This window comes from Sphingobacterium prati (assembly GCF_013167215.1).
GTDB classification, from domain to species: domain Bacteria; phylum Bacteroidota; class Bacteroidia; order Sphingobacteriales; family Sphingobacteriaceae; genus Sphingobacterium; species Sphingobacterium prati.
In genome coordinates, this window is sequence record NZ_JABJWY010000037.1 from 185,064 (window position 1) to 353,129 (window position 168,066).

General features: G+C 39.9%; 135 protein-coding genes and 1 tRNA gene (1 of these 136 cut by a window edge). 81 read left to right on the top strand and 55 right to left on the bottom strand.

The features are described from left to right. Both HPC41_RS18745 and HPC41_RS18750 read left to right on the top strand, forming a co-directional pair. On the top strand, nucleotides 1-1,049 hold the 3' portion of the coding sequence (locus tag HPC41_RS18745) for a family 65 glycosyl hydrolase domain-containing protein (RefSeq protein WP_172395548.1). The gene continues 1,261 nt to the left of window position 1, outside the view; the window shows 1,049 of its 2,310 coding nt (coding positions 1,262-2,310); the start codon falls outside the window, past its left edge; its stop codon occupies nucleotides 1,047-1,049. A gap of 100 nt (nucleotides 1,050-1,149) precedes the next feature. After that, nucleotides 1,150-2,475, top strand: a complete 1,326-nt coding sequence (locus tag HPC41_RS18750; protein ID WP_172395549.1) for an MFS transporter — start codon at nucleotides 1,150-1,152, stop codon at nucleotides 2,473-2,475. Between the two features lie 191 nt (nucleotides 2,476-2,666). On the opposite strand, the gene HPC41_RS18755 is transcribed toward HPC41_RS18750, so the two are convergent. Continuing rightward, nucleotides 2,667-6,620, bottom strand: a complete 3,954-nt coding sequence (locus HPC41_RS18755; protein ID WP_246250867.1) for a hybrid sensor histidine kinase/response regulator transcription factor — start codon at nucleotides 6,618-6,620, stop codon at nucleotides 2,667-2,669. A gap of 373 nt (nucleotides 6,621-6,993) precedes the next feature. Between HPC41_RS18755 and HPC41_RS18760 the strand changes: the two genes are divergently transcribed. Next, nucleotides 6,994-9,978 carry a SusC/RagA family TonB-linked outer membrane protein gene (locus HPC41_RS18760; protein ID WP_172395550.1) on the top strand — a complete coding sequence of 995 codons (2,985 nt, stop codon included), beginning with the start codon at nucleotides 6,994-6,996 and terminating at the stop codon, nucleotides 9,976-9,978. A gap of 40 nt (nucleotides 9,979-10,018) precedes the next feature. After that, complete coding sequence (locus HPC41_RS18765; RefSeq protein ID WP_172395551.1) at nucleotides 10,019-11,590, top strand: RagB/SusD family nutrient uptake outer membrane protein; 1,572 nt, start codon at nucleotides 10,019-10,021, stop codon at nucleotides 11,588-11,590. Nucleotides 11,591-12,136: 546 nt separating this feature from the next. Here the strand turns inward: HPC41_RS18765 and HPC41_RS18770 are convergent. Both HPC41_RS18770 and HPC41_RS18775 read right to left on the bottom strand, forming a co-directional pair. Further along, nucleotides 12,137-12,210: transfer RNA gene (locus tag HPC41_RS18770), tRNA-Pro, on the bottom strand. A gap of 164 nt (nucleotides 12,211-12,374) precedes the next feature. After that, nucleotides 12,375-12,938 carry a porin family protein gene (locus tag HPC41_RS18775; protein WP_216660828.1) on the bottom strand — a complete coding sequence of 188 codons (564 nt, stop codon included), beginning with the start codon at nucleotides 12,936-12,938 and terminating at the stop codon, nucleotides 12,375-12,377. A 259-nt stretch (nucleotides 12,939-13,197) separates the two neighbouring features. On the opposite strand from HPC41_RS18775, the gene HPC41_RS18780 reads away from it, so the two are divergent. The 3 genes from HPC41_RS18780 to HPC41_RS18790 are packed head-to-tail and all read left to right on the top strand — an operon-like array spanning nucleotide 13,198 to nucleotide 16,584. After that, the gene (locus HPC41_RS18780) at nucleotides 13,198-13,731 is read left to right on the top strand and encodes an RNA polymerase sigma-70 factor (RefSeq protein ID WP_172395552.1); all 534 of its coding nucleotides are present in this window, start codon (nucleotides 13,198-13,200) and stop codon (nucleotides 13,729-13,731) included. After that, a complete protein-coding gene (locus HPC41_RS18785; RefSeq protein ID WP_172395553.1) occupies nucleotides 13,728-14,855 on the top strand; it encodes a FecR family protein in 1,128 nt (375 codons plus the stop codon). Before HPC41_RS18780 ends, HPC41_RS18785 begins: the two co-directional genes overlap by 4 nt. A 34-nt stretch (nucleotides 14,856-14,889) precedes the next feature. Next, nucleotides 14,890-16,584: a peptidase associated/transthyretin-like domain-containing protein gene (locus tag HPC41_RS18790; protein WP_172395554.1), complete on the top strand. Its 1,695-nt coding sequence runs from the start codon at nucleotides 14,890-14,892 to the stop codon at nucleotides 16,582-16,584. 165 nt (nucleotides 16,585-16,749) lie between these two features. Here HPC41_RS18790 and HPC41_RS18795 read toward each other — a convergent pair whose 3' ends face one another. The 3 genes from HPC41_RS18795 to HPC41_RS18805 form a co-directional block, all read right to left on the bottom strand. Then, a complete protein-coding gene (locus tag HPC41_RS18795; RefSeq protein ID WP_172395555.1) occupies nucleotides 16,750-17,202 on the bottom strand; it encodes a KTSC domain-containing protein in 453 nt (150 codons plus the stop codon). A gap of 54 nt (nucleotides 17,203-17,256) precedes the next feature. Further along, nucleotides 17,257-17,478 carry a VF530 family protein gene (locus HPC41_RS18800; protein ID WP_172395556.1) on the bottom strand — a complete coding sequence of 74 codons (222 nt, stop codon included), beginning with the start codon at nucleotides 17,476-17,478 and terminating at the stop codon, nucleotides 17,257-17,259. 84 nt (nucleotides 17,479-17,562) lie between these two features. Then, nucleotides 17,563-18,081 (bottom strand): NADPH-dependent FMN reductase, encoded by a 519-nt coding sequence (locus HPC41_RS18805; protein ID WP_172395557.1) that lies wholly within the window; start codon nucleotides 18,079-18,081, stop codon nucleotides 17,563-17,565. Between the two features lie 264 nt (nucleotides 18,082-18,345). On the opposite strand from HPC41_RS18805, the gene HPC41_RS18810 reads away from it, so the two are divergent. The 8 genes from HPC41_RS18810 to HPC41_RS18845 all read left to right on the top strand — a co-directional run bounded on the left by HPC41_RS18810 (nucleotide 18,346) and on the right by HPC41_RS18845 (nucleotide 28,400). After that, nucleotides 18,346-18,903 carry an RNA polymerase sigma factor gene (locus tag HPC41_RS18810; protein WP_172395558.1) on the top strand — a complete coding sequence of 186 codons (558 nt, stop codon included), beginning with the start codon at nucleotides 18,346-18,348 and terminating at the stop codon, nucleotides 18,901-18,903. 183 nt (nucleotides 18,904-19,086) lie between these two features. Then, nucleotides 19,087-20,190 (top strand): FecR family protein, encoded by a 1,104-nt coding sequence (locus HPC41_RS18815; RefSeq protein WP_172395559.1) that lies wholly within the window; start codon nucleotides 19,087-19,089, stop codon nucleotides 20,188-20,190. Between the two features lie 186 nt (nucleotides 20,191-20,376). Further along, nucleotides 20,377-23,634 carry a SusC/RagA family TonB-linked outer membrane protein gene (locus HPC41_RS18820; RefSeq protein WP_246250870.1) on the top strand — a complete coding sequence of 1,086 codons (3,258 nt, stop codon included), beginning with the start codon at nucleotides 20,377-20,379 and terminating at the stop codon, nucleotides 23,632-23,634. Nucleotides 23,635-23,647: 13 nt separating this feature from the next. Further along, on the top strand, nucleotides 23,648-25,243 hold the full coding sequence (locus HPC41_RS18825) for a SusD/RagB family nutrient-binding outer membrane lipoprotein (protein WP_172395560.1): 1,596 nt from the start codon (nucleotides 23,648-23,650) through the stop codon (nucleotides 25,241-25,243). A gap of 64 nt (nucleotides 25,244-25,307) precedes the next feature. Continuing rightward, nucleotides 25,308-25,793, top strand: a complete 486-nt coding sequence (locus tag HPC41_RS18830) for a hypothetical protein (protein ID WP_216660829.1) — start codon at nucleotides 25,308-25,310, stop codon at nucleotides 25,791-25,793. Nucleotides 25,794-26,027: 234 nt separating this feature from the next. Next, nucleotides 26,028-26,585, top strand: a complete 558-nt coding sequence (locus tag HPC41_RS18835; protein WP_172395561.1) for an RNA polymerase sigma factor — start codon at nucleotides 26,028-26,030, stop codon at nucleotides 26,583-26,585. Next, nucleotides 26,575-27,399 (top strand): YidC/Oxa1 family membrane protein insertase, encoded by an 825-nt coding sequence (locus HPC41_RS18840; protein WP_172395562.1) that lies wholly within the window; start codon nucleotides 26,575-26,577, stop codon nucleotides 27,397-27,399. The genes HPC41_RS18835 and HPC41_RS18840 overlap by 11 nt, the downstream gene beginning before the upstream one ends. 119 nt (nucleotides 27,400-27,518) lie before the next feature. After that, nucleotides 27,519-28,400, top strand: coding sequence for a DUF4097 family beta strand repeat-containing protein (locus HPC41_RS18845; RefSeq protein ID WP_172395563.1), 882 nt, complete (start codon nucleotides 27,519-27,521; stop codon nucleotides 28,398-28,400). Nucleotides 28,401-28,525: 125 nt separating this feature from the next. Here the strand turns inward: HPC41_RS18845 and HPC41_RS18850 are convergent, their stop codons facing one another. From HPC41_RS18850 to HPC41_RS18860, 3 genes are all read right to left on the bottom strand, one after another. Then, entirely contained in the window at nucleotides 28,526-29,227 is a 702-nt protein-coding gene (locus tag HPC41_RS18850; RefSeq protein ID WP_172395564.1) for a class I SAM-dependent methyltransferase, read from the bottom strand. Beyond that, nucleotides 29,220-30,401 (bottom strand): nicotinate phosphoribosyltransferase, encoded by a 1,182-nt coding sequence (gene pncB / locus HPC41_RS18855; protein WP_172395565.1) that lies wholly within the window; start codon nucleotides 30,399-30,401, stop codon nucleotides 29,220-29,222. Before pncB ends, HPC41_RS18850 begins: the two co-directional genes overlap by 8 nt. Before the next feature lie 257 nt (nucleotides 30,402-30,658). Beyond that, nucleotides 30,659-32,167 (bottom strand): DUF6600 domain-containing protein, encoded by a 1,509-nt coding sequence (locus tag HPC41_RS18860; RefSeq protein ID WP_172395566.1) that lies wholly within the window; start codon nucleotides 32,165-32,167, stop codon nucleotides 30,659-30,661. Nucleotides 32,168-32,423: 256 nt separating this feature from the next. On the opposite strand from HPC41_RS18860, the gene HPC41_RS18865 reads away from it, so the two are divergent. From HPC41_RS18865 to HPC41_RS18890, 6 genes are all read left to right on the top strand, one after another. Beyond that, on the top strand, nucleotides 32,424-33,182 hold the full coding sequence (locus tag HPC41_RS18865) for an MlaE family ABC transporter permease (RefSeq protein WP_172395567.1): 759 nt from the start codon (nucleotides 32,424-32,426) through the stop codon (nucleotides 33,180-33,182). Nucleotides 33,183-33,188: 6 nt separating this feature from the next. Continuing rightward, on the top strand, nucleotides 33,189-33,962 hold the full coding sequence (locus HPC41_RS18870; protein WP_172395568.1) for an ABC transporter ATP-binding protein: 774 nt from the start codon (nucleotides 33,189-33,191) through the stop codon (nucleotides 33,960-33,962). Between the two features lie 5 nt (nucleotides 33,963-33,967). Further along, complete coding sequence (locus tag HPC41_RS18875; protein WP_172395569.1) at nucleotides 33,968-34,972, top strand: MlaD family protein; 1,005 nt, start codon at nucleotides 33,968-33,970, stop codon at nucleotides 34,970-34,972. A gap of 204 nt (nucleotides 34,973-35,176) precedes the next feature. Next, nucleotides 35,177-35,878, top strand: coding sequence for an RluA family pseudouridine synthase (locus tag HPC41_RS18880; RefSeq protein ID WP_172395570.1), 702 nt, complete (start codon nucleotides 35,177-35,179; stop codon nucleotides 35,876-35,878). Between the two features lie 27 nt (nucleotides 35,879-35,905). Continuing rightward, nucleotides 35,906-36,169 (top strand): hypothetical protein, encoded by a 264-nt coding sequence (locus tag HPC41_RS18885; RefSeq protein WP_172395571.1) that lies wholly within the window; start codon nucleotides 35,906-35,908, stop codon nucleotides 36,167-36,169. Nucleotides 36,170-36,175: 6 nt separating this feature from the next. Continuing rightward, entirely contained in the window at nucleotides 36,176-36,616 is a 441-nt protein-coding gene (locus tag HPC41_RS18890; RefSeq protein WP_172395572.1) for a DUF983 domain-containing protein, read from the top strand. 35 nt (nucleotides 36,617-36,651) lie between these two features. On the opposite strand, the gene HPC41_RS18895 is transcribed toward HPC41_RS18890, so the two are convergent. Beyond that, nucleotides 36,652-36,942, bottom strand: a complete 291-nt coding sequence (locus HPC41_RS18895; protein WP_172395573.1) for a DUF4286 family protein — start codon at nucleotides 36,940-36,942, stop codon at nucleotides 36,652-36,654. 138 nt (nucleotides 36,943-37,080) lie between these two features. Between HPC41_RS18895 and HPC41_RS18900 the strand changes: the two genes are divergently transcribed. The 9 genes from HPC41_RS18900 to HPC41_RS18940 all read left to right on the top strand — a co-directional run bounded on the left by HPC41_RS18900 (nucleotide 37,081) and on the right by HPC41_RS18940 (nucleotide 46,074). Continuing rightward, nucleotides 37,081-38,967, top strand: a complete 1,887-nt coding sequence (locus HPC41_RS18900) for an alpha/beta hydrolase family protein (protein ID WP_172395574.1) — start codon at nucleotides 37,081-37,083, stop codon at nucleotides 38,965-38,967. Between the two features lie 9 nt (nucleotides 38,968-38,976). After that, entirely contained in the window at nucleotides 38,977-40,635 is a 1,659-nt protein-coding gene (locus tag HPC41_RS18905) for a sensor histidine kinase (protein WP_172395575.1), read from the top strand. An 87-nt stretch (nucleotides 40,636-40,722) separates the two neighbouring features. After that, nucleotides 40,723-41,421 carry a response regulator transcription factor gene (locus tag HPC41_RS18910; protein WP_077438378.1) on the top strand — a complete coding sequence of 233 codons (699 nt, stop codon included), beginning with the start codon at nucleotides 40,723-40,725 and terminating at the stop codon, nucleotides 41,419-41,421. Between the two features lie 143 nt (nucleotides 41,422-41,564). Beyond that, entirely contained in the window at nucleotides 41,565-42,038 is a 474-nt protein-coding gene (gene greA / locus HPC41_RS18915; RefSeq protein WP_077438377.1) for a transcription elongation factor GreA, read from the top strand. A gap of 222 nt (nucleotides 42,039-42,260) precedes the next feature. Further along, complete coding sequence (locus HPC41_RS18920) at nucleotides 42,261-42,677, top strand: HIT family protein (RefSeq protein WP_172395576.1); 417 nt, start codon at nucleotides 42,261-42,263, stop codon at nucleotides 42,675-42,677. A gap of 140 nt (nucleotides 42,678-42,817) precedes the next feature. Next, nucleotides 42,818-43,468, top strand: coding sequence for a DedA family protein (locus tag HPC41_RS18925; RefSeq protein ID WP_172395577.1), 651 nt, complete (start codon nucleotides 42,818-42,820; stop codon nucleotides 43,466-43,468). An 8-nt stretch (nucleotides 43,469-43,476) separates the two neighbouring features. After that, nucleotides 43,477-44,019, top strand: a complete 543-nt coding sequence (locus HPC41_RS18930; RefSeq protein ID WP_172395578.1) for an inorganic diphosphatase — start codon at nucleotides 43,477-43,479, stop codon at nucleotides 44,017-44,019. A gap of 8 nt (nucleotides 44,020-44,027) precedes the next feature. Next, on the top strand, nucleotides 44,028-45,341 hold the full coding sequence (locus HPC41_RS18935) for a hemolysin family protein (RefSeq protein WP_172395579.1): 1,314 nt from the start codon (nucleotides 44,028-44,030) through the stop codon (nucleotides 45,339-45,341). A gap of 19 nt (nucleotides 45,342-45,360) precedes the next feature. Further along, nucleotides 45,361-46,074, top strand: a complete 714-nt coding sequence (locus HPC41_RS18940) for a 16S rRNA (uracil(1498)-N(3))-methyltransferase (protein WP_172395580.1) — start codon at nucleotides 45,361-45,363, stop codon at nucleotides 46,072-46,074. 94 nt (nucleotides 46,075-46,168) lie between these two features. Here the strand turns inward: HPC41_RS18940 and HPC41_RS18945 are convergent, their stop codons facing one another. The 3 genes from HPC41_RS18945 to HPC41_RS18955 form a co-directional block, all read right to left on the bottom strand. Further along, complete coding sequence (locus tag HPC41_RS18945) at nucleotides 46,169-46,645, bottom strand: hypothetical protein (protein WP_172395581.1); 477 nt, start codon at nucleotides 46,643-46,645, stop codon at nucleotides 46,169-46,171. A 93-nt stretch (nucleotides 46,646-46,738) separates the two neighbouring features. Continuing rightward, on the bottom strand, nucleotides 46,739-48,130 hold the full coding sequence (locus HPC41_RS18950) for an ABC transporter permease (RefSeq protein ID WP_172395582.1): 1,392 nt from the start codon (nucleotides 48,128-48,130) through the stop codon (nucleotides 46,739-46,741). Nucleotides 48,131-48,173: 43 nt separating this feature from the next. Continuing rightward, on the bottom strand, nucleotides 48,174-48,815 hold the full coding sequence (locus tag HPC41_RS18955) for an ABC transporter ATP-binding protein (RefSeq protein WP_172395583.1): 642 nt from the start codon (nucleotides 48,813-48,815) through the stop codon (nucleotides 48,174-48,176). Nucleotides 48,816-49,222: 407 nt separating this feature from the next. On the opposite strand from HPC41_RS18955, the gene HPC41_RS18960 reads away from it, so the two are divergent. The 3 genes from HPC41_RS18960 to HPC41_RS18970 all read left to right on the top strand — a co-directional run bounded on the left by HPC41_RS18960 (nucleotide 49,223) and on the right by HPC41_RS18970 (nucleotide 54,340). Beyond that, a complete protein-coding gene (locus HPC41_RS18960; protein WP_172395584.1) occupies nucleotides 49,223-51,955 on the top strand; it encodes a TonB-dependent receptor in 2,733 nt (910 codons plus the stop codon). A gap of 72 nt (nucleotides 51,956-52,027) precedes the next feature. Then, complete coding sequence (locus HPC41_RS18965; RefSeq protein WP_216660830.1) at nucleotides 52,028-53,188, top strand: hypothetical protein; 1,161 nt, start codon at nucleotides 52,028-52,030, stop codon at nucleotides 53,186-53,188. A 465-nt stretch (nucleotides 53,189-53,653) separates the two neighbouring features. Next, entirely contained in the window at nucleotides 53,654-54,340 is a 687-nt protein-coding gene (locus tag HPC41_RS18970) for a hypothetical protein (protein ID WP_216660831.1), read from the top strand. On the opposite strand, the gene HPC41_RS25420 is transcribed toward HPC41_RS18970, so the two are convergent. The 6 genes from HPC41_RS25420 to HPC41_RS18985 all read right to left on the bottom strand — a co-directional run bounded on the left by HPC41_RS25420 (nucleotide 54,329) and on the right by HPC41_RS18985 (nucleotide 58,362). Then, nucleotides 54,329-54,547 (bottom strand): hypothetical protein, encoded by a 219-nt coding sequence (locus HPC41_RS25420; RefSeq protein ID WP_246250872.1) that lies wholly within the window; start codon nucleotides 54,545-54,547, stop codon nucleotides 54,329-54,331. The genes HPC41_RS18970 and HPC41_RS25420 overlap by 12 nt on opposite strands. Beyond that, on the bottom strand, nucleotides 54,544-54,825 hold the full coding sequence (locus tag HPC41_RS25425) for a hypothetical protein (RefSeq protein WP_246250875.1): 282 nt from the start codon (nucleotides 54,823-54,825) through the stop codon (nucleotides 54,544-54,546). The genes HPC41_RS25420 and HPC41_RS25425 overlap by 4 nt, the downstream gene beginning before the upstream one ends. Beyond that, the gene (locus tag HPC41_RS25430) at nucleotides 54,792-55,184 is read right to left on the bottom strand and encodes a hypothetical protein (RefSeq protein WP_246250877.1); all 393 of its coding nucleotides are present in this window, start codon (nucleotides 55,182-55,184) and stop codon (nucleotides 54,792-54,794) included. Before HPC41_RS25430 ends, HPC41_RS25425 begins: the two co-directional genes overlap by 34 nt. 50 nt (nucleotides 55,185-55,234) lie before the next feature. After that, complete coding sequence (locus HPC41_RS25435) at nucleotides 55,235-55,543, bottom strand: hypothetical protein (RefSeq protein ID WP_246250879.1); 309 nt, start codon at nucleotides 55,541-55,543, stop codon at nucleotides 55,235-55,237. A 259-nt stretch (nucleotides 55,544-55,802) separates the two neighbouring features. After that, entirely contained in the window at nucleotides 55,803-57,617 is a 1,815-nt protein-coding gene (locus HPC41_RS18980) for a hypothetical protein (RefSeq protein WP_172395586.1), read from the bottom strand. Nucleotides 57,618-58,116: 499 nt separating this feature from the next. Beyond that, the gene (locus HPC41_RS18985) at nucleotides 58,117-58,362 is read right to left on the bottom strand and encodes a helix-turn-helix domain-containing protein (protein WP_172395587.1); all 246 of its coding nucleotides are present in this window, start codon (nucleotides 58,360-58,362) and stop codon (nucleotides 58,117-58,119) included. Nucleotides 58,363-59,170: 808 nt separating this feature from the next. Here HPC41_RS18985 and HPC41_RS18990 point away from each other — a divergent pair. The 4 genes from HPC41_RS18990 (at nucleotide 59,171) to HPC41_RS19005 (ending at nucleotide 66,411) form a co-directional block, all read left to right on the top strand. Further along, entirely contained in the window at nucleotides 59,171-59,533 is a 363-nt protein-coding gene (locus HPC41_RS18990; RefSeq protein ID WP_172395588.1) for a hypothetical protein, read from the top strand. A gap of 694 nt (nucleotides 59,534-60,227) precedes the next feature. After that, on the top strand, nucleotides 60,228-61,778 hold the full coding sequence (locus HPC41_RS18995) for a TlpA family protein disulfide reductase (RefSeq protein WP_172395589.1): 1,551 nt from the start codon (nucleotides 60,228-60,230) through the stop codon (nucleotides 61,776-61,778). A 1-nt stretch (nucleotide 61,779) separates the two neighbouring features. Beyond that, nucleotides 61,780-64,965 carry a SusC/RagA family TonB-linked outer membrane protein gene (locus HPC41_RS19000; RefSeq protein ID WP_172395590.1) on the top strand — a complete coding sequence of 1,062 codons (3,186 nt, stop codon included), beginning with the start codon at nucleotides 61,780-61,782 and terminating at the stop codon, nucleotides 64,963-64,965. Nucleotides 64,966-65,076: 111 nt separating this feature from the next. Then, a complete protein-coding gene (locus HPC41_RS19005) occupies nucleotides 65,077-66,411 on the top strand; it encodes a RagB/SusD family nutrient uptake outer membrane protein (RefSeq protein ID WP_172395591.1) in 1,335 nt (444 codons plus the stop codon). Between the two features lie 113 nt (nucleotides 66,412-66,524). On the opposite strand, the gene HPC41_RS19010 is transcribed toward HPC41_RS19005, so the two are convergent. The 3 genes from HPC41_RS19010 to HPC41_RS19020 form a co-directional block, all read right to left on the bottom strand. Next, on the bottom strand, nucleotides 66,525-66,884 hold the full coding sequence (locus tag HPC41_RS19010) for a hypothetical protein (protein WP_172395592.1): 360 nt from the start codon (nucleotides 66,882-66,884) through the stop codon (nucleotides 66,525-66,527). Between the two features lie 81 nt (nucleotides 66,885-66,965). Continuing rightward, complete coding sequence (locus HPC41_RS19015) at nucleotides 66,966-67,241, bottom strand: hypothetical protein (protein ID WP_172395593.1); 276 nt, start codon at nucleotides 67,239-67,241, stop codon at nucleotides 66,966-66,968. 294 nt (nucleotides 67,242-67,535) lie between these two features. Further along, nucleotides 67,536-68,543 carry an AraC family transcriptional regulator gene (locus tag HPC41_RS19020; RefSeq protein WP_172395594.1) on the bottom strand — a complete coding sequence of 336 codons (1,008 nt, stop codon included), beginning with the start codon at nucleotides 68,541-68,543 and terminating at the stop codon, nucleotides 67,536-67,538. 1,410 nt (nucleotides 68,544-69,953) lie between these two features. On the opposite strand from HPC41_RS19020, the gene HPC41_RS19025 reads away from it, so the two are divergent. The 5 genes from HPC41_RS19025 to HPC41_RS19045 all read left to right on the top strand — a co-directional run bounded on the left by HPC41_RS19025 (nucleotide 69,954) and on the right by HPC41_RS19045 (nucleotide 78,771). Then, a complete protein-coding gene (locus HPC41_RS19025; RefSeq protein WP_172395595.1) occupies nucleotides 69,954-71,276 on the top strand; it encodes an IPT/TIG domain-containing protein in 1,323 nt (440 codons plus the stop codon). 17 nt (nucleotides 71,277-71,293) lie between these two features. After that, nucleotides 71,294-74,428 carry a SusC/RagA family TonB-linked outer membrane protein gene (locus HPC41_RS19030; RefSeq protein WP_246250885.1) on the top strand — a complete coding sequence of 1,045 codons (3,135 nt, stop codon included), beginning with the start codon at nucleotides 71,294-71,296 and terminating at the stop codon, nucleotides 74,426-74,428. Nucleotides 74,429-74,451: 23 nt separating this feature from the next. After that, a complete protein-coding gene (locus HPC41_RS19035) occupies nucleotides 74,452-76,512 on the top strand; it encodes a RagB/SusD family nutrient uptake outer membrane protein (RefSeq protein ID WP_172395596.1) in 2,061 nt (686 codons plus the stop codon). 77 nt (nucleotides 76,513-76,589) lie between these two features. After that, on the top strand, nucleotides 76,590-77,483 hold the full coding sequence (locus HPC41_RS19040) for a BT_3044 domain-containing protein (protein ID WP_172395597.1): 894 nt from the start codon (nucleotides 76,590-76,592) through the stop codon (nucleotides 77,481-77,483). A 13-nt stretch (nucleotides 77,484-77,496) separates the two neighbouring features. Next, nucleotides 77,497-78,771, top strand: a complete 1,275-nt coding sequence (locus tag HPC41_RS19045; protein WP_246250887.1) for a BACON domain-containing protein — start codon at nucleotides 77,497-77,499, stop codon at nucleotides 78,769-78,771. Between the two features lie 350 nt (nucleotides 78,772-79,121). Here the strand turns inward: HPC41_RS19045 and HPC41_RS19050 are convergent, their stop codons facing one another. Continuing rightward, a complete protein-coding gene (locus tag HPC41_RS19050) occupies nucleotides 79,122-79,817 on the bottom strand; it encodes a hypothetical protein (RefSeq protein ID WP_172395599.1) in 696 nt (231 codons plus the stop codon). Nucleotides 79,818-80,128: 311 nt separating this feature from the next. Between HPC41_RS19050 and HPC41_RS19055 the strand changes: the two genes are divergently transcribed. Further along, complete coding sequence (locus HPC41_RS19055) at nucleotides 80,129-81,985, top strand: DNA polymerase III subunit gamma/tau (protein ID WP_172395600.1); 1,857 nt, start codon at nucleotides 80,129-80,131, stop codon at nucleotides 81,983-81,985. A 73-nt stretch (nucleotides 81,986-82,058) separates the two neighbouring features. After that, complete coding sequence (gene rlmB, locus HPC41_RS19060) at nucleotides 82,059-82,853, top strand: 23S rRNA (guanosine(2251)-2'-O)-methyltransferase RlmB (RefSeq protein ID WP_376786623.1); 795 nt, start codon at nucleotides 82,059-82,061, stop codon at nucleotides 82,851-82,853. A 171-nt stretch (nucleotides 82,854-83,024) separates the two neighbouring features. Here rlmB and HPC41_RS19065 read toward each other — a convergent pair whose 3' ends face one another. Together HPC41_RS19065 and HPC41_RS19070 are read right to left on the bottom strand one after the other, a co-directional pair. Then, nucleotides 83,025-84,788, bottom strand: a complete 1,764-nt coding sequence (locus HPC41_RS19065; RefSeq protein ID WP_172395601.1) for an AMP-dependent synthetase/ligase — start codon at nucleotides 84,786-84,788, stop codon at nucleotides 83,025-83,027. 214 nt (nucleotides 84,789-85,002) lie between these two features. After that, complete coding sequence (locus HPC41_RS19070; protein ID WP_172395602.1) at nucleotides 85,003-86,871, bottom strand: DEAD/DEAH box helicase; 1,869 nt, start codon at nucleotides 86,869-86,871, stop codon at nucleotides 85,003-85,005. A gap of 262 nt (nucleotides 86,872-87,133) precedes the next feature. Here HPC41_RS19070 and HPC41_RS19075 point away from each other — a divergent pair, with 262 nt between their 5' ends. The 6 genes from HPC41_RS19075 (at nucleotide 87,134) to HPC41_RS19100 (ending at nucleotide 95,158) form a co-directional block, all read left to right on the top strand. After that, the gene (locus HPC41_RS19075) at nucleotides 87,134-87,748 is read left to right on the top strand and encodes an RNA polymerase sigma factor (RefSeq protein WP_172395603.1); all 615 of its coding nucleotides are present in this window, start codon (nucleotides 87,134-87,136) and stop codon (nucleotides 87,746-87,748) included. A 129-nt stretch (nucleotides 87,749-87,877) separates the two neighbouring features. Next, nucleotides 87,878-88,840: a FecR family protein gene (locus HPC41_RS25440; protein ID WP_172395604.1), complete on the top strand. Its 963-nt coding sequence runs from the start codon at nucleotides 87,878-87,880 to the stop codon at nucleotides 88,838-88,840. Nucleotides 88,841-89,000: 160 nt separating this feature from the next. Further along, the gene (locus HPC41_RS19085) at nucleotides 89,001-92,339 is read left to right on the top strand and encodes a TonB-dependent receptor (protein ID WP_246250888.1); all 3,339 of its coding nucleotides are present in this window, start codon (nucleotides 89,001-89,003) and stop codon (nucleotides 92,337-92,339) included. A 210-nt stretch (nucleotides 92,340-92,549) separates the two neighbouring features. Further along, the gene (locus HPC41_RS19090; protein WP_172395606.1) at nucleotides 92,550-93,905 is read left to right on the top strand and encodes a hypothetical protein; all 1,356 of its coding nucleotides are present in this window, start codon (nucleotides 92,550-92,552) and stop codon (nucleotides 93,903-93,905) included. A 56-nt stretch (nucleotides 93,906-93,961) separates the two neighbouring features. Further along, complete coding sequence (locus tag HPC41_RS19095; protein ID WP_172395607.1) at nucleotides 93,962-94,765, top strand: hypothetical protein; 804 nt, start codon at nucleotides 93,962-93,964, stop codon at nucleotides 94,763-94,765. 78 nt (nucleotides 94,766-94,843) lie between these two features. Then, a complete protein-coding gene (locus tag HPC41_RS19100) occupies nucleotides 94,844-95,158 on the top strand; it encodes a hypothetical protein (protein ID WP_172395608.1) in 315 nt (104 codons plus the stop codon). Between the two features lie 5 nt (nucleotides 95,159-95,163). Here the strand turns inward: HPC41_RS19100 and HPC41_RS19105 are convergent, their stop codons facing one another. The 4 genes from HPC41_RS19105 to HPC41_RS19120 all read right to left on the bottom strand — a co-directional run bounded on the left by HPC41_RS19105 (nucleotide 95,164) and on the right by HPC41_RS19120 (nucleotide 99,841). Beyond that, the gene (locus tag HPC41_RS19105; protein ID WP_172395609.1) at nucleotides 95,164-96,522 is read right to left on the bottom strand and encodes a S41 family peptidase; all 1,359 of its coding nucleotides are present in this window, start codon (nucleotides 96,520-96,522) and stop codon (nucleotides 95,164-95,166) included. Between the two features lie 185 nt (nucleotides 96,523-96,707). Continuing rightward, the gene (locus HPC41_RS19110; RefSeq protein WP_172395610.1) at nucleotides 96,708-98,045 is read right to left on the bottom strand and encodes an OmpA family protein; all 1,338 of its coding nucleotides are present in this window, start codon (nucleotides 98,043-98,045) and stop codon (nucleotides 96,708-96,710) included. A gap of 90 nt (nucleotides 98,046-98,135) precedes the next feature. Then, complete coding sequence (locus HPC41_RS19115) at nucleotides 98,136-98,978, bottom strand: universal stress protein (protein WP_172395611.1); 843 nt, start codon at nucleotides 98,976-98,978, stop codon at nucleotides 98,136-98,138. Between the two features lie 14 nt (nucleotides 98,979-98,992). After that, on the bottom strand, nucleotides 98,993-99,841 hold the full coding sequence (locus HPC41_RS19120; protein WP_172395612.1) for a universal stress protein: 849 nt from the start codon (nucleotides 99,839-99,841) through the stop codon (nucleotides 98,993-98,995). 426 nt (nucleotides 99,842-100,267) lie between these two features. Between HPC41_RS19120 and alaS the strand changes: the two genes are divergently transcribed. The 6 genes from alaS to HPC41_RS19150 all read left to right on the top strand — a co-directional run bounded on the left by alaS (nucleotide 100,268) and on the right by HPC41_RS19150 (nucleotide 109,018). Continuing rightward, on the top strand, nucleotides 100,268-102,883 hold the full coding sequence (alaS, locus tag HPC41_RS19125) for an alanine--tRNA ligase (RefSeq protein ID WP_172395613.1): 2,616 nt from the start codon (nucleotides 100,268-100,270) through the stop codon (nucleotides 102,881-102,883). 212 nt (nucleotides 102,884-103,095) lie between these two features. Continuing rightward, the gene (locus HPC41_RS19130) at nucleotides 103,096-104,193 is read left to right on the top strand and encodes a TlpA disulfide reductase family protein (protein ID WP_172395614.1); all 1,098 of its coding nucleotides are present in this window, start codon (nucleotides 103,096-103,098) and stop codon (nucleotides 104,191-104,193) included. A gap of 102 nt (nucleotides 104,194-104,295) precedes the next feature. Beyond that, nucleotides 104,296-104,991 carry a response regulator transcription factor gene (locus HPC41_RS19135; RefSeq protein WP_172395615.1) on the top strand — a complete coding sequence of 232 codons (696 nt, stop codon included), beginning with the start codon at nucleotides 104,296-104,298 and terminating at the stop codon, nucleotides 104,989-104,991. A 205-nt stretch (nucleotides 104,992-105,196) separates the two neighbouring features. Continuing rightward, a complete protein-coding gene (locus tag HPC41_RS19140; RefSeq protein WP_172395616.1) occupies nucleotides 105,197-106,534 on the top strand; it encodes a dihydroorotase in 1,338 nt (445 codons plus the stop codon). A gap of 11 nt (nucleotides 106,535-106,545) precedes the next feature. Then, complete coding sequence (locus HPC41_RS19145; RefSeq protein ID WP_172395617.1) at nucleotides 106,546-107,601, top strand: S66 peptidase family protein; 1,056 nt, start codon at nucleotides 106,546-106,548, stop codon at nucleotides 107,599-107,601. A gap of 1 nt (nucleotide 107,602) precedes the next feature. After that, nucleotides 107,603-109,018: a M14 family zinc carboxypeptidase gene (locus tag HPC41_RS19150; RefSeq protein WP_172395618.1), complete on the top strand. Its 1,416-nt coding sequence runs from the start codon at nucleotides 107,603-107,605 to the stop codon at nucleotides 109,016-109,018. Nucleotides 109,019-109,062: 44 nt separating this feature from the next. Here the strand turns inward: HPC41_RS19150 and HPC41_RS19155 are convergent, their stop codons facing one another. The 4 genes from HPC41_RS19155 to HPC41_RS19170 form a co-directional block, all read right to left on the bottom strand. Beyond that, nucleotides 109,063-110,550 carry a RagB/SusD family nutrient uptake outer membrane protein gene (locus HPC41_RS19155; protein ID WP_172395619.1) on the bottom strand — a complete coding sequence of 496 codons (1,488 nt, stop codon included), beginning with the start codon at nucleotides 110,548-110,550 and terminating at the stop codon, nucleotides 109,063-109,065. An 18-nt stretch (nucleotides 110,551-110,568) separates the two neighbouring features. Then, nucleotides 110,569-113,781 carry a SusC/RagA family TonB-linked outer membrane protein gene (locus tag HPC41_RS19160; RefSeq protein ID WP_172395620.1) on the bottom strand — a complete coding sequence of 1,071 codons (3,213 nt, stop codon included), beginning with the start codon at nucleotides 113,779-113,781 and terminating at the stop codon, nucleotides 110,569-110,571. A 127-nt stretch (nucleotides 113,782-113,908) separates the two neighbouring features. Further along, the gene (locus HPC41_RS19165; RefSeq protein WP_172395621.1) at nucleotides 113,909-114,967 is read right to left on the bottom strand and encodes a dipeptide epimerase; all 1,059 of its coding nucleotides are present in this window, start codon (nucleotides 114,965-114,967) and stop codon (nucleotides 113,909-113,911) included. Nucleotides 114,968-114,970: 3 nt separating this feature from the next. Beyond that, nucleotides 114,971-116,197: a C40 family peptidase gene (locus tag HPC41_RS19170; protein WP_172395622.1), complete on the bottom strand. Its 1,227-nt coding sequence runs from the start codon at nucleotides 116,195-116,197 to the stop codon at nucleotides 114,971-114,973. A 322-nt stretch (nucleotides 116,198-116,519) separates the two neighbouring features. Here HPC41_RS19170 and HPC41_RS19175 point away from each other — a divergent pair, with 322 nt between their 5' ends. Both HPC41_RS19175 and msrA read left to right on the top strand, forming a co-directional pair. Then, entirely contained in the window at nucleotides 116,520-117,548 is a 1,029-nt protein-coding gene (locus HPC41_RS19175) for a glycosylasparaginase (protein WP_172395623.1), read from the top strand. Nucleotides 117,549-117,826: 278 nt separating this feature from the next. Continuing rightward, nucleotides 117,827-118,342 carry a peptide-methionine (S)-S-oxide reductase MsrA gene (msrA, locus tag HPC41_RS19180; protein ID WP_172395624.1) on the top strand — a complete coding sequence of 172 codons (516 nt, stop codon included), beginning with the start codon at nucleotides 117,827-117,829 and terminating at the stop codon, nucleotides 118,340-118,342. A 154-nt stretch (nucleotides 118,343-118,496) separates the two neighbouring features. Here msrA and HPC41_RS19185 read toward each other — a convergent pair whose 3' ends face one another. The 6 genes from HPC41_RS19185 to HPC41_RS19210 all read right to left on the bottom strand — a co-directional run bounded on the left by HPC41_RS19185 (nucleotide 118,497) and on the right by HPC41_RS19210 (nucleotide 125,746). Beyond that, nucleotides 118,497-121,229: a DNA gyrase/topoisomerase IV subunit A gene (locus HPC41_RS19185; RefSeq protein WP_172395625.1), complete on the bottom strand. Its 2,733-nt coding sequence runs from the start codon at nucleotides 121,227-121,229 to the stop codon at nucleotides 118,497-118,499. A 143-nt stretch (nucleotides 121,230-121,372) separates the two neighbouring features. Further along, entirely contained in the window at nucleotides 121,373-121,921 is a 549-nt protein-coding gene (locus HPC41_RS19190) for a GNAT family N-acetyltransferase (RefSeq protein WP_172395626.1), read from the bottom strand. 27 nt (nucleotides 121,922-121,948) lie between these two features. After that, nucleotides 121,949-122,626 (bottom strand): ABC transporter ATP-binding protein, encoded by a 678-nt coding sequence (locus tag HPC41_RS19195; RefSeq protein WP_172395627.1) that lies wholly within the window; start codon nucleotides 122,624-122,626, stop codon nucleotides 121,949-121,951. Beyond that, on the bottom strand, nucleotides 122,623-123,537 hold the full coding sequence (locus HPC41_RS19200; protein ID WP_172395628.1) for a hypothetical protein: 915 nt from the start codon (nucleotides 123,535-123,537) through the stop codon (nucleotides 122,623-122,625). Before HPC41_RS19200 ends, HPC41_RS19195 begins: the two co-directional genes overlap by 4 nt. 165 nt (nucleotides 123,538-123,702) lie before the next feature. Next, entirely contained in the window at nucleotides 123,703-124,884 is a 1,182-nt protein-coding gene (locus HPC41_RS19205) for an MFS transporter (protein ID WP_172395629.1), read from the bottom strand. 112 nt (nucleotides 124,885-124,996) lie between these two features. Then, nucleotides 124,997-125,746: a TrmH family RNA methyltransferase gene (locus tag HPC41_RS19210; RefSeq protein ID WP_172395630.1), complete on the bottom strand. Its 750-nt coding sequence runs from the start codon at nucleotides 125,744-125,746 to the stop codon at nucleotides 124,997-124,999. 8 nt (nucleotides 125,747-125,754) lie between these two features. On the opposite strand from HPC41_RS19210, the gene tamL reads away from it, so the two are divergent. Next, complete coding sequence (gene tamL, locus HPC41_RS19215; RefSeq protein ID WP_172395631.1) at nucleotides 125,755-128,106, top strand: translocation and assembly module lipoprotein TamL; 2,352 nt, start codon at nucleotides 125,755-125,757, stop codon at nucleotides 128,104-128,106. Nucleotides 128,107-128,165: 59 nt separating this feature from the next. Here the strand turns inward: tamL and HPC41_RS19220 are convergent, their stop codons facing one another. The 3 genes from HPC41_RS19220 to HPC41_RS19230 form a co-directional block, all read right to left on the bottom strand. Continuing rightward, nucleotides 128,166-128,693: a hypothetical protein gene (locus HPC41_RS19220; RefSeq protein ID WP_172395632.1), complete on the bottom strand. Its 528-nt coding sequence runs from the start codon at nucleotides 128,691-128,693 to the stop codon at nucleotides 128,166-128,168. Nucleotides 128,694-128,899: 206 nt separating this feature from the next. Continuing rightward, nucleotides 128,900-130,168, bottom strand: a complete 1,269-nt coding sequence (locus HPC41_RS19225; protein ID WP_172395633.1) for a MutS-related protein — start codon at nucleotides 130,166-130,168, stop codon at nucleotides 128,900-128,902. Between the two features lie 38 nt (nucleotides 130,169-130,206). Further along, nucleotides 130,207-131,088, bottom strand: a complete 882-nt coding sequence (locus HPC41_RS19230) for a hypothetical protein (RefSeq protein WP_172395634.1) — start codon at nucleotides 131,086-131,088, stop codon at nucleotides 130,207-130,209. A 459-nt stretch (nucleotides 131,089-131,547) separates the two neighbouring features. On the opposite strand from HPC41_RS19230, the gene HPC41_RS19235 reads away from it, so the two are divergent. The 4 genes from HPC41_RS19235 to HPC41_RS19250 all read left to right on the top strand — a co-directional run bounded on the left by HPC41_RS19235 (nucleotide 131,548) and on the right by HPC41_RS19250 (nucleotide 134,083). Continuing rightward, a complete protein-coding gene (locus tag HPC41_RS19235; RefSeq protein ID WP_172395635.1) occupies nucleotides 131,548-132,561 on the top strand; it encodes a PDDEXK nuclease domain-containing protein in 1,014 nt (337 codons plus the stop codon). A gap of 134 nt (nucleotides 132,562-132,695) precedes the next feature. Next, complete coding sequence (locus HPC41_RS19240) at nucleotides 132,696-132,872, top strand: type II toxin-antitoxin system HicA family toxin (RefSeq protein WP_172395636.1); 177 nt, start codon at nucleotides 132,696-132,698, stop codon at nucleotides 132,870-132,872. A gap of 40 nt (nucleotides 132,873-132,912) precedes the next feature. Then, nucleotides 132,913-133,314: a type II toxin-antitoxin system HicB family antitoxin gene (locus tag HPC41_RS19245; RefSeq protein WP_172395637.1), complete on the top strand. Its 402-nt coding sequence runs from the start codon at nucleotides 132,913-132,915 to the stop codon at nucleotides 133,312-133,314. A 457-nt stretch (nucleotides 133,315-133,771) separates the two neighbouring features. Beyond that, complete coding sequence (locus HPC41_RS19250; RefSeq protein ID WP_172395638.1) at nucleotides 133,772-134,083, top strand: hypothetical protein; 312 nt, start codon at nucleotides 133,772-133,774, stop codon at nucleotides 134,081-134,083. Nucleotides 134,084-134,291: 208 nt separating this feature from the next. Here the strand turns inward: HPC41_RS19250 and HPC41_RS19255 are convergent, their stop codons facing one another. The 5 genes from HPC41_RS19255 to HPC41_RS19275 form a co-directional block, all read right to left on the bottom strand. After that, complete coding sequence (locus HPC41_RS19255; protein WP_172395639.1) at nucleotides 134,292-135,248, bottom strand: IS481 family transposase; 957 nt, start codon at nucleotides 135,246-135,248, stop codon at nucleotides 134,292-134,294. Nucleotides 135,249-135,351: 103 nt separating this feature from the next. Continuing rightward, nucleotides 135,352-136,005, bottom strand: coding sequence for a hypothetical protein (locus HPC41_RS19260; RefSeq protein WP_172395640.1), 654 nt, complete (start codon nucleotides 136,003-136,005; stop codon nucleotides 135,352-135,354). A 20-nt stretch (nucleotides 136,006-136,025) separates the two neighbouring features. Further along, complete coding sequence (locus tag HPC41_RS19265) at nucleotides 136,026-136,316, bottom strand: helix-turn-helix domain-containing protein (RefSeq protein ID WP_172395641.1); 291 nt, start codon at nucleotides 136,314-136,316, stop codon at nucleotides 136,026-136,028. Next, complete coding sequence (locus HPC41_RS19270; RefSeq protein ID WP_172395642.1) at nucleotides 136,306-136,659, bottom strand: type II toxin-antitoxin system RelE/ParE family toxin; 354 nt, start codon at nucleotides 136,657-136,659, stop codon at nucleotides 136,306-136,308. Before HPC41_RS19270 ends, HPC41_RS19265 begins: the two co-directional genes overlap by 11 nt. A 40-nt stretch (nucleotides 136,660-136,699) precedes the next feature. Further along, nucleotides 136,700-137,146 (bottom strand): hypothetical protein, encoded by a 447-nt coding sequence (locus tag HPC41_RS19275; protein WP_172395644.1) that lies wholly within the window; start codon nucleotides 137,144-137,146, stop codon nucleotides 136,700-136,702. Nucleotides 137,147-137,763: 617 nt separating this feature from the next. On the opposite strand from HPC41_RS19275, the gene HPC41_RS19280 reads away from it, so the two are divergent. From HPC41_RS19280 to HPC41_RS19295, 4 genes are read left to right on the top strand one after another with little or no spacing between them, the layout of a single operon-like run. Next, on the top strand, nucleotides 137,764-138,117 hold the full coding sequence (locus HPC41_RS19280; RefSeq protein ID WP_172395646.1) for a hypothetical protein: 354 nt from the start codon (nucleotides 137,764-137,766) through the stop codon (nucleotides 138,115-138,117). Between the two features lies 1 nt (nucleotide 138,118). After that, the gene (locus HPC41_RS19285) at nucleotides 138,119-139,435 is read left to right on the top strand and encodes a TlpA family protein disulfide reductase (protein WP_172395648.1); all 1,317 of its coding nucleotides are present in this window, start codon (nucleotides 138,119-138,121) and stop codon (nucleotides 139,433-139,435) included. A gap of 6 nt (nucleotides 139,436-139,441) precedes the next feature. Then, nucleotides 139,442-142,648 carry a SusC/RagA family TonB-linked outer membrane protein gene (locus HPC41_RS19290; protein WP_172395649.1) on the top strand — a complete coding sequence of 1,069 codons (3,207 nt, stop codon included), beginning with the start codon at nucleotides 139,442-139,444 and terminating at the stop codon, nucleotides 142,646-142,648. A gap of 6 nt (nucleotides 142,649-142,654) precedes the next feature. After that, entirely contained in the window at nucleotides 142,655-144,013 is a 1,359-nt protein-coding gene (locus tag HPC41_RS19295) for a RagB/SusD family nutrient uptake outer membrane protein (protein WP_172395651.1), read from the top strand. 63 nt (nucleotides 144,014-144,076) lie between these two features. Here HPC41_RS19295 and HPC41_RS19300 read toward each other — a convergent pair whose 3' ends face one another. Continuing rightward, complete coding sequence (locus HPC41_RS19300) at nucleotides 144,077-144,406, bottom strand: hypothetical protein (RefSeq protein WP_172395653.1); 330 nt, start codon at nucleotides 144,404-144,406, stop codon at nucleotides 144,077-144,079. A gap of 140 nt (nucleotides 144,407-144,546) precedes the next feature. Next, nucleotides 144,547-145,155 carry a MauE/DoxX family redox-associated membrane protein gene (locus HPC41_RS19305; RefSeq protein WP_172395655.1) on the bottom strand — a complete coding sequence of 203 codons (609 nt, stop codon included), beginning with the start codon at nucleotides 145,153-145,155 and terminating at the stop codon, nucleotides 144,547-144,549. Nucleotides 145,156-145,413: 258 nt separating this feature from the next. Here HPC41_RS19305 and HPC41_RS19310 point away from each other — a divergent pair, with 258 nt between their 5' ends. The 4 genes from HPC41_RS19310 to HPC41_RS19325 all read left to right on the top strand — a co-directional run bounded on the left by HPC41_RS19310 (nucleotide 145,414) and on the right by HPC41_RS19325 (nucleotide 148,033). Continuing rightward, on the top strand, nucleotides 145,414-145,944 hold the full coding sequence (locus HPC41_RS19310) for an RNA polymerase sigma factor (protein WP_172395657.1): 531 nt from the start codon (nucleotides 145,414-145,416) through the stop codon (nucleotides 145,942-145,944). 104 nt (nucleotides 145,945-146,048) lie between these two features. Then, nucleotides 146,049-147,344: a FecR domain-containing protein gene (locus HPC41_RS19315; RefSeq protein WP_172395658.1), complete on the top strand. Its 1,296-nt coding sequence runs from the start codon at nucleotides 146,049-146,051 to the stop codon at nucleotides 147,342-147,344. A 16-nt stretch (nucleotides 147,345-147,360) separates the two neighbouring features. Continuing rightward, nucleotides 147,361-147,690: a hypothetical protein gene (locus HPC41_RS19320; RefSeq protein WP_172395660.1), complete on the top strand. Its 330-nt coding sequence runs from the start codon at nucleotides 147,361-147,363 to the stop codon at nucleotides 147,688-147,690. 82 nt (nucleotides 147,691-147,772) lie between these two features. Beyond that, on the top strand, nucleotides 147,773-148,033 hold the full coding sequence (locus HPC41_RS19325; protein ID WP_172395662.1) for a hypothetical protein: 261 nt from the start codon (nucleotides 147,773-147,775) through the stop codon (nucleotides 148,031-148,033). 127 nt (nucleotides 148,034-148,160) lie between these two features. On the opposite strand, the gene HPC41_RS19330 is transcribed toward HPC41_RS19325, so the two are convergent. Both HPC41_RS19330 and HPC41_RS19335 read right to left on the bottom strand, forming a co-directional pair. Continuing rightward, the gene (locus tag HPC41_RS19330; protein ID WP_104385601.1) at nucleotides 148,161-148,574 is read right to left on the bottom strand and encodes a hypothetical protein; all 414 of its coding nucleotides are present in this window, start codon (nucleotides 148,572-148,574) and stop codon (nucleotides 148,161-148,163) included. 67 nt (nucleotides 148,575-148,641) lie between these two features. Continuing rightward, a complete protein-coding gene (locus HPC41_RS19335; RefSeq protein ID WP_172395664.1) occupies nucleotides 148,642-149,256 on the bottom strand; it encodes a SprT family zinc-dependent metalloprotease in 615 nt (204 codons plus the stop codon). Nucleotides 149,257-149,717: 461 nt separating this feature from the next. Between HPC41_RS19335 and recN the strand changes: the two genes are divergently transcribed. After that, entirely contained in the window at nucleotides 149,718-151,379 is a 1,662-nt protein-coding gene (recN, locus tag HPC41_RS19340; protein WP_172395666.1) for a DNA repair protein RecN, read from the top strand. 107 nt (nucleotides 151,380-151,486) lie between these two features. Here the strand turns inward: recN and HPC41_RS19345 are convergent, their stop codons facing one another. Both HPC41_RS19345 and HPC41_RS19350 read right to left on the bottom strand, forming a co-directional pair. Beyond that, nucleotides 151,487-151,906, bottom strand: coding sequence for a hypothetical protein (locus tag HPC41_RS19345; RefSeq protein WP_172395667.1), 420 nt, complete (start codon nucleotides 151,904-151,906; stop codon nucleotides 151,487-151,489). 137 nt (nucleotides 151,907-152,043) lie between these two features. Then, the gene (locus HPC41_RS19350) at nucleotides 152,044-154,569 is read right to left on the bottom strand and encodes an ATP-dependent Clp protease ATP-binding subunit (protein WP_172395668.1); all 2,526 of its coding nucleotides are present in this window, start codon (nucleotides 154,567-154,569) and stop codon (nucleotides 152,044-152,046) included. A gap of 185 nt (nucleotides 154,570-154,754) precedes the next feature. Between HPC41_RS19350 and ettA the strand changes: the two genes are divergently transcribed. The 9 genes from ettA to uxuA all read left to right on the top strand — a co-directional run bounded on the left by ettA (nucleotide 154,755) and on the right by uxuA (nucleotide 165,537). Beyond that, complete coding sequence (gene ettA / locus HPC41_RS19355) at nucleotides 154,755-156,437, top strand: energy-dependent translational throttle protein EttA (protein ID WP_172395670.1); 1,683 nt, start codon at nucleotides 154,755-154,757, stop codon at nucleotides 156,435-156,437. Nucleotides 156,438-156,445: 8 nt separating this feature from the next. Further along, nucleotides 156,446-157,636 carry a PAS domain-containing sensor histidine kinase gene (locus HPC41_RS19360; RefSeq protein ID WP_172395672.1) on the top strand — a complete coding sequence of 397 codons (1,191 nt, stop codon included), beginning with the start codon at nucleotides 156,446-156,448 and terminating at the stop codon, nucleotides 157,634-157,636. 152 nt (nucleotides 157,637-157,788) lie between these two features. Continuing rightward, on the top strand, nucleotides 157,789-158,856 hold the full coding sequence (locus HPC41_RS19365; protein ID WP_172395674.1) for a response regulator: 1,068 nt from the start codon (nucleotides 157,789-157,791) through the stop codon (nucleotides 158,854-158,856). Nucleotides 158,857-159,082: 226 nt separating this feature from the next. Next, on the top strand, nucleotides 159,083-159,502 hold the full coding sequence (locus HPC41_RS19370) for a Rossmann-fold NAD(P)-binding domain-containing protein (protein ID WP_172395676.1): 420 nt from the start codon (nucleotides 159,083-159,085) through the stop codon (nucleotides 159,500-159,502). Continuing rightward, complete coding sequence (hemN, locus tag HPC41_RS19375) at nucleotides 159,499-160,869, top strand: oxygen-independent coproporphyrinogen III oxidase (protein WP_246250893.1); 1,371 nt, start codon at nucleotides 159,499-159,501, stop codon at nucleotides 160,867-160,869. The genes HPC41_RS19370 and hemN overlap by 4 nt, the downstream gene beginning before the upstream one ends. 8 nt (nucleotides 160,870-160,877) lie before the next feature. Beyond that, on the top strand, nucleotides 160,878-163,271 hold the full coding sequence (locus tag HPC41_RS19380; RefSeq protein WP_172395678.1) for a heavy metal translocating P-type ATPase: 2,394 nt from the start codon (nucleotides 160,878-160,880) through the stop codon (nucleotides 163,269-163,271). 5 nt (nucleotides 163,272-163,276) lie between these two features. Further along, nucleotides 163,277-163,438: a cbb3-type cytochrome oxidase assembly protein CcoS gene (gene ccoS / locus HPC41_RS19385; RefSeq protein WP_172395680.1), complete on the top strand. Its 162-nt coding sequence runs from the start codon at nucleotides 163,277-163,279 to the stop codon at nucleotides 163,436-163,438. 107 nt (nucleotides 163,439-163,545) lie between these two features. Then, on the top strand, nucleotides 163,546-164,364 hold the full coding sequence (locus tag HPC41_RS19390) for an SDR family oxidoreductase (protein WP_172395682.1): 819 nt from the start codon (nucleotides 163,546-163,548) through the stop codon (nucleotides 164,362-164,364). A 12-nt stretch (nucleotides 164,365-164,376) separates the two neighbouring features. Continuing rightward, nucleotides 164,377-165,537, top strand: coding sequence for a mannonate dehydratase (gene uxuA / locus HPC41_RS19395; RefSeq protein WP_172395684.1), 1,161 nt, complete (start codon nucleotides 164,377-164,379; stop codon nucleotides 165,535-165,537). A gap of 139 nt (nucleotides 165,538-165,676) precedes the next feature. Here uxuA and HPC41_RS19400 read toward each other — a convergent pair whose 3' ends face one another. Both HPC41_RS19400 and HPC41_RS19405 read right to left on the bottom strand, forming a co-directional pair. Continuing rightward, complete coding sequence (locus tag HPC41_RS19400) at nucleotides 165,677-166,699, bottom strand: LacI family DNA-binding transcriptional regulator (protein ID WP_172395686.1); 1,023 nt, start codon at nucleotides 166,697-166,699, stop codon at nucleotides 165,677-165,679. An 825-nt stretch (nucleotides 166,700-167,524) separates the two neighbouring features. Next, nucleotides 167,525-167,686: a hypothetical protein gene (locus HPC41_RS19405; RefSeq protein ID WP_172395688.1), complete on the bottom strand. Its 162-nt coding sequence runs from the start codon at nucleotides 167,684-167,686 to the stop codon at nucleotides 167,525-167,527. Between the last annotated feature and the right edge of the window lie 380 nt (nucleotides 167,687-168,066).

Here is a 168,066-nt window from a genome sequence, read left to right on the forward strand (position 1 = left end):
TTACTTTTGAAGAAATACATCGCAACGGCGCAATTGCCTTTGCCATCTACAATTATGTGCGTTATACAGGGGATAACGATTATATCTGGTCACACGGATTGGATGTATTGATCGCAATCAGTAGATTTTGGGCTCAACGTGTCAATTGGAGTACTGACAAGGAACAATATGTGATGTTGGGCGTAACAGGGCCTAATGAATACGAGAATAATGTCAACAACAATTGGTATACCAACCGGATTGCCTCCTGGTGCCTGGACTATACCCTGACCTGCCTCCGGAACTGCGAAAAATCCCGAGCCGAAATTTTTACAGCATTGTTAGCGAGACTGAAATTAACTGCTGATGAACAAAACCATTGGCAGCATATCATCGACAAGCTCTATTTTCCTTACGATGAAAAGAGAAAAATCTTTTTACAGCAGGATGGTTTTCTGGATAAAGAATTGATCCCTGTGCAGGAGCTCGATCCATCGCAAAGGCCAATCAATCAAAAATGGAGCTGGGACCGTATTTTGCGCTCCTGCTATATCAAGCAGGCAGACGTACTGCAGGGCTTTTACTTTCTGGAGGAGCATTTTGATGAAGAGACATTGGACCGACATTTTGAATTCTACGAACCCCTAACTGTACATGAAAGTTCGCTTTCGCCTTGTGTTCACGCTATTCTGGCGGCCAAACTGGGTAAGACTGCCAAAGCATATGAATTTTATCTACGTACATCACGTCTAGATTTGGATGATTACAATAACGATACTGAAGATGGTCTGCATATCACATCGATGGCAGGCACATGGATGACTATTGTTGAAGGTTTTGCAGGAATGCGTGTTAAAGATGGACGGCTCTATTTAAACCCAATGTTGCCACCGGAGTGGAAGGGCTATAAGTTCCGTATCTTGTTTCGTGGGGCGACACTGCTGATTGCAGTATATGCCGATTTTTATACCATCGAAAACGTCAGTGATACACCAGCCCATATCCAGACAGCTGCAGAAGTGTTCGTGTTGGCTGGACATGGAACAAAGCAGATTTCGCAGGTTAGATAAACCTAAGTTTTCAGCGGTGAAAGACAAGCGCTTTCGCTGCTGAAAATCGAAGTTAAATGGTAATTAAATTGTATTTTGTCTTAAATTTTGATAGCCTATTATGGGAAATAAACCTGAATTAAGTATAAGCCAGGTCGTTAACATGAGTTTTGGGTTTTTAGGAATACAAATGGGCTTTGCTTTACAGAACGGCAATGCTTCGCGTATCCTACAGACTTTTGGTGCCGATGTGGAGCATCTCTCATTATTTTGGTTGGCAGCACCGATAACTGGTATGATCGTTCAGCCTATTATTGGCCATTATAGTGACCGGACATGGGTTCGTCTTGGGCGTCGCCGTCCTTATATATTGGTGGGTGCCTTACTGACAACATTGACGTTGTTACTCATGCCAAATGCAGCTTTATTTACAGCCTTGCTTCCTCCACTTTGGATCGGAGCAGGTCTACTGATGTTTATGGATGCATCGATCAATGTAACCATGGAGCCGTTTAGGGCGCTGATAGGAGATAACCTGCCGAGCAGTCAGCGTAGTCTTGGATTTTCGGTGCAGACCTTCCTCATCGGTATCGGAGCGGTCGTAGGATCACTATTGCCCTATATCTTAACAAACTACTTGGGCTTTTCCGGTACTGCGGCACCGGGGCATGTCCCCGCAAATGTAATTTACTCGTTTTATGCTGGTGGATTGGTACTACTATTGTCCGTATTATGGTCGGTGCTCAAAACGAAAGAATATAGTCCGTCGGAACTGAAATCATTTGCTGAAAATAAAACTGAAACAGCTGAAAGTACTGCTGCTTTTGGATTAAGTACCATCGTTCGTGATATCAAGGAGATGCCGGCAGTTATGAAGAAATTGGGCTGGGTACAGTTTTTTTCCTGGTTTGCATTATTCATGATGTGGGTGTATACAACACCGGCTATTGCTGAATCTGTCTTTTATCTAAAAGCTGGAAGTCGCCAGGATCTTTATATGGAAGCCGCCAACTGGGTAGGTGTGCTGTTTGGGATTTACAACGGAGTTTCGGCGATCTATGCCCTGTTTATCCCTAAAATTGCAAAACGCTATGGACGCAGTAAAACCCATGCTTTTGGACTGATTGTGGGCGGTCTTTCGCTGATCTCATTGTTTTTGATCAAAGATGCTACGTTGCTTGTCATACCGATGCTTGGTATTGGCATCGCCTGGGGGAGCATACTGGCCATGCCCTATGCCATCTTGAGCGATCATTTGCCGCCAACGAAAATGGGGGTATACATGGGCCTTTTTAATTTTTTTATTACACTGCCGCAGATTGTATGTGGGTTCTTCGGAGGGATGATTATTAAATTCCTCTTCCAGAGCCAATCCATCTATGGCTTGTTGCTGGCAGGGGTATTTATGTTTTTGGCAGCCTTTTTTGTTCCCAAAAGTAAGCAATAATTTAAAGGACTGCGTTTGACATCATGATGTCAAACGCAGTCCTATTTAGCTATTCCCAATAGCTATCGTTACTCAGCTCACAGCATAATCGCAACTACAAATCCTTAGGATTTACCGTACTTATTCTCTTCTGCTGCCATTCCGATGGCTCCGGGCCCCGCCTTATCCTTGTATACTGTTTGTTCGAATGATCAGCTGTTTTCAGTCATGTAAACACTGGGAGGCATTCCATAATGTTTATGGAAATCCCTTGAAAAATTGGATTGTACCGTATAACCGACCATGGTAGAAATTTGGGTAATGTTATATTCCCTTTGAACAAGCAACTCAGCTGCTTTCTTTAAACGCGATATATTGATCAATTCGTTGGGCGTGAGGTCAGATAAGCCTTTAATTTTACGGTATAGGGTTGGCCGGCTCATATTCATTAACCGTGCCAACTCGTCGACATTGAGATCTATGTCTGAAATATTGGCGTAGATCACGGTGTTGAGCTGGCTTATAAAATCCTTGTCTGGGGCCGAGACATTGATATCCTTCAGATTGGAAACGGAAGAATTGGTGAAATAGTTTTTGATGATCTTACGGTTGTTAAGGATGTTTCGTATCTGTACGGTCAGGAATTCTAGGGAAAAAGGCTTTTCAATATAGGCATCAGCACCAATTTTCAAACCTTTAATCTTGGAATCGAGTGCATTCTTAGCTGTCAGGAAGATGACCGGAATATGGCTGTATAGGATGTCGCTTTTGATACGTTTACATAAGGCAAGGCCATCCATAATGGGCATCATGATATCTGTCAAGACGAGCTGTACATTGTCCTGGTCTAATATTTCAAGCGCTTCGGCTCCGTTGCCCGCACGCAGAATGGTGTAATCTGTTTTTAGCTCTTTATTGAGGTAAGCCAGTATTTCTTTGTTGTCTTCGACGATGAGGACCACGGGTTTTTCGGTACTTTCATCCTCTTTCGGATACAGTTTGTCCTCATGATCTGTTTCTTCGAGGAAGGGAATGTCAAGCGACTGTTCCTGAAGGATTGGCAGTGAGAGTAAAAAAATATTGCGGTTTTGTTCGGTATATGCTAAGGATAAAGTTCCTTGATGCAGTTCGACAAGCGAGCGGGAGAGTGGTAGACCAATGCCTGTACCAGTATCCTTGTTTGATTCATTCAGCCGATAAAAAGGTTCAAAGATCTTTTCTCTCTTCTCGAATGGAATAATATCGCCGTCGTTTCGAAACTCTATATTAAACATAATGTCGTCACTGTTGAATGGAAGCAATTTGATATGCACCTGCTGGGTGGCATATTTTATGGCATTATGGATCAAGTTGGTGAATACCTTGCGCAAGGCTTCTTCGTCGACTTGGGCAGTGAGTGTAATCCGCGGCAAGGAAAGATCATATTGCAACATCTTTTCTTTCGCTAGAACGTTTAGGTCATTGAAAACGTCAAGTAGCAAGCTGTTAATGTCCGTTTTTGTAAAGATAAGGCTCATATTATTTGTTTCTGCTTTTCTAAAGTCCAAAAGCTGATTTGTAAGCCTAATCAGCCTCGTTGTGTTTTTTTCGATCAAGGCAAGGTCGTTTACCGTATCTTTATCCTCCTTAAATTGATGTGTACGGATGAGTTTCTCCAATGGCATCTTAATTAAGGTCAGTGGTGTGCGGATCTCGTGAGCGAGATTGGTAAAAAACTCCAATTTGAGATTATAAACTTCCTGTTCTTTTTTACGTTCGTAGCTATCCATTTTTTGCGTGTTATTCGCTTTGATGAGCAAAAAATAATAGCGCAAAATCAATAACACAATCGTGCTAATGACTAAAAAGTAAAGGATGTATGCCGAGAGAGATGACCACCAGGGCGGCGAAACGACAATACGTAATTCTTTTTCCATCGGATTCCAGATACCATTGTTGTTAGCGCCCTTAAATTTAAACGTATAGTTTCCAGGGGGAAGTTTATTGTAATAGATTTTTTGACTGCCGGTAATATCCGTCCAACCTTTGTCATAACCTTCCATAATATAGCGATAGACATTACTCTTTGGGGAAACAAAGCTCAGGGCCGCGATATTGAAGCTGATATTGGAACTGTCGTACGGCAAGTGGATCTCTTTTGATAGCGAAATGGACTGTTTTACGATGCCATTTTCACGGACAGGTATACTTACATTGTTGATCTGAATGCCGCTAATGAATATAGGTGGAATAAAGCTGTTCTTAATGGATTTTGTCGGGTTGAAGCTGACCATTCCTTTGATCGTGCCAAAATATAATGTTCCGTCGTTATCTTTGAAAGCTGAATTATAATTAAACTGATCTGCGGGAAGTCCGTCTCTCGATGTATAAATGACCCTACGGGGGACATCTTCATCCAGTCTGACTAATCCACCACCTGTTGAGATCCATATGCTGTTATTGTCATCTTCCAAGACTTTAAATACTTGATTGGAAGGTAAACCGGATTCGGTCAGATAATTGGTGAAGCGTCCATTACGACGGTATTTCGAAAGGCCGCTTTCGGTGCAAAACCAGAGGTTTTTTTTACTGTCTTCAAATAAGCCATTGACGTAATTATTGACGAGCGTATTTTGTTTACCCTGCTCGGAAAGCAAATGCTGTATCTTTCCCGAACGGCGGTTATACTGATAAACACCGCTGCCATAGGTATTGACCCAGAGTATACCATATTCATCTTCATACATGCCTTGGATCCATGCTGTAATGGGGAGGAGGTCAAAACTGTCGTTATTTTTGTTGTAAACGTATAATGCGCGGTCTGTCCCAACAAGCATGCTGTTGTCCCTGGATTTATAGATGCAAACGGCAAAGCGGCTTTGTAAAGTACCTTTGCCGATACGGTCATAGTGCTTTTTTAATTTTCCGGTCTTTACGTCGAGTATATCCAGACCATGTGTTGTGGAGCCTACCCAAAGATCATCGCCGATCGTTGCCAAACCATGAACATTGTTATGCGCAATACTTCCCTTTTTGCCATTGGCGACAAAATGCTGAATCTGTTGTGTTTGAGCATCTATTTTGTTTAGACCACCATCCTCTGTACCTATCCATAAATTTCCATAATTATCTTTTTTTATATCATGTACGATATTTCCTGATAGAGCCGATTTTCCAAATCCGGATAAGTACTTTTTGAAATTGTCGAATTGGTTGCTGTATTGGTTAACACCGCCGAAAAACGTTCCAAACCAGATGTTATTTTCACGGTCCCGATAGAAATTCAAAACAGCATTGTCAGAGATGGCAAATGGATTGAGCAGGTCTTTTTTGATGTGCTGGCTCTGACCTGAGCGAATGTCATAGGTGTATATTCCAGTCTCTGTTCCGATCCAGTATACCGATTCTGTCTGTTGAATAATGCAATTTGCCTGGATGACTTTGTCCGGGTAATGGTTTGCAAATAGATTTTTTAACGTGCCATTTTTAAAATCAAACAGGTAGGCTGAATTGATCGTCCCCACCATGAGGAGGGAGTCGTTGATGGCGTAAACGGTCTTGGTGTTGGCCAGTGCTTTCCGGTCTGTTTTTTTAAGCGCAATCTGAATAAATTTGCCAGTTTTGACTTGATACCGTTCGATTGTACTGTTATTGTCTGTAGTCCATAGACCACCTTTTTGGCTACTGGTAATGGCCACTAGGCTGTTTCTGTTTTGATCGAATGCAACGACATCTGTCGTGTAAGGATTATAACGATACAATTTCCCATTGGAAAGCAACCAGATAAAACCGGCGTATTCATGGATGGCATTGACCTCACCAATCGGTATTCGATTGAATGGTTTGAAGTTTTCTTTAACCGGGTCGTAACAATAGGTGCCCCGAGTCGTTCCCACCCATAGCAGCCCTTTACTATCAGTAAGGATACTTAAGATGGATGAACTTCCGATGCTGGAGGGATCCGAAGCATTGTGCCTAAATATCTTAAATTGATTCCCATCAAAACGATTGAGACCATTCCTTGTTCCTAACCATAGGAATCCCTGTGTATCTTGTGTAATACACTTAACAGAACTGTTGGAGAGACCATCGTGGGGTTGATAATTTTTAAAATAGAGCGATTGTGCCCGCAGGTTGCCCCATGCGAGCAATAGGGATAGGATAAGTATATAGGTTATTCTTCTCAAAATTTATAAACTCACTCTAAAAGTAATCAATAAAAAAGGAAAAAAAGAGTTTTGTTGATACGTTATGATATAAAAATGAGACGCTGTGATTGGAGGTAAAACAATGATTTGCTGTATTTTTATCATACGATAATAACCAAAAAGTAAACTTATGCCTTGCCCTAAAATTATGACAGCAAATTGTTGTACCCTTATTTTTCAGCGCGCTACCTATTTCTATTTGACCTGGATGCAAAAGTTATTCAGGGGATTAACTTTCTGTGGGGATTGATCAAGAGGCTCTTCGTTTACGCAATATTTTTAAATCACTTAACGAAAGTTGAGCATTGTTGCTCAGGATAATAAATCAATTAAACCATCAATTTAAAAGCGTATGAAAAACAGACTACTTGCGCAATGTGTAATGATGCCGACATTACTGCTTGTAACCTTTATTGCGGCCGCCCAAACGCGGGTGTTAAAGGGAAAGGTTGTGGATGAGACCCAAAGTCCATTGACAGGCGCTACGATTAAGGTAAAAGGGAGCACCACGGCGACGACTTCGGATGCTGAGGGAGCTTTCTCCTTGAATATTTCAAATGATGCCAAATCATTGGAAGTGACTTACATCGGTTATGCTTTGAAGGAAGTTCCAATTGTAGGTAACGACATGACCATCGCCCTTGAGCCTAGTTCAGACCAAGGACTGGAAGAAGTGGTTGTCATCGGTTATGGTACCGCCCGAAAAAAAGATTTGACCGGCTCTATGGTGACCATCGGAGCAAAGAATTTCAATAAGGGCATTATGACCAGTCCCGATCAATTGATCCAGGGAAAGACACCCGGCGTAATGGTTATTAACAACACTGGGCAACCCGGCGGATCGACAACCGTACGGATCCGGGGTAATTCATCCATTCGGGCAAGTAACAACCCCTTATTTGTTTTGGATGGTGTTCCTATGTCGGGCAATTCGCCATTACCCGAAGGTCGTGGAGGATTTTCATCTGACAGAGGTAATCCATTGACGTATCTGAATCCTGGTGATATCGCGAGTATGGATATCCTGAAAGATGCTTCTGCGACCGCAATTTATGGGTCTCGTGGCGCAAATGGTGTCGTTATTATCACGACCAAAAAAGGAAAGGTCGGCTCGCCCGAAGTTTCCGTAGGTGCATCAGCGGGGGTATCGACGATGCGTGAATATCCAGATGTCTTGAATGCAGCACGATTTAGAGAGGCGTTAAAGTATTACACACCATCGGAAGCTGCCGATTCTGATTTTGGGGACAATGAGGATGCTTTTAAAGCCATTACAAGGAAAGCGATTACCCAAAATTATTACGCAGACGTGGCTGGAGGTACAGAACATGGAAAATATCGTTTATCTGGTGGTTATTTGAACCAAAACGGTATTATCCGGGGTTCACAATTGAAAAAATATACAGCTAATTTTACAGGCAACTTCCGCTTTTTGGAGAACAAGAGACTGGGACTTGATTTCGCTGTATTCCTGACGCAAATGGATAACAAATATGCGCCTATCAATGCAACAGTAGGCTCTGAAGGAAATGTGATCTCTCAGGCTTTACAATGGAATCCGACTCGTCCTTTACGTGATGCCCAAGGTAATTTGACATTCGTCAGTTCGACAACCCGAAATCCGTTAACCAGCATTGAAGCATTTCGGGATTTGGCAACAACCAATACAATGGTCGTCAACGTAGCTCCATATTATAAAATTACAGATGACCTAGAATATCGCTTTATCTACAGCGCAATGCGGCAAACAGGAAATCGTGAAGGTATGTATCGGGCCGGACTTATCGATCCATCGGCAGTGAATAACGAACAAGCATTTATTTCGAATAATGGGGAGACTAATCTACAGATGACCCACATGCTTTCCTACAACAAGCAAATTAATGAGGATTGGAGTGTAAATGCTGTAGCAGGATACGAATACTTGGATTACAATTTTAATAATAATATCGCTTTTGGAGGTGGATTTCGTTATATGGGATTGGATTATTTTGATTATCTCCAATATTCATCGGTGTCAACCCGGGAAGTCTCATCGTATAGAAGTCCTACAAATCAACTACAATCGCTTTTCTTACGGGGTGGATTTAATTATTTGGATCGTTATCTCCTTACAGCGACTGTAAGAAGGGATGGTTCCACTAAATTTGGATCGAACAACAAATATGCGATGTTTCCATCCTTAGCCGTAGCTTGGAATGTTGCTCAAGAAGACTTCTTAAAATCAAGTGGAACTTTTGATCAGTTAAAAGTAAGATTGGGCTGGGGAAAAACAGGTAACCAAGAGTTTCCATCAGGTGCATCTTTGAACAGATTAGTCTTTGGGAACCAAAGTGTAAGTCAGGCTAACTACGGTAATCCAGATCTCAAGTGGGAAACCTCAACCACCATAAATGCTGGTATTGATTTTGGAATACTTGGCAACCGTCTGTATGGTTCAATTGATTATTTTAATAAAAAGACGACGGACGCACTATTTGAACAGACACTCGCTCAGCCAGCACCTGCAGGACGTATCTGGGTGAATTTGGATGGTGAAATCGTTAATAAAGGGGTGGAAATTGCCCTGACAGGAACGATTATCAAAAATGACAATTGGACTTGGGACTTAACCGGTAATGCCACCTTCCTTAAAAACAGTGTCAGTGGTCTAGTCGGTTATTATGAAACGGGCGCATTAAGAGGACAAGGATTTTCGGGCGTATTGGGACAACGTATGGTGAATGGACAGCCGCTGAATGTTTGGTACCTGGCCGATTACCAAGGAATCGATCCGCAAACTGGTATGAGCATGTACCGTGGGCAAGACGGAAGCATTAGCACAACAAATGATCCGGCGATTAATAAATTCTACATGAATAGCCCAAATCCAACCACTTTATTGGGTATCTCGACTAACGTAAATTATAAACAATTTTCGCTAGCAGCCAATATGAACGGCGCATTGGGGCACTACTTATTTAACAATACAGCGGCTACAACCTTAGGTTTAAGTAACTTGTCCTCCAGAAATATTGGATCGGCCTTTTTTGATACAGCTGTGAAAGAATCTACGTCCAATTCAGCTGCACCATCAACTCGTTTTCTGGAGAAAGGTGATTATTTAAAGATGGCTAACCTGACATTAAGCTATAAAGTAGGGGATGTTGGAAAGACACTCAAAAATCTTAATGTATCATTGACTGGTCAAAACCTTTTTATTATAACTAAATATACAGGTTTTGATCCTGAAGTGAATACAGATGGAGCTACAAATGGCATTCCTTCCCTGGGCATTGAATACTTGCCTTATCCTCCAGCGAGAAATATACTATTGGGTGTTAATTTCTCACTATAGACCGTTAGCAGATATCATTGGATAATAAAATATGAGACAGATGAAATTAAGAACATTATTATATATCGGAATCATTGGTTCGGTTGTATCAAGCACCTATTCTTGTACTAAACTGAAAGAAGAGTTTAAGGGAGAATTGGAAGAAGGAACATCTAATGTTGATCCTGGAAGCCTTTTAATTACCGCTTATAACTCATTGAATACGCCTTATCAACAGGAACAACGCTGGGTGATGCAGGAAGTATCTACAGATGCAGCCATGGCCCCCACAAGGGGCGGTGACTGGGACGATAATGGGATGCACCGCGCGATCCACCTTCACACCTGGAATGCAGACAACGGTTACATGAATAATACCTTTGTAAGCTTGGGAACGGCAATTTATAATGCCTCTAATGTCTTACGCTATAAGCCTAATGCGCAGCAAGCTGCAGAAGCCCGATTTATTCGTGCGCTAACCATGTTTGATATGTTGGATCTGTATGGGGTAGTGCCCATGCGTGAAGGAGAATCTTTTGATGATTTTAGGATAGCGCCGGAGGTACTGCAACCGCAGGCGGCCATAGATTACATGGTGAAAGAACTCAATGAAATTTTAAGTAGTTTGCCAGCAAATGGTCCAAAGGCGGCTTATGTGGCTAATCGGAATGCCGCTAAAACCTTGCTGATGAAAATCTACTTGAATAAAGGCGCATTTTTGAATAGGCAAGCACCTGCTTTCGCAGCAGATGACATGAATAAAGTAATTGCACTAGCTAAGGAAATTATTACGAGCGGGGCCTATACAGTTTCTGCAAAAGGAAAATATTTTGATAATTTTGCTCCTGATAACGATGAAAAGTCTACGGAGAATATCTATACCTTGTTCAACAAAAATGGAGAACGAGGTGGAAATGTGGATCGTACTTGGAATACAATAGCCCATTATAATATGAATCCTGGCGGGTGGAACGGCTGGTGTACGCTCTCAGATTATTACGATAAATTCGCTGCCGCGGACGAACGTAGGGGTATTTACTACGAGTACGCTGCAGATACAACGTCGAATCGAAAAAAAGAATTCGGACGCCAAAATGTGGGCTTTTTTGCAGGTCAGCAATATAATTGGAGTACAAATAAGCCATTAATGGCACGTAATCCGTCCAGCGCACCATTATCCTTTACGCGAGAAGTGACAATCCGTACATCTGGTGCTACGCTGGAAACGGCAGGTATCCGTCCAATGAAATATGCATTTGATTATGGCGTTACGGGACAACGAAATAACGACTGGGTAGTCTTTCGTTACTCGGATGTGCTGTTAATGCAAGCGGAAGCGATTTTGAGAGGGGGTACTGGTGCGGCTGGTGAGGCCCTGGCTTTGGTCAATAGTATTCGTACCAATCGTGGTGTGACTAATTTAACAGCCTTGACATTGGACAATTTATTGGATGAACGTGCCCGTGAACTGTATTGGGAAGGCTGGAGAAGACAAGATCTAATCCGATTTGGCAAGTTTTTACTGGCTTGGCAGGAAAAGGCTGCGGATCCGGATCCGAAAACATTGTTATATCCTATTCCGAGCCAACAGATAGCGGTTAACCCGAATCTGAAACAAAATCCAGGTTATTAGTAATAGCAAAAAACTGTTTGCTAATTTTTAAGTTGTAAAGGTATCTGGATTACTGGTGTGTCTCAGTAATCCAGATACCTTTTTCATTGGACAATCTTACTGCCGTCAGAGCTATATTGTTCGGCTATCATTCTGTGGTGAAACGAGTCTCCTTCGAGATATCGCCGTATCTGCTTCTCCATGTGAGCGAGGTGAGTCCGTACTGAGTCCGTGTTGAGTCCGTGTTTAACTCGGACTCATTGCTTGATCAACCCGGTTTTATTCCGCTCTTACCTACTCTATGTGTCGAAGAAGGGGTATAGTGGTTGCGAAGGAAACTCGAATCAGCATCAACAAACGTCAAAACACGGACTGTGCTGATAAAGACTACTTGTTGGGAACCTTTAACGTTAGCAGGAAATGGTTTATGGCTTATACAGGAAGGTCTGATTGTATCAAAGAATTTAATTTATCAAAAGGTTTCCCGTTACATTCGACAGGTGCAATCATGCTCTATAATCTAAAGACCACTTAATTACGTTAATTAAGTGGTCTTTTATTTTTATGTCGGGATGGCCGGATTTGAACCGACGACCTCCAGCACCCCATGCTGGCGCGATACCGGGCTACGCTACATCCCGAGTTATTCCAACAGTAGTGGATAGGATAATCCTATACTAAGTCTTTCAGGAATATTTTTTTGTAGCGCTAAAATAATAATTATTGACAAAAAATAAAATCTAAATAAAAAAAACACCATTTTTTTTGAAATGGTGTTTTAAAGTTGTTTTTAAATGAATCACGATTAGAATTTATAGCCAACCATAATGCCAATCGTTTTGTTCTTGGCGTCCAACGTTTTGTCCACGCTTGTGAATCCATGACTGTAGTAAGCGTCTACGGTAAAGCGGCTGACGTCTATCCCAATTCCTGCCCTTCCGTCAAGAGAGAATTTCTTATAGTCGGTCGTCGCGCTGGATTTGACAGTTTTTAAATCATAGTTTAATTGCGGTCCTAATAAGCCACGAAGGTTGAAATCGCCATTTTCTAAAAATTTATAACCAACTTGTAATGGAAGATTAACCTGGTAAAATTTAGGTGTCTTCTGTATGTTTTCAAACGTATATTCCTTCCGCAATAAACTGGCACCGATACCAGGCTGAAAGAAGAGACGATCCCCGACACGGGCAAATGCAGCGACAGAAACGCCTACTTTACCATTATTATCCTTAACGGATTTGTTCCCAAATGATGTCATGTGATAGTTGCTCCCTATTTGTATACCATAGGTCACTTCCTGTGCTCGCGCTGTACCTGCTATTCCTAATACTGTCATTGCCAATAAGGCCGCTTTGAATGTTGTTTTCATCTTTAATACTATTTTTGTTTTCTATATTCTAATGCACTTTTATGTTATGACAACGGAAAGCCGTTATACCCTTAGAAAAAAACAATTTTCTGTTTTCAGATAATTAACTTTAGTTTCTATTTGTATAAGGGAGATGGGATGCTACAATAGGCCGTTATTCTAACCAAGAAAAAAAAGTAAAAAAATAATAAGGGTAATAGCTACTTGGGATGTCTTAGTAATAAAGTAGATTGTTTAATCAATAGGATAGAGTTAACCGATGTCGGAAAATAAAGAAAAGAATTTCGAGCAGCTTTTTCGGGCGCATTACAAGGAATTGCATCGTTATGCTTTTAGGTACCTAGGGGATAGTGATGGGGCCGAGGAGGTCATACAGCAAGTATTTCTGCGATTATGGGAGAAAGATTGGGAAGAGCTGATTCATACTTCACTGAAGGCCTATCTATACCGTGCCATTTATAATGAAAGCATGAATGCCCTTAAGAAGGAGCAACGTAAGCTTAAATATCAGTCTTATGAACAGCATAGGCAGGGGTGGGAACCAGCTGTAGATGAAAGCAGCAAGGACCTCGATAAAAAGTTAAGGGTGGCACTTTCTGGTTTGCCTGAAAAGAGTAGGACTGTATTTGAATTGAGCCGTTTTCAGGAGATGAAATATAAGGATATCGCAGCAACATTAGACCTGTCGATAAAAACAGTGGAAGGACATATGAGCAAGGCTTTGCGTCACTTACGTATTGAGCTTATGGACTATTTGACGTTGATTATTTTCTATATCATCTATATACTATGAATAAGGAATTACTGGAAAGATATATCGTTGGGAATACCAATGAAGCAGAGAATAATAGGGTACAAGGTTGGTTGGATGAACATCCTGAGAACCGGGCCGAATACCAAAAAATGAAAAATGTATTTCTATCTTATCTATATGCGATGAATAAGGAATTGTTAGAAAGATATATGGTTGGGGAAACGAATGAAGCCGAGCGTATGATCGTAGAGGAATGGTTGGAAAATGATGCTAATAATAGGGAGGCATATTTGCAAATGAAAAAGTTATGGGATAGCTTACCCAAACCCCTGGAGGTGCCAGAAGTGGATGTGGATAAGGCTTGGACTGAATTTAAGATCGCTAGGGACCGGAGAGCTTCGGAACTTACCGGAATCTCCAAAAAGAAGACAAGAATCATTCATTGGAATTGGTGGGCTGCAGCAGGTATTTTGCTTATCTGCATGTTCGGATTCTACGTGTTTGACCGTTCACAACGGGAGGAAATACATTTTATAACCCAAGACGGTGTACGTCAGGATTCACTACCTGATGGGTCGATGGTAACACTCAACAGAAATAGTGAATTAGCCTATTCAAGGACATGGAGCAATAAAAATAGGAATGTTGAATTAGCGAGAGGAGAAGTGTTCTTTCAGGTGCATAAAGATAAAAAGCATCCTTTTGTGATAGCAACAGGCAATACGAAGATTACCGTACTGGGAACGAGCTTTAATGTGCGTCGCATTCCGGATGCAACAGAGATTATTGTCGCTACAGGTTTGGTTAAGATAGCTTATGCAGATAAAGAGATCTTGCTGCGACCTGAACAGATGGTAACGATTAGGGATACAGACACCATGAGGGTTGAGAAGAAGCCTGTTCAGGATAAATATTATAAATACTATGTAGACAGTAAGTTTAATTTCGTGAATACACCATTAAAGGATGTCGTTCAGCTGCTTAACCGTGCCTATGACTATAGGGTTATTATAGATGATCCTGCTCTTGAAAAAATACCATATACAGCCGAATTTGAAAAGAATAGTTTGGCAGAAATACTCAAGGTGATGGCAAAGAGCTTGGATTTAAAGGTCGAGGTCGAAGGCAGGGAAATTCACTTGATAAATATTCAAAAGCGCTAATATGTCTCCGAAACAACATCGTATAAAAAACGTCATGATATTATTTTTTAGCAATCGAATCAGATTATATATCCTATTTACACTGCTATGCTCCTTTCAATGGGGGCTAGCGCAGCATAAGCTCGCCGACGAGGTGCAGATGCCTGCTTTTTCAAAAACTACGGTCGGCGAAGTCTTTCAGCTATTAAAGGAACGGCAAGACGTCTTGTTTTCTTTTAATGGAAACATTTTACAGATGGATAGTATCATTTCTCCGAAGGCATTTAAGGGAAACTTGTATGACTATCTCGATGGGATTTTGGGCAAAGAATATAGCTTTAAAGAACTTGGAAAACATATCATCGTCCAGTATACGCCACAGCGTATGTCTGTAGATTTTGAAGTGCAGACCCCGGGAAAAAATAAAGTCGTTATCACCGGTTATATCAAAAATATCCGGACCAACAACCCGATTTCCAATGCAAGCATTTTTGACCGAAGTGCTTTGCTCTCTACTTTGACGGACAAGAACGGTTATTTTGAATTGGATGTCAAGAAAAAGAATAGTCTGATCGCTGTTAATGTGAGCAAGGAAATGTTTCGTGATACTAGTGTGATGGTTATCTTTCCTATTGAAGCGCAGGTTGGAGGTAAAAAGAAACGCGAATATGGTTATTTTGAGGGTTATGAGGAAGATCATGGTCTTTATAAGTCATTTTTCGGAAGGGTCTTTTTGTCTCCTGCACAACGGATTCAGAGTATGAACCTTGGCGGTATGTTTTTATATAGCCCTTATCAAATATCCATGACACCGGGATTAAGTTCGCATGGCTTTATACGGTCCCAGATAGTCAATAAATTTTCATTAAATATTATCGGCGGAGCGACAGCCGGTGTGAAAGGTGTGGAACTGGGTGGGGTATTCAATATCAACCAATATAATATGCAGGGCTTTCAAGTGGCTGGGGTATTCAATACGGTTGGTGGAAATGTAAGCGGAGTACAATTAGCGGGGGTAGGGAATCGGGTTTTTGGGATTTCAAAGGGAGTTCAGATAGCGGGTGTATTGAACAAGGTCGATACCGTTCGAGGTGTCCAAATAGCCGGAATTGCAAATACAGCACGACAGGCAGCGGGGACGACGCAATTAGCAGGGGTATTGAATAATAGTAGCGACGATGCGGGTATTCAAATTGCGGGAATTGCGAATAGGGCCAAAAAGGTTAAAGGGTTTCAGCTCGCGGGAATTGTTAATATCGCTGACAGCAGCGATTATCCAGTTGGCTTATTGAATTTTATCAAAAATGGAGAAAAAAATCTATCGTTGTTAATAGATGATGAAAATTATCTCGGGCTACAGTTTCGTTCAGGAGGACGGGTACTCTACAGTATATTGGGAGCTGGGGTAGCTCTTGTTGATGATGGTCCCTCTAAATATGCTTTTGAAGCAGGGTTGGGGGCGTTGTTACTGAATAGATCTAAGTTTGCGCTTCGCGCAGAAATTACGACACGCAATCATCTAACAGATAAATTTAAACTGTTGGATAATCATCAATCTTCTTTGCGTATTATCCCAGCCTATAAACTGACCGATGCCTTGTCCATATTTGTAGCACCAAGTTTCAATTATGCTGAACGGGATGAGAATACTGTACCTATTGGTGGTACTCGTTGGAAAGCTTGGGGAAGAGACCATACAAGAAATACATTTTACGGTGGTGGAATAGCTGGCCTAATGCTAAAATTATAAAATTAAAACTATTTGAGCTAGTCAGCTGTTATATAGATAGCTTTTAAACATTTAACATTTTACATAAGCGCCCTTGGTTATTACAACAAAGGGCGCTTATGCTTTTAGCCAGTATGCGGTCAATAGACCCGTCTATATAGTGTACGTATGAAATTTACGTTTTTATTATGCGACAACCGTGGATGTTTTCAGCACATTCCGATAAGGATAGGAATGAAAAACATGTCTACGCGCAAATCGTCCTAAAGAATCTGCATTGACAAATTTTACATAATCATTTCGTTGGACACCAAAGTATTCGTATTGACTGCCATCGTGAAAGGTGATCGTCAATATTTGGGCTTTCCAATCAATATCCTGAATACCCGAATTCGTAATTGTTTCTGTATAAATGGGCAATTGTTGTTCAATAGTTTCTGGGCAGATGCTTACCAAAAAATGATAAGCTTCGATCATTTCTACACTCTTTTGTTCAGCAGCCAAACGACCTTCTTCGTCATTGACAAATTTATCCGGATGACATTCTTTCATTATCGTCCGATAGGTGGATTTTAGGGTCTTAAGATCCGCTGATTTATCCACATTTAACAACTTTCGGTAGTCGGCAATTTTTTTCATGGCTGCAAAGATATGCTTAATAATCAGATTATTTGCATTAACATGGAAATAAGGTTATTTTTTGCCCAAGGTTTTGACATAGAGCTGTTCAACCTTCTCACGCGCCCAAGGCGTTTTCCGTAGAAAAGTTAAAGAGGATTTTATACTCGGGTTTTCATTGAAACATCGGATGGCTATCCTTTGTCCAAGTTCTTCCCACCCATAATAGTCTACGAGATACGTGATGATAGTATCTAATCGTTTCCCGTGTAATGGATTATTGACTTGTTCTTGCATGTTGTAAAGTTAGTAATCTTTGCACATTTAATATGATTTTTATTCCATTGCTATAGCCCTATAGATGGATTCAATAGCGTTTAATTAGGATTTCTTGAGCTGTTCTGCAAGGGCATCAAGTTCTTGATCGAGCTTCTCGTCCCAGATATTTCCCACTGCGTCTAATTTTCCTTTTACCCCCTGGATAAGCAAGTTTTTTCTAGGATCAAGCGGTGCTCCAAGTCCCTGCATGATCCGCTGTAATTCGGCATGCCCCGTTTCGCCTTGTGCAGACGCGGTAATAATGGAGACGGGTTTGTCTGTAAAAATAGTAGTCGCAGCGCACCATTCAAACAAATTTTTCAATCCACTGGGTACACTGAAAATATACTCTGGGCTGCTGATCAATACGAGATCCGCATCCTGGATGACCTGACGTAGCGCAATGATTTCTATTGGTGGCTGGGAGGTGCTTTCCTCTGGGTCAAAATGCGGCAGTTCTTTTAAGCGGTCAAAGAGCACAAGATTAATCTCTGGATTTAACTTGTGTTGAAGATGACGTACAATCTGATGATTGGATGAATGTTCGCTTGCGCTGCCTATTATCGCAAATATGGTTTTCATTGAATATATTTACTTGAAGGCCCAAAGGCCCAACATTGTTTAATCAATTTATTTACACGCTATGCGAGTTGCGTCGTGTAAGATTTGAAGCGGCTAATTTACGATAATGGATCTAAAACAATACAGAAAAATACGGTAATTATAATTTTAGACGATATACAAACACTATACTTAAAGATAAAAACTTTTTCCTTTTACCGATTAAGTTTATACTTTTGGAAATAAGGACTTGTATTAGCTTAAATACGGATTATATGCTTTGTTATGAGAAATAAAATGGGGTACCGTTTGTTGTGGGAGCGTATTCGTACGGGTGATGAGGCCGCGTTTTTTGATCTTTATGCGGCACTTTACCAAGAGCTTGTTAATTTTGGAATCCGGACCTGTGGTGACAGTGACCTAGCAAGTGAGGCTACCGACCAGGTTTTTGTCAAGATTTGGGAGAAAAGAACACAGCTCGAACGCGTCGAAAATGTACAGTCCTATCTCATTACCTTTCTAAAAAGACGTATTCTGCGTCTGATCGAAAAGCAGCATAAAATTAATACGGCACTTCAGAACGTCAAAGCAGAAGATGAATGGATCGAGATGCCATACGACGAGTTTGTGATCAAAGTACAGACCAATGAGATTATTCAGATCCGTTTAAAAGAAGCGTTGGAAAAGTTGTCTTTTCGCCAGAAGCAATTGGTCAATCTAAAGTTTTTTGAAGGCTATTCTTACGAAAAGATTTCGGAAACTACGCAGATGTCTGTCAAGACGGCTTACAATACGCTTTATGACGCATTGAAAATCTTGCGGCAAGAGCTAAAGGATATTTAATACTATTGACTACAAGAGCTGGTGCATGTAAGGCATTTGTCAGTTACTGAATAGCATATCTCTGATTTTAATATCGCTTTAGAATAAAATAAAGTACTGGTAATTAATGTTTTGTGAAATATATTGTTTTTTTCTTAGGAAAAAGGTCTCATCATGGGCACTATAAGATAAATACCCATTAGAATGAGCCAAAAAGATTATAAGCAGTTAGAAGATTTTTTGATTGACGATACTTTTCAAAAGTATTGTTCCGGAGAAGATAAAAACTGCATTCTTTACTGGCAACAATACAGCTTAAATCATCCAGACCAGGCTGAAATGATCTTAAAAGCTAAACGTCTTTACCAAATATTGGTTGGAAATCGAAAATCTGTCCATGAGCAAATGGAAAGATTGAAGACTGATCTTCAAAAAGTTCCCGTTGAATCCTTACCTATCCGTCGAATAACCTGGCAAAAATGGGTTGCTATTGCTGCGGTATTGGTTGCTTTAGTGGCTGGCGGCGTATGGTATTATACGCTTCCAACAAATGATAGCATTCCTCAAGCAATGGTTAATATTGGCCAGGTTTATCAGACAGGAAAGGGCGAGAAGAAGACCTTTGAGTTGATTGATGGTAGTACTGTTACCTTAAACTCTGCAAGCAAATTGGACGTATCTTCGGATTTTAACAGCGAGTTGCGCTTAGTGAGGTTGGTTGGTGAAGGGTATTTTCAGGTAGCAAAAAATACGGAAAAGCCATTTATGGTGCAGGCTGCTGATTTTGATATCAAAGTTTTGGGCACTACTTTCAATGTGAAAAGTTATCCCGAAGAACCCACGGCAGAAGCGGTATTGGTGGAAGGATCGATTGAGATGAAAAGCAAAGGGCTTCGGGAGAACTCCATTGTTATTAAGCCAAATCAGAAAATTACCATATTTAAAAACCAAGATGAGGTTCTAGTCAATACAAATAAAGGAAATAAACCAACCCTCAGTAAATTACCTATTAAAGAAATCGCCATTGAAAATATTGCGGCGACGGAGTCCAATACTGCCGAAATACCCGATATCGCCTGGAAGGAAAATAGATTGGAAATTATGGACCAAGATTTCGAATCTTTACGCCGGACGCTGGAACGTTGGTATGATGTGGATATTGAGCTCCAAGGCGAACAATTAAAAAGATATCGCTTTACTGCAACCTTTAGTAAAGAAAATATTGAGCAGGTACTGAGTGCTTTACAAAAAGTTGAACCTTTTAAATTTGAATTATATGAGAAAAAAATAACGATCTCTGAAAAATAAAAGGATGGTGGACCAACACCATCCTTCATTGAAAAAATGATTAACCAAAAGCAGCAACATTGGGGCGTGCTGCTTAACATTAATTTTAACCAACACTAAAATATGATTAAAAATTGCTTATTGCAAATGCGCAATGGATATATTGTGCATTTTAGATTCATTATCCGGATGAAACTAGCCTTAATTATGACTACGTGTGCTGTAATCAATGTCTCAGCATCTGTATTTTCCCAACAAAAAGTTTCCCTGGATGTTCAAAAAACAAAGCTGAGCAGGGTACTTAAACTGATCGAAGAGCAAAGTGATTATTATTTTGTTTACAATTCGACCAACGAGAATTTAAATAAAGAAGTGTCAGTCAATGTTAATAATACAAAAGTATTGGACGTTCTGGCGAAGCTTTTCAATAAAAGTGGACTGGTTTATTCGGTATCCAAAGAAGGCCTTGTGGTGGTTAGCCAACAGCAACAGGTTACCATTTCGGGTATAGTAACAGATAATAAAGGGAATCCATTAGCAGGAGCCAGTGTACGTGTTAAAGGTACCGCCGTAGGACGGGCGACCGATATCAGCGGAAGGTTTTCAATTGAAGCTTCAACCGGTAATACATTGATTGTTTCTTTTGCAGGTTATACCTCACAGGAAGTAGCTGTAACGAAGGATGGCGATATGAAAATCATTTTAGTGGAAGATAACCGAATGTTAAATGAGGTGGTGGTCACCGCATTGGGCATGAAAAAGGAAAAACGTTCCCTTGGTTATTCCGTCACACAAATTGCTGGTGAGTCTTTGACGACGGCACGGGAAAATAATGTGATGAACTCACTTGTCGGAAAAGTCGCAGGTTTGGATATTAGTTCGACTTCAGGTGGTGCAGGGGCAGCTTCGAATGTAACCATACGTGGGATTTCTAGTTTAAATCAAACCAATCAACCTTTGTATGTAATCAACGGCATACCTATGGAAAGCAAGCCCGTGGGTATTGGCAATACGAACACCAAGGGAAACGCAGGTAGTCAGTGGGACAATGCGCCAGATTTAGGTGATGCGATCAGTAATATCAATCCGGACGATATTGAGAGTATTTCTGTCTTGAAGGGCGCAGCAGCATCAGCTTTATATGGGTCACGCGCAAAAGCAGGGGTGATTTTAATTACAACAAAATCTGGCAAGGGAAATTCAATCGATTTTAACAGCAATTTTGTCGGCGAGCAAATTATAGATAATACGAACTGGCAAACGGTGTACGGTCAAGGTTCCAATGGTGAAAAGCCAACTAATAAGGCCGGTGCCGCGCAGGTAGGTGGTTCTAGCTGGGGAGCAAGGTTGGATGGCTCACCTGTGGTACAATTTGATGGAGTAGAAAGACCGTATTCATTACAAGATGGAAATCTTAAAAGGTTTTATAGAACGGGTTCGACATGGACAAATACGCTAGCATTAAATAAATCATTTGATGGTGGATCAATTCGTCTGTCAGGAACAGATGTAAATAATAGATCTGTTGTCCCCAATTCAGGTCTAAAGAGACAGTCATTTAATTTGGTCGGATTGTTTGAGCCACTTAGAGGCTTAACAGTTGATGCACGTTATAATATGATTTTAGAGCAGGTCAAGAATCGTCCAATGGTATCTGATGGCGCTGGAAATGCCAATTATAATGCTATGTTTTTACCAACAAGTATTAATATAAATGATTTAAAACCATGGAAGGATGATCTTGGGAATGAGATACTCTATAATTCAGGAAATGTTTATGCAACTAACCCTTGGTTTGCAGCAAACGAATTTATCAATAACACCAATCGCGATCGCTCTATTGCCTCTGTAACGGCAAAATATACCATGGACAATGGGGTGTTTTTTCAGGGACGTGCGGGACGCGATGGATATTCCGATCATTATAAGAATGTCGTTCCCTCAGGTACGGGATATTATCCAAGCGGGAAGATTGCGGAGCAAGAAACAAAATTTGCTGATGTCAATGCAGACATATTAGTTGGTAAGTCTTTTGTATTGGGAGATTATACATTGACCCCTAATCTTGGAGCAAGTTATAGAAATACGAAAATCAAGCAGACGACCAATTTAGGTACTGACTTCGCCATATTTGGTGTTTATAACATATTAAATGCAAAGAATAAGTCTGTTAATTACCTCGAAAGTGAATCGGAAACACAATCAACTTATGGAACATTGGAATTTGCCTATAAGGATGTCGCTTATTTAACGGGAAGTTTACGGTCGGATTGGTTTTCTACTTTAGCGACGCCAGGGTTTGACAATAAATTAAATTCTGTTTATCCCGCTGTTTCGGGATCATTTATCTTTTCAGAGTATTTTAAGCCCACTTGGCTGAGCTATGGAAAGTTAAGGGCTGGTTTTGCACAAGTTGGACAGGCAACGGATCCATATCAAACCTTATTAACCTATAATTTTAGAAGCGAAACATTAAATGGGCAACCACTGGGAACTATTTCAAATGACAATATTCCCAATTCTTCCCTAAAAGCTTCTACAGCTACAGAGTTAGAGATCGGAACAGAGTTGCGCCTCTTCAATGACCGGGTGAATCTAGATCTTACTTGGTATAATAAAAAGTCGAAAAACGAAATTTCCTTTATCACGACTCCTTCTTCAAGTGGCTATAACGGTGCTGTGCTAAATGCTGGTGAAATGCAAAACAAAGGTTTTGAAGCACTGATTTCAGCAACAATCTTTAAATCGGAAAACTTTAAGTGGATTTCTTCACTCAATGGCTCTTATAATGATAATAAAGTGCTCTCGTTGGCAGAGGGAATGGATGAACAGTCTGTTGCAATTTCACGCTCAGGAGTAGGTTATTTAATGAATAGGGTCGGGATGCCTGCTTTTCAAATTATGGCATTCGATTATAGATACGACGAGAATAATAATATCGTTAAGGCAGCGGATGGTTCTCCACTGCGCGGTGATTTAAAGCCCTATGGTTCGGCTATGAACAAGTGGTTTGCAGGCTGGAACAATGAATTCAATTACAAAAGATTCAATTTTTCATTTTTGATTGATGGAAAATGGGGCGGAAAGCTGTTTTCTGGTACAGATTATTATGGATATATCAATGGATTACATCAGGAAACAGTGGCTGACCGTGAAAGTTTAGGTCGAACGGCAGCAACCTATTATACCAACACTGCAAATAATGTATCGAAGATATTTGTCAACAACGCTGATTTTGTTAAACTACGTCAAATTGTTGCGGGGTATACTTTTCCTTCCAATCTATTCCATAATAAGATTAAGGCGATAACAGTCAGTGCTGTAGCACGAAATCTTTGGATAATCATGAAGAAGACAAATAATATTGATCCTGAATCGAGCTACAACGCTACATTTCCGGGTCTTGAACTTGGAGGTGTACCCGCTGTACGTACCTATGGTGTTAATTTAAGTGTTAAATTCTAATCGCAAACCCCTCATGAAAAGATATATAAAACCAACACTCGCTAGCTTAGTTACAGCAACAGCACTTATCGTAAGCAGCTGTACAAAAGATTTTGAAAAAATAAATACAAATCCAATTGCTTATAGTAAAGACAATTGGGATCCTAATTATACATTTAGTTCTGCTCAGTTATTTTACACAGGAAGTTTTGATTTCGCGTACGATACCTGGCGTGGAAATTTGATCTATTCAGCTACAATGATGCAGGGTTTGTCTACCGTTGTGAGTTATTGGGCGGGAGATAAATATATGCTAAACGAAAGTTATACGGCAGCTTATTGGGGTAATGGAGTAGTGGGTGCCTATATCGAGCAGGTTCGGAATATTGTCGATGTTGTCGAGTTCACAAAAGACAAACCGAAATACACAAACCTTCATCATGTTGCAAGGATCTGGAAGGCATTGATATTTGCTCGTCTGACGGATCTGTATGGTGATGTTCCCTACTCGGAAGCAGGTGTAGGTTTTTATAATAAAATCTATAAGCCAAAGTATGACAAGCAACAAGATATCTACAACGATTTATTGAAGGAAATTGAAACCGCTACGGCAGCCCTGAAAGATGATGGTGATAAAGTGACCGGAGATATTATCTATAAAGGTGATATTGCTAAATGGCGGAAATTTGGGAATTCACTATTGCTCCGTACGGCCATGCGTTTGGTGAAAGTGGATGAACCCAAGGCTAAGGAATACGTACAAAAAGTGCTCGGGAAAACGATGTCCAGCAATACGGACAATGCCTTTATCTTGCATGATGTGTCTGGTTCCCGGGTTACCCAGAATCGGAATAGTCAAGTATTATTGGGCGATGGCGGACAGGAAAACTATTATGTTAAATGGTCCAAAACATTTATTGATTATCTGAAATCCAATAATGACCCCAGATTGAGAAAAGTTGCTGTGACTCAGCTTTACCTGTCTGAACAAAGTAAAGACCAAAATGCCGGATTTATAACGGATCCAGCAAAACAAAAAGGTATGCCCAATGGGAAGGACTTAGGGGCTAATCCACTCTATAATATTGGTGGAGATCCGAGTTACACGACCTTTCCAGATTATTCATCTCCTAATCCAAACATGGTTAAGCGAACGGGTGCTACTTTTATATTAACCTTTGGTGAGTCAGAGCTTCTGTTAGCGGAAGCTGCGCAAAGGTGGGGAATTGGAGGTAGTGCAACTGATCATTATAACAGAGGGGTCAAAGCAAGTATAACTTTCCTTGATCAATATGATGGCTCCTTGGCTATCAGCGAGGCCGAAGCGAACGCGTACTTAACTGCACATCCATTTAATACGACAGATGGATTGAAACAAATAAACATGCAGTATTGGGTCCATACCATTACTATGCTAGATTTTTATGAGACTTGGAGTAATTGGCGGAGAACTGGTATCCCTGCACTGATTCCTGTAAACTATCCCGGAAATGCAACATCAGGCACTATCCCACGTCGCTTCCCATATCCTGCAAATGAAGCGGCCATCAATGGAGAAAATTATAAGGTCGCTTCTTCAGCCGTACCTGGCGGCGATAACCTCGCTGGCAGGGTCTGGTGGGACAAATAATCACAATAGTTTTTTTTGAGGCTGAACTTTCGTAGTTTGGCCTCTTTAAACCTCTTATCAAAATATGATGAACCTAAAAAATCAAATTTTACTAATTGCGGCCTTGCCGTGGATTGTCTTTTCCTGTAATAGCGTTGACGAAAAGCAAAAGGAAAATGAGGCTACAAAAGTCAATAAATTGACCGGAACATATAGACTTTTGGAAAGTAAGACGATCAAAGGAAAAGATACGGTGACCGCATTCACGGATACCAGTAAAACCGAAATGTTTAAGATGTTTAATGAAGATCATTTCTCGTTTTTCAATCATGATAAGGAGAAGGGGAAAGGAAAAGAACCTCATTTTCTCGCTGGCGGAGGAACTTATTCATTTGACGGCAAAAATTATCAGGAACGGTTACAATATTGTAGCCTGCGTGACTGGGAAAGTAACAAGTTTGATTTTGAGTTAGAATTTAAAGGGGACACACTTATTCAACGGGGGGAAGAAAACCTGCCTGAACTTGGGGTAAAGCATACGATCATTGAAACCTATCTAAAAATAAAATAACATTATCCAATGAAGCTTTTATAAAACTTCATGAAGTATATTTTGTTAATGCAAGCACTCAGGGATTCCCTTGGGTGTTTTTTTTAGCCTATAGAGCTCAAAAAACGTATTTATTGACGCCTGTAAATGGCTCTTTATTTATCTTAGAAAAAAATAAAATTAAATTGCAACATTTTCTGGTGCTGTCCGACTATAGAATAGAAACATAGAAATTAACGGTATTAAATAGTAAACGTGCAAAATCAACTTAGCGATAAAGATTTATTAGCAATGTGCCAATCCGGTAATGAATCGGGATTTGCACAGCTCTACCATCGCTATGCGAAGAAGATTTTTAATTCAATCTATCGGATTTTGTCCAATCAGGAAGAGAGCGAGGATATTTTACAAGAGACTTTTGTGGAGTTTTTCTCAAAATCGGATAAATGGCAGGCGGTACTTAGTGTGGAGGCTTGGTTGCGACGGATGGGGGTGAATAAGGCGATATCTCTTTTGCGGAAGAATAAGCAGTATTATACACCAATTGATGATTTGGAAATCCAAGATGAGGGCGAAGACGAACTACTGGAAAAGGAATGGCGCGAATGCCAGCTGACTGATTTGGAATCTGTAATTGATCAGTTGACTGGGATCCCTAAGATGGTCATCAATCTTTATCTTTTTGAAGATATGAGCCATGATGAAGTGGCTGAATCTTTGGGAATGACAGCAGTGGCGGTACGGAGTCAATACCACCGTGCCAAAAAGAAAATTTACGAACAATTGAAGGAGAGGTATAATTATGCGGGATAATTTGAAGGATTTTGTTAATGCGAACCGGGATGCATTTGACCAAAAAGAGCCATCCGCGGATTTATGGAATAAAATCAAACCACAGGTGGTTCCTCAGGTACAGGAAAAGAAAATCATACCCTTATGGCGGTGGGCGAGCATTGCGGCAGCGATATTATTGATGGGTACTGCTACATTGTTAGTTTTTAATCAGAACGGTGGATCTGACCATACTGCTAAAGTAGCGAATATCAAACCAGTTACTGTTCAAAAAGAAACGGAAGTAATGGAAAAATCTACTCAGCGGGAAGCTTCTGTAAAAGTTGAAAAGGAGAAACCTATTCGAACAATACAGACAATGATAGCTAATCAAGAAATAAATCGTGTAGCGAAGACGGAGGTACCAAAAGCAGTTAAGGACAAGAATCTGAAAGAGAAAAAACAGGATTATATTGAAATGCTTCAGGACTCCATCAGGGCTAGTACACGCCTAGCGGCTGTACTTGGTCTTCAAAAACAGGGTAGTCTGAACGAAGATGCAACACTGGCGTTGGAGAAAACAGCAGTTTCAGATGAAAGTAGCAATGTGCGCATGGCAGCGATTGAAACCTTATTGGATGGTATGACGCCGGAAGCTAGACAACAAAAAGTTCAGGACTTTTTTGTCGCACAAAATGATCCGACATTGCAGGTTGAACTGATGCAAATGATTGAGCAGAGAGATGAATTGGAAATGAAAAATAGCACAAAGGATAAGCTGAATGCTATTGTAGAGGATCCCTTTACCATGAAGTTTGTTAAGGAGCAAGCTTATGCGGTACTGTTGCACCAATAGAACTAATATAATTGTGAGCAGACTATAGCGATCTTTGCGGTAAATTGGAAAAAATGGCGCTTAAGCGCCCAGGAATAGTTAGAAAAAAACAATAGATAAAGGATTAAATAATTAGAGCGATGAAAAGGATAAGAATAATGATTATGGGAATGGTCTTGCTTTTTGCAAATGCGTTGCAAGCCCAAATAAGGGAGAATGCTGAAGGTGCTATTCCACCAAAAGCACCCAAACCTCCTAGGGTAGTGCGAGGATCAGTTGGAGATAGTGGAAAGAAAGTTTGGAAAGAATTTAAAGTACCTGCTTTAGGAGAGAAGCTGTTGTTAAAATTTGATAATGTGTCTATCGAAGGCTATAATGGCAAAGAAGTTTTAATTACAGCGAATGTAGAAGAACAGGAAGAAAACGATCGTGCTAAAGGTTTACGCGTAGTCAACGGTTCGGGTTTGTCCGATAATTCGGGAATGGGGATGAATATCCAGAATAATGCCGGCGTGACCGAAATTAGTTTGGTGGGCATGCCAATGGAGGATTCGGTACATGTGCGGGTTCCTTTTAATCTTCCTATTAGCGTAAAAGGTCGCGGCGGTTTTTTTAATGGCGGTGGTATCGAGATAAAGGATGTTAAAGCTGAGGTGGAGATTTCCAGCACGATGAGCGATGTCAAAGTGATCAATGTAACAGGGCCGATTAATGTAAAGGTCGCTCAAGGAGATGTGGTCGCAAAATTTGTACAACCGGTTAAAGGACCGATCTCCCTTATCGCCGCAATGGGGGCTGTGGATGTCGCTTTTCCAGCAAAATTTGGCGCCAACGTAGATATGAAGACCTCAATGGGCAATATCTATGCCGCGGATGAATTTCAGTTTGAAAAACCTGTGGAGGAACCTAAAAGTAATCCTTACAACATGTCAAATACTGTTAAAGGGAAAATGAATGGTGGCGGACAGGATGTGATCCTGAAGACTTCGATGGGTGATATCTATATTAGATCCCAAAAGTAGTAGTTGAAACCCTGAAACAGGCTGACCATGTTTAGCATACGAAAGCAAAAAACCTTAACTACCGAACAGGTATTTAAGGTTTTTGATGCTTTTGCAGTTGTGCCTAAAGTTCTGAAATAGGTCTGTTATTTTTTTGGTTCCATACGAACCAAATACTGATCATTTTCATCTTCATATAGAATCTGGACTACCCAGCCCAGTTCGTGGGATATTTTGATGAGTTTGTCCTGATCTAGATACAGCCATTTGAAGGGAGTGCCCCTTTGTCCTTTGTATTCGTATTGATATTGAATCTCTCCAAAATAGTAGGTAGGCTTTTTGATATTATAATCTTTATAGAGATAAGTGATATCTGAGGAATCAAAAATAAGCTGTCCTTTTTCAGTTAGGAGCTCTTTACTATGCTGCAATAGCTTTTTAAAACCAGCAATGTCACCAGCAATGCCTATACCATTCATAAGAAACAGAAGAGTATCATACTTTTGTCCGTTAAATTGATAAAAATTTTGACAGATGATATTTTGCACGCCGCGTTGTTGCATAATATGGCAGGCCGTTTGTGATATTTCCAATGCATTGACCTCAAATCCCTTATCCTGTAAATATAAGCTATGACTGCCTACTCCTGCACCTACATCCAATACCCGTCCGTCACAGAGAGATAATCCGATAAACTCCAGTTCTGGAAAATCATCTGCATCCCTAAAAAAAACTTCTACGGGCATTTCGTCTTGGTCCCCATAACTCGTATGGAGCATTAATGGGAATTTTTCTTCCTGATGGATAAAGTAATCATCCAATGCTTCACCATATACGTCTCTATACATTGTCATTATCGATCATTAATACTTTTTTAGCGATATAGATGGAATCTTCATCACCAGTGTGTTTCATTGGTTCGTCCGAAAGTTTGATGACAGGTGTCCATTGGTCGTCCTCTGGGAGAGCATCGGTCATTTTGATGACAATATTCATGGGTTTAAGTCCTACATCGTTGGTAAAGTTGGTACCGACACCAAAGGAGTGTAATATCTTGCCTTCGCAATAATTCGCTATCCGCTCAACCTTATCGTAATCGAGCCCATCGGAAAATATGATTGTCTTTGACAGTGGATCTATCCCATTTTTCTTGTAATGCGCAACTACTTTGTCTGTAAATTCCAAAGGGTCGCCGCTATCGTGCCGTACACCATCAAATAATTTGGTAAGTTTTTTGTCGAATTGCTGAAAGAAAACTTCGGTTGTATACGTATCAGATAGCGCAATCCCAAGATCACCCCGATAAACATCGGACCATTGTTCCAAGCCCAGCAAGTTGGCCATCTTATAGCCATATTTAGCTGCATGAAACATAAACCATTCGTGTGCATGTGTGCCAATAGGTTTGGTCTCATATTTCATGGCCAGATGAACATTACTAGTTCCGATAAAGGTTTTTTCTCCGTATTGTTTTAAAGTACGGACAACCAGATCGTGGACTTCGTAGGAATGCCGTCTTCGGGTGCCGAAATCGGCAATGGTAATATGAAGTTTTTTATATTTTTCAATTTTATCTTTGGCTGTCGCGATCACTTCTTCATCTGACGCACGAATTAAACCTTGTGACTCATAGAAAAGTTCACAAATGAGCGACATTAGCGGTACTTCCCAAAGAATGGTCCGGTACCAATACCCCTCAATAACAACCTCGAGATCAGGTCCATCTTGGGTGATTTTGATTTCATCTGGATCATAACGATATCCCTGTAGAAAATCAAAATAGGTGGGATCAATATAAGGGCAAGTCCGCGCAAAGAAGGCCTTCTCAGCTTTGGTAAGGCGTAGATCTGCCATTTTGTTTACAGCCTCTTTTAGAAGGATGTCAAACCCTTCCGGAAACTTATGGTGGCCTCTATTGATAAAGTGGTAGCGTGCTTTTGCCTTGGGAAATAATTTGACTACCGCATTCTGCATGGTGAATTTATAGAAGTCGTTATCTAATATAGAGGTGAATGAAGCCATCTTTATTAATCTGATTTTTGTTTAAAGCTGTAAATTTACTAATTAACATGAAATTGTTCGGATTGTTCGTCATAAATATAACATTCGTGATACTAGGTATCCGTTATATATCGAAATTATATAAGTCGATAACCGCCCAAAACGAAGTCTTTGATGCTTTCAGAAAATACGCTAGCACCTCGAATAGTTCAACGTTCAAAAAAAAGCGGGTCAGTACATTACTGACCCGCTTTTTTAAGGCTTAAATTTTTGATCTCTTAGCGTGATCTTGTTCTTTCTGAACCACCTCCTGAACGACTAGAGCTTTCAGATGATCTCGACCTTGGCGCTGAAGAGTTTCCGCTATTTGCTGAACCTGACCTGTTTACCGTAGGAGCCGATGACCTTGTTCGGGAACCTTCAGAGCTTCTGTTTTGCACCGGTTGGGCAGGTTGGCTTGAACGAGTTCTACTGTTACCCGAGTCATAGTTTCCATTTCTTTGCGGCGTTGTTGCTGGTTGCGAACCACGTGAAGAATTTGCTCCACCTGTGTTGCTTGTACCCGTTCTTACGCGTGCATTGTAGTCCGTACTTCGGCTGTTGACAACGCTACCGTTGTCAACAGCGTTTCCTTGTCTGGTTCTACCGGTAGAAGTAGGGGTGTTATTATTTGTTGGATTCGACTGCCTGTCGGATCGTGTTCTGAAATCGTAATTGTTTGAATTTGGTGTTGTGCCCACATTATTTCTGTTGGTCGAACCATTATCTCTCGTTCTGCTGTTATTGTCTCCCGAACTACGTGTAGATCCGGTGGTACTGTTATTATTACGTGATCTTACCGATGCATTACCACTATTGTCTATGTATAATTCACGGTTTCCGGATCTTGTATTGATGTTATCCCGATTGGAGATGACACGGTTGGTACGGTCCGATATTGCACTATTATTGCTGCGTGTGCGAGTCGAAGCGTCAACGACATTGGTCGGACGTGCAGAAGAACGTGTGTTGCGGTCTACATTCGGACGGTACATACTGATTTCGTTTGCGCGTGAACGATTGCTGCTACTACGCGCAGATCCTGGACGATCGGCATTGGTAATGCGATTGACTGTAACACTTCTGCCGGTATAGCGTTCGATATCAGATCGACGTGGACCACCTACGTAATAGTTGTTATTAATAATCGTCGTGTTATTGATAACAGTTGTTCTATTATAGATGTTGTTATAATTGCGGCGATTTACATAATATCTGTCCATGTTTCGGTTCATAAAATGATTGACCGAAACAAAAGTCCAAAAGTTCATAGGGATATTGACCGAAACATTAATGTTCATACCGGGACCCAATGGAGCCCATCCATAATAGTCATTGCTTTGACGCCAGTTGACCCATGCTGGTCCCCATTCGTAATCGGGAACCCAACCCCAGCCATAACGGTCATTATAATTCCATCGTCCATAGTGGAAAGGAGCCCAACCCCAATCGTAGTTGGAAACCCAGGTGTTACCATAATCTGTCATTGACCAGTAACCATTGGTTGCATAAGGTTGGAAGTCCGGGCCAGCATCAGGGATCCATACATATCCATAGTTTGGATCATTGACCCATTGTCCGTATGGTGAAAGTTCATCATAGAACATCTGAAATGAAACCCCAGTGTTATTATAGTTATTATAACCTGCGTACCCCCCTCTTTGGGCCATTGATGTTGTGCAACTTGTAAAAGAAGCAACTCCGATTAGACCCAATACCCAATATTTTATATTTCCCAAATTTTTCATCTTCGTAATATTTTAAGTACGACAAAACTCTATGCTATTGTCTTTGTTATTATGACAGCATAACGTATTAAATGGTTTAATCAGTACAACATAAATCTGATTTTATAGATATAAAAGTCAAATTGATGATCTTTTTACATAAACGACAATTTTAGATACATATTTTTTATTTACCTTTACCGCTCGAATTGTTACGTGTTTGTTGAGCATATGAGGTGTTTTATGACACATTAATTTGACATAGACATAATTTTAAATGGCTAAAAAACTTCAGACTTTTTTCCTAGAATTCGCAAACATTCACCGTTTTTTATTGCGGTTTTGGCGCGAATTAGTAACACCACCATATGAATTCAAAGAAATTATTCGCCAATGCTATGAGATAGGCTATAAATCTTTGCCTTTGATCAGTTTAACAGGATTTATCGTTGGTTTTGTCTTTACCAAACAATCTCGCCCTTCCTTGGAAGAATTTGGTGCAACTTCGATGTTGCCATCCTTAATTTCCATTGCTATTGTCCGTGCACTGGCTCCTCTGGTAACGGCTTTGATTGCTTCGGGTAAAGTGGGGTCGCAAATTGGTGCCGAATTAAGTTCGATGAATGTAACCGAACAGATTGATGCAATGGAGGTATCAGGTACGAATCCTTATAAATATTTGATTGTAAGTAGAATTATCGCTACAACTATTGGTATTCCTGTGCTCTGTTTCTATGTAGCAGGTATTGGTCTTTTAGGTGGCTACTTAAGTATGATGAGTAAAGATGATTTGAGCTTTTTGAGCTTTTTTACACAGGTATTTGAAACGATTGCCTTCAAGGATTTGGGCGCTATGGTATTACGCGCTGTTATATTTGGCTTTACCATTGGAGCTGTTAGTTGCTATTGTGGATATTTTTCTTCTAAAGGTACAGAAGGAGTCGGTAAGGCCGCCAATGCGGCCGTGGTTGCTTCGATGTTTCTTGTATTTATTGAGGAAATAATTATAGTTCAGGTTTTATCGTTCTTTGGATAGTGGTATATGGAAAAAGCTACATTAAATATTGATCATTCTCAATCCGTTATTGAAATCAGAAATGTCAGTAAATCGTTTGGGGATAACCATGTGTTAAAGAACGTTAACCTGGAATTATATAAGGAAGAAAACCTTGTTGTATTAGGACGTTCGGGTACAGGTAAATCGGTACTGATCAAGTTGATTTCGGGATTATTAAAACCGGATGAAGGGACAATTGATGTATTAGGTGAATCTGTAACGGAATTAAACGATCGTCAATTGCGTGAATTACGATTAAAAATAGGTTTTTCTTTCCAAAATAGTGCGCTTTATGACAGTATGACGGTTCGTGAGAATTTGGAATTTCCTTTGGTGAGAAATAAACGGAAGCTCACACGATCTGAGATTAATTATGCAGTGGAAGAGGTGTTGGACGGCGTAGGCTTATCCCAAGCAATCAACCAGATGCCATCTGAACTATCAGGAGGCCAACGTAAGCGGATTGGTATAGCTCGTACGTTGATCCTAAGGCCAGAGATTATGATGTATGACGAGCCAACGGCGGGTCTTGATCCGATTACTTGCTTGGACATCAATGGATTGATTAATGAAGTTCAAGAGCGGTATAAAACATCGTCAATTATTATTACGCATGATTTGGCCTGTGCGAAGGAAGTAGGAGATCGTATTGTGATGTTATTGGACGGTAAGTTTGAAAGACAGGGGTCTTTTGAGGAAATTTTTGATACAGATGACGCACGTGTAAAAGCGTTTTATAATTATAATTTTATTCTATAATATACATGAGTAAGGCAGAAAATAAAAGAGCAATCATTGTTGGTATTTTTGTTTTTTTAGGCGTATTGATTCTTTTGGCCGGGATTTTTATTTTGGGCAGTCAACAGAAGAAATTTACAAGAAACATCGAAATCACAACTTCATTTCCTGATGTTGCAGGATTGAAAGTAGGAAGTAATGTCTGGTTTTCTGGAGTTAAGGTGGGGATTATTAAAAATATCCATTTTAAAAGTGTACAGGATGTCGAAGTTGTTTTAACTATTGAAGAGAAATCTGCGGAATATATTCGTAAAGATGCAGTCACAAAATTAGGTTCTGATGGACTGATTGGTAATAAGATTGTCGTTATTTCAGGCGGATCGCAGAATGCGCCTACCGTAGAAACCGGTGATTTTTTGCGTTCGGCCAAAACCGCTGATATGGAGGCGATGATGGAAACATTGCAGGTAAATAATGAAAATTTGGCTAAGATTACAACAGACTTTGTCGAGATATCACGTGGCTTAGCAGATGGGAAAGGAATGGTTGGTGCGATGTTGACCGATACGGCTATGGTGAATACGCTCCGTGCTAGTTTATTGTCCATCAGTGCAGCAATGAACAATGCGAACAAGGCATCCGCAAACTTGGTAACATTGACAAATTCGTTGAACAGCAATAGAGGTTTGATTCATGATCTGACGACTGATACCGCTATCTTCTCCAATTTACGTCAATCAGCAGCTCAATTGCAGGGCGTATCCCAAACGGCGAATGCGTTGATCAATAACTTGAATAATGCCTCGAGCCGATTGAATGATAAGGATAATGCAGTCGGTGTCTTATTGAACGACCCTGCTTCAGCAAACCAAATTAAGTCAGCGATCAACAACTTGAATTCAAGTACGGAGAAATTAGACGAGAATATGGAAGCTTTGCAGCATAACTTCTTATTACGTGGCTTCTTCAAGAAGAAGATGAAAGAAGATGCAAAGAAAGCAGAATTACTAAAGGCGGATAGTGCACAGTAGTTTTGATTAACAAAATATGGAAAGGCTTTACGCTTGCGTAGGGCCTTTTTTTCTGAGTGCATGTGGTACAAAATTCGTCGAAAATTTTTACAGTTGTTTGGAAAACGATGGAGGACCTAGCATTTTCTAAACGATAAGTCGTGCGTTTTTTTATTGAATTATTTTAAATAATTGCACGTTTGGATGATCTTTAGTTTAAAAGAAATGAATAAATCTGATATTACGGATAAAGAGGTGATCTACGAAGACAATCATCTCATAGCAATCAATAAACGAGCAGGAGATATCGTGCAGGTTGACGAAACAGGCGATCTTTCATTGGAAGATATGGTGAAGATCTACCTGAAAAAGAAATATGATAAACCCAATGATGCTTATGTGGGGGTGATCCATCGGTTGGATCGGCCTGTAAGTGGTATGATTCTTTTTGCGAAGACAAGTAAGGCGCTGGAGCGTATGAATAAGTTTTTTCAAGATCGTACGGTGAAAAAAACTTATTTTGCCATTGTGCGTCAACGTCCGCGAAATGCTGAAGGTAAATTGATTAACTGGTTAATTCGAAATAGGCAGACGAGAGTGACCAAAGCATTTCCGCGTGAAGTGAAGGGCGGTACCTATGCCGAACTGGATTATGCGGTAATAGGTGAGTTGAATGGCTTTTATCTGTTACGTGTTGAACCTCTTACAGGTCGTACGCATCAGATTCGTGCGCAGCTGGCGGCTATGGGTTGTCCTATTGTTGGCGATAACAAATATGGATATCCAAGAGGGAGTTCATTGGGAAGCATCTGTTTGCACTCGCGATCGCTAGCGTTTACACATCCCATAAAAAAAGAACAGATGAAGCTGGTAGCTTCATTGCCACAAGATGGCTTTTGGGACAAATTTGAAGCATTAGTACGCTAATCGTTAAATTTTCAGTAACTTTGGCCTATGAAATGGTTTAAATATCTACTCGTAATATTTACCTTAAGCTGCTCGGTGGTTTCTATTTCCCGAGCACAGTGTGCGATGTGTACATTGAATGCCGAGAATTCCACGAAAGAGGGGAATATGCAGGGAAGGGGGCTGAATGATGGCATCTTATTTCTATTGGTGATCCCTTATCTGGCTGCGGCTGGATTGGGCTATCTCTGGTATAAAAAATACCGTAAAAAGAATCCACCTGCCAAAAAATTTATTAACGAGATAAAATAGAAAGTAATGCCGACATCTAGATTTCATGCAATGATCCATTCCAAATGCCCCAAATGTCATGTTGGAAATGTATTTGAAGGAAAGGTTTATAGCTTACGAAAGCAGCAGATGAATGAAGTCTGTCCGCATTGTGGTGTTAAATATGAGGTCGAACCGGGTTATTTTTATGCAGCCATGTATGTGAGCTATGCATTATCTGTTGCGCAAACTGTAGCTGTATCGGTGATCATCGCAATTTTGACCAGGAGCGAGTCCCCCTGGATTTATATAAGTGGGCTGGCGGCTACTATTTTGGTTTTCGCCCCTTTTAATTTTAGGTATGCCCGTTTAATCCTATTACATTTCCTAACGCCCAAAATAAGTTATGATCCACGGTACGAACTGGCGATGGAAATTACTGAGAAAGATGAGGAACTGGAGCGTAATAAGAAGAATAAAGAATTCTAGTTTATATTTAAAAAAATAAGGTGCTTTAAAGCACCTTATTTTTTTAAATATTTCATTGTGCTGTCAAAAAGGAAAACCTTGTCCTTGTACGATTCCGAAACAAGTTGTTGTAAAGGTATCAAATGTACCTGTTGGAAGTCGGCAATATGTTCTTCTGAAGGTAAAACCACTTGGATACAATAAGTTATTCCTTCGTGGGGCGACTGGAGCATCTCCAGAAAATGAACTTGGAATTTTTGGGATTGCACGATATTATCCTCAATCCAAGAAACGATCTCATGGTGGATTGTTTCTTCTGCAATAATAGACACATTATATAAAAACATAAACAAAAATACGGTTTTATACGCTATTTTTGAATATTACGTTTAATTACTATATCTTGTAAAAATAAGGTTGCATTGGCTGCAATTTGGTTTTTAATTACAATATTTGAGTTAATTGATAAGGACGCATTTGGGATTATGAGGTTGCAATTTTGGACTATTTTGTTTTTCTGTATATTGACTATGTTGGGATGCCAACAACATAAAGTTGACCCTATACCCATCAATCAATTCTTTTCCACACCTGAAAAATCAAATTTTAAGATTTCTCCCAATGGGCGGTTCATTGCTTATATTGGCATGGACAATCATTGCAAAAATATCTATTTAATAGATTTAATGCATCAGGACAGCTCCAAACAGCTTACTTATCAGAATGATATCAATGTAAAATCATTTGTTTGGAACAATGATTCCAAAATTTCTTTTTTGACCGAACAATCTTCCCAGGATAGTTTACGTTTATATGCCGTGGATATTAACACAGAAAAGATTTGGCCACTCATTAAACCTGTTCGTGCACGGTTCAGGTGGGTTCATTCGATGGTTTCCGGTAAAGAGGCTTTTGTGGCGGGGATCAACGATCGAGACTCTTCATTTTTCGATCTTTATCGCATTTACTTGGACGGTAGACCACGGGAATTGATTTTGCAAAACCCGGGTAATATGAGCTCCTGGATTGCATCCAAAGACGGGCAGGTCCGCTTGGCGATTGCCAACGATTCGGTACAGCAATCTGTTCTTTTCAGGGCTTCACAGGAACAACCTTTTAAGGAGATTATACGCTGTGATGTTGAAAGTAGCTTTACCCCTTTAGGGTATAAAGATAGTTCAAACAGTATTATCTATGCCCTGTCAAATATAAATCGCGATAAGCTAGCCCTTGTTAGCTATGATCTGGTCAATGAAAGGGAATTGGGGGAGCTGTATAGTCATAAAGAGGTCGATGTGAGCCCTGGAGGATACTTTCCGGAGCAGAATCGTTTATTGTTTGTGAATTACACAACTTCAAGACAAAACCGGCATTTTTTTGATGAGGAGACAAAAAAGAAATATGATGAACTTTCGAAGCAAATTGATGGCTTTGAATTCCAGGTTCTCAGTACCGACGTTTCGGGTGAAAAAGTGATTATTAAGACCTATACTGATGTCAATCCCGGTGGAATTTATTTTTATGATTTTACCACAAAAAAATTGACCAAATTAGCAGATAATAATTCTGACCTTAAAGATAAAGAATTGTCCCCAAATGAGTTTATTACTTACAAAGCGAGAGACGGTATAACAATATCTGGATATTTGACCTATCCTGTACATTCCAATCGAAAAGATCTTCCTATGGTAGTATTACCACATGACGGTCCCAATGGAAGAGAAGTTTGGGGTTTTGATAATGAGGCACAGTTTTTAGCGAACAGGGGATATTTAGTTTTTCAAATGAATTATAGAGGGTCAACGGGTTTTGGAAAGAAATTTTGGACGGCGGGTTTTAAGGAGTGGGGTGGTAAAATTCAAGATGATATTACGGATGGCGTGAAATGGTTGATTAAAGAGGGAATCGCCGATAAGGATCGTGTAGCAATTGTTGGTAAAGGCTTTGGAGGATATTCTGCCCTGCATGCGGCTTGTTTCAATTCAGACCTGTATAAATGTGCAGTTTCTTATTCTGGATACACCAACCTATTTACCTATTTTAGGGATATTCCGCCTTATTTTAAATCCTATGTACAAAAAATGTATCAGATCGTAGGGAACCCTATTCGGGAAGCAGAGCTATTTAAAAATATATCTCCGGTTTTCCATTCTGACAAAGTACGGATACCTGTATTACTAGTCCAAGGAGGTAAAGACCGATTTAGCTCGGTAACGGATGCAAATCAATTTGTTCAAAAGCTAAAAAACAACAATGTTCCTGTACAATATTTTCTTAAGGAAGATGAAGATAGAACCTTTAAAAAGGATGAGAATGTATTTGGCTACTACAATGAGCTGGAACGATTTTTGGCAAAATATCTAGTAGACTAGGGGCATTATATGAAAGCAGAAAAATATAGTTATCGAAAAAATTATGGACTATTGCTGATGTTTTTCATTGTCATCAGTGGTTTGTATATTTTTGCACTTTTTCTGTCCAGAAATTATACCGAATCTCACATAAAGAACGAATTTACGAATAGGAAATCAGAGATTTTTGATCAAACCTTAATTCCTTTTAATGACTTTTTCCAAAATCGAATTCCTGAAGTTTCCTTTTATCAAGGCTTTTTAGATTCTGTGCAAGCCGGTAAATATGCTTATAGCATCTTAAGTTCTTACCCTTTTGTGCGGGAAATTGGTTTTTTTGATCTACAATTTAATAATGACCATAATTTAAATTACGGCTTTATCGTCAATAATTTAAGAATTCAACCCAAAACCATTACTTTTTTTACAGTATCCCGTTCGGGGCTCAATAAAAACACAATTCGTGACCGCGGTCAGATGGGGCTACATTCTGAAGAAATTAATAATATAGGTGTTAAGCTCGCTACCTATATCGATAAATTGCAACCGAATGCAAAGCTTTCTGATAAAGATATTTTGAAAGTATTTTATACGATCAGGCCGGGGCAGATTACCTATTTAAATATACCACGGGTTAACGATTTGATTGTTTATAAATCCATTATGGAAGGAAATTTGGACCATACTGTTGGTTATGAGCAAGACATGTTCAATTTTCAGATTGACCCAATGTATTTGGAGGTTAAAAATAGTTATACGAATCTCTATGAAAAAGTAGAGATTGTGCCATTAGTGGGGGCTCCGATCACGCCGGAAAATGATGAGATTTCGACAGAAATGCCGTTGCCAGGTGCTTTGGCTGATTATAAATTGCTTTTCAGATCAAGTAAAAGTTTTCTTTCGAAAGAGATAAATCGAAGTTTTTGGCCAGTATTGGGTGGTATATCCTTGATTTATATTATTTTGATTGCAATTTTATATTTAATTTATAGAAATTTAGAAATTAACGGGAGACTTTTTAAATTGCAATATGATTTTATCAACAATCTGACCCACGAGTTTAAGACACCTGTAAGTGTGATAAAAATTGCGGGAAATAATATCAAGAGTGCGCAAGTTCTTTCCGATGAGGAGCGAAAGATGTATGGTAATATATTGGATCAGGAAGCTGACCGGCTCAATAATCTAATGAATAAATTATTGTCCTTTAGTCAGATTGAAAATAAAACCATCAAATTAAATAAGGAAGAGGTGGATTTAGAGGAATTTACTGAAAATCTGGTTGCTTCCTCGAGAATAAAATACGCGGACTTCAAGATTAGCACAAAAATTGATGTAAGAACGTCAATGCTAGCAGATCCGGTATTATTGAGTAGTGTGTTTCAAAATATGATAGACAATGCCTACAAATATTCAAAAACAGGGCATAAAATCTTGGATATTGCGATACAACAAAATAAGAAGAATTTTGTTATCACTTTTAAGGATGAAGGAATTGGTATCGAGAAGGCGGAGTTTAACAATATCTTCAAAAAGTTTTATAGAATAAAAAGTCAATATAATCAGCAAGGAAGTATTGGTTTAGGTTTGGCTTTCTGTAAGGAAATCACTGAGTTCATCGGTGGGGACATTACAGTAAAAAGTCAACTGGGGCAGGGCACTACCTTCACGTTGGTATTTCCGGTTTAAAAATAAATTTAAATATGAAATATCCATGTTTAGAAAGCATGAAAACTTGTAGAATAAACTGGATATTAAAAGACAAATTGTTTACTTATGAATAAAGACATCACTGTTGCTGTTATTGAAGATGATGAGAACCTACGTTTCTTGGTAAAACATCGATTAGAATCTGAAGGCTATCAAGTCATCCAAAGCGGAAATGGGAATGAAGCAGAAAGTTTAATCTTGGAGAAAAGACCAGATGTGGTCCTTTTAGATTGGATGCTCCCAGGAAAAGAAGGTAACGAGATCTGCGAGGATGTCCGTAAGGCAGGATTTGAGAATATCATTATCATGATGACGGCCAAATCCCAAGATGTGGACAAGATTGAAGCTTATAGCTTTGGTGTGACGGACTATATTAGTAAGCCATTCAATATGGATGTGTTAATTGCTATGATAGATAATAAGGTGAAGTTTTTCCTACCTAAGAATAGCCCCGAGATCTATAAGTTTGGACAGACAGAACACCACCCAAATATTCATTCCTTAATACGTGATGGTAAAAAGGTGGAATTGACGATTTTGGAAAATAGAATCTTATTACATTTTCTTCAAAATTTGGGACGAGAGATCACCCGAGAGGAACTAATGGAAGTGGTATGGGGATATAGTTCGAACGTAAATACGCGGACGCTGGATATGCACGTAGTGCGTTTGCGGAAGAAGATTGAAACAAATCCGGATAAACCACATTATCTGCAAACAGTGCGTGGTCTGGGCTATAAATTTGTTGACGAAGAAGAGATTTGATTAGATTTGATGGATAAGAATTTGTTTTGTTGAAAACAATTATTATCTTCGTATAGATTGAAAGCAAGACCATGTTACCCGACGAGGGTAATATGGTCTTGTTTCTTTTTTAAAATGTAGAAAATAAGAAAAAAGATAAAATTATGGCAGAAGTAACTTATTTTACGGAAGAAGGATTGCGTAAGCTTAAAGAGGAATTAGCTTATCTGAAAACGGAAGGAAGATCTAAAATTGCCAATGCTATTGCAGAGGCAAGGGACAAAGGTGATTTGTCCGAAAATGCGGAGTATGATGCTGCTAAAGAAGCTCAAGGGCTTCATGAGGCTAAAATAGCCAATTTGGAAAACACCTTGGCTACAGCTCGATTGATTGACGAGTCCAAATTGGATACGTCGAAAGTCCTCGCTTTGTCTATAGTGAAGATCAAGAATAAAAAGAATGGAGCTGTGATGACTTATCAATTGGTTGCCGAATCAGAGGCGGATCTTAAGTCAGGTAAAATTTCTGTTAAATCTCCGATTGCTCAGGGATTGTTAGGTAAATCGAAAGGAGACACGGCGGAGATCGAGGTGCCTGCAGGTAAGATTGAATTTGAAATCGTAGAGATTTCGAGATAATATATGTCGGTTATGTGCGGTACGCCATAACCGCACATCCACAAATTAACTTTATATTAAGAAGGTCGGGTTCTAGCAATCGCGACCTTTTTTGTTTATATTTGTTCAGAACATTGACGGCTGAAAATTTAACGGCTGAAAAATTTTGTGAAGTAAACAATATTTATGCTGCTTATGGTCGTTTCATTATTATATAAAAGAGTTTATTCCAAATAGGATAATATGTCAACAATTTTTTCAAAGATCGTTGCTGGAGAGATTCCAGCTTACAAAGTTGCGGAGAGTAATGATTTTCTGGCTTTCTTAGATATCAGCCCTTTAGCGAAAGGACATGTTTTGGTGATCCCTAAGAAAGAAACAGATTACATTTTCGATATAGAGGATGATGAGTACATGGCGCTTTGGGTATTTGCAAAAATTGTTGCACAGGGGATAAAAAAGGTAATTCCATGTGTTAAAGTTGGCGTGGCTGTTGTGGGATTGGAAGTCGCACATGCGCACATCCATCTTGTTCCGATCAATAAAATAAGTGACCTAAATTTTGCGGGGCCTAAGTTGAGCTTAGGCGAAGATGAACTTTATCAGATCGCCGAGACAATCCGAGAGTCTATTATTAGCATAACTACACAAAATCAATAACAAGATTATATTACACTTGATTTACTTTCGTTTTTTAGGAGAATACTATATTTGTACTTTGTTGTTTTAAAATTATACAGGGATAGAAGTAGAATTTGATTCTAAAATGGAGAAAACAACATTGATTTTTACTGAAAGTTATGCATGAACTTTTGTTGTCATTTCAACAGCTAATGAATCCCGAAGAACTTTTGAGTTCTGGCGGGTTTTATTTAGTTATATTAATCGTATTTGCCGAAACAGGTCTGTTTTTTGGTTTTTTTCTACCCGGCGATTACTTATTATTTTTAGCAGGATTGTTTTGTGCACTCAACAAAATCGACGTGAATATCTATACGCTTTGTTTTGGCTTATTGGGTGCAGGAATACTGGGTAATTTTACGGGGTATTGGTTTGGTTATCGGGCCGGTCCCATGTTATTCAAGCGAAAAGATAGTTTTATCTTTAAGCGGAAATATGTGGTTATGGCGGAAGAATTTTACCATAAATATGGCGGAACGGCATTAATTATAGGTAGATTTGTCCCAATAGTTCGTACTTTTGCTCCTATCTTTGCCGGAGTCGTAAAATTAGATTTCAAAAAATTCGTTTTATATAACATCGGTGGAGCCTTGATATGGGTCTCGGTATTGACCCTTTCTGGATATTTCTTGGGGATTGAGTTCCCATGGATTATCCATTACGTTGAATATGTTGTGGTCGGAATGATCGTGATCGCATTTTTACCTATTGCAATCACTTTGCTGAAAAAGCGAATGAGAGACAAAAGAAACAAACAAAATATACAGTAAAATAAAAAATGAGTAAACAAAACCCTTGGCACATGGTTTCTCCAGGTGAGAATGTGCCAAATGCCGTAAATGCTATCATTGAGATTACGAACGGATCCAAAGGAAAGTATGAATTAGACAAAGAAACAGGTTTGTTGCTTTTGGACAGAGTAATGAGTTCATCTGTCGTCTATCCAGCCAATTATGGTTTCATTCCACAGACTTATTGCGACGATAAAGATCCTTTGGATATTTTAGTGATTTGTTCGGTTGATATTTTACCTTTAACATTGGTAGAAGCACAAGTTATTGGTGTAATGAATATGGTTGATGGTGGAGAGCAAGATGATAAAATCATTGCTGTTGCCAAAAATGATCCGGTATTCAACTACATTAAAGACATCGATCAATTGCCGCCGCATACGATGAAAGAAATTGTACAATTCTTTGAAAGTTACAAAGCATTAGAAAAGAAACACGTTGTTGTTGAAGGGGTGAAAGGACGTGAGGAAGCGCAACGAATCTTGATTGAGGCTATTGAATTGTACAACCAAGAATTTGCTAACAAATAACCCCCAGCATGGCGCTCGATATTTTTTGGACATTGTTTTTAGTATTGGCCAACGGTTTTTTCGTTGCGGCTGAATTTGCTATTGTCAAAGTCCGAGTCTCCCAAATTGAAGTTCAGGCGAAAACAGGTAGCAAAGTTGCTACAATAGCCAAAAGTATAACAGAGCATTTGGATGGTTATTTGGCCGCTACGCAATTGGGTATTACACTTTCTTCACTGGCCTTAGGTTGGGTAGGAGAGGCTGTAATGACCCAGATTGTGCAGGGGGCATTAGGTTTCTTTGGTGTTGAATTGACTGGTACAATAGCGACCAACGCAGGACATGTGTTGGCATTTACGATTATTACCGTATTGCATATTGTCTTTGGTGAGCTGGCTCCCAAGTCAATCGCCATTCAGAAACCCGTTGCAACGACGATGAAGATTGCGGTTCCGCTGCAATTTTTCTACTTTATCTTTAGACCTTTTATCTGGGTCCTAAACGGTTTTGCTAATTTCTTACTTAAAATTTTAGGATTTGAAGTGACGAAGGGTGAATCTGCCCACTCTTCCGAAGAGCTGCAATATCTCTTGGATAAGGGCAAAGAGTCTGGAGCGTTGGATATTTCTGAACATGAGCTGATCAAAAACGTCTTCGATTTTAACGAACGTATCGTAAAGAATATAATGGTACCTCGGACGAAAATTGTCGCTGTTGAAGTTACAGCGGATGCTTCTGAATTGATTGAAACCATGACCGAGGAGGGGTATTCGCGTATTCCGATTTACGAAGACAACATCGACCAGATTGTTGGTATTGTACACACCAAGGATATTCTTCCGCTTTTAGCGAAAGGTAAGGAAGTGGTGATGAAAAATATCATGCGTAAACCTTACTTTATTCCTGAAACAAAGAAAATCAATGATTTGATGGCCGAGTTTCAACAACGGAGACTTCAATTGGCCATCGTACTTGATGAATTTGGCGGCACAGCAGGGATGGCCACCTTGGAAGACATTGTGGAAGAATTAGTGGGTGAGATCCAAGATGAGTATGATGAAGAAACACCAGTTGTAGAACGCATATCTGAAACAGAGTATATGGTGGATGCAGGGGCTAGTATTCATGATGTGAATGAGTTTTTGCCAATAGAATTACCAGAAAGTCAGGATTACGATACCATGGCGGGGTTGGTCAGTGAAATCTTTGATAAAATTCCTGAAGTAGGCGAGCGGAAAGAAGAATATGGATACGTATTTACAATTATCCGCAAAGCACAGCAGAATATAGAGTTTGTCAAGTTAGAACTGGTTGAGTCGGCTGACGATGATCTAGAAGAATAGGATTATAAGGAAGCAGTACATGCAGTTATTTTTTACACCGGATTTAAATCCTTCTTTAGAAAATTTTATCCTTAGTGAGGAGGAGAGCAAGCATGCTGTTCGTGTGCTTCGCATGGACAGCGGAGATCGGCTATATTTAATAGATGGTCGCGGTGGCTTGTACGAAGCTGAAATTATAGATCCACATCCAAAACGTACGGTACTGAAAATCCTGGATATTAAGGCGGACTATCAAAAGCCTAATTATCATTTGCACATCGCTGTTGGACCTACCAAGAATATTGACCGTATCGAATGGTTTTTAGAGAAAGCTACTGAGGTAGGGATCCAGGAGGTTACGCCTATTATATGTGAACACTCGGAACGGAAGGATGTGAAGTTAGACCGCCTGAATAAAGTCATTGTTTCAGCCATGAAGCAGTCTTTGAAAGCGTATTTGCCAAAGCTGAATCCTGCTGTATCGTTTAAACAGTTTTTAAAAGACCTTCCGGAAGAGGGCTTGCAAAAAGCCATTGCCCATTGTGTTGATTCCGATAAAAAATATTTGAACCAAGTATTTGAAGCAGGGCAGCATTATATCATTATGATAGGCCCGGAGGGCGATTTTTCAGCGGAGGAAATTGATTTGGCTTTAGCTGCAGGATTTCAGCCAATATCGCTTGGAGAAGCACGGTTACGTACTGAAACGGCGGCATTAGCGGCTTGCCTTGAGACTTCGCTGATCAATAGATAATTTACTATTCAAGATGCCACAATAAAGATGCTGCCTGAATCTAATTTATTTCTTATTAGACCAGATTCAGCAGGAGTTGCCAGCCCAGTTGCACTTATTTTATCAGTTCAGCATCAACGATCTGTATTTCCGAATTGCCTTTAAGTGGATCCTTTGTGAAAATCATCTTTCCTTTGAGTTTGATAGGATCTTCAGAAAATTTAATTGCTCCACCCTTTAAGGTCACTTCTACCATAGGTGGGATTCCGTTTGAACCACAAAATTGACATTGCATAACAGGTAAGACAGACATCATAAAATTCTTATGATTGCGTCCACTGTGCAGCGGAACCATATAACCTGGTAGTTCGACCACTTTGTTTTCCAGTGCTTTGAGCTCTTTGGGATAAAATGGGGTGTATACCTTTTTTGCGCCATTATAGGTCACTTTATAAGCCATCTTATCAATGGCGTCCCATGTTTTGTTCATCATGGGGGTATGATCAGGCACATCGGAATTGCTACCGATCTGAGCATGTGCATGTATAATGCTGAAGAATATGAAGGCAAATGCCGTGATAATTTTTTTCATCTATTATTTTAGTATTGAGTTTGAGATTTTGCTGATGCAAATCCAGGATTTACCCAGTATATGCCATAATTGCATTTTTTTAGCTCAATTGCTCTATTTGTTTGATAAAGTACCAGCGATACTTGTCCTGTACGCTTTTACAGCCGGAATCAGCGCTGCAAGCACCCCGATGAGACAAGCGACAAGCAAAAATACCAATTCTTTTGGATGTAACCTAAAAGCTTCGATAAAGTCTGCGCTCTGGCTCGTCTGATTACTGATATAGTATAACGCTAGATGTGCGAACAACAGCCCCACCAGTCCACCCACGATCGTTATGGTAAGACCTTCCAATAGGACAATGTTGAATAATTTTCCTTTAGAAGCACCCAGTGTACGCATGATGGCAAGATCATATTTGCGTTGCTTCAATGCATTATAGAGGTTAATAAATACACTCAGGCCGGCAATTAGCATAATGATATAGGCAAGGATAGCTAAAGAATCTATTCCTACACCTAAGAGTGAAAACAGTCGTGTACTTTCCATTGCCGGAGAAGCAGCTTGCATATCAGTTTGTTGGTCGATCATTTTCGGCAATATACCGATAGCGGCAGGTGACTGGTATTTTATGAGAATGGCCGTTATTTCGAGTCCATTTTGTTTCACCATATCGGCGCCAATGGATTTGACAAAGACCTCTTCCTCTTCGTGTTCGTGATCTGCGTGATCCTGATGTTCTTTTTCTTCATTTGCCGCCTGAGCCGTAGAATTTTCCGGCAAGTCCTCCCCATGGTGGTGCAGATGTGCTTTGACCGTTTCTTGGCGATCTTCTTCGCGCTCACGTTGTTCTTTTTGTGCTGCTGTTTTGTGATCGGCATGATCATGTGCAATTCCATGCACATCCCATACGCTTTCGAGGTTGGTCAATATGAGGTTGTCAGTTACGTTGTTGTTTTGCTTTAGAATACCTACGATAGTAAAAGGATGTTCGTCATGACTATGGCCATCTTTGCTTAAGCCATGTGAACTGTTGATCTTATCACCGATTTTGAGCTGATGTTTTTGAGCTACCTGCGTACCGATCACCACCTCAAAATCTTTTTGCCAAATACGGCCTTCATTTATTTTCGTATTGTAGATTGTCAGAAAAGACGAATCGGTGCCTACGATACGATGCCCCTTAAAGTTATCCCCCAGGGATAATGGTACCGCTAGCTGAACAAGCGGATTCTGGCGTAGGGGATCCAATTCATCCAGGGGAATATTTCCAGTTGGATTGTCGATATGATATACGCTGGATAAGATCAATTGGAGCGGGCTCCCTTTGGCTCCGACAACCAAGTCAATATTCTTGCTATTATTGTCAAGTTGCTTTTCGAATGTATCACCTGTGATAGAGAGCACAGCTAAGATGGAAACTCCAAAAGCCGTCAGTAAGATACTTAGAAAGACAGAACCAACCTGTCTACTTAAATTTTTCCAAACCAACTGTATCGTATTCATAACTATTTATTAATCTAAAATGATGAATTAAAGGCGTATGACGTTATTTTAGGATATACATTTTTGAGAACTGATCCTTGATCCGCTTGTCATGCGTGGTGATCAACAAGGTCGAGCCGGCAGTGTCTGCGATATCCATAAGAAGCTCCAACACGCGATTTGTATTGGTGTCATCTAAGGCTGCTGTCGGTTCATCCGCAATGAGTAGAGCAGGCTTGTTGATTACACTCCTTGCAATTGCAGCGCGTTGTAGTTGGCCACGACTTAATTCGTTGGGGTAGGCAGCAGTTTTGTGATCCAGCTGTAGCAGTTTCAACACCTGATGAATCTGATTGACATCCACCTTTTTTCCTGCAAGAGACTGTGCTAATTTGATGTTTTCCAACAAAGTTAAGTTTTTGAGAAGGTGTGCCTCCTGGAAGATAAAACCGATATATTGTGATCTGAATTTGTCTAGTTTACTGGTAGATAATAGGGAAAGATCTTGATCATTAATTTTAACATGACCAGTTTTCGGTCTGGATAACCCCCCCAACATATTCAGCAAGGTTGTCTTTCCTGTACCTGAATCGCCCAATAATAGCGTGTGTTGCCCTTTCTCAATATGGATATCAGGAAATGCGATGCTATTTGCATCCGGATATTCGAATGATAGCTGCTCAGTAGATACGATCGGATTGCTCATACGCTCAAAAATTGAAAATATATTCAAACTTAGAGAAATTGCTTTGTATATGCAATTATATTGCAATAATAAGATGATTCTTGCTTCTGAACAATAGTATGAACGAATATCAGACCTTATCGAATTACAATGATATGCATAAGTAAATGTACTAAAACCTAAAACTAACCTTTATATGTTAATAACTTTTCGGCTTAATAATTTTATTACACTGCTTTAATATAATCCCTAAACAATTACAAAATATTCGCTCCAATAGCGTTTTAAAAGGGTTTTTATCCAAAATATGAATCCAATATTTTAGTAAGTAACATTAAATTAACAAGTGGTTTACGTAATGGTAATTGGTTGTTAATGTTAATATAATATTGCGCCAATAGCTTTGCAGAAACAAAAAACAAAATAAATTGGAACCACAATTACAGCTTAAAAGAATCGCTGCTGCCATTACTCTAGCAGTAGCTGCATCAACAACAGTTTATGCACAAGAGAGTGGGAAAATAGCGGGTAAAATTGTAGATATTGAAACTTTACAACCTATTTCGGGTGTAAGTGTTTCTTTATCAGGTACAAATAAAGGAACATCTACGAACGACAAAGGTGAATTTATATTAGACGTAAGTACTAGGGGGACAATCAAAATTGTAAGTAGTTATGTAGGATATAACAGAGATACCACATCAGTAATATTAAACTCGGACATTTCTAATGTAAGTATTGCATTAGTTAGTGAGAATTCTGCTTTGGATGAGGTTGTTATTACAAGGCGTCGTAGTCAGGTGAGCGAATTAGCGATTTTAGATGAACGTAAAAAATCTAATTTGATGATTGAAAAAATCGGAGCTCAAGAATTATCTAGAAAAGGGGTGAGCGATGCGGAAGGAGCTTTGACTAAAATGAGCGGCGTAACGAAATCATCGAGTGGCTCAAATGTCTTTGTTAGAGGGCTAGGAGATCGCTATAATAGTACGACATTGAATGGATTGGCTTTGCCATCTGAAGATCCTATAACAAAGAATATTTCTTTGGACTTTTTTAATACATCAGTTATACAGAGTATTGGCGTCAACAAAACATTTAATCCGCTGATTAATGCCGATGTTGCTGGAGCAAATATTGATATTTTATCTAAAAATCTTACAGAAGATAGTTTTTTAGAAATCGGAGCTTCTTCAGGTATTAATACTCAAGCGATAAACGCTAAAGATTTTCAGCGTATTGATGGTACTTCTTGGTTTGGTAATTTGAGCGAACGTAACATTCCAATTACGGATCTTACGAAATTTGATTTTCATAATAAATTGAATACATCTACAGTCAAGAATCCTATTAATTCAAGTTATTCGATTGCAGGGGGGAAAAGGTTTCAAATCGGAGAGGGTAATCTAAATGTATTTTTGACAGGTAACATGAATTCGGAATATAAATATTCTAAAGGAGTTCTTCGTCAGACAACAACGACAGGTACAATTTTTCGGGATCAAGAATCGGTTAGATCTGATTACAACGTATCGAAAACGGGTATGGCAAATTTGAGGTATACGTTTGGTAGAAATTATGTCGCTTTCAATTCTTTGTTCATCAATGATCAAACCCAGAACTATACTCGGAATTATGGGTTAGATGCATCAGTAGATCCAAATGATAAAAGGTTGTTTAGGAGGCAACAAGTTCTTGATAATAAAATATTTGTCAATCAATTACTGTCTAATATCGAGTTAACAGAGATATGGAAAGTTGATTTAGGTGTAGGCTACAATGTAGTTAAAGGTTTAGAACCTGATCGAAGAACTATAGTTTTAAGAGAACCCAATGGAGGTGGAACCTATCAGTTGCTTGCTGAGGAAAATTCAAATCAGCGACAATATTCAGACATTGATGAAAAAGGTTGGAGTACAAAAGCCTTGGCTACCTATAAAATCTTGAATGAAGAAGGATTGGATCGTAAAATTGAGTTTGGTTATAATGGAGAATTTGTAGATAGAAAATTTAATGCGACGATTTTTAATCAAGCTCCAATTGGCGATCGTACAATAAATAGTGATTACGTAAATGACTTAGATCAAGTATTCAACAGTGCTAATTTAGCTTCAAAGCTTTTTGAGATAAGAACAGGTCGTGGTCAAAGCTTGGATCCTTATTGGTATACAGCAAGTAAAAAAGTTCATTCTGGCGTTGCTATGGCTACTTACCAATTTGATGAAAAACTAACAGCTGTTTTAGGACTGCGTTTTGACAATGTATTCCAAGATGTCATATATAATACCAATATAGGAAATACTGATTTGGATGGTTACAAGCCATTTAAAAAGAACTATGTTCTTCCTAGTTTAAACCTGAAATATGCATTAACAGAGAAGAGCAACCTAAGGGCTTCGGGAAGCATGAGTTACACATTACCACAATTTGCCGAGTTGGCTTATTTTAACAACGCTGGAGCGAATGGCAGCACTCAGGGAAATAAAAATCTTGTTCCAGTAGAAAATACCAATATAGATTTAAAATGGGAGTTATTTCCTAATCAAGGAGAGTTGATTTCGGTTGGAGTTTTCTATAAAAACTTGAAAAATCCAATCGCACAAACCGAGCGGGGTAGTAATGTAATCACTTTTTATAATGTTGGTGGAAAAGCTACGGTTGCTGGAGCGGAGATCGAAGTAAAGAAAAACCTTTTAAAAACTGAAACTGATAATGGAAGTAATATATTGTCAGCAGGTGCCAATGTTTCTTACTTGTATTCCTCGCAAAGATTAGAAAATATAGAAACACTGTTTACAAAAACGGGAGGTACAAGCAAATTACAAGGAGCTTCCCCGTTATTGTTAAATGCTGATGTTAGTTACCTGTTAAATGGGAAAGGTTGGAACTTAACTTCCACTGCTGTATTAAACTATTTTAGCGATCGTATCTATGCTATAGGGGCACAAGGATTTAATGATATTGTAGAGAAAGGAGTGCCAACTTTAGACTTTGTTTCAAGTGCCAATATCCATAAAAAATGGGGGGTCAGCCTAAAGGCTCGTAATCTACTAAATCCGAACGTGCGTTTAGAAAGAAAGGCTGATAACATGGGGAATATAGTATTGGAATCTTATAAAAGAGGTGTTGATCTAAGTTTAGGTGTATCATACAAGTTTTAATATTTAAATAATATTGAGGTAATAATTAGTTGTTTTTAAAAAATTAGTTTTATACAAATAAATTAAATGATAATGAAAAGGAAATTATTCGCTGTTCTGGCAGTTTCAACAGTAGTATTTGCATCTTGTAGTAGTGACAAAGATCCAATTGTAACTCCTCCGGTTGATGGTAATGAGTTGACGGAGTTAAACGGAAGTATCTCTGGTAATGCGGTTGTGAAAGGTAATACGATTAATCTTAAAGGAGCGACTATCGTTCGTGCTGGATCTACGCTGACCATTCCTGCAGGTACCACTATTACTGCTACAGATAAGAATGCCTATTTGTTAATAGAGAAAGATGCTAAAATAATTGCTAAAGGCACATCGTCTTCTCCTATTACTTTTACTTCCACTACTAAAAATTCAGGTGGTTGGGGTGGTTTGATCATTAATGGTAATGCACCTCTTTCACGTGCAAAAGAAAGTGATGCAAGCACATTCCCTACTGAGATCAATGATCAAATTCAATATGGAGGTAACAAGGCAGATGATAATTCTGGAGAATTGGACTATATTGTTATTGAGTATTCAGGATCAAATATAACACAGGATAAAGAACACAACGGTTTAACATTAAACGGTGTTGGAAACGGAACAAAAATTAGTAATATTTTTATTAAAGCTGGTGCTGATGACGGAATTGAATTCTTTGGAGGTACTGTTAACGTTACTAATTTATTAGTTGTGAATTCTGAGGATGATATGTTTGATTTTACTCAAGGATATACAGGTACAATTTCCAATGCATACGGTATTTGGGAAAGTAGCTTCACAACAAATGAGGAAGACCCTCGTGGAATAGAAGCGGATGGTAATCACGATGGTAGTACTCCAACTGCTTTTGGTCAATCGAATTTTAAAATTAATGATATGACTATTGTCCATAAAGCAACAGCAGCAGGTACCGCTGGTACAATGAAAGAAATCGTTAAAATCAGAAGAGGAGCTAAAGCAACTATTAACAACTTATTGATTCAAATGAACGAAACTGCTAAGTTCGGAAGTATTTTTGATTTTACAGATAGCAAAGGTAATGGTGATAAAACTTCAACTGTTGTTTATTCCTTTAACCCGGCATCTTTATTTGATATTGCAAAAATCAAAAATCCTGAAGGCGTAACCTTGACTAAAAATGAGACTCAAACAGGTGCCAACACGACGGCATTTGCTTGGACAAAATATTCGTTCTAAGTAGAACCTTTATCAATAATTAAAGAGACTGCCTTTTTGAGACAGTCTCTTTTTTGTTTTATTTTTTCAAATTGATGGTCAGGTATTTATGTAGGTTCGAAGATTGGTGTTTAATTTCCGTTGTAAAGATCAATATCTGAGTAGTTAATCGTTAATAGTTATCCTACACCTGTTGTCAATGGTGTAGCCATGATTGATCTTCAAGCGTAGTGGGATATTTACCATTAAAGGAGATGATTTACGACCCTTTTATGTTTTTGGAAATGAGTATTTTATCTTTTTCAAAGGGGGGTAAAGGAAAATGTGAAACGGGAATTTTTTTAGTTATTTTTAATCAAATTTAAATACGTTGATTTTGAAATAAGATGGATAATATGTTTGGAAAAAGCACATATTACTCATAAATATTAAACTCATGAAATTCTTGTATATCCTTTTAGTTCTATATTGTTATTTTTTTCAACAGTGTCAGCAAAAGCTGAACCTTCACTCAGAGATACTGAAAAATTGAATGATACTATTTCAGATGTAATCAGAGAATTTATTATAATATTTGCCATTTCCAAAAACTTAGACCTCGACACCATAAAAAATGATTTGGAAATTGCTGATAATGAAGGAAACCATACCAAGGCATCAAAAGATATCTTTGGTGGCGTGGAAATACGAGACAATAATGGGAGCCTTACCAAGGTGTCGAAAGATATCTTTGGTGGTCTGGAAATACGAGATGATAAGGGAAACCGTACCAAAGTGTCGAAAGATATCTTTGGTGGCGTGGAAATACGAGATGATAAGGGAAACCGTACCAAAGTGTCGAAAGATATCTTTGGTGGCCTAGAAATACGAGATGATAAGGGGAACTGTACCAAATTGTCGAAAGATATCTTTGGGAACTTCGAAATACGAGATAGTGGGGGAAACCATACCAAAGTGTCAAAAGATATCTTTGGGAAGTTCGAAATACGTGATAATAATGGAGGCAATATTTCCGTCAAAAAAAATATCTTTGGAAATTATGAAGGTTATGATAATAGTGGTAACAGCGCCGTTATTAAAAAAGATATTTTTGGTAAAATAATTATTGATGATCCGAAAGGGATATTTGAGCATATAAAGATTCTGTTGATTGTAGAATTGTTAAAGAGATAGACGTTTGATTTTAAGTTTTAAATGGTAAACAATCTGATAAGATTGCTTTTTCAGTTCATCGGACAATTGACCGATAGCCAAGCTTTGTGATTGCGGTGTAGGTTCACATACCGAATAGTATTTACCATTATACAAGATAGCATCACCGAGCGGTTGTTCAAATTGAACGGCCATCGTAATATGCGTAGGATAGGGGAGTGCGATCATTGGCAGATTGTAATTTCCTTAACCAAATAAAAGAATAGTGCAGCCCGATCATCGCAGTCACTATATTTATTTAATAATGTCTGTTCGGGGGAGAGCCGTTTTTCTGTTCCAAAATTCTCTTCATCATTTTTATATAAAAATGCGTAGCGGGTAAACCACATTAAATAATCCACACCTTCTTTTTGTTTCTTACCCTTTAAATTTTCTTTCAGTGCTAGAATAATTGATTGGTAGGTCTCTTTGCTTAATGGAATATTAAAATAGATTTCGAAATCCACTCCCGGATAGTTTTAAAAAGGTCACTGATATTATTGTTCAGCTTGACATTAAAATGATATGCCTTATGACCATCATCGAATGCAATCTGTTTTTCGATATAGTTTGCAGGCATAAAATCTGGAAGCTTTGTGATTTTATAGCTGAAATCGTTGGTCGCTTCAGGTACTTTGATCTTTACAGGTATATTGGCATCTGCTCTTTGACACAGCTTTCCATAGTGATGGAAATTTAAACAGGTAAATTTTTTACCATCAATTTCAAAAAAAGAAATGTCTGAAATGTCTTCATTATTCTGAATGAAAAATATAATCTGATTGTTTCCTACCGCCAGACGTGCGTCATATCCGGATTTACACATTAGAAACCATTTGTATAATGTGTAACGTGCGTAATTTTCCGCTTTTGGCGCTATCTGTTGGGCTGTTCGACGTACGAGCTGATAATATACCCAGTCGTTGAGATGCTGTTATCTTTGTATTCTAGCAAACTATTGATCAGATCACGATAGCCTGTCTGATCAGCTGTTTGGTAAAACTCATGTAGTCGGGCTCCGGTTAAACTGTCATTGAATGGAATATTGAACGATGGTGATACGTTAACTGAAACTTTCCCATCATAAAAATCGAACACATGTTTTTGCGCCCTAACAAGTTGTGTACTGTAGGTTAACCAGAATGAAATGGTCAAAAACGCAATATAGAATCCTTTGATGTTCAATTATTAACAATTTAATAACGTTAATGCAATATAAATTTAACAAAATTATAATTGTTATTTTTGTAAGATTTGAGAAAAATGTTTTTGACATTAGATATTTATTCACTAACAATTTTTCGACAAAGATATGATAGAATATGAGTATCTGTGGAGACGTTTAGGAGGGGGCTATAATTGAAAAAGATGAAGACAATTGGCAAATTGTCTTCATCTTCTTAATACCAAATAACCGGAAGGTAACGTCTTTACTTTGAAATGATTAAAGACTCCATCTACAGCCTTGATTGGAATTTCTTATCACATTTATATTAGGTTGGAAGACTTTATATATAATGCGTTCTCTGGATTCAGATTTAGGGTAGTTTGGATCCGTTACTCTATAATGTATTTCCACCCCGACTAGAGGCAATTCGTTTTTTGAATATGTTGGAGAGTGATTGTCTATGTGGACATAATGTAAATCTATTAATGTTAAATTTGCATCATGATATGGAGCTTTGAATGAAACCCACTTAGAGTGTGTATAGGCGCCAGTAAGGGCGCTATCAGCCGAATAGCCTCGTTCAAGGTTGTAGTTGCGTATTTTATTATGATACACATTGGTCATATTGTTTAAAATGTTATTTGTCAAGCCTGTAAAAATACTGAAATAATTCTTTTCTACGAAGTGATTGTCAATTAGTACAACATTGATGGAATCCATTTTCAATCCTTGGACTCGATCAATCGATGAAAAATAATCATTGATCCAATGTGTCGTCATTCTATGTACTGCATTGATTTCTTTTCGACCTTGCACATACAGGTGACTACATGGGCTGTATTCATTTAATGTTATTCTGAGATTTATATCGTTGTTATTAGGAACTGCCAGCAGACCGACCGATCCATTATATACGGGTTTATATCTTGATGCGGAAAGTTGAGCTTGAGGGAGCGGGGTGAATTGGATACCATATAGATAATTGGTCAAATTGGCTGTCCCAGTTGTTGATACAATCCCAGAATACTGTATCGTAGTTTGAGTATTTGTTGCCGAGTTTTTTTTGCCACCTGAAAATGACTTAACAATGCCTATTATTCCTTTTAATGCCGTAGCTCCAAGTGTAATAGCGCCTATAAACGAAGCCTTCGGTTTTGAGTTTACGACTGCTTGGTTAGGCGTATTAGCTTTTAATGGAGAGCTATGATTATTGAGGGAGTTTATAGATTGAGCGCTTTTTGAGGGGAATGCTTTAAGTATTGTTTCCAGATGACCTGCCACTTCATAACCAGTGTTTAGATATTGACTAAATTTTGAAGGGTCACTTCCAGATGCGCCAGCTGAACTTCTAGAAATTAATGTGCTAAAATCCGTACCGAGGGCTATATCTGTAGAATTTACACCATAAACATTAAAGGAGATATCTAGTTCGTTCCCGGGGGAAGTTATACTATTGGGATCAAAAGCAGTAAGAGTGTAGTCAAAATTTAACCAAGTATCGTCTTTATTTTTTTGAGTAGCAACAATTTGTTTAACGCTTGCATCAATGGAGTCAACAACAGAATTTCGAGGGTTTGCGTAAAAAGATAACAAACCATTTTTATGACTATTTGGATTAAGAAAGCCAAGTATACCAACATAATGAGTCTTTGAGCCTTCCGATAGATGTTTAACTCGATAATTGTACACAAAGAATCGGAGAACACCAGAATATTTATTATATAAAGCAAAGAAAGGAGTCTGTGCCGGACGCTCTGGTGTACCGAAATCTTTTAAATATAATACCCAACCGAATTCTGGCTTATAATCTTGTTCAAAATTATTATTTACAGGGTTATTTTGGATTGTCCAAGGAAGACTCACTTCGTATGAAGGCGAGGGAGCTCCATTAATTTTTGGTAGAAAGTAAATTAAAGCAGTGCTTTGATTTGCCCAATTCCAGCTGTTCAAATTTTGATCGTTCGGATCACTTATAGCAGAGGCTTTGGTACTGATTTTTCCATTTTGAATTTCATTTTCAAAAGTAGTGTTTTTCTTACAAGAAACTATTGTAAGAAAAAACAATAAATAAATGGTTAGATAATTTTTCATTTTTTTAATAACAAAGAAAATACAAGGAGGTTATTTTTCTGTATGTTTTATATTATTCTTTTGTTAATTTCTTAATGACAGGAAAATACACATTGGTGGAAAAAATATAGGAATATCGTTTTGTACTACATAAAAAAATAGAATTTCAAGAATAGCCTCAATGTAGAGGAGGGGCTATATCTTCAACAAGAGTATCATTGAGTATACGGCTGTCGATAAAAAAGAATCTGTTCAGCCGGCCCATGTAGACATATAGCTATATTGCCTTTTCTGAATAGTAAAAAGGCCGCATTGGTAAGACGATTTTCCTTATCGATCAGTTTGAGCTTCTTTAAATTTTCCAAGTGTCGCCATTCAGCTGAAACCGTCCTGCTGCATTTAACTTATCCATATCCTTATCAAGATTGATGTCCTGTAGATCATGGCCGTGTGCTGGATAAGAATCCCGCAATACTTATACAATTTAGGATTCATGATTTTGTAAATTTTCACTTTGCTTTTAAGAATCTAGTTCTATTGAGTCATAATCTTCGTTAAAAAACTCAGATAAGGTCATTTCTAGTGCATTTAAGATTCTAACTATTAACTTCATCGTGAGGTTAAAAACACCGGCTTCAATCTTCCCATATTGAGATCGGTCTAAATCTCTATCATATGCAAATGTCTCATGACTGGTATAACCTAGCTGTTTTCTAATTTGCCTACAGCGTATTCCAAATCTCTTCTTCTCTTTTTCAAAATCCATTTCTATTATTGTTATGTAGGTAAAAAAAGAGAAAAGTTTATGGAGATTCCACTCAATATATTTCATCGAAATATATTTCGTTTTATTAATATTTTCTTTATATTTGTGTGATTAAAAATGTATTTATGATTTTATGTAAATAACAAGATTTGGAAAAAATTTAATAGTTGAAACTTTAACGAACTCTCTAAGCAGGATTTGGCAATTTAAGCGAGCGAGTGTTAGTTGAGTAATGCGTCAACTTTTCCTATCTTTGGGAAATATGTTTCCCAGGGTAGGGTTGGCGCTTGCTTCATCCATGCATTCTCGCGAATGGTCTTAGGACCATTTTACTGAAAATTACGCCCTGGGGTAATGAGTAAAGGCCCGCCAAAGCCTCTGATGCAAGATAAGCCGGCAGTCACCCATTTTTGATTTTGGCTTTTCTGGGAGTTCTTAATTAATTTAAGAGCTTATGGAAAAACAAGTCGTAAAGAAAAAGCATCATGGATTAGTATTGAAAAATATTGACCTTGATGCTTTTATTTTTTTACAAATTCTTCGAAACATCATTTCGGCCCCCGAATAGCTCGGCTGGCTGTGCCAAATACTATTTGGTCTCTTTTAGTCATTGATCGCGTAACGCCAATATATTTACCTGTGTGACCCCTCATTCAAGCGCGATCTGGCTCCCCGAATTAAATAAATTATTGTCAAACTGATCTGAGCACGATCCGGCCTAAAAAAAGCTGATTTCGATCGGCAAGGGGATCCTATGTGCTTTGGATTTCAGTTTTAAAAACTGAAAATGGAAAAATTCTTTTCAAAAATGACTGATCTTGATAAAATTCTCCTAGATGTTCATGAGGAGATGTACGACCCTATAAAACACATTGTTGACTTTTGGAACAAATATGATATCCGTACTTGTCATGAATATTTCGTAGCGCTGTGTGCTGCATGCATGGGTAATCCTTTGAACAAAGAGCCGCGATTTGATGCCGATCAGATGCTCGACTTTGTGGTAAAATTGATGCGTATGCACATCGGATACCATATGGCCCACTACAAGAACTTAGAGTTCGGAAACGAGACAATCTTAACTATCGAAACCTCAATAATTACTGCGGAAGAGCTGAGAGTCGGCGAAAAGATCTATCAATTTTTTAATCGGCAGTCAGAAAACCACTAATAGACAAATTATGAATATCCTAAAATTAATAGCCTTATTAAGGTGTTATATAAACTATATATTTCAAGTGCTCTCTAAGTACTGCTTAACCACAGATATAATACAAGTTAGACAATCGTTGCATAAGCAAATCAGCAAAGGAAAAACGCACGATAAGAGTATTTGTTTGGTACAAAGAAATTACTGGCTTAGAAGTTGTGCTTTACCAGCTTCTAAGCAGAGACAAAGTGACGTAAAAAGACAGTCTTTTTCGGACTGTCTTATGACCAACTTCGCCCCAACTCCTGCCTTTCTCCGGGCTGGCCTTTGCTCTTGCATTGGTCGTCCTTCGGCTTTTCCCGAAGCCAGTCGGAAGCCGGCCGAAGGCACACCCGAACAGCGCTCAAACAAAGGTAGGTATTGGTCAGGTATTGGTAAGTACCTGTGTTTGCCTAAAATTTATCGCCTGGGACAACATCCGCACAAGAACCTTACTAGTTTGATACAACAAAACTGCAAGGATGGGACTAGCCTGATACTAGCACAAGACTGTCTAAGCACAGCCTCTCGACAAGGATCGTACAGGAATAACAAGCTTAAAAGCATAACAAATAGCCGGTCCCTTACATCAGAAGATACTATTGATTCACCGTTAAGCCACTGGGAGTGTACTGAAAAGGTACCGAAAAGGTACTGGAGATATACTAAAGAGGTAATGAAGATCTACCAGATAGCTATCAGCTTGTTACAAGCTTTCAGTAACTACCTGGTGCATCTAGTGTATAATGTTAGTGGTTCAAGAAAAACTCCTGCAAAAGTGGATAAAAGCAAGTTGACAGTTGGAGCGAATGAACACTCTTCGAAATTAAGAGATTTTAAAGCTGCCGGTGCGCTTTGGCGATGTAAAGCCGGGTATTCTGTCATCGAAAGGAAGGCAGGTGCTCAGAAGGTTTTAAAAGGCTTTATTTCTCTATGCTGTTATAAAAATAGTTATCGTGTGTTTTTGACATACCTGTTTTTAGTTCTAGTTTCTATGTTTAGTTTATCGGCTCAGACGCCCCGCAAGGATAGCGGGGCCGACGGGTCTAAGAGAGTTGGGGCATTGCAGATCGGCGATACCATTCCGCAGCTATTGTGGGAAATGCCGCTATCCGTAATCAACCGTCCCAAGGGAAAACAAACAATCTCATTGTCCGATTACAAGAGCAAAAAGCTCATTGTACTCGATTTTTGGAACACATGGTGCGGCAGCTGTATCACAGGTATCAAACATGGTGAGCAGCTCCAGGGTGCCACCAATGCTGACATTGAAATCTTTCCGGTGACCGAGCAGAGGTCCGATGAAATTAAAAACTTCATGAGTAGAAACGAGATACTAAAAAATAGTAAGCTCAATATCGTGACCGATGCCAGTACAATCGCCCAATACTTTCCGCATACGCTCGTCCCCCATATCGTATTTATAAAGAATAATAAGGTAGTACATATAGGAGGATTTGAGTCGATGACAGCTAATAACGTTAGGCATATTTTGAAGGGGCAAGTGGGCGAACTGTTGTACGTAAAAAATGACAGTGCAGTTCAGAAGCCGTTACTGACATCTATGGACACCCTTCCCAAAACCATGTACAGTATGCTGAGCGGCTATCGAAAAGATGTACCACCATCAAGGTATAATGAGGTCGATACGCTAAATAGTACAAATCGTATAGCATTCTTTAACTATTCGGTCAAAGAACTGCTGGAATATGCGTTCTCGATCCAGTCGTTACCACTGAACACAATCGATCTGACAGGCAGTGGCCTTTCGCTAAAAGATATTGCCTATCACAATTCAATGGGTGATAAAATTGAATGGCTCTCCAAAAATGCCATTTGCTATGAACAAAAAGTATTGCTTAGGGCACCTGATAAGGAAAAAAAAGACAATGTATTGCATGATATCAGTAAATACCTTCGGATAGACATTTCTTTCGCCCCCGCCAAAATGGAAATATACGAGATCATCTTGAAGAAGAAACCTAATCCAGGTAATGGGAAAAACAGCCGATATATAAGCTTACACTATCTGCTGGATGCCTATAACAGGCTCCCGAACAGCATGCCCATAGTTGATAAAGATGGGATATCTGGAGACATCTATGTGCCAAAGCAAAATCTTTCCAGGCTGAATTCCGGGCAGCTGATCGCGCTCATCAAGGAAGCCGGCTGCCAGCTGGTACCATCTACAATGACAATAAATACCATTCAGATAAAGGACAGATAATATGGAAAGTATAGTAAAATATGTATTGTGCCTATGTTTTTGTGGCGCATTATTTACCGTATATGGGCAGCAGCGGGTTTCCCTGACGGTAAAGGATTCCCTGACCGGTAGATTGCTCGAAGGTTATAATATTTCCATAAACGGAAAAACCATAAAAGTAAATAAGGGTAATATCGAACTCCATAGCCCGGATAAGCCTGTCGAACTTATATGTACACATGTTGGGTATGGACGTAAAAAACTTTTTTACCACTCATCAATGCGGCACCTGGTATTTGACATGTTGCCTGCTGAAAATCAGCTTGAAGAGGTGCAGATCAATACAGGATATCAGAAGCTTTCAAAAGAAAGGCAGACCGGCTCATTTGAGGTATTATCGAAAGGGGAGATACAGCGGTCTGTTTCGTCCAATATCCTCACCAGGCTCGAAGATATGACCACTGCAATTTCTTTTGACCGCCGGAACTATGATATAAATAATCCCAACAGCTCGGACGGAAACCTGGACATCCGGGGGATCAGCAGTATCAGCGGATCAAACAGCCCCCTGATCATCGTGGACAACTTTCCTTACGAAGCAGGTATAGAGAATATCAACCCCAATGATATCGAAAATATAACGATCCTCAAAGATGCCGCGGCATCTTCGATATGGGGAGCCAAGGCAGGGAATGGCGTGATCGTGATCACCACAAAGAAGGGAAAAAAAGGAAGCCGTGAATCCCTTAATTTTTCGTCGAATCTTTCTATAGGCGCCAAACCGGATCTATTCAAACTGAAGCAGATCAGCAGTTCTGAGTTTATTGATATGGAGATACTGCTTTTTGACAAGGGGTACTACAATAACCAGATCAGCAATAAAAAACGGCCGGCACTTTCGCCGGTCATAGAGCTGCTGCAGCTGCGAAAGGAAGGAAAGTTGAATGAAGCGGAACTTGGGGAGAGGATCAATACATACAGGGATATTGATTCAAGAAGGGACTATATGGATTATTTCTACAGAAACTCCTTTGACCAGCGATACGCTATCGACCTGAGCGGCGGATCTGACGTGGCGAGCCATTATGTTTCATTGGGTGTGGACAGGCAAAATCCTGCTCTGAGGGGCAACGTAACAACACGGTATACCTTTAACTTTTCCAATGAACTTTATCTCGGTAAAAAGGCCACGGTCCAGTCTCGGATCAGTTATACTTATCATCAGGGTACGGATTTCAACGATGGCTATGGTGCGGGCCTGCCGCTATATCCGTATGCAAAGTTAGTGGGCGAAAATGGAGCGCCTCTGGCTGTAAACTATGGTTATAGCAGGCGATTCCTTGACGGGATCACAGATTCCGGGCTACTGGACTGGAAATATAGACCATATGGGGAATTGCAGATCAATGATCAATATCAGAAATCCCGACAGCTGCTCTTCGATCTGGGAATGACCTACAAGATTACCCGCTGGCTTGGTCTGGAAGCGAGAGGGCAATATGGTACATCTGCCGGAAAGCAGGAAAAACTGAACGGTACGGAAAGTTATTTCACCAGGAATCTCATCAATCTCTATACCACGGTCAAAGATGGGCTGTATACCTATGGCGTACCAAAAGGCGGGATATTGAACCGGTCGGAGTCGGAGGGACAGACAAAATCTTTCCGGATCCAGCTGAACCAGGATAAAAACTTTGCTGAAAAGCACAGGCTGACTTCCCTGATGGGATTTGAAGTGCGCTCATTGACAAACAGTGAAGATGGCACCCGTCTGTATTGTTATGAGCCCGAAAAGATGCTGTTCGCGTCGGTGGACCAGATTGCGTTGCTGCCAACGTACAACAATATCGGTGGTACGGCATCGCTGGGGACTGACGGTTTCTTTAGGGACCGGACAGTAGACCGGTATGTGTCCATATACGGTAATGTTTCCTATAGTTACCGTACTAAGATTGATATCTATTTCAGCAGCAGAAAGGATGCTTCAAACCTGTTCGGAGCCACGACCAATGGGAGGTGGAGCCCGCTCTGGTCCACAGGTATGGCCTGGAATATCCATCGTGAGAATTTTTTTAAAGCGGACTGGATAAAACTGCTGAAGGTAAGGGGATCTTTTGGATATAGCGGAAATGTAAACAGGAATACATCAGCCTACAGTACGATCGAATATGCCTCTTATCTGACACCATATACATCACTGCCCTTTGCAATGATCGTCAATCCGCCCAATCCATCTTTACGATGGGAGAGGGTAAAAACTACGAATATCGGGCTGGATTTCGCTACCAAAGATAACCGGATATCGGGTTCCCTCGATTATTACCTGAAAAATGCCTACGACCTTTTGGGCTCATCTCCGCTCGATCCGACAACGGGAATATCCGAAATGACGATAAACAGTGCCAATACCAAAGGAAAGGGGCTTGATCTCAATTTGCGCAGCCGTAACCTGATAGGTGATTTCTCCTGGAACACAGCGCTGCTGCTGAGCTTCAACAAAGTAGTGGTCAGCAAATATATGCAGGCTGTGAAACCTGCCATGAGCTATATCCAGCAGATCAAACCGATCGAAGGACAGCTGGCCTATGCAGTATTCAGCTATAAATGGGCCGGGCTAAACCCTGAGAATGGAAACCCAATGGGCTATGTTGGTCATGAAAAAAGTGAAGACTGGAAAAACATCATACAGAAAACAGAACTGAACGAACTGGTACTGCATGGATCAGCGCGGCCATTATGGTTTGGGTCAGTCCGCAATGACTGGAGCTATAAAAACATACAGGTATCTGCAAATATCGGGTTTAGGTTCCGGTACTATTTTCGTAAACCGACGGTCAACTACGCGCAGATTGGCACATGGAACCCGGTCCATGCTGATTTTTCGACACGCTGGCAGCATCCGGGGGATGAAATCCTGACCGATATACCCTCATTCACCTACCCGAACAACAGCTATAGAAATAACTTTTTCAATGGTGCCGCGGTCAATGTCATGAGAGGAGATCATATCAGGCTGGCAGATCTGAGACTGGCCTATGAACTAAAAGGAATTAAATCAAAGCGCATTCAATCCCTCAGCGTCTTCCTATATATGACCAATCTTGGTTTTATATGGCGCGCCAATAATGCCGGTATAGACCCTATGACGCCACAAAACGAGATCGGTCTGCCAAAGACAGTGTCGATGGGTGTCAATGTAAAACTATGATCAGTTTCCGATGGACAGACATTTTTGAAATGGATTTTTCATCGCACAGATAACAATAATTTTAAATAGGATAAATTCCATCCGGTCGATGGAAGATAAAAATATTTACAAATGAAAACATATTTGATATTCTTAGTGGCATTAATGACTTTTTCGGGATGTGGTAAATTTCTCGAAGAAAAACCACGTCAGAAACTGGCCACAATTTCGACCAAAGAGGATCTTTGGGCGCTCCTTAACAATGAAAATATTTTTAATGCCATGTCGTTGGTAGGGGAGGATCTCAGTGATAACTATTACCTCACGGACAATACATGGAATTCGATCGCTAATATCTCTTTTAGGAATAAATACACCTGGGATGTTACTGCGAATGACGATGTTGCCTGGTCTATGCTGTACCACCGGGTGTATTATGCCAATGTGGTACTCGAAAGCGCAGGTGCTCTCAGGGATAAATTGAGCGACAGCGATTATAAGGAAATCGTAGCGACTGCCAAGTTCTACCGGAGCCTGTCTTTTTTTGAGTTGATGACCCTGTTCTCATTGCCCTACGACGGAAAATCTAATGCAGACAGGTTGGGGATTCCGCTCAGAACATCATCGGATATCAATGTAAAATTTAAAAGATCGGACATATCGGCCAGTTATAAACAGATCATAGGAGATCTTGAAGAATGTGTAGAAGATTTACCATTGTTGTCACAGATAAAGACTAGACCTGGCAAGCTTGCTGTATGGGCACTCCTGGCGAGGGTTTATCTTTCTATAGGTCAATATACACAGGCATTTGAGTATAGTAGACTGGTTATTGAACAAAAGCCTGAGCTTCTGGACTACTCCACCGTTGATGAAAAAAAAGATAATCCATTTGGCCGATATAATGTAGAAGTTATCCATGCTACCTCAAACTATAGCCAGCTGCTGACCCGGCAGAACTGTTATGTGGACACATTACTTTATGCAGGATATGGTGACGACGATTGTAGGAAGAAATTGTATTTTGTGAAAGAAGGCGATAACAAAGTGAGGTTTAGGGGCAGTTATGCACAGGATAATGATATACAGTTTACCGGCAGTACCATCGGTGAAATGTATCTGATCCTTGTGGAGTCTTCATTGAAAATTTCGGGTAAGAAAGATGATGGGATCAAAAGATTGAATTATTTTCTAAAATCGAGATATGAAACAGGCAAAAGTCCCGATATCCCGTATGGGGAGGAAGAGTTGAGAGATCTTATCCTAAGTGAAAGAAGAAAGGAACTTGTCTTTCGCAATAGGCGGTACGAAGATGTAAAACGATTGAACCTAGAAGGGTATAATATTACTTTTACACGTAAACTGGCCGATAGAGAATACCTACTGAAACCTAACGCATTAGCATATGCACTTTTGATCCCGTTGGAAGCTATCAATTACTCAGGTATTATTCAAAATTCAAGATAGCAATATTGTTGCCCTGATAATGGTCATGTAAAATAGCCGAGTTGATTCTTTATTGCTAAATGCCTGAAAATGTTGAAAGCAGGGATGAAAAATACCCCTGCTTTCATATTTAATTAATTCTGCAACTTAATGTTTGTATTCGACGGTGTTCCTCCTGTTGCTATAGCGGACATCACCTGATTGACAAAACTATTGCTCAATACTGGTTGATCACTTCCGTCATTTGGAGCTTTCAATGAACAGAGCTCAGATCCGGCGTTACAGCCCGGGGTACCCGAATGGCGCGTGTAATTCGCTGGATTTTCAATGTCTTCCCTATCTTGGGATGGTCCATTGTAATCAAACCATTCCTCAACAAATACCTTTTCTCCTAAGGTATTGTTAGTTTCCATTGCTTCTACAATATAGAAAGCTCCGAATAATAGTATTAATGCTGTAAACCCAGCTATGATTTTTGATTTTAACGTTCTCATGACGTAATGTTTTAATTTAAAGTTCTGTTGGTAATCATTTTGCACATCGGTTTTGCCTCACAGCCATGCGATCGAGGGATCCTATGTTACGGTCAGCCAACTTCCTTGAAGTCGTGAAGCCAGCATACTCGGGAACAGGGCAAACTTACGCGGGTACCACATCTTGCTGACAACTCTCTTTAGGGCTAAGGATAGACAGATAGGGGAATAGTCAAGCTCTCTGAACCAAAGAACGGGACTGTACCTGTACCAAAGGACAAACCGCCCAGACAGCCTGATCCATAGGGACAGTAACACTGACCATAGCCATTGGTCAAGTAGTTTAATTGTTTTTTTCGCTGTTTGTAGACTTTTCATCCTGGTTCATTTTACCTATCCATAACCTATTGCGCAGCGGCACATCCTCGGTGCGGCCTGCCCTCTGTTTTGCTTTGCACTTTATCGCTGTACCCGCGTCCCTATTTATTTTGTTCCAGCTCTCCCTTCCAACCCTTCGCAGACGTACCGAAGATCGCTGGAAACCTCGTCGGGAAAGACGGGGATCGCATGGCACTGGTACGCCCGCCATCTCTTTTGCTTTTAGTTCTTTAAGCGTATTTCAAAGGTAAGCTCGTCTCAGCACATTCATTTACGCATTTTTGATCTTGTGATTTACTGATTTTTGTCATTGTCCGGATTCTGGTGGAATTTTATATATTCGGAAGGATACAGGCCAACCCGTTTCTCAAAGTAGTCGGAGAAACCACTTGGGTATTTAAATCCGCAAAAATTGGCTACTTCCCCAATGGTATAAGCTGAAAGCAGCCTGTCTTTTGCTAGCGGAAGGAGTATTTCATCCCGATATTTTAAAAGGGGCTGTTTGTAATAGCGTTTATGACAGCGTGCAAGATAAGCGTCAGAAACGCCTAACGAAAAGGCAATTTGGCTAATATTCACCTCCTGAAATCCTTGATTTACGATATCATATATTATTTTTCTTGCTTTTTTAGCAAGGACTTCACCTTCGCTCAGTTTCTCATAAAGCCCAAACTGTTTTGTTTCTGCGATATCGAATAATAGGTAAATCTGCTCGATTACCCTTGCCTCATTTTGTTTGCTGTAATTAAAGAAGATCGTTTCAATACGGTTCAGCTGATAATTCGTAAGCTCTTTGATCGGCCATAAGGCTGTCTGGTAGAGACTGGTTTTATCCTTTTTCTTTGCATTTTTTAATTCGGATAGAAAATGCCCATGATGATAAATGATATCCCGCACCAGACCTATATCAATCAATAGCCCGTAGACCAGATAATTTCCGGGTTTTAAATGTATGTCAAATTTACTGCGCGGGATGTAGGTAAATGTGCTGTGTGCATGGGGAAATATGATTTTGTTTTCAGTGTCCTTTTTTTGAATAATAATATCGTCTGTCGCTTTTTTGGTGTAAATGAGATGAAAGTCCGGCTTGTTTGTTTTCAATTGAACAATACAATCAATGGTCACATGCGCCTGTAACCGATATAATATCACTTGGCGGTAATCTATAAATTCCTCTACAAGCTGTATCGAAGTATCCTCATATAGATTACGTTTTGCATCGGGCAATGGGGGAAGAAATGGGTGCTTTTCATCCTCGAAATACGCTACTTTTGGTAATATAAATTTGAAGGTCTTCTTCATACTTATGTTGCTTTGTTGTGCAGATTTTACGGTATGGAAAAGTATTTATAATCTATTTTCTAGATATGACCTTATGGTACATGTTTGGAAAATATTTTTTTCTTATTTTATATGCTCAATTTTGACTATTATTCATTGACTATACCTAAATCCCAGAGACTTTGTAAGTGAATTCAAGCATAAAATTTGTGATTGTTTTATATTGTAGAATTAATTCCTAAATCCACAGCATTGCTTCTCAATTGATCGACATTGCTTCCTGTTACTGTTAAATTATTCCCAAATATATCGTGTATATAAGATCAGAGATTGTCCAAATCTGGATAACGAGTTGTTCATCCTTTCATAATATCCCATTAACATTCAAAATACATAATACTGGATTTTAAGGAAAATGCATGTGTCGTGTGAGAAATTCGGACACTTTTGGAGAAATAAGGACAAAAATCGAGCATGCTCGAACTGGACAATGGCTGTATGACTCTATATGCTTTTTCATTTTCCTGATTTTTGGAATGTTATCAAACCAAAGTTAGGGAAGGGCGATACCAATAAATTGGGCTTTTAAGTACTATTTTTTGGTGTTTGCTTCGCTATTTGTACAGTATTTCTTCGCCTCTTGTCCGTACCATCTTCGGAATGCCCATATAGATTCTCTACTCATTCTCCACTTTTACCTACATAATCAGTAGGGAAGGAGTAGGGGGTGAGTGGAGAAAAGTAAGGTGATCGCCGAATAAGGGGCGAGGCAGTTCCGAATGAGTTCCGAAAATAGGATGAACAATTTTAGATAATGCTAATCGCACTAACTTCCTGCTTTCTTTGCTATTTTACCTGACTTTATTCGCTCTCTGACCTACTGTTGGCCTACTATTCTCCTATCCCAGTAAACCAAATGTAGGTCAACAGTAGGAAAATAGTAGGTGAAATACAGTATTAAGGCAGGTAATTACTAAAGGAAAATAACTGGTTGCTTGTATCCCAAATACAGCACAATTTTCTTTGTTTGTTTTAAAATCTGTTTTCCTGTGCAAAATTGTTGCTAACAAGATGTTACAATACAAAGGTTTCATTTTATTCTTTTTTGTAACATTTTTGTTTTATTTCGTTCATTAATTTTCTTTCTGTCCAGAATACACTCTTAGTATTAAATTAAAACAATGTTAATAATTTAATAACTAGCTGAATGATGGTTTGCGCGGGCATGTTGTTAGTTTTGCATCGTTCTAATCGAAGGTCTTATTGCCTATGATAGCTTATGTTGTGTATTTCTAATGCTTTCATATTTTAGTTAAATAGCTTTATTATATTTCAATTTTGGTTTTGTAAATATTTGTTTTGTTTGTTTTTCTAAATTATATTCGATCTAACTTTTAGAACCAGTTGTAGATTTACTTAACCGAAGTTATTATGAAATGTAGTCAATTAACATTTTCTTTGTTAATGTTGCTGTTTTCTTCTTCCTGTAAGGAAGATGTTGCGACAAAACAGAGTGAGCATGATCCCAATACCCCGATTGTGCTTTCCTCTTTCTACCCCGCAGAAGGCGGGGCAAAAGATAAAATCTTATTAGATGGCAAAAATTTTGGGTCCGATCCAAATAAGATTAAAGTGTATTTTAACAATGCACAGGCTGCTGTAGTCTCCTCCAGCGGCGAACGTATTTATGCCATTGTACCACGCCTTCCTGGTGATGATCCCAAAATTTCAGTTGTAATCGGTAAAGATTCGGTGGTTTATGATAAATCATTTACCTATCATATCCAAGCACAGGTCAGTACTGTTACGGGTACGGGGGATAAGAATTTTTTAGCAGGTACACTTGATCAGGCACATGTCTATGGGAAATATCTGGATATGGATGCACAAGGCAATCTATTTATGACCTGGCGTGATGGCGGCTCATTTGGTATTGCACGTATCAATGAAAAGGAAAATATTGTAACGCCATTGTATTCAGTGGCTTCTTCACCTAATCCATATGCCAATGGTGTAACCGTAGATCGGGAGACTGGTATAATGACGGTTTCACATGAGTCGGTTGCTGAGGTATTTTTTTCTTTCGATCCAAGGGAAGCATGGACACTTCGCCAGCGGAATGCACAGTTTTCAGCAGCGGATTATGCGAAAATTGTGCAAGCAGACCGCTATGCCAACTTCGTGACCTTCTGCCCGTATGATGGGTATCTATACACTCGTTTCCGTGATGGCAATATCGCCAAGATAGATCCGGTTACTTATGCTGCGACTATTGTGCATAAAGGACCTTATGGATCACAATATGGACAGGCTATTAATCCCGCAAAACCTTGGGAACTTTATATTACGTTGCACTCCAACGCAAGCCCGAATACCTTCGCCCAAGGCATATCTGTTTTAGATCTGCGTGATCCAGATGGAACAGGTGGTTTTAAACGGGTCAATGCCCCGGGTGGTTCGGGATTTCGTGATGGACCTGTTAAAGATGCTGTTTTCAATTACCCAAAGGATATCAAATTTGATAAGACCGGAAATATGTTTATTGCTGATTATGGCAATCACTGCATACGCATGCTATCAGCTGACGGTATTGTATCGACAGTTGCGGGACAACCTACCAAGGCGGGGTATAAGGATGGAGGACCTGTTGAATCCCAATTCAACCAGCCTTGGGGAGTTGCGGTAAATGATCAGGGAGATATCTATATCGCTGATTGGAATAACGCACGTATCCGTAAACTAGTTATTGAATAATTTAACCTACTTATGATATGATGAAGATTATTTATTTTTTGTGCATACTGCCCCTGTGTTTTTGGCTGCCGCCTACATTTGCACAACAAACAGAAGAACAGTTAACAATTGCCGGAACCGTCGTTGACAGCAAGGGACAACCTATATCTAAAGTGTCAATCTACATCAAGGACAAGCCGACAGGAGCAACTTCTACAGATGAAAAGGGAGCGTTTACTATTAAAGCTGTGTATGGAGACTGGTTGGTATTTACCAGTGTGGGCTATGATCTCGTTGAGCATTTGATAGTAGAGTCGACCGCTAATCTCGAAATAAAGATGCTGGACAAGAGTACCAATATCGATGAGGTCGTAGTCGTTGGATTGGGCGCCAAGCAGCGAAAAATTAGTTCTGTTGGTGCTATCACGACTGTGGATGTGAAACAGCTACAGAGTCCGGCACCTTCCATTGCGAATATGTTAGGCGGACGTGCCGCCGGTATAATATCCATGCAGACCTCGGGAGAGCCAGGTGCGAATATCGCGGATTTTTGGGTGCGTGGTATTGGTACGTTCGGTGCCAATGCGAAAGCCTTAGTGCTTATTGATGGGCTTGAAGGTGATTTGAATACAATCGATCCTGCTGATGTGGAGAGCTTCTCTATTTTAAAAGATGCTTCAGCAACAGCAGTATATGGTGTGCGGGGCGCTAATGGCGTCGTATTGGTAACCACCAAACGGGGTACCGTAGACCGTATCCAAATTACAGGGCGTGCAAATTCTACCTTATCAAGGCTTAACCGGTTACCAAAATATTTACGTGCTTATGATTATGCCTTACTGGCTAATGAAGCATCCGCTGTGCGTGGGAGCGAACCGCTGTTTAATGATACCGAATTGGGTATTATACAACAGGGCTTAGATCCGGACATGTATCCCGATGTCAGCTGGCAAGATGAAATTTTAAACCGAAATTTCTGGCGTCAGAGCTACTATGCTTCGGGACGCGGTGGTTCTGAAGTAGCGCGATACTTCCTGAGCTTGGGCGGTAACAGTGAAACAGCGGCCTACAAGGTTGATAAAAATAGTATTTACAGTTCTAATGTTGGTTATAATACATACAATTACCGTATCAACCTCGATATTAACCTGACAAAAACGACTAAAGTATTTTTGGGTTCTGATGGCTTTCTATCTGTTAAAAAAGAGCCTGGTTATGGTAATACGGATGATATCTGGAAAACACAATCGACACTTACGCCGATTTCTATTCCGCTCCAATATTCCAATGGTTTATTGCCCGGGGTGGGGGCTGGTGATCGTTCATCACCTTATGTCATGATCAACCGTACGGGTAACTACAATAATCAAAACTATAAAGGGAAGGTAACACTGGCATTGGAACAGGACTTGAGCAGTGTGCTTGAAGGATTGAAAATCCGTGGTCAAGGGGCTTATGATATCCATAGTTATTTTTCTGAACGCAGATGGATGCAGCCTGCATTGTACGAGGCCACAGGCCGCGATTTGGACGGCTCGCTGATCATGGTGCAAAAGGTTCAGGAGAAGCCGGCTTCCTACTCGAAGTTTGTAAGCCAATACCGAAAATATCATTTTGAGTCTACACTAAATTATGATAGAAAATTTGGGGAGGACCATCGTACCTCTGCTTTGGTCTATTATTATATAAGTGATGCCAAAGATACCGATGATGCAACGAATAATTTGACGGCGATACCCGTTCGTTATCAAGGGGTTTCCAGTCGGTTTACTTATGGCTATAAGGATACTTACCTATTGGATGCCAATTTTGGTTATACTGGTTCGGAAAACTTTCAGCCTGGTCGCCAATACGGCTTTTTCCCATCAGTGGCAGTGGGATGGGTGCCTACAAGTTACAAATTTATGAAAGAGGCTGCCCCTTGGCTAAATTATTTTAAAATTAGAGCGTCCTACGGTACTGTAGGTAACGATCGAATTGTGAATGATATCCGTTTTCCCTATCTGACCAAAGCAGATATCTACAATGGTAATGTTTGGGGAGTTGGTGGGATTGAAACAATTTCGGAAACCCGTATCGGTGCGGATAATTTGGAATGGGAACGTTCGATCAAGTCTAATCTGGGGATAGAGGGGAAACTTTTTAACAACAAAATTGATTTTGTTATTGACTTTTTCCAGGATCAACGTAATGGAATTTTTCAACCACGTGTTCAGGTGCCGGATTATGTGGGGGTAATCTCCAATCCGTATGCCAACGTGGGACGTATGAAGAGCTCTGGTGCTGATGGTAACATTAGCTATACAACCCAGCTCAATAATGATATGACGCTTACTTTGCGGGGTAATTTTACCTACTCCAAGAATGTGGTACAAAACTGGGAACAGGCTTACTTAGAATATGCTTATTTGGAGTATAATGGGTATCCATACAATTCCATTCGTGGTTATCAATCGTTAGGCTTATTTAAAGATGAGGACGATATCAAATACAGCCCAACACAGAGCTTTGGAACGGTGTTGCCCGGTGATATTAAATATAAAGATGTCAATGGTGACGGTATCATTAATACCCTCGATAAGGTTCCATTGACCCATAGCAACTATCCGTTGACTATGTATGGATTCGGCGGAGAGTTTCGTTACAAAAACCTTTCGCTTGGGGTGCTATTCAAAGGTACAGGTAAGACTTCTTTCTTTTACGTAGGCCAGCCAATGAAATATAAAGATGTTACCGAGGATACAGGTATGGGGTATATGCCATTTTTTGGTGGTACCAATGGAAACGTGATCAGTATGGCTAATGACCCTGCCAATCGTTGGATTCCGCGGGAGTATGCCCTAGAGCATGGGATTGACCTCTCGTTGGCTGAAAATCCCAATGCTAAATTCCCTCGTTTGCAATATGGTAACAATAGTAACAACAGCCAGTTGTCCTCGTTTTGGATGGATGATGCCCGTTATTTGCGTTTACAGGAAGTTACCTTGAATTATAATTTGAGCCTGAATTTTTTAAAGCGACTTGGGGTGAAATCCATGGATCTCCAGTTTGTTGGCAATAACCTATATATCTGGGATAATGTTAAGATTTTTGATCCGGAACAAGCGGCTTGGGGTGGACGTAAATACCCTATTCCTACGACTTATTCGTTACAGGCTTATATTAATTTTTAATAGCACAGAAATAACTTAAAGATATGAAAACGTCAGTAATTATAAAAAGGATAGCCAAATCCATCTTAGCAATACAGCTGTTGTTTATGGTAGTATCCTGTAAAGATTATCTCAATATTGATAACTACTTTGACGATGAGTTTAATATAGATTCGGCTTACACCAATACGCGGTATATAGAAGCTTATATGTGGGGAGCAGCAGCGTTGTTTCCTGACGAATCCAGTACGGTCAGATCAAATTATACACCTGGACCAATGGCAACGGACGAAGCTATAAATGGTCTTACGGGGACAGGGACTACGAATGTTTACTATGGAATGGATTTTGTCACCGGAAATATTACACCTGATTTTTACGGTGGCGGTAGCGTTACGCTTAACCAATGGGGGAAATACTATAAAATCATTCGTAAGGCTAATAATGTGCTGAAAAATATCGACGTTCCTAGGGATATGAGCTATGCAGATCGCAACCGTATTGAAGGATATACGCGTTTTATCCGGGCTTATGCTTACTATAACCTTATTATAGATTTTGGCCCTCCAATTTTGTTGGGGGATGAAGTTGTGAATACCAATGAGGATATTGCATATTATGACCGTCCTCGGGCAACCTATGATGAAGCCATGGAATATATCTGTGGTGAATTTGAAAAGGCTGCTGTACAACTTCCTGCTGATGTTGGTCTATTGGATTTTGGTAAACCGACAAAAGGTGCTGCATTTGCACTGATTGCCCGTTTGCGCCTGATTCACGCCAGTCCATTATTCAATGGCGGTGCTGTTGCTAATTCCTATTTTGGGAGTTGGACCCGCAAAACCGATGGGGTACATTATGTATCACAGCAATACGATGAAAAACGGTGGGCGGTAGCTGCTGCCGCCGCTAAACGTGTTATGGATATGGGACGGTATAAATTATATACAGTTCCTGCAGACGAACGAACGCCTACACTTCCAGCCGGGGTAACTTCTGATCCAAATTTCTACGGAAGCTATCCAAATGGAGCGGGTGGTATTGATGCATTTAGATCATACTCTGATGTCTTTACCGGTGAAGCTGTGGCTTCCATTAATCCCGAATACATCTGGGGACGGAATACAGAATATTTTAGAACGGATTTGAATCAGGGGGCATTTCCGCCAACTTTGGGGGGATGGGGGCGTTTTTCGGTCACTCAAAAAGTTGTAGATGCCTATTTGATGGATGACGGACGTACCAAAGAAGAGGCGCGTGGCGATACGTATTTTGAAGCGGTGGCTGACCTTCCCACCGGTGGTACCTTTGGCGATTTGTTTACGGCCCAATCACGTAATTTTTCAGGTTATCCCCTTAATGCTGGAATCTTCAAGATGTACGCCAATCGTGAAATGCGTTTTTATGCATCTGTAGGCTTTAATGGTGCTGTATGGCAGGCCTTGTCCAGTACAAGCTTGAATAATCATACCGCTCAATATTTTTACCAGGATCCTGATGGCCGTGGGGGTGTTTCGGCTTCATCACCCAACTATCCACTTACTGGGTATGTTATTAAGAAATGGATCCATCCATTTGATGCAATAACTGGTACGGGAGCTCGAATGATGCCTAAAGCATATCCTATCATCCGTTATGCAGAAATATTGCTTTCTTATGCCGAGGCTTTAAACAATCTGACTGGTAGCCATACGGTACAGGTCGGTGATAAGAGCTATACCGTGAGCCGCGATGAAAATGAGATAAAAAGTTCTTTTAATGCTGTTCGGTACCGTGCAGGTTTACCGGGATTGTCATCTGCGCAGATGACCAATAAGGCGGAGGTTCAAAAACAAGTTGAGCGTGAGCGCATGGTGGAGTTCCTATGGGAAAACAGACGTTTTTACGATGTACGTCGTTGGGGCAAGTACGAAGAGACTGAACGTGAACCTATTCGTGGTATGAACCCCGATGGTGCGGATCGGGAATCCTTCTACAAGCGAGTTTCACCAGGTACATCGTCATTCTTGACACGTCAGGTAGATAAAAAATTGATTTGGGTGCCTATACCACGTGCTGAGATGCGCAGATTGCCATCATTGGATCAGAATCCTGGGTATAATTAGGATTAAGCAATAGAAAAAGAAAATATACAGGTCTTCCATAACCCAAACGTGTATGGAAGACGTTAAAATATTAAATTATGAAACGAAGTTTTATCGCAATACTAACAACGTCGATCGCTTTAGTTGCCTGTAAGGACAATGAAGTTTTCGAAAAAGAGATGTATAAAAATGAAGTGGCATTAATAAGTTCTGATTATCATAATACATTTAAAGAAGTGGTTCGCTTGACCGGAGAAGAGGTGATTGGCTATGTAGCGGCATCTTCAGGAGGTACACATGCGCCTGATAAAGATCTTGTTATTGAACTGGAAGAGGATCCAGAGACGTTGGTGAAATATAATTTTGCCGTGTATGATAATTCTGAAGATCTATATGCCAAATTACTTCCCAAAGAGAAGTATGAAATCATGGATAAAAAGATTGTGATCAAAGCAGGCGAACTTACAGGCCGTACCATGGTCAAATTGCGACCGGACGGTTTATCTCCGGATTCTACCTATTTTATTGGGCTGAAAGCAACAAGTTCATCCGGTGTTGAAATCAATCCTAAGAAAAGCACCATGTTGTATCAGGTCATCATAGAGAATGAGTATGCATCACAGGCCAAAAATACCATGTATTCAATGGTGGGGTTTGCCAATAGTTTGTCTACAGCGGCGAATAAACAGCTATTTCCATTAACCAGCAATAGCGTGCGGATGGTCGCCGGAAATGAAACCTTTGTATCCAAAGTACCCAATATTGCAAAAAATTGTCTTACACTGGAGATGGATGATTTTAATAATGTAACAATAAAACCGTACAAAGATATTCAGGTCGTACAGTTGGATAATGATCCAATGTATCCGAATAAATTTAAGGTGGAAGAAGCTTTCGGTATGCGTACGAACGTATTTCTATTGTCCTATCAGTATACGATCGACAATGTGACGACGATTATGAAGGAACGTGTTGAAATGCAGGTTAAATAAAATTATGGAATCCATGAATATAATTAATTATTACAAATTGGATGCACTTCCAAAATCAATAACTGTCTTTTGTCTTAGTTTAATAATGATACTGACATCCTGCAAAGACGATCTTGCGGTAGACGGTGCTTTTGCATTAAAAGATAACCCATCAAAATTGGAGGCTGCAGCTAATGGCACAGCCGAAACTTACACTGTTCAGGCGAGCGGTAAATGGAAAGTAGAACCCCTTCGAAAGGAGAACTGGATCAAGATCGATCCGATGGAGGGAAACGGAAATGGAACATTTACGGTTACCGTCAACAAAAATACCGATCCGGATGCGCGTGAACTGACACTGTTTTTCACTTTAAATGGAAAGTTGCAAAATAGTGTGCTGAAGGTAGATCAGGCAGGATCTACAGATCAAGGACAGATGAAAGATCCTTATCTAAAAATAGATGGATTATCCAGTCGTCTTGAAGTTTTTGAAGAGGGGATTAATGGACAATATATTCTTCGGTCTACGGGGAAGTGGAAAGTTGCGGTGGAGGACGAGTCTGACTGGGTTAAGTTTTCCCCTATGGAAGGTGAGGGAGATACCCCGATAACAATTACGGTAGATAAAAATACCGACATTGAGCGTACCGCAAATCTTTTGTTATTTTTAAATGATGTGCAACAGGCATCTCCACTTACAGTATATCAGAAAGGTGTGAAATTGCAGGTGGAAGGGGACGTCGTTCTCAGGGAAGACTTTAACTGGCTAACCTATGGAAGCGAGGTTTTTAATACCACTTCAGGTGAAACAAGGATTGCCTCGTGGAGCACCGAAGAGTTGGCCAAAGGCTGGACCAGTACGATCAATACCACGGAAGGCGGGGGTAATTACGCTTCGATCTATGCGCGGCCAGGTTTTATTAAACTAGGGCGTACAAATTATGGGGGCGATCTAATTTCACCGAAACTGGTCAATGTACAGCGTACGAAAAATTTACTGGTTACCTTCAAAGCTGTGCGATATGCCACGAGCGATCATTATTTGCTCAATGTTGGTGTCAAAGGGCCGGGGGCGGTTAGTGTAAGTCAATTTAATGTGATGAACGTGGCTACTCCTAACTCGAATATAGAATCGTGCAGAGCAGCGTGGCAAGCTCCAGAAGCGACCTATTCTTTTGTTGTTACGGGAGCTACTGCGGAGACTCAAATTTGGTTATTTGGCGGTGCTTTTGATCAGCGTGCTGGTAATTGGCCGGCTACTGTTAACCGCATTTTTGTCGACGATATTATTGTTACAATAACTAAATAATAGAACTAGCCCATGTATACCTTTTTGTGAAAAGTTACATGGGCTAGTTTGTGCCCGCCTCCAAATAGTGTTTAGCCGCTATCATAAATTTAAACGGCTTTTGCATGCTGTTATTTGATCAGATCCCGCATGCCTTGCATTTTCTTGTCACGATTGGCCTTTTGTTTTTGCTATTGCAAGCTAAATACCAAAAAACGAGCAATCAATAGACACTTAACTTGTCGCAAGAGTTATTAGCAGCGAGCGTTGATACCAAAAAATTGCCAATACATCCTTGAACAAAAATTCCGTATAAAAAATACTCAGAAGGCCAATTCCAAGAACTGGCCCTTATAATCTGTTAGGATAAGCTAATACGTTACTTTAGGCTTGCCATTTTCGCAAACCACACCTTTAGCTGGTTTTTCATTTGTCTCGCTACAATTTAAGCTTTTGTCCAGTATTCTTTTAGCATTGTCCAAATGATTATATTGTTCTGCCATATTTCCAAACTCAGCAAAGTTATCTTTGTCCGTATACAGTATGGAGATAAATTCGCAGTCTTTACGGAAGGTAGCAATGTGCCATTTACTTGGGTCGTTGCAGGGAATGTCATCAAAAAATGTCTGCAATTTGGGGAGCAAATCCGCCAATCGTTGATTGATTTCAGATAATTCCAGATCCCTTGCGCTGGCAACTTTCAGTTTGCCAGCAATGCAACGTATCCCAAAATGGGGTGGAAGATAATTGGGGGCTACACTCGTGTTGTACACAATCGGTCCTGTATAGACTTTCTGTGCTCTTTCTTTAAGATCTGCGGCCTCGGCAATTAATTTATTATAGGTTTGCTCGAAGCTCGGATGTACGGGTACGTAGGTATAATAAAGTGTGTCAATACGGCATTCCTTCAGATCATTACAAGAAAGATTTTCAGTTAGTTTAACGGCTTGCTGAATTTTATCATCTGCTAGACGAGTGAGCTCTTCATAGTTGTCTTCTTTCTTACATCCTGAAAATAAAAAAATACTAAATAGACTGAGGTAAAATAAGGTTGTTTTTTGCTTCATAATTTTGGCTTTTAACCCTATAACGTCTGTTACGAAATTTTTGCTACAGTAAAAGGCGTAATGGATAGAGTTATTCTCTTTTTGTATATTTTCCTATTAAATTTTATGTCGATGAAAAGATGATGAGCCAGTTCACTTTAAAGGGCAATATGCATTTGTGAGCTTTTAAGAAAGAGGCATTTTTATAATGAGGTTCTGCTTCAATGAGATAATAATCCTTCAATTCGTATGGCTGGATTAATAATTGCTGACTTTTAATTTTTAGGTTTTAGAATCTCCATTTTCTTTTTTAAAATCCGTATCTTCGTGCAATGGATAATTTTATTGTTTCTGCACGTAAATACCGCCCGATTACCTTTGATTCGGTTGTAGGTCAGCAACACATTACGGGTACCCTAAAAAATGCAATTCACAACAATCAGTTGGCGCAGGCATTTTTATTTTGTGGGCCACGGGGTGTTGGTAAAACTACTTGTGCACGTATTTTGGCCAAAACAATAAATTGTGAACAGATCTTAACCGGAACGGAGCCTTGTGGTCAATGCGATAGCTGCAAATCCTTTCAAAACGGTAATTCTTTCAGTATACACGAACTTGACGCTGCATCCAACAACTCTGTAGACGATATCCGCAATCTGATCGATCAGGTCCGTATTCCACCGCAGGCCGGAAAGTATAAGATCTATATCATTGATGAGGTGCATATGCTCTCGCAGGCTGCTTTTAATGCCTTTTTGAAAACATTGGAAGAGCCGCCTTCTTATGCGATTTTTATCCTGGCTACAACGGAAAAACATAAGATTTTACCCACGATTCTTTCACGCTGTCAGATTTTTGACTTCAACCGGATTAAAGTCGAGGACATGGCAGGTCACCTCGGAAAGATAGCCGATCGCGAGGCGATAGCTTATGACCAAGATGGTTTGCATATCATTGCCCAAAAGGCAGACGGTGGTCTTCGTGATGCCTTGTCCATGTTTGATCAGATCGTCAGCTTCTCGAATAAAAACGTCACCTACCAGGCTGTAATCGATAACCTGAATATTCTGGATTACGATTATTATTTTAAGCTAACAGACGCGATCTTGGCTGAAGATGCTGCGCAAACGCTTTTGACATTTAATGAGATTTTGAACCACGGTTTTGACGGAAGTCATTTTATTGCCGGTTTGTCAGCTCATTTTCGCAATCTACTTGTAGCCAGGGAACCTGCTACGTTAAAATTACTGGAAGTTAGCGATAGCATACGTCAAAAATATTTACAGCAAGCCCAGAAAGCTTCTTCGGGATTCCTTCTTTCGGCTTTGAATATTTCAAACCAGTGTGAAATAAATTACAAAACAAGTAAGAACCAGCGTTTGCAGGTGGAGCTTGCCTTGTTGAAAATGTGCCACATTGCAAATGCCATTAAATTAAGTCAGCTTGGTTCTGTACAGATTCCTTCAGCTGCTGAAGGAGTAAAAAAAAAACTTCCTGAGCCAGTAGCTTCGCAACCTAAGGAAACTCCTTCTGCGGCAGTGCCTTCTGGAAATACTCCACAAAATATAGCGTCCGCATCAACTGTATCGGCCTCAGTTCCGGTATCCACAACACAGCCAGTAACGTCCAAGCCTCCGGCAGCAGCCGTTAATCCCGAAGTAAAAATTGAGGTGGTTTCGAATGTGCCTCCAAAAGTTAAAAAAGGTGGATGGGGATCCTCGGCCTCAGCGATTATTCCATCGTTGCCCGATCTGAATACTATTTATGACAATAATTCTGTTGCCAAAGAGGGGGATGAACCTGAATTAATAAGAGGTACCGAACAGCGTGAGGTAAGCTTTAATCAGTTTATAGCGATCTGGAATGCCTATGCCGAACAGCTAAAGGCAGAAAATAAGATCAACCTGTATACCATGATGACCACGACCCAACCTCGGCTAAAAGGTACATTAATAGAGATTGATGTCGAGAATGGTGTACAGATGGATGTGCTGCAAAGTGCGAAAGTGGATGTGCTGAACTATCTTCGCGTCAAGCTGCAAAATTTTGCACTCGATCTCCAAGGGGTCATGATGGAATTTACAGTTTCCCGTAAACCGTATACTTCGCAAGAGAAATACCAAGCTATGGTGACCAAAAATCCACTTTTGGATACTTTGCGTAAGGAGTTTAACTTGGGCTTAAGCTAATCAATCGTTCCAATTCCTGTTAATTTTTGTACCTTTGCAATCTCTTCTATTTGGAAGGTAATATTTAGTATTTATGATGCAAGGAAATTTTCAGAGACGTGATCGTGATCACGGCGAAAGACGTGAAGTAAATCAGATGGTATTCGGTATCCGTGCCGTCATCGAAGCAATCGATAGTGGTAAAGAGATTGAATCGCTATTTGTACAACGTGGATTAAGCGGTAGCTTGATTCTGGAACTGAAATCCTTACTGAAAGAACATGATATTGCTTTTCAGCAAGTGCCTATTGAGAAACTGAACCGTATCACCCGGAAAAATCACCAAGGTGTCATTGCTGTTATATCGCCAATTACCTATCAAAATATTGAAGATCTCCTGCCTCAGATCTATGAGAAGGGGGAGACCCCTTTACTTCTGATGCTAGACGGTGTTACTGATGTCCGCAATATGGGAGCGATTGCACGTACCGCAGAATGTTCTGGTGTGCATGCGATCATTGTGCCGAAAAAAGGATCCGCAGAGATAAATCCAGATGCAATTAAGACTTCCGCGGGTGCATTGTATAAAATTCCGGTCTGCCGTCATGATAGCCTTTCAAAAGTGGGCAAATTTTTAATAGATTCAGGCGTACAGTTGGTTGTTAGTACGGAAAAAACAACTTCGAGTATCTATGACGTGGATTATACTGCACCTACTTGTGTCATCATGGGCGCAGAAGACGTTGGTGTATCAAATGATTTAATTCGTATTGCGGATAATCTTGCCAAGATACCAATGTATGGCGAAATAGGCTCTCTTAACGTGTCTGTATCGGCTGCGGTTGTTATTTATGAAGCAATTCGTCAACGTCTGCCTAAGAAGTCGTAAGTACAAAAAAATGTTATATAGTGTAGCCTTTGTCTCTGACAAAGGCTATTTTATTTAAAGGTCTATCTTTTTGATTCTTAATTTAATGTGCCGACAAATACCTAGGTGCAGTTGCTGATATCCTGCATACCTTATCACTTGAACCCAAGAAATAGATTTGTCTTTGATGTATTAATTGTTGTAAATCTCTTCAACCTCTTTTGTATACTTTTGCAGGATGATTTTCCGCTTCATCTTTAAGGTTGGGGTTAGCTCTCCCGTCTCTATTGTCATTTCATTTGGAATAATCGCGAATTTTTTGATCTGCTCCCAGCTCCCAAAATTTCGATTGATACGATCAAGCTCAGATTCAATCTGCTGTTTAACTTCAGTACTGTTCAGAAATTCTATTTTCGGAAGATCTGCCAACAAAGGGAAGGAGCTCTTGCTCCATTCCAAAAGATTGGTATAGTTTGGCACAATCAGAGCCGCAGGGAATTTTCGCGACTCGCCTATCACCATCACCTGCTCAATAAGAGAAGATTCTGCGATCTTGGACTCTAGCTGTTGCGGAACAATGTATTTTCCGCCGGAAGTCTTAAACATTTCTTTTTTACGGTCGATGATTTTGAGAAATTTACCGTCCACCCATTGACCGATATCTCCTGTATACAACCAACCGTCTTTCAGGACCTCAGCAGTTGCTTCTTCATTTTTATAATAGCCAATCATATTGTTTTCACCTTTAGTGAGGATCTCTCCATCATCGGCAAGTTTGATTTCGATATTGATCAGTGGCAGACCGACAGTCCCGATTTTCATTCCTCTTTTAAAACAGTTTACAGCAATACAGGGCCCTGCTTCAGTTAAACCATAGCCTTCATATATCGGTATTCGGGCAGCCATGTATAGTCGAATTAATCTTTCCTGTAAGGCAGCACTGCCCGATGCGATACCCTTGATATCTCCGCCTAATGCCTCGCGCCATTTCGAAAAGACTAATTTTCGTGCAATACTTAATTTAATGTCATACCACCAGGAACGGTTCTCTAATGTATATTGTTCGCCGATACGAAGGGACCAAAAGAAGATGTTACGTTTTAATCCGGTCAGTTGATCACCCTTGGCCTTAATTTTTTCATACACTTTTTCAAGCACACGCGGTACAGCAGAGAAAATATGGGGCCGGACTGATTTGAAATCTTCTCCAATGGAATCCATTGACTGAGCGAAAAAGATTGTCAATCCCTTATACATATAGACGTATTGGAATACACGTTCATAGGCGTGGCAAACCGGGAGAAAGGAAAGTGCCCGGTCGCCACGTTCAACAGGGAAGGAATACGCACTGCTCATGGTATCGGCCAATAGATTCCGGTGGGCCAGCATTACTCCTTTTGGATTTCCGGTTGTACCCGATGTATAAATGATTGAAGCCAGGCTATCGGTATTGACGGCATTTCGAAGTACCTGAACCTGCTCATCAGTGATGGAAGCACCAGCGGCTACAAAACGCTGCCAATCTGGTAAATCCGCTTCTTTATCTAAGGTGAAAATATGCTCCAGAAGCGGGCATGAGTCTTTGATCGAAGTGATTTTAGAGTATAATTTTCTGGAGCTTACGATACAATTTTTGATCTCAGCATGGTTGAATATATACCTGTAATCCGATTCAGAAATATTGGGGTAAATTGCTACGACGACCGCGCCGATTTGCTGGATAGCAAAATCAAGAATATTCCATTCGATACGGTTTTCACTGATTAAAGCAACTTTTTCTCCTGCTTGAACACCGAATGCAATCAGACCTTTGGATACCTGATTGACTTGTTCGATAAAGTCTGTATTACTTACCGCTACCCAATTTGTTCCGTTTTTGTAGGAAAACATAGGAAAGCCGGGCGCAGTTTCTTGTTGCAAATAGGCTAAATCAAATAATCGTGTTGCTGTTAGCATGATGGAAATCCCCTTCGTATAATTGAGCTAATTTACGGATTTTTGAGGAGATTAAGCAGGTGGGAAATGGAATATCGCGCATTAAGCTGGCGAGAAGGGGAGGAGTATAACTGGTTGTGGATCCGTCGGGGAATTATAAACGAAAAAGACTCTGATCTGCAAAGCCGGGGCTTTCCAAATCAGAGTCCTTATGGGTTTTATCTAAATACTAAATCTAGTATTTGCTTTTAGATTCTTTACGTTTACCTGAGAAATCACGGAAACCTCCGCCATTGCTGCCACGGTCGCGTTTCTCGCTGCTGAATCCGCCTTCACGTCTTCCGCCACGGTCACCACCACCATATCCGCCTTCACGTCTTCCGCCGCGATCACCACCACGGTATCCGCCTTCGCGTCTTCCGCCACGGTCACCACCACGACTTCTTCCCCGGTCACCACCACGGCCTTCGCTTTTTGCATCTCCAGATACTTCGATACGTACTTGACGACCGTTATAATCTACACCTTGGAATCCTTGGAATACTTTCTCTACTTCAGCATCTTGAACTTCAAAGAATGTAAACACACCTTTTAAGTCAATTTTACCGATAGATTTTCCAGAGATATTCGCATTGTTACAGATAAAGCCTAACATGTCTCCACGAGAGAATTCATCTACTGAACCTAGGTTCATAAACAAACGCGTATAACCTTTCGAACCTTCGCGAGAACGACCATCACGTCTGTCACCACGATCTTCACGAGAACCTTCGCGGGCTTCGATATTTAAATCAGGTGCATTTTTGTAATAATCCAAGAAACGGTTAAATTCAAGAGAAGCAAATCTTTTGATAATATCTTCTTTTGAAAGAGATTCCAAGTTTTCCATAATTGCAGGCAAGAATGGACTGATTTGTTCATCATTTACTTCTACGTTTTCAATCTTCTTAACGATAGAGAACAATTGTTTTTCGCAAACTTCAGCACCTTGAGGAACTTGTTTTTTCTCAAAAGCTTTACCGATGATCTTTTCAAGATGACGGATTTTGCTGAGCTCTTTTACGTTTACCAATGAAAGAGAGATACCAGTTTTACCTGCACGGGCAGTACGACCAGAACGGTGCGTATAGTTTTCTGTTTCATCAGGTAAAGAGAAGTTGATTACGTGCGTTACATCACTTACATCAATACCACGAGCTGCTACGTCTGTTGCGATCAATAATTGTAAACTACGGTCACGGTAACGTTTCATTACTTTATCACGTTGTTGTTGGGACAAGTCACCGTGCAGCGAGTCTGCATTGTAACCATCTTTGATCAACGCTTCAGCGATATCCTGTGTTTCAATTTTTGTACGACAAAATACGATACCAAAGATATCAGGGTTTGAATCCACAATACGTTTGAACGCCGCATATTTATCTTTTGCTTTGATCAAATAATAATGGTGTTCAATGTTGGCGTTACCTGTGTTTTTTGTACCTACAGTAAGCTCAACGGGATCGGTCATATAATTCTTCGCAATACGACGTACCTCGGAAGGCATTGTCGCCGAAAATAACCAAGTTTTTTTCTCGTCAGGAGTTTCTGACAAAATGTTGTTGATGTCTTCTTTGAAGCCCATATTGAGCATCTCATCCGCTTCATCTAATACAACATACTTAACATTTGAAAAATCAATTGCATTTCTGCCAATGATATCCAACATACGACCTGGGGTCGCTACTACAATTTGCACTCCACGTCTAATTTGACGTAGCTGGTCTGAGATATTTGCACCTCCATATACAGCAACAACATGTACGTTGTCAACGTATTTAGCAAATTTTTCTAAATCTTTTGAGATTTGTAAACATAATTCCCGGGTAGGGCAAAGGATTAATGCCTGTGGGTGTTTTTGAGAAAAGTCTAATTGCTCTAATAATGGAAGACCAAATGCCGCGGTCTTTCCTGTGCCAGTTTGGGCTAATCCGACAAAATCGTCGTTACCAGTCAATAAAACAGGAATGGCTTTTTCCTGAATTTCAGAAGGTTTTTCGAAACCTAATTCTGAGATGGCATTAACAACTTCCTCACGGATTCCCAGTTCTAAAAATGGGTTCATGAAATATTATATACAATAGGCACTATTGCCTAAGGCGTTGCAAAGGTAAGAATAATATTTGAATAATCAAAGAATTTAAATGATTGATTTTTAATGAGATTGAAGAACTTCAAATTAAGGGGATAAAAACTTTAGTTGCGCTGCATAGTTAATGGTAAGCTGAAAAGTATTATTTTGATTGTAAACTATTTTTCTTCTTTGTGCTTTCTTTATTCATTTATTAATAGAAACTTAATATCCCAACCTTATTTTTGATATTAGTATGGATCAGACACCAATTATATATGAACAGTGGTTACGGGCTATTAAAGAGCGTAATGATACAACTGCTTACGCTGCATTATATCAGCATTGTTGGAAAGATCTTTACCAACATGCTGCCCGGCGTATTCTTGATGTGCAGGATGTAGAAGATATGCTCCAGGAACTGTTTGTTCAGTTTTGGGAAAAACGTCATACGATCGATATTCAGATGAATCTTCCTGCCTATCTCAAAGGAATGCTCAAATATAAAATTATAGATTTTTTCAATTCCAATAAGGCAAAGGATAAACTCTTGGATCATTGGAGCAAACATATTTTTGATTATGTTCAGTATCATCCGGAAGAACTTGAAACTTACCTCATGCTTGAAAAGATGTTGGAAGATGAATTGAAAATTATGCCGCATAATATGCGGCAGGTACTCTTGTTGAAGTGGGAGCATCTATCAATTCGTGAGATAGCACTGCGGATGGGACTCTCCGAACAGACTGTAAAAAATAACCTTACCGAAGCATCCAAAAGACTGAAAAAAGCGATTATCGGCTATCAAAATGTTCAAAATGGCAGTTTTACCCTCCTGCTTATTTTTGTTCTGGAAGAACTCTCCAAGTAAGGATTGCGCGTTTAAAGGCGATCGCAGGAATAAAAAATCAACTTAACAATTCTTTTATAAAACATTAACCATTTCTTGAAGTACTTTCTGACTTTTTTGAAGACTTGTATATAAACAGCAGGCAAAAAAGTGAAAAGAAGAATTTTTGAATCCTTAATCTATAGATATCAGCAGAACAAAGCCAACAAGGCTGAGCAGTCCCTGATTGATCGCTGGTACGATACGCTCGATCAGGAAAAACTTCCTGTAGAGGAGATTAATGAGGTTCGGTTGTGGAATAGGATACAAGGACGTATTGGAAGTACAGCTCCTAAAAAAACAGCAGTTCAGAAATTAAGCTACTGGGCCGGAGCAGTCGCCGCAGGTCTGATATTCTGTCTCGGGATTTTATTTTGGAATCAACAGCACGAGCTTAATTTAATCACAAAAGAAACGCATTTAAAACCGGGTTACCGGATTTTTGAAACCGGAGCCTCACAGCGTAAACGGGTACTTTTGGCCGACGGATCAATCATTGTAATGAATGCCTATTCCAAAATTAAATTGGATACGGTTTCTTATGACAGAAGGGACCGCGTTGTAGAGCTTCTTGCTGGAGAGGCGTTTTTTGAGGTTAAGAAAGATTCTGCAAAGGCTTTCATTGTGCATGCCCAACAAGTACAGACAAAGGTCTTGGGAACCTCGTTTACTGTGAAAAACTATGCGGAATTGGATGATATATCGGTATCAGTATTTACAGGTAAAGTGCAGGTCACTGCCAATAATGATCCGCTGGGTGTGCTGACCCGCGGTGAACAGATCCGTTATACAAAAAATAATCACCATAGTAATCAGGAGACTTTTGATCTGACGACACGTAATAGCTGGATTGAAGGAAGAGTTTACCTTAAGCAAAGCAGTTTTGCAGAATTGGCGCTGGCGGTCAAAAATATTTATGATGTGGATCTTAAAACGGACGACCAACGGATTGCCCAACAACGTTATAGCATGCCCATATCAAAGCAGCTGTCCTGGACGGCAACCTTGGAAAGTATCAAAGCGATTCATCACAACAAATCCAGAAAGGAGGGCGGGATAGTGCATATTTACTAATGCGGGATAAAAAAGAGCTGACGACGGCCATCGTCAACTCTGAATCATACACCATTTGGAGATGGTATAAATAACATATACAACAACTTATAGAGATATTATATACGCATACAAATTTATGAATTTTAAGCAATACGTTACGCAAAACGATATTAAGTTTATGATAAGGACATCGTTGGTAGGTTTACTTCTTTCGATCGTGTCGGCCGAAATGCTTTTTGCTTCGGGCGCATACGGCCAGTTACTCAATAAAAAGATTACAGTTTCTTTTAATGAATCCAATATTCCGGCTGCTTTCGAGCATTTGGAAACCCAAAATATACATATCGCTTTCGATGCAACGAAATATAATCTGGCAAAGAAAAAGGTCAATGCCAAAATTTTCAAAAGCAACAGTGTCAGGGATATCATGTATTATCTGCTCAAGGAAACGAACTTGATGGCGCATGACAACGGGGTCTATATTACATTGGTCGAAAAGCCGGTACAGCAGGATGGGCGTATCTCAGGTAAAGTGATTGATGATCGCGGTCAGCCGTTGGCTAATGCCAGCATCAAACTGATCGGTGCCAATAAATCAACCCAGAGCGGTATCGATGGTAGCTATCTTTTGAATGCTGAGCCGGGAACCTACATACTGGAAATCAGCTATCTCTCTTATCAGACTCAACGTATCGAGGGGGTCAAAATACAGGCTGGACAACGGACAGGCTTAAATATTGCCATGAAGGCGCAGGTAAATGCGTTGGAGACGGCTGTTGTCAGTGTATCGTTTAAAAAGGCTTCTGTAGCGGGATTGTATGCGGCACAAAAGAATGCAGCGTCGGTGACAGACGGAATATCCGCCGAACAGATTGCTCGCACACCGGACAATGATATGGGGCAGGTTTTGAAACGAGTGACGGGAGTGACGACGGTCAATAATAGAAACGTCATCGTACGGGGTATGTCAGATCGCTACAATCAGGCCATGTTGGATGGGGTCGTGATTCCAAGTACTTCGCAGAATAGACGGGATTTTTCTTTTGATATTATTCCGACAGAGATGGTGAGCTCGGTGGTGGTCAATAAAACGGCAACACCAGATGTATCCGCTGAATTCTCGGGGGGACAGGTTTCGGTGAATACATTGGATATTCCGGAGAAGGATTTTACGACAATACAATACGGAATAGGAGGAAATTCCCGTACAACAGGCAAAGACTTTTATCGTCTTGGGGAGCGGCATACGAGTGAATATTTCGGTTTTTTTGACAAATCGTCAAAAATGCCCGATGGAATAAAGACTTGGCAGTGGAACAATCGGGCAATGCAATTAGATGCGCCTCCCGGTTATATTTTGACAGATCCAGAGTTAAATAATACACCTCTAAATCCTACAGAATACGGAGAGGGCGTGAAGTACAATGATTTGGATGCTATCGCACAATCCAAGCGTTTTAATAACGATGCATTGCGGCAATATAAGTATAAAGCATACCCTAATCAGAATATGCGCTTTTCGCTAGGACGGGTTTATGAATTAAATAATGGACAGCGATTGGGGTTTGTGGCATCCGCAAATTTTAGAAACGAGCAAAACATCATTGCATTTAATAATGTGCGTAATTCCGTAAGTATTAATAATTATATTGATAGTGTAGGTCTCGGTGACAATGGAGCGGGGACATCCTATCGCTTCAATAGCAGTGGAGGATTAATGGCCAATATGGGCTGGCAAGGACAAGCTTTTAAAGTTTCCTTAAAGAATATGTATGCGCGTACATACAGTGATATTTATAATGAGTCTATTCAAAAACCCTATAATGATTCTAATCCGGAAGTAAGCAAATTGATTTATCAATTGCCTGAAGCAATGTCTTTGCAGCAACACCAGTTGGTTGGAGAGTATCAATTGCCGTGGGAAATAAAAGCTGAAGGAATGTTCACTATTAACAAAATCAAACAACAAATTTTAGATGAACGAAAACTTTCCTATAGGGTAACTACGACGATAGATAATATTCCTTATTTTCAAACCCCTGGCCTAATGACCCACAGAAGCTCATCTGTGGCTGGGGTTTTCAAAGACTCGCGGAGATGGACAAATATAGATGAGACGGATTATAATTGGAGTACGGCATTTTCGCGAAAATTCGGAATGAATACCGCCATGCCAACCTTGGTGAAATTAGGTTATCAGGCTTGGTCGAAAAAGAGAGCGCTGGATTTATTCAATTTTGTTCCTTGGACAAGATCTTGGGCGGAGGGTACCACGAATCAATTACCTCCCCAAATCGAAATCCCTTACGATGAATTATTCGATACTAATAATATAGGCAATGGAAACGGCCAGGCTTATTATTATGCAGATGCCATAGGCGGAGGACGATTTTATGATGGTAAAATGGCGTCACAAGCGGTGTATTTGATGGCAGACCAAAAGTTATGGCATAAATTGCGGTTGGTATATGGTGTCCGTGCGGAGCATTTTAATTTAAACTCCCGACAAGAGGAATTATATAAAAGAACTTATCAGGATGAGCCGGATCCCAATGACGTGCAACGGCACCGTTTTGGCGTAAAAGAAAATAATTGGCGTTTCTTACCTTCGATTAATGCTACCTACAACGTAACACCTGATTTCAATATTCGGAGTAGTTACGCGAGGACTGTAATTAGACCGGATTTTAGAGAAGTTGGCATGTTTGCCATGTATGATTATGAGTTAGACGGTTACGTTTATGGAGAGCAAGTTAAGTCCACGTTAATAGATAATGTAGATCTTCGATTTGAATGGTACCCCTCATCAGGTGAAATCATTTCTATAACAGGATACTATAAATACTTGGATAAACCCATAGAACTTGTTCATAGTGGGGGGAACAGTTATACTTTCGCCAATATGGAAAATGCGAAAAATCTTGGACTCGAAATGGAAGTCAGGAAAAATTTAACATTTCTGTCGGAAAAGGAGTGGTTTAAAAACTTATTTGTCTACGCTAATGGAACACTGCTCAAATCGAAAGTCAACGTATTAAGTCCTTGGGAATGGATCAATAATCCTGAAACTCAAGTTGCTGAGCGCGTCCAACAGCGCTATCCCAATCAAGATAGACCACTGATGGGCCAGTCACCCTGGTTATTGAATCTTGGTGTAGGATATTGGGGTGAATTTTTTGGGGTAACAGCAAGTTATAATCATCGCGGGTACCGCACAAATTTAGCTAATGTTAATATGAATAATGTCGAATATGAGTTGGCTCCAAAACAATTGGACGCACAGCTTTATACACGTTTTCTAAAGGGTAAGATGGAAGTAAAATTAAATATGGCCAACCTATTGGATGAATGGACGCGGTATTATATGAATATTCAAGATTATGATCAAGATGATACAAAATTTTATGTGTTGAAAAAAGGCAAATCTATAAAATATAATAAAGAAGAGGGAGATATTATCACCTATCGCAGAAGAGATGGTCGAAGGTTTAATCTTTCAGTTAGCTATAATTTTTAAATAAAAAATACCTGCGCGAGGCAGTTTCATATCACTCCTTAATAATGTCAATGAGTTCCGGGTTTGTCCAATAGCACAACAGGAAGATAAAATAGAAACAAAAAACGGGTGATTGAAAACAACTATGCAACCTTATGAAATGCTATCCCATAGGGTGCATAGTCTAAAAATGATCTTGTGATGGCAAAACTAGTAATTATTTAACACAAAATGAAAAAAATCTTAACAGTAGCAAGCGTGTGCGCAATCGCACTGGCTTCTTGTAACAAAGACAACGTAGGACCTAATTCAGATTTGAATGCTGGTTTGCCAAACAAACCTCAGGCAACGATTCCAACAGACGCTGCAGGTATCATTACTAAAACAACACTTTCTGCGGACACCGTATGGAAAATTGATGGTGTTGCTTTCGTAAGACCGGGTGCGACATTAACTATTGCAGCAGGTACTTACATTACTTCTGGTGTGACTAAAGCATATGTTGATGAAATCACAGGATTCACACACAATATCAAAGGTGTTTTAGTTGTGCCTAAAACAGCGAAATTAATTGCTAACGGTACTGCCGCTGCGCCGATCGTATTTACTTCTCCAAATGCTGCTAACTCTCGTAATCCTGGTGATTTCGGAGGTGTTGTATTATTGGGCAGCGCAACAACAAACCAGGCTGCAACAAAAAGAATAGAAGGAATTCCTCAACCTGTGGGTGTAGATGTTACTTATGGAGGGACAAATGCTGCAGATAATTCAGGGTCTTTAAAATACGTACGTATTGAGTTTGCCGGTTACAACTTAACTGCTGATAATGAGATTAACGGATTAACTTTAGGTGGTGTTGGTACTGGTACTACGCTAGAAAATATCCAGGTATCTTGGGGTAAAGACGATGGATTTGAGTTCTTTGGTGGTACTGTAAATGCAAAATACTTAGTAGCATTATCGAATGACGATGATGACTTTGATTTCGATCATGGATACACCGGAACAATTCAATATGCCTTATCATTAAAGGATCCTAATTCAACAAATAGCACATCAAGCGGTAGCTCGGATTCAAACGGTTTGGAGTCGGATAACGAAGGTACAGCACCATATGCAGCAACACCTAAGACTCGTCCCGTATTGAAAAATTTCACATTCTTGGGTATTAAAGATGCTAGTGTAGCTACGACTAAGCTGAAATTTGGTAACCGTTGGAGAAGAGCTTCACAGTATGATATTCAAAATTCGATTATCGCAGGTTATGCGACAGGTGCTGCATTCCAAGATGGCGCAACAGGTACATTTACGGGTAATGTTATACATGCGTATACAGCAGCTTTCAGTGGTGCAACACCAGCTGGAAATCAAACAAATGTTTCAACAGATGCTGCTGCTTATTTGAAACTAGCAGGCGGTGTTAATATTTTTTATCCGACAGCGACTTTGTTTAATCCTGCATTTCTAAGACCACTTTCTACATCACCAGCCTATGGCAATGGAACGACAACGTATAGTGGTGCATTTCATCCAACAACTGCTCCTTGGACTGCAAACTGGACTCAATTTGCTCCAAAAACTTATTAATATTGATTATTTAATTGAGTGAGCCATACAATGGCTCACTTCTTTATCCTTTATAGATGATTAAAAATTTATTTCTCTGTTTTATAGTCCTTTGGGTTGGGGCGCTATTGTCTTCCTGTCAAAAAGGTGAACCTATTGTAGAAACTGAAGAACTAGCCCGGATTGCTTTTAGATCCTATAGCACTGCGTCGGTGGATGTAAAAAGAGTAACGATAGATGGAAAAGTTGCTAATCCAAGCGATGCTAATTTTATTTTTATACGAAATAAAGATGCCGATTCTTCATTGGTCGTTGCGTATGATAGCAAGGATCAGGTTGTCCTAGAACAACGTCTCGCCCTCAAGTCAGGGTTAAATACTTTTGGTGTGCATAGCAAAAGTCCCATTGATCCTTCACTCGTTGTCGGGCCAAACCCCTTAGGAGATGATGTCGAATCGATTCCGGGTGTGAGGCAGGTAAAGATATTAAATTATAACCAGACGATTTCACCAAATGGCGAGCCGATTCGATTGGCGATTTATCAAGGTAAGCCTGTCTATGATGAAAGTTGGGGAATGGATATGGTCAAGTATGACGAAAATCCAATCCTGATTACCGACTTGATATCAGATAAAATTCCCGAAGAATTTATCAAAATACCGATTGACGCTACTTTTGTGCCAAAGGCGCAAGTATTAGATAAGGATTTAAAACCGATCCTTATAGATGGACAAAAAGTCTTTTTGTTTTTTAATTTTTCGGTAGATATCGGTATTGTATATCTCCCTCAAAAAGAATCCGATGCATATTTTGATGTTGATGCATTCTCAGAAATTGGAGGGATAGGCTATGGTTTGGATAATATCTGGCTACAGAAATAAAACTCATTACAAAACAAACACAGATACCCGTCAACACTTACATCAATGGTAAACCATTAATTCAAAAAAATAGTCATTATGAAAGGTATCAGTGATTTAAAACATCGTAAACTATTAGCGATTGCCCTGGAAATTCAGGGGGATGTAGAGCATGTTATTGATTCGGAAGTGCTTCGCAAATTGCGTGGAGAATTTACAAATCTGAATGAGCTATATATTCAATATAGGGAACTATTACAACAATTGGAAGGACTGGTGCGGGACTATGAATCTAAGGAACGGACCATTCGCGCTAAAATCTTGTCCCGCTCGCTTCGCAAATTAGCCAAAAACGGGCAAACTGGGGCTGATCTCCGTATGGTCATTACTTCATTAAATTCCTGCGCACACTGACGAAGCTATTTTTCGGACTTGTCCTGTGCGTTAACTTCAATGGGTATTGTCTGATAACTGCTGCCTATATATTTTGGCCTTAAAGTGCCCGTTTTTCCTGTTGTATTGACCGCACTTCTTGTCTTGAGATTTTCATTGCTAATTGTTTGTAATACTTGCTGTATTAAAACATCTCTAGTATCACCTATTGGAACCAAGGGCAAGAAAGCAAATTCATCCGTTATTTGCTGCGGAGTAATTCCATTGTTGTAATCTCCTTGGTCCGCTTTATTGTAGATTTTATAGATCATAGGGATCAAATGCCAGGCTCGTTCTGTACCATGAATTTCTTCGGGGGTGGATATGGTGGTCGAAGCCATATCCTTTCCGTACGTTTTGTCTCCAATTTGAATCACCTGTATATAGGGGCGCAATCCATTGATTAACATTTCGGATGCAGATGCCGTATTTGGTCCCGTGAGCATATAGATCCTTTTTAAATGTAAACCTTGTTTTAGAACATCTTTTGCTGAAAATGAATAGCCATCGGGCTGTCCTTGCAACGCAGCTGCAAAGCTGTCTGCTCTATTTTTGAGGTTTTTGTTGCCTTGGTATTTGGCAAAAATGTCGTTTTCCTTGATGTCTGCCAATAAGAGTGCGCAAAACGCGGCAAAAGCGACTTGGCCACCTGGATTGTAACGTAAATCGACAACAAGTTCCTGTACCTGTTGGGACTTGAAATTTTGAACTGCTTCTAATAAGGGATAAGCGCCGCTAAAATCAAATTGACTTAAGAACATATAGCCTACTGCCGGTGAGGAGGAGATGAGTCTTGCCGTATAGAGGACGGGCTGCGAAATATAGGAAGAGGGGAGGTTAAATATTTTGCCATCGTTTCGCGTTAATTGCATTGCCGGTAAAAGCAAGGATTTGCTTAGTAGGGATTTCAAGTTGCTGTGATCAATGGGCTCGTTGTTGATGTGGGTGATGTTGTCTCCTCGTTTGAGTCCCATTAAATCCCCTTCGCTGAAGGGAACAACTTGGGTGACTAACTGAATGGTCCGGCTTGTGCCCTGTAGTTGTACCAAATCAAATCCAAACGTGTTCGTCAATGTATTGCCGTAGGTGTCACTGTTAAGTGTCTGCAATATGCTCGAGTAATGGTCGCTTTGAAATAGAATGCTTTTGAAAAATAGAGCTGGTGCTTGTTGATAATCGTTTGGTTGTTTGAGTTTATCACTCCAATAATAATACTGTTGCATCTGCTTCAATGTCCATTGATTGATCGCCTCATTCGACCCTGGTTCATTCAGTGCAGGATCCTTTTCACAGGCGGAAAAAATCAATGAAACAAGGGTCAAAACGAGAGCTTGTGGTTTACGCATTTTTTTAGATCTTAGCTTAATAAAAATACGGATAATGTAAGTTATATCGGTGTTATCTTTTTGTTGATCAAATGTTTATTTATTTTAAACACAAAGATTACTGCACAAATTAGTCTGCTATATTTATAAAAAAAGGCATCACTATCAGGTGATGCCTTTCGACTGTATAAATCGGAAAAAATCGATTAATAAAGCGTAAACTCTACGCGACGGTTTTGTTGACGACCATCAGCATTCTTATTGGATGCAATGGGTTGGTCAGGACCGTAACCTGTTGCTTCAATACGTGAAGCGTTTGCGCCCTGAGATACCAAGTAAGCTTTCACTGATTCAGCACGCTCTTTGGATAAACGCATATTCAATTCGCGTGAACCTGTATTGTCCGTATGACCAGCCAACTTCAAACTAAAGTTTTTCTCGATCAACAATACAGCAACTTTGTTCAATGTTGCGTAAGACGTAGAGCGGATCGTAGATTTGCTTAAATCGAACTCTAAGTTTTTGATCGCGTCAGCAACAACTTTTCGGTCTGCTTCCGTAACAACAACTTTCTCAACAACTTTAGTTTCGTTTTTCACTACAATCGGACAACCCGCACCATCTACCTGTACACCAGAAGGTGTACCTGGACATTTGTCATATTTATTTGCTACACCATCACCATCATCATCTTTCAGATCACTGTTCAAACCATCCAATTGACTTTGTAAGGCTTGATTTTTTGCGTTTAATGCATCATTTTGAGCTTTTAAGTCATCGTATTTTACAGTATAATCATTCACTAAGGTCGCCACCGGGTTTGAGTTGCTCAATGCTGGTTTGCTACCGTTACCCAAAGCAAACTCTAGACCTGCGTGGGCATAGGTGAACAAATCATTTTTATATTGCTCATTTGGACCAACTTTATTGTCAAAACGTTGGTTCGCCCAATTCAATTGGTAACCTAATTCGAAGTTGATGCCTTTGGCAACGGCAAATTTGAAACCGAAGTCTGCCGGTACGAAGATCTTAGAATAGGAATCACCATATTCACCTCTATTTCCGCCAGCGATTGCAGCTGTCTCCGCATTCATTACCCCAACACCAATGGATGCGTAAGGTTTAATGAAACTGTTGAAAAACCGCCAATTTGTGTTGGCTGCAATAAACTCACCAGATAAGGCAACTGACCAAGGTGTCTTTGTTTCAAACCCTGCCTGTTTGTCACTGTTCTCATAGCCTGAGGTCTTTCCGCCGAAGTAAGTTGCCTTGATTCCGAATGAAGGTGAAATTTGTTTTTTGATATAGGCACTATAACCCAGGTTCCAGTCCAATTTGTCATAGCCGCCATTATTAAACTTAGCAATGTTCTGCAAGCTGGTAACACCGGCGCCTACACCGACGGACCAAGTCCTGTATTGTGTTGCCGGACCAAATGGAGTAGTGCCTTCAATTGATGATTGGTTTGTGCTTTGCGCAAAGGATGCGGTCGAGATGATTCCTGCCGCCATTAGTAACCCTGATTTTTTAAGGCTAATTTTCATAATGTGTTCTTGTAAAATTTTCTACTATAAAATTGTTGTTAAATTAACTCATTGACTACTCTTGCAATAAATTTGCCAAAAATTATTTGGTCAATCCACTCGACCGAAAAAGTTTGGCACCTCAATTTCGAAAGCCATGTGCTTAACAATGTTCTCCGTAAAAATGTTTTGGAAAAAAGTTTTCCTACTTTTTGTAATCAAAATCACATCAATATCTTCATCCCTGATAATCGTATGTATTCCATTGGCGATGTTCTCTCTTGAACCTGCAAAATAGCTTGGTGCTTTGACAATATAAGATATATCCTCTATGCCTGTTTCGGAAATAATTTGCGCAATCCATTTTTCGAGTTTTGGTCCTAATACGTTGATTTCTAGTTCGCTTTTGTTTATATGGATAAGTTGTAAATGGAAGTTTTTCCCAAACAAAGGAATCGCTTGTTTGAGAACTTCAAGTTCACCCGGTTTAAAATTTGTCAGCAAGCCAATGTTATCTTTTTTTAATTTTACGGCATTTTTTGGGATGGCCAGCACCGGAATTTTAGACTCTTTTATGACGTCGTAAGTATTGCTTCCGATCAGTACGGATTCAAGTCCGGTGACCCCCTTTGTTCCCATAATCACAGTTCGGTAACTCTCTTTTATCTCTTGTTTTTCCAAAGATTCTGCCAAAATTCCGTTCGTAAACAAGGTAGAAATTTTTATCGAAGGATATTTTTGTAGCAGTTCGGCGACAAGTTCCTCCATCTTACGACGAGCCTCCTCTTCGGTAGGGTCTACTAAATGCTTCGCATTTGCAAACTTATTGATATGTGAAGTGAAGGAGTGAAAAAGAGTAATTTCTTCATTAGTTTCCTGAGCGATCTGGGCTGCATAGGCCGCTGCGATTTGTGCATTTTCAGAAAAATCTACTGGTATTAACAATTTAGACATAGTGATATACTTAATTATGCTTTGGTAAAAAATATTGGAACTAAAGGATGGCTAAATAATGCTTTCGCCACTGATCTGGTAAAAACACGTTCAAAAAAGGATTTTCGCGAACGTGTTACCAATAATATCTTGATTTTTTCCGAATGGATCATCTCGTTGATGACTTCGGGCACAGTATCCAAATCTTCAATATCGCCCTGTATAGAGTCGATTTCGATGGCGATATTGGTGACACCGATGTGTTTTTTGATTTTATATTTCCACACCTCCAATTTATCTTCTATACGGTTTTCTGAGGAATGGTCATAATGGACATGCATCAGCTTCAACTCAAAATCCTTACCCATGATATTGACAAAGTCTTGGACTGTCTGCACTTCTTCTTCCTTAAAATTGGATAGCAAACCCACTTTATCAATTGATTCAAATGAAGCCTCTGTTGGAATTGCCAAAACTGGGATTTTTGCTTTTTTGCTAATGACGTAGGTAGTACTACCAATAAGCTGGCTATCATCATTTGTAATACCTTTTGTTCCCATGATCACAAAATCAAAGCGGTCAGGTAGTGCAATCTCAGGCAATGTTTCAGTGATCATGCCACGCTCGCATTGGGTGGTTACTTCGAGAGTAGCATTACTCAATTTTATTTGCTCAGCAAGATCCTTTATTAGTAGATCAGCTTTAAATATAGGACTTCGTTTGCCAATGGGACCTGTTTCCTCCTCAAATACTGCAGAAGCTGAAGTGTAGTTGTGGTAAAGGTGGATGCTGTAGCCTTTTTTTGTGGCGAGATCCACAGCGTATTTTACCGCATTGTTTGAATGAGCCGAAAAATCTACCGGTAGTAGAATGCTTTTTTTCATTGGAAGGAATTTTATCTAACTATCTTGTCTTAATTTCTTTTCAATACGGAGAGCTATTTCAAAAAGTATCCTTGTTGAGATTCTCCATCCCTATCAAATGTAATAAAACAAATGCAATTGTGAATGACTATAGTCAAAATGTTTTTATTGTTTAACGTATTAGTTTTAATCCTAATGGCACAAAATTGAATAATATTTAATGCTTTTAAAATGTTGCATTTAATGCATGTTTGTGATTACTGTCATCTTTAAAATAAGATTATTCTGTATCTCTGAATTTTAAGTGTTGATTTTTTTGTTTGAAAAGTCAGCGCAATAAGGGCTGAAGCTCAATTAACATCGCTGACTCTAGGATATTTATCTCACATTGCACATTGCAGAACAGGCCAAATTTGAGTAAGTTTGCACATATTTTTAGATAATTAAATGACAAGTAGAGAAATTCGTCAGGCCTTTTTAGACTTTTTTAAAAGCAAAGGGCATCAGATAGTACCTTCAGCACCAGTAGTTGTAAAAAATGATCCGACATTGATGTTTACCAATGCAGGGATGAATCAGTTTAAGGATTTATTCTTGGGCGAAGCACCAATCAAATTTCCGCGTGTAGCCGATACGCAGCGTTGCTTGCGTGTTTCAGGTAAGCATAACGATCTAGAGGAAGTTGGTATTGATACTTACCACCACACTTTATTTGAAATGCTGGGAAACTGGAGCTTTGGAGATTACTTCAAGAAGGACGCTATTGCCTGGGCCTGGGAGCTATTGACCGAAGTCTATAAACTCGATAAAGACCGTTTATATGTAACCATTTTTGAAGGCGACGCAAGTGAAGGTCTGGAAAGAGATATGGAGGCATTTGATTTCTGGAAACAGTGGATTGCCGAAGACTGTATTTTACTAGGTAACAAAAAGGATAATTTCTGGGAAATGGGAGAGACTGGGCCTTGCGGGCCTTGTTCTGAAATCCATTTTGATATGCGTAGTCCGGAGGAGCGTACTCAAGTTGCGGGACAAAGTTTGGTCAATGCAGATCACCCACAAGTGATTGAAATCTGGAATCTGGTCTTTATGCAATTCAATCGCCTGAAAGATGGATCACTTCAAGCTTTACCGGCAAAACATGTGGATACAGGGATGGGCTTTGAGCGTTTGGTCAGATGTATCCAAGGTAAAACGTCAAACTATGATACGGATGTCTTTACACCAACTATTGATTTTATTGCAGATAAATCAGGGATAAAATATGGCGTGGACGAAAAGAGTGATATTGCAATGCGCGTGGTCTCTGATCATATTCGTGCAGTTAGTTTTGCGATAGCCGATGGACAATTGCCATCCAACAATAAAGCTGGTTATGTCATTCGTCGTATTTTACGCCGCGCTGTACGTTATGCTTATACGTTTTTAGGATTTAAAACGCCATTTATTAATGAGCTTGTTCCGGTACTAGCAGTACAATTCAGTGGTGTATTTGACGAATTGATCCAACAGCAGGATTTTGTACAGAAAGTAATTTTGGAAGAAGAAGTTTCTTTTTTAAGAACCTTGTCCACAGGTGTACAGCGATTTGAAAATTATGTGGAAGATCATGAAGTTATCAATGGTGATTTTGCATTTGAATTATACGATACGTATGGCTTTCCAATTGATTTAACTGAATTACTAGCGCGTGAGAAAGGCATGTCCGTCGATATGGACGGTTTTAAGCAGGCGCTTCAAATTCAAAAGGACCGTTCCCGGGCGGCGACAGCAATCGATACCGGTGACTGGGTTGTTGTTAATGATGATGACGGCTTCGAATTTGTCGGTTACGATACATTGACAGCAAAAACAGAAGTCGTGAAATACCGTAAAGTTGTCGCAAAAAATAAGGAGCAATACCAATTGGTACTTTCTGTGAGTCCATTTTATGCTGAAGGAGGGGGACAGGTCGGTGACTCCGGTGAATTGATTTCGGAGGAAACAGGCGAAAAGATCTATATTACGGATACAAAAAAGGAAAATGGAATTTTCGTCCATTTTACCAATAAATTGCCATTGGACCTGAATGGAACTTTTATTGCAGAGGTTGACAAGGCCAAACGATTGGATACGGAGAATAATCACTCTGCAACCCACTTGTTGCATGCGGCACTAAAACAGGTATTGGGTACACACGTCAATCAAAAAGGTTCATTGGTGAATGCTGATATTTTACGTTTCGATATTTCTCATTTCGCAAAGATGAGTGAAGATGAGATCAAACAGGTCGAAGATATCGTGAATGCTAAAATCCGTGAAAATATCCCATTAAAAGAAGAACGGAATATACCTTATCAGCAGGCTTTGGATTCAGGTGTCACGGCTTTGTTTGGCGAAAAATACGGTGATTTTGTTCGTGTGATTACTTTTGAAGACCAATTCTCCAAAGAATTATGTGGGGGTACGCATGTGAAAGCAACAGGTCAGATTGGATTCTTTAAGATTGTTTCGGAGTCTGCTGTGGCTGCTGGAGTACGTCGTATTGAAGCGATTACAGGTTCGCGTTCTGCAGCGGTAATCCGTGAGCATTTTGAATTGGTGCAGCATTTGAAAGAACTCATGAATAATCCAAAGGACTTTGTATCAGCTTTGGGTAAAATCATCGATGAAAATGGAGCCTTGAAAAAAGAAATAGAGAAAAGCATTACCGAAAAATCTTTGGCGTTGAAATCAGATCTGGAGGCGAAAATCGAACAGGTTGGTGATATCAACTTTTTATCGACGCTGGTTGATCTGCCCAATGCAGAAGCGGTTAAGACCTTAGCCTACGCGGTAAAGGGAGCTGTCAATAATTTGTTCTTGGTTATTGGAGCAGAATTCGATGGGAAGCCAAGTTTAACTGTCGTTATTTCAGATGATTTAGCAAGGGAAAAAGGTTTAAATGCAAGCAATATCGTTCGTGATCTTGCAAAAGATATCCAAGGTGGCGGCGGTGGGCAACCTTTCTTTGCGACTGCAGGCGGTAAGAATTCTGCGGGACTAAAGACAGCCATTGAACGTGCAAGGGAATTTTTAAGTTAAATTTACGGTGAGGATCGGACAATTAGGATACTTGAGGAATATCGTTCAGGCGCAATGAATGTTTCGTCTTTAGTTGTCCGATTAAATTATCCTGGCTATTCAAATCATAAATAGGTTTAATAACTGGGATAATTTCATCCATTTACAATGAAATCGGGGGCACTATCAACCATTAATTGTTGAATATTTAGTGTTCATAAAAATTAGATACAATGAAGAAGGTGATTTTTTTAGCAATGGGCGTGGTTGGATTGATGTTTAGTTGCCAGAATAAAGAGCAATTTACTATTGAAGGTAATGTAGAAAACCCGGGGAACATAAAAGTTGTCTCTTTATACGAAGGTGATACTAAGCTGGATTCAATGTATTTTGGTGATAATAATAAATTTCAGTTTGTGCGCCAGGCGAGCCAATCGAGGCTGTTGTCCTTACGTGTTGGTAAAAACCGTTATGACCTGATTGCTTCCCCTGGTGAAACAATTTCTTTTAAAGCGGATTTGCATAAAGATGTCAACGACTATCTGGTCGAAGGATCTGAACTTTCAAAAACTATACAACCTTTCGCTAAAGAAAGAAATCACCGCGATTATATACAGGATTCCCTACAGGGTGTTTTCTCTAAATTAACGGCGAATTCTACTGCAGATGAAATAGAAAAACTTCGCGCTGAATATAAGGGCAAATTCGCAAGTGAACTTCGCGCTTATACCAGCAAAGCAGTCGATTTTTCCAATAAGCACAATGATTTGGCTGGCTTTTATGCGATCTCAACATTAGATCCAGAAGTAGCTGAAGCTGAAATTATTGCTTATGCAGACAAAATCAAAGACGAATTTAACGAAAACAGATATGTAACTCAGTTTAAAGAAGAAACTCAGAAGCTGAAGAAAATGGCTATTGGTCAGCCGGCGCCGGAACTCACATCTTTTACACCTTCGAATAAGGAAGTAAAGCTGTCCAGTTTCAAAGGGAAATATACTCTAGTGGACTTTTGGGCTTCTTGGTGTATGCCCTGCCGTCAGGAAAACCCGAACCTCGTCAAGTTGTATAATGCTTATCATTCCAAAGGTTTCGATATTCTGTCTGTTTCATTTGACGATAACCCTGGTTCGTGGATGCGGGCTATTGCAGACGATAAACTTACGTGGACTCATGTGTCTGATTTGAAAGCCTGGACTTCACCGGTTGTAATTGATTATCGGGTGAAGGCATTACCTACATCTTATATCCTCGATCCAAACGGTATTATCGTTGCGAAGAACCTCCGTGGCGGGGAGCTAGCGGATTTTTTGAGGAAAACAATTAAGTAATCAATGTGTTATTGTTAATTGAAATATTACTTAATAATTTGGTAACATTAGATTAACCACTTGTTATCATTTTGTTCATATTTTAGCAAAAAAATAAGACAAATGAGTTCTTCGAAACAAAAGATTTTAATTGTTGATGACGAAAAGGATATCTTGGATTTAATTGCATTCAACTTAAATCGTGAAGGTTATCAGGTCTCTACAGCGCAAAATGGGGAAGAGGCAATACAAGTTGCCAAACAAGTAAACCCTGACCTGATCATCTTGGATGTGATGATGCCTAAGATGGACGGTATTGAAGCTTGTCGCATCATGCGCGCGATGCCTGAATTCAAAAGTACCTTTATGGTGTTTTTGACAGCCAGAAGTGAAGAATATTCGGAAATTGCCGGATTTCATGTTGGAGCAGATGATTATATCGCCAAGCCAATCAAGCCACGTGCTTTGATGAGCCGGATTAATGCAATATTGAGAAGAAACGTGTCGGATGAGTCTGATTCTTCAGCACAGGATAAAATCGAGATAGCTGATCTGGTTATCGATAGAGATTCTTTCTTAGTCTACAGGGACGAGAAAAAAATTGTCCTTGCCAAAAAAGAGTTTGAATTATTATATTTACTGGCCTCCAAACCAAATAAAGTTTTCACGAGAGAACAAATCCTAAAAAGTATTTGGGAAGATTCAGTCGTTGTAACCAACCGTACGATCGATGTGCATATTCGTAAGCTCCGCGAAAAAATAGGCGACGATTATGTGACCACTGTAAAAGGAGTAGGGTACAAATTTGATAAAGAATAAAACAAGAGGCTTAGGCCTCTTGTTTGTTTCCAGCGAAGATTTTCGCGCTTCTTTTCGTAAAAGCAGATGTACCTACGATCCAATAGGCATAAGGATGGGTATTCTCTGCTTTTTGTCGCTTATTTGAACAACTCTTTGAACTGATAGCTTGATATCACGGCAACAAATCTTTACTTTTGACAGATACCAAAGTAAAGAGATCAACATGTCATCTATTCTTATAAAATCTGCGCAACTTGTTAACGAAGGTAAAGTTGAGGCCGCTGATGTATATATCAGCAATGGCCGAATCGAAATGATCGCACAGGAGATTAATCATCCTGCGGATCAGGAAATCAATGCTGAGGGGCTACATCTGTTTCCGGGATTAATTGACGATCAGGTTCACTTTAGAGAGCCCGGGTTAACTTATAAAGCCGATATATGGCATGAAAGTCGCGCTGCGGTAGCAGGGGGGACAACCTCGTTCATGGAGATGCCTAATACCGTTCCCAATACCTTAACACAGCAACTGCTTCAGGATAAATATGATATTGCTGGAAGGAATGCATTAGCCAATTACTCTTTCTTTATGGGGGCAGCTAACGATAACTTGGAAGAGGTGTTGAAAACCAATCCGCGTGATGTTTGCGGTATAAAGGTGTTTATGGGATCGTCCACCGGAAATATGCTGGTGGATAATGAAAAAGCATTGGAGGGTATTTTTGCAAACTCGCCCACGTTGATTGCCACACACTGTGAGGACGAAGCAACGATCAAGGCCAATCTGGCAGCATTCAAGGAAAAATATGGTGAAGATGGATTGAAGATTGAGATGCATCCGTTGATCCGTTCTGCGGAAGCTTGTTATTTGTCTTCATCCAAGGCTGTGGAGCTGGCTAAAAAGCACCATACCAGATTGCATATTTTACACATATCAACAGCAAAAGAAATCGATTTATTTCGGAATGATATTCCATTAAAAGACAAGAAAATCACAGCCGAAGCTTGTATCCATCACCTTTGGTTTTCTGATCGGGATTACGCAACAAAAGGGAATTTTATTAAATGGAATCCTGCTGTTAAGACTGCCAATGATCGTGATCATATTCTTAAAGCGGTATTGGATGGGCATATTGATGTGATTGCAACAGATCACGCGCCCCATACAATCGAAGAAAAAACGCAGCCTTACGCGTCAGCGCCTAGTGGAGGTCCTTTGGTTCAGCATGCTTTACAAGCGTTATTGGATATGGTCAAAGCGGGTAAAATGACGCTGGAACAATTGGTTCAGAAGTCAGCACACAATACGGCGACATTGTTTCAGGTCGAAGATCGCGGCTATATCCGTGAAGGCTATTGGGCGGATCTTGTCCTCGTGGATCTAAATAAACCATACACCGTTTCAAAAGAGAATATCCTTTCTAAATGCGGATGGTCTCCATTCGAAGGGCATACGTTTAGTTCAACGATCGAACATACAATCGTATCCGGTAAAGTAGCATTTTCTAAGGGAGAAATTATTGAGAAAGGAGCTGGCGAGCGTTTATTGTTCAATAGATAATTTATCGGAATATGCAGAAAAGGGCATTTATAAAATCAATTGCTTTGGGCGCAATGGGCATTCCGGTATTGGGGGCAGAACGATCCGTACAAATTGTGGAAGGGTTAACCGGGGCAGCTACTTTGCTTGCCAAGAGGTTACATCCTGGGGACACCATTGGTTTGATAACACCAGCGGGCGTATTGGATGATGAAGAATCGATCATTATCGCTCGCGAGATCTTTGAAACATTGGGTTTTAAAGTGAAAGAGGGACAGCATATCCGTAGCCGTTATGGCAACTTAGCCGGTACAGATCAGGAGCGTATTGCCGATATACATGATATGTTTGCTGATAAGGCTGTCAAAGCAATAGTCTGTATAAGAGGGGGCTCGGGAACTTCCCGTCTTCTGGACAGACTTGATTATAAGATGATTGCCCAAAATCCTAAAATTTTGCTGGGCTATTCAGATATTACAGCATTAATTCTGGCTTTGTACGCTAAAACCGGACTTGTTGCTTTCCATGGTGCGGTTGGTATAAGTACATGGACAAAGAAGCTCGCCGATGCGTTTAATGCACAATTTGTAGCGAATAAACCTGCGGTATTTGAAAACCCTAAATCAAAGGGGGATAATATTGTACAGACTAAAGACCGCATTGCCACAATTTCTCCCGGTACTGTTAATGGTGTACTGCTCGGTGGGAATATGACCGTATTGACCGGATTGTGTGGTTCGCCTTATCTACCCGACTTTAGAGACAAAATACTTTTTATTGAAGAGGTGGATGAAGATATGGAACGCGTTGACCGCATGTTTTGCCAGTTAAAAAATGCGGGAATATTGGCTGTGATCAAAGGTTTTATCTTCGGAAAGTGTACGAATTGCAAACCGTCAGAGGGCTATGGCTCTGTGACATTGGACCAGCTGTTCAATGATTATATCAAGCCCTTAAAGGTGCCTGCTTATAGCGGTGCTGTCATTGGACATATTGCCGAACAATTTATCCTTCCGGTAGGGGCAAAGGTGAGAATGGATGCATCGCATGGAACGATTACCTTACTTGAGGCGGCCTTAAAAGATTAAGATGAATTTAATAAAAGAAGATTTTATCAAAGCCTTTTCTTTATATGAAGAAAAGGCTTTGCAATATAGACGATTTAAACATGCGGCTATTTTGCAGCTTTTGGAACGAAAAGAGATCCGTAAACAGCTTGCGATAGAGGAGATCGGAAAGTCAGTAGAAGATCGTTCGATTTTTAGACTGAAATACGGACAGGGGTCAGTAAAGGTACTGTTATGGTCGCAGATGCATGGCGACGAACCTACAGCAACGATGGCATTATTCGATCTGTTTAATTTCTTAAATGGGGAGGAGGATGGCTTTGATACCTTGCGAAAGGAGATAGCGGAGAAACTGACTTTATACTTTATTCCGATGTTGAACCCTGACGGTGCTGAGCGTTATCAGCGGCGGACTGCCATGGATGTGGATATGAACCGGGATGCGCGTGCGCTTGCAACTGTGGAAGGGGCCCTGCTGAAAGCGCAGGCGATGTTACTGAAACCAGACTTTGCTTTTAATCTCCATAATCAGAATAATTACTACAATATTCCAGGCAGCGCTACTCCTGTAACAATTTCTTTGCTGGTACCAGCCTACGATTATGCGAGAAGTGTCAATAGGGTTAGGGCGGATGCCATGCGGCTAATCGTTGGGATAAACAAGATATTACAGGAGTTTATACCGGATGCTGTAGCGAAGTATGATGATGAGCATACACCGCGTGGTTTTGGAGATAATTTCCAAAAATGGGGTGCGCGTACCATTCTGATTGAATCAGGAGCCTACGCTGGTGATCCTGAGAAACTGGAAGTTCGAAAACATAATTTCATTGCCCTATTACACGCCTTTCAGGAAATCGCTTCAGGATCCTATCTAGTACATGATATTGCAGATTACAACGCAATTCCTTTTAATGACGAAAAGCTTCATGATGTTTTGATTCGAAACTTATCCATCGAAAAAAATGGTAAAAGGATGCTGGTGGATGTGGCTATTCGACAAAATGAAAAAACTGTAGCGAGTGACTATTACGTAGAAGGAGTGATTGAGGATATTGGTGATTTGCAAGATTTCTATGGATATACCGATATTGATGTCGAAGGACTCCAATTTATTCCCGCAAAACTGTATACTGACCAGGTATTTTCACTGGCGGAGTTAACCTTACCTATTGTGATTGAGTTGTTGAAACAGGGCTATGGGGCGTTACAGATTTCTGATAGGCCCGAAGGTACGCAGCTGCATGATTTTCCGATTCAGATCTTAACAGATGCCAGTTTTCACTATGCAGGTAGCCTCTTTTTTGAAGGGCAAGCTGACTTTTTTATCGGCTCCGAAGATGGAATTCGATTTGCATTGATCAATGGCTACCTATTGGATCTGACGATTAATCTAACTGAGCAAAATTTTAAAAACAAACTTTATCAACCTAATTAAATTCAAAAAGGCCACTAATACTGGCCTTTTTGAATTTAATTAATCTAGTATCCGGGGTTCTGCTGTTCCTTCAATGTCGGATTGGCATTGATTTCGGATTGAGGGATTGGCAGGATATATTTTTCAAAAGTTCGGTCAATTTCCTTCGGACGGGTTTTGATCGTTAACCCTTGAAAGTCATCATTGAATATGATTTTCTTATTGAGCCGGATCATATCCCAGTATCGATGCCCTTCACCGAACAGCTCTTTGCTTTTTTCATTGAGTATGGCATCTTCGTTGACCGTGGCCGAAGAGAACGCAGGACGGTTCGGAGAGCGTTTACTGATAGCATTTAATAATTCTGCCGATTTTGCGGGATCTGCGCTTGGCTTTTTTAATGCCGCCTCTGCAGCAATGAGGTAAATTTCAGAAAGCCTGATTACTTTGATATTCACGGCCGTATTATTTGTGTTTCCTTTGTCCCCAAGTGAATTTAGTGGTAAGGAGGTATTGGTATTTACACTACCTAGATTTTTATAAACGGCTCCCATACGTGTTGCCGAACTTTCGTCTCTTCCCAAAATTGCCCAGCGCACATCATTGTTATCTTCTTTCATGCGATTGAGGTAATAATCACTTGCGTAGAACATTCCACCCTGTCCACCCGTTCTTCTCATCAGGTAATAACCCAAGCTTGCTGTGCCTAAGTCAGCTTCGCCTTCGTTAATGCCAAGTTCATAGATAGACTCTGTGCCATACATGCTCGCCCAGGAAGACGCCCATTTCTCATTCTCATACAATTTATAGGTACCGCTTGTGATCACCTCATTTGCTTTTGAATAAGCATTTTCATAATCTGCCATTGTCAAATAAACCCTGCTTTGTATCGCTAAGTTCGCATAATAATTGATATAGCCGTTGTCAATAGCTTTATTTGCTCCAAGCAGCTCTTGGCCAGTTTTGAGATCTTTTAGAATCTGGGTGTAGACTTCCGCTACAGTTGCTCTGGCTGGTTTATTGTTATAGGATGCTGGACTGATAACGATGGGAACCCCCAGAGAAGCTTTATCCTGTGTATATGATTTTCCGTATAAACGTACGAGGTCAAAATAGAATAGAGCCCGTAAAGTAAGTAACTGCCCCTGTGCATTTGTATATTGCGCTTTGGAATCTGTAGCTACTTGGTCAATTTTTTCTAATACGTCATTTGTCTGGGCGATACAATAATAAATCTGTGACCAGAAGCCCGAAAAGTTGTTTGTTTCCGCATCTTGATTAAATGAATACAGTTGGTCAAGTCCTCTTCCTTGGGAATAAACCGTTAGATCGCCACCCTTGACCTCGCCATACAGTTCAAAATTTCGACCGTAATAACTTGATGAAGCGATCAGTCTGCTTAGCCCATTGATTCTATTGCGGGCATCACTGGCCCCATTAAGTGCTGTCCCTGCATCGATGGAATTGCCCGGCTCAACGTCTAGAAAATCCTTGCAGCTGCTGAAGGATGTTAATAAGGCCGCGGCTATAATAGATATTTTAAATATTTTCATTGTTTAAAAGATTATGGATTAAAAACCCAGTTCTATACCAAATGTGTAGGTTTTGCCGAGAGGAGTTTCCCAACCACGTGTTGCATATTGTCCAACTTCAGGATCGGCGATTTTATACTTGGATGCAGTCAATAAATTAGTTCCATTGAAATATACACGCGCATTGCTAAATCCTATTTTGTTCAAAACAGTTTTAGGCAACCTGTAACCAAAATTGATGTTTTTTAATCGGAGGAATGAAGCATCGTGTAATTGTCTGGAGCTATATTTTTGAGGGTCAGTCAAGTCGTTTCCGTCTAATTTCGGTAAGGTTCCGGATGTATTGTTTTCGGTCCACATATGTTCAAAAGCATATTCCGAGCGAATTCTTTCCCAGTAATAACCATCATCAGCTACATCTTTAAACGCTCCATCATATAATTTACCGCCAAGTTTGTATATAAAATTGAACCCAAGATTGAAGTTTTTGTACTCAAAATCAGTATTTATACCGCCGCTAACATTCGGAATACCATTTCCGATGATTGTATAATCGGCTTGATTAAAGTCATAAGTTGCTTTTCGACCATTATAATCAAATATACCGGAACCCGTGTTGCTGTTATTGGTATAATAGACGTTTTTGCCATTGGTCGCGTCAACGCCTGCCCATTCGTAACCATAAAACGCGAGTGTCGACTGCCCTTCTCTATAAATAAATTGCGCACGGGCATCACCGCTCCCTTTCGTATCATTTCCCACTGAGCCAGTAGGATCATACCAGATAATATCCTGGTTGTCATTTAGCTTTTGGACTTTTGAATTTATGAAAGCTGCATTTACATTGGCACTCCATCTAAAATCATCTTTTTTGATAATGTCACCTGCTAATTCAATTTCGATTCCTTTGTTATTGATCTGTCCTACGTTTCTCAATACCGTGCTGAATCCAGTTGTTTGTGACGTTGGGACGTCCTGTAATAGGTTTTTGGAGGTACGATTGAAATATTCTACTGACCCCGTGATTCTGTTGTTTAAGAATCCAAATTCCAGTCCGGCATTGGTGGTATAAGAGGTTTCCCAGGTAATATCCGGGTCTGGGTTAGAGACAAGGTTACCTCCCGGTTGTCCTTTATAATTGAAGTTGTTAAAGGATACAAGCCTTCTCCATCCAAAATTGTCCGTTGGTAAGGTTCCGTTGACACCGTAGGAGGCCTTCAGACGCAATGTACTGATTGCATCGTTTTCACGCAAGGAAGGAAGGCTTTTCAGGCTATAAGCACCCGATATCGACCAAAAATCTCCCCATCGGTTTTTCGGACCTAGTTTTGAAGAACCATCACGACGATAGGAAGCCGCTAAAAAATAAGTGTTGTCATAATTGTATTCCGCCCTTCCGAGGAATGACATCAGGTTATAACCCCAGCTATACGCATTGGCTTCAAACTTACCCGCCGAAGAAATGTAAGGAAGCTCGGCAGAACCCAAACCACGACCAGTTGTACGCATAAAATCTGTCTTATTTTTTTCAGCCTCAAATCCGGCAAGTAAGTTTAGATTGTGCTTATCAAAAGATTTATTATAATTTACAGTACTTGAACTCACCAATTTCAGCATATTGGTGTTAAATTGGTGCACTACACCACCATCGCTGATACCATTGAAATGTTTAGCGCTATAATATAGATAGTCCTTCATGTCCGTATAATCATACGAGAATACAGTTTTTGCGGTCAATTCAGGAAGAATCATCCAGGTTAGGTTGCTGATAACACCCAGCTTATTTGTTTTTGAGTTGTTATCCCATTGCTGATCATAATAATCTGCATTGTAGGCATAGCTACCATAGCGGTCTGTCCAGGCTTCACCCGTTTTATAGTTTGTAGGCCAGTATAATGGCCAAAGGAGATTTCTGGATTGTAGAAAATAGTTCGATCCTGTATTGCGGGTGTCGTTAAAACCTTTTTTCTTGTTGTGACCGATATTGATATTCGTTCCAAATTCAAGGTTATCAACGATTTTTTGCGTTAGATTGAGACGACCTGAAATACGTTCGAACTCATTAACCTTAATTCTACTTTTATCTGTGGTGTAACCTAAAGAGGAAAAGTATTTCGTTGACTCAGTTCCCCCTGAAAGTGAAAGATTGTTGTCCTGATAGATCCCCGTGCGAAACAGCGCTTTATCCCAATCGTAATATTTTCCTTCACGGTTTTCAATTCCATCAGTCATTCCCAAAATGCTAACATTGCTCATTCTTAGGGGATCATTGACTTCAAATCGATAACCATGTCTGTTAAATTTGTTATTTAGCTGTCCAAGGGCGTAAATACTGGCATCCCCATCGGTATAATTTACACCAGTTTTTGGATTGACGTTTGACGTGCGGTAATCATGAAATATCTGATACAGCATATTAACTTGATCCTGAGGCGAAGCTGTTTCGTAATTGTCTGTTGCCCAGGTTGGCGTAAAGCCGATGGAACTTTTAAAATTGACCGCAGGTTTTCCCGTTTTGCCCTTTTTTGTCGTTATTAAGATGACACCATTTGCTGCTCTGGAACCGTATAGGGAGGAGGCCGCCGCATCTTTTAGTACAGTAATCGTTTCAATGTCATCAGGATTGAGATTTCCCATAACATTGTTTGATGTGTAGATGTAGTCCCCCATTTGGCCTCCCGAGCCGGAATTGGCAGGAACACCATCTATGACATAGAGCGGTTCGTTCGAAGCATTCATAGAGCCTACGCCCCGGATACGAATGCTAGGTGTTGAGCCTGCCTGTCCAGAGGGAGTAGAAACTGTCAGACCTGCAACGCGCCCACTTAGGGCACTTTCAAATGAGGTTGTAGGAACGTTATCTATGTCTTTGGCTTTTACTGTTGCCGCAGATCCAGTATATGTACTTTTTTTTGCCGTACCATAAGCGACAACCATGACCTCATCTAAAGCCTGTTCGCCACTTGTAAGAGTAATACTAATCGTTTTTCGTCCATTGATCTGAATCTCCTGTGCTTTATAGCCGACAGCAGATAGCATTAGTGTAGCATTTGAATTTGCATTAAGGGTGAATAAGCCTTGTTCATTGGTCGATGTCCCTTGGCTGGATCCTTTGACATTTATGGTAACTCCACTGACGGGATTACCATTGCTGTCTGTGATTTTCCCAGCAATCTGAATCTGTTGTGCATATAAAGACTGCATCGAACTACAGGCTATGAGACACAACGTTGTGAGCACATGTTGTTTCATAAGAGTTTGAATTGATTAATTTAGTTTGTTAATATGTTGGTTTTATCAGTTGTTGATCTCAACACCGACAAAGGTTCAATGCAATGTTCTTCTTATAAGACAAAAAAACATTGCATTGAATATAATCTTATTTTCTTAAAATTCCAATTCCCGGACGGTTCGGTAAGATGCAGTTGCCATCGATTACCGTCATGCCATCAAAGATATCGTTATCGATCAGGAGTGCCCCATCTAAATCTGCCCAATCGGTTAGTGGTGCCAATTGTGCCGCTGCACTGATGGCACATGAAGTTTCGGTCATACAGCCGATCATTACTTTCATTTCAAGGGAACGCGCAAGTTCGGCCATCCGCTTGGCTTCACGCATACCGGTACATTTCATCAGCTTGATATTGATGCCGCTGTAGACACCTTTTAAGCCAGGTACATCAGCCAATCGTTGACATCCTTCGTCAGCAATAGTGGGTATTGGACTATGTGCCGTCAGCCAGGCATTATCGTCAATTTGTTCTTTGGGCATCGGTTGTTCGAGGAAAGCGACGTTTCGCTCGGCCAGCCAATGTGCCATTTCCAATGCCTGTTCCCGAGTTTTCCAGCCCTGATTGACATCGGCACATAAAGGACGATCAGTCACCTGGCGAATGGTGTCAATAATCATTTTATCGGTATCCAGTCCCAATTTTACTTTTAGAATCTTAAACTGATCTGCTTCAGCGACTTTTTTGCGGATCATATCCTCCGTGTCGATGCCGATTGTATAAGAAGTTGGCGGGATAAGATCCGGATTTAACCCCCATATTTTATAGAAAGGCTGGCCCATAACCTTACCAAGCACATCATGCAGGGCGATATCTATCGCCGCTTTTGCGGCTGTATTCTTTGTTGCTATTTGATCTACATAGTGCAGGATTTCTTCGGTCTGGAAAGGGGAGTTGAATGCTGATAAATCAATTTGATTTAAGAAAGCAATAACACTTTCCTGTGACTCACCAAGGTAGGGTGGCATGCTGGCCTCACCGTAACCGATAACACCTTCGTACTCCAACTCGGTCAATACAACAGGTGTTGTGTTTCGGCTGTAGGAAGCGACGGTAAAAACATGGCGCAGTGTTAGCGTATATGGACGAAACCTTAACTTAAAGGTCCCAAAGTCCTTGCTGATCCATTCAGATTGATTGCTCATCATGGTTTATTTGTTGATATAGTAATTACTTTCAGCGATTTTTTGAATTGCAGGATCCTTGGCACCTAAATAACGACGGGCAGCAACAACGGTACGTGTCTGAAAATCGTCGTAATCAGCAGCATCTTTTAACATGCTGTTAATGCGAACCAATCCTGCAGCATGGATAAAGGTGCCATTGCCAATATAGAGCGCTACATGGGTTACACGCGCGTTGGGATTACTATTTTTGCCAGCTGCAAAGAAGAGTAAATCTGCAGGTTTCAGGTTTTTGAGCGCTTTGTCAGGGTCAAAATGCCCCTCGCTATCCAAGATATCTATCTTTTCGCCCGCTAAAACCTGCTGTGATGCATCTCTAGGGATAACGAAGCCATTCATAAAGAAGCTTGTCTTGGTAAATCCGCTACAATCGACCCCTTTGACCGATGTGCCCCCCCACAAATAAGGTAGTCCCAACATGGTCTTTGCACTTGCGATAATATCGTCAGCGGTAGGATTACGTGTATCCAGCCAATTTTTTAACGTTAGGCCTTCAGATTTCTTGATATAACCTTTGCGGCCATCGGGGTAAGCGATTTCATAAAAACTGCCTTTGTGCCCAGTTAATTTCAAGATATCTCCGTATACAAGATCCGATACCCGTTGGCTTTTTTCATTGGGTTCGGAATAAGATTTTCCGAATTCAGTGGTGTAGATCAACTTTTCTGATTGTCTCCAGTTGTCAATCTCGGTCTGGTCCATGACAGTTATTGAAGATGCTGGCACCCAGGCAATATAACCATCAGGTGTACGTACCCGGTATTCACCGCTTTTCTTCTGTAGCAGATCTACTTGTGTGCCCAATAAAACTTGGCTTGTCAGTTCTGCGGCATTATCCGGGGAGGTACGCATGTTGGCAACTGAAAGTCTGATTACTCCCACAGTTTTGCCATCAACACTAGCGTCTGGTAAAAGTTGAACTTGGATATTCGCGGATATTTCTTTTGCTTTTTGTTCCAGAACAAATTTAGCATCTTTTTCGGTTGTTTCGAGAATATATATATTTTGGGGAACATCCGCTTTTTGAATAGCCACAATTTTCGTTCTCCGATCAGGTGCAAATTCACGTTTTACGTTTTCTTGCAATTCTTTGATTTTGAAATAAGTGGTGGAATCTACTTGCTGTGCATGGCCATGACTTGTGCCAATAAGACTTGCACATGCTAAAATAGCGAATTTTAGTGTGTTTTTCATGCTGATTAGTTTGTTTCTAAAGATAGGATTAATTCACAATATAAATCAATGTTTGTTGTCGATTTTTAAGTGATTCGAGTATTGTGTTGCTAAAAAACGAACCTTTGGGCTTAATTTTAATTAATTTGTCTATTTGCTAAAACCATTTTGTATTATTGCTTATTGATCGCAAAACCACTGATTGTTTTTGAATCTCATTGCTAAAAAAGCAGGTTGGCGATTGTGAACTGTGGTAACGAGTTTAAAAAAAACAAATTATTCATGCTTGTAAAATGCCGGATGGTGGAGGCAAACAGGTTATTAAAAGACAAATAGTTTATATATGAGTTCTAGACGTAATTTTATTAAGCAAGGTTTTATGGCTGCTACAGCTATAGGTACCCTGAGTGCATTTGATACAAAAGGGCTGACGATTGCATCCAATGATGAGGTGAAAAAATATCCGATTGTCATATCAACCTGGGATTTTGGGATAGCGGCAAATAAAGCGGCCTGGGAGATCTTATCGAAAGGTGGAAAAGCTCTTGATGCTGTTGAACAGGGGGTACGGGTACCCGAAGCAGACTTAAAAAATATGACCGTAGGCAAAGGCGGCTACCCAGATCGTGATGGACATGTGACCCTAGATGCCTGTATTATGGATGCTGATGGTAATTGTGGTGCTGTGGCTGGTATGGAAAAAATCGGACATCCGATATCGGTGGCCCGCTTGGTTATGGAAAAAACTCCACATGTCATGCTTGTCGGTGAAGGTGCATTGCAATTTGCGTTGGAAAACGGTTTTCAAGAAGAGAATTTATTGACGCCCGAGGGAGAGAAAGCCTGGAAGGAGTGGTTAAAGGAGAAGAAATACAAGCCAGTCGTTAATATCGAAAATAAAACTTTTGCTGCGGAGCGCCTGCCGGGCAACCAATACAATCACGATACCATTGGTATGTTAGCCTTGGACGCCAATGGCAATATATCGGGAGCTTGTACAACAAGTGGAATGGCATTTAAAATGCATGGACGGGTGGGAGATAGCCCGATCATCGGAGCTGGATTGTATGTTGACAATGAAGTTGGTGGGGCTACGTCGACTGGGGTAGGTGAAGAAGTTATCCGTAATGTAGGCAGCTTTTTGGTGGTCGAATTAATGCGTCAAGGTTATTCCCCTGAAGATGCTTGTAAGGAAGCTGTGATGCGTATTGTGAAGAAAAAGCCTGCAATTGCCAAAGAGATACAAGTTGGATTTTTGGCGATTAACAAGAAGGGTGAATATGGAGCCTACGCATTGCAGGAGGGATTCTCTTATGCCGTTTGCGATAGTAAACAGCAAGATTTATTGATCAAGGGAAAACATTATTATTAATAATTAGAATTAGGTGTGAGATTTTAGATAAGAGATTTGAGACAAAGGATTAAGGTTTGAAAAAAAACGATGGCGAGTATGCTAACGCTTATAAAAACCAAAGTCTAAATACTTATTACTAAATATAGAATACGTGTTTAAATTTGAGTATTAAATTTAATATTGATTATCTTTGTGTGAGTGTTGTAGAAGTAAAAAAATAATATAACGAGCATGCCTAGGGCTTATAAAATTAAAGTCTAAATACTCAATACTCATTACTAAATACTATAAAAAATATGAAAGCAACATTTGGAGGTGGATGTTTTTGGTGTACGGAAGTGATCTTCCAAAATACCGAAGGAGTGACATCCGTATTGCCCGGATATATGGGAGGTCATGTAGACCATCCTACTTATGAGCAGGTATGTACAGGTACAACCGATCACGTAGAAGTGGTGGAGTTGGAGTATGACGATGAGTTGGTCAATTACGAGGATCTGTTGAAAATTTTCTTCAAAACACATAATCCGACAACATTGAACCGTCAGGGTAATGATGTGGGTACGCAGTATCGTTCTGTAGTCTTCTATCATAACGAAGAGCAGGAGATCTTAGCGAAAAATTTTATTGATGAGTTGGAAAACGAGGATATCTATGAAGATCCAATTGTAACAGCGGTAGAACCGGCGTCAACATTTTGGCTGGCCGAAGATTATCATCATAATTATTTTAATGATCATCCTGAGAATCCGTTCTGTTCGGTGGTCATTGCGCCGAAACTCCAAAAATTCTTAAAAGAATTTAAAGCCTAAATTAAGGTTTTATATGGGGAGCTTTGTGTCAAATGCGGAGAAGATGACGCATTGTTTATGAGAAGGGCGGGAGCAATCTCGGATCAATAATAGAAAAGGCTCGAATATCATATTCGAGCCTTTTTTTATTCGTATTACTTATTGAAAAATGCTGTTAAAACATTTCCATTTGCCCCTTGTCATCAATTTGGATGTCGTCAGGATTAGTAATTTCTAATTTGATATCATCTTCTTTTTTATCTTTAGCGGCATCCGCTGATATTTCATCAGTTGCTGCATCGGACTTGGTCTCTCCGGATTTTGTTTCGCCACTTTCTGAAGCGACTTCTGCTTTTTCCTTTCCTTTTTCACTCAGATCTTCATCAGCTGTGATCAAAGTGACAGATTTTACGGTATGGAAGGACAGGCGGTTGCCTTGCGCCTTTATACCCTTTATGTCAATAATCTCAGTCAAGGATTGTTCCAGTGTTTCCTCCGTTTGTGATTTACCTTTCAGGATGTCCAATCTGACCGTAGGCTCAGCAGCATTGCTCATAAGCACTAATTTTGAACCGGGTTCTTCGTTGATAAACGAAATACGTTTCCCAATGGGCTGGTCATCAAATTTAAAACGTTTGACAAAATAAGTGCCGCTCTTACCATCTTGATGCACTACTGTATAGATATGTTCTGGGTAGAATTTTTCAATACGGATCATTTTCTCATCAAAGTGGTTGCTCAGGTCGAAGTTTGATAACTCGTAGCTGCCGTCGGAAAGTACAATCAATATTTTATCATCGCCATCAAATTCTCCTAAATACTGGCCGCGTTCATCGGCATTCAGACGTTTCATTATGGTATCATACCAGATTTTTCTTCCGGCGAGAGTGGAAATACCTGAGCTTTTAAAGGCAATTTTCTTAACGGGATATTTAGAAACAATATTCCCTTGGGAAGCCCGGCCTTTGATGGCAATTTCAGCGAAATCCATATCGAAATTCAATTTACGTAATTTCGTGTGAGGTTTGAGCTGTATATTGACCACTTCGGCTTCACCATTTGGATTAGCGGTGAAATATAAAACCTTTGATCCTTTTGACCCTTTGGATACATCATATTCCTTATCGCGGGTAACGCCGACAACAGAGAAACGTTTGATATAACTCGTACCAGTTTCCCCTTCTTTATAGATCACGTTGTATATAGTACGTTCGTCGCCTTTTTTGAAGACTGCTACGTGGATAATCCCTTTTCCGACAAATACTTTATCCTGGATTTTGCTGACGACATATTTGCCATCTTCGCGGAATACAATGATATCATCGATATCTGAGCAATCACAGACAAATTCATCTTTCTTCATTCCGGAGCCGATGAAACCTTCTTCGCGATTGACGTAGAGCTTCGCATTGGCTAACGCAACTTGTGTTGCCTCAACCTTATCAAAGATGCGTAATTCAGTCTTGCGCTCGCGATCTTTGCTGTATTTTTCACGTAGTTTTTCATACCATGCAATGGCATATTCCGTCAATTGACGCAAATGGCGCTTAACTTCCTTGATTTCATTTTCGAGCGTCTTCATCGTTTCGTCTGATTTTTTTACATCGAAACGCGTGATACTACTCATTGGTTTATCGATCAGTTTCTTATAATCCTCAGGAAGAATTTCACGATAGAACTGTTCAAAGAATGGCTCAAACAAGCGATTTAAAACCTGCACGACAGTGTCAAAGTCACCGGCATTTTCATAATCAGCGTGTTTGTACATCCCCTCTTGGATGAATATTTTTAATAAGCTATTGAAGAATATTTTTTCCTGAAGATCATTTAAACGGATCTCCAGTTCCCGCTTCAATAAATTTTTGGTGTTTTTGGTGTTTTCAATCAAGATGTCATTGACACTCATAAAATGAGGTTTCTCATCCTTGATGACACAGGTATTTGGCGAAATGGAGACCTCGCAGGCCGTGAAAGCATACAAGGCATCTATCGTAACATCGGGCGATATTCCCGGCGCTAAATGCACGATTATTTCAACGTTTCCCGCTGTGTTGTCTTCAATTTTCTTGATTTTGATTTTACCCTTTTCATTGGCTGTCACTACACTTTCGATCAAGCCTCCCGTAGTAGTGCCAAAAGGAATTTCTGTAATCGCCAGGGTCTTTTTATCCCGTTCCTCGATTTTAGCGCGTACCCGGATCTTTCCACCGCGTTGTCCTTCGTTGTAATTGGATACGTCGGCCATACCACCTGTCGGAAAATCGGGAAGAATATTCGGACGTTCGCCGTTCAGTACCTGAATTGAGCCATCAATAAGCTCAATAAAGTTGTGCGGCATAATCTTGGTTGCCAACCCCACAGCAATACCTTCAGCTCCCTGGGCCAAGAGCAATGGAAATTTAACAGGTAAAGTGACTGGCTCACGGTTACGTCCATCGTAGCTCTGTTGCCATTCTGTCGTTTCGGGATTGAAAACAACTTCATTCGCGAATTTAGAAAGTCGTCCCTCAATATAACGTGGCGCTGCCGCCGAATCACCTGTGATCGGGAATCCCCAGTTACCCTGACAATCGATCAGCAGGTCTTTCTGTCCTAATTGAACCATGGCATCTCCGATGGAAGCATCTCCATGCGGGTGATATTTCATGGTATTACCAATCACATTGGCAGCCTTATTATATCGTCCATCATCCATTTCCTTTAGGGAATGGAGGATACGACGTTGTACGGGTTTCAAGCCGTCATTTATATGGGGTACAGCTCTATCCAAGATCACATAGGACGCGTAATCCAAAAACCAGTTTTCGTACAGCCCAGACAAAGGTATTGTCTGACTTCCGCCCTCTGTTTTTCCTGCTCCTAGTTCTTCTTGATTATCTTCCGTTGGGAAGTTTGTTTCGTCACTCATTTACTCAGCAATAGATTAAATTGTACAATACAGATATGTTCGAAATTTTATTTTCTTCGAACGTGTAAAAATACAAAACCATTTTGTTTTATCCCAGTGAAAGTATAAAAAGTTAAAAAAATTAGTTTTTAAAGCTAACATAATTAGTTTGGGGCGAAATGTTCGACCAAATCATACCAATAACAGGGGATATTCCAACGGTCAAAATCAAACTCTTCGGTGACCTGAAAACCCACTTTTTCCAATACATGCCTTGATCCTTCGTTTTCGGTATGTGTAATGGCATGGAGCTCAAAATGGGTCAGGTGCTCGCGATAATACTGCATACAGGCTAATGCTGCTTCAGTGGCATATCCTTTGCCCCAGGATTCTACCCTAAAACGATAGCCTAGATCCAGGAATCCGATACGTCCATTTTCCAATTCATCAATATATTTAAATCCCGTCCAGCCGATCCATTGATTGCTTGATTTTTCAATAACTCCCAGCCGGCCAATACCATATTTTTCATATTGTTGCTGAATGAGAGCGATCGCTTTTTCCATTTCTTCGATGGATTGAACCGGCTCTTTATTGAGAAAAGTATGTACCTCAGCCTGCGAATCCATTGCAAAAAAATAGTCTCTATCGTCCATGCTTATCGGACGGATGATTAGGCGTTCGGTTTCTAATGTTGGTAGGTATTTTTCCATCTGGTATAGCTTAGGTTTTAGCGGAGTTTAAAGCCACAGTTTATCAATATCTTTTTTCAATATTTTATCTTTCATTTCTTCTTCAAAATCACCGAACTGTTCTTTTTTAACAGTCTTGCTGATCCGGCCTTCTTCTAATACCAATATCTCATCACAGGTATCCTTTAGTGTCGAAAATATATGCGATGAAATCAGGATGGTTTTGCCCTTTGCTTTAAGACGTAGTATGATTTCGGTCAGGATAATACTGCTTTGTAGATCGATTCCGTTAAAAGGTTCATCCAGAATGTAGAAACTGTTGTCCTGGAGCAGGGTGGCTGTCAGTGCCAATTTCTTTTTCATTCCTGTCGAATAAGAACTCGCATACTCTTTTAATGGTAATTCGAAGATATTCTTTTCATTGAGATTCTTAATAGATTTTCTACGGGCGTCAGTAAGGAGATAGATATATTCTTCACCTGTCATTTTTGATAAAAAATAAGGATCTGAGGTGAGATAACCTAAATAGTTCTTTAATGGCTGTAAGTTCGCGCTGATCCTTCCCGAAGCTGTTTCCAGACCTGCCATACAGCGAAATAAAGTTGTTTTTCCAGCACCGTTTTCGCCTACGATACCATAGACTTTTCCGTCCTCAAAAGTAAAGGTCACCTCATGTAAGACCTGATGCTGGCCAAAGGATTTACTGATATGAATAAGCTCGATCATAAATAGTTTTTAAGATTTTTGAGGGCCTTAACGTAATAAAAAGGCAATAGGGCTACTATCAGGGGATAGAAACTAAAACACAATATCAGCACAGAGACCTCAGGAAAATTGATCTCTCTCGGATAAGCGACATATTTTAAGGTAATGGCAAAAGGGAGCAGGAATAATATGCCACCCAAAACAATTAATGCATTAAACCATTCTGATGAAAAAATAAAGGCATATGTCAGTAGGAGTGGCAGGACAAACAAAAGACATTGCAGCAGTCCACGTCTAAATTTACGCAGTAGAAATCCAGCAGGTGTTTCTCGACTGTTCCATAGATAAAACACAGGTTCAGGCAACTGATAATAGAGTGTACAAGTCAGGGCTATACCGCTTACACAAAATAGAACAAGGTTGGGATTCGTGACATAAAAACCAATTGCTGCCAGTAGATACAAAAGGAGAATCAGCAGGTAACTCCTTCGGAATCCAATAGTAAATTCAAACGGTTTCTTTGCGAAGGGAGTAGGGATAGATTTACCAAAAGCTTTAAAAGTCAAAAAGGCAAATAGGAGTGCCAGCAAGACGAGCACGACGGCATAGCGCCAAAGACTTTGAGATAGTAATATTGTAATGGATGGTAAGGTCATTATACCATTTTCCAGTAGTCTGATGTTGTAAAAATCTTTTTTACTAAACGTATTTTTTAGAAAATCGTTCCTGTTTTTTTCTGCCAGGAGAAAGAGTAACTGAAAATTGCCCAGGAGTATGGCATAACTTCCAAAGACGGGATACTGCAATAAAAGATAGTAAGCAAGATAACTCGCTATCAATAGCAAAAATGGAGCAACAGCCAATGGAAGCCCCGTAGCTTTAAATTGTCGGGCCAGCAGTTTATATTGAAGCTTTAAATAATTATTTATCATTTGCTTATCAATAGTCCTGAACGTGATGCTATCATGACCTAGTTAGTCTGCTAATTATCATAACTATAGGTCGGATGATTTGTATTGTGAACTTTTTTCGAAGTTATGAAAATCTGATGAAAAAGATGATACGCTGATCGCAGCAAGATGTCCCATCTCATATCTTTAATCTTTTATCAAAAAGTAAGATTTTCTTTGCCAATTAAGCATATAAAATAAGGCGATCAAGAGCACAAAAGCGTTTGCATACATAATTTGTGGAATGCGGAGGATGATGTCAGCATAATACAGTCCGGAGAGGAGAGCTCCCAGACCAATTCCTGCTTCAAGCGAAATATACATGGTCGCGACTGCTTTGCCCCGATGTTCAGGGATACTAAGGTCAATGGTCCAGGCATTAATAGCCGGAGAAAGAATACCTGTTCCTATACCATAAATACTTGCCCCGGTCATTAGACCAATAAAGCTGTCTTCTAGGCCGATAACGACCAATGCGATAGCGATAATCACTAAGCCTGTGATAATAACTTTTGGCCTCCCGTAGCGATCGGAAACCTTTCCCGAAACAAAGCGTATCATGACGGATGCGATCGTGAAGGCCAGAAAGAAAAGGCCCTTATTTTTAAGTCCTAGATGCTCACTCCAATCGGGGATAAGCGTAAGGATCACACCGTAGGCGGTATAGGATAAAAATGTAACTATTCCAGCGGGGAGCGCGCGCCATTCTATAATATCTTTTCGGTTTATTTTGAGCATGGAAAGGTTGAATTTCTCCTTTTTAACTAAGGTCTCCTTCATATTGATTACGATCAGGATTGATAACAATGCCATGAAAGAAGATGAGTAGAACATGACATTAATCCCAAAAGCGTCAAAAATTGCACTCCCGATCGCGGGACCTACTGCTGTTCCGATGCTGAATGCAAGACCATGCATACCCAAGGCCTCGCCCCAACGTTTTTGAGGGACAAGATCCGCGACATAAGCCGAGGTTGAGGTGGGCTTAAAGCCAGTAGAGAATCCGTGGATTAATCGCAGAAAGAGAAAACCAGCGACAGTAGTTAAAATCGGATAGAGAAAGCCACAGATAAAACAGACAATAGATCCGATGGCCATGACCGGAACCCGGCCCCAGCGATCAGTCAGTTTACCGCTAAATGGTCTTGAAATACCCGCGGTTAACGTAAATAATGCTATGATCAGGCCTTTATATTCAGCTCCACCCATACTACTGAGGTAGTTGGGTAGCTCTGGAATAATCATGTTGAAACTCGATGAAAATAAGAGTGAGCTCAGGCAAAGTAAAATAAATTGAAGCGTATAGATGGATTTCTGTTCCGAAGGCATTTTAAAACAATTGTCGTGCGTGAATAATCTTCAATCAGACAATATCGTGAAAGACACAGATGCTTTTTGAAGAGTTGGTCAAAGATACATTTTTTTCAACGATTAACTGTTTCTATAGTAACTGTTGCCGGACGATCTCACTACAGAATATCGTTGTCGCGACCGCAACATTGAGCGATTCCGCTTGACCGATGCGGGGTATGGTCACTGCCTGATCTATTAAAGTTATTACTTCTGAACTGATACCATTGCCTTCATTTCCCATGACAATCAATCCTTCTTTACTCCATTCGGTTTGATAAATGGATTGCCCATTGAGAAGTGCCCCGTAGACAGGTAAGTCTGTTGAGGAAATAAATTCATGGAGATCCACATAATAAATCTGTATCCGTGACAGTGAGCCCATTGTTGCCTGTACGACTTTTGGATTATAGGCATCGACTGTCCCAATAGAGCAAATGATGTGTTTGATCCCAAACCATTCTGCTGTACGGATGATGGTTCCTAAATTACCAGGATCCTGTACATCATCTAGCACTAGATTGAAACAATTCCTCAGGTCGTTGACCTTGATTTGTTGTTGTTCAGGGAGCTTGATCAGGGCAAGAATACCTTGTGGAGATTTTAAGGTACTAATCTTTTGAAATTCAGTCTCGGTCAGTTGATGCGATTTTATATTATGCGAGATTTTACCCACTTTTGTGTTTGCGTCGTCTGTATAAAAAATGGATTCAACCTGGTAACTCGATGAGATAAATTCCTGCACTGATTTTATCCCCTCAACAATAAATAAACCATGTTGTTTTCTATACTTTTTATTTTGTAGAGACGTTATTAGACTGATTTGCGCTTTTGACAACATTTTTATTGATGATTAAGTACCCTCGTTTTATCGGATTTGCAAGTATAATGCTTTTGACGCTATTTTTTGCATCTTGCCGATCTTCAAAATATATAGAAGACGACCAAGCCTTGGTTACAAAAGTACAGATTTCTGACGTTCCGCCCGCATTGAAAGAGTCTTCCGAAACCTATATCTCCAATCAGATAAGACCAAATTCACGGGTAAACCTATTTATTTATAATACTTTCAACACCAAAAAAGGACGTTATAAAACGAAGAAGATTCGAAATGTTGGCGAACCGCCACATTTGTTGGATTCGGCGATGGTTGACCTCTCAGCCAATCAGATCAGACGTTTTTTATTTACCAAGGGATATTTTAATGCCAAAGTCAGTCCCGAGATTAAGGTAGAAAAAAAGAGAGCTCATATCAATTTTAAAGTCGATGAGGGCAATGCGTATCAAATCAGAAACATTGAGCGTAAATTTGAAGATGGGGATGCAAAATGGTTATTTGATCGGGATATTCTGCCAAAAACTAAAGTCAAACCTAATACCCAATACGACGCTGCCAAATTGTTGGATGAACGCGAAAAGCTATATGTTGTCATGCGCAACAATGGTTATTACGATTACTTACGACAATATATGCGTGTGGGTATTGACTCTACGTTGAGCGGTAATTTAATCGACTTAAAAATAAATGTTGAAAATCCGAGTGATTCAACGATACATAAAAAGTATCAAATTGACAGTGTATATATGACTATTAGGAATTATGGAACAATGTCAAAGAAATCGCCCCGTCGTATAGCCGATTCGGCAAAACGGCTTCTGTTTATAGATGAGACCAAAAGCTTTCGCTGGAAACCTTTGGAACGGTATATGTATTTGCGGTCTGGCCATTATTATTCTCTGGCTGAGGAAAACAAATCTTATGATAGACTGTATGAGATGAATGGTTTTCGGTCAGTGAAAATACAGTTCGTCAAAAAAGATTCCAATAAACTTGATGTACACTATGATTTTGTTCCGCGACCACGTATGGGCAATCAGATTGAAGGGGAGTATACCTTTAGCTCGGGTATGAGTGGTTTTAATATTGGAAATACGTTTTCACAACGTAATATTTTTGGTGGTTCGGAGCAATTGGAAGTGAAGCTGCGGTACGGGGTATTGTTCGATCCACGTTTGTCGGGCGGGCTTTCCAGCAAGATATTTAACAATGATTTTCAGGCGGGTGTGAATTTGGTGATTCCACGCCTCATGGTGCCGTTCAATATTAATCCAGGGGGAAAATATGGTTTGCCCAAAACAACCTACTCGATGACCCTCCAGTTATTTGATCAGGATCGGACTTATTCCAACCGCTATTTTACAACTTCACTGAATTATTCCTGGTATGAAACAGAGAATAAGTATCACAGTTTTACGCCGATAGTGTTGGAATATAGGGATGGAAGATTGGACTCGAATTTTCGGAAAAATCTTGAGCAAGGCGGATATCAGCTGTATGTACGTAGCAATGACCGTCAATATTTTGGATTGGGTACCCAATATACTTTTATTCTGAATGGGAAGAAGCTGACCAGCAAAGAAGATTTTCAATATTTTCGTGGAACGGTGGATGTGAGTGGTAATGTCTTGGACCTGATCAGTAGCTTGGCGAAACTGCCCGCTAATGCTGATGGCGAGAAAAAGATCTTTGGAGTGCCATTCTTGCAGTATGCGAAAACAGAACTTGATTATCGTTTGTATCGGAATTTGGGCGGCAATAGACAATTTGTTTTCCGATTTAATCCCGGAATTGCTATTCCGTATGGAAACAACTCCAAGTTATTGATATTCGAAAAGAGTTTTTATAGTGGGGGGATGAATGGTATCCGAGCCTGGCAGGCGCGCACACTGGGGCCAGGCGCCTATAATCGACAAAGCCTAAGTGAGGACCTGCGTCTGAACTTGCGCAACTTGGATCAACTCGGCGAGATTAAATTGGAAGCAAATGCTGAATATAGATTTCGCATCTTAAATAATTTTTTAGGGGCCAAAATGAATGGGGCGACTTTTGTTGATATGGGGAATGTCTGGCGGCTGAAGAAAGACGAAGAGTTAAACCCTGGCGGAGAATTTAAATTCAATAAGTTCCTGGGGCAGGTGGCCATTGGTACGGGTTTTGGGCTACGTTTTGATTCAGATTACTTTGTGATCCGCCTGGATGCAGGACTAAAGGTAAAAGACCCGCAATTTTCCGGTAGTGATCAATGGGTAATCAAGCATTTCTTTGATTCCAAAGAATTTAAACAACAATATTATGAAAGCCACAGACCCGACCGGTACAACTTTATCCAATATAATTTTGGAATAGGCATGCCGTTCTAGTGAATCGCGATTTTTCGAGACGGCTTAGCTTTCTAGGCTTACGGTCCCGAAGTTAAATATCACCCTAGGAGGTTCTTTAAACTTGAGAAAATTGATTCAAATATCTTGCTTAGATCCAGCCCTTGTGAGTGATTAAATATAAAGAAAACAATTGCTAGTGCAATCGCGGTCATGATCACTTTTTTAAACATATAAGCGATGCCCAACACAATCGCAGGTATAATCAGAAACATCAATCCGCTGATGGCAAAGGGAGAGAGTCCACTGTCTGTTTTGTAGATATAAAACAGTCGGCCTTTGGTTTTCTCTTGGTTCTTGTGGTTAAAAAATACAAAAGTAGAGGATTCTATTTTTTGATTTGGTACAGCGACGCCATCGTGAAATTGCAGTGGCTGGGAAAAACCGTTGATAGTAAATAGGTAGTTTCCATTGATGGTCTCATTTGTATTACCTACTGAATCTAAGGCAACCACAGCCAATTTTCCATTTTTGGAAAGGTTTTCTTTTACGACAAAGTCTTGGATATTCTGTTGTTGGGCGCTTGTCCAGAAAGGTATCAGCAATAGAAAAAATATAAGCTTTTTCATCTTTTTGTTTTTATTCAACTCAAGTATAACACGATGTTGGGCCTATTCCCGTCGTGTCTCGGCTAGCATTTTAAATGCCAGGCCCGATATCCATAAAATGAGAATGCAATTTTAGGAATTTTAATCTTGTTTTGGAAATCTTAAATTATTTGATAGCTGTATTATCGTATTTATTGTTTTTTCGTCAGCCATATTGGGTGTTCTTGTCAATCTAAAAGACTATTTAGTCCTTCTTTGTTGAATAATAATTGACCTATTTGCAGATTAGACCATCCTGTTTTCAATACATAAGAAAAAGCGGGTGTCTCTTCGACAATCTTGCAGTCTATATAGTAGGGGCTGACTTGGACGTTAGCTTCTGCGATTTTCTGCCGTAATTCAATTATATGTGTAGAGATAAAGAATGTAGAAGTAGCAAACTTTTGAAGACCCTTGATCGTTTTTACACTTATAACCAATGCATCTTCATAGTTGGTCCCCTTAAATAGCTCGTCGAAAATGGCGAAACATCGTTTACCCTCATGCGCTTGATGAACAACGTTTTTCAATTTGATAATTTCGTTCATAAAATGACTATAACCATTTTTTAGATCATCGCTGTGATTAATTTGAATCGATACATTATCATAAAAAGGAATGGTTCCCGCGCTTGCAGGCATAGCTAATCCCAAATGAGTCAAGTAAACGCATAAGCCGATGGATTTAAGCAGTGTTGATTTTCCGGACATGTTTGCTCCTGTAACAAGTACGATATTGTTGTTTATAACGATGTCATTTTTTACAGGATTAGATAGCAATGGGTGATATAGTTCTGTGAGTTGAAAACAATTTTCATTCATTGTAGCGAACTGAAAATTGTTTTTATAAATTGCTTTCCCGATTGATAAATAAGCTTCGAAAAGAGCTAGTTTCTCAAAAAATAAAAGTGTATCACCATTTTTACGGTTTTCAGAAACAATAGCATTTAGCTCCTGGATGGATGTATAGCCTAGTGTACCTTTACGAATTTTGGATCTATAGTATTGAAGTTTGAAGGAGTGGAGATAGTTTATGAGAAACCGAAGATCCTCCTGATATTTATGAGGAAATTCTTTGAGTTCAATATTTCCTGCGAGATCATTTTCAAGCTTGGATAGGAAGTGAATTAGTTGCGCATACTCGCCAAGTAAGATGTTGTTCTTCTGTTTTTTAAATTTATAGGTTAGAAAATCTATTTTTTTTAGGTCTTCTAATGGGAAATGACATAAGAACTTATGTGAATCTGCATACTCAATTTTGGGGTAATAGTAGTCATTCCAGCGTGATATGGACAAAATAATTTGTTTTAGGATTGTTTGTCTATGGTTGATCTGGTCGATAGATGATAATGGCTTTTGTAAAACCTCAAAGAGCATGGATTGGCTATCCAAATTTAATGTATAATCAAATAAGGGTAAAATGTCTTTTGATAAAAATAAATCTTGTGTATCATTCATAATTGCTTTGAGGCTTATTAAAATTGTTTATGATGACTTCACTCCTGCATTAAATCTTCGATCAGTTGAAGCTTCACATTTTCCAAGATCCCCTTTGGATCATCAATGATTACTTTTCCAAAGATATCCTTTTTAATAGACGCCCGGTTTCCATTGTTATCGCTGGCTTCATAATTTCCAAATATATCCTTTCTTACAGAAACACGGCTCCCTTTGTTATCTTCAATTGTTTTGCCTCCCAATATGTCGGTTCTAATCGTTGTATGTTTACCAGTGTTACTTTCAACTGTAAGGTTTCCTAAAATATCTTTTGATACGCGACTGCTATTTCCTTGGCTGTCCCGAATGTCTAAGCCGCCAATAACATTTTTAGATACAGTGGTGTGGTTGCCACTTGCATCACGGATATCTAAACCGCCGAAGATATTTTTTGAAACAGTAGTGAGGTTGCCGTGGCTGTCACGGATCTCCAAATTATCGAGGGTATTTATGGAAGCAGTGGATGGACTCCCGTCCTGACCAGGAATATCAAAATCACCACTTATATTTTTTCTGATCTTTTTTTCCTTTCCGTTGTTATATTTTACGACTATATTGCCGGAAAAATCCTGTTTTATCGATGTTTTAAGTCCGTTGTTATCCGTTTTTGTATATCTGTCCCAGTGGTCTTTGCTGTATTTGACACTTTTACCCCAGTTGTCTGAAACGGTTACCTCTCCCCAGCTATCAGTTTTTATTTTAATGGAGCTTTTATCTAAACCTTCCGAAACAGCTAATTGTGTAATATACTTTCGGATATCATCAGAAAGCGTATCAGTTAAATGGTTAGGATAGTTTTTATGATGAGAAGGACCAGCTTTCGCGATCATTGTTGCTAAAAATAACAAAGCAAAATTAAATAAGACATATAAGCGTTTCATGTGGCTGTGATTTATGATTAAGATACACTTTTTTGATAAGAAAATAAAGTGAATGATTTTAACTCGCTTAATCCTAGCCGATAAAATCTCGGCTCTTTCAAAAGTCTATTTTCCAGTCTATAAGACGGGATTATTATCTCGTAAGTGAAAAATAAGCGATGGTTATAACTATGCGACCCGGAAATCAGAGAAGATATATAATTGTGATAAGCTGACCTGTCATTTTCCATCTTACAAACAGGGTGATGCCTTTCTATACCACAAGGATTTTGTATCAGGGAAATAATAGTAACTCAGGATACGTTTTTTAATACATAATGTCTGATAAGAATACCCCTGATACTAGTGATTTGTTACTCTTTTATAAATTAATTATACTAAAATATTTAGCATTTTAATAAGATTTAGCTATCTTTGTAGTGTTCACTTACAGAAGTCGTACCAATTAAACAGGCAATTATGTTAACAGATCAAACTTTAGTATCCGATATAAAGGCAATTATTGCGCAGTCCAAAGATAATGCGATTCGTGCTGTCGACCATCAGCGCACGTTGATGTACTGGCACATCGGCAAGCGTATTTTTGAACAGGAACAAGAAGGTAAGGATAGGGCTGATTATGGGAAATATCTTACAAAGTATTTAGCCGAGGCGCTAGAGCCTGAATTTGGTAGTGGATTCTCGCGGAGGCAGATTGAATTGTTCCGACAGTTTTATCGCGTTTTTCCAATTGCGAATGCACTGCGTTCGCAATTGAGCTGGACACAATACCGGTTGTTGATGCGGCTAGACTTGGACGAACAGCGAGAATTTTATATGGCTGAAACCATCAAAAATAACTGGACATCACGGCAGCTGGAAAGACAGGTTTTTAGTAATTTATATGAACGTCTGCTGCTTAGTAACGATAAGGAAAGTGTACTGGCTGTCGCAAAAAAGGAAAAGATGCCTTCTGATGCCAAGGAGATTATAAAAGATCCGATGGTACTTGAGTTTTTAGGTTTGAAGCGGGAGAGTGCCTATTATGAAAAAGATCTTGAAGGCGCTATTATAACCCATCTGCAGGAGTTTTTGCTCGAATTGGGAAATGGTTTTTCCTTTGTTGCCCGCCAAAAACGCATACATATTGAAGGTGATGAGTTTTTTGTTGATCTGGTCTTTTACAACCGTCTCTTGCAAAGTTTTGTGATCATTGAGATCAAGACACACAAATTAACCCATCAGGACATAGGTCAATTGCAGATGTATGTCAATTACTATGACCGTATTGAAAGGCTTCCACATGAACATCCCACGATCGGCATTTTACTATGTGCGAGTAAGAACGATGCGGTTGTGAAATTTACCCTTCCCGAAGACCAAAAACAGATCGTTGCCAGTCAATATGAGCTTTACTTGCCTACAGAGCAACAGCTGCTGGATGAAGTAAACAAAGAACTGGAAAGTTTTGTGAGTAAAGTTGGTGATGAGTAAAAATTGAATGACTTCTAAATCAAATATAATTTTGAATATAGTAGTAAATATACTACCTTTGTGTTGCGGAATTCGATTATGTGATTGGTGATTTAAGGTAATAAATTTTCCAAACGCATTCAAACTGTTTAGGTATGAAATCAAATGAATTCCACAAGTTTTTGCGAAATAGTGGCTGGATCCATATCCGTACCAGAGGATCTCATTACATTTATGAGAAGGATGGGAAGACCTATCCAGTTCCTTTTCATAGTAGCAAAGAGATGGGAGAGGGCCTTCGTAAGAAGATCATGAAGGATCTTGGGCTTTAATTAACTCCTGGTTCTTCTGATAGCAGAAATAATCAATATTATGAAGAAGTTAAAAATCATAATCGAACGGAGCGAAGACCATTTTGGTGCTTATGCTGAGAATGCCGCTGGTATTTATGGGGCTGGAGATACTGTTGAAGAGGCCAAGCAGTCTATTCTGGATGCAATAAAAATTATAACCGAGGAGTTTGCACCTGAGAATATACCTTCTATTTTGAAAGCTCGGTATGAGATTATATACCGTTTCGATGCAGAGAGCTTCTTAGCTTATTACAAAGGTATTTTTACTAATTCGGCTTTAGAAAAAATCACAGGTATCAATCAGCGTCAATTGCAACATTATTCTTCTGGCTTAAAAAAACCCCGCCAACCACAGCTTAAAAAGATTGAAGAAGGGCTTCATAGATTGGCAACCGAATTGCAGGCAGTAGAGTTGGTTTAAGTCTATTTAACCCTAAAAAAATCGCACCAGAATTTATAAAAACTTTGTATCAAGAAAACGGTAAATACATTAAATATATCCCCTCTTTTAACGTTATAGGTTTAAAGTACTCTTTGCTACTATAGTTAAGATTTCAATTCCTGTATGGTGCGATTAAGGTCTTAAGCCGTTTGCTATTGGATTAGTCATTATCAATATTTCAATTCCTGTATGGTGCGATTAAGGTTAAGATAGGAAAGTTAGGTGTTGCAAATGTTCTGGGATTTCAATTCCTGTATGGTGCGATTAATGTTCGCATTCAGGTTTCAACGTACCCCCTTTCAAAAGCATCAAACTAGGATCGTATATTTGTGGTAGCAAATAGTTATAGGAATTATCAACCTATCCTCATAACTTTGTTGCATCAGTTAAGCCCGTTCGGCAAACCATAGCAATATATTTTTTAAACCAAAGTTTTATGGAACAAGTAAATTTTCAAGATCATCTTGACGAAAATGATTCAATTGCTCTCGCTAAGATTTTATTTCATGTTGGTTCTCATTTAGCAAATAAATTGGAGCCTAATCTAAGTGCTGATTTTAGTCGGGTTAAATCATTTAGAATAAATTCTGATATTCATCAGGATGCACAATGGATTCCAGTATTAAAATGTGCATTCAATTGGACATTGGATATTGATAATAGAAATCTACATCGAGTCAATTCGCCGCATTCTCAAGAGGAGTTTTTAAAACGGTTTATTATTTGGGACAAATCTAGAATAAGCTAACCAACATCCTCAAAGTAAAACCTAACAACTACCTCCTTTTCCTGGATTAATCCATAACGCTTTGCAAACTTGTATTGTGTGCTGTCTCTATTGAGTGAACGGATAAAATTTGCTATGGTCTTCCGAAACGACTCAACAGAGCTGCTGCCTTTTATGGTATTGCAGGATAAGCAGGCAGGGGTTAGGTGTGGGATTTACACATATCGTTTCACTTATTTAACTGACAGTCAACCCAGTAATTTTGATTCCTTATTCGCTCCCGGCTTGGGTCGTACATATCATCGACATCCTCCCATAATGGAGTTTTATTTGATAAAGCATTAATTACCTGAATTGGGGTACGGCCCGTTAGAGAACTGTGGGATCTAAGCCAATTATAATAAAATTGCCATTGTGATAGTAGGTTTGGTAGGTCAGGATCTTTGATATCAACTGTGGAATAAAATTCATCAAGATCGGTTCGCTGTGTTCTTTCTACCTTTCCATTGAGATGTGGAGAGCCTGGTTTAATAGGCCGAAATTTAATACCCCATTCCATTAATCTATCTTGAACGGAATAAGCAAAAAACTCTTTTCCTCTATCAGTTTGAATGCGCTGTATCGCAAATGGCATTTGTTTCAGCACTGTATCAAGAAATTTCAGGGTGTTGGTAGCAGTACGCCTTGGAAATAATTGAAGTACTTTAAATCTGCTACAATCATCTATCGCTGTGTATTTATAAATGCCTGGAGCTATTTTACATACGTCCATTTGTACGCGATCACCCGGTATTGGTCGGTTATAGCGAGTTTGTCTTTTACGGTAGTATCGCTTAAGCTTTAAATACTGTTTATTATTCTTTTTAAGAATCTTATGAACAGTTGCCGTTGAGATTGAGACCCCATATAAACGTTTCATCTCACTAGCAATACTCCGATGCCCTAAATTGCGGTTTGTCCTTAACTCCAGTATTCGATCCTCGTCTTCTTGAGTTATTTTACTATGGATTTTATGCGGCTTTCTACTAAGTTCAAATAGGCCGTCAATTCCTGATTCTTGATATCGTTTAAACCATTTTCTCAGTGTCGGCCTAGTTATACCACACCTTAAACATACAACCCCTGCATTACCAATGGTCTCATAAAGCTTTACCCATTCAAGGCGCTTTTTTACCTCATTTTTCATTACTGCTGATTTATGTTAAAATGATGGTAAAGCTAGTAGTTCTACCATCATTTTAACATAAAGTTATTGAAAGGATCTATATGAATCCCACACTTAACTCCTTTTAGAGTTCTTCCTTCCAATACCTCAGCACTCCATCAATAGAATCTTTCTGCAATAGAGCTTGACGGCTACCACATAGAATCTTCATGCACTTTTCAATGTCGCTAACTCTAAATTTAATGCTCGATTCTGCTTTAAGCCTTTTGAAAATTTCTAAGGCATTAACTTGTCTGTCAAAATAGCTTTGTTCTATCCAAGTTTTAAGAAGTTCGAGCAGAGGCTTATTAGTTTTTCGGGTGCTGCCTTTTGGCGCGTTATTCTTTTTCCAAATGATGCGAGTGCCTTCTCCCTTTTCAGGGTAAATGATATGGGAAAACCCTTTATAACCATCTTCATCAATAGCTTTGGTATGGTACAATTGAACGTTTCCAGCTTTGGTCCCATTAACTAGAATTTTTGAAAATGGACATCGGAGGAGAAAGGGAAGAAGATCTAATTGATCTTCGTTGAAGCGATTCTTGTCGCTCGGCTTGATAATGAAACTAAAGACGTAATTATTAGGTTTGCCAAGGAGAAACGAGAGTTCATCATCGCGCATGTCTATTTCATTTAGTCGTTCGATCACTTGGCAGATGATGACATAGTCCATCCTGGACATAATCACGTCGGGTTTGTCCGCTTTGCGGATAGATGGTCTTTCAACAACTTCAATCAAGGGTATAAAAATTGACGAGATTAGAATTCAAATGATATTTTGACTTTGCCTCCCAATCCCTTTTCAACAACATCAAATAATGTTTTTAGTGTAATGTTGCTTCCGTTATTTTCAATTTTCGAAATATACTCTCGTTTTTTATCGATGAGTTCAGCAAGCTCGGATTGGGTGATATTTCTTTCTTCACGCGCTTTTTTAAGAAGTAGACCAATTTTAAAAGATTCAAAATCTCTATCCAATTCATCTCTTCTCTGGGTGCCTACTTTTCCGTAAACATCATCTTTAATATTTTTCCAGTTCTTAATTTCCATCTTCTCTACCTTTTTGTTCGTAATATTCAGCCATGATACTTAATGCTTTTTCGATCTGATTCTTTGGTGTTTTCTGTGTTTTCTTTTGAAAACCGTTCATTAAGACAACGAGTTTATCACCATCAAAAAAGCAAAATACACGCCATATATTGGAGCCAAGCTGAATCCTAGCTTCATATAATCCGTCGGTTCCAGTTAAATGTTTTAAATAATTACTCGGAACCCGTTCAAGAGTTTCTATTGCTTCAATTATTTTAAAAATTTTGTCCTGTACCTTTTGGGGGTGATTCAAAAGAAAGTCTTCAAAATAATTTTTAAAAGCAATAACCTCTCTTACTTTCATTTTACAAAGGTAATTTAAAAGTTACTTTTTGTCAAGTTTTTTAAGCGTTTGTTTTAGTGAAATCCTCCCAAACACTTTTTATAATTTCTTTCTCTTTAGCGTTCTTAGGAGAAAGATGTTGGTATAGCTCTTCTAAACTATTAAGTTTTGCCGCATGTCTGGAAGCCTTTATACCACGTAACACTTTAAGCACAAAATTTGGATCCGATAAAGAAACAACTTCTTTATCTACTTTTTCATGGGAATTACTTACTTCCCAATCATCAGGAGGTGTAATGTCATTCAGTCCACACTCTACCTCCTTAGCGATGGATGGATAGTCAGCACTATTATATTGGTCGGGCCTATTAGGGTCTTCAATATTACCAACATAATTAGGATTTCTTTCCAAATCGATTGAAAGTGCATATGGAGATTTTCCAGCAATGCATCTCCTGAGGGCTACAGCATTAGTAACATATAGTGAGAAACGATTGATTTTTTTCATTCCCCATTTTACAATACATATCTGTAATACTATTGTTTAAAAACTATACGTAAATTTTGTAAAAATCTAAATATTGCGTATATTTGCTTATTGAATAATTCCTCAGTGGGGGTTATTCAAGTATTATATGGCTTTTGATGCTGAATCTTGCCCCTGAAAACCTAGGAAATTTTCACTAAACGCAAGAGGAGGAGTTCAAGGCCCAATCTCTACCTTTGTAGCAAAAGGAGGGGTGGGCTTGCTCTTTTTCTCGTTTAGGGGCTTCCTAGGGCCTTCAGTGGAGAATGAGGTAAGATCCACCCCTTTTTTGATGGATATATCTTTTATATAGATCACATTGCTCAATCGCCTATGATTATAAACTGAGCAATGATGAGAAAACAATTATTTAAAAATATTATCCGAAATCCGGAATAATTAATTTAGTTCTTCAGATTATTCTGACTTCACTAGCTATGGAGAGTGTTTCGCCAATATTGATGCCTTTTAAAATTCCATTCACACACCTCTAGCTTCACTATTAATAAAATTTTAACTGTGGCCCACGGCCTGAAAAATAGCTGATTTCTTTCGGACAGGAACTGCTATGCATTCAGGTCAGATTCAAAACTTAAAATATGAAATCCCAATGCACAGACATTCTTTTTTTCGAAAGAACGCTTTATGATGTTCAACTAGCTAGTTATGACCCATTAAAAGACATCGAAGCTTTTTGGAAACAATATCCAATTGATCTGATCAGAGACAATATCATTGAGCTCCAATCGAATGTGAATTCAGAACAGCTTTCTGGATTCTCACTAGCCTTATTGAAAGCTCTCGCTGCTTATCTAATAGCACATGTGAGCAATGTAGATTTATCGAAAATTGGTGTTTCGGAATTTTTAAAAGTGAGCAAAGAAGAGTTAAAGATAACAAAGAAGATCTCCGATTTCTTTCAGCGGGTATCCCCATCCAATACCAATTCCTAAAATGATGAAAAAATTAAAACTACAATCCAATAGCAGTGCATTGCTATATATTCAAATGCTAAAGATCGCGTTACTTGTGATCTTATACCTCTTAGTTTCTATGTTTAGTTTATCGGCTCAGACGCCCCGCAAGGACAGTGGGGCTGATGGGCTTCTTCAAGCGTTGCAAATAGGATCTATTCTACCTAAGGAGGCCATTGAACAAATCTCGGCTCAAAATAGTAAAGGCCATAAGCAGCTTTATATCCTCGACTTCTGGACTACTTGGTGTGGTGCATGCTTGGCTTCATTCCCTCATCTTGGTTCATTGCAACGTAAGTTCAATGCTAATATTCAAATCATATTATTGAATGCCGAGGAAACGCAAGAAAGTGCCAAAGCTCGCCTTCAAAAGATCGCTAAGAACAATCCCGCATTAAAAGTTCCAGAACTTCCTCAGATCTATAACGCACGATTGTTTGACAGCTTATTTCCGCACCTCTCGGTACCTCATCATATTTGGCTGGATCGTGATTTTAAAGTCATCGCAATCACCAAAGGGGAAAATACTAATGAAAAGAATATCAATAGTTACCTCAAAACGCATCGGATAGATCTGCCTACAAAGTTTGAATTGATGGATTTCGAGGAAGATAAGTCTTTGCTTTCTGAGGGCGATGGACGGCAGCAAAACCTATTAATGGGGTATTCGCTGTTATTAGATTCCATCTACGGTGCGCCTTCATTATTTAAGCTTTCTAAAAAAGGAACACCTTCACTCAGGATTGTCAATCGAAGCTTATTAGATCTGTTTAAGATTGCTTATGGCATGACCAATAATCAGTGGGCATCCAATCCATTTCGATCACCGGCGAATATTGAGCTTAATGGCAGGCCTTTAAACAGCTTGGAGAGTAAAGATATTCCCGAATGGCTGTATAGAACGTATTGCTACGAAAATAAGACTGTCAGCAGCGACAATTCTGTCTATACGGTGATGCAGCAGGATCTAAAGCGATTTTTTGACATCAATGCGAGCGTACGGATTATTTCTGTCAATGGATGGATGTTGGAAAAAGGATCTACTCAACAGACTATTAAATACGAAAAGGGACATGTATTTAAAAGTATTAGTCTGCTGCAATCTTATCTTAATGAAGCTTATGCTGCAATAGGCCCATTTGATAACGGAGGGCAAGGAGATGCGTCAATCGAAATCGTGCTACCACGGAAAGTATTGGGTAAGGAAGAACTCTTCAATAGCCTAAAGCAACAGGGGGTGATCTGTAAACCTACTCAAGTCAAAAAACAGATCCTACAACTAACCTATAAAGACTAAATGAAAATGAAAAATTTATTGATTATTATACTCTGTTGTTTCTCCACTGTCTGCTGGGGGCAATATCTAAAGGGGCGTATTATTGCTCTGCCTGATAGCGCAGGCATCGAAGATGTGACCATTGATGTGCTAAATTCTTCTCTCAAGTCAAGATCAGTCAAAGATGGTATCTTTCAAGTGACTGTACCTCGAGGAATCTATATGATCCGCTTTTCAAAGCTTGGGTTTCAAACGCTTGAAATCCAGTACTCTGCTGAAAATAATAAGAATGAAATTCTTATTGCGCTTAAGCCCGCTGTAAATCAACTGGAGACGGTAGATGTGCTGTCGACAGGTTATTACACCGTGCCTAGAGAAAGGGCCACGGGTTCCTTTGATTTTATTGATAAAAAGCTGCTAAATAGATCGGTAGGGGCAAATCTAATTGATAGACTGGAAGGAGTGACAAATGGACTTTATTTTGACAAACGGCAATCCAGTGGTACGGATAAGGAATCTAAGCTATCGTTGCGTCTCCGTGGTGTAAGCTCTTTGACCGCAGGTAACGAACCTCTGATTGTATTGGATGGGTTCCCATATGGGGGAAATATTGATCAGATAAATCCCAATGATATTGAGCATATCAGTGTCCTAAAGGATGCTGCTGCCGCAAGTATCTGGGGCGCACAGGCAGGTAATGGGGTAATTGTTGTTACGACAAAGAATGGTGGGCGTAAGAGTAAGGCAAAGGTAGATTTCAATCTGAATACCGCGGTCTTCGCCAAACCTGATCTGACTTACAATCCGGCCTTTCTCCAATCGTCAGAATACATTGCGCTGGAAACATCTTTTTTCAATAATGGCTTCTATGATGCGACGGAGAAAAATGCGACCAAGCCCTTGCTCTCAGATGCGGTGCTCTTGTTGTTCAAACAGAAAAGAAACCAGATTACACCCGAGGAATTGTCCGCGCAATTAGATAAGTTGTCACAGCGTGATATCAGGCAGGATGCAGGCAAATATCTCTTTCAGAGAATGGTCAATGACCAATATAATCTCAGCATTAAAGGTGGCGGAGATCGAAGCTATTTTTACCTATCTGGAGGCTACGATAAAAGTCGAAAATTTACACCCGGAGTAACCTCTGATCGGATTACATTGCTATCTAATCTTGGTATCGATCTGACCAAAAAATTAGAACTTAAGTTCAATTGGGCATTTAACAAATTGATCAATGTAAACAATGGGGTGGATTATGATCGTACCATCCAGCGGCTGCCTTATGCACAGCTAATAGACGATCATGGAAAGCCAGCGGTGATACCCAACGGTTACAATATGGATTACATAAATGAATGGAATTCCAGTGGTCGGCTGGACTGGAGCTATAGACCCTTATTGGAAATGGATCAGTATGACCGCAGGGGAATTCAGATGCAGATTCGTATTAATCCCATTCTGACCTACAAATTAAACAGCTTTATATCGGTTGTTGCAAACTACCAATATCTCAATGACCAGAACAAAGATAGGCTACTCCGAAGAGCAGATAGTTACTATGTTCGTAATCTGGTCAATCGTTTTACCCAGACAGACGGTACGCAACTGTTTCCGTACGGAGGTATTTTACGTGAAGATAGGGATGAAGATATTAGCCACACGGCTCGACTACAGGTTAATATGAGTAAGAACTGGGGCGATCATGATCTGGTTGCACTCGCAGGGCATGAACTGCGCCAGGTTCAGAGGCTCGGCAGTATCAAAGAGATTTATGGATTTGACGACGACGTGTATGTGTCGCAGGGGAGACTGGACTATTTGACACGCTATAAAACCAATCCGTCAGGAACAGCCCAGATTACAGAGCCCGCAAACGGTGTCTCGGACGAAGTAGATCGTTATGTGTCCTACTTTGCCAATGCAAATTATTCGTTCCGAGGTCGATATAATGTTTCGGGAAGCGTGCGTTGGGATGCATCTAATCTATTTGGTGTAAAATCTAATCAAAAAGGTACACCATTGTGGTCGGCAGGATTTTCATGGCGTATGGATGAAGAGCCTATGCTACAGCATCTCCGCTTGCCCTTGATCCGATGGCGGCTGACATATGGCGTTAATGGAAATGTCAATAAACAGGCTTCAGCTTATCCAATCGCCTCGTACAATACCGACCTGCTAACAGGATTGCCCAATGCACAGATTCGGACTTATCCCAATCCGCAGTTACGCTGGGAACGTGTAGAAATTTTTAATGCGGCTTTGGAACTCGGACAACGTTCGAATAGGATTAGCGGAACGTTAGAATACTATCGTAAAAATAGCAAGGATGTACTGGCCTTGACACCACCTCTGGATCCGACTACAGGATATAACTCCATGGTACTGAATAGCAACTATTATGTTAACTATGCGCATATCAATGGAAAGGGTATAGATCTTACGTTAAATCTTCGGAATCCAATCGGAAAAGGACTATTGGAAACGAATATCCTGCTGAATATGAATAAAAACAAGGTGACTAAATACCTAACAGGACAGTCAACTCCGGTAAATGCCTATTTGACAGGTATAAACTTTAATCCGCCTGTGGAAGGTAGGCCCTTGGATGGTATCTACAGTTTACCTTGGTATGGTTTGGATGGTAATACGGGAAGCCCTTTGGTAAAAACGGATGATGAGCTTGTTATCGATAAATATGCCGATGTGATAAGTAAAATGAAGCTCGAAGATCTGGTCTATCATGGCCTTAGCGTGCCGCCAATATATGGTTCTATCCGCAATACATTAACTTGGAAGGAATGGAGCTTGAGTGCCAACATACTTTGGAAAGGTAATTATTATTATCGTCGAAGCTCCATTGACTATGGGGCATTTGTAAGTAGTGGTTTGGCGCATCGTGATGTTGCGGCCCGCTGGCAAAAAGCAGGTGATGAGGTTTGGACAAATGTACCTTCAATACCAACCAAAACAGTGAGCAATAGAGATCAGTATTACAACAATGCAGAGATTTTGGTGGAGCGCGCAGATCATGTACGCCTGAAGGATATCTCTCTTTCCTATGATTTTAAAAAGCTGAATCTTAAAGGTATTGGTGGCGTGCGTCTATATGTATATGCGAATGATTTGGGTATTATCTGGAAAAAATCAAAGGTAGACCTCGATCCTGAATATCCTTTGGCGGCTATCTTACCCTCGCGCTCATTTTCAATTGGATTAAACGTGAATTTTAAATAGCATATAATGAAATTAAAATATATAGCAATACTGTCGCTGTTATTGATGAATAGCAGCTGCTACCATGATTATCTCGATATTAAGCCAGATAAAAGTTTGGTGGTGCCAGAGCGGATCAAAGATTTGCAGGCATTGTTGGACAATACAACAATGAACATGCATACGGTCGCCAACCTCGGTGAGGTTGGAGCGGATGATTACTTCCTTTCGGATGATCGCTGGGGAAGTCTATATTATGCGCAGGAGCGAAATACCTATATCTGGGCGAAGGAAATTTTTGAGGGTGAAAAAACTTCATGCTGGAATACACCTTATCAGCAGATCTATACCTCCAATCTTGTTTTGGAAAAACTTCAAGAAGGTAATTTTACAAATGATGAAGCATTTCAAAATTTAAAAGGGGCAGCACTATTCTTTAGGGCCTGGGCTTACTATCAATTGGCTCAAGTATTTTGTCCGCCGTATGATGAGAATGCAGGTACAAATAAATATGGTCTGCCAATTCGTTTGACGGCTGATATCAACGAACCTGCTGAAGCAAGAAAGACGGTTGCTGAGACGTACAAGCAGATTCTGAAAGATGTGGAAGAATCTATAGCCTTGCTACCTGAAACATCTTCTGTGGCTACTAGGCCCAATAAACAGGCTGCTTTTTCACTGAAAGCGAAATGCAATCTGTTGCAGGGAAATTATTCATTGGCTTTGGAAGCTGTGGATGAAGCAATGAAGATTGATAACACGCTGTTGGACTACAATGATATGGATCCGACGAAAGAAATGCCTTTTGATGTCCTTAACAAAGAGGTGGTTTTTCATAATGTTTTTTCAGCTCAGATCCTAGGTCCCACAAGAGCACAAGTGAATAAATCGCTCTATCAATCTTATACTGATAACGATCTTCGTAAAAAACTGTTTTTCTATTTTGATAAGGATGGATTATGTCGTTATAAGGGAATGTATTATAACGCGCCAACGATCTTCTTCTCTGGTATCGCTCGGGATGAACTGTATCTGATTTGGGTAGAATGTGCACTGAGAACAGGGGACTTGACCGGTGCAAAAGGCATGCTTACGGCCTTATTGGCAAAACGCTATGCAAAAGGAAGTTTCGATGCTTCCTCGCTGCCCAATAATCCGGAAGATCTATTAGTAGTGATATTAACTGAACGCAGAAAAGAACTGCTATTTAGAGGAACGAGATGGTCAGACATCCGCAGGTTAAATGCTATTGAAAATCAGGATATATCCCTTGCTAGAGAATTGGAAGGAAAGAGCTACACTTTGCCGCCAAAGGATAAACGATTTACTTTTCCGATTCCGGATGAAGCGATTTTATTGGGGCATTACCTACAGAATGAAAGATAAAAAAACAGGGGATCGATTTGTTGATCCCCTGTCTTTGCTTAGAAGAGCAAGTCAATAGCATGGTTAATCCATATCTCTGCTGCGCGTTTGCTCAAACGGAATCCCTGAAGGATTCTGTACCTGTGTCTGATTGAGATTACTTACAGTAGCTTGTGGTTGTGTACCACTTAAGTCTACGTAGTCTTGATCCAATTCAATAGCGCATACCTGCGGTTTGTCGGTGTCAGGACAAGACGAACTTGGTCCTGAAATATGATTGGTGATATTGCCACTTGCATCAACTTCAAACCAGTAGGTATCAGCTTGAGCCAACTTAAACGAACTGAACCCAACTATTGCTGCTCCGGCTAATACGACCATCGCATGCTTTTTGATGAAAGATATTGCTTTCATACCGAGGCCTTTTTTATAGTAGCAAAAAAAGTTTACCTCCACAAAAAACTCTATGTTAATTTTTTTTGACCAACACTTTGCTTTAACGAGGTGCATCGGTCTGTCCTGTGCCTCGGGATCTGTTTTTACGGGCTGTGCCTTCACGTGTCATAATTTATTGCTCTAACCGGCCAGGCCGGGAAGACAGCAAACCGCATTTTAAATTTTTTGACGCGCTCCAGCATAACAGCATAGACCGGAATACGTACCACCTGAGGTCTGGCTAAAAATAAAATGACCTGCTTTTTATATCGCTTACACCCAGCCATGGGGGCAGTTGGGCCAGTCAAGTACCACCCCAATATGGACAGCAGCAATAACAGCAGGTTGACAACAAGGTGTCCGCCCCAGGAGAGCCTGCTCAGTACCGAAGCACAGCCGCAGGGCTTCTGCGCGTATAAACCGGCGACGCCAAGACCGATGTAGACAGTAAAGACCGTTAACAGCAATGCAGACAGCACGAACGGATCAAAAAATAGATGTTTTGTATTCCTGAAAGAATGAATAGAAAACAGGATCACTATACCCAGCTCCATCAGTGGCAGGGACCAGAACAATATTCCTGCCCACCAGCCGGGAAAAGGCTGCTTTATCAGTGCCTGATGGAAGCCAGGGAGATCCCATAGCTTATCCAGTGCAACATATGCCCAAAAGAGTATCATAAAGGCGCGGATACTGGTAGCGGTGATATGTGAAGCTCTTGTTTTCATTTTTTTAACAGTATAATTTCAGGTCGTATATTTAATACAACTATTTATAAATCAGATATTTAAATTTGTTTATTCGGTTTTGTGTTTGTATCTTAGTTTTACCAAATTCAATTATTTCATTCCTGTTTATATATAGCTACCATAAGGAAGCAATATGTACCCGCTATAAATGGTTTTGTTTTATAACTAGCTGTTTATGAGTGCTATATTTTTCTTGTTGAGCTGTATAAAGCCTTTGTTATACTTAAATGATGAGATATGGGGGAAGATCCTTTTGAAATTTTAGTTAAAGAGCCCGAACGGGGGTTGCGGCTTATTATGGCTAAACATGGTAGCCAGCTAAAAAATCGTATCAGAAACATTGTTAATAATGATGATGAACTGGTCAAAGACGCGGTTTCGGAAACATTGACCGTATTATTTGTGCAGCGGGAGAAAGTCGCTATATGCAAAGATCCCTTTGCCTGGATGATGGCCATCGCAAGAAATATTGCACTCAAAATACTCCGTCAGGAAAAGAATGACCGGAAGATAGCGATAGACGAGCTCCAGACCGTACCCCATAGCCAAGACATTGAAGCTGATCTACACTATCAAGAAATGCTGGAAGCAGTGCTGTCCAAAGCGGAACAGCTCACACCGATGGAAAGAAAAATTTTTATAGATGCCAAAGTGCACGGCCTGGACAATAAGGAACTGGAGATCCGCCATGACCTGCGGCCACAGCGGGTCCGGAATCTGCTGAGTACGGCGCTTGCCAAGATCAGACGGCTCCTAAGGGGATCATGATACCGGGTTACAATTGGATATAGATTAAAATTGAAGAAAAGATAAGTTATACTTATCAATAGCGAGTTCTAGTATTAATTGAATATAGATTAGAATTGAAGAAAATGGAACGCGATACTATAAAAGTTCAAGAGCTGATCAAAAAACAGCTGCTGGAAATAATCAGCCCCGAAGAAGAGGCAGATCTAAAAGAGAAAAGATCGCACTATACGGAGGATGAATACGACCTTATGGTCGTAGAGGTACTCAGGCAGCTGGAAGGTCAGCTGCCCAAGGATCCGCTTGAGGACTGGACACCTGATTACGGGGAAATAAAACGCCGGGGGGAAGCTATACGAAGAAAAGAAAAAATAAAGCGGTACAGCAAAGTTGGGTATGCAGCAGCTTTGCTGCTAATTATTGGAGGTGTATTGTTATACTTATTTTATCCACATAAAAAAGAGGATATCATGCTGCATCTGGAGGGGCAATGTCTTGGCGTCGCAGACGACACAGAGATACCTTTAATAGAGTCTTCCTGTCTCCTGTTGGCTGCCGACTCCACATGGATAAGGGTGGAGCAGGATACCTTTGGAACGTTAGGACAGCTTGGCGAGCTGGCTGTCAGCCGTACTTTGGAGGGGCTGTTGCGTATCCAGAGAAAACCAATGGCAGGCGGTGAGACATCAGCTTTAAAAAGTTTAAATATTTATACTGCTCCACGTCAGCAATGTGTTGTTGAACTGGAGGATGGTACCAGGGTACGGATGAATGCACAGTCCCAGTTGAGCTATCCGCTCCGAAAAGGGGATTCAACAGTAGTATATATAAAAGGAGAGGCGTATGTTGACGCCAATAGCCGTTATAGCAGTGACCCCCTGATTATTGGTACTGAAAAAGGCAAAATTACAGCCAGCCGTGCTGACTTTTTGGTCAGGGCGGATACAAGTAACATGAAGGCCTTGCTTAATGATGGAACATTGGAGATTTATTCCTATAGCCTGAACAAAGTACAGTCCATAGTCTGTCCCGGGGACTTCGTATATGTCGGGGCTAAATATGCAGGCAAAAATCAGCAGCCCCGAGATACAATGAGCTATGTGGCGAACCAGGATTTCAAAGAAGCCAAGATGTGGACCCGAAAAATCCGGATTTATAGAAACATGCCTTTGTGGGCTTTTGTAGATGAAATGAGCCGCTGGGAAGGGTTTACGATCAAAAGATGGGAATGTATTCCAAAGGACAAGCACATTTCGGCAGCGATCTGTTATCAGAGCGGCAGGGAAGAAGTATACAGCGCTATCCGCCAGGCAGGTGTGCTGCTGCATGAAGAGAAAGGGATGATCAGCTTCTGTCCCGAAGATAAACGGGATAGAGTAGCCATGTGGCAATTAAATGGAGATGATAGGAAAATAAAATAAGAAAGGAACACGCAGCATGAGCAGCAAAAAGCAATTTATCGACGAAGTATTCACTACTTTCGAAATCAATAGCCTGATCGAGCGACGCAAATGCAGGGCTACCGGAAAGGTACGATTTAATAGCAAGGGCGAAGCAGGCTTCTTTATTCAGTGGTTAAAATGGCGCTATAAGAAGTGGCTACGGGGAAAAAATAGAAGGAAGCACCAATACCGCAGTGGGGAAGGAAAGCCAAAGCAGCGCTATGTGTATAGCTGTATCCACTGTGGTGGATATCATATTACGAAGGAGCATCCGCATGATTACAAGCGAAAAAAAGAAAAATATGAACAGAAATATACTGAATAATTGATGATCGCTGCTTTTTTCAATTTTATTTTTCAAACATAGAATATTTTGTACATTTGTATCGAATAAAATCGAAATAGAAATGGCAGAAACTGTACAACCAAGAGCTCCAAAGACAACTGATAATAATGCGAATCAAACTCATTACTACAAAACATTGGTAGTAGCTATCGCTTTAGGTTTAATAGGTACATTTATCCGTTTTGTACCGGATGTATGTACTGCAATGGGACAACAAACTTTCTTGTTCTCCGCGATAGCAAACATAGCTATGATTGTGGGCGCTCTTATAGCATTTAAAACTGTTTTCGGTATTTTGGGATTTGGAAAAAATCGCGACTAATTAAAAGTCGTTTAAAATATTGAAAGCCTCAGTTTTACTGAGGCTTTTTTTGTATTGGTGCGGCAGTTGGTAAATAAAAAAGGCATCAATTAAACAATTGATGCCTTTCGCTATGTTGGATTATAGACTATGCAAATAACGACCAGGTACCCCATGGAATACGCGCAAGCATCAAGATTAAACCGATGATGTAGAAAATCACAACAGTTTGATTTGCTTTTCTGGAGTTTTCCATCTTTTTAGCTTTTGAATAGCCGATGGTAATCAATACAATGGCTATGATCATTGTTAATGGGTGTTCAATGATTTTTAAACGTAATGTCGGATCTTTCATTACGCTGCCAGAGATCATCGATGGGTATTTCAAAACGAAGTATAAAATCAATCCCACCAACAATTGAATATGCGATACGATAAAACCTAATAAGGCAATCTTACGGTTGTAAGGTTTGTTGCCTAAATAGTTCATTAAGGTGATCACAATAGATATCACCAGGGCTAGCAATAAGACAATTGCTATTGTCGAGTGTAAGTGTAACATAAAAGCTCTCTTTAATTGTTTCCTAAGTTAGCAAAGATAAAAATATAATGAATGTATTTGTTAAAAATCATTGTTCTAGCAGAAATACCTCTGCAATTGGGTTGAACAGGTACATACGTTTGCTAGCTAGCTCCATACATTTATAACGTTTCCGTATTTTTTCAATCCGCTGAAAAGACCGCCCGTTTTTCAACTTGAAAAAATGGCCATCCTCCAGTGCTTCTACTGTCAGCGCATTGCTTTTTGCTTTGTCATAAGCTTTTAAGGTACGAAAGAGATGAAGATCGGTGCAGCTCGATGCGGCCGGATTTTCCATATAGCTATGTATCGCATTATTGATGTCTGGCGGAAAAATATCTAGTTTTAAGAAAGGATCCATTAACTCCTTAAACTGCTTTTTCCATTCGGTTCCATGCGGTTTGACCCGATGCTGATGCTTATTCCAGGTCTGTAAATGAGCAAATTCATGTATGGTCGTAATAAGAAAGGAATAAGGGTTGAGATCATGATTGACTGAAATACGGTGTGGACTGCCCCTAAAAGGAGCACGGTAATCGCCCAACTTGCTGCTCCGCGAACGGGAAATCTTAAACAGGCACGCTGTATGGTTGATCCAGTTGGATATGATCGGCGCAGCTTCCTCGGGCATATATTTTTTAAGGGTCGCACTGTAATCTTGCATGCCGTAAAAATAGTGATTTATTCATGCTTACCTAATAATAGAAGGACATTATTTTGTCACAAGCAAACATTATACTGTCAAAAAATAATGCTGGTCTATTGATAACAGAAAGCAATAGTATTAATGGTGGACTATTGCTAGTTTGTCATTTGATCGAATAAGAAGATAAATGGGTGTAATCATTGGCAAATAAAATGCTACGGATATTTATAATTGCTATTATTTAGCTATTATAATTAGTTTTATTTGTAATTTTGATATTATTTTTAGTATTTAGCAGCTATGGATAATTATCACATAAGTTGTTTAGATCTGTAATAATATTTTTTTGGAACAAAATATATTGAAATCGTCTGAGTTTTAGGTAAATTACCTACTAAAGAAAGGATCATAAAACTAGATTATATAAATTGGATGAGGAAGGATTTTCCTCCCAACTGTAACAATAGACCTTTAAAAATATGCTAGATACCTTACATATTAAGAATTATGCCCTGATCAACGAATTGGAAATCCAATTTGATAAAGGCTTAAATATGATTACTGGGGAGACTGGAGCGGGTAAATCCATTATTATGGGAGCACTGTCCCTAATTTTGGGTAATAGGGCAGAGGGAAAACACTTTTTTGATCCATCTAAGAAATGCGTGATCGAAGGAGAATTTAATATTGGAGCTTATCAAATAAATAGTTTCTTTGAGCAGAACGACCTGGATTATGCGAATCATACGATTATCCGAAGGGAAATAACACCAGATGGTAAATCGCGTGCCTTTGTCAACGATTCTCCGGTTACATTGGCCATACTCAAGCAATTGGGTGAGCAGTTAATCGATGTGCATTCCCAACATGCAACGTTACAGATCAATACCGAGGAATTCCAGTTTCTGGTAGTTGATAGCGTCGCTGGTTCATTTTCCTTGAAACAAAGTTACAAGGAAAGCTATTCGGCCTATAAAAAAGCAAAGCGGGAATTAGAAGAACTAAAAGAAACGGTTAAGAAAGCGGCAATAGAGTTGGACTATTTTCAGTTTCAATTTGATGAGCTAGACGGGGTGCGGCTGGTTGCAGAAGAGCAAGGTATACTCGAACAGCAACAGCGTCAATTGGAGAATGCTGAGGATATCAAACGAGCCTTAAATGCAGCATCGCATCTGTTGGAAAATGAGGAGACAGCGGTACTGACGCAACTGAAGGACGTGATGACACAGATCGAAGGAATATCCTCTTTTCTACCCGAATCGGCTGATCTTGCTCTACGGGTGAAGAGTACGTTGATCGAATTGAAAGATGTGGCTGCAGAATTAGTTTCGCTTGAAGAAGATACCCAATTGGATGAAGGTACTTTGTTGGAGATTAATGAGCGATTAAGCCTACTGTATTCGTTACAGAAAAAACACCATGTAGATTCTGTTGAGGATCTTATTCAGTTAAGGGACGATCTGGAAGCAAAGATATTAGCCATTAATTCCTCAGACGAACAGCTGGAGCGTCTGGAAGCCGAGGTTGTACAGAAACTGGAAGTTGCGCTGCACAACGCGAAAGAGCTCTCACAGGCACGTAGATTAGTATTGGATACAATAGCCAATGACGTGCAAAAGACATTGTTGAATGTAGGTATGCCGAATGCCGTGCTTCAGATCGTATTAGAGCCCCTAAAAGAGGGAGAGATGCGCGAGTCTGGAATAGATACCATTCAGTTCTTATTTTCAGCAAATAAGGGACAGGCTTTACAATCCATCCATCGTGTGGCTTCTGGTGGTGAGCTTTCCCGTGTGATGTTGGCCATAAAGTCACTGGTTGCCAAAACTTCGGCTTTGCCAACCATTGTGTTTGATGAGATCGATACGGGGATTTCTGGAGAGGTCGCTTTGCGTGTAGGTGAGGTTATGGAAAATTTAGCTCAAAATATGCAGGTAATCGCGATTTCCCACTTGCCACAGATTGCCTCAAAAGGTGCGGCGCATTTTAAAGTGTATAAAGAAGATAAAGCGGATCGTACGATATCAAATATTGTTAGGCTCGATCAAACAGGGAGGGTAAAAGAGATCGCGCAGATGCTGAGCGGAGCAAATCCTACGGATGCTGCCCTAGAGCATGCAGAGTTGTTGTTGAGGGGTTAGTGGAAAAATTATATTATAATTTTTAAGCCCACTTTTTATTTCGAGAACTTCAGTGCAATTAAAAATATGATAAGCCTTGGAACTTCTATCCGAGGCTTATCATATTTTTAATTCCCTATAGATGCATCTGTTAAAACAACTTTAAGAAGCATATTATCTGGTGCAGTAGGAGCTTCTCCGCTTACATCCCTGGCATAAACACGTACGACACCTATAGAATAGTTGAACGAAAATTGATAGCCAAATATTTCAGATGGAATTGCCTCATATCTATCCGATGCTGCATCAAAATTAATCGCCACATTCACATGGCCGTCTTCATAATAGCGTTGATCTAAATCCTTCATAGAAATGTCTTTTCTGTAGAGATTGTTAGCTTCTTTGACCCATTCATTTGATTTAACAGGAAATACATAACTTGTGCCATCTAAAACGTTTACCTCTTGTGTAATATACTCCTTTTTACAAGAAGAGAATGAAACCAAGGCTGCGGTTCCAATTAAGGCTGCTAATAAAAGTCTTTTCATATCGTTTGTGTTATTTGTGACATATTTTTTAGTATAGGACGATAAAATTCTGCTAAAGTTTAACGTCAACCTTCTTTACAACAAAAAATGCACCATATTGGTGCATTTTCTGAATTTATTTCGAATACAATGAGTGATTATTTCTCAGCTGTATCTTTTGACGACTTCGGATCTGAGCTAGAAACCTCAATATCTTTAGTTTCCGGATTAATACTCACGGTCAAAACTGAACCGGTTTGCACATTTCCTTTGAGGATTTCTTCTGCAATTGGATCCTCCAGATATTTCTGGATTGCACGCTTTAAAGGACGTGCACCGAAATTACTGTCGTAACCTTTGTCTGCAATGAAACCTTTAGCCTCATCCGTCAAGTTAATGGTATAACCCAAATCTGCAATTCGTTTAAACAATGACGTCAATTCAATATCAATGATCTTAAAGATATTTTCTTTTGTCAACGAATTGAATACAATAACGTCATCAATACGGTTTAAAAACTCTGGAGCAAAAGCTCTTTTTAATGCAGTTTCGATTACCCCGCGGGAATGTGCATCTGTCTGCTGCGATTTTGCGGCAGTAGTGAAACCAACTCCCTGACCAAATTCTTTCAACTGACGTGCGCCAATATTGGAAGTCATGATGATAATAGTGTTACGGAAATCTACCTTACGTCCCAAACTATCCGTCAATTGACCTTCATCCAATACTTGCAACAATAAGTTGAACACATCTGGATGCGCTTTCTCAATTTCATCCAAAAGCACGACAGCGTAAGGCTTACGACGTACTTTCTCTGTTAACTGTCCACCTTCTTCATAACCGACATATCCCGGAGGCGCTCCGACAAGGCGTGATATCGCAAATTTCTCCATGTATTCACTCATGTCAATTTGAATAAGCGCATCTTCGGTATCAAACATAAATCGCGCTAACTCTTTTGCCAATTCAGTTTTACCGACACCAGTAGGACCTAGGAATATAAAGGAACCGATTGGCTTCTTAGGATCTTTTAGTCCAGCACGCGTACGTTGGATGGCTTTCACCAGTTTACCGACAGCGTCATCTTGACCAATGATTCTTCCTTTCATCAGCTCACCCATATTCAACAGCTTTTGGCTGTCTGTTTGGCTGACGCGTTGTACCGGGATACCGGTCATCATTGCGACAACTTCCGCTACATTTTCCTCGGAAACAGTATATCGTTTAGACTTGGTTTCTTCTTCCCATGCAATTTTTTCTTTCTCCAATTCGTCGATAAGTTTCTTCTCAGTGTCACGTAGTTTAGCAGCTTCCTCGTACTTCTGACTACGCACCACTTTGTTTTTCTCCAATTTGACTTCCTCGATTTTATTCTCGATGTCAATAATGGATTGTGGAACATGGATATTGTTCAAGTGTACACGGGAGCCGGCTTCATCCAATGCATCAATCGCTTTGTCCGGTAGGAAACGATCTGTTATATAGCGTGTTGTCAGGGCTACACAGGCTTCAATCGCTTCTGGAGTATAAGTCACATTGTGGTGATCTTCATATTTCTCTTTGATACGATTTAAGATCTCAACAGTTTCATCATGTGTAGCTGGTTCAATCGTCACACGTTGGAAACGACGGTCTAAAGCGCCGTCTTTTTCAATATACTGACGGTATTCGTCGAGTGTGGTCGCACCGATACATTGTATTTCTCCTCTCGCCAAAGCTGGTTTGAACATATTTGAAGCGTCCAAAGAACCTGAAGCACCACCAGCGCCAACAATGGTGTGGATTTCGTCGATAAACAAAATCACATCCGGTGATTTTTCCAGTTCATTCATGACCGCTTTCATGCGCTCCTCAAATTGACCACGATATTTCGTTCCCGCAACCAATGAAGCCAGATCCAAGGTAACCACACGCTTGTTGAATAAGACACGTGATACTTTGCGCTGCACAATACGTAGTGCCAATCCCTCCGCTATAGCCGATTTACCTACACCAGGTTCTCCGATCAATAAAGGATTGTTCTTTTTACGACGTGATAAAATCTGTGATACACGTTCGATTTCTTTTTCACGACCTACAATAGGATCCAGTCTACCTTCCTCGGCAGCTTTGGTCAGGTCACGGCCAAAGTTGTCCAATACCGGTGTTTTGGATTTGATATCCGAAACCTTTTTAGGTTGGATATATTGATCATCCTCAGCAAAGTCATCGTCACCGGTAGGGGAACCTGGGGCCTCATCCTTGATGGTGGTTTTATTTTGCTCTACTTCGGATTTGAAGATGTCATAGGTCACATTATATTGCTGTAAAATTTGCGAAGCAATATTATCTTCATCTCGTAAGATAGCCAATAATAGGTGCTCGGTCCCAATAATATCAGATTTGAAAATCTTCGCTTCCAAATAAGTAATTTTCAGAACTTTTTCAGCTTGTTTAGTTAACGGCATGTTGCCAATAGGTGCACGTGATACAGATGCCCCCTTCACTGCGTCTTCCACAGATTGACGTAGGGCTGTTGTGTCAATGCCTATGTTTTTAAGGATTTTGATCGCCATTCCATCGCCTTCACGAATTAAGCCAAGCAACAAATGCTCAGTACCTATATAATCGTGACGCAATCTCAAAGCTTCCTCTCTACTGTACGATATGACATCCTTTACGCGCGGTGAAAATTTTGCTTCCATTGAATACCTTTCTGTTTTATATTAAGGATATATAAATGTAGTAAATTCTACATTTCAAACCTTAAATTTATTTTAAATAATGTCATCAACAATTAAGCCATGACCATTATACGTCCAAAATGTCAGTATAAAAGATTACATTTGTATGTTAATATAACAAGAGTTTTCCAATTTTTTTAAATTTTATGTCAGACGAGAAGATTATTTTTTCGATGGCGGGTGTCAACAAAATCTATCCGCCTCAAAAACAAGTTCTAAAAAATATTTATTTATCTTTTTTCTATGGTGCTAAAATCGGCGTGATCGGTCTGAATGGATCCGGAAAGTCTTCATTATTGAAAATTATTGCGGGTTTGGACAAATCATATCAGGGTGAAGTCGTGTTTTCTCCAGGCTATTCTGTAGGCTATTTAGCGCAGGAACCACAATTAGATACCGAAAAGACCGTCCTTGAAATTGTTCAGGAAGGTGTTGCTGAAATTACAGCTACCTTAAAAGAATACGAAGAAATTAATGAGAAATTCGGCTTGCCTGAGGTCTATGAGAACCCAGACGAAATGGATAAACTGTTGGCTAGACAAGGCGAATTACAGGATAAAATAGATGCAACAAATGCTTGGGAAATCGATTCTAAATTGGAAAGAGCAATGGATGCATTACGATGCCCGGAACCTGATGCCAAAATTGCCAATTTGTCAGGTGGTGAGCGCAGGCGTGTAGCATTATGTCGCTTATTATTACAAGAACCAGATGTTTTATTACTCGATGAGCCGACCAACCACTTGGATGCTGAATCTATTGATTGGTTAGAGCAACATTTAAAACAATATAAAGGAACAGTCATTGCTGTTACCCACGACCGTTATTTCTTGGACAATGTCGCAGGATGGATATTAGAACTGGATCGCGGTGAGGGCATTCCATGGAAAGGAAACTATTCTTCTTGGTTAGACCAGAAGGCTAAACGTTTGGCACAGGAAGAAAAGCAAGAAACTAAACGTCAAAAAACATTGGAGCGTGAACTGGAGTGGGTACGTATGGCTCCAAAAGCCCGTCACGCCAAATCGAAAGCCCGTCTTCACAACTATGAAAAGTTAGCTTCTGAAGAAACCAAAGAGCGTGAAGAAAAATTGGAATTGTTTATTCCACCGGGACCACGCTTAGGTAATTCTGTCATTGAGGCAACCGATATTTCCAAAGCTTATGGTGACCGTATCTTATTTGAAAACTTAAGTTTTATGTTACCTCCTGCAGGTATCGTTGGTATCATCGGGCCAAATGGTGCAGGTAAAACAACGTTATTCCGCCTGATCACAGGACAGGAAACTCCGGATACGGGATCGTTCAAAGTGGGGGAGACTGTTAAATTGGGTTACGTCGATCAGATGCACCATGACCTTGATCCTGAAAAATCCGTTTGGGAGAATATCACTGGGGGTAACGATAATATGATCCTAGGCAATCGCTCTGTAAATTCCAGAGCTTATGTGTCTAAATTTAATTTTAATGGAGCTGACCAACAAAAGAAAGTAGGTGTACTATCTGGTGGAGAACGCAACCGTGTCCATTTGGCAATTACATTAAAAGAAGGTTCAAATGTGCTTCTACTCGATGAGCCAACTAATGATATTGACGTCAATACATTACGTGCTTTAGAGGAAGGTTTGGAGAATTTCGGCGGCTGTGCCGTGGTAATTTCTCACGATAGATGGTTTTTGGACCGTATCTGTACGCATATTCTCGCTTTTGAAGGTGATTCTCAAGTCTATTTCTTTGAGGGTAACTACACTGAATATGAGGAGAACCGTAAAAAACGGTTGGGTGATGTAACTCCGCATCGTATTAAATACAAAAAATTGGTAAAATAAAAGTGATCATGGAAAGCGGAAGGCTTTTAGCAGCGATAATAGACCACGCCATCGATGGAATTATTACCATAGACAACAGGGGAAATGTGGAAAGCATTAACCCTGCTGCTCTGGAATTGTTTGGTTACAACGCTGAAGAAGTTATAGGTCATAATGTTTCCATGTTAATGCCCGAACCTGATCGAGGTAATCATGATAGTTATCTCCATAATTATCAAACGACAGGACATAAGAAAATTATCGGGATCGGTCGCGAGGTGATGGGACTAAAGAAGAACGGAGAAACTTTTCCGTTCCGCTTAGCCGTGAGTGAGGTCTGGCTTAAAGATAAAAATATTTTTACTGGATTTATCCACGATCTATCACGTGAAAAGGCTGCGGAAGATATGCTAAAACAGCATGCGGCCGAATTGGAACATAAAGTCAGTGAAAGGACGCGTGATTTAATAGCGTTGGTTTCTGAATTGGAAAAAGCAAAGGCTGAAGTCTCTAAATCACTGGAGAAAGAAATTGAGCTTAATCAGCTTAAATCGCGCTTCGTATCCATGGCTTCACATGAGTTTCGCACACCGTTGAGTTCTGTCCAATTGTCAGCCTCGCTGATTGAAAAATATGCGGATCGTCCCGATGATAAAGCGAATATCATTAAACATACGAACAAAATCAAAGGCGCAGTGCAACTCCTGACCAGTATATTGAACGACTTTCTGTCACTGGAAAAATTGGAGGCAGGTATCGTGGTCATGAACAAACAGTATATAAATTTGGTTGAACTAGCTGAGGAAATTACAGAGGAAATGCAGTTGATCTGCAAGAAAAATCAGCATATTGTCTATCAGCATACAGGTGAGATCGGCCATTTTTCATTGGATCAGAATTTATTGAAAAATGCACTGGTAAATTTGATTTCCAATGCCATCAAATATTCAGGCGAGGATACATTAATTGAATTTACAACTTGTATTGATGATGATGGTTGTTCAATTTCTGTAAAAGATAACGGTATTGGTATTCCCGAAGAGGATCAGGTACATTTATTCGAGCCTTTTTTCAGAGCACATAACACCGGAAATATTCCGGGCACTGGATTGGGACTGAATATTGTGAAGCGATATATCGAACTTATGGAGGGTAAAATGGAGTTTGTTTCGGAAGTGCATAAGGGAACATCATTTAAAGTCAGTTTTGATAAGATTTAAATTCCATCTGATCGATAGTAGAATGATAGGCTTGTACATCATAAATGGTAAGGATTTGTGCGTCCAAATAACTATAAGTACGAATAAAAAACTGAGTGTAAAAAGTTAATTGAAAGTAATGGCAATATACACTCATCAATAATTATTGAGAGATGAAAAATAAAAAGACAATTCTAATCATTGAAGACAATATTGATATTAGAGAGGGAACAACGGAGATTTTGGAGTTGACTGGACGGTATGATATCATTACAGCTGAGAACGGCCGAATAGGCGTTGATTTGGCAACCCGACATATTCCTGATTTAATTCTCTGTGATATTATGATGCCCGAATTGGATGGTTATGGTGTACTGTTTATGTTAAGTAAAATAGAGCGTACTTCAAAAATTCCTTTTATTTTTCTGACCGCCAAAGCCGAACGCGCGGATATGCGCAAGGCAATGGAGATGGGAGCTGACGATTACCTGACCAAGCCTTTTGATGATGTCGAACTGATGAACGCAATTGAAGTTCGGTTGAAAAAACACGAACAGCTGTCTGCCGAGGCGCCAGAAGATTACGATTTACAGCTGAGTGCAGAAGAGCAAGTTTTATTACTTCAGGAATTGATCACCAACTCTCGGGTGAAAGCAGTAAAAAAGAAACAGTCAATCTTTGAAAAGGACGATTCGCCTACGTATGTTTACTATGTGAAATCTGGGCAGATTCGAAGCTTTAAAACGTATAAAGATGGACGTGAGCTATCCACTGGCATCTTTATAGAAGGTAATTATTTTGGCTATGGATCTGTCCTATTGAATGAAAACTACGAAGATTATGCAGAAGCTGTTGAGCCGAGTGAAATTATTTTAATCCCCAAAGATGCTTTTTTGGAACTCTTATGGAAAAAACCAGCAATAGCCAGCAAGTTTATTAAATTGCTTTCCATAGACCTCCGTGAAAAAGAAGAACAATTGTTGGGGTTCGCATACCATTCTGTCCGCAAACGTGTCGCCAATGCATTAATCAGTGTGGCCGAAAAAAGTGGAGTTAATATCAATGAGGTTAATACCTGTTCAATTGATATCACTAGAGATGGGATTGCTTCGATAGCGGGTACGGCAAATGAAACAGTGTCCCGTATGCTTTCTGATTTTAGAGAGGAAAAGTTGATCTCGAAAGAAAAAGGAAAGATTTATATCAATTCCATTAAAAACCTGCGCGATGTAAAACAGTGATCGTTCACTTAACAATTAAAGCAAATAGATTGGCCTGAAGCTGCTTCGGATCATTTAAATCTTACATACAAAAAAGGGCGTCCCCGAATTCACGGGGGACGCCCTTTTTGCATAATTGTGATATATATCATTGTTAGGTATGGTCATGTATCATGTTTTTGGGCCTAGCTATGATTTACTTTTGTTATTAGGATAAACTTATATAGGGTTGATTGTAGCGTTCAAAATGAAAGTAGTTGTATATAATGTGAGATCATTTGAAAAAGAGTTTTGGGCATTGGCCAATGCAAAACAGCATGATCTAACCTTGATTTCAAATGGATTAAATCTTGAAACGCAAAATTACGCGCGCGGAAAGGATGCGGTTGTCATCTCTGGGGGAGATATTTTGGATGGCAAAATGCTACTTAATTTAAAAGAATTAGGAATCAACAGAATTATGACAAGAAGTAAGCATACATCCCATATTGATTTGGTAAAAGCGGGTGATCTGAGAATTCAGATTGCCAATGCGCCTTTTGAGGATCAAAGCCCAAAAGGACTGGCAGAACAGACTGTTCGGAATCTCAATCTTTGGGGAATAGAAAAATGTGTCGGGAAAGCTTGCTGTTGTTTAAATGATTGTGCAAAAAATAATTTTCAATGAGTACACAAGAAAAATCTATGGAGGAATTGGTGCAGAAATATAATGTTGCTGCGCCACGGTATACGAGTTATCCAACAGTTCCATTTTGGGACGAGAGAACATTTTCTACCGAAGCTTGGAAGGATCAAGTATACCGTACTTTCCAGCAGTCAAAAGATAAGGGACTGAGCCTATATATACACCTTCCTTTTTGCGAAAGTCTATGCACCTACTGTGGCTGTAATACGCGTATCACAAAAAATCATCAGGTTGAACTACCGTATATCACCTCTCTCTTGAAAGAGTGGGAGATGTATTTGGCAGTTTTCAATGGTGAAAAACCTTTGTTGTCAGAAATACACCTGGGGGGTGGCACGCCTACATTTTTTCAGCCCGAAAACCTGAAATTATTGATTGAAGGAATTCTAAAACATGTCAATGTAGCGGCGGAAAGCTGTTTTTCATTCGAAGCGCATCCAGCCAATACCAAAACCGCACATCTTCAAATCCTTTTTGATCTGGGGTTTCGCCGTCTGAGTTTGGGTATACAGGATTTTGATCCGTTGGTGCAGTTTATGATTAATAGGCATCAGTCTTTTGAAGAGGTGGAAGAGGTGATGCTGAATGCGAGGAAAATCGGATTTGATTCTATTAATTTCGACTTGATCTATGGATTGCCCAGGCAGACCATAGCATCGGTACGGGATACTATTGAAAAATCCATGCTGCTGGGGCCGGATCGCATATCGTTTTATAGTTATGCGCATGTACCTTGGTTAAAACCTGGGCAGCGGCATTATACGGAGGCTGACTTGCCGAAAGGTACTGCTAAATTAGCACTGTATAATCTTGGAAAAAGGATGATCCTGGCAAAGGGGTATGCAGATATTGGCATGGATCATTTTGCAAAAAAAGAGGATGAGCTTTATTTAGCTTTCCAACAGGAACGTTTGCACCGCAATTTTATGGGGTATGCAGATCGGTTTAGCCCATTGTTGATCGGTATTGGCGTGTCTTCGATTAGCGATGCTTGGGGTGGCTTCGCTCAGAATGTGAAAACTGTTGAGGAATACCACAAACTGATCTCCTCGGGCGTATTGCCAGTTGTAAAGGGGCATATACTCAACCGGGAAGATCTGATCATAAGGCGTTATATCCTTGATATGATGTGTAAAGGTAAAGTACGTTTGAATCCTACATCCTATTTAGCGGAACAGATTATGGAAGAGTTGTCAACATTGGTTCAAGACGGTTTAGTCTGCATTGAGAACGACCTGATTCGATGCACTGCTACAGGACGTTCGTTTTTACGGAATATCTGTATGGCTTTTGACCAGCGTTTGTTGAATCTTCGTTCAAAAACGCAATTATTTAGTGAAGCGATTTAATTAGCGGTATGGCAGAAACTAAGGAAGAAATAAACCTGACCGAGATATGTTTCCATTGTGGAGACAAAATCGAAGAAACAGGATATCACCTTGACGATCATGATTTTTGCTGTCTGGGATGCCAAACCGTATATCAGGTTTTACAAGATGGCGGCATGCAACAATATTATCGTTATAATCAGCATCCGGGAAAATCCAATAAAACAACGCAGGAGGACTTTTCGTACTTGGATGAACCACAAGTTGCAGCTAAATTAGTGGATTTTCAGGATGAAAAGATGACTATCATTACCTTTTATATTCCCGCTATTCATTGTAGTTCATGTATTTGGCTCCTTGAAAATCTTTATAAATTAAACCCAAACGTTCTGCAGTCCCGCGTGGACTTTATGAAAAAACAGGCTAGTATTACCTTTAATCATACTTTACTTTCCTTAAAAGACTTAGTACATCTATTGGTGGATATTGGTTATAATCCTAAGATTACTTTACAGGATGTCATTAAAGAGGGGAATAAAAATAACTTAAATCCTTTGGTTGCCAAAATTGCCGTAGCCGGATTTTGTTTCGGAAATTCGATGTTATTCAGTTTTCCGGATTACTTTGGTATGGGTGTATTTGAAAAGGAGTATGCCAGTTTTTTCGGTTACATTAATTTAGCTTTTGGTGTACCAGTTTTGTTGTATTGTGCTTCAGGTTATTTTAAGTCAGCCTATGTTAGTTTAAAACAAAAGAGATTAAACCTTGATGTTCCATTAGCCTTGGGAATATTAATACTATTTCTACGTTCTGCTTTCGAGGTAATAACACAAACGGGAGCGGGTTTTACGGATACCCTATGTAGTCTAGTATTCTTTATTCTCATTGGAAAGTGGGTACAACAGCGGACATATTACCATATTTCTTTTGAACGTGATTATCGGAGTTATTTTCCCGTTGCAGTCACTGTGCTTAATGAGCTCGGAGACAAACCTGTGCAATTGGCCGATATTCGTGTTGGGGATCGTATCCTTGTCCGTAACAATGAGATTATTCCAGCAGATGCCATATTGCTAAAAGGTGATGCAGCGATTGATTTTAGTTTTGTAACCGGGGAATCAAGTCCTGTAAGTAAAACATTAGGGGAGATTGTTTATGCCGGAGGTCGACAGACTGGAGAGGCGATAGAACTGGAGGTCATTAAGCCGATTTCACAATCCTATCTAACCAAATTATGGAATAATGAAAACTATAAAGATTATGACAAGCATTTTCAGACTTTTGTCAACTTTATAAGTAAATATTTTACTGTTGTTTTATTGGCTATCGCTCTTTTTGCAGCACTATATTGGGCTGTAGATGAAAATGCCAATAGGGCTTGGGGGGCTTTTACGGCAGTGCTCATTATCGCATGTCCTTGCGCATTGGCGTTGAGCTCTCCATTTACCCTATCTGCGGCATTAAGTATTTTCGATAGAAACAAGTTCTACGTCAAAAATACAGCAGCGATCGAACAGATGGCTATGATAGATACAATCGTCTTTGATAAAACGGGAACCATTTCTTCACCAAAAGCAACATCAATTTATTTTGAGGGTACACTTACCACAAATGAAAAAATGCTGCTCAACGCAGTGTGCCGAAATTCCAGTCATCCCTTGAGCAGGGAGATCGTAAAATGGCTGGACGTGTCATCGGATATTGCTGTGTGGAATTTTAAGGAATATCCGGGAAAAGGAATGGAAGCAGCGCTTGAAGGACAAATCGTCAAAATCGGGAGTGCCAATTTTTTAAATATAGAAAATACCAAGATCGATGGATCTGTTGTATTCATACGCATTGGTGAAGAATTAAAAGGATATTTTACAATGGAACAAGCGTGGAGAACTGGTCTGTCCGCTTTGATCGAAGATTTCAAACCTCATTATGGTCTTCATCTGATATCTGGTGATAATGACCGTCGATTGGATGCGCTAAAATTAATTTTTCCATCGAATGCTTGTTTAATGTTCAATCAATCGCCAATGGAAAAACTTGGACGTATTCAACGATTTCGACAAGGGGAGAAATATGTTTGTATGATCGGGGATGGATTAAATGATGCCGGTGCGCTGCGTAAAGCTGATTTGGGAATTGCCGTAAGTGATGATATCAATAACTTTTCGCCTGGATGTGACGCGATTCTCGATGGCGAATCATTTGGAAAATTATCAAATTTCTTTGCTTTCAGTAAGGATGCTGTGAAAGTAATCCATATGAGTTTTGCTATCTCCTTACTTTATAATGTAATCGGGCTGAGTTTTGCTGTTCAGGGGATTATGTCGCCCTTATTCGCGGCCATCTTAATGCCTATCAGTACAGTTACGATTATCTCATTTACCAGCTTAATGACAAGATGGTATGCAAAACGTCATAAACTATAGTTCTTATGGAAATTATGTATATTCTAATTGGTTGCAGTGTCTTATTAGCACTGGTATTTTTATGTGCTTTTTTCTGGGCGAATAAGTCCGGGCAGCATGATGACACCTATACCCCCTCGGTAAGAATTCTGTTTGATGATGAAACAATAGAGCAAAAGGAAAAATAGAATAATGTTAACTAAAACGTTATCGTAATTAAATCAATTACTTTTTTTTGTAATTAAGGTTATTATCAATAAAATTGGGGATAAATACCAATTTGAAAAAGAAACACATGAATAATAATCCGTTTTCATTAAAAGATAAGGTTGTTGTCATTACGGGTGGTACAGGAATTCTAGGTGAGGCATTTGTAGAAGCGCTAGCTGAGGCAGAAGCAAAAATAGCTATTCTTGGACGTAATGATCAGATCGGAGCAGAACGCGTAAAACAGGTCGAATCTCTCGGCGGAGAGGCGATATTTGTCGAAGTTGATATCATGGACGAGCAGGATGTCAGTAGAGCAAAAGATGAGATCCTCGGAAAATGGGGGCGAATCGATGGATTAGTGAATGCTGTCGGCGGAAATATTCCCGGAGCAACAATAGGAGTTGACCAGGATCTGTTCGCTAGCAATATTCAGGATACAATTAAAGCGATAGAACTTAATCTCTACGGAACCATTATTCCAACACATATTATTGGCAGGGTAATCGCAGAGAGCGGAAAAGGAGTAATCGTCAATATTTCGTCCTTGACAGCAAGTCGCCCATTTACAAGAGTGTTGGGCTACACAGTTGCCAAACATGGTATTGATGGTTATACAAAATGGATGGCAACGGAACTTGCACAACGTTATGGTGACAAGGTCCGTGTCAATGCCATTGCTCCGGGTGTTTTCCTGACCAAGCAAAACAAAAATCTATTGATAAATCCAGATGGGAGTTATAGTGATCGCACCCAGCGGATACTTAGCGGAACACCTTACAACCGATTGGGAGATCCACGGGAGTTAAAAGGAACTTTAATCTATTTGATGAGCGATGCCTCAGCATTTGTAACCGGAGAAACTGTCTTTGTGGATGGCGGCTTTAATGCATGGTGTGGTGTTTAACGAAACTTTGAAATGAATAAATTAGAACAAACATGGCGTTGGTACGGTCCCAACGATCCAGTATCCCTACAGGATGTTAAACAGGCTGGTGCAACAGGTATTGTGACAGCGCTACACCATATTCCTCACGGTGAGGTTTGGCCATTAGCCGATATTCAAGAAAGAAAACGTATTATCGAAGAAGCCGGTTTAGTTTGGTCGGTGGTAGAGAGCGTAACGGTTCATGAAGAAATTAAGACCAAAGGACCTAAAGTTGATGAATATATCGCTAAATACAACCAGACATTAGCTAATTTGGCGCAGTGCGGCATTAAAACCGTGTGTTACAATTTTATGCCGGTGCTGGATTGGACCCGAACCCAATTGGATCTGACGATGGCAGACGGCTCAAAGGCGCTTTATTTTGACTGGATTGACCTTGCTCTTTTTGATATCTTTATTTTAAAACGGGTATCTGCTGAACAGGATTATTCAGAAGATATTGTCAGAAAGGCTACTGAACGTTTTAGTACAATTTCCAAACAGCAAAAGGAGAACTTGACAAATGTTGTGCTGATGGGGATTCCAGGGGAAAAAAGTGTAGAGTTGGATGCATTAAAGGCAAGCATAGATACATATAAACATATAGGAAGGGATGGCTTACGGAGAAATTTGATTTATTTTTTAAATGGAATTTCTGCGCAATGTGAAACCGATGGTATCCGTATGACGATCCATCCTGACGATCCGCCGTATCCGATTTTGGGTTTACCACGTATTGCGAGTAATGGTGAAGATCTCGAGTATATTTTAGGGGAGGTACCTCAACAATTTAATGGTATCTGTTTCTGCACAGGCTCATTAGGAGCCAGCCAGACTAATGATTTACCGGCAATATTGGATCAAGTCAAAGGACGTGTAAACTTTGTTCATTTGCGGAATGTAAAGAAAGATGTCATAGGTAGTTTCTATGAAGCAGATCATTTGAATGGAGATGTGAATATGTATAAAATTATGCAAATTTTGGTCGCTGAGAATCAGTTGAGATCTACTGCTATTCCTTTTAGACCTGATCATGGGCATCAGATGCTGGACGATCTTAATAAAGTGACAAATCCTGGTTATTCTGCTATTGGTCGACTGAGAGGTTTGGCTGAATTGCGGGGATTGGAATATGGCATTGCTGGCGAGTAATTCACAATAATGGTCGAATTGTTTGTTTTCGCGAACAAGAGTACTGCCAAATAAAAAAAGACAGTCAGTAGATAATAGTTTTTAGGGTATTATCTACTGACTGTCTTTTTTTATTCTCCCCATGTGAAACGAAGAAGGATTATAATGAAGATTTTCTTACGATAAGTTGTGTCGGAAGTTCGATGGTTTCAAATTCGTGAATTGGTCGTGTTTGATTGATGGTGTCAATCAGTTTTTTTGTTGCTATTTCACCAATTTCAGTTGCAGGTTGTACCACTGTAGACAATGCAGGATTTAATGAGGCAGCGATTTGAGTATTAGAAAATCCAATGACAGCAACTTCCGTCGGAACTTCTATTTGAAGTTCGGCCAAAATACCCAATGTTCTTGTTGTGATCACATCCGTTGCTCCGAAAATTGCGTCGATATTTTTGTGATCAATAAATTCCTTGATTATTATTTCTTTTATTCTACTATCTAAATCAACAGTGCTGTTAAACCCGCATTCAATATAATGTTTTTCATCAAAAGGGATGTTAGCATCAGATAAGGCGGCTTTAAAGCCATTTAGCCGTTCCTCGGCAACGCCTAAATTCTTTCCTGTGATGTGTAATATATTCCGTTTTCCTCGTTGAATAAGGTGTTGTGTGGCATCGTAGGCTCCTTTAAAATTATTGACGCCAACCTTGAATGTATCCAATTTGTGATTGATTCGATCAAATATGACTACGGGTATTTTAGCTTTAATTAGATCTTTAAGTTCTTCAATATTTGATCCAGACGATACGGGAGCGATCATTAGACCGTCTATACCGCGCATTCTTAATACATCTATACAATTTTTTTCGATACGTTCATCCTCTCTGCTTTGCATGAATATAATATCGTAGATGGTTTGCTGAGAGGCGATCTGGATTCCGTCGAGAATCTGTGATACGAAGGTATTGCTGATATTGGAAACAATAACTCCAATGGTATTTGATTTTCCAATTTTTAAACTCCTTGCTAATTTATTGGGATGGAAATTATGTTTCTTGGCATATTCCTGAACCAATTTTTTCGTTGCTTCACTGATTTCGTAGCTGTCTGATAGCGCTTTGGAAACCGTGGAAACAGAAATGTTGAGTTCTAAAGCTATATCTTTCAGGGTAGTTCTGCTCATCACGTTGGAAGTTATTATGAGAAGATAAATCTACATAAAAAAATATACAAACAAAGTCTTTTTGATAATTATCCAAGATTTACGTTGTAACAATAATGTAGTCCGCTTTATAGCATTTTTATGTTAAACAAGTACAATTTTTGAGTGTTTTACTTCAAAAAACTGTGTTTCTAGCCAATGAGCCCTAGTGTTGGCTTTATTGGTGTTCTTTCGGCTGCGATTCGAGATCTGCTCGGGATCGAATCGGGTTTTAAAAGCGTCTGAGTGCAGATATTGGCATGGTTCGACCGGACTGCTACTGCTGTTTTAGCGTGTTAGACCCGGACTCATTATGGACTCAGCACGGAAAGAGTACGGATTCTTCCTGAAGCTGTCCCGACCCTGATATGAAGCAGTTCTGACTGGGAGGGGATGAGGACCGCCGAATATGATATATGGCCCCGCTAGTCCTATAGCCTGGCCGTTTGTAAGACCGGCTTATTCCCTAGCGTATCATATTGTTTACCTATCCAAAACAACAGATAATGAGGGAAAAGCTAGGTAAACATAGAGAAAAGCCGAGGAGATAGCAAGAAGGTAAGAAAAAGTCTCCTGAAGAAGGATGCTTTTGCCTGTAGGTATACCTAGTTTGGTATTTTTTAAAGATAAGGCCAGTATTAATTTAGCAATAAGCGAGATTTAAGCTAGGATTTAGTTAGGTATCCATTAGCTTTTACCTAAAGAATACCTAAACTAAACCTAAACAAAACCTAAGTAAAACCTAACTAAACACTGGAAATGTATTGGTATTGTTGCTGCTGCTTTTGCCTTGTCTTTCTGTCGTCTTTACGGCCTGTTTCCGGTTGCGGTTTTTATGCCTGCCCAAGATTCGATCGCCCTGATCCGGAATGGCCGGCTCATCGGAAGATTTCTGGTTGTGCCCCGTTGCCTATTCGGCCGGAGGCCTCTGTTTTGTTCACGTCCACGTCCATTCTCCTGTCTTCCCACTGTATGCCCTGATGGTTTCTGTTTGCCAGCCCTATGGTTTTGGACTAAAAAGTATTTTGGACTAAAAAGTATTAAGGCAATCGGCGCTCCGATCAAAGGAACAGCTGTCTCTTTTGCTCCCGCGTTTCACGCAGGGCCTCCTTTTTCCCATTAGGCCACAATTTCTATAACCTTTCCAAATCTAGGCGATCTACATCCACTCCGTTCCCGGCCTCTCTGCTGTAGCTTTCTACCCCGTAGCTGTTTTGCCGCCTTCGTATTTCCTCAGAACAAAAAAATCAACCACATGTTCAGCGAGTTAAGGATATATTGAAAGAAAATAAAACAAAAGGCTTGGAAGTTTGTTAATAAACTCCCTATCTTTGCACCACTCCGCAAGG

Coding starts and splice junctions, on each gene's coding strand:
- HPC41_RS18750 (WP_172395549.1), top strand. CDS start 1,150: ATGGGAAATAAACCTGAATTAAGTATAAGCCAGGTCGTTAACATGAGT.
- HPC41_RS18760 (WP_172395550.1), top strand. CDS start 6,994: ATGAAAAACAGACTACTTGCGCAATGTGTAATGATGCCGACATTACTG.
- HPC41_RS18765 (WP_172395551.1), top strand. CDS start 10,019: ATGAAATTAAGAACATTATTATATATCGGAATCATTGGTTCGGTTGTA.
- HPC41_RS18775 (WP_216660828.1), bottom strand. CDS start 12,938: ATGAAAACAACATTCAAAGCGGCCTTATTGGCAATGACAGTATTAGGA.
- HPC41_RS18780 (WP_172395552.1), top strand. CDS start 13,198: ATGTCGGAAAATAAAGAAAAGAATTTCGAGCAGCTTTTTCGGGCGCAT.
- HPC41_RS18785 (WP_172395553.1), top strand. CDS start 13,728: ATGAATAAGGAATTACTGGAAAGATATATCGTTGGGAATACCAATGAA.
- HPC41_RS18790 (WP_172395554.1), top strand. CDS start 14,890: ATGATATTATTTTTTAGCAATCGAATCAGATTATATATCCTATTTACA.
- HPC41_RS18795 (WP_172395555.1), bottom strand. CDS start 17,202: ATGAAAAAAATTGCCGACTACCGAAAGTTGTTAAATGTGGATAAATCA.
- HPC41_RS18800 (WP_172395556.1), bottom strand. CDS start 17,478: ATGCAAGAACAAGTCAATAATCCATTACACGGGAAACGATTAGATACT.
- HPC41_RS18805 (WP_172395557.1), bottom strand. CDS start 18,081: ATGAAAACCATATTTGCGATAATAGGCAGCGCAAGCGAACATTCATCC.
- HPC41_RS18810 (WP_172395558.1), top strand. CDS start 18,346: ATGAGAAATAAAATGGGGTACCGTTTGTTGTGGGAGCGTATTCGTACG.
- HPC41_RS18815 (WP_172395559.1), top strand. CDS start 19,087: ATGAGCCAAAAAGATTATAAGCAGTTAGAAGATTTTTTGATTGACGAT.
- HPC41_RS18820 (WP_246250870.1), top strand. CDS start 20,377: ATGACTACGTGTGCTGTAATCAATGTCTCAGCATCTGTATTTTCCCAA.
- HPC41_RS18825 (WP_172395560.1), top strand. CDS start 23,648: ATGAAAAGATATATAAAACCAACACTCGCTAGCTTAGTTACAGCAACA.
- HPC41_RS18830 (WP_216660829.1), top strand. CDS start 25,308: ATGATGAACCTAAAAAATCAAATTTTACTAATTGCGGCCTTGCCGTGG.
- HPC41_RS18840 (WP_172395562.1), top strand. CDS start 26,575: ATGCGGGATAATTTGAAGGATTTTGTTAATGCGAACCGGGATGCATTT.
- HPC41_RS18845 (WP_172395563.1), top strand. CDS start 27,519: ATGAAAAGGATAAGAATAATGATTATGGGAATGGTCTTGCTTTTTGCA.
- HPC41_RS18850 (WP_172395564.1), bottom strand. CDS start 29,227: ATGTATAGAGACGTATATGGTGAAGCATTGGATGATTACTTTATCCAT.
- pncB (WP_172395565.1), bottom strand. CDS start 30,401: ATGGCTTCATTCACCTCTATATTAGATAACGACTTCTATAAATTCACC.
- HPC41_RS18860 (WP_172395566.1), bottom strand. CDS start 32,167: ATGAAAAATTTGGGAAATATAAAATATTGGGTATTGGGTCTAATCGGA.
- HPC41_RS18865 (WP_172395567.1), top strand. CDS start 32,424: ATGGCTAAAAAACTTCAGACTTTTTTCCTAGAATTCGCAAACATTCAC.
- HPC41_RS18870 (WP_172395568.1), top strand. CDS start 33,189: ATGGAAAAAGCTACATTAAATATTGATCATTCTCAATCCGTTATTGAA.
- HPC41_RS18875 (WP_172395569.1), top strand. CDS start 33,968: ATGAGTAAGGCAGAAAATAAAAGAGCAATCATTGTTGGTATTTTTGTT.
- HPC41_RS18880 (WP_172395570.1), top strand. CDS start 35,177: ATGAATAAATCTGATATTACGGATAAAGAGGTGATCTACGAAGACAAT.
- HPC41_RS18885 (WP_172395571.1), top strand. CDS start 35,906: ATGAAATGGTTTAAATATCTACTCGTAATATTTACCTTAAGCTGCTCG.
- HPC41_RS18890 (WP_172395572.1), top strand. CDS start 36,176: ATGCCGACATCTAGATTTCATGCAATGATCCATTCCAAATGCCCCAAA.
- HPC41_RS18895 (WP_172395573.1), bottom strand. CDS start 36,942: ATGTTTTTATATAATGTGTCTATTATTGCAGAAGAAACAATCCACCAT.
- HPC41_RS18900 (WP_172395574.1), top strand. CDS start 37,081: ATGAGGTTGCAATTTTGGACTATTTTGTTTTTCTGTATATTGACTATG.
- HPC41_RS18905 (WP_172395575.1), top strand. CDS start 38,977: ATGAAAGCAGAAAAATATAGTTATCGAAAAAATTATGGACTATTGCTG.
- HPC41_RS18910 (WP_077438378.1), top strand. CDS start 40,723: ATGAATAAAGACATCACTGTTGCTGTTATTGAAGATGATGAGAACCTA.
- greA (WP_077438377.1), top strand. CDS start 41,565: ATGGCAGAAGTAACTTATTTTACGGAAGAAGGATTGCGTAAGCTTAAA.
- HPC41_RS18920 (WP_172395576.1), top strand. CDS start 42,261: ATGTCAACAATTTTTTCAAAGATCGTTGCTGGAGAGATTCCAGCTTAC.
- HPC41_RS18925 (WP_172395577.1), top strand. CDS start 42,818: ATGCATGAACTTTTGTTGTCATTTCAACAGCTAATGAATCCCGAAGAA.
- HPC41_RS18930 (WP_172395578.1), top strand. CDS start 43,477: ATGAGTAAACAAAACCCTTGGCACATGGTTTCTCCAGGTGAGAATGTG.
- HPC41_RS18935 (WP_172395579.1), top strand. CDS start 44,028: ATGGCGCTCGATATTTTTTGGACATTGTTTTTAGTATTGGCCAACGGT.
- HPC41_RS18940 (WP_172395580.1), top strand. CDS start 45,361: ATGCAGTTATTTTTTACACCGGATTTAAATCCTTCTTTAGAAAATTTT.
- HPC41_RS18945 (WP_172395581.1), bottom strand. CDS start 46,645: ATGAAAAAAATTATCACGGCATTTGCCTTCATATTCTTCAGCATTATA.
- HPC41_RS18950 (WP_172395582.1), bottom strand. CDS start 48,130: ATGAATACGATACAGTTGGTTTGGAAAAATTTAAGTAGACAGGTTGGT.
- HPC41_RS18955 (WP_172395583.1), bottom strand. CDS start 48,815: ATGAGCAATCCGATCGTATCTACTGAGCAGCTATCATTCGAATATCCG.
- HPC41_RS18965 (WP_216660830.1), top strand. CDS start 52,028: ATGAAAAGGAAATTATTCGCTGTTCTGGCAGTTTCAACAGTAGTATTT.
- HPC41_RS25420 (WP_246250872.1), bottom strand. CDS start 54,547: ATGATCGCACTCCCCTATCCTACGCATATTACGATGGCCGTTCAATTT.
- HPC41_RS25430 (WP_246250877.1), bottom strand. CDS start 55,184: ATGTGTAAATCCGGATATGACGCACGTCTGGCGGTAGGAAACAATCAG.
- HPC41_RS18980 (WP_172395586.1), bottom strand. CDS start 57,617: ATGAAAAATTATCTAACCATTTATTTATTGTTTTTTCTTACAATAGTT.
- HPC41_RS18985 (WP_172395587.1), bottom strand. CDS start 58,362: ATGGATTTTGAAAAAGAGAAGAAGAGATTTGGAATACGCTGTAGGCAA.
- HPC41_RS18990 (WP_172395588.1), top strand. CDS start 59,171: ATGACTGATCTTGATAAAATTCTCCTAGATGTTCATGAGGAGATGTAC.
- HPC41_RS18995 (WP_172395589.1), top strand. CDS start 60,228: ATGAAGATCTACCAGATAGCTATCAGCTTGTTACAAGCTTTCAGTAAC.
- HPC41_RS19000 (WP_172395590.1), top strand. CDS start 61,780: ATGGAAAGTATAGTAAAATATGTATTGTGCCTATGTTTTTGTGGCGCA.
- HPC41_RS19005 (WP_172395591.1), top strand. CDS start 65,077: ATGAAAACATATTTGATATTCTTAGTGGCATTAATGACTTTTTCGGGA.
- HPC41_RS19010 (WP_172395592.1), bottom strand. CDS start 66,884: ATGAGAACGTTAAAATCAAAAATCATAGCTGGGTTTACAGCATTAATA.
- HPC41_RS19015 (WP_172395593.1), bottom strand. CDS start 67,241: ATGAAAAGTCTACAAACAGCGAAAAAAACAATTAAACTACTTGACCAA.
- HPC41_RS19020 (WP_172395594.1), bottom strand. CDS start 68,543: ATGAAGAAGACCTTCAAATTTATATTACCAAAAGTAGCGTATTTCGAG.
- HPC41_RS19025 (WP_172395595.1), top strand. CDS start 69,954: ATGAAATGTAGTCAATTAACATTTTCTTTGTTAATGTTGCTGTTTTCT.
- HPC41_RS19030 (WP_246250885.1), top strand. CDS start 71,294: ATGATGAAGATTATTTATTTTTTGTGCATACTGCCCCTGTGTTTTTGG.
- HPC41_RS19035 (WP_172395596.1), top strand. CDS start 74,452: ATGAAAACGTCAGTAATTATAAAAAGGATAGCCAAATCCATCTTAGCA.
- HPC41_RS19040 (WP_172395597.1), top strand. CDS start 76,590: ATGAAACGAAGTTTTATCGCAATACTAACAACGTCGATCGCTTTAGTT.
- HPC41_RS19045 (WP_246250887.1), top strand. CDS start 77,497: ATGAATATAATTAATTATTACAAATTGGATGCACTTCCAAAATCAATA.
- HPC41_RS19050 (WP_172395599.1), bottom strand. CDS start 79,817: ATGAAGCAAAAAACAACCTTATTTTACCTCAGTCTATTTAGTATTTTT.
- HPC41_RS19055 (WP_172395600.1), top strand. CDS start 80,129: ATGGATAATTTTATTGTTTCTGCACGTAAATACCGCCCGATTACCTTT.
- rlmB (WP_376786623.1), top strand. CDS start 82,059: ATGATGCAAGGAAATTTTCAGAGACGTGATCGTGATCACGGCGAAAGA.
- HPC41_RS19065 (WP_172395601.1), bottom strand. CDS start 84,788: ATGCTAACAGCAACACGATTATTTGATTTAGCCTATTTGCAACAAGAA.
- HPC41_RS19070 (WP_172395602.1), bottom strand. CDS start 86,871: ATGAACCCATTTTTAGAACTGGGAATCCGTGAGGAAGTTGTTAATGCC.
- HPC41_RS19075 (WP_172395603.1), top strand. CDS start 87,134: ATGGATCAGACACCAATTATATATGAACAGTGGTTACGGGCTATTAAA.
- HPC41_RS19085 (WP_246250888.1), top strand. CDS start 89,001: ATGATAAGGACATCGTTGGTAGGTTTACTTCTTTCGATCGTGTCGGCC.
- HPC41_RS19090 (WP_172395606.1), top strand. CDS start 92,550: ATGAAAAAAATCTTAACAGTAGCAAGCGTGTGCGCAATCGCACTGGCT.
- HPC41_RS19095 (WP_172395607.1), top strand. CDS start 93,962: ATGATTAAAAATTTATTTCTCTGTTTTATAGTCCTTTGGGTTGGGGCG.
- HPC41_RS19100 (WP_172395608.1), top strand. CDS start 94,844: ATGAAAGGTATCAGTGATTTAAAACATCGTAAACTATTAGCGATTGCC.
- HPC41_RS19105 (WP_172395609.1), bottom strand. CDS start 96,522: ATGCGTAAACCACAAGCTCTCGTTTTGACCCTTGTTTCATTGATTTTT.
- HPC41_RS19110 (WP_172395610.1), bottom strand. CDS start 98,045: ATGAAAATTAGCCTTAAAAAATCAGGGTTACTAATGGCGGCAGGAATC.
- HPC41_RS19115 (WP_172395611.1), bottom strand. CDS start 98,978: ATGTCTAAATTGTTAATACCAGTAGATTTTTCTGAAAATGCACAAATC.
- HPC41_RS19120 (WP_172395612.1), bottom strand. CDS start 99,841: ATGAAAAAAAGCATTCTACTACCGGTAGATTTTTCGGCTCATTCAAAC.
- alaS (WP_172395613.1), top strand. CDS start 100,268: ATGACAAGTAGAGAAATTCGTCAGGCCTTTTTAGACTTTTTTAAAAGC.
- HPC41_RS19130 (WP_172395614.1), top strand. CDS start 103,096: ATGAAGAAGGTGATTTTTTTAGCAATGGGCGTGGTTGGATTGATGTTT.
- HPC41_RS19135 (WP_172395615.1), top strand. CDS start 104,296: ATGAGTTCTTCGAAACAAAAGATTTTAATTGTTGATGACGAAAAGGAT.
- HPC41_RS19140 (WP_172395616.1), top strand. CDS start 105,197: ATGTCATCTATTCTTATAAAATCTGCGCAACTTGTTAACGAAGGTAAA.
- HPC41_RS19145 (WP_172395617.1), top strand. CDS start 106,546: ATGCAGAAAAGGGCATTTATAAAATCAATTGCTTTGGGCGCAATGGGC.
- HPC41_RS19150 (WP_172395618.1), top strand. CDS start 107,603: ATGAATTTAATAAAAGAAGATTTTATCAAAGCCTTTTCTTTATATGAA.
- HPC41_RS19155 (WP_172395619.1), bottom strand. CDS start 110,550: ATGAAAATATTTAAAATATCTATTATAGCCGCGGCCTTATTAACATCC.
- HPC41_RS19160 (WP_172395620.1), bottom strand. CDS start 113,781: ATGAAACAACATGTGCTCACAACGTTGTGTCTCATAGCCTGTAGTTCG.
- HPC41_RS19165 (WP_172395621.1), bottom strand. CDS start 114,967: ATGATGAGCAATCAATCTGAATGGATCAGCAAGGACTTTGGGACCTTT.
- HPC41_RS19170 (WP_172395622.1), bottom strand. CDS start 116,197: ATGAAAAACACACTAAAATTCGCTATTTTAGCATGTGCAAGTCTTATT.
- HPC41_RS19175 (WP_172395623.1), top strand. CDS start 116,520: ATGAGTTCTAGACGTAATTTTATTAAGCAAGGTTTTATGGCTGCTACA.
- msrA (WP_172395624.1), top strand. CDS start 117,827: ATGAAAGCAACATTTGGAGGTGGATGTTTTTGGTGTACGGAAGTGATC.
- HPC41_RS19185 (WP_172395625.1), bottom strand. CDS start 121,229: ATGAGTGACGAAACAAACTTCCCAACGGAAGATAATCAAGAAGAACTA.
- HPC41_RS19190 (WP_172395626.1), bottom strand. CDS start 121,921: ATGGAAAAATACCTACCAACATTAGAAACCGAACGCCTAATCATCCGT.
- HPC41_RS19195 (WP_172395627.1), bottom strand. CDS start 122,626: ATGATCGAGCTTATTCATATCAGTAAATCCTTTGGCCAGCATCAGGTC.
- HPC41_RS19200 (WP_172395628.1), bottom strand. CDS start 123,537: ATGATAAATAATTATTTAAAGCTTCAATATAAACTGCTGGCCCGACAA.
- HPC41_RS19205 (WP_172395629.1), bottom strand. CDS start 124,884: ATGCCTTCGGAACAGAAATCCATCTATACGCTTCAATTTATTTTACTT.
- HPC41_RS19210 (WP_172395630.1), bottom strand. CDS start 125,746: ATGTTGTCAAAAGCGCAAATCAGTCTAATAACGTCTCTACAAAATAAA.
- tamL (WP_172395631.1), top strand. CDS start 125,755: ATGATTAAGTACCCTCGTTTTATCGGATTTGCAAGTATAATGCTTTTG.
- HPC41_RS19220 (WP_172395632.1), bottom strand. CDS start 128,693: ATGAAAAAGCTTATATTTTTTCTATTGCTGATACCTTTCTGGACAAGC.
- HPC41_RS19225 (WP_172395633.1), bottom strand. CDS start 130,168: ATGAATGATACACAAGATTTATTTTTATCAAAAGACATTTTACCCTTA.
- HPC41_RS19230 (WP_172395634.1), bottom strand. CDS start 131,088: ATGAAACGCTTATATGTCTTATTTAATTTTGCTTTGTTATTTTTAGCA.
- HPC41_RS19235 (WP_172395635.1), top strand. CDS start 131,548: ATGTTAACAGATCAAACTTTAGTATCCGATATAAAGGCAATTATTGCG.
- HPC41_RS19240 (WP_172395636.1), top strand. CDS start 132,696: ATGAAATCAAATGAATTCCACAAGTTTTTGCGAAATAGTGGCTGGATC.
- HPC41_RS19245 (WP_172395637.1), top strand. CDS start 132,913: ATGAAGAAGTTAAAAATCATAATCGAACGGAGCGAAGACCATTTTGGT.
- HPC41_RS19250 (WP_172395638.1), top strand. CDS start 133,772: ATGGAACAAGTAAATTTTCAAGATCATCTTGACGAAAATGATTCAATT.
- HPC41_RS19255 (WP_172395639.1), bottom strand. CDS start 135,248: ATGAAAAATGAGGTAAAAAAGCGCCTTGAATGGGTAAAGCTTTATGAG.
- HPC41_RS19265 (WP_172395641.1), bottom strand. CDS start 136,316: ATGGAAATTAAGAACTGGAAAAATATTAAAGATGATGTTTACGGAAAA.
- HPC41_RS19270 (WP_172395642.1), bottom strand. CDS start 136,659: ATGAAAGTAAGAGAGGTTATTGCTTTTAAAAATTATTTTGAAGACTTT.
- HPC41_RS19275 (WP_172395644.1), bottom strand. CDS start 137,146: ATGAAAAAAATCAATCGTTTCTCACTATATGTTACTAATGCTGTAGCC.
- HPC41_RS19280 (WP_172395646.1), top strand. CDS start 137,764: ATGAAATCCCAATGCACAGACATTCTTTTTTTCGAAAGAACGCTTTAT.
- HPC41_RS19285 (WP_172395648.1), top strand. CDS start 138,119: ATGATGAAAAAATTAAAACTACAATCCAATAGCAGTGCATTGCTATAT.
- HPC41_RS19290 (WP_172395649.1), top strand. CDS start 139,442: ATGAAAAATTTATTGATTATTATACTCTGTTGTTTCTCCACTGTCTGC.
- HPC41_RS19295 (WP_172395651.1), top strand. CDS start 142,655: ATGAAATTAAAATATATAGCAATACTGTCGCTGTTATTGATGAATAGC.
- HPC41_RS19300 (WP_172395653.1), bottom strand. CDS start 144,406: ATGAAAGCAATATCTTTCATCAAAAAGCATGCGATGGTCGTATTAGCC.
- HPC41_RS19305 (WP_172395655.1), bottom strand. CDS start 145,155: ATGAAAACAAGAGCTTCACATATCACCGCTACCAGTATCCGCGCCTTT.
- HPC41_RS19310 (WP_172395657.1), top strand. CDS start 145,414: ATGGGGGAAGATCCTTTTGAAATTTTAGTTAAAGAGCCCGAACGGGGG.
- HPC41_RS19315 (WP_172395658.1), top strand. CDS start 146,049: ATGGAACGCGATACTATAAAAGTTCAAGAGCTGATCAAAAAACAGCTG.
- HPC41_RS19320 (WP_172395660.1), top strand. CDS start 147,361: ATGAGCAGCAAAAAGCAATTTATCGACGAAGTATTCACTACTTTCGAA.
- HPC41_RS19325 (WP_172395662.1), top strand. CDS start 147,773: ATGGCAGAAACTGTACAACCAAGAGCTCCAAAGACAACTGATAATAAT.
- HPC41_RS19330 (WP_104385601.1), bottom strand. CDS start 148,574: ATGTTACACTTACACTCGACAATAGCAATTGTCTTATTGCTAGCCCTG.
- HPC41_RS19335 (WP_172395664.1), bottom strand. CDS start 149,256: ATGCAAGATTACAGTGCGACCCTTAAAAAATATATGCCCGAGGAAGCT.
- recN (WP_172395666.1), top strand. CDS start 149,718: ATGCTAGATACCTTACATATTAAGAATTATGCCCTGATCAACGAATTG.
- HPC41_RS19345 (WP_172395667.1), bottom strand. CDS start 151,906: ATGAAAAGACTTTTATTAGCAGCCTTAATTGGAACCGCAGCCTTGGTT.
- HPC41_RS19350 (WP_172395668.1), bottom strand. CDS start 154,569: ATGGAAGCAAAATTTTCACCGCGCGTAAAGGATGTCATATCGTACAGT.
- ettA (WP_172395670.1), top strand. CDS start 154,755: ATGTCAGACGAGAAGATTATTTTTTCGATGGCGGGTGTCAACAAAATC.
- HPC41_RS19360 (WP_172395672.1), top strand. CDS start 156,446: ATGGAAAGCGGAAGGCTTTTAGCAGCGATAATAGACCACGCCATCGAT.
- HPC41_RS19365 (WP_172395674.1), top strand. CDS start 157,789: ATGAAAAATAAAAAGACAATTCTAATCATTGAAGACAATATTGATATT.
- HPC41_RS19370 (WP_172395676.1), top strand. CDS start 159,083: ATGAAAGTAGTTGTATATAATGTGAGATCATTTGAAAAAGAGTTTTGG.
- hemN (WP_246250893.1), top strand. CDS start 159,499: ATGAGTACACAAGAAAAATCTATGGAGGAATTGGTGCAGAAATATAAT.
- HPC41_RS19380 (WP_172395678.1), top strand. CDS start 160,878: ATGGCAGAAACTAAGGAAGAAATAAACCTGACCGAGATATGTTTCCAT.
- ccoS (WP_172395680.1), top strand. CDS start 163,277: ATGGAAATTATGTATATTCTAATTGGTTGCAGTGTCTTATTAGCACTG.
- HPC41_RS19390 (WP_172395682.1), top strand. CDS start 163,546: ATGAATAATAATCCGTTTTCATTAAAAGATAAGGTTGTTGTCATTACG.
- uxuA (WP_172395684.1), top strand. CDS start 164,377: ATGAATAAATTAGAACAAACATGGCGTTGGTACGGTCCCAACGATCCA.
- HPC41_RS19400 (WP_172395686.1), bottom strand. CDS start 166,699: ATGAGCAGAACTACCCTGAAAGATATAGCTTTAGAACTCAACATTTCT.